Here is a 230,686-nt window from a genome sequence, read left to right on the forward strand (position 1 = left end):
ACCAACTGTTACCACGCGTACCCGGCGCACGCAGCGTTCGGAGGCTACAAACAGTCCGGGATCGGGCGCGAAACCCATAAGATGATGCTGGAGCATTATCAGCAGACGAAGTGCCTGCTGGTGAGCTATTCCGATAAGCCGCTGGGCCTGTTCTGAGGATTGACCCTCTCCCTGCCAGGGAGAGGGGATAGATTACGTACTGTTCTGCCTGTTGTTTTCCCCTCGCCCCTTTGGGGAGAGGGCTGGGGTGAGGGGAAAATCTAGCACAGCCGCTCAGGATGCGTATAAACCGTCGCCCGTCCGGGCCGGTTAAAGCCCACCAGCGTGAGATTTGTCCGCTGCGCCACTTCGACCGCTAATGAGGTCGCCGCAGACACCGCGAACAGGATTTCAATGCCGCACATCGCGGCCTTCTGCACCATTTCATAGCTCGCACGGCTCGACACCAGCGCTGCGCCGTTGTGCCACGGGTTACGGCTGCGAACACCGAGCATTTTATCCAGCGCCACATGGCGGCCTATATCTTCGCGCCCGTCCAGGATCTGCCCTTCAGGATCGAGCCATAACGCCGCATGAGTACAGCCGGTTAGCTCGCCGACGGGCTGGTAATCGCGCATTTTTTTCAGTGCTTCGTCCAGGTTTTCCAGGGTAAACGTCTGGGTAAAAGGCAGCGGCGGCACCGGGCGGCCAATGTCGTTTAACTGCTCGACACCGCAAACGCCGCAGCCGGTTCGCCCGGCCAGCGCCCGGCGGCGCTCTTTCAGCCCCATAAAGCGGCGGCTGGACAGCTCGATCTGGACTTCAATACCGTTGCAGGACGGCGACACGTCCATCCCGTAAATTTCCGCGGGGCTTTCAATGATGCCTTCGGACAGGGAAAACCCGAGCGCAAACGCTTCGAGGTCTTTGGGGGAAGCCATCATCACAACGTGTGAAATACCGTTGTAAACCAGCGCGACGGGGACTTCCTCCGCCAGCCAGTCTGTTTCGGCTACGGTGAGATTGCCCCGGTGCCACAGCTCAACGGTATTCGCGCCTGCGATCTGCGCCACGCTTTCTTTTTCAGAGTGGTGAAATTTGTTCACTTTGTTTTAACCATTCGAGAACACCCTCAGTACCAATGTGGTATTCTACTTAATACCCCTTCCGGATGAAGGGAAGTAAGCCATCAAAATCTATACTGGTTCCAATTGTGAACCTTTGCGGGTAACCCCGCAAAAAATAAATCCTAAGCAATGTGAAATGTCGAAATGTAAGGAGCGATCCATGCAGGTCAGCAGAAGGCAGTTCTTTAAGATCTGCGCTGGCGGTATGGCAGGCACCACGGCAGCAGCACTGGGTTTTGCCCCCGGCGCTGCGCTCGCGGAAACCCGGCAGTACAAGCTGCTACGCACCCGTGAAACCCGTAACACCTGCACATACTGCTCCGTGGGCTGTGGGCTATTGATGTATAGCCTCGGCGACGGCGCAAAAAACGCAAAAGCCTCAATTTTCCATATCGAAGGTGACCCGGACCACCCGGTAAACCGCGGCGCGCTGTGCCCGAAAGGGGCCGGTCTGGTGGACTTCATCCACTCCGAAAGCCGCCTGAAAACGCCTTCTTACCGCGCGCCAGGCTCCGATAAATGGCAGTCAATCAGTTGGGACGATGCCTTTGACCGCATCGCGAAGCTGATGAAAGAAGACCGCGATGCCAACTTCATCGAAAAGAACGAACAGGGCACCACGGTCAACCGCTGGCTCTCCACGGGGATGCTTTGCGCCTCCGCATCCAGCAACGAAACCGGCTATTTAACCCAGAAATTTTCCCGCGCCCTCGGCATGCTTGCCGTGGATAACCAGGCGCGTGTCTGACACGGACCAACGGTAGCAAGTCTTGCTCCAACATTTGGTCGCGGTGCGATGACCAACCACTGGGTTGATATCAAAAACGCCAACCTCATCGTGGTGATGGGTGGGAACGCGGCAGAAGCGCATCCGGTGGGATTCCGCTGGGCGATGGAAGCCAAAATTCACAACGGCGCGAAGCTGATTGTGATCGATCCTCGCTTTACACGTACTGCTTCGGTGGCGGATTTCTACACGCCTATCCGTTCCGGGACCGACATTGCTTTCCTGTCGGGCGTCCTGCTGTACCTGATAAACAACAACAAATTCAACCGCGAGTACGTCGAGTCTTACACCAACGCCAACCTGATTGTGCGTGAGGACTTCGGCTTCGACGACGGCCTGTTCACCGGCTACGACGCGGCAAACCGCAAGTACGACAAAACCACCTGGAACTACGAGCTGGATGAAGAAGGCTTCGCCAAACGCGACCTGACGCTTCAGCACCCGCGCTGCGTGTGGAACTTGCTGAAAGAGCATATTTCCCGCTACACGCCGGACGTGGTCACCAGCATCTGCGGTACACCGAAAGAAGACTTCCTGAAGGTGTGCGAGTACATCGCCGAAACCAGCGTGGCGGATAAAACCGCGTCGTTCCTGTACGCCCTGGGCTGGACACAGCACTCCATTGGCGCGCAGAACATCCGCACCATGGCGATGATCCAGCTGCTGCTCGGCAACATGGGGATGGCAGGCGGCGGCGTCAACGCCCTGCGCGGCCACTCCAACATTCAGGGTCTGACCGACCTCGGCCTGCTTTCCACCAGCCTGCCGGGTTACATGAACCTGCCGAGCGAAAAACAGGTGGATATCGACAGCTATCTGGCGGCCAACACGCCGAAACCGCTGCTGAAAGGCCAGGTGAACTACTGGGGCAACTACCCGAAATTCTTCGTCTCGATGATGAAAGCCTTCTTTGGCGACAAAGCGACGAAAGAAAACAGCTGGGGCTACGACTGGTTGCCGAAGTGGGACAAAGGCTACGACGTGCTGCAGTACTTCGAGATGATGAGCCAGGGCAAGGTCAACGGCTATCTGTGCCAGGGCTTTAACCCGGTGGCCTCGTTCCCTAACAAGAACAAGGTCGTGGCCTCGCTCTCGAAGCTGAAGTTCCTGGTCACCATTGACCCGCTGAACACCGAAACGTCCAACTTCTGGCAGAACCACGGCGAGATGAACGACGTTGATCCGTCGCAAATCCAGACCGAGGTGTTCCGCCTGCCGTCCACCTGCTTCGCGGAAGAGAACGGCTCCATCGTCAACTCCGGGCGCTGGCTGCAGTGGCACTGGAAGGGGGCGGATGCGCCAGGGGAAGCGCTGAACGACGGCGAAATCCTCTCCGGCATCTTCACCCGCCTGCGCCACATGTACGAACGCGACGGCGGCAAAGTACCTGAGCAGGTGCTGAACATGACCTGGCAGTACCTGACGCCGGACAACCCGGCACCGGAAGAAGTGGCCATGGAAAGCAACGGCAAAGCGCTGGCAGACCTGATTGACCCGGCCACCGGCGCGGTGCTGGTGAAAAAAGGGCAGCAGCTCAGCTCCTTTGCTCAGCTGCGCGACGACGGGACAACGTCCAGCGGCTGCTGGATCTTCGCCGGGAGCTGGACGCCAGACGGCAACCAGATGGCGCGCCGCGACAACGCCGACCCGTCAGGCCTGGGCAACACGCTCGGCTGGGCATGGGCGTGGCCGCTTAACCGCCGCATTCTGTATAACCGTGCCTCCGCCGACCCGTCGGGTAAACCGTGGGATGAAAAACGCCGCCTGATCTCCTGGGATGGCGCGAAATGGGGCGGCATCGACGTGCCGGACTACAGCACTGCCGCACCGGACAGCGGCGTCGGGCCGTTTATCATGCAGCCGGAAGGGCTGGGTCGCCTGTTTGCCCTCGACAAGATGGCAGAAGGGCCGTTCCCGGAACACTACGAGCCGTTTGAAACGCCGCTGGGTACCAACCCGCTGCACCCGAACGTCGTCTCTAACCCGGCAGCTCGCGTGTTTAAAGATGACCTGGAAGCAATGGGCACGCACGACAAGTTCCCGTATGTCGGCACCACCTATCGTCTGACGGAGCATTTCCACTACTGGACCAAGCACGCCCTGCTGAACGCCATCGCGCAGCCGGAGCAGTTTGTCGAGATTGGCGAAAAGCTTGCCAACAAACTCGGCATCGCCCACGGCGACACGGTGAAGGTCTCCTCCAACCGCGGCTATATCAAGGCCAAAGCGGTGGTGACCAAGCGTATTCGCACGCTGGACGTTCACGGTCAGAAGGTCGACACCATCGGGATCCCGATTCACTGGGGTTACGAAGGCGTGGCGAAGAAAGGCTTTATCGCCAACACCCTGACGCCGTTTGTCGGGGATGCCAACACGCAAACGCCGGAGTTTAAGGCGTTCCTGGTCAACGTGGAAAAGGTGTAACGGAGACGAATTATGGCTTATCAATCTCAGGACATTATCCGTCGTTCCGCCACTAACGGCTTCACGCCCGCGCCTCAGGCGCGGGATCACCAGCAAGAGGTCGCCAAGCTTATCGACGTCACCACCTGCATCGGCTGTAAGGCCTGCCAGGTGGCGTGCTCGGAGTGGAACGACATCCGTGATGAAGTGGGGCACAACGTCGGGGTGTATGACAACCCGGCGGACCTGACCGCCAAATCCTGGACGGTGATGCGCTTCTCGGAAGTGGAGCAGAACGACAAACTGGAATGGCTGATCCGCAAAGACGGCTGTATGCACTGCGCGGATCCGGGCTGCCTGAAGGCGTGCCCGTCGGAAGGGGCTATTATTCAGTATGCCAACGGCATCGTCGACTTCCAGTCAGAACAGTGCATCGGCTGCGGCTATTGCATCGCCGGCTGCCCGTTCGACGTGCCGCGCCTGAACCCGGAGGACAACCGCGTCTACAAATGCACCCTGTGCGTAGACCGCGTCACCGTGGGCCAGGAGCCTGCATGCGTGAAAACCTGCCCGACCGGGGCGATTCATTTCGGCTCGAAAGAGGATATGAAGACCCTCGCCGGCGAGCGCGTGGCGGAACTGAAAACCCGTGGTTACGACAACGCAGGTTTGTACGATCCGGCAGGCGTTGGCGGGACGCACGTGATGTACGTGCTGCACCATGCGGACAAGCCGACGCTGTATCACGGCCTGCCGGAGAACCCGTCCATCAGCCCAACCGTGAAGTTCTGGAAAGGCGTCTGGAAACCGCTGGCCGCCATCGGCTTTGCGGCAACCTTTGCCGCCAGCGTCTTCCACTACGTTGGGGTCGGCCCGAACCGTGCCGATGAAGAGGACGATAATCTGCACCATGACGACGACGAGGTGCGTAAATGAAAAAGCAACCGACCATTCAGCGCTACAGCGCGCCGGAGCGCATCAACCACTGGATCACCGCCTTCTGCTTCGTGCTGGCGGCGGTGAGCGGACTGGGCTTTTTCTTCCCGTCCTTCAACTGGCTGATGGGCATTCTCGGCACGCCGCAGCTGGCGCGCATCCTCCACCCGTTCGTTGGGGTGGTGATGTTCGCCTCGTTTATCATCATGTTTTTCCGTTACTGGCACCACAACCTAATCAATCGGGATGATATCTTTTGGGCGAAGAATATTCGTAAGATCGTCGTCAACGAGGAAGTGGGAGACACCGGGCGCTATAACTTCGGCCAGAAATGCGTGTTCTGGGCGGCGATTATTTTCCTGGTGCTGCTGCTGGTGAGCGGCGTGATTATCTGGCGTCCTTACTTTGCGCCAGTCTTCCCTATTCCGGTTATTCGATTTGCGTTAATGCTGCATTCATTTGCCGCGGTAGCGTTAATTGTGGTTATCATGGTGCATATTTACGCCGCCCTTTGGGTAAAAGGCACCATCACCGCGATGGTGGAGGGCTGGGTTACCACGACGTGGGCGAAGAAACATCACCCGAAATGGTACCGCGAAGTCCGCCAGAAACAGGAAAAGTCATCTGAATGAGTATTCGCATAATCCCGCAAGATCAGCTGGAGAAGAGCGAGAAACGCACGGCGGAAGTGATTCCGCCGTTATTATTCCCCAGGCTCAAAAATCTCTACAACCGCCGTGCTGAACGCCTGCGCGAGCTGGCTGCCAGCAACCCGCTGGGCGACTATCTGCGCTTTGCCGCGCTGATTGCCCACGCGCAGGAAGTGGTGCTGTACGACCACCCGCTGGAGATGGATTTAACCGCCCTGATTGCCGAAGCAGCCAAAACCGGCAAGCCGCCGCTGGATATTCACGTCCTGCCGCGTGACCCGCACTGGCAGCGCCTGCTGCAGTCGCTGATTGCCGAGCTTAAGCCAGAAATGGACGGCCCGGCGTTAGCGGTAATTGAAAATCTTGAAAAGGCTTCATCCCAGGAGCTGGAAGAGATGGCCACCGCGCTATTCAACGCCGACTTCGCGTTAGTCAGCAGCGACAAAGCACCGTTTATCTGGGCTGCGCTGTCGCTCTACTGGGCGCAAATGGCGACACTTATCCCCGGCAAAGCCAAAGCCGAATACGGCGAACAGCGCCAGTTCTGCCCGGTTTGCGGCTCGATTCCGGTTTCCAGCATGGTGCACATCGGCACCACCAACGGCCTGCGTTATCTGCACTGCAACCTGTGCGAAACCGAATGGCACGTGGTGCGCGTGAAGTGCAGCAACTGCGAGCAGACCCGCGACTTAAACTACTGGTCGCTGGACAGTGAACAGGCGGCGATCAAAGCCGAAAGCTGCGGCGACTGCGGCACCTACCTGAAAATTCTTTATCAGGAAAAGGACCCGAAAGTGGAAGCCGTCGCCGACGACCTGGCCTCGCTGGTGCTCGATGCCCGCATGGAGCAGGAAGGCTTCGCCCGCAGCAGCATCAACCCGTTCTTATTCCCTGGCGAAGGGGAATAAAACTGCCCTACCGGCCAGCCTTCACTGGCCGGTTATTTTTCCCGGCAATCAGCCACGCTTAATCATCTGCACCACCTGATCGCTTTGGATCTGATGCTCCACGCCCTGCGCGTCGTAGTAACGCGTCAGCCCGGTTTGCTTGTCCAGCTCCGGCTTGCCTTTGGTCACGATCATTTCGCCGGTTTTCGTCGACCTCACGTAGCTGCTTGAACAAGCCACCGCCGACAGCGCAGCCACACTCACCAGCATCATCCCGAAAAATTTTTTCATTTTTGCCAACCCGTTATTGTTTTAGACGCCGGATTGTAGCTGGATGAAATGCAACCGGTTGTTAACGAGTATTGCTGCTGATCAAAACGGCCTGGTTCTTTTTTGGCTGAATCATCGTTACCGCCACATGTTTGCCAGGCGGATTTCTGATACAAGTTGTGCAGAATGAAGCCCGGCAAACCCCGCTGGAACGAGCAGCTTATGGGCCGTTAGATTGATTTGGTGAATAATTTCACTTTAGGCGCAGCATATATTCTTACTGACCCATTGGGTAGCAGTAGGAAACCCGGTATACTACGCCCCGCCTCCATGTAGCAATGCAGGCGCGGAAGGTCGTCGTCTCCGGTGAGGCGGCTGGACTTCAACTCCAGTTGGTGCCGCCAGCGGCGCCGGGCAGGTTCGACTCCTGTGACTTTCCGCCATCTATCATTCGAAATTATTTCTATTTTCCTTTAATTACAATAAAATAATCATCATCCCCGTCTGTATAAATCCTGATTCATTTGCCAGAACACATGAAAAATGTGCCGACATTACTAGCTGACGGTTATACCAAATAATGGGGGCAAGTCGGTCTAACTAAGACTATGGGATGATTTGTATACGTGTCATCTATTTATTTCAGTAAGTTGCATTATTGATGGAAGTTGCTTGATAGCTCTAGAGTCACAATCAATTTAATTTCTCACAGATTTAAACCATTTAACGACTAAACCACCAGTAGCACTTATTCATTGTTATTCAAATTAGTTCACAACTACTACATGTAGTGTTTCTACTTCCAATTTATAACTAAATGTAGAAAAATTTGATAATTCATCAACATCACCTTGCTAAAAATAATTTTTAGAGTAAAGATTTAGGTAGTTGATTGAAAAAAAAATGTGATGTAAGTATAATCGTCCGGCCTTTGCGTGAGGCAATGTTAAGGAAAATACTATGATTTACTTATTGAAGGCTGCAGAAAAAGAAGAAAAATTTGTAGAACGTATTGAATCTACGAAACCCTCTGCGTCTTTTAATAAAGTAGAAAACTTAGCAGAACGAAAAAATTTATTAGAAATGAATAAAGCATTAAAAAAAGTTTTATCCGCAGCGTCAAAAATCAATTGGTAATTTATAATTATAAAAATAAACAGAATTAGAGTAGGTTATTTTATTTTTAAAACACCAGATAAAATTATTATTTAAATTCTCTGGAGAGCTCACATGGCAGAGTCAGCTGAAAATATTATTCCTGTGCATCAATGGGTAGAATATGATAAATCAGATAGTATAAATGATATTAAAGGCAGGCGTTCTCAAGAACTGATAATTGGTTTGTGTGGAGCTATTGGTTCGGGTATTAAAACCCTCAAAGAACAAACTATACTGTGCTTAAAACAAAATGGTTATCGTGTAGAACACGTCAGAGTAAGTGATCTTATTGCAGCAATTACTAAGGTCAGTACAACAACTCTTAACAGCTTTGATAGATACAATAAATTACAAGATCTGGGAGACAATTTAAGAGAAAATCATAAGAACTTTATTTGTGCTGAACTGGCTATATTGGAGATCCAAGTTTTAAGAGAAAAAATTTATGGCACGGATAATCCAGAGATCACTAAAAATACTAAAAAGACCGCTTACATAATTGATCAAATAAAGCATCCAGAAGAAGTAGAGCTTTTGAATCAGGTTTATAAGAATAACTTTTATCTAGTCGGGTTGTTGCGCACAGTAGCCGAACGTATACAAAACTTGCGGGATGAAGGTATCAAAGAAGAAGATGTCAAAAAAATAATTGAGCGGGACAGGAAATCATTAAATAAATTTGGTCAGCAAGTTGAAGAAACCTTACAGCTTTCTGATTATTTTATAAAAAATCTTGATACAGAGGTGATGAAAAAGTCAGTTCTTAGATTCATAGACCTTATTCACGGAGCTAATAATATTACTCCATCAAAAGATGAGTCAGGTATGTATGCTGCATACTCAGCTTCTTTAGGATCAGCTTGCCTTTCTCGTCAGGTAGGAGCATCCATAATGGATGTTGCCGGCAACATTATTGCTTCAGGAAGAAATGATGTTCCACAATACGGCGGAGGGCTTTATACTTCCGAAAGCAAAAAAGATAGAAGATGTTTTAATAAAAATGGATGCCATAACGATAAACACAAGGCTCTTTTAAATAAAGAAATAGCGGGAATTTTACAACAATTTAATCTATCTGATGCAGGAATAATTGCAGAAAAAATAATGAAAGAAACTAAAGCAAAATATCTAATCGAATATTCTCGTGCAGTACACGCCGAGATGGATGCTATAGTTTCATTAGCTAGGAACACAAACATGGGCACAACTGGTAATACTTTATATTGTACAACCTATCCTTGCCATGTTTGCGCTCGCCATATAGTTGCAGCAGGCTTAAAACGCGTAGTTTACATTGAGCCGTATGAAAAAAGTCTTGCATTGCAATTGCATGATGACACTATTTGTCAAACTGATCAAAGTCCAGCACCTGATAAAGTCCTGTTTGAGAATTTCGAGGGAGTTGCGCCAAAAAGGTATGCTAAATTCTTTGGATATCATAGAAAAAGAAAAGATTACCAAGGAAAACCAATAACTTACAGTATCGAAGAATCTTATCATGTTGATACACAATATCTTGATAGCTACTCAGATTATGAATCCAAAGTAGTACAAAATGTTAAAGGAAAATTCCAATTATAGGATTGACTTAATCATTAACATTTAAAGAGATTATTTCCTAAAATGCGTATAAGTAGTAATTAAATTTGAAAAATAATTTATGAGACTCTATACCTTCACTTGCATAATTAATTAAGTGCAATTGAGGGTGTCAATAAAACTCTGAAAATTAAAATATTTATATTCATAGAAATAAATACCAATCAAAGACTCTATTACCCCCGCTAATATTGAACCAAACTCTCTTTAATTCCTCTCTTCAATGCTTTTGGAATCTACATATTTACGAAAATTAAATTTATATTTTCTATATAAAATATTGAAAAGACCACAGCCTTAGAATAAGATAGTTAATATTTTATTTTTATGAACTTATAATAATGAATAGAGAAATATGCTTTTGCTGGTGGAATACAGGATTAGTTCCACCACTAACGAAAAAAATCAATAAACCTTTTGATACAGTGAAATCTCAGCGGGTTGAAGATGTCGTCATTCATTTAATGGAAAAAACTGCGATAGACATATTAATACTAGCTGAGGTATCCCATAGCTGTCTCTCTTTTTTAGAAAAATTAGCTGAGACAGTCCATATGGAACTAATTACATCGACAGAGAAAGTAGGGAGAATAAATTTCGACATAGCAATCCTTTACGAAAAGACAAAACTTCAATTTTTAGAGAAAGAAAACTTAGTTCCAGAAACTGCGTCTGGGAGAAAATTACGCTGTGGCACACGTTTTCTTTTTCAAGAAAATATATCACATGAAAAACTAACACTATTTGCTTCTCACTGGCCAAGTAGACTTCACAAAAGTGAAAAGAGAATAACCCTTGGTCAAAAATTAAGAGAAAACATTGATTTTATTTATAATAAGAAAATAGATAACGTGATTCTAATCGGTGATTATAATGATCAACCATTTAGTCCATCAATTGTTGAAGGATTAGAAGCGACAAAAGATATTGATATGGTAAAAAGAAAAAGAAAACTCCTATATAATCCATTCTGGCGACATTTAGATAAAAAAAACGAATCCCATCTATTTTCAGGAAGTTACTATCATAAAAACAATGATATAGATAAATGGTTTACTTATGACCAAATGATGTTTTCTTCTTCATTTTTAAATGATAAGATAGGCACATGGAGGCTTGACATAAAGAGCTCTCACTTTCATTCTGATAGCATATCCAAAAATGAAATAGGTTTTGATTTCCTCTCATTTTTTGATCATGTTCCCATTTATAGTAAGATACATAAAATATGAATGATAAAAACGATATTAACTTAACTGATCTAATAAAAAAACAACTGGAGAAGGTTAATTCTCTTTTTAACGAAAAGAATATTATTGAGAATGAGATAAAAAATACGTTTTCGATCATTGGAAGCTTAATGAAAGAAGAAATAGCCTTCCATTTTGAGAAAGAAATAGATCGCTATGATGATGAAGTTACCACTCTATATGCTAGTCCCAAAAATAGTAAATCAAAGTATATAATAATATCCTATGACTTTGACAATAACTCTATATTTCCTATAAAAATCATAGACTATAGTGATAACTCTTGGCTTTGCAACAATGCAAATGACGTGAAAAGAGCATTATCCAGTATGATATCAGATGACCAATTTATGATAAGGCTTCTTGCAATATCAAAAGAATCAAATTCAGAAAAGAACATTGATATATTTGATGACAATATACCTTTTTAAATTTATTCGTAAGTATAAATTTAAGTTATCCTTTAGGCGCAATCCCTCTTGCCTTTAAAGCCTCCCTAGCCAGGTTCTTTAACCAGTTAGCGAGGCTTATTCCTTCTTCGGCAGCAACTGCATCTAGCTGTTCCTTTAATGCCGGATCAATGCGCATCTTAAACTGAGGTGACTTGCCTCCACCTTTTGGTTTTTTTTCACGCGATATGATTGACATGAGGCCACCTATTGGATAGTTTTTGTTCTTATAGAAGGCCACACTAACATAAGGCCTTTTATCAGAGCAACGCCCCGGCAGTGCTGCAACACATACCGGAGCGTTTAACCACAACGTTCAATGTTAAGGACATAACGCCATGGCTAACCACGATAGTACCACAACCGCTAATCCCCAAATCCTGGGCTTTCAACCAGTTACTCACTCTGAAATCTCAGCCCTCTTAAAAACTCCGCTCGGTACCTCTCACGATCTCTTTCAGGTGCTGGATATTTGCGAGCGATACGCTGAAGTCCTGATTGAGAATAAAGACATCGTCGAGCGCATGGCGCTGTGTGGCCGCCTGTATGCCGGGCTGGAAGTGTTGAAAGTCGTGCTGGATAAACCACTGCCGGAACATCTGATTGAAGCTCTCACCGCGGAAAAGAGCGAGATTAAGGACGATGACTGGCCCCTGACGGCTGAGTCAGACCTGCTGCGGGAATATTGCAGCGCCCTGACGCTCGTGCTGCTGAACCAGCAGGAGTCCGCCGGGCAAGAGAGCACGATCACCGGCCTGCTATTCGAGCTGATTAACGTCCTGAACGACAGCCTGCGAGCGCCCCGCTTTGTCCGAACCCCTTCGGGGTTAGCGATGATAGATAATAGCTCAGTAGACTCAGTTCATTAAACGTTAATGTGAAGCAGGTACGCGAAGGCGTACCTGCCTGTTATTTGCGATGCGTTACGCAATGGGCAAACCGCTTTCAGATTTTACGATCGCTACCATGCATACTTAACCTCCTCACAGAGCACGAATTACTGTTGTGAAAACGGTTATCCGCCAACTTCGGCTGCAATTTAGTTTTTATGAATTAAGAACAAAACACCGGCCTGATCTTGAGGGCAAGTCAAAAAAATGACTAATTTTTGAGTAGTCACTATAATGAGCGAATCGAACGATTCATACGATATGGTGAACAAATGCATACGCTCACGGCGAACGAAGCGAAAACACAATTTGGAGATATGTTACTGAAAGTTCAAAGAGAACCTGTCCAGATAAGCCGGAACGGTAAACTGGTGGCGGTTGTCGTTTCCGTTGAGGATTATCAACAGTTGGAAGCGATGAAATTCCAACTTTTGCAGGCTAAAATCCAACGTGCACGCAATCAAAGCGATAAAGGCCAGACCGTCGATGGCGACGAATTTTTCGATGCTCTTATGGAGCAATACAAGGAATAGCGGGTGGCATACAGGCTAACGGAAGAAGCGCGGCGCGACATTGTTGAAATTCGTGATTACACGGTAGCTAATTGGGGGATACCTCAATCCAAAAGTTATCTTCTTGGCCTGCGTCAACTGTTCAGCAGGTTGGCTGAATCGCCAGAAATAGGCCAATGCCGCGCCGCAGAACTTGGCTCAAATATCAGTAGCTTTCCCTATTCAAGTCACATGGTTTATTACCTCAAAAAACCTGATGCAGTAGAAATATTGGCAGTGCTTCATCAAAGCCGGGTTCCTTCCCGGCATTTATCCAATAGATTGCTCTAGACGCTTTCATCCCCTTTTCTAGAAGAGTCTTTCTACTGACCGACCAGGCAAAACCATGCCTCGGGGCATTTTTGGATGCAGGAACAAATTAAAGCGCTGGACCAAATTACATCGGCGGCGTCAGTCCGTTGACCCCGGCGGAAATCCCGCGCGCGACGGCCTGCCCTTTGTCGTCTTTGGTGGCGAACAGCACCACTTTCGCGCCCGGCTTCAGCACGGATTTGTCGGCGGGGCTAATCAGTACCACCGGCACGTCGTCCGGCACCTGCACGGTTTTCTGCTGGCCGTGGAATTTCACCGTCATCGTGCGCCCGTGGCTGTTCACGAGGGTACCGACCGTGCCGTTGGTCATGGTGTTCACTTGGCCGTTGGCGGATTCAAACGGATTAAACCCTTCCCCGGAACCGCGCAGGCTCGGGGCAAAAACGTGTACTTCCAGCGCCTTCAACGTGCCATCCGCCTGCGGCACGGCGGCGGTGCCGATAAAGCTGTCGGGCTTGATGTCGCTCATCTTCGCTTCACTCACGCCGTTGATGCGGGTTTTGTCCGTCAGGCCAACGGAGAGCTTTTCCCCCTGCCGGGTGGTGATTTGCAGCGAAGAATCATTGACCGCGTCAATGGTGCCGCGCACCGGGGTAATGACATTGTCCGCTGCCGCTGCACCTACGCTCAGCAGCAGGAGGCTTAGGGCCGGGATAAACAAACGAGGCTTGATCATGCTTTCTCCAGGGTTCAGGTCAGGTTAAGAACTGCTCTGGATCAAGATTAACCGCCAAATGAATCCCGGGGGTGAAAGAGTGTGTTCAAACGTTTCCTGAACTACCCGAAACGTGCTCTTTTGCGAAGCGAATAAGGCGCTTAATCAGCGGCGTGCGCTCCCGCTTGCGGTACAGCATCCAGATCGCCGAAGGGATTTCTGCCCCGGCGATAGGGCGATAGACCACCTCAGGCACGCCGATGGTTTTCGCCATGATCTCCGGGATAACCGCGATGCCGTTGCCCAGCGCGATATGCGCCAGCACTTCGGTCAGCGTGCTAGAGCGGATGGCATCGTTGAGCACAAATCCGCCTCGGCGGGCGACTTCATGTGAGCCAGCAGTCTGCTCCGGCAGAATAAAACTTTCCCCGGCCAGATCGGCAGGATCGATAGCTTCCTTGCCGGCAGCAAGGCGGTGGGAAGCAGGGAGCGCCAGGCAAAAACAGTCACTCTGCACCAACAGGTGCCCGACTTCCGACGGCAGCGCAACCGGGGCGCGCACAAACCCAACGTCAATTTTGCCCTCCACCAGCGCCGCCGCCATGCTGTCCATCAGCACTTCTCGTGCGCCAAGCGAGATATCCGGATATCTCCCCCGAAACGCCCCCATTACCGAGCTGAGCGTTCCCGACCAAAGCGAAGACGCCACGTAACCGACGCGAATATAGCCCTGTTCACCGCGGGCGGCGCTGAGTACCCGCTCACGCGTCAGTTCAGCCTGGCGCAGCGTGGCTTCAGCTTCTTCGCGGAAAATTTCTCCGGCCTGGGTCAGCTGCACGCGCCTTTTGGTGCGTAAAAACAGCGAGGTGCCGAACTCCCGTTCAAGCTGACTGATTTGCACCGAGAGCGTCGGCGAGGAGATATTCAGCGTTTCCGCCGCCGCGCCAAAATGGAGCGTTCGGGCAACTTCGAGGAAATAACGCAGGTGACGAAGCTCCATTTTTACTCCTGATTATTAGATTTTAACTAATAATAATGCCGAACGTGGAAATTGAATACCGCGCCCCGGATCGCGAAGCTTAAGGCGTGTTTTTCCCGCGTTTTCGGAGCTTTTATGTCTACTGTGCTGGCCGCGCCCGTGGCCAAAAACGACACCACCGTGCTGCTGGTTGCTTCCATGGGCTGCGCGATGACGGTCATCGACACGAATATCGTCGGCGTCGTGCTGCCGACCATCGCCCGCGGGCTGGACGCCACGTTTGCCGATATGGAGTGGGTGATTGGCGCCTACGTGCTTTGTTTCTCTTCCCTTTTGCTGCCCGCCGGTTCGCTGGCGGACCGCTTCGGCAGACGGCGGATTTTTTTATTCGGCATCGCCCTGTTTGCCCTGGCGTCTTTAGCCTGCGGGGCGGCCACCACCATCCTGATGCTGAATATTGCCCGCGCACTGCAGGGCGTGGGCTCGGCGTTCTTGCTGGCTCCGGCGCTGGCGATCATCGGGCATACCTTCCGCGAACCGCAGGCACGAGGCCGTGCGTGGGCCATCTGGGGCGGCATGATGGGCATTACCATGGTGCTTGCGCCTTTGGCGGGCGGCATCATCAGCGCGTATTTCGGCTGGCGCTGGGCGTTCTACATCAACATTCCCATCTGCCTGCTGTTGGCGATGGCGGTGCTTCGCACCATCGAAGAGTCCAGTAATCCTGCCGCCGGTAAGCCGGATGTACATGGCATTTCGCTGTTTATCGCCGCCATGTTTTCGCTCACCTGGGCGCTGATCCTCGCCCCGGAGCACGGCTGGGGCAGCCCCGAAGTGATGGGCCGCTTTATCGCCTCAGCCTGGTTCTTTCTGTTCTTTGCGCTGGTCGAACGTTACAAAACCCAGCCAATGCTCGATCTCCGCTTGTTCCGCTCTCTGCCGTTTATTGGCGCGGTGCTGGCCATGTTCACCTATGCGGCCACGGCGCAGGTGATGACCTCGCTGCTGCCGCTGATGCTGCAAAACGTTGAGGGGAAAACCGCCCTGGCGTCCGGGGTCGGGATGCTACCGTTCGCGCTCGCCATGCTGTTCTTCCCGATGGTGGCCCGCTGGATGGCACACCGCATGGCCGCCCGCTGGATCTTAGCCGCAGGATTGGGGCTGGTTGGCGTCGGTAACCTGATTATCGCCAGCGGCGTGCTGGCGCAGTGGCCCTGGCTGGTTATCGCCGGGATGGCCGTACTGGGTAGCGGCGGCGGTATTCTGAACGGTGAAACGCAGAAGGCGATTATGGGCACCGTGCCTCACGAACGGGCGGGCATGGCTTCAGGGATCAGCACCACGGCGCGCTTCTCCGGCATTCTGCAAGGTTTTGCGCTGCTGGGGGCCATTCTGGCCGGGCATACGCGTCACGTGCTGACCTCAGCGATGCAGGCAAACAACCTGCCGGTACACGACGATTTTATTACTCAGGTTGTGGCCGGAGATGTACAGAAGGCACTTGCCCTGTGGCCGGAGCAACAGGCTCAGACGCTAAGCAGGCTGATCCGTCACAGTTATGCCAGCGGCTTCTCGCTGATGCTGGTTTGCGCCGCGCTGTTCGCTTTCTTCATTGCGCTGGTTGTCGTTTTCACCGTGCGGGATCGCGCCGGGAGTCAGCCCAATGAACGCTAAAGATATTGATTTTCAGTTTGCTATTTTCAGCGATGTTCATGCCAACTTACCGGCACTTGACGCCGTTTTGCAGGACATTGACCGCCACCACATCAACCAAATTTGGTGCCTGGGTGATCTGGTAGATTTTGCGCCGTGGCCGAATGAAGTAATAAACCTGATTCGCAGCCGCAGCATTCCGGTGGTGATGGGCAACCACGACCGCCGCGTGGCAATGGACGAGCCGGTCACGCCGCTGGCTAAGCACTCCGCCCAGGAACAACAAGCCCGTGAACAGGCCATTGCCTTGAGCAAACGAACGCTGACGGAAGACAACTGCCGCTGGCTCAGCGCCCTGCCGCGGTCGAGAACGTTTCACGCCGGGCCGCTCAGAATTCTGTTGGTTCACGCCAGCCCGGATTCGCTCTCGGAGTATGTGCATCGCCAGTTTTCCTGCAGCCAACTGATGAAGTGGCAAACCACGCATCAGTTCGATGTGATGATTTCCGGGCATACGCACTACGCGGATATTCGCGAATTAGTGCGCAGCGATGGCCGCAGGCTAATCGTCGCCAATACCGGTGCCGTCGGGCGAATCAAACCCGGCGAACCGCAGGCCACCTGGCTAATGGGCAGTTACCGTCACGGGAAGCTAAAACTGGCGGTTCAAACGGTAAATTATGACGTCGCCGCCGTGGCCCAGGCGATTAAAGACAGCCCGGTGCCTGACTTTTACGCGGAGGAGCTGTATCAACACGGCATGGCCTGCTCACGGGCGCTGTCGGCATTCTGAGCGGCTGACTATTTCGTGATAAGCTGCGCAATATTGGCGGCAGATAACGCACATCACCAGGTTGATGCGCGATACTGCCTCACTTTCATTGCTTGCCGCTTCAGGAAGAAAAATGGCCTCTAAATATGCACTCGTTCTGCTGGCTCCGCTGCTGCTGGCGGCCTGTTCGTCATCGAACAATTCAGGAATAGATCGCCAGGACAGGCAGCGGCTGGACGACAGCTTTATGCGCTCGCCGTGGCCCGATCCCTACTACAACAGCCGCTACCTGACGCCGGAACAGCGCCAGGACATCCGGGACCGCATCCGCGCCGACCAGCTGGAAGCCAGAGGCCGCCGGGATAACAGTACCGACAGCGGCGACGGTTTCGGCCAGCCGGTGCATTTCTAAACGGTTGGCACCGTTCCGCCATCAATGATGTACTCCGTGCCGGTGATCGCGGCGGCACGGTCTGAGACCAGGAAAGCGATCAAATTAGCCACTTCTTCTGGTTTTGCCGGGCGGCCCAACGGGATCCCGCCCAGCGAATCCATAATGATCTGCTTCCCACCCTCGTAATCCGTGCCCGCCTGCAGCGCCAGCCGTTCCGCCAGGCGGACAGAGGCCTCAGTTTCAATCCAGCCCGGCGCCACGCGCAGCACCCGTACGCCCTGCGGGGAAACCTCTTTCGACAGGCTTTTGCTATAGGCGGAAAGCGCCGCTTTGGCCGAGGCGTAGGCCGTGGTCGCTTCCGGCAGCGGTAAAATCCGCTGAATGGAAGAGACATGGATAATCACCCCCGAACCCTGCACCGTCATGCCCGGCAGCAGCGCCCTGTCCAGCCGCACCGCCGGAAAAAGATTAAGCGCCAGCTCGCGCTGCCACTGCGCTTCGTCCAGCACCGCGTAGCCTCCAGCCGGGGATGAGGATCCGCCGAGCATATGCACGATGATATCCACGCCACCGAGACGCGCCTGCACCGCTTTTACCAGTTGCTCGCAGCCCTCACGCGTGGCGAGATCCGCCGCGACAAACTCGTCGGCATGAACGTTTTCAGGCGCATGGCGAGCCACGGTCATCACCTGCGCGCCCAGCTCGCGGAACAGCGCTACGGTCGCCGCGCCTGCGCCCTTCGTGCCGGACGTCACCAGCGCTCTTTTGCCCTTCAGTGTCAAAAAGTCAGTCATGCTACGTTCTCCAGAAAGTCGATTTACCTGCCGTATCACTACTCTAAGAACGCGGTATAATTTAAACAATTGGGACAAACCGGGATGAAATAATGAAGGAATCGGGACAATGTCGCGCATAGCCCTGGCCGATATCGAAGCCGTGCAGGCCATCGCCCGCCGGGGATCTTTCCGCGCGGCGGCTATCGACCTCGGCGTTTCAACCACGGCGCTCAGCCATACGCTGGCAAAGTTTGAGGCTGAACTTGGCGTGCGCCTGTTCAACCGCACCACCCGCAGCGTGTCGCTGACGGAGGCCGGGAGGCTGTTTATCGAGAGAGTTAGCCCGTCTCTACAGGGGCTGAACGATGCCCTTGAAAGTGTGCGGGCGCACCGCGATACGCCGTCCGGCGTGCTGCGCATCAACGCGCCGCCTTTTGCCGCTCGCCAGGTACTTTCGTCGCTGGTGTTTGAGTTTTTACGTCGCTATCCGGAAATGCAGGTCGATATTGTGACCGAAGGAAAGCTGGTCGATATCGTGGCGGAAGGGTTCGATCTTGGCGTGCGCGTGGCCGGGCTGGTGCCCGCCGATATGATTGCACTTTCGCTTGGGCAACCCCAACGCTTTGCCGTGGCCGCGTCTCCAGCTTACCTGGCAGAGCACGGCACGCCGCTAACCCCGGGCGACTTGCTGAATCACGCCTGTATTCGCGTCCGGCTGCCGGACGGCTCGCTCTACCGCTGGCATCTGGAAAAGCAGGGTGAAGTCGCGCAAGTCGACGTGCGGGGGCCGCTGACGCTGGACGAAGCCTCGCTGGCGCGGGAGGCGGTGCTGGAAGGTGTCGGGATTGGCTTTTTCATGGAGCAAAACGTCGTCGACGAAATCCGCTCCGGCAAGCTGGTACGCCTGCTGGAAGCGTGGACGCCGCCCTTCCCAGGGCTTTGCCTTTACTATTCCGGCAGGCGGCATCCTTCTGCCGGGCTTGCCGCTTTCCTGGCGCTGGCGCGGGAAAAGTCAGGGAGGTCACTGACCTCCCCATAACGCTTAGAAGCTGTAGTTTGCCGTCAGCGAGAAGCTGCGCGGGGCGCCATAAACCACATAGTCGGACAGCCAGGATTCATATTCCCTGTCGAACAGGTTGTTGATGTTGCCCTGTACGGCAAAGTTTTTCGTCACCTGGTAGCGGGTGAAGAGATCCACCAGCGCGTAGCTGCCCTGCTTGATGCGGGTGTTGCCGTTCGGGCCGTAGGCATCCTGCCAGGTTTTACCCTGCCAGTTCACGCCACCGCCCACGGTGACCTCCGGCAGCATCGGCAGCTGGTAGCGGGTAAACAGCTTCATGGTGGTGCGCGGCTGGTCCGGGTTCACAGCGTCGCCGTTATTGTCGTCCGCCACATAGCGTGAAGCCCCGAAGGTAAGCTGCCAGTTATCGGTCAGCGCGCCGTTAAGCTCAAACTCCACGCCGCGGCTTACGGTGCCGTCCACAGACTTATACGCCGTTTCGCCAGGGTTGCCGTTAACCGGCGTGCCGAGCGACTGGGCCACTTTATCCTGTTCGATGCGGAATACCGCCAACGAGGTGGTCAGGCGCGTGTTAAACCAGTCTGCTTTCACGCCCGCTTCGTAGCTCTTCCCGGTGGTTGGGTCGAGGTAATCGCCGTTAACGTCGCGCTTATCGGTCGGCTGGAAGATGGAGGTGTAGCTGGTGTACGCCGACCAGGTGTCGTTGATGTCGTAAACCAGACCCGCGTACGGCGTCACGTCATGTTTTTTGCTGCTCAGGCTGGTTTGCGGCGCGGTGGACGGATTGTAGTCCGCATCCCATTCGGTATAGCGGGCGCCCACAATCAGGTGCAGTGGGTCAGCCAGCGAGAAACGCGCTGCCGTGTAGGCAGACTGTTGGCGCACCACATCTTTGCTGTAGAGCGAGAAGGCTGACCAGCTCGGGTCTGCGACGTTGCTGTAGAAGCTGTCCATCGCGATGCCGCCGTAAGGCAAGCCGGTGTTCGGCATGGCGTTATCGTAGTGGTTACGCTGGCGGCTGTAGCTGCCGCCGAACATCAGCTCGTGCTGGCGGCCAAACAGGTCAAAGCCGCCGCGCACAAACGCATCCACCGAATCCTGTTTACGCTCGCCCCGGTTCCAGCCGCCATAGGCGCTGGTGCCCGCCCCGGTGACTTTATCCGGGAAGCCGGTGACGTACATCAGCTTAGAGTCGAAGTTGGTTTCGGCGTGCAGCGTGTTGATTCGCGCTTCCCAGCCGTTATCAAAGCGCTGGACCAGGTTGGCGAACACTTTGGTGGCGTCTTTGTTGGAGTAAGCCCAGTCCGGCGCGGTGGTGGCGCTGCGGCTAAAGTGCGTGCGGCTGCCGTCGGCATACCAGGTGGGCAGGCCGCCCCAGGTCGGGCTGTCGTCATTGCTTTCCTGGTAGTCGTAGCCGACGGAAAGCGTGGTGGAGTCGGTCAAATCGGCGTCCACTACGCCGTAGATGAATTTCTTGCGGTAATGGCTTTTATCCAGCCAGGTGTCGTTGTCCTGGTAGCCGGTAACCACGCGGCCCCGCACGTTGCCGGACTCGCTCAGCGGCGCGGAGAGATCGGCCACATAGCGCTGCTTGTCCCAGCTACCGTAGCTGGCGGACACGTTACCTTTAAATTCGCGGCTGTCGGCGTGCTTGCGCACCATGTTGATGTATGCCGAAGGGTTACCGCTGCCGCTCATCAGCCCCGCCGCGCCGCGCACCACTTCGATGTTTTCAAATACGGCGGTATCCGAGCCGGTGTCGCCGAAGTCCCAAACGTCGCTGACCTGTGTGGGCATGTCGTCGTAGGCATAGTTGCTGATGAAGAAGCCGCGCGCAAAGTAGGTGGCACGGCTGCTGTCCACCAGCTTGGTGCTGATACCGGTGGTGTTATCCAGCACGTCGCCGATGGTTTGCAGGTTCTGATCCTGGATGCGCTGCTGACTGATGACGCTAACGGATTGCGGAATATCGCGCGGAACCAGCAGCAGCTTGGTGCCGGTGGTGGTGGTTTTGACGCTGTAATCCTGTTCCTGACCTGCCAGCGGGTTATCCGCCTGAGTATTTACCGTGATGGTGTCTTCTGCCTGCGCAGAAGGCAGCAGCGCGAGCGCAATGGCCGCCGCCAGGAGTGATGGGCCGCCTGCCCGAAACGTGAACCGATCCCTGGAGAAGTTAACCAATGCCATGTTAAACCCTCATTTTTGCAGTGCTGCGGCGTTTTCCGTGGCCGGCACTTTTTTTTGATTTTTATAAAGACGCGCACCATTAAATGCGGATGAGAAATATACGCATTTGTATTTAACCTGTAAACAAATGTAATTCCCTGAGGGTTAACGAAGATTGCACCGTTGCAGGGCAAAAACGGGTATTTGGTGGCAATAAAAATTGCCGCTTTCGCTTTACAAACCAACACGTAAATCTGTTGTTAAAACAGCCTCATCATCTGGCTTATTGCTTCCGTTGTGATAGATTCCTCTCGCTTTCAAAACATACACAGCAAAATACGCTGCGAAGCCTCTCTCTTTTTTCAGGTAAACGATCGGACGCCATGAGAAAGTTAGCCAATATCCACCTGCTGATGATGTTGATTCTGCTGGTTGCTGTCGGGCAGATGACACAGACGATTTATATTCCTTCTATTCCCGATATGGCTCATGAAATGGGCGTGCGCAGCGGCGCAATTCAGCGCGTGATGGCGGCCTATTTGTTTACCTACGGCGTGTCTCAGCTGTTTTATGGCCCGCTTTCCGATCGCATTGGCCGCCGCCCGGTGATACTCGCCGGCATGGTGATTTTCATGCTGGCGACACTCGGAGCGCTGTTTACCACTAATTTGCATATTCTGGTGCTGGCGAGCGCTCTGCAGGGCATGGGCACCGGGGTCGCAGGCGTGATGGCGAGAACCATGCCGCGCGATCTCTACGAAGGCGGTGATTTACGCCAGGCCAACAGCCTGCTGAACATGGGTATTCTGGTGAGCCCGTTGCTGGCGCCGGTTATTGGCGGGATGCTGGACAGCGTCTGGGGCTGGCGGGCCTGCTACGGCTTCTTGCTGCTGCTGTGTGCCATTGTGGCATTTTCTATGTGGCGCTGGCTGCCTGAAACCCGCCCGGTCGACGCCACGCCGCCGCGTCTGATGCGCAGCTACAAAATGCTGCTCGGTAATATCTCCTTTAACTGCTATCTGCTGATGCTGGTCGGTGGCCTGGCGGGCGTGGCGGTGTTTGAGGCCTGCTCCGGCGTGCTGATGGGCGGCGTACTCGGCCTGAACGGCGTGGTGGTCAGCATTCTGTTTATTCTGCCTATTCCGGCGGCGTTTTTTGGCTCCTGGTATGCGGGTCGCCAGAACGTGCGTTTCTCCAGCCTGATGTGGCAGGCGGTATTAAGCTGCCTGTTCGCCGGTATTCTGATGTGGATCCCCGGCTGGTTTGGCATCATGAATATCTGGACGCTGCTGGTGCCTGCGGCGCTGTTCTTCTTCGGCGCGGGCATGCTGTTCCCGCTGGCGACCAGCGGCGCGATGGAGCCGTTCCCGTTCCTCGCCGGCACCGCAGGGGCGCTGGTTGGCGGCCTGCAAAACATCGGCTCCGGCGTGATGGCATGGTTCTCCGCGCTGATGCCGCAAACCGGGCAGTACAGCATCGGGATGTTGATGACGGCGATGGGCGTGCTGATCCTGTGCTGCTGGCTGCCGCTGGCGCAGCGTTTTCAGCATCATGGTGAGACAGTTTAGTTTACGGCCCCTCTCCCCTGCCCTCTCCCCGGAGGGGCGAGGGAGAAAAACCGGCATCTGATTAGCTCCTCACTTTACCCAGCACGCTGTTCCATCCCCTCTCCCTTCCAGGGAGAGGGTTAGGGTGAGGGTCATCTTCCCCGTCATATTTTTGTCATTTAGTTACCTTACTCTCACTTCTGGTTTAATTATTTGATCAATCTACGCGCGTAGATACACTGCGAGAAATGATTAAAAATGGCATCTTCGCCAACAGATAACGTTCGATCTCTGTGAGAACTCTAATGACGACAAGCACTTTCCCCCCTCCTCCGGCCGATGCACAGCACGCGGCAGAAGAGCGCCTGGCCACGCCGGAAGGTAAACGTGATTTTATTCGCGCCACCTTCTCCTGCTGGCTCGGCACCACAATGGAATACGCGGACTTCGCGCTTTATGGCCTGGCGGCCGGGATCATCTTTGGCGATGTGTTCTTCCCGGATGCCACGCCTGTCATGGCGCTACTCTCCAGCTTTGCCGCTTACTCCGTGGGCTTTGTTGCCCGGCCAATAGGCGCCCTGCTGTTTGGCTGGCTGGGCGACCGCTACGGCAGAAAAATGGTGATGGTCATTACCATTGCGCTGATGGGCTGCTCCACCACGCTTATTGGCCTGATCCCGAGCTACGCGCAAATTGGCGTCTGGGCGCCAACCTGCCTCGTTATTCTGCGTTTTGCCCAGGGGCTTGGCGCGGGTGCGGAGCTGTCCGGCGGCACCGTTATGCTGGGCGAATACGCCCCGGTGAAACGCCGCGGCCTGGTGTCGTCCATTATCGGGCTGGGCTCCAACAGCGGCACGCTGCTGGCTTCTCTGACCTGGTTGCTGGTGCTGCAGATGGATAAAGAGACGCTGCTTGCCTGGGGCTGGCGTATTCCGTTCCTGTGCAGCATGCTGATTGCCGCTGTTGCCCTGATTATTCGCCAGCATCTGCGTGAAACCCCGGTATTTGAGCGCCAAAAAGCGCTGCTGGAAGCCGAGCGTAAACAGGTGCGGGAAAAGGGGCTGGCCGAGCAGCAGAAAGACCCGCGTAACTTCTGGCAGCGGACCCGCGCCTTCTGGACCATGGTCGGGCTACGCATTGGTGAGAACGGCCCTTCTTATCTCGCCCAGGGTTTTATCATTGGCTACGTCGCCAAAGTGTTGGCGGTGGATAAATCCGTCCCCACACTGGCGGTGCTGATCGCCTCGGTGCTGGGCTTCGCCATTATTCCTTTTGCCGGCTGGCTCTCCGACCGCTTTGGCCGCCGGATCGTTTACCGCTGGTTCTGCCTGCTGCTGATTCTCTACGCTTTCCCGGCCTTTATGCTGCTGGATTCTCGCGAGCCGATGATCGTTATTCCAACCATTGTCGTCGGCATGGGGTTGGCTTCACTGGGGATTTTCGGCGTGCAGGCGGCCTGGGGCGTGGAGCTTTTTGGCGTGACAAATCGCTATACCAAGATGGCGTTTGCCAAAGAGCTGGGGTCGATGCTTTCCGGCGGAACTGCGCCACTGATTGCCGCCGCGCTGCTCTCCTGGACCGGGCACTGGTGGCCTATCGCGCTCTACTTTGCAGTGATGGCGGGCATCGGGCTGGTGACCACCTTCTTTGCACCGGAAACCCGGGGGCGCGACCTTAATCTGCCGGAAGACGCTATTTGATTTGTCACAGAGTTGACGGCGATTTTTACGGAGCAAAGCTTTATGCTGTGGCTCCGTTTATCGCCCGCCAGCCAAATAAAGCAGGTATTCAGTGACTAAGCCTCAAGTACACCGCGTTACCCGCGCTGAAGTCGCCAAAGAAGCAGGGACTTCCGTCGCGGTCGTCAGCTACGTGATTAACAACGGCCCGCGTCCGGTCGCGCAGGCGACGCGTGAGCGCGTGCTCGCCGCCATCAAGAAAACCGGCTACCGTCCGAACGGCATTGCCAGGGCTTTAGCTAGCGGCACCACGCGCACATATGGCTTAGTCGTGCCCAATATCGCCAACCCGTTTATCTCGTCCATGGCGCACGCGCTCCAGCAGGAGGCCTTTGCCGATGGCCGGGTCTTGCTGCTGGGGGATTCCGGCGATGACCGCGCCCGCGAGCTGGAGCTTATCAATAACCTGCTGCATCGCCAGGTGGACGGGCTGATTTATACCAGCGTCGACAGGCACCCTTACATCGATCTTATCCAGGCCAGCGGCACACCTTGCGTGATGCTGGACAGGGTTGAGCCGGAGCTGAACGTTTGCTCGATTCAGGTTAACGAACAGCACGCCGCGCGGCGCGCAACCCGCCATCTGATTGAGCACGGCTATCGCGATATCGCCATTATTTGCGGGCCGCAGGAGATGCTGAACACTCAGGATCGCATCAGCGGCTGGCGGCTGGCGCTGGAAGAAGCAGGCCTTACCGTGCGCCCTGAATGGATTTTTTCAACGGATTACACCCGCCAGGGCGGCTACGACGCCACACAGCAAATGCTGGCTGGCAAATTGCCCCGCGCGCTGTTTGCCACCAATGAACAGCAGGCCTTTGGCTGCCTGAGAGCGCTGTCTGAACACGGGCTTTCCGCGCCGAAAGACCTGGCCCTGGTGTGCTTCAACGGCACTCTGGAATCGGCCTTCAACGTGCCCTCTTTAACGACGGTTCGCCAGCCGGTCACTCAGATGGCGAAGAAGGCCATCGAGATGTTGAAAAAGTGGGACGGGCAGCCACATAAACACGAATTCGATTTTGAGCTGGAGATTGGCGAGTCCTGCGGCTGCCGCTCCCTCACCACAGCAGGAAGTTATAAGTAACATGAAGCGTTTAATTATCGATTGCGATCCGGGTAACGGCGTTGCCGGGGCTAACGTAGACGACGGTCTGGCCCTTGCCCTGGCGCTGGCGGCCCCAGAGATTTCTCTGGAGCTGATTACCACCGTGTCAGGCAATACGCCAAGCGAAGTGGGCTACGCCGTCGCGTCAGATTTGGTTGCTCGCCTGGGTATGTCCGTTGAGGTCGCCCGTGGCGCTTCGCGCGCGCTGATCGAGCCTTCAGCACCGTGGCGGGAACATCTGGATCATAAAGTCGATAAAGTGGGCCTGCGCCACCTGTGGAAGGACGTTAATGCCCCGCAAATGCTGGCCGAAGTAGCCCCGCTGGCGGTGCATGAGATGGGCGAACTTATCTGTAAAAATCCCGGTGAAATCACGCTGATAGCTATCGGCCCGTTGACCAACGTGGCGCTGGCTTTGCAGCTTTACCCGCAGATGGCGAGCGCGGTAAAAGAGATTGTGATCATGGGCGGCGTGTTTAACGTTGACGGCTACCTGAAGGACACCAACTTCGGCGTTGACCCGGAGGCCGCACACGCTGTGCTAACCAGCGGCGCAAACATCGTTCTGGTGCCGATGGACGTCACCACCCAAACTATGATGACGCACCAGGATTTAGACACGCTGGCCACCTGCGATAACCGCCTGAGCCATTTTCTCGTGGACACCATTCGCCCGTGGATGGATTTTTCCATGCAAACTCGCCTATTGCCTGGCTGCTGGATCCACGACGTACTGACCGTCGCCTGGCTGCTTGAGCCGGAACTGGTTAGCTGGACGGAAGATTATGTGGATGTGTCGCTGAGCGGGCTGAGTCGCGGCAGAACCTTGCGCTATGGTCCGGAACATTTACGGCTGGCGGTGAACGTTGACGCCCCGCAGGGCAAGCCGGTGAAGCTGCTGCAAACCGTGGATAACCAGAAACTGCTGGCGCTTATCGACCGGCATATCCGCCAGTTTGCATAAAAGAAAAGGGCGCTTAAGCGCCCTCTTTTACAGTACCTTGCTGAGGAAGGCCTGAGTTCGCGGGTTCTGCGGCGCGCTAAAGATCTGCGCCGGCACGCCCTGTTCCTGAATCACGCCCTGGTCAATGAAAATCACCCGGTCCGCCACTTCGCGGGCAAAGCCCATTTCGTGGGTCACGATAATCATCGTCATCCCTTCCTGCGCCAGCTGTTTCATCACCGCCAGCACTTCACCGACAAGTTCAGGATCCAGCGCCGAAGTTGGCTCGTCGAACAGAATAATCGACGGCTCCATAGCCAGCGCACGGGCAATAGCCACGCGCTGCTGCTGGCCGCCGGAAAGGCTCGAAGGCCAGGCGTCGATTTTGTCCAGCAGCCCTACCTTTTGCAGCAGCTTTTCGGCGCGGTTCACCGCTTCCGCTTTGGACAGCCCTTTCAGCGACATGGGCGCCATAATCAAGTTTTCCAGCACCGTCATGTGCGGGAACAGGTTAAAACGCTGGAACACCATGCCCACGCCTTCGCGCAGCGTGTTGAGGTTGGTTTTTGGGTCGTGTACCGCAAAACCGTTAACCACGACTTCGCCGCCGTCCGGTTTTTCCAGCGCGTTCAGACAGCGCAGAAACGTACTTTTGCCGGAGCCGGAAGGGCCAATCACGCAAACCACTTCCTGAGGCGCGATATCGCAGGAGATGCCGCGCAGTACGTGAGTTTTGCCAAACTGTTTCTGTAAATCCTTAACGTGAATCACTTTTGCCAAACCTCTTTTCCATATGTTGCACCAGCAGCGAAAGCAGGAACGTCAGCACCCAGTACACCACGGAGATGGTCAGGTACGGTTCCCAATAGGTCGCGTAAGCGCCGGAAACGGTACGCGCCGCGTAGGCCAGGTCGGCGAGACCGATGGCGGAGGCCAGCGATGAGTCTTTCACAATGGCAATCGCGTTGTTGCCCAGCGGCGGTAGAATGCGGCGGAACGCCTGCGGCAGGATAACCTTACGCATCGTTTTGCCCCAGCCCATGCCCAGCGCGCGTGACGCTTCCATCTGCCCTTTGTCGATGGACTGAATACCGGCACGGAAAATCTCGGACACATAGGCCCCGGCGTTCAGGGTGATCGCCACCACGCAGGAGAGAAACGCGCCATATTCGGAGCGAAGGTCGCGGGCGAAGTCCACGGACATCATCCCGCTGGTGATCATGATCCCGTCGCGTGGGTTAATAAACAGCGGCACCAGCGCAAAGTGAACCACCATGATCTGCACGAACAAAGGCGTGCCGCGAAACGCGCTGACGTAAACGCGCACCGGCCACTGCACGGCATAACGCAGCACGTGCTTCCACGGGCCGTCATCAGCGTGAGCCATACGGCCTAGCCCCAGCAGCAGCCCCCAAGTTGTGCCTAAAATCACGCAGATAATGGTGCACTTGATGGTCATCAGCGCGCCCTGCATAAACAACGGCGCGTATTCTGAGATTATCTCCCAGCGAAATCCGGTCATACCTGTCCTTTTTGGGGCCGGAACGGCCCCGATTGATAATTACTCTGCCGGGAGGGTTGGAACGTTGTTGTCGAACCAGGTGGCGTAAATTTTAGCGTAGGTGCCGTCGGCGATGATTTTCTTCAGGCCAGCGTCGATTTTGCCTTTCAGCTCGGTGTTGCCTTTAGCAACCGCGATGCCGAAGTACTGGCGCTCAAACTTGCTGTCCGGCACCAGCTTCAGCGGTTTTTCCGGGTGGGATTTGATGTAGTACTTCACCACGCCCACGTCGCCCACGGCGGCGTCGATACCGTCTTCTGTCAGTTCCTGCAGCATCAGCGGCGTGTTGTCAAAGCGCTTGATGTCGGTGCTGTTTTTACCCAGAACGTCGGACACCACAATGTCGCCGGTGCTGGAGTTAACCACGCCCACTTTTTTGCCCTTCAGCGAAGTTACGGAGTCCACTTTAGAATCGGTCGGTACCACGATAGATTGCTCGGCCGGGAAGTACGGCGTGGAGAAATCGACCATCGCTTTACGTTTGTCGGTGATGGTAATACCGGAAATGATGATGTCGCGATCGCCGGAGTTCAGCGTGGCGAAGATACCTTCCCACGGCGTGTTAACCAGCTTGATATCAAACCCTTCGGCTTTAGCGATGGCTTTGATGATGTCAATATCGAAACCTTCCAGCTGTTTCTGGCTGTTTTCGTATTCAAACGGGCGGTAGGTGCCACCGGAACCCACAACGTAGGTTTGCGCCAGCGCCTGAGCAGAACTGAACAATGCCGCGAGCAAACACCCGCCAGCCACTACTGATTTCATCGCTTTAGTAAACATAGAAGCCCCTGGATATATGATGTTTTTATGCAATTAATATGCATAAAAATACATAATTACCCGAAATGCAGCAACAGATAATTCACGCTGAGTGATAATTACTGGCACTGAGGCTTGAGAATGGCGTCCAGCACTGGCGCCATATCGGGCCGCCAGGCGCCCTCTTCCCCATCGTAGAATTTCTCATCGCCGTTGACTGCATACGGAATCTGCGCTTTTTGCAATTCACAGGCGACAAACGTCGCCATCGCAACCTGCTGATCGACCGGCAGTTTGCTGCCAGGAGACCAGTTGCCGACCCAGGAAAGGTGGCCGGTTTTCTGCTGCCAGTGCACGGCAGTTTCAATGCGGGCATGGATCGCCGCTTTTTCCGCATCCGTCCCCGTCGTCCACTGATTTTTTCCGTTCCAGGTTTTGCCGTTCCAGTTTTTTGGGCCGCCCGGCATCAGGTGCCAGTCTGCCATGACCAGTCCGTGGCGGGATTCAGGAATTTTAAGCGTGGCCAGCGCTTCCGGGGAGGCGTGGTTGCGTGGCGCAACAAAGATATGCCGCTGAGGGCTGATTTTATGAATCGCCTTCACGGTTTTGTCGTAAATCTGGTTGAGCAACTGAGGGTTGGCGCTGAGTTTCTCCTCCGGCTGCCCGATGATATCGAATACCAGCGAATCGTCATTTTTGGCAAAAAAGCGCGCCACGGTCGTCCACCACTCAACAATATCTTCCGCATTTTCAGCGGTCGGTTTCGCTTTCAGCTCCGCGGCCCGGTAGCTGATCACCGGCACGATATGGTACTGCTCGCAGGCATCCACAATGCGCCGTAAATGCACCAGTTTCTGATGGGTTATTGGCCCCGCAACGCGAATACGGACATGGCCAAAGCCTCGCTGCTGAAAGTCACGCACCGTCAGAGGATCAAATTCGCGGATGCCTCGCTCTGTTACCGCCCAGTCAACATTCATCCCCACTCCAAGCTGGCTGGTCCAGGTGGGCGGCAAAACATCCTGCTGCGCAGCAAACGAACTGGCACAGAAAGAGAGGGCAACCAGAATAAGAGTTGGCTTTAACATCGGCGGCACGTTACTTAGCGAAGGAAAACTAATATTTAGCATGCTTTTACCGTTTGCGGGGAGTGAGGATTGCAATAAAAAATGAATGGTGATGCAGAGTGTGAAGGATTGCCAAAGCGAACTACTCGTCGCTGAGCACAATGCCGAGCCTGTCTGCCATCTTCACAATCTCTTCCACCACTTCTGGCGTTGAAAATATCCCACAAGTTTCGTGCTGAAATGCTAAATCCTCAGGACGAGTTCTGTCGCCATAAAAAAGAAAAGCACTGCTGTCATCATGCTGTCGGGATTTCCAGACCATGCCGTCAATGGCGGGATTTTGATCGTGAATCGCGCTCGCCCAGCGCTGCGTTTGCGGGTAAACCGGGCGGTCGCTTAACAGAAAAAGCTGCTTTGATAACCCCATCCGGTAAAGGTCTGCCGTTTTAAGCGTCACCAGCGTCAGCTCTCGCCTGAGCACCAGCTGGCTCATTCCCCAGTGCCGCCACGGCCTGATAGATAAAAACCCCCGCCGCTCGCCGCCAATCAGGTCGTGAAAAAGCGTTTCGGCCAGCGCCCCTGCCATGCTGTCTGCCGCATACAGGCTCGGCACAATCCGCCCCTGCCTATCTTTAAAGGGGCTGAACCTTGCGCCGTAATCGTTGCCGGTCAGTTCACGCCCAGGATTAAAGCTGTTTCCTGGCCAGGTCAGAGCATGACAGCGATAAAGGATTTTTCCCGCCGGTAAAGTTTCTTTAAAAATCGGTATCGCGTCTCCCGGCTCTGGAAGTTCAGGGGCAAGCAACACAGGCTCGCCAAAAAGGGCTCTCGTTGTGGCCTCATCCTTCGGCGCCATCCTGCAGCCTCCTGACCTCGTATTCGGCGGCCTGAATAACGTTCGCCGGATAAGTAGCAACCATTTCGGCAGGTGTTTTTCCCGCCAGCAGGCCGTTAGAAGTCGCAAACCATTCTGCCAGCCCCCAGGCCGTTTTGTGCTGAGCGAAGGCATCCAGAATGACTTTCATCACAGGTAGAGGACGGTAGTTTTCATCAAGGCCATAGCGCGGATAGACATTCCCAACGCCGCGTTTGATGACCGAGAAAATTTTTCCAGCCGCCTTCCAGCGCGTTGGCTGAGCCGAGACATTCTTCGTCGAGTAACCGCCCAACATGGCGATTTCATGGGTAGTCAGCCAACCTTCGTCCGTTAGCCTGTCCCGCGCCTGTGCCAGGCGGGCCTGGTTAATCACCTCGCGCTGCTGAGCCGGGGGAAGAAAACTGCTTTGTGCCGCGTAACGCTTTGATGAATCTGCAGTGTAGTTTGCTGTCGGTTCATGGGCGACAAGCGCGCCCTCACCGATAAGCTTCTCGCCATAGAGTTCCACCAGCTTTTCATAACCGTCATTAAGCTCCAGCGCCTGCTGCTGCGTTTGTAGCTCTTCGGTTGCCTCTAGCAGATGAGTGAGTTGGGTATGCAGCTCTTCCAGCCCGGAAACGCCACCACGAAGCGCAAGCTGCAGGGTCAGCCCGGCTTCGCGCTTGCTGTTTTGCTCGCGAACGCCTCTTGCAAGCGTGAGTTTCACGCTCTCGCTGTCAAACAGCACCCGGTCTTTTTTCTTCTCAATACGTCCGGTTTGCCTTGATACCATCGCGCCCTCCAAATAACCCAACTAACCAATCTAACCTTAATAACCCTAACCACTTTATCGCCGGGTACAAAAAATGTCCAGACTGGGGAAGGCAATCTGGGAAGCATCGCCATAAAAAAAGCGCGACGTCTCCGCCGCGCTTCGTAATAGCCTAAGAAAACTTATTTCAATTCAGGCCAGTAGTCTTTGTTCGCTTCAATCAAATCATCAAGAATCGCTTTGGCAACGGAGGCGCTCGGCACGGTTTTCGACAGGGTAATCGCCTGCCACAGTTTCTGATAAGAGCGGTGTTCCCAGGCATCCACCACCAGTTTTTCGACGGCGACCTGCTGGCTCATCAACCCTTTCTGGAACTGCGGGATGTTCCCCACCACCAGCGGCTCCGGCCCGTCTTTGCCCACCAGACAAGGGATTTCCACCATCGCTTCCGGGTCGAAGTTATTGATAGCCCCGTTGTTCGGCACAATCAGCAGCATCCGCTCCTGGGTGTTAAAGGCAATTGCCGTCGCCAGGTCAACGATGTACGAAGCATGCTCGTCAATTTCCAGCTCGCCCGCGGAGGATTTCCCGGCGCTAATAATGGCGTTACAGGAACCAAACACGTGTTTCTCGCGGTGATCCATCACTTCGTTTGCCCTGGTGCGCTCCGGGTTTGAGTGCTGCACCACATAGTCAGGATAGAGGTAGTATTTCAGATAGGTGTTCGGCAGCGTGTCCTGATCAAGCGCCCAGACGTCTTTGGCTTTGGCAAACGTGTCGTTCCAGCTTGCTTCGGTCCCATGCTCGTCTTTTGGCGGCACATAGCCATGTTTAGCCACATGTTCGCGAATTTTAGGCATCAAATCGTTGCCGTCTTTATCTTCTACGTGGGTCCACCAGCCAAAGTGGTTCAGGCCGTAGTAACGCACCTTCATCTCTTTGCGATCCTTCAGGCCCACAATCTGCGCCATGCGGCTTTCGATGCCGATAGGCATATCGCAGATATTCAGGATTTTTGAGTTCGGACGCAGGCGACGGGTCGCTTCCGCCACGATCGCCGCCGGATTGGAGTAATTCAGCATCCAGGCGTTCGGCGAATATTTTTCCATGTAATCCACCAGCTCCAGCACGCCGCCGATGGAGCGCATACCGTAGGCTATCCCGCCCGGGCCGCAGGTTTCCTGGCCGAGTACGCCGTGGCGCAGTGGGATTTTCTCGTCTTTTTCGCGCATTGGATATTTGCCCACGCGGATGTGCGCCATCACAAAATCCACGTCGCTGAACGCTTCCTGCGGGTCGGTGGTATAGCTGAAGTCGATATCCGGCGCCTGCTCTTTCAGGATGATTTTGCAGGCTTCGGCGATAGTTTCCTGGCGTGCGCCGTCGTTATCGTAGAACTTCAGCGCCCGCAGCGGGAAGCGGTTCTGGTTAGCCAACAGCATCAGCACGATGCCTGGGGTAAAAGTACTGCCGCCACCTGCTACAACTACCGAGAATTTTTTCATGATACTGCCTCCGTCATGGATGGGTGTTCGTCTGAAGCTTGCTCTTTGATAAGGTTTTCAATCTGGTCGCGAATTTGCGGGACATGCAGCCCGACAATCACCTGAATACCGTTGCCGCTGCGTACCACGCCGTGGGCGCCAAGGGCTTTGAACACGTCGTCGGCTTCGGTCAAAGCCATATCGCCGAGGGTGATACGCAGACGAGTCGCGCAGTTGTTCAGACTGGCAATATTCGCCGCGCCGCCGAGCGCCTGCAGGAAGCCATGCGCCTGCCCGTGCTTCGCATCCTGGCTGACTGCCGCACTGGTTTGCTGCCGTGCCGCCTGGTAATCAGCCTTGCTGTAGAGTTTGATCTCGCTGTCTTCCCGGCCCGGCGTTTTCAGGTTGAAACGCAGAATCAGAGCGCGGAAAACCACGAAGTAGACGCCGGTAAAGGCGATACCGATGCCTATCTGGGTAAAGACCATCGAGGCATGGTTATGGAACATTGGGATCCAGTTTTGCGGCAGGAACTGGTCAAGCAGGCCGCCGCCCATGTTGCCTACCACGCCCGCCATGTACATCACCGTTGCCATCGAGGCGGCCAGGAAGGCGTGAACGGCGAACAGCAGCGGAGAGATAAACAGGAAGGTGAATTCCAGCGGCTCGGTAATGCCGACCAGCATGGCGGTTAACGTCGCGGGGATCAGCAGCCCGGCAACCTTCACGCGGTTCTGCGGCGAGGCGGTGTAGTAGAGCGCCAGCGCGATGCCCACCGAGCCAAACACTTTCGAGTTACCATGCAGGGCGAAGCCGCCTTCCGGGAACAAGGATTTCAGCGATGCGGTGCTCTGGCTGAATTCCTGCAGGTGCTGCGCCCAGTACACCTGAATGCCGCCTTCAACCGCCGCCGGGCCGAAGATGAACGGGCCATAGACGAAGTGGTGCAGCCCGGTAGGGATCAGAATGCGCTCAAGGAAGGTGTATACCCAGACGCCGAGCGCCCCGGCACTGCGTAAAAACGCCTGTAGCGATTCGATGCCGAGCTGCACTTTTGGCCAGCCGAGCAGCGTCAGCCAGGCGCAGGGGATCATCACCAGGAAGGCCACAATCACCACGAAAGAGCTGCCCTGGAAAATACCGAGGAACACCGGCAGCGGCTTATCGAAGTAGCGGTTGTGGATGGCGGTGACGATGCCGGAGATAACAATCGCGCCGATGATGCTGGTGTCGAGCGTTTTAATCCCGGCCATCATCGTCAGGCCGCTGCCCGCCGTGGGTTCAAGGCTAAAATCGACGCCAAAGTAGTGTCCCCACGTCATCCCCATCGCATTGATGAAGTAGTTCCAGGTCAGGAAACTGACCAGTACCGCCAGGCAGGCACGTCCCTGGGCCTGTTTTGCCAGACCAATAGGCAGACCCACGGCGAAAATCAGCGGCATATTGCGGAATACCGTCCAGCCGCCTTCTTCGATGATATGAACAATTTGAGCAAACAAGGTGTCGGGTGCGGTGAGCGCTTCGCCAACAAACAGCGGGTTGCGCAGCATGATGGCAAGCCCGACCACGATCCCGGCAAAGGGGAACAGCAAAACCGGGGTAAACATTGCACCACCAAAGCGTTGTATTTGACTGAGCATTTTTAAATCCTCATGTAACAACTTCGTAGAGTAAGAGGCGGCCTTATTTTTTTAGTTGGCCTGAAGCTGAGGATATGAGCGCGGGCGGTGGCACGCCGCGTCAGGCGCAGCGATTCGTGATCGTATTCATGGTTTTTATTTGGTCAAAGTTGTCTACTTTTAAAGTTAAAACTAGACAATTAACCGACATATAACGGCGGGATAACGCCTGGAGATGTCCAGATATGATCTACAAATCCATTGCTGACCGACTAAGACTGCGGCTTAATTCTGCCGACTACACCATCGGCAGCCCATTGCCTGGGGAAAAGAAGCTTGCCGAGGAATTTGGCGTGTCGCGCATGACGATTCGCAAAGCAGTAGATTTGCTTGTGGGCTGGGGACTGGTCACGCGCCGCCAGGGCAGCGGCACCTGGGTCACCAAAAAAGATGTTCACCACGAAACCACAAACCTCACGGGTTTTGTGGAAGTGATGCGCAGCCAGGGCAAAGAGGTGCTGAGTGAGGTGCTGGAGTTTAACGTGATGCCCGCGCCCCCGGCGATAGCCAGCCTGCTGCGCATTAAGATCGACGAAAAAATTTATTACTCCCGCCGCGTGCGCGCCGTCGGCGGCAAGCCGCTGATGGTGGAAGACAGTTACATGCCGGTCAAAATCTTCCGCAACCTGTCGCTGGCCCACCTTGAAGGATCAAAATTCAGCTATATCGAAGACGAATGCCAGATAGTCATCAGCGGCAATTATGAAACGCTGACGCCGGTGCTTGCCGACACCAAAACGGCAAAACTGTTGAACATCGCCGAGGCGACACCGATTTTGCGCATCACTTCGCTCTCCTACAGCGACAAAGGCGAATTTCTTAACTATTCGGTGATGTTCAGAAATGCCAGCGAATATCAGGTGGATTACCACCTCCGCCGGGATCATTCGAGAGTGCCGCCCGAACAGTCGGGCGGCGGTGAGCTATAGCCCCCAGAAAAGTAGCGCCAGCAGCTGAGGCGTAATAATGCGCAGGAACATCACCAGCGGGTAAACCGTGGCGTAAGAAAGCGCGGCGGCTCCGCTGGTCGCATGCAACCCGTTGGCAAAGGCCAGCGCAGGCGGGTCGGTCATCGAGCCCGCCAGCATGCCGCACAGCGTCAGGTAGTTCATCTTCACCAGCAGGCGAGCAAGCAGGCCGACGGTAATCAGCGGCACCGCGGTGATCAGAATGCCGTAGCCAATCCAGCTTACGCCGTCACCCACCAGCAGCGTGTCGATAAAATCCCCGCCGGACTTGAGCCCAACCACCGCCAGAAACAGGACGATACCCAGCTCGCGCAGCGCCAGGTTCGCGCTCGGCGGCATAAACCAGTAAAGCTTACCGATGCTGCCGATACGCCCGAGGATCAGCGCCATAATCAGCGGCCCGCCAGCCAGCCCAAGACGCAACGCGGCCGGAAAGCCGGGGATAAACAGCGGAATGGAGCCCAGCAGTACGCCGAGCCCGATACCGATAAACACCGGCAGCATTTGCACCTGCTGTAGCTTGTGCTGCGCGTTACCGACCTCTGCGGCCACCGCGTCTATTGATTGAGGCCGTCCGACCAGATTGAGGATGTCGCCAAACTGCAGGCTGGCGTTACTGCTGGCCACCAGCTCAACTCCGGCGCGGTTAAGGCGGGATATCACCACGTCGTATTTCTGCTTCAGATGCAGATCGCGGATCTTCTTGCCCAGAACTTTTTCGTTGGTCACCACCACGCGCTCAACCCGCAGATCCGTGCCTCGCGTAGAAAGCGAAGTATCCACTTCGTTGCCGATCACCAGCAGCGCTTTGTGCAGATCTTTTTCGGCCCCGACCAGGTGCAGCAGGTCGCCAGTCTGAACGATCGTCCCCGGAGAAGGCACCATTAGCAGTTCGCCGCGCTTGAGCCGGGAGCAGATAATCTCGTCACTGTTGAGAATTGGTACATCCTGAATCGCCAGGCCGTTCAGGTTGGGGTTGGCGACGCAGATATTAATGGTGTGCAGCTGGGCGTGATTTTGGCCGCTGCTGGCCTCAAACTGCTGCGCTTCTTTGTCTACGCTGACGCGAAAGGCCATGCGTAACAGCCACATGGTCAGCAGGATGCCGCAAATCCCAAACGGATAGGCCATCGCGTAGCTCATCCCCATTTGGTCAACCAATTGTGCAGGCGTGCCGAGATCGGTCAGGATCTGCTGCCCGGCACCCAACGCTGGTGTATTGGTGACCGCACCGGAGAAGATCCCCAGCACCACCGGCAACGGCACATCAAACAGCGTGTAGACCACAGCGGTGACCAGCGCGCCAAGCACGACGATGAGAATAGCGAACAGATTTAGCCGCAGGCCGGAAACGCGCAGGGATGAGAAGAAGCCGGGCCCGACCTGGATGCCTATCGTGTAAACAAACAGGATAAGACCAAACTCCTGGATAAAGTGCAGCATGTCGCCGTTCAGGCCAATCCCGGCCTGATTCACAAAGTGGCCGACAATAATGCCGCCAAACAGCACGCCTCCGATCCCGAAGCCCACTCCGCGGATCTTGATATTACCGATCCACAATCCCACGACGGCAACCAGCGCCAGCATGCTGACGGTTAACGCTATTCCACTCATATATAATCCCTGTGAATAACATTATTGTTACTAAGGATTCTGGCAGAGCTACGGAGAGGATAATGGGGCGCGGAGCACAAAAAAGGCCCCATTTTCAGGGGCCTTAATACTTAACAGCTGAAACTTAATTAACTATTCAGCGCGGGACGCTCGCTAATGGCGATCCGCTGCGGAGCTACTTCTTCCGGGATATCGCGCACCAGGTCAATATGCAGCAAGCCGTTAGTGAACGTTGCCCCTGAGACCTTCATATGCTCGGCCAGGGTAAAGCTCAGGCTGAACGGCTGAGTCACCAGCCCCTGATGCAGCCAGTTGATCTCTTTTTCCGGTTTAACCGGCGTGCCCTTCACGCTCAGGCGGGTGCCTTCCAGCTCAATATCGAGATCTTCCTGGCGGAAACCGGCCAGCGCCAGCGTGATGCGGTAATGGTTATCGTCGCTTTTTTCGATGTTGTACGGCGGGAAGCCCTGGCTTTCACCGCTGGACTGCAGCGCATTAGCCAGTTTATCGAAGCCGATCCATTGACGCAGAAGTGGGGATAAATCGTAGTTACGCATAGTGTTTTCTCCTTCTTTGAAGCAAGAAATAACCTGCCCGCATGCGAACGGGCATTGGCTCCCTGACGGCAAGCCAGCTTGATGACGGGCCGCGCATGGCGCGACCCTATGAATTAGTTGATTTCGATGCGGCGAGGCTTCATCGATTCTGGAATTTCACGTTCCAGGCTGATGTACAGCAGGCCGTTGACCAGGTTCGCGCCACGAACATGGATATTTTCTGCAAGCTGGAATTTGCGCTCGAAGTTGCGTTCGGCAATGCCCTGGTAGAGGTAAGTCCGCTCTTGCTGCTCACCCGCGCGCGCCCCTTTGACGATAAGCAAGTTATCCTGGGCGGTGATCTCAAGTTCGCTTTCTGCGAAACCGGCGACGGCGATAGCAATGCGATAGTGGTTTTCGTCCACTAATTCAACGTTGTACGGAGGGTAGCCGCCGTTACTTTGGCTCTGGTTGCTTTCCAGCAGATTAAACAGACGGTCAAAACCGATGGCGGAACGGTACAGCGGAGAAAGATCGAAGTTACGCATAATAAAAAGCTCCTGAAATCAGCGAGTAAGATGTAAAAGCCTTCCCTTTGGACAGGCCATGAACCTGAGTACCCAATCGGCGTACTCTCTCTGGTTACCCTACTAAAATGTGGCTCGCTTAAAATTTTTCAAGGCGCTTTACTGCAAATTTTTTGCGTCCTGAGGTTTCCTTACATAGACTGGCAAACAGCATAAAAGGTTAAAAATATGCGATAGCCGCCGCAGAGCGGAACGATGGGCATTTTTAAATCACAGGCGGGTGTTATAACTCCGCTGGGGCTGGTACTCCGCCAACCATTGAAGATGACAGCAAAATGATAATGAGAAACTGGTTTCCAACTCTGGTGATTAGCAGCGGGCTGTTATTACTGACCGGCTGCTCAAGTATGATGTCACATAGCGGCGGCAAAGAAGGCGTGTACCCTGGTACCCGAGCCAGTGCGGCAACGCTTGGCGACGACGACACCAGTTGGGCAATCAAGCCGCTGGTTGCACTGGATCTGCCGTTTACCGCCGTGCTCGATACGGTGCTTTTACCGTGGGATATGTTCCGTAAGGACAACTCGGTGAGATCGCGCGTGGAAGCCAGCGAGAAACAAAATCTGGCCACTAATTCCGTTATTCCACCGGCAGAACTGCCCCACTGAATGATTTAAAGACCGGTTTCCGCGCACCATAGCTGGCGGAAACCCTCGATCTCCTGCATCCACGCAACCCGCTTGCCGTCCGGGGAAAAGACGATAGCGTCGCCGGAAGGCGCTTCCCCTTCAGCTGCACCTAATGCCGTAATCGCTCCGCTTTGCGCGTCACACAGCACCACGCGCCCCTGCTGCACAAACCCAAGAACTTTGCCTGAAGGATGCCAGTTAAAGGCCGACTGAATGCCATGTGGGCCCTGGGTCACCTGCCGTGGTTTGCCACCGTTCGGGGACAGCATCCAAAGCTGCACCACGCCGCTGTCGTCTCGCATCAGGAAGGCAAGCTGGCTGCCGTCCGGGCTGCTGCGGATCCAGTGTCGGGGCTGGTTCACCAGGCCCGGATAACGGCGCTCGTGGGTAAAGGTCAGTCTGCGCTGCATCACGCCTTTTGGCGGCGCTGGCAGCGTAGTGGCGGTGCCACACAGCGGTTCACTTCCAGCTTGCTTGTACGCCTGCGGCTCATCGGGAAGATCTACGATAAACAGCTCAGGCACCTTCTCGCCGTTTGCCGACCGGGTATCGCCGATAAACGCCAACGCCCAGCGCTGGACGCTCCCGTCTGGCTTCCGGTAGCCGTGTTCCCCGACCCAGCCTTCTTCGTAGGCGCGGTTAATTTCATCGCTGCCGGGCTGCGGATCTGCCGTTGTGAGACTGACCAGCACACAATAGTGGCTGCCGTCATATTCGCGAGGATGCTGTTTTGGCGGCGCTACAGGGCCAAAAGGTAACGCGACGCCGACGTTACGCAGATCTAAGCGCTCATCAAGCTCGTGCATAACGTGGTCGTTGTAGGTAAAGCTCAGGCGGCTACCGTCCGGGCTCCAGACGTGAACGTGGCTACCGCCACGCAGTGCGCCAGGAGTATAAGGTGAGGTGATGTCCATCGCATCAAGATTGCTGGCCTCCCCCTGCGCCACAACCACGCCACGACGGTGGTGGAAGTCATAGTGCCAGTCGGCGTCCGGGTTTTCCGGGCCGTGGATGAAAACGTAGCGCTCCGGCAGCTGCGGATTCACGGTCACCACGCCAACATGGGCGCCTTCTGGGGCGCGATACACCACCTCGACGTCACCGTTCTGGGTATTAACTCGCTCGATGGTTGTGCCAGTAAAAGAGGCACCCGATGGCCGCACGTCGAAGGCGAGCCACTGGCTGTCCGGCGTCCAGGTATTGATATTGGTAAGCTGATGATGACGCGGTGCGAAGGTGAGTTGTTTAATCACGGTTTTGCCCTGAAGCGCTGAGTACGCCTCAGGGTAAAAGAATTAGCCGGGCCTTTCCACTTTGCCAGGCAGCCTGTCCCGGAGCCACGCGCAAAACTGGTGGGTTAGCGGGTCATTTTCGCTTTCACGATGGATAAGCCACGCCCAGTCAGCACCGCGTACGCTTTGCTCCACCAGCGGGATGAGCTGCTCGTTTGCCCTTTTTCTGTCTGCCAGCAGCTGGCTGACAAGCGCAATACCAAGCCCGTCTGCGGCGGCGTCAAGCAACAATCCTGGATCGGAGAAATTCATCCCCTGACTTTGCTGGCCGACGTCCACCCCGCCAGCCACACTCCAGTGCTCCCAGCTCATCTCGCGTTCGCCGTGCAGCGTGGTTCGCTGCTCTACCGGCATATCCTGCACGGCGGGATGGCAGGCCGGATAAAGTCTATCCTTGTACAACACCTCGAAAAGACATTCCGCCTGCTGGCTGAGGTCATCCCGGATAGCCACGTCGATGGTTTCACTGGCCATGTCCGGCGGATCAAAACTGGTGAACAGCCAAAGATCGGTCTGCGGATACCGGCGATTAAAATCCGCCAGATTAGGCAACAGCCAGTGTCTGGCGAAAGCGGGCGTGGTGTTCACGATAAGCTGGTTCGGCTTGCGGTACTGATCGAGCCGACGGATACCCACCGCCAGCTGTTGCAGCATGACCTGCGCGGTGCTGTAGAGATCCTGCCCGGCGTCCGTAAGGCTGACGCTGCGCCCGCTGCGAAAGAACAGCGGCTGCTCCAGGTAATCCTCCAGGCTGCGGATTTGCTGGCTGATGGCCGATTGGGTCAGGTGCAGTTCAGACGCAGCCTGGTGAAAGCTTCCCAGACGCGCAGCGGCTTCAAACCCACGTAGGGCATTTAACGGTGGCCAGTGTTTTAACATATCGATAAGCCAGGCTAATCAGATGTCCGCTAAATATATCGTTGGAAGCTGAATTCAGCCAGTGATGGAATATCCACCTGCAACACTGAGCAGAATTTCTTACATTAAACAGCTATATGGGAGTCCGGTATGTCAACGCGTCGTGAATTTATCAAATGTGCCTCGGTGCTGGCCGGGATGGGCATGGCGGGCTCTTTCGGGCTGCCTGTTTCCGCCTTCGCGGCCGCTAGCGCTGGCTGGCGCATGCCTGACGAAGGCGAGCTGCAGCAGCGTGCATTTATCGCGTTTGGCGCTCAGCGAGCGATCTGGAAAGATTTTACCCCTGGCGTGCAGGATGCCCTGGGCCGCATCGCGCACGCTATCGCCGGTTTCCAGCCGCTAACGGTTTTTTGTCGCGAACACGAACGTGAGCTGGCGGAGGAAAAATGCGGCAGCCACAACGTGACTTACGTGGTGACTGAGCTGGACGACATCTGGATGCGGGACACCGGCGCGTGCTTTGTCACTTCACCGGAAGGCAAACTCGCCGCCGTGGGCTTTAACTTCAACGGCTGGGGCAATAAGCAGCGGCACAGCAAAGACACGAAGCTGGCGGCATTTATGGCCGAAAAATACGGTGCATCGCCGTTCATCCGCAGCGCGCTGACGGGCGAGGGTGGCGGGATTGAAGTGGACGGGCACGGCACCGGCATCATGACCGAAAGCAGTTGGGTAAACGCCAACCGTAATCCGGGCTGGAGCCGCGACCGGGTAGAGCAGGAGCTAAAAACGCAGCTTGGCCTGAGAAAAATCATCTGGCTGCCGGGCATCAAAGGGAAAGATATCACCGACGCCCATGTCGATTTTTACGCCCGTTTTGTTGAGCCAGGCGTGGTGATCGCCAACCTCGATCCCGACCCGGATTCCTGGGACCACAAAGTGACGCAGACTCACCTGGACATCCTCAGGCAGGCAACTGACGCCGAAGGTCGCAGGCTACAGGTTCACACCGTCACGCCGCCGCAGGCTCCACGCGCAAGCCGCTTCAGCGAAGGAAACCCGGATTTTGCCGCCGGATACATCAACTACTTCGTGATCAACGGCGCGATTATTGCCCCGGAGTTTGGCGATGAAGAAACAGATGAGGCGGCGTTTAGTTTGCTGTCGACGCTCTACCCTGAGCGTGAGATTGTGCAGCTTAACATCGACGCAATTGCCGCCGGAGGCGGCGGGATCCACTGCGTAACGAATCAGTTACTCGCCGTGAAATAACAAAAGGGAGCGCAGCTGACGCTCCCTCTTATTTAACCCACCCTTTCCACTTTCCCCACCAGCAGGATGTAAGAAAGTGCTCCCAACAGCGCTACCACGGAGATATAAACCAGCGCCGGGGCAAAGCCGTAGCTTTGGGCGAGATAGCCAATCACCAGCGGCACGGTGATCCCGCCCAGGCCGCCGACAAAGTTAAACACGCCGCCCGTCAGGCCAATCAGGCGCATTGGTGCCAGGGAGGACACCAGCGACCAGGTGATGGACGCAAAGCCGTTGCCGAAGAAGGCGATCGCCATCAGCGTCATGATCCATACCGGATCGTTGGTGTAGTTGGCACCCATGATACAGGTAGAGATCAGCAGTCCGCAGATGATTGGCGCTTTACGCGCGATCCCCAGCGAATAGCCTTTACGCACCAGGCGGTCCGCAACCCAGCCTGAAAGCAACACGCCGAAGAAGGCCGCCAGGAACGGCACAGTTGTCATAAATCCTGCCTTCAGCGCGGTAATGCCTTTTTCCTGCGTCAGATAGTTAGGGAACCAGGTCAGGAAGAACCACAGGGTAGACGTGACGGCAAACTGCCCGAGGTACACGCCTACCAGCTTACGGTGGAACACCAGTTTCCAGTCGGCGGCGCTCAGCGGCTTACGCGCTTTCTTTTCTACCGGAGCATCGCCGTCTACGAGGCCACCGCCTTCGCGAATATAGTCCAGCTCGGCGGCGTTAATGCCTTTGCTCTTACGCGGCGGCTGATAAACCTTAAACCAGATAATCGACCAGATGATGCCGATCCCACCGGTTACGATAAAGACCCAGTGCCAGCTTAAAAGCTCCTGAATCCAGATCAGCAGCGGCGTCAGGAATGCCAGGCCAACAAACTGCCCGGAGGTGTAAAAACCTACCGCAGACGCACGCTCGTGCTCCGGGAACCAGCTTGTCACCATGCGGTTATTGGTCGGGAACGCTGGTGCTTCAAAAATACCGGTAATCGCGCGCAGGCCAATCAACGACATCAGGCCGGTCGCAAACCCCTGGAATAACGTGGCAACGGACCATCCCATGATGGCAATAAAATAGGTCAGTCGAGAACCCACGCGGTCGAGAAACCAGCCGCCAGGGATCTGGCACAGGGTATAAAGCCAGGCAAAGGCCGAGAAGATATAGCCCATTTCCGTTTTGGTGATGCCAAATTCTTCCTGAATATGGGCCGACGCGACCGCGAGGTTGGCGCGGTCAACGTAACAAATCACCACCGTAATAAAGATCATCACCAGCGTTAAATAACGGCGGCGCGTAGGTTTCACCGCAGTTGCAGAAATATCCATGATATTTCGTCTCCAAAAAATAGCATGGCGAAGCTGCTCACCATGCCCTGTTATACAGAGGGTGTTTATAATGTTTTATTGTTTACAGCTAACTTCTGACGTTATTTATTTACCATTCAGCCACGGAGCCGTCGGCATGACGCCATAAAGGGTTTCGCCAGTCGGTAACGTTTTTACTGCGGGCAATCACCTGTTCTTCGTCAATTTCAACCCCAAGACCCGGCTTCATTAGAGGCAGGAAATAGCCGCCGTCCATTTTAAAATCTTCTTTATTTTTCACGAAGTCGAGCAGCTCGGCGCCTTTGTTATAATGGATGCCCATGCTTTGCTCCTGGAATACCGCGTTGCGGGAAACAAAGTCGATGTGCAAACAGGCGGCCAGCGCAATCGGCCCCAGCGGGCAATGCGGGGCCAGAGAGACATCGTAAGCCTCTGCCATACCGGCAATTTTATAGCATTCCGTGATGCCACCCGCATGGGAGAGATCCGGCTGTAGAATGGCGATCCCGCCCGCTTCCAGCACTCGCTTGAATTCAAAGCGAGAGAACATACGTTCCCCGGCCGCAATAGGAATATGCGTTTGTGCCGCCAGCCGTGGATAATATTCTGCCTGTTCCGCCAGAACCGGCTCTTCAATAAACAGAGGGCGATATGGCTCCAGCTCTTTAATTAATACTTTCGCCATCGGGGCGCTAACTCGCCCATGGAAATCAAGGCCAAATTCAATTTCATTGCCGAAGGTTTCACGAATTTGAGCCACGGTATTGACGGCAGCATCAACGGCACGGGAATTATCGATAATGCCCATTTCCTCGCAGCCATTTAATTTAAAAGTATCAAATCCGATTTTACGTAAGGACTTAATCCCGTCGATCACTTCTGCCGGGCGGTCGCCGCCTACCCAGCTGTAGGCTTTAATTTTATCCCGCACCAGGCCGCCCATCAGCTGCCATACCGGCGCGTTAAGCACCTTACCTTTAATATCCCAGAGTGCTTGATCGATCCCGGCGATGGCGCTCATCAGAATCGGGCCGCCGCGGTAGAACCCACCGCGATACATCACCTGCCACAGGTCGTTAATGCGGGCCGGATCCTGGCCAATCAGGTATTCGCTTAGTTCATGCACCGCCGCCTCAACGCTGCGGGCGCGGCCTTCGATAACAGGCTCTCCCCAGCCCACTACGCCTTCGTCAGTCTCAATTTTCAGGAACATCCAGCGCGGCGGTAAACGGTACGTCGTCAGTTTGGTAATTTTCATTGCACGGCCTCTTGATACGCTTTAACAAATGCTTTTGCCCTTTCGCTGGTGCGGCTCACCGGCTGCCCGGCACGGTATAAATCGCTGCCCAACCCCGCCCCGGCGCACCCTGCCTGCAGCCAGATATGCAGGTTTTCCGGCGTCACGCCACCGACGGCAAACACCGGCACATCCGGCGGAAGCACGGCTTTCAGCGCCTTGATGTAGTCCGGCCCGAAGGCAGAAGAAGGGAAAATTTTCAGCGTCTGCGCGCCCGCATCCAGCGCGGAAAAAGCCTCAGAGGCTGTCGCACAGCCCGCACAAACCGTCATACCGCTTGCCACGGCGCGGCGGATCACGTCGGGCTGTGTGTTCGGCGTGACCATCAGCTTGCTGCCCATTGCCGCAAGCTCGTCTACCTGCTCCGTTTTTAGCACCGTGCCCGCCCCGATCAGCGCTTTATCGCCGAACTCCGCGGCCATAGAGGCGATGCTTTGCTGCCACTGCGGTGAATTGAGGGGAATTTCCACCGCATCAAACCCGGCGTCCAACAGCGCGATTACGTGCGCCTGGACCTCCTGCGGGGTGATGCCGCGTAAAATCGCGATCAGCGGAAGCTTAGTTTGCCACTGCATTTGCAATACTCCTTATTCCTGCCTGGAAAGCATTGTCGCCATCCACCACCGGGCTGCTAAAGCCGAGCAGGGATAAAGCTGCCTGATAGCGAGCGCTAAGCGCGGGATTGGCCACAATGGTGACAGGCTGCCCGACCGGACAGGCAAAACGGCGCGTCATCGTCGCCACTTCACTGCCAATCAACAGCCCGGAAAGGAAATCGCTTACCTGCTCTCGCGGTAGCTGGCCCAGTACGTGCGCGGCGCGTACCTCAAAGAGTTGAGGCAGCAGGTCGCCATCATTGATCCCACGCTCGAGTCCGGCGTTAAACGCCTCAGGGCTGGCCTGCTGTTCTGGCAGACCAGTACCAATCAGGGAATGCTGAAGCAGCAGATGATGCAGTTCGCCGGTCAATACGGTGCGAAAATCGAGTACCGACTCTTCATCCGTTGGCACCCATTTGCAGTGGGTACCGGGCATAATGTAAAGCGGAGCAGGCTGCAGCGAGCGGGCACCCAACAGTTGGGTTTCTTCGCCGCGCATCACGTTTTGGTTATCTTCGCGCTGCACGCACAGGCCAGGGACTATCCACACTTGCTCTGCCACGGCGGTCATCTGCTCGCTGAAAGTGGCAAAACGCGCGGGGCACGGCAGATAGGGGGCAATTTTCCAGCCCGCGTTGCTGCCAACCATACCGGCCATCAGCACAGGCGTGGGCGTATCTCGCCAGCCTGCAACAATTTCACTAAACACCGCCTCCGGGGATCTGCCGCCCAGGCGCGTCACGCCTGAAGTACTTTTGCGGCTGTCGATACAATCCCCGTCCTGGTAGAGCCAGGCGCGAAGGTTGGTCGATCCCCAGTCAATGGCGATGTAGCGAGATGTCATGTAATGTCCTTTAGTCGTTTAGTGGAGCTGGCGATCATGGTGAGCGCCGCCTGCTCCGCTGCCGCGCTGTCCTGATGACGGATCGCGTCATACAGCGCTTTATGTTCCTGAAGGGTTCTCGGCATGTTGGCCTCATCCCCCATCCAGGTTCGCTCAAAAACGGCCCGCTGCAGGGAGCTGATAGCAATACTCAACTGCTGCAAAACCGGGTTATGCACGGACTCCAGCACCGCTTCGTGGTAGCGGATATCCGCCTCGTTAAACGCATCGCGATTCTGGTTGTTCGCGACCATATCGTTCAGGGCACCTTCTATTCGGGCCAGATCATTCGATGTCGCGCGCTCCGCCGCCCAGCGGGCAATGGCGGGTTCAACCAGATTTCGTACTTCACTCATCGCGGCGATAAGGCGCGGGTCGTAATCGTTCGCCAGCACCCACTGCAGCACCTCGGTATCGAGGTAGTTCCACTGATTACGGGGCTGAACGAACGCGCCGCGATAACGCTTCATTTCAATCAACCGCTTTGCCATCAGCGAGCGAAACACTTCCCGAATGATGTTGCGCGAAGTTTCAAACTCTTCGCATAGCTCGGCTTCTGCCGGTAATGCCGCGCCCGGCGCGTATTTACCACTCACGATTTGCTGGCCCAGCGTGACGATGATGCGGTCGGTTTTATTGAGGCTCATAACGGATTCCTTGTGAACAAAGTCTTACCCGCTACTTTACCGCCCCAGCTGAATTTCACCGCATTTTTGAAGTACAAATGTGAGACCAACTGCCGTTTCATTGCGCTCAATGTAGTACAATATATTCATGTTGTACTACAATATGGATCACATAATAGGCAATTCACGATCGAAAGAGTAAAAAAAGCCCCGGCAGAGCCAGGGCAGCGGAGGTGAGAAGAGGCGGTTAATTCAGCACAAACTTCTCGATAGCGTAGGCCACGCCATCTTCCAGGTTGGATTTGGTGACGAAGTCGCTGACGGCTTTCACTTTGTCGGTCGCGTTGTCCATCGCCACGCCCATCCCAGCGTATTCCAGCATTGCGATGTCGTTTTCCTGGTCGCCGATGGTCATTACTTCTTCCGGCTTAATGCCCAGTTTCTCCGCCAGTGACTTCACGCCGGTGCCTTTGTTGACGCGCTTGTCGAGGATTTCCAGGAAGTAAGGCGAGCTTTTCAGCAGCGTATAGCGCTCAAAGACCTCGGCAGGGATTCTGGTGATGGCCTCATCGAGAATGGCCGGCTCGTCAATCATCATGACTTTCAGGAATTCGCCGTTTTTATCCATGTTTTCCGCTTCGCAGAACACCAAAGGAATACTGGCGATAAAGGACTCATGCACCGTGTAATAGCTGATATCGCGGTTCGCGGTGTACAGGGTATGGCGATCCAGCGCGTGGAAGTGTGAACCCACTTCGCGGGACAGGTTTTCCAAGAAACGATAGTCGTCATAGTTCAGCGCCGTCTGGGCGACGGTACTGCCGTCGCTTGCCTTCTGCACCAGCGCGCCGTTGTAAGTGATGCAGTAGTCACCGGGCTTATCCATCTGCAGCTCACGCAGGTAGCTTTCAACGCCAGCAAACGGACGACCGGTACAGATCACGACGTTCACGCCGCGTTCGCGCGCCGCCGCAACGGCCTGTTTTACCGCCGGAGAGATAGTGTGGTCTGGCAGCAGCAGCGTGCCATCCATATCAATTGCAATCAGTTTTATGGTCATGAGATCTTCAGAGGTAATGGATTTACCTCATGCTAACGCGATTCCGCTCAAAAAACAGCAGCAAACTCCGGGGAAAAGGGGGATGAGAGGCGAGGAGCAAACTCCTCTTTTAAACGCCCCGGACGTAAAGCCGGGGCCAACAAAAAGGCTAGCTGAACAACTTACCTTTCAACAGGTTAACGCCCGCGCTTAGCAAGTCGTCATGGGCTTCCGGCGTCACTTCACCGTTGGGCGACAGCGCGTCGATCACCTTCGGCAGGTATTCCGCCAGTAAAGCGGAAGCCGAGCCGGTATCCACGCCCAGTTTTTCCCCCAGCGCGGCAACGGACGGCGAGCCCAGGGCCTGAGTTATCTGGTCGCCGCTCAGCGACTGGTTTGTCGTATTGCTGCTAAGCCAGGAGGAAACAATATCGCTTAAGCCCCCCTGCCGCAGCTTGTCCAGCAGCGCCTGAATACCGCCCTGCTGTTCTACCCAGCTTAGAATGGCCTGATATTTACCGGCGTCGCCGTTCAGCAGCGAGCCCGCAACCTGATCAAAAAGTCCCATGGGGTTTCCCTCTGTGATGTAGAAAATCGACACCGGAAAGTATAGCGCCCATAAAAAAAGCCGTGCTAAAAGCACGGCTCCATCATGATGGTGATACAAACATATTGATGCGATACCAGAGAGCACCAAAAAATAAACCAGGAAAATCAATTCATTGATTTTCGACTGCTAACCACAAAGAAGGAAAAACCACGCTTTTTCCTTCTTTGTCAAAAAGATAAAGCCGTGCTAAAAGCACGGCTCCTGGATCGGAACAGTTTTTGTTAGATATCGATGTTCGCCGCTTTCAGGGCGTTCTCTTCGATAAACGCACGACGTGGTTCAACCGCATCGCCCATCAGGGTGGTGAACAGCTGGTCCGCGGCAATCGCGTCTTTAACGGTCACGCGCAGCATGCGGCGGCTGTCTGGATCCATGGTGGTTTCCCACAGCTGGTCCGGGTTCATCTCGCCCAGGCCTTTATAACGCTGGATAGCGAGGCCACGACGGGACTCTTTCTGCAGCCACTCCAGCGCCTGCTCGAAGCTGGCTACCGGCTGACGGCGTTCACCGCGTTCGATAAAGGCATCTTCTTCAATCAGGCCACGCAGCTTCTCACCGAGTGCGCAAAGACGGCCATATTCGCCCCCTTCCACAAACTCTTTTTCCAGCACGTAGTCGGTGTCCACGCCGTGAGTACGCACGCGTACAATCGGCTCAAACACGTTCAGCTCGCTGTTATGGTGAATATCGTATTTCCAGGTGCTGCCGTGCTGCTCTTTTTCGTTCAGCGTCGCGGTCAGCGCAGAAATCCACTGCGTCACTTTCGCTTCATCGGCCAGGTCGGCCACCTGCAGCGTTGGGTGATAAACCAGGTTGTTCAGCAGGTTACGCGGATAACGGCGCTCCATGCGGCCAATCATTTTCTGCGCGGTGTTGTACTCGGCCACCAGCTTCTCAAGCGGCTCACCGGCCAGAGCAGGTGCACTGGCGTTGGTGTGCAGAGTCGCGCCGTCAAGGGCGATAGCGATCTGGTACTGGTCCATCGCCTCATCGTCTTTGATGTACTGTTCCTGCTTGCCTTTCTTCACTTTGTACAGCGGCGGCTGGGCGATATAAACGTGGCCGCGCTCAACGATTTCCGGCATCTGACGATAGAAGAAGGTCAGCAGCAGCGTACGAATGTGGGAGCCGTCAACGTCCGCATCGGTCATGATGATGATGCTGTGGTAGCGCAGCTTGTCCGGGTTGTACTCGTCACGGCCAATGCCGCAGCCCAGCGCAGTGATAAGCGTCGCCACTTCCTGAGAAGAGAGCATCTTGTCGAAGCGCGCCTTCTCAACGTTGAGGATTTTACCTTTCAGCGGCAGAATCGCCTGGTTCTTACGGTTACGCCCCTGTTTTGCAGAGCCGCCCGCAGAGTCCCCTTCCACAAGGTACAGTTCAGACAGAGCCGGGTCGCGTTCCTGGCAGTCCGCCAGCTTGCCCGGCAGGCCAGCCAGATCCAGCGCACCTTTACGGCGGGTCATTTCACGTGCGCGACGTGCAGCTTCACGGGCACGTGCAGCATCGATAATTTTGCCGACAACGATTTTTGCGTCAGACGGGTTTTCCAGCAGGTATTCGGCCAGCAGTTCGTTCATCTGCTGCTCAACCGCGGATTTCACTTCCGAAGAAACCAGCTTGTCTTTGGTCTGGGAAGAGAACTTAGGATCCGGCACTTTCACGGAAACAACGGCAATCAGGCCTTCACGCGCATCGTCACCGGTGGCGCTGACTTTGGCTTTTTTGCTGTAGCCTTCTTTGTCCATGTAGGCGTTCAGGGTACGGGTCATCGCCGCGCGGAAGCCCGCAAGGTGAGTACCGCCGTCGCGCTGAGGGATGTTGTTGGTGAAGCAGTAGATGTTTTCCTGGAAACCGTCGTTCCACTGCAGCGCCACTTCCACGCCGATACCGTCTTTTTCAGTGCTGAAATAGAACACGTTCGGGTGAATCGGGGTTTTGTTCTTGTTGAGGTACTCAACAAACGCCTTGATACCGCCTTCGTAGTGGAAGTGATCCTGCTTGCCGTCGCGCTTGTCGATCAGGCGGATAGACACGCCGGAGTTCAGGAACGACAGCTCGCGCAGACGCTTAGCCAGGATTTCGTATTCGAATTCGGTTACGTTGGTGAAGGTTTCGTGGCTCGGCCAGAAACGCACCTGAGTCCCGGTCACATCGGCGTCACCGGTCACTGCCAGCGGAGCCTGAGGCTCACCGTGGATGTAGGTTTGCTGATGCACTTTGCCTTCGCGGCGAATCACCAGTTCCAGTTTCTGGGACAGGGCGTTAACCACCGAGACGCCTACGCCGTGCAGGCCGCCGGAGACCTTATAGGAGTTGTCATCGAACTTCCCGCCAGCGTGCAGTACGGTCATGATAACCTGCGCCGCAGAAACGCCTTCTTCCGGGTGAATACCGGTCGGAATACCACGGCCATCATCGGTTACCGAGACGGAGTTATCCGCGTGGATAGTGACCACGATGTCTTTACAGTGGCCCGCGAGCGCTTCGTCGATAGCGTTATCCACGACCTCAAATACCATGTGGTGCAGACCGGTGCCGTCATCCGTATCGCCGATATACATGCCCGGGCGCTTACGTACCGCATCCAGCCCCTTAAGGACTTTGATACTGGAGGAGTCATAAGAATTCGACATCAACGTTTCTCGCTCATTTAATCTTGGGTTAATCCGCTATTTTACCCTGATCCACGGCGAACATCTTTGAATTTTTGTCCGCCATATCCATCACATGTTCGGCGCTTATCGCGCTAACAAAAACTTGTGACTCCGTGGCCTTTAACCGGCTGGCCAACAGGCCGCGCCTGGCGTCATCCAGTTCAGAGGCAAAATCATCTATCAGATACAGGCAACGCCGCCCGTTCTGCCGGGTGAGAAACTCACCCTGCGCCAGTCGTAAGGCGCACATCAGTAATTTAAGTTGCCCGCGCGAGAGCGTGTCTTCCACCGGCGCCCCGTCGGCACGAATACGAAAATCCGCTTTATGCGGGCCGTGCGCGGTATAGGTCAGCATCCGGTCGCGTTCGAAATTGCGCTCCAGCACTTCGCTATAGTCGCTCTCTTTCTCCCAGCCGCGCTGGAAGGAGAAGCTCAGGGCAAATTCCGGTAAAAACTGTGCGCAGGTATCTGCCATATCTTCCGCAATGGCGGCGCTGTAGTCGGCGCGCCAGCGACTGATTTGCTCGGCCAGCGGAATCAGCTCCTGATCCCACGGGCGCAGCTGCGCGTAGCGTGTCACCTGGCGCAACGCGGCGTTACGTTGCTTCAGCAGGCGTTTGAGGTTGCTCCAGGCCACAAAAAAGCCAGGTTCATTGTGAAAACAGCCCCAATCAAGGAAAGCTCTACGGTATTTGGGGCCACCGCCCAGCAAAGTAAACCCCTCAGGGGTAATCAGCTGCATCGGTATCATCATCGCCAGTTCGGCGATTTTGTGGCCGTCGCTGCCGTCAATGCGCACTTTGCTGTCGCCGGTACGGTCTTTGGTCAGGCCGATCGCGGTTTCCCTTTCACCGTCCTGAAGCCGCCCGTGCAAAACAAAAGCGTCCTGCTCATGGCGGATCACGCGTTCAATTTTCAGGCTGCGAAAAGCCCGACCGTGCCCGAGGGTGTAGATCGCCTCAAGCACGCTGGTTTTGCCGCTGCCGTTAGCACCGACCAGAAAATTAAAGCCAGGAGAAAGAGCGAGATCCGCGTTTTCGATGTTGCGAAAGTCTTTAATCAGCAAACGCGTAAGTGACATCTACAGTCTCATTGGCATAACAACATAGGCCGCCGCCTGGCTGGCCGCGTCTTCAATCTGCACGCTGGAAACGGAGTCGGTCAGCAGAATGCGGACGTTCTCGCACTTCAGGGCGTTCAGCACGTCCAGCACATAGCTGACGTTGAAGCCGATTTCCATCTCGGTACCGTCGTAGGAAACGTCCAGAATCTCTTCTGCTTCTTCCTGCTCGGGGTTGTTTGCCGTGATTTTCAGTTGGTTTTCGCTGACGAACAGGCGCACGCCGCGGAATTTCTCGTTCGACAGAATCGCCGCACGCGCAAACGCCTGCTTCAGCAGATCGCAGCCTGCATCAAGGTGTTTATCCGGGTTCTTCGGCAGCACGCGACGGTAATCCGGGAAGCGGCCATCCACCAGCTTGGAGGTAAAGATGAAGTCACCGACATGAGCGCGAATGTTATTGCTGCCGATTTGCACGCGCAGCGGAGTTTCACCGCCGTCGAGCATACGCATCAGCTCAATCACGCCTTTACGCGGCACGATAACCGAATGATTTGGCAAAGGCTGACCAACCGGCATTGAACAGACCGCCAGACGGTGGCCATCCGTTGCAACGGTACGCAGATCTTCGCCTTCGGTTTCGAACAGCATGCCGTTCAGGTAATAGCGAACGTCCTGATGCGCCATAGAGAACTGCGTGGCTTCGATCAGGCGCTTCATGGTCGCCTGCGGCAGGGTAAATTCTACCTCGCTCTGCCAGTCGTCCAGGTTCGGGAAGTCCGCCGCCGGCAGCGTGGAAAGCGAGAAGCGGCTACGCCCGGAGCGAACCAGCATGCGGTCGCCCTCCAGCTGTACCGCAATTTCAGCCCCTTCCGGCAGGCCACGGCAGATATCGAAGAATTTACGTGCAGGTACGGTTGTTGCCCCAGGTTCATGAGGCTGTACCAGCGCCACGCGCGCCACCATCTCCATTTCCAGATCGGTACCGGTTAAAGAGAGTGCACCTTCAGCCACCTGCAGCAGCAGATTGCCCAGGATAGGCAGAGTAGGACGGCCTCCGAGGGGGCCACTTACCTGCTGCAGCGGTTTTAATAAATGTTCACGTTCAACGGTAAATTTCATAGCGTCACGAAGATAATGTTCTGATTAAATTGGAGAAATCTTCTTTGATATCGTGGCTTTCTTCACGCAACTGCTCAATCTTGCGGCAGGCATGTAAAACCGTGGTGTGGTCGCGTCCACCAAAAGCATCGCCAATTTCCGGCAGGCTATGGTTGGTCAGCTCTTTTGCCAGCGCCATCGCCATCTGGCGCGGGCGGGCAACGGAACGGGAGCGACGCTTGGACAGCAAGTCAGCGACCTTAATTTTATAATACTCGGCCACCGTTTTCTGAATATTATCGATGGTGACCAGCTTCTCCTGAAGCGCCAGCAGATCGCGCAGCGCTTCACGCACGAAGTCGATGGTAATCGCCCGGCCTGTAAAGTTGGCGTTGGCGATTACGCGGTTCAGCGCCCCTTCCAGCTCACGGACGTTGGAGCGCAGTCGCTTGGCAATAAAGAAGGCCACTTCGCCCGGCAGACGGATATCGTTCTCGTCGGCCTTTTTCATCAGGATCGCCACGCGGGTTTCAAGCTCCGGCGGCTCGATCGCTACCGTCAGCCCCCAGCCGAAACGGGATTTCAAACGATCCTCCACGCCGTTGATCTCTTTTGGATAGCGATCCGACGTCAGAATGATCTGTTGATTCCCTTCCAGCAGGGCATTAAAGGTGTGGAAAAACTCTTCCTGAGAACGTTCTTTATTGGCAAAAAACTGGATGTCATCGATAAGCAGCGCATCCACCGAGCGGTAATAGCGTTTGAACTCTTCGATGGCGTTGTTCTGCAGCGCCTTAACCATGTCCTGAACAAAACGCTCAGAGTGCATGTACACCACTTTAGCATTCGGCTTGCGGGCCATGATGCCGTTACCCACCGCGTGTAAAAGGTGAGTTTTACCTAAACCGGTGCCGCCATAAAGGAAGAGCGGGTTATACGCGCCGCCTGGGTTATCGGCCACCTGGCGTGCCGCCGCGCGGGCCAGCTGGTTCGATTTACCTTCAACGAAGTTATCAAAGGTGTGTTTCAGGTTAACGTTAGAACGGTAGGACGGCTCAGCAGGCGCAGGCACATTGTCCCAGCTTGGGCGCATTGGTGCCACAGCGCGAGCAACCTGCGCAGGAGCGGAGGTCGTGGCCAGCTCGGCAACAGGCTGCGTCACGGGCTTACTGCCCACTTCAAAACGCAGCAAAGGCGCGTCGGTGCCGCAGAAATCGTTGAGCAGGCCATTGATATTATTAAGGTACTTATCCCGCACCCAGTCGAGTACGAAACGGTTAGGCGCGTACAAAGCCAGCGTGTTATCGCTCAGTTCCGCCTGTAGGGGGCGTATCCACATACTGAATTCTGTGGCTGGTAACTCATCCTGCAATCGGGCAAGACACTGCTGCCAAAGCGAAAGTGACACGGCGGACTCCACTCGAACAAAGTCGATAAAAAGACGAAGACTGAAAGTTATACATTCATGATTGTTGACACGCGCTCTCAGGCTGTGGGAGGCGCGCGAACCGCTATTTGCGGTTTCCCCGGTGAAGGCTGGATCACGATCGGGACCGCGGATCATAGCCTAAAGCGCGGCAGAGATCTTCTGTTTCTCACAGATTCTTCACGAATTATCCACAGGGAAGTTTTGAGCGGGTTAAGTGTAATCGATCCTGGCACACGTGCAGCGTATAACCGTCTCATATTGGAAAATTTAATGACTAGCGCACAAATATCGCTAAAGAGATCTGATGAAGATCCTCGCGGATCCTTGCGCTTTCACGGTAAGCCCGTATAATTCTCCACCCGTCGCGTAATGCCGCTGTACTTCAGCGGAGATCCGGGCCTCTTTTCGGGGTCAAAAAGGGCGCAGCAGTAAGGGAATTGAATTGACTCCGGAGTGTACAATTATTACAATCCGGCCTCTTTAATCAGCCACACTGAAGCGTAAGTCGTTCGCAGACCCTGTAGGGCGTTACGCAAATCCAGTGAAATTTAATAGTTTAGGTAGAAATCGCCATGAAACGCACTTTTCAACCGTCTGTACTGAAGCGCAACCGTTCTCACGGCTTCCGTGCTCGTATGGCTACTAAAAATGGTCGTCAGGTTCTGGCACGTCGTCGTGCTAAAGGCCGCGCTCGTCTGACCGTTTCTAAGTAATAAAAGCTAACCCCTGAGTGGTTAAGCTAGCTTTTCCCAGGGAGTTACGTTTGTTAACTCCCAATCATTTCACATTCGTCTTCCAGCAGCCACAACGGGCTGGCACGCCGCAAATCACCATTCTCGGCCGCCTTAATTCGCTGGGGCATCCCCGCATCGGTCTCACAGTCGCTAAGAAAAACGTAAAACGCGCCCACGAACGCAATCGGATTAAACGTCTGACGCGTGAAAGCTTCCGTCTGCGTCAGCACGAACTGCCACCAATGGATTTCGTGGTAGTAGCGAAAAAAGGGGTTGCCGATCTGGATAACCAGGCTTTATCGGAAGCATTGGAAAAGTTATGGCGCCGCCATTGTCGCCAGGCTCGCGGGTCCTGATAGCCCTCATCAGGGTCTATCAACGCCTGATTAGTCCGCTTCTCGGGCCGCATTGTCGTTTCACCCCAACCTGTTCTCACTACGGAATTGAGGCCTTGCGCAGGTTTGGAGTGTTAAAAGGCAGTTGGTTAACGATGAAACGCGTACTAAAATGCCACCCTTTGAACCCTGGTGGAGACGATCCCGTTCCGCCCGGACCTTTTGATACCAGAGAACACTAACGATGGATTCGCAACGCAATCTTTTTCTCATCGCTTTGTTGTTCGTGTCTTTCATGATCTGGCAAGCCTGGGAGCAGGAGCACGCTCCTCAACCTCAGGTGCAGCAGACCACGCAGACCACGAACAGCCAGGGTAACGCCGCTAACCAGGGTGTGCCGGCCAGTGGCCAGGGAAAACTCATTACGGTTAAAACTGACGTTCTTGAACTGACCATCAACACCCGCGGTGGTGATGTAGAACAAGCGCTGTTGCCAACCTACCCGAAAGAGTTGAAATCCGCAGAGCCGTTCCAACTGCTGGAAACCACGCCTGAATTTATCTACCAGGCACAGAGCGGCCTGACCGGTCGTGATGGCCCGGATAACCCGGCGAACGGCGATCGTCCGCTGTATAACGTCACTGCCGATACCTTCGCGCTGGCGGATGGCCAGAACGAACTGGTTGTCCCGATGACGTTTACCGACGCCGCTGGCAACACCTTCACCAAGACCTTCACCCTGAAACGCGGTGAGTTCTCTGTGGGTGTGGACTACAACGTGAAGAACGTGGGCGAGAAACCGCTGGAGCTGGCAACCTTTGGTCAGCTGAAGCAGTCCATCAACCTGCCTTCTCATCGCGACACCGGCAGCAGCAACTTTGCGCTGCATACCTTCCGTGGTGCGGCGTACTCCACCCCGGACGCGAAATACGAAAAAGTTAAGTTCGACAACATCGCTGACGGTGAAAACCTGAACGTCAACGCCAACAGCGGTTGGGTGGCGATGCTGCAGCAGTACTTTGCTACCGCATGGGTACCGCATACTCAGGGCGCGAACAACTTCTACACCACCAAACTGAACAACGACGTTGCGGCAATTGGCTACAAATCTGCCTCGCAGATCGTCCAGCCAGGCCAGACCGCTCAGATGGGCAGCACCCTGTGGGTAGGTCCAGAGATTCAGGACAAAATGGCGGCCGTTGCGCCACACCTTGACCTGACCGTAGATTACGGCTGGCTGTGGTTCATCTCTCAGCCACTGTTTAAGCTGCTGAAATTTATCCACAGCTTCATCGGTAACTGGGGCTTCTCCATTATCGTTATCACCTTTATCGTTCGTGGCATCATGTACCCGCTGACCAAAGCGCAGTACACCTCGATGGCCAAAATGCGTATGCTGCAGCCAAAACTGGCGGCCATGCGTGAGCGTATCGGTGACGACAAGCAGCGTATGAGCCAGGAAATGATGGCGCTGTACAAAGCTGAGAAGGTTAACCCGCTGGGCGGCTGCTTCCCGCTGATCATCCAGATGCCAATCTTCCTGGCGCTGTACTACATGCTGATGGGCTCCGTTGAACTGCGCCACGCGCCGTTCGCACTGTGGATCCACGACCTGTCTGCACAGGACCCGTACTACATCCTGCCGATTCTGATGGGCGCCACGATGTTCTTCATCCAGAAGATGTCGCCGACCACCGTAACCGACCCGATGCAGCAGAAGATCATGACCTTTATGCCGGTCATCTTCACCGTGTTCTTCCTGTGGTTCCCGTCAGGTCTGGTGCTGTACTATATCGTCAGCAACCTGGTGACCATCCTTCAGCAGCAGCTGATTTATCGCGGTCTGGAAAAGCGTGGCCTGCATAGCCGCGACAAGAAAAAGACCTGATAATATTTGGCGTTAAGCTTATGAAAGGCGGTCGATTGACCGCCTTTTTCTTTTTGATTCAAGGTCTGAGATAAACGATGAGCAATCATGACACTATCATTGCCCAGGCTACTCCGCCGGGGCGTGGCGGCGTAGGTATCCTGCGTATTTCCGGCCGTCAGGCGCGCGAGGTCGCGGAGGCGGTGCTCGGTAAGCTGCCGAAGCCACGCTACGCGGATTACCTTCCCTTCCGTGATGCCGACGGTAGCGCGCTGGATCAGGGCATTGCGCTGTGGTTTCCTGGCCCGAACTCCTTCACCGGTGAAGATGTTCTTGAACTGCAGGGGCACGGCGGCCCGGTCATTCTCGACCTGCTGCTAAAACGCATTCTGACGCTGCCGGGTTTACGCATCGCCAATCCCGGTGAGTTTTCCGAGCGCGCATTTCTGAACGATAAGCTCGACCTGGCGCAGGCAGAAGCCATTGCCGACCTGATCGATGCCAGCTCCGAGCAGGCCGCTCGCTCAGCGCTTAATTCGCTGCAGGGAGCGTTCTCCGCGCGTATTAACCACCTGGTGGAAGCCCTGACTCACCTGCGTATCTACGTGGAAGCGGCTATCGACTTCCCGGACGAAGAGATCGACTTCCTCTCCGACGGAAAAATAGAAGCCCAGTTGCATCGGGTCATTGGCGATCTTGACGCGGTGCGCGCCGAAGCCCGCCAGGGCAGCCTGCTGCGCGAAGGCATGAAGGTGGTGATCGCCGGACGCCCTAACGCCGGTAAATCCAGCCTGCTGAACGCGCTGGCCGGGCGCGAGGCCGCTATCGTCACCGATATTGCCGGCACCACGCGTGACGTGCTGCGCGAACATATCCACATCGACGGCATGCCGCTGCATATCATCGATACCGCAGGCCTGCGTGAAGCCAGCGATGAAGTTGAACGCATCGGGATTGAGCGTGCCTGGAAAGAGATTGAGCAGGCGGATCGCGTGTTATTCATGGTGGACGGCACCACCACCAACGCCGTTGACCCGGCGACGATTTGGCCAGATTTTATCGCTCGTCTACCGGAGCGTTTGCCGATTACCGTGGTGCGCAATAAAGCGGACGTCACTGGAGAAACGCTTGGCCTGAGCGAAGTAAATGGTCACTCACTTGTCAGGCTCTCCGCCCGTACCGGGGAAGGTGTCGACGTGCTGCGCGCGCATCTGAAAGAGAGCATGGGCTTCGAAACCAACATGGAAGGCGGCTTCCTCGCCCGCCGCCGTCACCTGCAGGCGCTCGAGCAAGCCGCTGAACACCTGCAACAGGGCAAAGCCCAACTGCTGGGTGCCTGGGCTGGCGAATTGCTGGCGGAAGAGCTGCGTCTGGCGCAACAGAACTTAAGTGAAATCACCGGCGAATTTAGCTCTGACGACCTGTTAGGCCGCATCTTCTCGAGCTTCTGTATCGGGAAATAACCCCTTACCGCCGCCCCGCGTCACACTTCATGATGCGGGGCATTTTCCTCATATTTAAAATACTTCATCATTTCAAGACGATGTCTTCAGATCGACATTTTTAAGTGCTTCACTGACGCAAACCACTAAGAATTTTCCCAGGATTGAATATATAATATATTGCTCAAAAAATAGGTCACTCTATTGAAGAGCATCAATGACAACGCATTGAGCCAGAGACTACTATTCGATCCCTGACAAGATTCAGGATCGGATGCGGAGCGCTGTTTCAGCCACCCGAAGCAGCATGACATCGACTGACCATTATCAAGGAGCGACAAATGGCGACGCATTTTGCAAGATGGGCTCTGAACCCTCCCAACCTCACTTCACCCCGGCTGAGCGACGAGGTTCTTAACGCCGCCAGCCTGATGCCGGAGCACCGCCGCACGCGCTATCTCGCGTCGCGTACGCTGGTCGCAGAAATGATGTTTATGCTCTATGGCACCCAACGCCTGCCGCAAATCATCACCTCTACGGCAGGTCGCCCGCGCTTTGCCGACGCGGAACTGCCGGATTTCAGCATTGCCTATGCCGGTAACATGGTGGGCGTGCTGTTGGCCACCGAAGGGCGCTGCGGGCTGGACATGGAGCTTCGCCGCAGTTTCCAGGCACCGTCCCCGGTCGTGCCGCCGTCTCAGTCCAGCAGCAGCGAGATCACCTGGATCAACAACCAAAACGATCCTAATGAAGCCCGTACCCAGCTGCATACGCTCCGCCGTAGCGTCCTGAAACTGACGGACAATCCCCAGACGAGCCAGAGCACACTACAATTGTTGCCGGGCTCTGGTCGTCTGCGCGTCATAAACGAGCCGCATATTGAAGCGATCAGCGATGCGGAAGATATCCTTATCTGGGGCTGTGCCGTAGCACCGGGCGTGGAACGCCTGAAGCTTTGGGAGTTCGACGGCCAACAGGGCTGGAACGCCCTGCCGGATGCCGAAGCACGCAGCCGAAGCGCTCAGGCGCGCATCATTCGCCTGACGGGTATATCATCAGAGACAGCAACGCCGCATAACACATTTTCCCGAACGTCCTGACACATAAAGGAGTACCAATGTCTGATTCGTTGAAGATAGTGACTTTACTGGGGAGCCTGCGTAAGGGTTCATTTAACGCGATGGTCGCCCGTACGCTGCCGAACATCGCCCCGGCAGGTATGCAGATTGATGCCCTGCCTTCCATTGGCGACATCCCGCTGTACGATGCCGACATCCAGCAGGAAGAAGGTTTCCCGCAGAGCGTGGAAGCCCTTGCCGAGCAAATCCGCCAGGCAGATGGCGTGGTGATTGTGACGCCTGAGTACAACTATTCCGTGCCGGGTGGCCTGAAAAACGCCATTGACTGGCTTTCTCGCCTGCCTGAGCAGCCGCTGGCCGGTAAACCAGTGCTGATTCAAACCAGCTCTATGGGCGCTATCGGCGGCGCACGCTGCCAGTATCACCTGCGCCAGATCCTTGTTTTCCTGGATGCGATGGTGATGAACAAGCCTGAGTTTATGGGCGGCGTGATTCAGAACAAAGTGGACCCACAGAGCGGCGAAGTGGTCGATCAAAGCACGCTCGACCATCTGACCGGGCAACTGACCGCCTTTGGCGATTACATCCGGCGCGTCAAAGCTTGATTCCAGGCCAAAAAAAACGCCAGTCACATGACTGGCGTTGTTGTTTTTAGCGTCTGGCTTTAATCAACAAACACAATTTTCAGCACAAACAGCAGCGCCACGATGATCACGCACGGGCTCAGCTCGCGCCAGCGGCCAGTGCCCAACTTCATGACACAGTAGGAAATAAAGCCCAGCGCGATGCCTTCGGTAATGGAGAAGCTGAACGGCATCATCACGGCGGTAACAAACGCCGGTACCGCTTCGGTCAGGTCATCCCACTTCACGCGGGCCAGGCTGGAAGTCATCAGCACGCCAACGTAAATCAGCGCCCCTGCGGCCGCATACGCAGGCACCATGCCCGCCAGCGGTGACAGGAAGATAACCAGCAGGAACAGCAGGCCAACCACGATAGCGGTCAGGCCGGTGCGGCCCCCGACGGAAACGCCGGATGAGCTTTCGATGTAAGCGGTAACGGAAGAGGTGCCGAAGAACGAGCCGGTCACGGAAGAGATACTGTCCACGAACAGCGCCTGCTTCATGCGCGGGAACTTGCCCTTCTCGTCGGTTAACCCAGCTTTGTCCGTGACGCCAATCAGGGTACCGGAGGAGTCAAACAGGTTCACCAGCATGAAGGAGAAGATGACGCCCGCGAGCCCCAGATTCAGCGAACCGGCTAAATCTACCTGCCCGACAACGCTGCTCACGCTTGGTGGCGCAGACACGATGCCGTGATACTGCACGTCGCCCAGCAGCCAGCCCAGCAGCGTGGTTACCACGATAGACACCAGCACCGCCGCGTGAATATTACGTGAAGCGAGAATCGCAATGATAAAGAAACCCAAAGCCCCCAGCAGCACGCTGTGGGAAGTCAGGTTCCCGATGCTGACCAGCGTCTCTTTATTGGCCACGATAATCCCGGCATTTTTCAGCCCCATCATGCCAATAAACAGGCCGATACCGCTGGTAATGCCAACGCGCAGGCCAAGTGGGATATTCGCAATCATCCAGTAGCGAACGCGGAAAATGGTCAGCAGCAGCAGGCCCACGGCGCCCCAGAAGATAGCGCCCATGCCGACTTGCCAGGACAGGCCCATCGCGCCAACAACCACGAAGGCGAAGAAGGCGTTCAGGCCCATCGCCGGTGCCAGCGCCACAGGCAGGTTGGCAAAAATCCCCATCAGGATGCTGCCAAAGGCGGCTATCAGGCAGGTGGTGACGAATACCGCCTGGGTATCCATCCCGGCTGCGCCGAGGATTTGTGGGTTAACAAAAACGATATACACCATCGTCAGGAAGGTGGTGAACCCGGCGATCACCTCGGTGCGGGCGTTAGTACCGTGTTCGCGTAATTTGAACGCGCGTTCGAGCAGCCCCGGGGTTGTTTCCGGAGTGGACTGTGGTTGGCTCATTATCGGTTTCCGAACTAAAAGAGGAAAAAATACGCCGCTATCCTATACCAAAATTGGCGGGGGATAACGCAAATCATCCACTTTTTTCGCTGAAATTACCGCAACGGGATCGATTGCGTTGCGCAAAAAGCATAGAGTAAACGTTAAACCTGAGAGAAAGGAAATGGCATGTCCCGGATAGAAGCGGTGTTTTTTGACTGCGATGGAACGCTGGTCGACAGCGAAGTCATCTGCTCCAAAGCCTACGTACATATGTTTGCGCAATATGGCATTCAACTTGCGCTCGATAATGTCTTTAAGACCTTCAAAGGCGTCAAACTCTACGAAATTATCGACACAATAAACGCTGAGTACGGCACCAGCCTGCCTAAGCTCGAACTGGAAGCGATTTATCGCGCCGAAGTTGCCCGCCTGTTTGACAGCGAACTTCAGGAGATCGCCGGGGCAAACACGCTGCTGGCGCAAATCAACAAGCCAATGTGCGTAGTGTCCAACGGCCCGGTCAGCAAAATGCAGCATTCTCTCGGCAAAACCGGGATGCTCGACTACTTCCCGAATGCCCTGTACAGCGGCTACGACATTCAACGCTGGAAGCCGGACCCGGCCCTGATGTTCCACGCGGCGAAACTGATGAACATGGACGTAGAGCATTGCATTCTGGTGGATGATTCTATGGCGGGTGCGCAGTCGGGTATTGCCGCGGGAATGGAGGTGTTTTACTTCTGTGCCGATCCGCATAACAAACCGATCGACCATCCAAAGGTGACGACGTTTACCGATTTGGCCGAGTTACCGGACTTGTGGAAAGCGCGGGGTTGGGAGATTACGGCGTAGGCGTTGCCCCTCCTTCTGTCTACTCGATTGCATGTAAGCAGACTCCGGTAGATCCCCTCTCCCTTTTAGGGAGAGGGTTAGGGTGAGGGTCAAAAAACTAAAGGAACATCCCGCCGGAAACCTCAATCCGCTGCGCGTTCATCCAGCCCGTCTCATCACTAAGAATTGCCGCAATGGCATCGCCGATATCATCCGGCTGACCTACGCGCCCTAATGCGGTTTGTGCCGCAATAGCCTTCGAAACATGTTCATTGTCGCGCACAATACCGCCGCTGAAATCGGTAGCGATAGCGCCAGGCGCAATAATATTCACCGCAATCCCACGCGAGCCCAACTCTTTAGCCTGGTACTTGGTCAGCACTTCCATCGCCCCTTTCATCGTCGCGTAAGCGGCTTTGCCCGGCAGCGAGAAACGAGTCAGGCCGGTGGAAACATTCAGAATGCGGCCGCCGTCTTTAATCAGCGGCAGCAGGCCCTGAGTCAGGAAGAAAGGCCCTTTCAGATGGATGTTCATTATTTCATCGAACTGCGCTTCGGTGGTCTCGGCAAACGACGCTTCAAGACCGATTCCAGCGTTGTTCAATAAATAATCAAACGTATCTCGCTGCCAGACGCGATGCAGCGTTTCTTTCACTTGCTCAACAAATCCAGCGAAGGTAGAAGAATCGCCGACGTTGAGCTGAATTGCTGCCGCTTTCACGCCTTTTTGCTCAATTTCGCGCACAACATCTTCGGCTTCCTGACGCTGGCTATTATAGGTCAGCAGAATGCCGATTCCGCGTGCGGCCAGCTTCAGCGCTGCGTTTTTACCTAAACCACGGCTGCCGCCGGTCACTAAAGCAATGCGTTGACTCATGATACACCCCTTATTTGGCTGTCAGGACATTGAGATACAGCTTATTAGCTGATACAAAATCAATAAATACGGCCAGATGCGCCTCACTGTTTCATTCACAGCAACAATGTGGTGATAAGATGGATAAAATACACGCAATGCAGCTTTTCGTGCGGGTTGCAGAGCTGGAGAGCTTTACCCGCGCCGCAGACACGCTTGGGTTACCGAAGGGCAGCGTTTCTCGCCAGATTCAGGCACTGGAAACGTCACTCGGCACGCGCCTGCTGCACCGCACCACTCGCCGGGTTCAGCTCACCCAGGACGGTATGGTTTATTACGAACGCTGCCGCGACCTGTTAACCAACCTGGATGAACTCGACGGTCTGTTTCAGACCGATCCCGCCAGCGTCAGCGGGCGCATCAGGGTTGATATGCCCGTTACGCTGGCGCGCGGTTTGATCATTCCGAAGCTACCGGGGTTCCTGCAGCAGTACCCGGGCATAGAGTTAGAGCTTAGCAGCAGCGACAGAATGGTAGATGTCGTGCGGGAAGGGTTTGACTGCGTGGTGCGCGTGGGTCACCTCAAAGACTCCGGCCTGGTAGCACGGCCGCTGGGGAAATTCACCATGATCAACTGCGCCAGCCCTGACTACCTCAGCCGCTTTGGCTATCCCGAAAGCCTGGACGACCTGGCTTCTCATGCGCTGGTGCATTACGCCCAAAACCTTGGCACCCGCCCACAAGGCTTTGAAGTCTGGCTGGATAAAACAACGCAGTGGGTGAAAACCGGTGGTCTGATTACCGTTAATAGCACGGAAACCTACCAGGCCGCCTGTGTCGCCGGGCTGGGGATCATTCAGGTACCTCGTGTGGGCGTGAAAACCCAGCTCAAAGAGGGCAGTCTGGTGGAAATTTTGCCTCAGTACCGCGCCGAGCCGATGCCGATTTCTCTGCTTTATCCGCATCGCCGCAACCTCTCCCGGCGAGTACATTTGTTTATGGAATGGCTAAGCGGCGTACTCAAAGCCTATGTCGATTAGCGTTATGGCTATAATTTCCTTAAGATCCTGCCACAGCAAAAGGAAAATTGACCCGATGACGACGCCGGATAACCGCGAAAAACGCCCAACCCACGAGCTCGAGTATGAGCCTGTTGTATCTATCGACACGCAGCAGGATGAAGCGCAAAACGAGCCCGCAGAGAACGAACCGCTGGTAAAGCTTAAAACCGGTAACGCCGCGGTGAACAGCACCATATCCGCGGTCAACAAAACGGTCAGGCAGCCGATGGTTGCCCACCTGCTCCGCGCCGCAGAGCGCTTTAATGACCGGCTTGGGAACCAGTTTGGTGCCGCCATTACCTACTTTTCGTTTCTGTCACTGATCCCCATCATGATGGTGGCCTTCGCGGCAGGCGGTTACGTGCTGGCCTCGCACCCGACGCTGCTCGAAGATATTTTTGCCAAAATCCTTGAGAACGTCAGCGATCCGACGCTCGCCGCCACCCTGAAAAACACCATCAATACCGCGGTTCAGCAGCGCACCACCGTTGGCCTGGTCGGGCTGCTGATTGCGCTTTACTCCGGCATTAACTGGATGGGTAACCTGCGTGAAGCGGTACGCGCTCAGTCGCGGGATAAGTGGGAACGCAGCCCGCAGGATCAGGAAAAATTCTGGGTAAAATACCTGCGTGATTTTATCTCATTGATTGGTCTGCTGATTGCGCTGATCGTTACCCTGTCTATTACCTCGATTTCCGGCTCGGCCCAGACACTGCTGATCGGCCTGCTGCACCTGGGCGATATCGAATGGCTCAAACCGGCCTGGCACCTGGTTGGCCTGGCCATTTCGATTTTTGCTAACTACCTGCTGTTCTTCTGGATCTTCTGGCGGCTGCCGCGCCACCGCCCGCGCCGTAAAGCGCTCATTCGCGGCACGCTGATTGCGGCCATCGGCTTTGAGGTGATTAAAATCATCATGACCTACAGTCTGCCAAAGCTCGTCAGCTCGCCTTCCGGGGCCGCTTTTGGCTCGGTGCTGGGGCTGATGGCCTTCTTCTATTTCTTCGCCCGCCTGACGCTATTCTGCGCGGCCTGGATTGCCACCGCAGAATACAAAGACGACCCGAGGATGCCGGGGAAAACGCATAAATAATCCTGTCATGATTTCCGGTCAGGATAGGTTGCCTGCCGACCCCCAGGTTAGCAGGCCCACTTGTCTAAACCTCCGACCAGAGAACATGCCATGACAACTGCCTCCGTACCCAAACTCCAGAAAACCGTTATTGACCCCAGCGTTCGCCTACGCGAAACACACATAGGCGAACAGTGCGAAATACTCGCCAACAGCGTGCTGGAGTACAGCACTCTCGGCGACTTCTCCTACCTCGGGGAGCACTGCTGCGTGGCCGACAGCGAGATCGGCAAATTCACCGCCATTGCCAACCATGTCCGGCTTGGCGCCCCCAATCACCCGATGGATCGCCCCTCACAGCACCGCTTTACCTACTGCCCTGAGTACTACGCGACCGGCGTCGGGCGGGATACTTCGTTCTTTGCTCATCGCCGTGAAGACCGGGTGATCATTGGTAACGACGTGTGGATTGGTCACGGCGTTATCGTCTTGCCCGGTGTGACGGTAGGCGACGGGGCCGTGCTTGCCGCGGGCGCGGTGGTCAGCAAAGATGTGCCGCCGTACACCATCGTTGGTGGCGTGCCAGCTAAACCCATTCGCAGCCGTTTCCCGCAGGAGGTTGTTGCAAGTCTGCAGCGCATTGCCTGGTGGGACTGGCCACTGGAGAAATTGATGGCGCACCTGCCGGAATTTCAGTCCGGAGAGATAGCCAGTTTTTGCGCTCGCTGGGACAAGCCGAGCAACTCAGCAGATAAATCTAACTGGTAACTTTTATTTAACCTAAAACCAGTTTTATTCTCTATTTTGAAAATTTTGTGAAGCATTTCATGGAAGGTTACGGGCAGGCTTAAAAATTATCCACTTAATGCGCGTTTTTTGAACTACTCCGCCCGGTGCAGCGCGTTGAAATGCTTCTTTTGCTATGCGTAAATGGACTTTCGTTCGCCATAAATAAGAAAAATCTATGCAAGCATCCGTTGCCACAACTCTCGATACCGGGGCTGACGCTACGCCCGTAAACTCACGCGGAAAAGTCGTTGTTGCTTCGCTGGTCGGCACGGCCATCGAATTCTTCGACTTCTACATCTATGCCACCGCGGCGGTGATTGTCTTCCCGCACATCTTCTTCCCGCAGGGTGACCCGACGGCCGCCACGCTACAGTCTCTCGCCACTTTCGCTATCGCCTTTGTGGCTCGCCCGATTGGTTCGGCGCTATTCGGCCACTTCGGCGACCGCGTAGGTCGTAAAGTCACGCTGGTCGCTTCCTTGCTCACGATGGGGATCTCGACCGTCGTCATCGGCCTGCTGCCAGGCTATGCCAGTATTGGTATCTTCGCCCCGCTTCTGCTGGCGCTGGCCCGTTTTGGCCAGGGTCTTGGCCTGGGCGGTGAATGGGGTGGCGCGGCATTGCTGGCCACTGAGAACGCCCCGCCGCGCAAACGCGCGCTGTACGGTTCATTCCCGCAGTTGGGCGCGCCGATCGGCTTCTTCTTCGCCAACGGCACCTTCCTGCTGCTTTCATGGCTGCTGACCGACGAGCAGTTCATGTCCTGGGGCTGGCGCGTACCGTTCATTCTTTCTGCCGTTCTGGTCATTATTGGGCTTTATGTCCGCGTTTCGCTGCATGAAACGCCAGTATTCGCGAAGATTGCCAAAGCAGGCAAGCAGGTCAAAGTCCCGCTGGGCACGCTGCTGACCAAACATTTGAAGGCGACGATTCTCGGTACCTTCATCATGCTGGCCACCTATACACTGTTCTATATCATGACGGTCTATTCCATGACCTTCAGCACCGCACCCGTTCCGGCGGGATTGGGCTTCTCGCGCAATGAGGTGCTGTGGATGCTGATGATGGCGGTGATTGGCTTTGGTGTGATGGTGCCGATTGCGGGCTATCTGGCGGATGCTTTTGGCCGCCGTAAGAGCATGATTGTGATCACCAGCCTGATGATTCTGTTTGCACTGTTCGTCTTCCCGCCGCTGTTGGGCTCCGGGAACCAGGCGCTGGTGATGGCCTATCTGCTGATTGGCCTGAGCCTGATGGGGCTGACCTTTGGCCCGATGGGGGCGCTGCTGCCGGAGATGTTCCCGACGGAAGTCCGCTACACCGGCGCGTCATTCTCATACAACGTGGCGTCCATTCTTGGCGCTTCCGTCGCACCGTATATCGCGACCTGGCTGCAGGCTAATTACGGCCTGTTCTATGTCGGCGTGTATCTGGCGGCGATGTCTGCCCTGACGCTGATTGCGCTGCTGTTGAGCAAAGAGACCCGCCACCAGTCGCTGTAATTTTTACCCTCACCCTAACCCTCTCCCTAAAAGGGAGAGGGGACAAAAAAGGAAACCCGGCTAAAGGGGAGAGGGGGCGAAGAAGGATACCGGGCTAAAAGGGAAAGGAAATGTCAGTTTTGCCTTCTCTTTTCCCCCTCGCCCCTCTGGGGAGAGGGCCGGGGTGAGGGGAAACCTCATTTCTTCATCTGCCCCAAAATCGTCCGGCACTGATTCTCACTGCCTTCAGAAGGCGATATCAAAGCGGCCAGCGCCGCTGCCGGAGTGACCAGCGTTGCAAGCGCTGCGGCCACTGCACCACGAATAATCAATGGTCCCGGCTTCACGCCCGCATCCGGGCTCTTGAACGTGCCGCGCACATAAAGCGGTGAACGCAGAGTAATAATCCGAATCCCTTTGCTCTCAGGATCGATGGTCAAATCCAGGCGTTCGCTGGCAAAATTGGTGCTGCCGGTGACATTAATCAGTGCATTTTCTGTATCAAAGGCAAAAATTCTCGGTGTCGCAATTCCGTTGCGTAAATCCAGATTCGCGGCGGCGCAGTTGATCCGCACCTCATCATCGCCAAAAATTTTGCCGACAATGTAGTTGCCCACGTTCAGGCCGACGATTTCCATCAGGTTACGGCTGATAAGCCCGTCATTCATCAACAGCTTCAAACTGCCGTTACTGGTGCCCAGCAGTGCGGCGACCGAGTTACCGCGCCCGCTCAGGTTGGCGTCGCCGTTCAGCTCGCCCAGCGTTTTCTGCATCGACTCAACCTTCGGCATAAGCTGCTTCAGCTGCAGGCGACGCGCCTGAATATCCGCTTTCCCCTGCATCGGCTTTTTATCGCCCTCAAGGTGGATGTTGGCATTGATGGAGCCGCCCGCCATGCCGAATTTCAGCGGCTGCAGGCGCAGGTCGGCGTTATTCAGGATCACGTGGGTGGTCAGGTCGCTCAGCGGCAGCGTTCCGCTGTGTTCAATGCGCTGCCCTTTGAAGCGCACATCGGCGTCCATCACGTTCCATTTGTCCGTTTCAAAGCGATCGTAAGGCAGCACTTTGTCAGCGGGTTGCACCGTTCTGTCGCCCCGCTGCTGCCTGGCTTTTTTCGTCTTTTCGGCATCTTTTCCGGAATCAACGCCAATCAGCGGCCCTAAATCGGCCAGCCGCAATTGTTTAGAGACTAAATCGCCTTCGAGTTTAGGGCGTGGTTTCCCCTGGCTGTAGGTCAGGGAACCGTGAATATCACTGTCGCCAATGCGCCCGTTAAAATCCTGATAGCGGAAGACAGAGCCTTTATCTGTGTCGATTTTCGCCAGCAGATGGCCATCGGTTTCAAACGGAGGCGTATCCGGCAGCAGCACGCCGGTCAGCGCGTAAAGGTTACCGAGAGAATCGCCGGAGAATTTAAGCCTGAGATCGACACCGCCCATTTTCATCGGGTCGTTGACGGTGCCAACGAAGGCCACTCGCGATGTCCCTGAACGCACATCGGCCTGCACCGGGAACGCACTATCACTTTCACTGCGCAGTGCCAGCATGCCGCCGATTTTACCGCTCCCTTCCACCGGCTGGCCGTTGTAGCGGCCACTGACTTTCAGGCCGAAAACGTAATCTGCCGCCTTCGCTGCGTCTTTGCCCTGTGGCTTTTGGCCGGACACTTCGCTGAAAGCCAGCGGTTTACCCAGCGGATCGACGAGGATAGTCAGCTCAGCCTTGGTCACTCGATCGTCTACGGCGATCCGGCCTTTATCGAACAAAATGTTATCCAGCCGGAAGGACCAGCCGGAAGGTTTTGGATTGGGATCGCTGTCGCCAGAACTGGCAAGGTTAAAGGTCCAGTTATTGATTTTTTCCGACAGCCGGATAATTCGGGCATCGGGCTCGACCAGTTTTATCCAGGGGATGTAGACCGTTTTGGTGAGCAGCGAGAGCGGGGCAAGCGTCGCATCCACTCTTGGCAGATGGACCATAGTGACTTCGGGGATGTCCGGCGGGTTGCCAAGCAGGATATCTTCGGCATGAACGTGTGGCCACGGCACCCAGCTGCGCCAGCCGGGCTCGTCTTTATTACGTTCCCAAACCACCCCTAAGTCGCCACGAATAGCAAAGGGGCGGTTCAGCTCTGTCGAGACTTTTTGGTTGATGGTTGGTTTCAGCCGGTTCCAGTCAAACGTGGCGATCAACACGATCGCTACGACAACCAACAACAAGAAAATCCCGGCAACTGCGCTGCTAATTTTACCCGTTTTTGTCATCCCTCTTACCTCTCCTGATGCCGGTCTGCCTGACTAAAAGATAGTTCAGCGTGACCGAAACGACATCAGGGAAGGCGAATCAGAACGTTTTCCAGGTTTTCGAAGGGGACCGGGCGGGACAGGAAATAACCTTGTGCCGCATAAGCAGGTGAAGACTGAACATCTCGCCATTCTTCAACCGTTTCAATGCCTTCAACAATCACACCCTTGCAGTAGCGGTTCATTAACTGCAGCAGCATGGTGAACAAATTCCGCCCTTCATCGCTTTTTCGCAGCATGATGAAAAGCTCGCGCGCCACTTTGATATAGTCGTAGCGGACTTCGCTCAGCGCAGAGAAGTTAGCCAGGCCAGTGCCGAAATCGTCAAGCCAGAGCGGGCCAAACTCGTGCATACCGGCCAGAGTGGCCGCCTGCGGCAAGTTAATATGCTCCACCAGTTCAAAACGTACCCACGGCAGTTTGGCAATCAGGTCGAGAATCGGCTGATGCTGCTTCATGGCAATCAAAGTGGGGCCATCAACGTTGACCGACGCCAGGATGTCGTGCCCAATGAAGGTCTGCTCCCAGGCTTCCAGCAGGCGCAGCTGCTCTTCCACCACCGAAAGACGCTGGCGGCTGGGGATCGAAGAAAAATAGCGGTCGGGAGGAATGCGCACCTCTGCCTCAGCCGGATGTGTGACCACCGTGAGCAGCTCAACTGCCATCAATTTCCCGTCTGTTCTGTAAATCGGCTGAAAGGTGTAGCGGCGCTGGCATTGCAGCCAGAATCGTCGCTCCTGCAAACTTTCAACGCTCGCCTCAAGCGTATGCAGCCGGTGAGTGATCTGCTTCAACTTCATCTGTACATCCTGTTTGCCCTGATGACTCTACATGGCTCGTCGAAAGGTTATCGGCGTCGGAATAGAGAACTTTATGCTCGCTTTCGCAGCAAAATGGGCTATGGCGATTTTCGTCACAATCACAATAACCTGGCGTACCTCAAAAATTTTCAAAACGCTGTTTTAAATTGTTTGACTCACTTTTCACCCAGATGGAGAATGCAAAAAAACAGCATTTTTGTTCATTTCATCATCAGGTTTCTTATGCTCACTCAGAAAATTGCCGTGATCGGCGAATGCATGATCGAACTGTCTCAGAATGGCGCTCAGGTGCAACGCGGCTTTGGAGGCGATACCCTAAATACCTCGGTTTATCTCGCCCGCCAGGTGAACGAAAGTGCACTGGAAGTGCATTATGTCACCGCGCTTGGCGAGGACAGTTTTAGCCAGCAAATGCTGGATATCTGGCGCCAGGAGCACCTACACACGACATTAATTCAGCGCCTGGAGCACCGCCTTCCGGGTCTGTATTACATTGAGACCGATAGCCACGGCGAGCGGACGTTCTACTACTGGCGTAACGAAGCGGCGGCACGGTTCTGGCTGGAGAGCGAGCGTTCAGACGAAATATGCGCGGAGCTGGCCCAGTTTGATTATCTCTACCTGAGCGGCATCAGCCTGGCCATACTCAATGACGCCAGCCGGGAGAAGCTTTTCGCGATGCTGAAGCAGGCCAGAGCTAACGGCTGCAAAGTCATTTTCGACAATAATTATCGGCCACGCTTATGGGCCAACCCGGAAGAGACACAGCGCGTTTATCGGCAAATGCTGACCTGTACGGATATTGCGTTCCTGACGCTGGACGACGAAGACGCACTATGGGGTGCCGTCCCGGCAGAAGACGTGATTCACCGGACGCATGCTGCTGGCGTAGAAGAGGTGGTCATCAAGCGAGGCGCTGAGTCTTGTCTGGTGTCGGTAAGAGGTGAAAGCGTGATCGAAGTCCCTGCCCTGTGCCTGCCAAAAGAAAAAGTCGTGGATACCACCGCGGCAGGGGATTCCTTCAGCGCAGGCTATCTGGCGGTGCGTTTAACGGGAGGAACGGCGGAAGAAGCCGCGAAGCGCGGTCATTTGACGGCGGGTACGGTGATTCAGTATCGCGGAGCGATTATCCCGCGGGAAGCGATGCCCAAATAAGTGGACCCTCACCCTAACCCTCTCCCTGGAAGGGAGAGGGGATAAAAAGAAAACACCTGACGAATCCCCCTCGCGCTAAAGGAGTGGGGACGAAAAGAAAACGCCTTCACGAATTCCCCCTCTCCCCTATGGGGAGAGGGGCAATCCCACCACTAAGAAGCCGGTGGAATATCCGAAACATCCTGCTTAGGATCGTCGGTCGCAGGCGGCACAGCGGCCGGCACCATCACCTTATCCCACGTCTCTTTCAGCTCTTTCATGTTGTACTCAGGCTCGCCTTTAGGCTGCAACAGCACCATCGACATATCCTGAGACAGCTGCTGGCGCAGGTCCTGGTTGAGCATTGAGACGGTCAGGCTGTCGAGGAAGTCCTGGCGCAGCTTCTGGTACTGCTCTGGCGCTATATCAACCACCTGGTTTTGCAGCGAACGCAAGCGCTGGCCGATCAGTACATCGGTGTTGGTGCGCGCGTAGGTGGCAAACAGCTTCGTCAGCTCATTCTTTTTCTGCGCGATCAGCGCGTCGAATTCTTCCTGAGACAGCCCTTTATCGCGTACTCGCAGCAGTTCACGCCCAACGCTGGTAAGGCTGGCGTTCAGTTTATCGTTCGGGGATTCAATATTGATCCCGCACTGGGCGCGCAGATAAAGCACGCGGCAGTCAAAGCTCAGATTGAGATCTTTAACGCCGTTTTTGCTCAGGCTTTGCTGCACATTCCAGAACAGCGCTTCACGGGCCAGATCGGCACGCCAGTAGCGCAGCAGCGCCGCGGATTCACGAATCGGCTGCCAGGTGTTATCCCACATCAGGGACAACCTGTCCTGGCGCACGCTGTCGGTCATCAGGCTCACCGGCTCAGGGTTAAGCGGGGAAAGCGTTGGCACAGGTGCAGGGGTATCACGCTTACCTTTCAGCTCGCCGAAGGTCTTGTTGATTTGCTCCGCCACGCTGCGGCTATCCACGTTGCCGACCACAATTAGGGTCATCGCATCCGGGGTGTACCACTTGTCGTAAAACGCTTTCAACTGCGCGGCATCTACAGGGCGCTTGAGATTCTCAGCGGGATCGTGGCCAAGCAGCGTGGAACCTTTCAGACGGTAGCGCCACCAGCTGTCTTTGGTATTCATCGGCCAGGTCGCAACCATATCCGGCACATGCAGTGCCGCAGTCACTGTTGCCGGCGTCACGTCCAACGACCCGATATTGGTCGACATAAATGCCAGCGCTTCTTTCAGCAAATCATTGCGGTTGTTAGGCAAGCTTAAGTTAAACAGCGTGAAGTCATAGGAGACGATAGCCGGAGGAAGTGGACGCTCCGGGTCGCTGCTTTGGTGCCATAACGAACGCGCCTGGCTCGTCGGCAGACCGCCGGTCTGCGTCAGCAGCATGCGCGGTAAAAAGTGGCTGTAACCGCTTTGCTGGGCGGTTTCGGTGAGCGAACCGTTGTTCACCATCAGGCGAATTTCAACGCGATCGCTTGGGCGCTGAGGGGTGGCCAAAACCTGCCACTGGAAGCCGTTAGAGAGCGTTCCCTGTTGCCAGGCCGGGTCCGGCTGGAGCGCTTCTGCCTGCACGTTGCCGGCCGTTGCGGCTAATAGCAACCCGCCAGCTAAAAGTCGAATCTTGGTGCCCTGCATGTGAACCCCTAAAAACAATCCTGGTTAAAAGTAGCACATCGGCGCGGCATTCGACGTCCGCAGACCGACATAGGTGACGTTTCACCAATCCGTTTGACCGCATTTCTGCGAAAACGTCACGTAAGAAAGTGAAAAATAGAGAATAAAGACCCTAAATAATTCGAGCTGCAGGTAGGCGGTAATTAACACACCAGCAAGAAGTATGACGGGTATTAGGGGGATTATGCAGAGTCGCCCACAGCGAGGGCAAGTCGCTGCGGGCAATTGGTCGGATTAGTGGGAGACTTCGGTCACTTTTTTGTCAGATTTTGGATTATCCAGCTGCTGATGAAGTTGCTTTTCATCCAGTTGCTTAACCCATTTCGCGACAACAACGGTCGCCACGCCGTTGCCGACCAGGTTGGTCAGCGCGCGCGCTTCGGACATGAAGCGGTCGATACCCAGAATCAGCGCCAGACCCGCAACCGGCAGATGGCCTACCGCAGAAATGGTTGCCGCCAGCACGATAAATCCGCTTCCCGTCACGCCCGCCGCCCCTTTAGAGGAGAGCAGCAGCACAACCAGCAGCGTGATCTGATGGAAGATATCCATGTGGCTGTTGGTCGCCTGGGCGATAAACACCGCAGCCATGGTCAGGTAAATCGAGGTGCCGTCCAGGTTGAAGGAGTAACCGGTTGGAATCACCAGGCCCACAACGGATTTACGGCAGCCCAGTTTTTCCATCTTATCGAGCATACGCGGCAGAACGGACTCGGAAGAGGATGTCCCCAGCACAATCAGCAGTTCTTCTTTGATGTAGCGGATGAACTTGAAGATGCTGAAGCCGGTGGCACGGGCGATGGAACCCAACACCAAAATCACAAACAGCAGACAGGTAATGTAGAAGCAGACGATCAACTGGCCCAGCTGCACCAGAGAACCTACGCCATACTTACCGATGGTGAACGCCATGGCCCCAAACGCCCCGATAGGTGCCAGACGCATGATCATGTTGATGATGCCGAAAATCACCTGAGAGAAGCTTTCGATGACGTTAAAGATCATCTGACCTTTGTGGCCCAGGCGATGCAGCGCAAAGCCAAACAGGACGGCAAACAGCAGCACCTGCAGAATGTTACCGCTGGCAAACGCGCCAATCACGCTGCCTGGGATCACGTCCAGCAAGAAGGCAATAACGCCCTGCTGCTGAGCTTGTTCAGCGTAAACCGCTACCGCTTTGGCATCCAGCGTCGCCGGATCCACGTTCATGCCAGCGCCAGGCTGCAGTACGTTAACCACAACCAGCCCGATAATCAGCGCAATCGTGCTGACAATTTCAAAATAAAGTAACGCTACCGCGCCGGTACGGCCCACGGCTTTCATGCTTTCCATGCCTGCGATCCCGGTCACCACGGTACAGAAGATGACGGGCGCAATAATCATTTTAATCAGTTTGACGAACGCGTCGCCAAACGGTTTCATTTGGGCACCCAATTCCGGGTAAAAGTGACCCAGCAAAATACCGATGGCAATTGCGGTCAGCACCTGAAAATACAGACTTTTGAAGAGTGAGGTTTTCATTAGAGTATCCTTGGACGGAGAGTAACCGCAGCCCCGGCTCAGGAACCGGTATGACTGCGGCACTCAACATATCACCCTAAAAAAAACGCAGAAGTGGCGTGGATCGATTTTGTTAACGACATTGTTAAAAACTTGAACTGAACCGATCCAGCTCGTAACATTTGTAACTATTGTTTTTCATTTACGCAGTAAGAAATTCACGTTCAAACTGCTCGAGGGTGTGTGCTTTGGCATACAGGAAGCCCTGGGCGTAGATAACGCCCTGCTGCACTAACCACTCACGCTGGGCTTCTCGCTCTACGCCTTCCGCGACGACTTTCAGATCAAGCGCTTTGGCCATCGCGATAATCACGCCCACCATCGCGTTATCTTCCGGCAGCCCTTCGATAAAGCTTTTATCTATTTTCAACACGTCAATCGGCAGCGCTTTCATATGATGCAGGTGATGAAGGCTGGCGTAGCCCATGCCAAAATCATCCAGCGCGATGCGCACCCCGGCCTGACGAAGCGGCCGCAGAATATTGACCGCCGCCTGCGGATCTTCAATGCGGCGGCTTTCGGTCACTTCAAGAATCAGCGTGCCGGGCTGGATTCTGTAACGCCCAAGTAACTCTAACAGTGAAGGCACCATGGCTTCATGCAGCAACTGGAGCGCGGAAAGGTTGACGCACAGCGGCAGCGTAATCCCCCGGCTTTGCCAGGCTGACAGGGTGCGGCAGGACTCCTCGAGGATCCAGTTACCAACGGTAATCATCAGCCCGCAGGCTTCGATGCGCTCAATCAACCCTTCAGGCAGACTCCAACTACCATCATGCTGGCGCTGGCGCAGCAGGACTTCGGCGCTGACCACGCTTCCATCACGCATATCCACCTGCGGTTGCAGCCAGACGGCAAAATGATGCCTCTCAAGCGCGTTCAAAATATCGTGCTCTTCGGTCAGGCGGCGCTGGGCTTTTTCCATTTGATCGGGGTCGAAGAACTGAATTTGGTTTTTCCCGAAGCGGCGGGCCGCAAGCGTTGCCGAAGCCGCCCGACGATAAAGCTGCTCGGCATCAAGACCGCCCCTGAACATCGCTATGCCAATGCTGGCGGTCGGTTTCAACTGTAGCGCCTGGATGGGCAAACGAGCGTTGAGCGTTTCCATGATTTTCTGTGCCAGCGTCATGGCATTCCACGGGTCGCTGACGCCATAGAGCAGCAGCCCAAAATCATTCTGGCTAAGCTGGGCCAGCACCGCATTGGTCGGCAACACGGGTTTAATTTTCTCGACCAGCGTCAGCAGTAGCATCTCGCGCTGTTCTTCATTCAGCACGCCGGCCGCATCCTGCAGCGTTTCGCTGCCGATCAGTATTAATGCGCCGTGCTTATCGTTCCCCACCATCTGTTCAATCAGCGCCATCAGCAGCGCCTTATTCGGCAGCTCAGAGACCGGATTGTGGGTGCTCAACGAATTCATTTGCTGCTGAAGACGCTGGGTAACCTGTTGATTGCGGTTATAGCTGCGCACCAGCATGCCAATCTCATCGTCATGATGCAGCGGCGGCAGCGTAAGCTGATGCTCGCCCGCTTGTTGAGGATTAAGGCCATCCAGCTCGCGGCTAATTTTACGGATCGGATGCACCACCAGCCGGTTAATGCACCAGCTGATCGCCACGGTCAAAATCAGCGCCAGCAGCAAATAGGTAGTCAGCAGAGTGGAAATCGTGCTGACGATAATGCGGTACATACGCCAGGAATCCGCCTGTAGCACCAGATAAGCCAGCGGCTGCGGGTTTGCCGGGCGTTCGAGAGAATAAAGCGGCAGGGAAATCTGCACCGGCAGCTCAAACACGCGGGTGATGAGCATCGGGATTTGGTGCTCCGGCATAAAGCTAATGCGAAGCGCCTGGAACTGGTTTGGCAGCACGACGTCGGCTCGACTGATGATGCCCGAGGGTTGGATCTGATGAAGAATGGCCTCGGCCTGCGGAATGTCAGCCCGCAAAATGGCCTCAGACAGCGGAAGACGCACGGAGTGGGCGATTTTCTCCATTTGCGTGGCGGTGTCGTAGCGATTTTGCTGCACAAAATGGAACAGCTGAATGACGATAAAAATAAAAATAAACGCCAGGGCCACGGCTGACACCATAGCCATCTGTTTTATCGTTAGGGAACGACTGACTCGCAAACTGACTCTCCGCTTTTGCTTAACCTGTGCCACGCCCGGCCTCAGGATATTCTTACGCCCGCAGAGTATACTGCATTGCCACCCTTTTTAATCCTCGCCCCAGGAGAATCGGGTAATTCTGCTTTTATGGGCAAATTTGCGCCGAATCCTGAGCGAAAAGTCGCAAACGGCGGGTTAACCCGCCGTTTTACATCACACCTAATCAGAAGTCTGCGTAAGGCACCAGCGGCTGAGGCGGCATGTCCATATCGCCCTGCCAGCCCGCCATGGAATAGCGCACGAAAATCAGCGCGTGGCTTGGGGTGTAGTCCTTGGCCTGCTGAATATCAATCCCGGCGCCAATTGACCAGTGCGAACTGATCCGTCGTTCTACCAGCGCTCTGGCCGTATAACCGAAGCCGTTACTGCTGCTGGCCGAGGTAGGCTCGTTGCGATCCGGGTAGGCATGGAGATCTTCCGGGTAGGGGTTAGTGTCATTTGGCACGAGGTTACGCAGCGGATAGCGCTGGCCCGCATTGCTGTGAGAGTAAGACCAGGAGCCGGAAGCACCCAGTTCCCAGGACCAGTTCTCGGTACGTTTACGCCAGATAACCGGCACGGCAAACGACACATATTTTTGCGGGCTGTAATACCCCCCCTGGCCGAGGAAGTAATCGCTGAGGTCTTTTTGGTAATGCCAGACCATGTTGGTGAGGCCCACGGTTAGCCGCTGGTTATTCTCGTTAATCAGCTTGTAGTAGTAGCCCGTCATCCAGCGCACGCGCCAGTTATCGGCCACGTTTTTACCGGTCAGCGTGTCTGCGCTCAGGCTGGACCAGACGCCGTTGGCTTCACCCTTGTCGTAGCTCAGGCTGACACCGCCACCGGTCGCGCGAACACCACCCCACACGGTATTGGTATTAGGATCCCGCTGCCCGCCGAAGGAGAGCAGCGAGCTGGAGATAGGCCGACGATGTGCATTGACGGTGTAGCCAATCGGCCCGAGGTCGTTGCTATAGCTCACCCCGCCGACAACATCCACGACGTCAAAGCCCAGCGGCGTGGTGCCAATATCCGTCTGCCAGGTATTGTTTTTCCAGCCAACGGCCAGGCTTGCGCCGTTGCCACTCTGTTTTCTGTTGCCGAAGCAGTTGTGCTCCGCACAGGTGCCCCAACGCTCGTTGTAGCCTCCCCCGTTATCTTTGAACGAGCCCGCATCCATATTCACCATATCGGTACGGAACCACATCCGCCCGTCGCTGAGCGGAGCGTCCACCTGCAGCATAGTGGTATGCGCTTTCAGATCGGAGTAACCCGGCGTCCCGCTTGAACCCCAGTATTCGTGATCAAGCGTCACGTTCACATCCTGCTGGCGATAAAGATCGGCGGCATCGCTGCGCACGCCCCGCTTCAGCCAGTCGTCTTTCTCATCGTTGCGGGTCAGGCGAGTGAAGGTGTCGTTATCCTGCGGGCGCTGCCGGGTAATCCCCGAGGAAATCATCGCGTCTTTGTAAGTCTCCAACGCCTGCTGCGGCTGGCCGCTGGCGGCCTGGAAACGCGCGGCATCACGCATCACCAGCGCGCTTTCCATCGACGGTGGCTGGCTTTTCGCCGCAACCAGAATCGGCGTGTAGGTTTGCGCGGCTTTCTCGTTATCGCCCAGGGCAGCCCAGGCGTTGGCGACGCGGCGTTGAGTATTGATGGATGGTGTTTCACCCGCAGGTGCTTGCTGCAGCTTCGCCAGCAGATCGCGGGCCTGAGGTTTGTCCCCCTCGGCAATCAGCACTTCGGTTAAGCCTAACAGCGCATCTTCGTTACCCGGTGAACGCTGCAGGACTTTCTGGTATTGCGATTTCGCCGTAGTACGGTCACCGCGTTCGGCAGCCCAGTCGGCCAGCGTTAAGTCCACGCGGTCGGACGGCGTCTGCTGCTGAAGCAGCGCGATGGCATCTTTTTCTTTGCCGCTGTCCCGCAGCCGGTTAGCCGTTTGCATTACTTCGTTAAACTGCAGTCTGTCTGCAAGCTCATGAATGTTGTCAGTCCACTGCGCTTTGGGCAGCGTATTGAGGTGGCTTAGCGCCGCCGCATCATGGTTATTGCCTGAGAGATAAAGACCGTAAGCGAAGACCTGCTCCGGATCGCCCGGCTTACGCTGGGCAAGACCGCGCATCAGACCGTCTGCCTCGCCGTGTTTTCCGGCGGCATAGAGATCGTTCGACAGGCGGTAGGTGATCCACACGCTGTCCGGGTCAAGCTTGAGCCGCTGGCGCTGGATCTCTGCCGCTTTTGCCCACTGGCCCTGGCTTTCCAGCGCAGCAGCCTGCTGCTCCAGACGCTCACCGGCCAGGCTACGTTCAATATCATCAATACTTTTGCGTTGGCTGACAGAAAGACTCTGAATATACGCTGCTGCGCGCTCTGGCGACTGGCGGCGATAGACGTTCGCCAGCCCGCGAATCGCGTTGCTGTTGCCGCGATCCATGCGCAGCGCTTGTTGATAATAACGCTCGGCGCTGGCGTCATCTTTTTTGGCCACGGCCACATCGCCAAAGCCCAGCACCGCGTAGCTGTCGGTATTGTCTACCCTTTGCGCCTGCTGGTACTTCTGCAGCGCGGCATCAGGATTATTGGCTTTGAGCTGAGCATCACCTTGTTCAATCAGCAGCCAGTAGCGGTTGGTTTTTAACAAACTGTCCCACTTGCCCCGGTTATCGCTTTGCGGGTCCATCTGAATGGCTTTCTCGAACTGCTGTACCGCAAGGGCGCGTTTTCCCTGCTGAGAATAAGCCTGCCCCAGCGCACCGACTACTTCGCTGTCGTTTTGCTTCGAGCTTAACGCCTCTTTCAGCTGCGGAATGGCCTGGTTCCCACGCCCACCGCCCACGTCTTCCAGACCTTTAGCCCGGGCGAGGAAAGCCGGGTCAGACAGCTGTTTTTGCTGCTGCGCAAGCCTGTCACGGGCAGTGGCCACCGTATCGCCTTCAGTGAAGACATTAAGAAAACGCTGCAGGGCCGCGACGCTTTGCGGTCCTGTCGGTAAGTTGCTGATTTGGCCATACCATAAAGCCGCCGCGTCTTCCCGGCTACCGTTGGATTTCGCCATTTGCTCAAGCACCTGATATGCCTCGGCGCTGCGGCCGTTGGCAAACATCAGCCGCGCCAGATTGCCACGCAGTTCGCCGTTCCCCGGCGCAGCGGCATCCAGCGCTTTCAGTTTATCGATCGCCTGGTTGGTGGTTGCCGGACGCTTCGCCATCAGCATCCAGTATTCCATCGCTAAATCCCCTTCAGGCGGATTGCCGTCAAACAGCTTTTCATAGGCGGCAATGGCCTGCTCGGTGTGCCCGCTGGCCGCTAATAACCGAGCTTCCTGCAGCTGCTGGCGGCCATCCGCGCCGGTCAGCATCAACGTGGCCTGAGCCTGTTTATACCCGGCGGAGCCGGGGGCCAGTTTTGCCAGACGCTCAAGCTGTGCTTTCGCCCCGGCGTTATCACCCTGGCGCAGCAGGTAGCGCATTCGGGCCGCAATCACGTCCGGATCGTCCGGCGCCATCAGCTCCAGCCTGGACAGCGACTGCCGCACGATATCCTCGCGTTTGCTGGCCTCGCCCATCCTCACTTGCTCCAGCAGTTGCTGCTGAGGCGTCAAGGCGGCCTGAGCCATCGGCATCAGCGCCATGCCCAATGAGAGAGTGACTAAACTTAATGAGAACTTGCGCATACCTGACCCCAGCTCGGGATTAATTCACCCCGAGAATTGAAGCGAAAACGATTTTGATCCCATCCCTGACCAAAGAGCGTTAAAACATAGCTGTAATAGGCATCAGCCTGAGGGAAATTGTCTTTCACCCGCTGACGCTGCACGTCCCGTGCTTCGCTATCCTGTAAAAAAGGCAGCATGGCGGCGGAGAATCCCACTGGGCCATTGCCCTGAACGCTGCCGGTTTGCACATCGACTTTTTCCGGCGGCAAACCTTGTTTGATGGTGATATCCGCCATGGGCTGGAAGGCCTTCAGCAGCGCGGCTTTGTGCGGCGAGTCGTCGGCCATCATGCCAATCCACATGTAGACACGTATCGAGTCATAGCTGCCGCTGCGGGCAGCGTCAGTCTGGAACTGCCAGCCTTTGCCTTCACGCCAGTCGGCCCAGTTGGGTGAAAACCCTTTGGGCGCGGTTTCAAGCAGTAATCTTTGGTTTGCCACCTGCATGGCCGACCAGGGGCCGCGGTAACGCACCATACGCTGCAGTACCTGCGGGGGGAGGTAGCTTGGATTCAACCGCCAGTCAGGGGAATGATTAAAACCGACACGTCCCGGCAACAGTGAAAAACCCAGCCCGGGGATTTTAATCACTTCCTCTTTCGCCACGCGCTTTAACAGCTGCTCACCAAGGCGCTTATAGGCAGGCTCATGCCACAGACGCCCCGCTTCGAGCAGGCTCCAGACTATCCACATATCGGCATCGGAAGCGGAGTTGCTGTCTAAAACCGTCCACTCATCTTTGTCGTTTTTGCCCCACAGCCAGGCGGGAAGGTGATCTTTCAGCGCCCCCTGAGCGAGGTTGTTTTCCGTCCAGCCCAGCAGCTTGTCGAACGTCGCCCTATCGTTGTCGACCAGGGCAAAGAAAAGCGCATAGCTCTGCCCTTCCGAGGTGGTGATTTTTCGCTCATCGCTGGGATCGATCACCCGGCCCTGGTCGCTGACATAGCTGGCTTTAAACTGCTCCCAGGCAGGCCAGCTACAGGCGGCCTGCCCGGAAACGCTTGTCAGCATCAGCCCGACCATCAGCAGTGCGGCGCTGATTTTCATCGTAATTACTCGTCTTCTGGATCGATACGGCGGCGGCTAATAATGCGCAAGATACGCCACAGCACCCAGGCCAGCAGCACAACGCTTATCGCCGCGAAGATAGCCAACAGAACCGGATGGTTCGATAGCGCGTACCAGATACGCTCGAACCACGGCAGGTGACCAACGTAGTAAATATCGCCTACGCGCAGGCTATCGACACCGGATTCACGAATCACCGCGACCGAACCAGAGATCGCCGCCCGTTTGCCGCTATCGTTGAGCGCATTATTCAGCAGCTCGTAGCCTCGAGGACTGTCGGCCAGTAAAGCAAGGACGCTACGCTGGTCGTTATACGGCGACTGGAAGCCCACAATAGCGGCCATCGCGCCCTGAGAGGTAATCGCCGTTTGCGTATCCGCTGCACGATCTTTTGGATCTGAAGCACCGTTTAGCAGCGGGGTCTGGCGAACCGGGGTTTTCACCCAGCTTTGGGCCGCATCAACCAGCAGATCGATACGTTTGTCATCTTTCAGCGCCGGTGGGATGGTGCCGATGATCATGATATCCGCATCTTTGCCCTGAATCGTGCTGCCATCATCCGTCAAATTCACGTTGATTGCAGGGAAACCGGTTTGTGAGCCAATGGTGCCCAGCGCGTCCAGCAGCGCAGTCACCTGAGCCGGTTTAGGCTCCTTGCTGACCACCACGATAGTTTGTGAAAGATCGGCCATGCGGCTGAACGGGAAGCCTGCATTCGCGAAGGTGCGCAAATCCGGCATGGCAATAAAGTGGTGATAGTTTGAGAAGTCGATGGTTGACTCGTCTTCCACCACAACGTGGTTTTGAATTGGCTGGTAGGTAATACAGTTCTCAAGCGAACCGCCAGGCATCGGGTTCATGTACGAGAAGTCAAAACGCAGCTGGTTGGCGGCGCCCAGGCGCAGCGCGGGAATCGACACGTCGGTTTTGCCGTCCAGCAGACCCTGCAGCACCGGCAGGCGCAGCAGCAGCTTGTTGTTCTCTTCGCTTGGCGTCAGGTTGAACGACTGCAGGAACTGGTTGTTCAGACTGATATCCATGCGCGAACTGTCTTTCATCGCTGGCGCGGTGTAGCGATATTTCAGGTTGAGATCGATGCCATTACTGCGCAGCAGATAGAGGTCAGGCGGCAGGTTCATCGTCACGCTAATGGCGCTCGGCTCCTGGCCGCTGGACTGCAGCTGCTCCTGATAAGTTTTCATCTCACCCAGCGTGACCGGGCGGTCTGTTCTCACCCAGTTTGGCGCATCGTAAGGTACGCGTGGCAGCAGAGGCTTCACGTCATCCACGGTAACGCTGCTGCCGCGGAACAGGATATTCCCCTGGGCAATGCCTTTTGCAGCCTGCACAAGGTCTTTATCATCACGTCCCATCACCACCAGCAGTTTGACGTACGGATTATCCGGGTGGCTCATCATCTCAACGGTTGGTGCTTTCACAGCCGGGTGGTCCCGCAGGAAGTCCGGGCGCTTATCGTTGGTCGCAAATACGATCCCGTTACTGGTCGGCAACTGGTTAAAGAGCACCGGGAAGCTCTGCCCACGCCATGCGGTACGGGAACCAAACCATGAAGCCACGATCCCTGCGGCACGTTGCTGTTCAATATCCGGGCTGGCTGCAAAAACGATAGGCAACGTCAGCGGGCGATCGTCACGCGAGTCGAAGAAAGGCACCGGGAAATGCGACAGATCGTTTTGAACCGGCAGACGTTGATAGGTCAGCGCCAGCGAACTGCTCCGCCCAACGTCCATCCACAGCGTGGTGCTGGCCGGGTTTTCACAGATGTCGCGGTAGTGGCCGACAAACTCCAGGCGCACGCGGTTAAAGTCGGTGATATAGAGCGGATCAACCGGCACCTGTGCAAAGGTTTTTTTGCCCAGTTGCTCTTTGGTCACCGGCAGAACGCCCATCAGTTCGTCGTTAAGATAGACTTTGAGCTGCGACTGCACCGGCAGCAGCGAAGGCGAAGGGGTATATTCAAGGTTCAGCAGCGCTTTCGAGACGATTTCATCCCGGCGCATGCCAAACTCAACCCCGCCATTCGGGTTCACACCGGTCAGCACCATGCTCCCCGGCGGAGGCGCAATTTGCGCGAAATTTAGCTTCACATCGCGAGAAGGCACATTTTCGGCGACGATGGGTGCATTTGCACCCTTAACGCCAGGTAAAACTTGCCCAACCGTTGCCGCATTATCCGCAGGCGTGGCAGGCACCAGCGCCTCCGCTGCACCTGGCGCAGGCGTAATCACTGCCTGATTTGCCGTAGCCACGGCAGGAACCGTCGGAGCCGGCGTTGTGTCAGCCGAGTTTGCTACCGTAACAGGCAGGGCGCTGATGCCTACCGCCGCTGCATAAAACCAGGATATTTTTCTTTTCATCGCGTTTTCATCAAATTAATCAGGCTGTTGATAAACCTCAGGCGAAAGAAGAGACACCAGAGAACATCAATTCGTGATTTCAGTTGCCGGCTACAAAAAGGGAAAAACCACGCTTCTTCCCTTTTCATCAGCAATCTCGTTAAGCCAATGCAGACAAGGTCCGCCGTTTTGCCGGTTCGGTCGTCGGGCTGTGCGGAATAAACGACACAATCCAGTCCACCAGCACGGTGATCGCGTGGAAAACAAACTTCAATGACGGTGGAGCGAACTCCGCAAGGTGCCGGTAGCCCCGGAATCCAAGCTTGAGAATATCCACCAGACTTTCCAGCGGCTTATCCTCAGGGAAACTGTCTTGCCACAGCGCCCAGGTGTCGGCGCGCGCAAAAGTACATTGAATAAAGTCGATGTGTTGCTTCGTGGTCATCTGCGCCAGCTGCAGGCCAACTTCGTCGCCAAAGACCCTCACGACCTGTGCCGGGAAGTAAAACTCTTGCGCCCCGCGCTTCAACAGCAGGTTCACTTTTTGCCCTTCCAGCACCTGAGTTGGACCATGAATCTTGATCCCTACCCCGCCATCAGAGTAGTCATGCACGGTGCATGGAAAGAGGTGACCATCTTCACGCGCCAGCGCTGCCGGCATGGCAATTTCAACGCGGTGCGCTCGCCGGACCTGCTTACTCTCAACGGAAACGGCCACCGCGCCGCCCAGTATTATCAAGTTGTAGAATACCCACAGCAGGCTCACCACCACGGTTAGCGCTTCATTTTCCGGGCCGTAGAAGAAGCGCCATGCCCCAAAGGCAACGCCCAACAGGTTAATCAGCACTAGAATCAGGTACGGACGCGTGATGACCCAATCCACATACTCGTTTTCAACCAACCCGCCTTTCGCGGTCACGTTGAATTTCCCTTTATGCGGATTAAACAAGGCCACCAACGTCGGCTGGGCGATGTACCAGGCCAGCACCGTTTCGTAAATTTCGCTCCAGAACGAATGGCGATACTTGCCCTGAATTTTGGAGTTAGTCAGGCTGGCATGGATCATATGCGGTAAAACAAACAGCGCGATCATGATGGCCGGGGCGTAAATGATATAGGCGTGGAACAGCAAGAACGCCAGCGGCGCCGTCAGGAAAATAAGCCGCGGTATCCCAGATAAGAAGTGGAACATGGCGTTGGCATAGCAGAGTCGCTGCGCAAACTTCAGCCCTTTGCCGAAGAACGGGTTGTCGAGACGGAATATCTGCGTCATCCCTCGCGCCCAGCGAATACGCTGCCCGATGTGCGCCGAGAGGCTTTCCGTTGCCAGCCCTGCCGCCTGTGGAATACGCAGGTAAGCCGAGGTATAACCCCGGCGGTGCAGACGCAGCGAGGTGTGTGCATCTTCGGTCACGGTTTCAACGGCAATACCGCCAATTTCATCCAGCGGGCCGCGGCGAATCACCGCACAAGAGCCGCAGAAGAATGTGGCATCCCACATATCGTTCCCGTCCTGCACCAGACCGTAGAACAGCGTTCCTTCGTTAGGCGTTTTACGGAAACGCCCCAGGTTGCGCTCGAATGGGTCAGGCGAGAAGAAATGGTGCGGGGTCTGCATCATCGCCAGCGACTTCTCTTTGAAGAACCAGCCCACGGTCAACTGCAGGAAGGAGCGTGTGGGTACGTGGTCGCAGTCGAAGATAGCGACTAAATCACCCTTCGCATACTTCAGCGCATTGTTGATGTTCCCCGCCTTGGCGTGTTCATGAGTTGGACGGGCGATATAATTGACCCCGACCATATCGGCAAACTGCTTAAATTCGTCGCGCCCGCCGTCATCCAGAATCCAGATATTCAGCTTATCCTTCGGCCAGTCAATGCCCAATGAGGCATAGATGGTCCCCTTCACGACGTGGAGCTCTTCGTTGTAGGTCGGCACAAAGATATCGACCACCGGCCAGGTGTTCATGTCTTTTGGCATCGGCACCGGCTGGCGGTTAAGCGGCCACACCACCTGGAAATACCCCATCACCAGCACCAGCCAGGCATACGTCTCAGCAAACAGCAGCCCCAGACCGAAGGCAAGGCTGAGCGGATCGTTCCAGTTCAGGGTCGAGGTGTAGCGCCACCAGATGTAGCGGCACGACACGGTGAGCGACAGCACAATCAGCATCAGCGCGGCAAAACGCCCAGGTAAGCGACGAACCAGCAACGCCACGCCCCACAGCAGCATCAGGAAGATGAACTGCGATAACGGGTTAAATGGCTGAGTGATACAAAGCAAAGCCAGAATGGCCGAAAAGACAACTATCACGCCAAGCAGGATCCGCCGGGCGGTATGGTTGATATGACCCAGTTCTTTCTTCTCGTCGAGATGCTGCGTTCGGTGGCTAAAGTTTTCAGGCAGCTTCTCCAGCCAGCCATGCCAGCTCTCGCGCCAGGCCCGTATCCGGCCGAAGGAGCTTACGCGCGGCCGCCCGGTTTGCCCACTTGCGCGAACCAACAACCACAGGCTTTGGATACCGTAACGAACCACATCCAGCGGGCGAGGCCTGTCGGGATTAATATGCGGATAAAATCGATCGTGCCCGTCGCGTATACGCTGCCAGCGGGGACCTTCAAGCGGCAGAAAAACCCAGGCCAAAATAAAGATGATACAGCCCAGCATCGCACTTAATATTGGCGCGCCGTTGCGGCGGAAAGTACGATAACGCTCTCCCAGCCGCTGGCTGGCAGCAGGGAGTAACAGCCAGGAGGCGAGATGACTCATGCCTTTTTCCCTGAAAGATTCAACAACATCCAGTTGGCGAGCGTCATGATTTCCTCAGCAATCAGCGAATCCGGACGGTACTCGCCAAGCGGCTGTTTAACCGCTGCACTTTCAGCCATTGCCTCATCGCGGTGGAGAACAATCGGGATCATCGTGCGCTGGCTCTGAAGCCAAATCTGGTAGATATCGTCCTGCAGCTGGCTGGCCACCAGCAGATAGTTCACCAGAATATGTGCCCCCTGGGGCAAGGCCTGCTGGTGCAAACGGATATGGCAGTTAGTATCCGGCTTCACCACCGTCACCACGCTGTCGGTTTGCGCCAGAATCTGACGGGTCAGGGCGTTAAAGCCGTGCGGGAGATCCAGCAAAATCCATTGATACTGCTGGCTCGCTTTCAAGTCGGCAAGAAAATGACTGAACTGCCCAAGCGCTTTTTCTACCGTATCGAAGGTTTCACGCTCGGCCGGGCTAAGCTGCCCAAACGGCAATACGTCAAGGTGGCTGGTATAACGCCAGGCGCTTTGATGCCAGTCTTCGTTATCCAGCATTGCGCGCGCCCAGCCTTTAGGTTCTGCGAAATCAATATTATAAAACAGGCGCAGCAGATTATCTGGCGAGATATCCACCACCAGCACCGATTCCCCAAGTTGCTGCAACGACCAACCAAGCGCTGCGGTGATAGATGTCGTCCCTACGCCACCACGCAGCCCTTGCAACCCAATGACAGCCATCAGGCCTACTCCCTATTGTTGCGTTAATTCAGCCAGCAACGGCCAACGTTTAATTGCCGCCGCCAGTTGTTCTTGCTGCGATATATCGGTGTAATCTATTTCCGGCAGAGAAAATGCTTTACTCAGCGCCAGAAAATCATTTTGGAAGGCATAAACAAGCTTGTTTTCCTGAGCATTGCCAGTCTCTTCATCTTGCATTTTGGTTGTCATCCCTCGGTCAGGTTTCGTCACCAGTGATAACGGCAAATGTCCGGAAAACGAAAAATGTTTTACAATGCTAAAACTGATGCTGTTTATTTTCAATGGTAGGTTTCTTTCTGAGCTTACGCTAGTAAACTGACATACATACTAATTTATCTCCAGGGGACGCCATGGAACCCATATTTTCGCTTGGCATCCGTTCGTTGTGGAACGAATTGAACCATATGCCCGCAGGTGGCGTCTGGTGGCTAAACGTAGAAAGTCAGGATGATGCAATAAATCTTGTCAATCAAACAGTTACCGCCCAACAACCGGAGGCAAAGGTTGCCGTCATTTCAATGTCGGCAAAGCTCAAACAAGCGATAACGCTCGATTCGGCTGAAGGGCCGGAAAAAATACGTCTTTTTACCATGCCTTCGTCCATCAATGGGCTCAATGCGCTACGCCGCGATTTGATGTGCAGCATTAATCCGGAACACTACTTTTTTATACTCTTAAGCGCAGATAACGTCTGGGAGAATATCCCCCCGGCGGATTTACGTTACTGGCTGGCCGCAATGGGCAAATGGACCGAACGCAATAAGTGCAGCCTGCTTTTTGTTAACGTCGGAAATAATAATGACAAACAATTCTCATTATTAGTCAGCGAGCATCGCAGCCTGTCCGGGCTTGCCAGTCTGCGGGCGCAAAGCGATATTCACCGTTATGACATCGCCTTTTGGTGTAACGAGAAAGGCGTCACGGCCGATCAGCAACTCAATGTTCACTGGCAAAACGGAACATGGCAAATTGTAGAAAATTCCGAAAGCGCGCCACAGCCGCGCAGCGATGAAAAGCGTGTCCTCAGCCACATAGCCGTTCTGGAAGGTGCCCCAGCCTTGTCGGAAAACTGGCAGCTCTTCGAAAACAATGAACAACTGTTTGAAGCCGCGCGAACCGCGCAGGCCGCCACGATCATTTTTTCACTAACGCAAAACAGCCAAATCAACAGTATCGCTCGCCAGATTCATTCGCTTCGCCGCCAGCGCGGCAGCGCACTGAAACTGATCGTACGAGAAAACCAGGCCAGCCTGCGAGCCACCGATGAACGACTTTTGCTGGGCTGCGGTGCAACGCTCATTATTCCGTGGAATGCCCCGCTCTCGCGCTGCCTGACGATGATAGAAAGCGTGCAGGGCGTGAAGTTTACCCGCCACGTCCCGGAAGACATTACCGTGCTGATCGACCAGATGCAGCCGCTGAAGCTGCGCGGTTACCAGAAGTGGGAAGTATTCTGCAACGGTATCGGTGCGCTAATGAACAACACCCTACTGCCGGAAGACGGTAAAGGCGTGATGGTCGCGCTGCGGCCTGTACCGGGGCTGCGCGTTGAGCAAGCACTTACGCTGTGTCGACCGAACCGCATGGGTGATATCGTGACTATCGGAGAAAACCGGCTGATGCTATTCCTCTCGTTCTGCCGCATTAACGATCTCGATACCGCCCTGAACCACATTTTCCCGCTGCCGGTAAACGATATTTTCACCAACCGCATGGTGTGGTTTGAAGATAGCCAAATCGCCGCCGAAATACTTCAAATGCAGGCTATGAGCCCAGAAAAATGGGTGAAACCGCTGGCCGCCACGCTCGACCTGAACAGCGTTCGCCATGTGAGCCGCGAAGGACATAGCTGGCGCCGACAGCCAACGCCTGTCACGCTGCTTGATGATACTCCGAGGGAGCAGACACAATGATGAACCTCACCGACATCATTCAGCTCGTCGTGCTTTGCGCAATTGTTTTTATTCCGCTGGGCTATACCGCTCATCGCTGGCTTCCCCGCCTTACCGCCTCGGTACGGCTGATGTTTTTAAAACCACGCTATGTGAAATCGGCCGGAACGCTGCGCCGACCTTCCGCCAGGGCAGACCATCAACATGACTAATCACTCTCAAACGGCAAAGTCGCCGTCTCATTTTCTGCAGTATTGGCGTGGTCTGGGGGGCTGGAACTACTACTTCCTGTTGAAGTTCGGGCTGCTGTGGACCGGCTATCTGAATTTTCACCCGCTGGCGAACCTGGTCTTTGTTGCTTTTTTGCTGTTCCCGCTGCCGCCGCTAAAGCTGCACAAACTGCGTAACTGGATTGCCCTCCCCGTGGGGATAGGCCTGTTCTGGCACGATACCTGGCTACCCGGCTTCGACAGCATGATGAGCCAGGGCTCGCAGGTCGTCGGCTTCAGCGCAGACTACCTTCTCGACCTGGTCACCCGCTTTATCAACTGGCAAATGATCGGCGCGGCGTTTGTCCTGCTTGTCGCCTGGCTTTTTGTTTCCCAGTGGCTTCGCGTCACGGTATTTGTCGTGGCTATCCTGGTCTGGCTCAACGTGTTAACGGTGGCCGGCCCGGCTATTTCTTTACTGCCATCCACATCACAAACAACGGCCTCCGTCAGCACTGGCAGTACGGGTGGAGCAACGGCTTCCGGCACGACGCTGGCGCCAGTTCCTGGCGATATCCCGGCACAAACGGCCCCGCCAACAAGCGACAATATTACCGCCTGGCTAAACAGTTTTTACGCCAGCGAAGCCAAACGTCAGACCAAGTTCCCGGACGCGCTACCGGCCGACGCGCAGCCATTTGAACTGCTGATTATCAATATTTGTTCCCTCTCATGGTCCGACATCGAGGCGGTTGGCCTCAGCTCGCACCCGCTGTGGAAACACTTTGATATTCTGTTCAAAAATTTCAACTCGGCGACCTCCTACAGCGGCCCGGCGGCTATCCGCCTGCTTCGCGCGAGCTGCGGACAGTCATCTCACAAAGGGCTTTATGAGCCTGCGGGTAATCAATGCTATCTGTTTGATGATTTGGCCCGTCTCGGCTTCAAGCAGCAGCTGATGATGGACCACAACGGCGTATTCGGTAACTTCCTGAAAGAAGTGCGTGAATACGGCGGCGTTCAGGTTCCGCTGATGGATCAAAGCGGGCTCCCGAGCGATCTGCTGGCATTTGATAACTCACCAATCTACGACGATACCGCCGTGCTGCATCGCTGGCTGCAGGGTGAGCAAAATGACGGCGCGAATCCGCGCACGGCCACCTTCTATAACCTGGTACCGCTGCACGACGGTAACCATTATCCGGGCAACAGCAAAACCGCCGACTATAAGGCGCGGGCGCAGAAGCTTTTCGATGAGCTGGATTCTTTCCTGACCGAGCTTGAGAAGTCGAACCGCAAAGTCATGGTGGTCATTGTGCCGGAGCACGGCGCGGCGTTGAAAGGCGATAAAATGCAGGTTTCCGGGCTGCGTGACATCCCAAGTCCTGACATCACCCACGTACCGGCTGGCGTGAAGTTCATCGGTATGAAAGCCCCGCACAGCGGCGACGCCATTGAAATCAACCAGCCAAGCAGCTATCTGGCGATCTCAGAACTGGTTTCCCGCTCGGTGGACGGCAAAAACTTTGTCGCCGACCAGGTGGACTGGAGCGCACTCACCAGTGGTTTACCGCAAACCGCACCGGTTTCCGAAAATGCGACGGCGGTAGTGCTGAAGTACCAGGATAAGCCTTATGTCCGCCTGAGCGGCGGCGACTGGGTACCTTATCCGCAATAACGTTTGTGTTTAGACTCACCAAAACCGGCGCTCCAGGCGCCGGTTTTTTTATGCAGCTATCGGAAAATCTAAACCGCTAAATGTGAGGTTAGCCCAAAGGACTCAGGGTAATTTCTACGCGGCGATTCTGTGCTTTACCGTCCGCGGTGCTGTTGCTGGCGATCGGGTTCGCCGGGCCTGCGCCGGTGGTGCGAATACGGCTGGCGTCAACGCCCTGAGTAATCAGTGCACTTCCTACGCCATCCGCGCGCTGTTGTGACAGGCGCATATTTAGCTCTTTGCTGCCGGTGCTGTCGGTATAGCCGACCACGTTAACCGCCGTTTTAGGGTACTCCTTCAGCACCATCGCCACGCCAGTCAGGGTATTGGCACCCGCCGGTTTCAGCGTGGCACTGCTGCTGTCAAAGGTGACATTGTTCGGCATATTCAGCACGATATTGTCGCCGCTGCGGGTTACGCTCACGCCGGTTCCACGCATTTTGTCGCGCAGCTTAGCTTCCTGCACATCCATGTAATAACCCACCCCGCCACCGAGCGCCGCACCGGCGGCAGCGCCAATCAGCGCGCCCTTGCCGCGATCTTTCTTCGATGAAGAAAGAGCCCCTACGCCCGCCCCAACCAGCGAGCCAATCCCGGCGCCTATACCTGATTTCCCGGCCTGGCTTTCCCCGGTGTATGGATTAGTGGTGCAGCCGGAAACCGCTAAGGTGCCACACACGACGGCGGCGATAATCATGACGCGTTTTTTCATCTTATTTCCTTCTATCCTTATTCATCCTTTGCCGGATATGGGCCCGGCGATTGATTATGACGGCAAATCGTGTAGAAAATTCCGGTAAGTATTCTGAATCGTTGTCATAAATGTGTGGGCATAAAGCCCACCGCCTGCCATCGCGGAGCCCAAATTGGCCAATACATCGCCTGTACGTAAACAGATCCTCACCGCCGCACACTGGGGCCCCATGCTGGTCGAAACCGACGGAGAAAGGGTTTACCGCTCTCGCGGCGCGCTTGAAACCGGTCATCAGAACTCGCTACAAAGCGCCGTACCCGACCAGGTTCACAGTAAAGCCCGCGTGGCGTTTCCTATGGCCCGGAAAGGGTTTCTGGCCTCCCCGGATAAGCCGCAGGGTATTCGCGGTAAAGATGACTATGTCCGAATTAGCTGGGATGACGCCCTCGCGCTGATTCACAGGCAGCACAAGCGCATTCGCGAAAGTTACGGCCCGGCGGCCATCTTCGCGGGCTCCTACGGCTGGCGCTCCAACGGCGTGCTGCACAAAGCCTCCACGCTGCTTCAGCGCTACATGAGCCTTGCGGGCGGCTATACCGGGCATTCCGGCGACTACTCCACCGGTGCTGCACAGGTGATCATGCCCTACGTAGTGGGTTCCAACGAGGTATACCAGCAGCAGACCAGTTGGCCGCTGCTGCTTGAGAACAGCGAAGTCGTGGTGCTGTGGAGCGCAAACCCACTCAACACGCTGAAAATTGCCTGGAATGCCAGCGACGAACAGGGCGTGAAATTCTTCGAACAGCTAAAAAACAGCGGCAAAACGATCGTCGCCATCGACCCAATGCGCTCTGAAACGGTGGATTTCTTCGGGGAACGTGCCGAATGGATCGCGCCGCATATGGGGACCGACGTAGCGCTGATGCTTGGCATTGCCCATACGCTGGTCATTCGCGGCAGGCACGATACCGCTTTCCTTGCCCGCTGCACCTACGGCTATGACAAATTTGAAGCCTACCTGCTCGGCAAAACCGACGGGACGCCCAAAAGTGCGGCCTGGGCGGCTGAGATCTGCGGCATTCCTGCTGTTACCATCGAAAAACTGGCGGATCTTTTCAGCCACAAGCGCACTATGCTGATGGCGGGCTGGGGCATGCAGCGCCAGCAATACGGCGAACAGAAACACTGGATGCTGGTCACGCTGGCGGCCATGCTCGGCCAGATTGGCACCCCAGGCGGCGGCTTTGGCCTTTCCTACCACTTCGCCAACGGCGGCAACCCGACCCGTAACGCGGCGGTTCTCGGTTCCCTGCAGGGATCGCTTAAGGGCGGCACCGATGCCGTGGAGAAAATCCCCGTGGCGCGCATCGTCGAAGCGCTGGAAAACCCCGGCATGGATTACCAGCATAACGGACAACGGCACACCTTCCCGGACATTCGTATGCTGTGGTGGGCCGGCGGCAGTAACTTCACCCATCATCAGGACACCAACCGCCTTGCCGCAGCCTGGCAAAAACCTGATTTGATCGTTATCTCCGAATGCTTCTGGACTGCAGCGGCAAAACACGCCGATATCGTTCTGCCGGTGACCACTTCGTTCGAGCGGAACGACATGACGATGACCGGTGATTACAGCAATCAGCATCTGGTCCCCATGAAACAGGTCGTCGCCCCGCAGGGAGAAGCGAGAAACGACTTTGATATTTTTGCAGAGCTAAGCGAACGCTGGGAAGCAGGCGGTGAAGCACGGTTCAGCGAAGGGAAAAGTGAGCTTGAATGGCTGGAGTCTTTCTATGATATCGCTCGTCAGCGTGGCGCTACGCAGCAGATAGAGCTCCCAGATTTCAGTGAGTTCTGGGCAGCTAACCAGCTGATAGAAATGCCAGAAAATGCGAAAAATGCCGAATTTATTCGCTTTGCCGCTTTTCGGGACGATCCTGAGGCAAACCCACTCAAAACGCCGAGCGGTAAAATTGAGATCTACTCTGAGCGCATCGCCAGCTTTGGTTATGCCGACTGCCCGCCGCACCCAAGCTGGCTGGCACCTGACGAATGGCAGGGTAATGCCGCCTCCGGCCAGCTACAGCTGCTTTCATCCCATCCGGCTCACCGCCTGCATAGTCAGTTGAACTATGCCGGACTGCGCGACCAGTACGCCATTGCCGGGCGAGAGCCTATAACGCTGCACCCGATTGACGCCAAAGCGCGCGGCATCGCTCACGGAGATTTAGTGCGGGTATGGAACGCTCGTGGACAGGTGTTGGTTGGCGCTCAGGTAACCGATGGCATCAGGCCCGGCGTGGTGTGTATCCACCAGGGTGCATGGCCCGATCTGGATGAAGATAAACTGTGTAAAAACGGGGCGGTTAACGTCCTCACCATGGATATCCCGTCTTCGCGGCTGGCCAACGGCTGCGCGGCAAATAACTCCCTCGTCTGGGCGGAGAAATTTACCGGCCCGGCACCTGCCGTGACGGCGTTTGATCCGCCTGCCAGTTCATAATCCACGTCGGGTGCTGCGTTTCTTCCTGCCACGCGCTTTCTTCAATATGAAAGCCGTGGCGGTGGTAGAAATGCACCGCCCGGCGGTTTTTTTGATACACCTCGAGGCTTAAGGCCGGGTATTCGGCCTTCACCTTTTCCAGCAATTCACCGCCGACGCCCTGCCCGGCAAAAGAAGGCGCCACGAACAGCGCGCCGATAAACTGCCGGTCCATCACACTGACAAACCCCACCATCTGCCGCTGGTGCAGATAAACCCACGTTTTTGACTGAGGGATATAGACATTGCGCACCAGGTTAAGGCTTTCGTACCAGTAGCTTTCCGGGATAAACGGATGGCCGTCGATAGTACTTTCCAGCCAGAGCGCCATGAGCGCATCCATTTGCTCAATGCTGAACAGTTGGATCATTGGCGAAAATCAGGGTGGCAGAAGCAGCCCGTCACATGGTCATTAACCAGGCCGCAGGCTTGCATAAACGAATAGCAGATTGTCGACCCCACAAACTTAAACCCGCGCTTTTTTAGCGCCTTAGACAGCGCATCTGACGTCGGCGTAAACGCAGGGACTGCGCTGAGCAACGCGGGATGTGACACCTGAGGTTTATGGTCGACAAATCCCCAGACAAAGTCCGGGAAGCTCTCGCCGTTAGCTTCCATCGCGAGGAAAGCTTTGGCGTTGGTGATAATCGCCTCGATTTTCCCCCGGTGGCGAATAATCCCGGCATCCTGCATCAGGGCATCCACCTCTTCCGGCTGAATCAGCGCCACGGCATAGGGGTCAAAATGCCGGAAACGCTGGCGATAATTTTCGCGTTTTTTCAACACGGTAATCCACGACAGCCCGGCCTGCTGGCCTTCCAGACAAATCATCTCAAAGAGCTTCTGCCCGTCGGTAACCGGCACGCCCCACTCTTTGTCGTGATACTCCAGATACAGCGGATCCTGAGTGACCCAGCCACAACGTTCCATTTTGCTCTCCCTGTAACCTGCCGAGTGCGGGTAAATTTTACTTTCTGACAATAGTGAATCCGGGATATTTCGCAACCCTGAATGAGATCAAAGAAAGGGCACTTAACACCGGTAATTTTGCAAAGTGTTAACTATGTCTCATTTATGATTTAACATTTGATATACAGCAAATACGCACATCACAACGATAGCAAGCACTAACAAACAAAACATAAAGTGCAACGGGAAGGCCGTTCATACCTTCTCAGAGGCACTTCATTCCGTTCTTCATGCATTTCATGCCGTTTTTTCCTGGAATAAACGGCGCTTCGCTATCGTAGGCGGCAGATAACTTCCCTTAGATTCGCAGGACATCTGCCATGAACACTGCCACCTACAACCGTACTCGCTGGTTAACCCTTATCGGAACCATCATTACTCAGTTCGCACTGGGATCCGTTTATACCTGGAGCCTGTTCAACAGCGCGCTGTCCCAGAAACTGGACGCGCCAATCAGCCAGGTCGCCTTCTCCTTCGGTCTGCTGAGCCTTGGCCTCGCCATCTCTTCTTCCGTGGCGGGCAAACTGCAGGATCGCTTTGGCGTGCGTAAAGTCACCATGGCGGCGGGCGTGTTGCTCGGGGCCGGGCTGTTCTTCACGGCCCATGCCAACAACCTGATGATGCTGTGGCTCACGGCCGGCGTGCTGGTTGGCCTGGCAGATGGCGCAGGCTACCTGCTGACGCTGTCGAACTGCGTGAAGTGGTTCCCGGAGCGTAAAGGCCTGATTTCTGCCTTCTCTATCGGCGCCTATGGCCTCGGCAGCCTCGGTTTTAAATACATTGATACACACCTGCTGGCAGCTTACGGCCTGGAAAACACCTTTATGCTTTGGGGTGGCCTGGCGATGGTGATGGTACTGTTCGGCGCCACCATGATGAAAGATGCCCCGCTGCAGGAAACTAAATCCGCAAACGGCGCGGCGAAAACCGATTTCACCCTCGCTGAATCTATGCGCCAGCCACAATACTGGATGCTGGCTCTGATGTTCCTCACAGCCTGCATGAGCGGCCTGTACGTCATCGGTGTTGCAAAAGATATCGCTCAGGGCATGGTTCACCTGGATGCGATGTCCGCCGCCAACGCGGTCACCGTTATCTCCATTGCTAACCTCAGCGGCCGCCTGGTGCTCGGTATTCTGTCCGATAAAATTGCCCGCATTCGCGTGATCACTATTGGTCAGGTGATTTCTCTGGTCGGTATGGCGGCCCTGCTGTTTGCCCCGCTGAACGAAGCCACCTTCTTTGCGGCCATCGCCTGCGTTGCCTTTAACTTTGGCGGCACCATCACCGTTTACCCTTCGCTGGTCAGCGAATTCTTTGGCCTGAACAACCTGACCAAAAACTACGGCGTGATTTATCTGGGCTTTGGGATCGGCAGCATCTGCGGCTCCATCATCGCCTCGCTGTTCGGCGGCTTCTACGTGACCTTCTGCGTTATCTTCGCGCTACTGATTCTGTCGCTGGCAATTTCCACCACCATTCGCCAGCCCGTTCGTGCCGTGCTCAATCACAAACACGTTCACGCCTGATAGATTCGCCAGACCTACGTTAAGGCCGCCAAAGAGGGCGGCTTTGACATAGCCCCCCCTTTTGTTGCCTCTTCAAACAAAAGCACAACCGCAGCAATGAAATAACCCTCTTTAGGGAGACTTTTTTGCCACAAGCTGTATTATCCCGGCCAGGATAAATCCCCCTTCTCATCGCCTCATCCTCTTTTCACCCGTCAGGCCAGCAGAGGGATGCCTCTCCTAAGACAGCATTTGCTATCCAGAACAGTCCCAAAGAGAAAACGAGCATCATGGTAAAAAGAACCAGCCGAAAATCGCTCTGGACATATCTTTATGTCACATTGCTCCTTATTGCGGCCTTGATTATTATTGCGGGCAATACACCGCGTGATATCTATCCCCTTGTTATTGCGGCAAGTACTTTTATTTTTACCTGCGGATTACTTTATTTACTCTCCGCCAGAGTCATTTTTGCCATCGGGACCAGCAGCCTGCTGGTGATCCTGCTGCAATTTTGTAACCAGCTTAAGGTCCACTATTACAAGGACCAGCTGCTGTTTAGCGATTTTTACCTGATGGCCGATCCGGCCAATGCGGGCACGCTGCTGCATTATCCTTCCGCCGGTATCGCCGTTGCGGCGATGATAGCGCTGCTTATCCTGACGATTATCATCAGCTGGCGCGCCGTACCACGCCGGAAAGGGATGCTCGCCCCGCTGATTGCCCTCGGGCTGATGTTGGCTTCAGCGTCGACGCTGAGCCACAGCGTACTGAAGAATCAACACGACTGGGCCACTACGTTGCCTGGCGGCACCGGCGTGCTGTCAAATCTGGCGCTGTCCGGCATTCAGGCCAGCTATGACGCGCCAACTTTCCCTCAGGCAACGTCTCAGGAATTTATTTCCCGCGCGGCGGCGCTGAATAACAAGGCGACCGCCTCAGCCAGCGTGAAGCCTGATATCGTTCTGCTGCTGCAGGAATCAACGGTGGACCCGCGCCTGTATAAAGTGCCTGACCCTAAATTACTGCCGCACTTTTCTATGTTTGACCAGGACAGTAAGGTGAAAGCCCACACGCTGATGCGCGTGCAAACCTTCGGGGGCGGCACCTGGCTGTCTGAGTTCGCAGCCTTAACCGGAATGCGCAGCGATGATTTTGGGGCGATGAAAAACTCGGTCTTTTATTCAGCCGTCGATCACGTCAACGACAGCCTGTTTAAACAGATGCAAGATAACGGCTATTACACCGTGGTTCTGACGCCATTTAACAAATCGGCCTATAACGCCGGTCACGCCTACACCATGATGGGCGTGGATAAAATTATCCAGCCGCAGGAGTTGGGCTACCCGGGTGATTTGGCAGACAACCTGTGGCACATTCCCACTGCAGATGTCCTGAGCTATGTGAAAAAGCTGCTTGCCAGCCACACCGATAAGCCTGTGTTTGTTTATGCCTTAACAATGTTTGAACACGGCCCCTATGACGCAGCGCATAGCGATGATTACCAGCTCACTTCCACCATGCAGAACAAGGATGCTGCCGGGAAGTTTAGCCATTATGTTGAGAAGATTAAAAACTCAGAAACCGCGCTGGCTGACTTCTTCCAGTTTGTTGACCAACGCCCACGGCCTACGATGTTTATGTACTTTGGCGACCACCAGCCAGCCATAGACTGGGCTAACGGCTACACGACGGAGCAGACAGACCCTGCCCATATTTCGCAATTCAGCCTGCGGGACAATTATAATGCCCCGCCAGTGGCGGACCTGGGCGCCATCACCGATATCGCCTTCCTTGGCGGGATGCTGCTCGAACAGGCCCAACTCAAAGTGTCGCCGTTCTATCAGGCCAATATCGATATGCGCCATTTGTGCCAGGGCAGACTGAATGATTGCCCGGACACAACGCTGTTTAACAGCTACCGGCACTATATCTACGATGAACTGCATGCGGCCTCGAAACCCTGATCCTCTTTGCTAAGCAGACGGTAAAAGACCCCGCAAAAACGGGGTCTTTTTTTGTTTAAAAACGGCCATTCCCTTCAAATTTTGACGCCTCGCCAGGAATTCTCTTCGTTTCACCAGCCATTCAGAACTCGCTGGCAACTCCACGGTCTGAGTAGCGCTAATATTTTTATATCGCCCGGATGCCTGAATGAATTACATAAAAACGCTCTCCCAGCAAAAACTGTGCCTTTTGCTCGGGGTATACATCGGCTGGTTTTTGAATATCTCTGTTTTCTACCAACGTTTTGATAGCCCCTCCCAGGTCTTCATCGCCTGGAAAGGCATCGCCGCTGCGGCCGAGTTTTTTGCCTGCCTGCTGGTGACGTTTTTCCTGTTACGCCTGCTGTCGCTCTTTGGCCGTAATCTCTGGCGACTACTGGCCTCCTTCGTCGTGCTGTGCTCCGTGGCCGCCAGCTACTATATGACCTTCTTCAATGTGGTGATCGGCTACGGCATCATTGCTTCGGTGATGACCACCGATATCGACCTTTCTAAAGAGGTTGTGGGCTACCACTTTGCCATCTGGATGACGCTGGTCAGCGCTATCCCGCTGTTCCTTATCTGGTTCAACAGGTCGCAAGACACGCTGCTTCAGCAGTTGAAAACCCCCGGCCAGCGCATCAAAAACATCGCTATCCTGCTCTGTGCGGGACTGCTGGTTTGGGCGCCTCTGCGTATGCTCGGTGAAATGCAGTCCGACGATGAGAAAGGTTCAACGACGGATATGGCAAGCTATGGCGGCGTGGTGGCAAGCTCCTATGTGCCGGTCAACTGGGTCTCTTCCCTGGGGCTTTTTGCCTGGGCGAATGCCGACGAATCCTCCGGCAACGGCTCGCTAATGAACCCGACGAAAAAGTTCACCTACGTAACGCCTCCAGGTCTGGACGATGCTTATGTAGTGTTTATTATTGGCGAAACCACGCGCTGGGATCATATGGGGATATTGGGCTATGGCCGTGACACCACCCCAAACCTCGCTAAAGAGAAAAACCTGGTCGCCTTCCGCGGGGAATCCTGCGACACCGCCACCAAGCTCTCGCTGCGCTGTATGTTTGTCCGCGAAGGCGGGGCAGAAGAAAACCCTCAGCGTACGCTGAAAGAGCAAAACATCTTCGCGGTCTTAAAACAGCTGGGCTTTAGTGCCGACCTTTACGCCATGCAGAGCGAAATTTGGTTCTACAAAAACGCCATGCCGGATACCCTTGCCTTCCGCGAACAAATCGCCGCAGAGCCCCGCAACCGCGGTAAAACCGTGGACGACATGCTGCTGGTTGATGAGATGAAGCAATCCCTCGCGCAGAACCCTGACGGCAAACATCTGATCATTCTGCATACCAAAGGCTCCCACTTCTCCTATGCCCAGCGCTACCCACGCAGCTTTGCGAAATGGACGCCAGAATGCATTGATCTTGGCAAAGGCTGTTCAAAGGAGATGCTGATTAACGCCTTTGATAATTCGGTACTTTATGTCGATACGATGATAGACAGCGTGCTCGACCAGCTTCGCGATAAAAAAGCGATAGTCTTCTACGCCGCCGACCACGGCGAGTCCATCAGCGATTCCATGCACCTGCACGGCACGCCGCGGAAAATGGCACCGCCGGAACAATTCCGCGTCCCGCTGCTGGTTTGGGCCTCGGATAAATTCCTGGAAAATCCAACGGCTGCCGACGCCTTTAAGCATCTGCAAGAGCAGGCAGCAATGAAGGTGCCGCATCGTCACGTTGAGCTGTTCGACACCGTCCTCGGCTGTCTGGGCTACACCTCGCCCAACGGCGGAATTAATCAAAATAACAACTGGTGTCACGTGCCGGATAAAGCCGGGAATTAATATTCACGGCGCAGCCAGCAATTAAATAAAACACTCCGTGCTACGGAGTGTTTTTATATTTTCAGCCCCGCCGTTTATTCGCCTCAGTTTCTGCCAGTTTTACCTCTGCCAGGCCAGATTAATTCATCGTATTTGGTTATGGAAAAGCGTGGTTTTTTGCGCGGCCGCTTATGATGGGGCACAGCATTTTCCGCTGTGAGCGATGCAGATCACAAAATAAATCGTGCAACAATTCATCGTTTAACACAAAATTTTACCTATTCCGGACAATCGGTTCACGCTATAGGTTGCAAATTAAGCAGTGCAATATTCTGGTAACAAGCCTGTAGCATAAATTTCCCTGCTGGAAATGCCCCCGGAAGGTTTTTTTAATCTTTGCCCGCCGAATCCCACCTTGCTTGTAAATCCCCGTGACCTGTATTGACGTTTCCTTAATCTGTTGACAGATTGTAGGACGAGAGGGGCTATTTACGGACCGTCTGTGCTACCTCCATGCATGACTCGCGAAAGGAACTGCTAGCCTCACCACCGCCTCCGGGCACACCGTACCGACCACCCACAAATAACAATGGTCAGACGGTTACAAAACACAACACGACACATAATTGGAGCAGAATAATGAGTATTTCCTTGAAGAAGTCAGGGATGCTGAAATTTGGTCTGAGCCTGGTTGCCATGACCGTTGCAGCAAGCGTACAAGCCAAAACCCTGGTTTATTGTTCAGAAGGTTCCCCAGAGGGCTTTAACCCACAGCTGTTCACTTCCGGCACGACTTACGATGCCAGCTCCGTACCGATTTATAACCGTCTGGTGGAATTCAAAACCGGCACCACCGAAATCATCCCAGGCCTGGCTGAGAAATGGGACGTTAGCCCGGACGGTAAAACCTACACCTTCCACCTGCGTAAAGGCGTGAAGTGGCAGGACAATAAAGACTTCAAACCGACTCGCGATTTCAACGCCGACGACGTTGTGTTCTCCTTTGACCGTCAGAAAAACAAAGACAACCCGTATCACAAAGTCTCTGGCGGCAGCTACGAATACTTCGAAGGTATGGGCCTGCCTGACCTGATCACCGACATCAAAAAAGTCGACGATAATACCGTACAGTTCGTGCTGGCTCGTCCAGAAGCCCCATTCCTCGCGGACATGGCCATGGACTTCGCCTCTATTCTTTCTAAAGAATATGCGGACAACATGATGAAAGCCGGCACCCCGGAAAAAACCGACCTGAACCCAATTGGTACCGGTCCATTCCAGCTGCTGCAGTACCAGAAAGACTCCCGTATTCTGTATAAAGCCTTCCCGGGCTACTGGGGTACCAAGCCGCAGATCGATCGCCTGGTCTTCTCCATCACGCCAGACGCTTCCGTGCGTTACGCCAAACTGCAGAAAAACGAATGTCAGGTGATGCCGTTCCCGAACCCGGCTGACATCGCCCGCATGAAAGAAGACAAGAACATCAATCTGATGGAACAGGCTGGCCTGAACGTGGGTTACCTCTCCTTCAACACCGAGAAGAAGCCGTTTGACGACGTGAAAGTGCGTCAGGCGCTGACCTACGCGGTGAACAAAGAAGCGATCATCAAAGCCGTTTATCAGGGCGCGGGCACCGCGGCTAAAAACCTGATCCCACCAACCATGTGGGGCTACAACGATGACGTGAAGGACTACACCTACGATCCTGAAAAGGCGAAAGCGCTGCTGAAAGAAGCGGGCCAGGATAAAGGCTTCACCGTTGACCTGTGGGCTATGCCGGTACAGCGCCCGTACAACCCGAACGCTCGCCGCATGGCTGAGATGATTCAGGCTGACTGGGCGAAAGTCGGCGTAACTGCCAAAATCGTGACCTACGAGTGGGGCGAGTACCTGAAGCGTGCTAAAGCAGGTGAACACCAGGCCGTAATGATGGGCTGGACCGGCGACAATGGGGATCCGGATAACTTCTTCGCGACCCTGTTCAGCTGCGCCGCAGCGAAAGACGGCTCCAACTACTCTCGGTGGTGCTACAAGCCGTTTGAAGATCTGATTCAGCCGGCTCGCGCCACCGACGACCACAACAAGCGTGTTGAACTGTACAAACAGGCTCAGGTTGTGATGCACGATCAGGCGCCAGCGCTGATCATCGCTCACTCCACCGTGTTCGAGCCAGTGCGTAAAGAAGTTAAAGGCTACGTGGTTGATCCACTGGGCAAACACCACTTCGAAAACGTGTCCGTCGAATAATAAAAGTAACGTGCTTTATTCCCTCTCCCCCGTAGGGAGAGGGTTAGGGTGAGGGGTATTGGCGCTGTCCACCCTCACCCCGACCCTCTCACTCAAAGGGAGAGGGGGAAACATTTGTGAGCAATACAGACGGGACAGTTACCAGGCTTTCCGTCACTACAGAGAATCCGGGATATGCTGCAGTTCATCCTCCGACGACTGGGGTTAGTCATCCCCACGTTTATAGGTATTACCCTACTCACCTTCGCTTTCGTGCATATGATCCCCGGAGACCCGGTGATGATCATGGCCGGAGAGCGCGGTATTTCTCCTGAGCGTCATGCCCAATTGCTGGCCGAGATGGGTCTCGACAAGCCAATGTGGCAGCAGTACCTCCATTACATCTGGGGCGTAATGCATGGCGATCTGGGCATTTCATTAAAGAGCCGCCTCCCGGTTTGGGACGAGTTCGTGCCGCGCTTTAAAGCGACGCTGGAACTCGGCATCTGTGCGATGATTTTCGCCGTTGCCGTCGGCATTCCGGTGGGCGTTCTGGCCGCCGTGAAGCGTGGTTCAATCTTCGACCACACCGCCGTTGGCCTCGCGCTGACCGGCTATTCCATGCCAATTTTCTGGTGGGGCATGATGCTCATCATGCTGGTGTCGGTGCACTGGAACCTGACGCCGGTGTCCGGGCGTATTAGCGACACCGTGTTCCTGGATGATTCCCTGCCGCTCACCGGGTTTGCGCTGATAGATACCGCTATCTGGGGCCAGCCGGGTGATTTTATTGATGCCGTAGCCCATATGATTTTGCCTGCCATCGTGCTGGGCACTATTCCGCTGGCGGTTATCGTGCGTATGACTCGTTCTTCCATGCTGGAAGTGCTCGGCGAAGATTACATTCGTACCGCTCGCGCCAAGGGTCTGACCCGTATGCGCGTGATCGTGGTTCATGCCCTGCGCAACGCGATGCTGCCGGTCGTCACGGTTATCGGCCTGCAGGTCGGTACTCTGTTGGCTGGCGCCATCCTGACGGAAACTATCTTCTCCTGGCCGGGTCTTGGCCGCTGGCTCATCGACGCGCTGCAGCGTCGTGACTACCCGGTAGTCCAGGGCGGCGTGCTGCTGGTGGCGACGATGATTATCCTCGTCAACCTGCTGGTAGACCTGCTGTACGGCGTGGTGAACCCGCGTATACGCCATAAGAAATAAGGGGCCATCATGACGCAACTGACAGAAAATAAAGTGGTGGCAGCACCCAAGCCGATGACGCCTTTCCAGGAGTTCTGGCACTACTTCAAACGCAATAAAGGCGCAGTGATCGGCCTGGTGTACGTCGCCATCATGATCTTCATCGCCATCTTCGCTAACTTCCTCGCGCCCCACGCGCCTGCGGAACAGTTCCGCGACGCGCTTTTGCACCCGCCGGTATGGCAGGAAGGCGGGAGCTGGAGCTACATCCTCGGCACCGACGACGTAGGTCGTGACGTGCTTTCCCGCCTGATGTACGGTGCTCGCCTGTCGCTGCTGGTCGGCTGCCTGGTGGTCGTCCTGTCCCTGGTGATGGGGATTGTGCTGGGCCTGGTCGCCGGTTACTTCGGCGGCGTGGTCGACAACATCATCATGCGCGTAGTCGATATCATGCTGGCGCTGCCAAGCCTGCTGCTGGCGCTGGTGCTGGTGGCTATCTTCGGCCCGTCCATCGGTAACGCCGCGCTGGCGCTGACTTTCGTCGCGCTGCCGCACTATGTGCGTTTAACGCGTGCCGCGGTGCTGGTAGAAGTGAACCGCGACTACGTGACCGCCTCCCGCGTGGCGGGTGCTGGCCCCGTTCGCCAGATGTTTGTGAATATCTTCCCGAATACCCTTGCGCCGCTGATCGTTCAGGCGTCGCTCGGCTTCTCGAACGCCATTCTCGATATGGCCGCCCTTGGCTTCCTCGGCATGGGTGCGCAGCCGCCAACACCGGAGTGGGGCACCATGCTCGCCGACGTGTTGCAGTTCGCGCAGAGTGCCTGGTGGGTTGTGACCTTCCCGGGTCTGGCAATCCTGCTAACGGTGCTGGCATTTAACCTGATGGGTGACGGTCTGCGTGACGCGCTCGATCCCAAACTGAAGCAGTAAGAGGTTCGAGATGGCGTTATTAAATGTAGATAAATTATCGGTGCATTTCGGCGACGAAGACGCACCGTTCCGTGCCGTGGACCGCATTAGCTATAGCGTGGATCAGGGGCAAGTTGTCGGCATCGTGGGCGAGTCCGGCTCCGGTAAATCCGTCAGTTCACTGGCGATCATGGGGCTTATCGACTTCCCTGGCCGCGTGATGCCGGAAAAACTGGAATTCAACGGCCGGGACCTGAAGCGCATTTCTGAGAAAGAGCGCCGCAACCTGGTGGGCGCCGAAGTGGCGATGATCTTCCAGGACCCGATGACCAGCCTGAACCCGTGCTACACCGTCGGTTTCCAGATTATGGAAGCCATTAAGGTGCACCAGGGTGGCAACAAGAAAACCCGCCGCCAGCGCGCAATCGACCTGCTGACCCAGGTGGGTATTCCTGACCCGGCTTCACGTCTCGACGTATACCCGCACCAGCTTTCCGGCGGCATGAGCCAGCGCGTGATGATCGCCATGGCGATTGCCTGTCGTCCTAAGCTGCTGATCGCCGATGAGCCAACCACCGCGCTCGACGTGACCATTCAGGCGCAGATCATCGAGCTGCTGCTGGAGCTGCAGCAAAAAGAGAACATGGCGCTGATCCTGATCACCCATGACCTCGCGCTGGTTGCCGAAGCCGCCCATAAAATCATCGTGATGTACGCAGGCCAGGTTGTGGAAGCGGGGTCGTCCCACGATATCTTCCGCGCGCCTCGCCACCCGTACACTCAGGCGCTGCTCCGCGCGCTGCCGGAATTTGCTCAGGATAAAGCGCGTCTGGCCTCGCTGCCGGGCGTGGTTCCGGGCAAATACGACCGCCCGAACGGCTGCCTGCTGAACCCGCGCTGCCCGTATGCGACCGACAAATGCCGCAGCGAAGAGCCAGCGTTAACCCTGCTGGCAGACGGGCGTCAGTCCAAATGCCACTACCCACTCGATGATGCCGGGAGGCCAACCCTATGAGTACCCAACAGGCCGCCGCGCAACCGCTGTTGCAGGCCATCGACCTGAAAAAACACTACCCGGTGAAGAAGGGCTTTTTCGCCCCAGAACGCCTGGTGAAAGCGCTGGACGGCGTGAGTTTCACCCTCGAGCGCGGCAAAACGCTGGCGGTCGTCGGTGAATCCGGCTGCGGGAAATCCACCCTTGGCCGCCTGCTGACCATGATAGAAGTCCCGACCGGCGGGGAGCTTTACTACCAGGGCCAGGATCTGCTGATCCCGGATGCCTCGGCGGAAAAGCTGCGTCGGCAGAAAATCCAGATCGTCTTCCAGAACCCGTATGGCTCGCTGAACCCGCGTAAAAAGGTGGGGCAGATCCTGGAAGAGCCGCTGCAAATCAACACCAGCCTGAGCAAAGCCGAGCGCCGCGAAAAAGCGCTGGAGATGATGGCGAAAGTAGGTCTGAAAACCGAGCACTACGACCGCTATCCGCACATGTTCTCCGGCGGCCAGCGCCAGCGTATCGCTATCGCTCGCGGCCTGATGCTTGACCCGGACGTGGTGATTGCCGATGAGCCGGTCTCCGCGCTCGACGTGTCGGTACGTGCTCAGGTACTGAACCTGATGATGGATTTGCAGCAGGATCTGGGGCTGTCCTACGTGTTTATCTCCCACGACCTGTCGGTGGTGGAGCACATCGCCGATGAAGTGATGGTAATGTACCTGGGCCGCTGCGTGGAGAAAGGCAGCAAAGAGCAGATTTTCTCTAACCCGCGCCACCCGTACACCCAGGCGCTGCTGTCCGCCACGCCACGCCTGAACCCGGACGAACGTCGCGAACGCATCAAGCTGACCGGCGAGCTGCCAAGCCCGCTGAACCCGCCGCCGGGCTGCGCCTTTAACGCCCGCTGCAGCCGTCGCTTCGGGCCATGCAACCAGCTCCAGCCGCAGTTGAAAGACTACGGCAACGGCCAGCTGGTAGCGTGTTTCGCGGTTGACCAGGATGTTAATGGGGAACTGCGTTAATCGTTTTTACCCTCTCCCTTTTGGGGGAGGGTATTCAACTATCCACTTGATTAAATATACATTTTAATCAAAACGTAAATCTCACTCACATTATTCCTCCACAGAAACAGTGAAATCATAAATCCTGCATTTATTCGTCGCCGCTGACTGCGTAAATTGTGATCCTCGTCACTCATGTAGCCTCTGCGGAAGCACACTTTTATGCCTGATAATAAAGATAAACCTGCAACATCCCCGTGGATCGCGGTCTTTTCCCTGACTGTGGCCTGTTTTGTCATGGTTACTACCGAGTTCTTACCCATCGGTTTACTGACCAACATCGCACCCTCCCTCAATGTCTCCACCGGTACCGCCGGGCTGATGGTCACCATGCCAGGCATTGTTGCCGCCGTCGCCGCGCCAGTTTTGAGCCTAGCTTCAGGTAGCCTCGACCGCCGCCTGCTGATGCTTGGCCTGTCGCTGCTGTTGGTCGTCTCAAACCTTGTGTCCGCGCTGGCCGTGAACTTCCCAATGATGCTAACGGGTCGCGTGCTGCTGGGGATCTGCGTCGGTGGGTTCTGGTCATTCTCAATGAACTATGGCCGCCACCTTGTGCCGGAAGCGAGCCAGGGACGCGCAGTGGCATTGATTGTCAGCGGCGTGTCCATTGGTGCAGTTTGCGGCGTCCCGGCCGGAGCATTAATTGGCGACCTGTTCGGCTGGCGTTCAGCATTCTTTGCCAGCGCCGGGTTAGCCGCCATCACGCTGCTCGCCCAGCTTCGCCTGTTGACTTCCGTGCCGCCAGGCCGCCCGGTTACCGTTCAGGATTTACTGTCTCCACTGCGCCTGCCGATGGCCCGCATTGGCCTTATCGCCATCGTGCTGTTGTTTGTGGGCCACTTCTCGGCTTACACCTACCTGCGTCCACTGCTGCAACAGGTCTTTGTCCTCAGCCCATCGGTGATCACCTTCCAACTGCTGGCCTACGGCGCGGTTGGCCTGCTGGGAACCTTTATCGGTGAGCGCCTGGCGGAACACAGCCTGCGCGCGACCTTTATTCTGGTGACGGCAATGCTGGCCATCATCCTGATCGTTTCTCCGTTACTCAGCGGCCTGGCCGGCGCTACGGTCATGGTGCTGGTGTGGGGCCTGGCTTTTGGGGCCGTTCCGGTTTGCGCCACAAACTGGATGTTTGAAGCGGTGCCAGATGCGCCAGAAGCCGGCCAGTCGTTGCTGGTCACGGTGATTCAGATTGCGCTGGCGTCAGGCGCTCTGCTCGGCGGTGAAGTGGTGGACTGGCATGGCGTAAGCAGCGCGATGCTGTTTGGCGGGGCGCTGATGCTCTCGGCCACGCTAGTTTTCGGCCTCTCCTTGCGCACCCGGATGATTAGCGCTAAACAATGCGGATAATTGTTTACGTGGATAAACAAAACCCTGTCTGAGACAGGGTTTTTCGTTGGAGAGTGTTATGGATCACCATTTGCTGGCTATTCGGGTGTTCAATCGCGTGGTTGAAACTGGCGGATTTACCCGCGCCGCCGACTCGCTGCGCATGCCAAAAGCTACCGTCACCAAGTTGATTCAGAATCTTGAAAACCACCTGCAAACCAAGCTGTTCCAGCGCACCACCCGCAGCGTATCGGTCACCAAAGAGGGTGAATGCTATTACCGCCGCACCGTAAAATGGCTGGCTGACCTGGAGCAGATGGAAGGCAGCATGACCGAATCACAAAGCGAACCTCAGGGCGTGCTGCGTGTGGATGCCGGGGGATCGTTAGCGCGCCAGGTGCTGATCCCCGCCCTGCCGGAATTTCTTGAACGCTACCCGGATATCTCCATTGATCTTGGCGTCAGCGATCGGCTGGTGGATTTAATCAACGACAACGCAGACTGCGTTATACGCAGCGGCCCGCTGGTCGACTCCACTTTGATTGCCCGCCGCCTGTTTACCATGGACTGGGTTACCTGCGCGACGCCGGACTACTTTCAGCGCTACGGCACGCCAGCCCGCCCTGAAGAACTTGAGCAGGGGTATCCGCTGGCGCATTACCGCCACGCACGCAACGACCGCATCTACCCGCTACGCTTTATCGACCGGGGAAAAAACATCGAGGTACAACACCGCTACCAGATAAGTGTCAACGAAAGTAACGCCCATCTTGGCATTGCGCTTTCCGGGGCCGCCTTAACTCAAGTCGTCCGTTTTGCGGCACAGCCGTATCTCGACAGCGGGAAGCTGGTCAGCGTGCTGGATGCCTATCAGCCGCCGCCAGAACAGATGTACCTGGTTTACCCGTCCAACCGCCACCTTAGCGCCAGGCTGCGGGTGTTTATCGAATGGGCTGTGGCTCGATTTGCCTGACGAATGCAAGGGCACCGCCTCACTTTCCCCCACATAAAAATATGTTACTCTCCGCAGGGTTACCCCTCTGGAGACGGCTATGAACGGCAAGGCAGCGCGCCCTACAATAAGCGATGTCGCGAAAGCGGCGAAGACCGGGAAGACCAGCGTTTCCCGCTACCTTAACGGCGAGCAGAACGCGCTGTCTGATGACCTTCGTGGGCGCATTGAGCGCGCCATTGCCGAACTCGACTACCGCCCAAGCCAGATGGCACGAGGCCTCAAAAGAGGCCGTACCCGCCTTATCGGCCTGATCATTGCCGACATCACCAATCCCTATTCCGTTGACGTACTGAGCGGCATAGAAGCCGCCTGCCGCGAGAAAGGCTTCACGCCGCTGGTATGTAACACCAACAACGAAGTTGACCAGGAGCTGCACTACCTCGACCTGTTGCGCAGCTATCAGGTGGAAGGGATCGTGGTCAATGCGGTCGGGATGCGCGAAGAGGGGCTTAACCGCCTGCAACAGTCGGCCCTGCCGATGGTGCTTATCGACCGCAAAATACCGGGTTTTGCCTGCGATATGGTTGGGCTGGACAATATTCAGGCCGCCACAAACGCGACGGAGCACCTGATTGAGCAGGGTTTCGAAGCCCTGCTGTTCCTGAGCGAACCGCTTGGCATGGTGAACACCCGACATGAAAGATTACGCGCATTTCGCAGCACGCTTGAGCGATATCCCGGCATAATTGCCGAAAATGCAGAAACACCATTACACGAAGCCGGGCTGATAGATAACACGCTACGTCAGTTCCACGCCAACAACCGCGGAATGCGCAAAGCGGTGATCTCCGCCAACGGCGCGCTAACGCTGCAGGTTGCCCGCGCAATGCGCCGCCTCGGCCTGAGCTGGGGCAGCGATATCGGCCTGCTGGGGTTTGATGAGCTGGAGTGGGCAGAGCTTGCCGGCGTCGGCATTACCACCCTGAAACAGCCGACCTGGCAGATAGGCTACGCCGCGCTGGAGCAGGTGGTGAGGCGCATTGAAGGTACCGCTGAAACCGTGCGTGAACAGCTATTCTCCGGCGAGCTTATCGTGCGTGGCTCCACCTCCCGCTAAATCTTTTGTTCGTGATGGCGCTCAAAAATTGGCAAGCATGACCTTTTCTTTGGAACCGGTTCCATCTAGCGTAAATAACATCTGTCGTTCGTTGTTATCGCCTGGAGACCGCCATGCCGCGAAAAATTATCGTCGTCACCGCCGCTTACGGCCACGACCGCCTTGCCGCCCTGGGTGGCCAGCAGGCGGTGCTGCCAATCATTGCTGAAGCGGGGGCCGACGGCGTCGAAATCCGCCGCGAACTGTTTACCGACACGCAGCTGGATTTTCTGTCCGGCGTGGCCGGAGAAATTACCCAGCACGGGCTTGAGGCCTGCTATTCCGCGCCGGAGCCGCTGTTCACCGGCGACGGCAAACTGAACCCGATAATCCCCTCGCTCCTGCAGGAAGCCCACCAGCTAAATGCCCGCTGGCTCAAGCTCTCTCTCGGGCAGTTCAACACCGCCCGGGCATTCGACACGCTGAAACAGTGGCTGAGCGAAAGCCCCGTTGCGCTGGTGGTGGAGAACGACCAAACCGACAGCGGCAAACTCGCGCCGATGCAGCGCTTCCAGGCCGCCTGCGGCGTTCACAACCTGCCGGTGACGCTCACTTTCGACATGGCTAACTGGCTTTGGGTGGATGATTCTCCGCAGCAGGCCGCCCGCGCGCTGGCACCTTCTGTAAGCTACATCCACGTCAAAACAGCGGTCGCCCAGCATAACCGCTACCGTGCTGTGGCGTTGGACGATGCCAGTTCAGACTGGAAAGGGCTGCTGAATATGCTGCCGCCAGATGCCCCACGCGGCATTGAGTTTCCGCTGGAAGGGCGGGACCTGGTCGCGGTTACCCGGCATTACGTCAATCTTTTACGCGAGGAATAACCATGCATCAGCTGGATGTCATCACGATAGGTGAAGCGATGGCGATGTTTGTCGCCAGCGAAACCGGCGACCTTGCCGCCGCCGAACATTTTGTGAAACGCGCGGCTGGCGCGGAGTTAAATGTCGCCACGGGGCTGGCTCGCCTGGGCCTGAACGTGGGCTGGGTGAGCCGCGTGGGCAACGACTCCTTTGGCCGCTACGTGCTGCAACAGCTGGCGAAAGAAAACATCGACAGCCACGGTGTTACCGTCGATGAGCAATATCGCACCGGCTTTCAGCTCAAATCCAAAGTCGAAGATGGAACCGATCCCATCGTGGAATATTTCCGTAAAGGCTCCGCCGCCAGCCACCTTTCGGTGGCCGATTTCAACGAGGAGTATTTCCTCTCGGCACGCCATCTGCACCTGAGCGGCGTAGCGGCGGCGCTCTCTGACACTTCTCTGGCGCTGCTGAACCACGCGGCAAAAACGATGAAACAGCAGGGTAAAACGCTCTCCTTCGATCCAAATCTGCGCCCGGTACTATGGCGCAGCGAAGCCGAAATGGTGAAACAACTTAATCAGCTGGCGTTCCAGGCCGACTGGGTGCTGCCCGGCGTAAAAGAAGGCATTGTGCTGACCGGTCAAAACACGCCTGAAGGGATCGCCGATTTTTATCTGCATCAGGGCGTGAAGGTCGTAGTGCTAAAAACCGGCGCAGACGGTGCCTGGTATAAAACCGCAGACGGCGAGAAAGGCGCGGTCGCGGCGGTAAAAGTGGAAAACGTAGTGGACACCGTAGGGGCCGGGGACGGCTTTGCGGTCGGGGTGATCAGCGCCCTGCTGGAAGGGAAATCTTTGCATCAGGCCGTCAGCCGGGGCAACAAAATCGGCTCACTGGCAATACAGGTCATCGGTGACAGCGAAGGGCTACCGATCCGAAGCGCACTGGGCGAATAACGCCAAATCCATCGCTCTGTCCCCTACAAACAAAGCGATACGGTTAACCTCAAGATAGAGGCACTTTCATGAAAAACCAGACAATCGCGCCAAAGCGCTGGTGGTACATCATGCCTATCGTGTTTATCACGTATAGCCTGGCTTACCTCGACCGCGCCAATTTCAGCTTCGCCTCCGCCGCAGGCATCAACGACGACCTGGGCATCACCAAAGGCATTTCATCGCTGTTGGGAGCGCTGTTCTTCCTCGGCTACTTCTTCTTCCAGATCCCCGGGGCAATGTACGCCGAGCGCCGCAGCGTGCGTAAGCTTATTTTCGTCTGCCTGATTCTGTGGGGCGGCTGCGCCTCGCTGACCGGCGTGGTGAGCAATATTCCAATGCTGGCCGCCATCCGCTTTGTGCTCGGCGTGGTGGAAGCGGCGGTGATGCCAGCGATGCTGATTTACATCAGCAACTGGTTTACCAAATCCGAACGCTCCCGCGCCAATACCTTCCTGATCCTCGGCAATCCGGTCACCGTGCTGTGGATGTCGGTCGTTTCCGGCTACCTGATTCAGGCCTTCGGCTGGCGCGAAATGTTTATCATCGAAGGGATCCCGGCGGTTATCTGGGCGTTTGCCTGGTGGGTGCTGGTCAAAGATAAACCGGCCCAGGTGGGCTGGCTGTCGGACAGTGAAAAATCCGCACTGCAGGCGCAGTTACAGAAAGAGCAGGAAGGCATCAAAGCCGTGCGTAACTACAGTGAAGCCTTCCGGTCACGTAACGTGGTTATTCTGTGTATGCAGTATTTTGCCTGGAGCATCGGCGTGTACGGTTTCGTGCTGTGGCTGCCGTCGATTATCCGCAGCGCAGGCGCGGCTGGCATGGGAATGGTGGAGGTCGGCTGGCTCTCTTCCGTGCCTTATCTGGCCGCGACTATCGCGATGATCGCCGTTTCCTGGGCATCGGACAAAATGCAAAACCGGAAGCTGTTCGTCTGGCCGCTGCTGCTGATTGGTGCCCTGGCATTCCTGGGCTCATGGCTGGTCGGCGCCAACCATTTCTGGGTGTCCTATACGCTGCTGGTGATTGCCGGGGCCGCGATGTACGCCCCTTATGGCCCCTTCTTCGCCATTATCCCGGAGATGCTGCCGAAGAACGTTGCCGGCGGCGCGATGGCCTTAATCAACAGCATGGGCGCGCTGGGCTCCTTCGTCGGCTCCTGGTTTGTGGGCTACCTGAACGGTGCCACTGGCAGCCCGGCGGCGTCCTATGTCTTTATGGGGCTGGCGCTGCTCGCCTCAGTATGGCTTACTCTGATTGTGAAGCCTGCTAATCATCAACAAATTCCGTCCGGCGCACATCACGCCTGACCCCGCGCCGGGCGCTTTGCGCCCGGTTCGCGTTTAACCGAAAACGGAGAATCTCATGAAGCCGTCCGTCATCCTCTACAAGGCGCTGCCTGACAACCTGCTGTCCCGGCTTGAAAGCCACTTTACCGTCACCCAGCTTGACGATATCAGCCCGGAAACCGTGCAAGCGAACGCTGCGCTGTTTGCCAATGCGGAAGGTATCCTGGGCTCCGGCGGCAAGGTCGACGCTGCGTTTCTCGCGAATACGCCAAAGCTGCGCGCGGCTTCTACCGTTTCTGTCGGCTACGATAACTTCAATGTGGACGCCCTGAACGAACGTGGCGTTGTGCTGATGCACACCCCGACGGTGCTGACCGAAACCGTCGCCGACACCGCCATGGCGCTGATCCTTTCCAGCGCACGCCGCGTGGTGGAAGTCGCCGAGCGCGTGAAGGTGGGCGAATGGCAAAGCAGTATTGGCGCTGACTGGTTTGGTATCGACGTGCATCATAAAACGCTCGGTATTCTGGGCATGGGGCGCATCGGCCTGGCGCTGGCGCAGCGCGCGCACTTCGGCTTCAGTATGCCAATTCTGTACAACGCCCGCCGCCAGCATAAAGAAGCGGAAGAGCGTTTTAACGCCCGATACTGCGACCTGGACACCTTACTGGCCGAGTCTGATTTCGTTTGTATTCTGCTGCCGCTAAGCGACGAAACCCGCCACCTGATTGGCTCAGAGCAAATTGCGAAAATGAAATCTTCGGCCATTTTAATCAACGTCGGGCGCGGCCCGGTGGTGGACGAGAAAGCGCTGATTCAGGCGCTGGAAGAGGGAATAATTCACGCCGCCGGGCTGGACGTCTTCGAACAGGAACCGCTGCCGCTGGACTCCCCGCTGCTCGGCATGCCGAATGTGGTCGCCCTGCCGCACATCGGCTCCGCCACCCATGAAACCCGCTACGGCATGGCGGAATGCGCGGTGGAAAACCTGATTACCGCGTTGACCGGTAAAGTGGAAGTGAACTGCGTGAATCCTCAGGTGCTGAAATAGCTCTTTCGGCGGGCCAGAAAACGCTAGCCCGTCGAATAAATGACATTATGCCGGTATAAGGCGGACTCAAAGTCCTCCTTCATACTGGCATAAAGCAGAATCACCACCTGAGACGGATCGCCGTCATCATAAAAGCAGCGGTAGTCATTATCTGTATCCAGCCACTCCCGAATACGTATTCCTTTGTCGGCCAGAATACCATTAAACCGATAGCGGGCAGGATCGAGAGAAATGGCCGAGACCGAACGCAACAACAAATCATCAATGAGTTTTGCTGCTTCATTATTACCAATAAATTGTGCTTTAAAAAACTCAAGATCCTGGAGGCTGGTTACCGCCGTTTCTGCAAGGGTAATCGATCGACTCATCCCTGATGACCCCTCTTATTTCCTGGCCTGGCGCAGTTTTGCCAGCGCCTCATCAGGAGAGTATGTATTCCCGCTGACGGCTTCCTGCTTTGCCTTCATGATGAGCTTGAGTAATGCATTATTCTGGCGCTCCCTCATCTTCTCGGCTTCTTCAAGCTGGCGCTCTGCGGCCGTCTGAACATATAACTCTGCCACACCGTTTTTGGTGATCCACGCCCCCCCTTCAAAGATGCCGGGGGTGCTAAAGCTTTCACGCGCTGTTTTTTGCGACATTGTTTTAGGCATGGTTTCGCTCCAGTAACACAAGTGGCGTCTATTTTATGAGCAACGAAAGGAGAGGTCAAATTTAGCCTAAATTTGTCACCGTTTGCTGCCCATAAAAAAAGCGGAGTCGCCGTGAAGCGCTCCGCCTTTTCTTAGTGCATAAAACTTACTGCGTTGCAGTCTGTGCTGCGGCCCAGGCCTGAGTAAATGCCTGGTGCTGAGCGGACAGCGGGCCAATCAGCGAGTTGTACTGACTTGCCTGCTGGGAAGTCGGGAACTGAATTCCGCCGTTAGCAAAGCCAACCTGAGTTCCCTGCTGGGCGATAAAATCACCCACCTGCACCAGCTGCTGGGTCAGGGTCTGTGCGGCTGGGATCAGCGGCGCCATGGCATTCGCCGGGCCGGTGACGACTTTCTGGTAAACCTGATAGTAAACGGTTTTCAGATCGTCAGGCTGCTTCAGCGCTGCAAGCGCACCATCGGCCTGCATCTTGGCATTTTGAACCTGCTGACCCAAAACGTTCAGCGAACCGTTAGCCTGGCGCAGCGCGTCGCGCTGGGTCATGTAATCCTGCGGGGCGCGGATGCTATTCACGCTATCCACAACCGGCTTCATGCCTTCGTCCATTGCCTGGCTAACCTGCTGAGAGAAGCCGTACAGAATGGCGTAGTCAGAGACCAGCGGGCCAAATTGTTTTTTCTGATCGGACGTCAGCGTCGGCAGGCGATCGCCGCTACGCATAGCCGTGTTTTGCAGAAAATCGATGAACGCCTTACGCTGGTCGCCTTCTTTATCGAAGCAACCACTCAGGCTCACCACCATTAATAACGCCGCCAGCGGCGCAAACCAGCGAGACCAGGACTTACCTGTCGCCATCATTTCTACTCCTGTCACCAATGCACTACCTGGCAAATTGCCACCCAATAACGATGCTAAGAATAGTCCAACAGCCCTTCGCAAGATACCCTTTCGCAATAATCTCTTATGCTTCTTCCACAGGGGAAGAAAACGATCGAAAAGCCCTGTGGGACGCAGGCTGGCTTAGCTTGCTAAGGATTTGCATAACTATTTACACATTTATACTAATACCCGCCATAAGAACCTTTTCAAGCGCTTACTTCGACTGGGTATTCAGCTGAAACGCATAAGCATTTTTCTCAGCACGTTTAGCCACTAACGTGATCCCACGCACGCTTTAAATCCAGCTACAGTTAATAAGCTTCTTTGCGTTCACGTTCTCGCTGTGTGATTTATGAGGAGTTCTCAATGGAATATAAAGATCCAATGATTGAGCTGCTTAGCAGTCTTGAGCAGATTGTTTTTAAAGATAATCAGGCCGTTAGCCTGAGTCAGAAACCCAGCGCCTTCTCGGAGTTTGAGCAGCTACGTAAAAGCACCGGACTAAAAATCGATGATTTTGCTCAGGCGATGGGGGTTAGCGTGACGATGGTGCAGGAATGGGAGTCCAGACGACTCAAGCCCTCCATCACCGAACTGAAATTAATGCGTCTGATTCAGGCCAACCCAGGCCTCAGTAAGCAGTTAATAAGCTAGAAAAACGTTGCGCCGTTAGAAAACAACCCCGCTATGACGCGGGGTTTGTCATTTCAGAGCCAGATTAAAACGTTTCCCAGTTTGCATCAGAGGCCGAGGCCGTTTGTGGTTTCAATGTCGCTGGCTGCGGGCGAAGTTTTTCCTGCACCGGCTCTACACGACGCCCGCCGGATTGCTGGAGCTGGAACACCGCCACCGCCAGACGCAACTCGCTAGCCTGATCTTCCAGCGCTGCCGCGGCAGAAGCGGACTCTTCCACCAGCGAGGCATTCTGCTGGGTCACGCTGTCCATCTCAGATACCGCCTGCGCCACCTGCTCAATGCCTTTGCTTTGCTCTTCAGAGGCCGACGCGATTTCGCCCATGATGTCAGTCACGCGGGTGACCGCCGAAACGATCTCCTTCATGGTAGCGCCCGCTTCACGAACCTGGCTGGAGCCGGTATCGATGCGCGACACCGAGTTTTCAATCAGTACTTTAATCTCTTTCGCAGCCTGTGCGCTGCGGCTAGCCAGCGTTCTGACTTCTCCCGCAACCACGGCAAATCCACGTCCTTGCTCCCCCGCCCGGGCAGCTTCTACCGCGGCGTTCAGCGCCAGGATGTTGGTCTGGAAAGCAATGCTGTCGATAACACTGGTGATATCCACGATTTTGCCGGAGCTTTCGGCGATTTCGTTCATGGTGCTGACCACACTATCCACCACACGCCCACCTTTCTGCGCGGTTTCGGAGGCGTTTTTCGCCAGACCGGTGGCCTGACGGGCGTTATCGGTGTTCTGCTTCACGGTCGCGGTAAGCTGCTCCATGCTGGCCGCTGTCTCTTCCAGCGCTGCCGCCTGCTGCTCGGTGCGTGAGGAAAGATCGCTGCTGCCGGCAGAGATTTCGCTGGCACCGGTGTAAATAGAATCTGCATTGTCGCGCACCACGCTCACGGTCTTCGCCAGCGACTGCTGCATAGTTTTGAGCCCGGCAGAAAGGCGGCTCATTTCGCTGCGCCCTTCGGCGTCGATCGAGCGGGTTAAATCTCCCTCAGAGATCGCCTGAATATGCCCCATCACGTTTTTCAGCGGACGCAGCAGCACGCGCTGCAGGCCCAGCCAGATAACTACCAGCGCCGCGATGACAATCAGTAAAATGGTGCCCAGCGTCCAGAGCATACCGGTATAGCTGCTTTGGTTCTCCGCGCTGGCGGCCTTCAACAGCCGGGTGTTCTGGGTCAGCCACTGACCGTAAACGGCTTTGAAATCGTCCTGAGCCTGCTGCGCATCGAGGTTGCCGTAGGCCTGGTAGTTATCGGCCTTCAGAAACTCAATGGACTGGGCCATAACGTCGTGCATTTGCTTGAAGCTGGCCGCCGCTTTGTCGTCGAGGGCTTTATCCTGGCCCGGCACATCGTCGGAATCCATATAGCTGGAAAATTGCTTTTGCGCGTCGGCCAACAGCACACCGGCATTCGCCAGCAGCTTGTTCATCGCCTCCAGTGAGGCCGGGTCACGCTGATTTTTCAGGACGCGAATCGCCACGCGGTTGATGGTGACGCGGGTTTCAACCAGCGTCTGGAAGCTGCCGCCCAGCTGCTGCTGCTGGTAGTTCAGCAGGCCGGTATTCTGGAAGTTAAGGCGATCGCTGCTGACGGAGGAGTAGTACAGAGCCCCGGTCACCAGCAAGAGCACGCTGAAGATCCCCAGCGTGGTGATAATTCCGGTGATAACTTTGATATTTTTCATAGCGCCGAACGTTCCTGAGGTAATGGCCGATATGAGATATATCGGTTCGGCGCAGATTTCCCTTACCGCCCCTGGCGCGACTTTTTGTTAATCCATTGATATTTGAAAGTAAAAAAATCAACAAAAAACCCGCCGAAGCGGGTTTCAGGATTTCTTCACAACACAACGCCATTACTGCAGCAGAGAGATGTCTGCCACCTGCAGGAACAGCTCGCGCAGCTTAGTCAGCAGCGTCAGGCGGTTAATACGCAGATCTTTATCTTCCGCGTTTACCATCACCTTGTCGAAGAACTCATCCACCGGCTCGCGCAGGTTGGCCAGCTCTTCCAGAGCTTCCTGGTAACGGCCTTCGGCGAAGTACGGCTGCAGTTTATCGCGCAGCACGACGACGTTGGTCGCCAGACGAATTTCTTCGGCTTCTTTCAGCACGGTGGCCTGCACGGTGTCGTTCAGCACTTCGTCAGACTTGGCAAGAATGTTGGAAACACGCTTGTTAGCCGCCGCCAGAGATGCCGCCGCTTCCAGAGTACGGAAGTGGGAAACCGCCTTCATGCGAGCATCGAAGTCAGCCGGTTTGGTAGGACGACGCGCCAGAACAGCCTGGATGGTGTCAACCGCGTGGCCTTCTTCCTGATACCAGGTGCGGAAGCGACCCAGCATGAAGTCGATAACTTCATCTACCACGTTGGTGTTGGTCAGCTTGCTGCCGTAGAGGCGAACCGCTTCTTCGGTCAGAGTTTGCAGGTCCAGCGGCAGGTTTTTCTCAACGATAATACGCAACACGCCCAGCGCGGCGCGGCGCAGCGCGAACGGGTCTTTATCGCCTTTCGGATGCTGGCCAATGCCAAAGATGCCCGCGAGGGTGTCCATCTTATCGGCAATCGCCACGGCACAGGCCACCAGGTTAGACGGCAGGGCATCACCCGCAAAGCGTGGCTGGTACTGCTCGTTCAGCGCAACCGCAACGTCTTCCGCTTCGCCGTCGTGGCGCGCGTAGTGCATGCCCATCACGCCCTGGGTGTCGGTAAACTCGAACACCATGTTGGTCATCAGGTCGCACTTAGACAGCAGGCCAGCGCGGGTCGCGTGATTCACGTCGGCGCCAATCTGGCCCGCAATCCAGCCGGAAAGCGCTTCGATACGGTTGGTTTTGTCGCGCAGGGTACCCAGCTCTTTCTGGAACAGAACTGTTTCCAGACGCGGCAGGTTGTCTTCCAGGCGCTTTTTACGGTCGGTATTGAAGAAGAACTCGGCATCTGCGAGGCGCGGGCGAACCACCTTCTCGTTACCGGAGATGATCTGCACCGGGTCTTTGGACTCGATGTTCGCCACGAAGATGAAGTTCGGCAGCAGTTTGCCGTCGGCCGCGTAGACCGGGAAGTACTTCTGGTCACCCTTCATGGTGTAAACCAGCGCTTCGGCAGGCACGGCCAGGAATTTCTCTTCGAACTTCGCGGTCAGCACCACTGGCCATTCCACCAGCGAGGTAACTTCTTCCAGCAGGCTTTCGCTCAGGTCAGCCTGACCGCCGATTTTACGGGCAGCTTCTTCGGCATCACGTTTGATGGCGGCTTTACGCGCTTCGTAATCAGCAATGACTTTCCCGCGCTCCAGCAGGATCTGCGGATACTGGTCGGCATTGTCGATGGTGAACTCCGGCTCGCCCATAAAGCGGTGGCCGCGGATCACGCGAGCGGACTGAATGCCCAGAATAGTGGCAGGAATCAGTTCGTCACCCAGCAGCAGCGTCACGGTATGAATCGGGCGCACGAACTGGATATCGGACGCGCCCCAGCGCATCAGTTTAGGAATCGGCAGCTTCGCCAGAGAAGTGGCAATCATGTTTGGCAGCAGAGCCTGCACGCTTTCGCCCTTCACGTGGGCGCGGTACATCAGCCACTCGCCTTTGTCGGTAGCCAGACGCTCGGCCTGGTCAACGGTGATCCCGCAGCCACGAGCCCAGCCTTCAGCGGCTTTGCTTGGTTTGCCTTCAGCGTCGAACGCAGCAGACACCGCAGGGCCGCGTTTTTCAACTTCGCGATCCGGCTGTGAAGCCGCCAGATTAGCGATTTTCAGCGCCAGGCGACGCGGGGCAGCAAACCATTTTACTTCGCCGTGCGCGATGTTGGCTGCATCCAGCTCGGCGGTAACGTTGGCAGCGAAGGACTCAGCCAGGCTGCGCAAGGCTTTTGGTGGCAGCTCTTCAGTGCCGATCTCCACCAGAAAAGTTTTTTCAGACATGGTGGCCTCTTAGTTTTTCTTATTGCACATCGGGAAGCCAAGCGCTTCACGAGAAGCATAGTAGGCTTCGGCCACGGCTTTGGTCAGGGTGCGAATGCGCAGGATATAGCGCTGGCGCTCGGTCACGGAAATGGCCTTGCGCGCATCCAGCAGGTTAAAGCTGTGAGCGGCTTTCAGAATACGTTCGTAGGCCGGGAGCGGCAGCGGAGTTTCCAGCGCCAGCAGCTGCTGGGCTTCTTTCTCGTACTGCTCGAAGCAGGTGAACAGGAAGTCCACGTCGGCGTATTCGAAGTTATAGGTGGACTGCTCCACTTCGTTCTGGTGGAACACGTCGCCGTAGGTGGTTTTCCCCAGCGGGCCGTCGCTCCATACGAGGTCGTAAACGCTGTCTACGCCCTGAATGTACATGGCCAGGCGCTCTAAACCGTAGGTGATTTCGCCGGTCACCGGCTTACACTCCAGGCCGCCAACCTGCTGGAAGTAGGTGAACTGCGTCACTTCCATACCGTTAAGCCACACTTCCCAGCCCAGGCCCCACGCGCCAAGCGTTGGGTTTTCCCAGTTATCTTCCACGAAGCGAATATCATGAATCGTTGGATCCATACCCAGCTCTTTCAGCGACCCGAGGTACAGCTCCTGAATGTTGTCCGGGGAAGGCTTAATCACCACCTGGAACTGATAGTAGTGCTGTAAACGGTTCGGGTTTTCGCCATAGCGGCCATCGGTAGGACGGCGGGACGGCTGCACATAAGCGGTGGCCATTGGCTCCGGCCCTAAGGCACGCAGGCTGGTCATCGGGTGAGAGGTGCCTGCGCCTACTTCCATGTCCAAAGGTTGAACAATGGTACAGCCCTGGCGAGCCCAGTAGTCCTGTAAGGTCAGGATCAGGCCTTGAAAGGTCTTGGTATCAAACTTTTGCATGTTGAATTCGCACGCGTTCGGTGGATTTAAGAGAAGCGGCCAGTATATACGCAAACGCGGTCGAGTTGTATCAACACGGCAACGGAACGGCCGTGAGGGAAAAAGGCGTCAGGTTGTTGCGCGTTGGTTGAGGTTTTCGCGGCTGGAAAGGTGTGAAAATTGACCGCTTTCGTCAAACGAACAGGTAAAGCCCTCTTTGCGGGCCGTGCTGCCCATCATTTCGTAGCTGGCCTGATACTGCTTAAAATCTGACAGATTAATGCGCTGCGGCTGGGTGTTGTAGCGATAAGCGGCCTGATTTTTACAGGCAAGCTCCATCTCCTCGGTGTGAACCACCGGGCGCAACTTCTGCGCGGCCTGACCTTCCTGAGATGGAGAACTGCAGGCGCTGAGCATTAACGCCAGAAAAGCGGTTAAGAGAAGCCTATTTTTTCTTTCTGCCATCATCATTCGCTACCAGTACGTTAAACTCGGTTTCTTATATCGACGCCTCGTGCAGCAGGCATTTTGCGAAGCCGCCACGGGGATAGCAAGATGCGCCGGGCAAACTCAGACATTTCCGGACACGGGTAAGCAAGCGGGTTCAGAGGAACGAATGCAGCAAAAAATAAACTGGATAGACAACCTTCGGGGCATCGCCTGCCTGATGGTGGTCATGATCCACACCACAACCTGGTACATCACGAATCCACACGCCGTCACCGCGTTTAGCTGGGATTTTTCAAACGTTCTGAACTCGGCTTCTCGCGTCAGCGTCCCGCTGTTTTTCATGATTTCCGGGTACCTGTTTTTTGGTGAACGGAGCGCGCAGCAGCGCCACTTTCTCCGGATAGTCAGCTGCCTGCTGTTTTATAGCGCCATTGCGCTGCTGTATATCTGGCTGTTTACCCCCATCAGCACTGGCCTTGCGCTGCGTTACATCCTGGTCAAGCCGGTGTTCTATCACCTGTGGTTCTTCTTCGCGATTATGGTGATTTATCTGCTTTCACCGCTGATACAGGTGAAGAAAGTCAGCGCGGTGACAATCCTGGGGCTGATGGTGCTGCTCGGCGTGGTGGCAAACCCCAACACGGTGCCGCAGACGTTGGGCAACATGCGCTGGATGCCCGTTAACCTCTACATCAACGGCGACACCTTCTATTACGTGCTTTACGGGCTGCTTGGCCGGGCGATTGGGATGCTCGATACCCAAAGAAAAGGCGTCAGCGGCCTGGCGGCCGGCCTGTTTGTGATTTGCGTCATCTCCATTGCGCTGGGCACTCATCGGCAGTTGGAAATCAACAAAAACTTCGCCGAAACCTTCTACGTCTACTGCGGCCCGCTGGTGTTTATCGCCGCCATCAGCCTGCTGGTCGTCGCCAAAAACTGCCTGAACCAGCGCCCACTGCCGGGCCTGACGTTTATCTCACGCTACTCGCTAGGTATTTATGGGTTTCATGCGCTGATTATCCATTACCTGCGTACCCATAATATCGAGCTGACCCACTGGCCGGTGCTGGATATTCTGTGGATCTTCGGTGCGACGCTGGCGGGCAGCCTGCTGCTGGCCTTTGGGATAGGAAAACTCGACCGCAAAAAACTGGTGAGCTAAGCGTCGCGGCTCCTGCCCCTGGCCCGATGAAGCTGGCGCGGGGAGGAAAATCCGGCGGCGCTGGCCGCCTGTTCCATACGCTGCCCCTGCTGAAGCCGCTGTTCCGCCACCGCCAGCCGGAGCTGCTCCAGATAGTCGCGCACGGAAATGCCCAGGTGATGCTGAAAAAGACGGGATAAATGTCGGGGGCTGACGTGAACCCGGCTAGCAATTTCGGGGATCGGCCAGGCTGCCTCAGGCGCAGCCGAGAGCAAATCCTGTGCACGATGCACCGCCGGGTGAATGTGGTTTCGGTAACGTAGCCAGGGCGAAAGCTGCGGATCGTCGCCCGAGCGGCGGAACCAGACCACCATCTCCCTGGCAACATCCAGTGCCACCCGTGGGCCGCAGTAGCGGTTAATTAAATGCAGAGCGAGATCGATCCCCGACGTAATCCCTGCGCTAGTCCAGATGCCCCGATCTTCCACAAAAATGCGGTTGTCTTTCACCTGCGCACCAGGCGCTGCGATTCTCAGCCGCTCAAGCACGTCATGATGCGTTGTGCACTGAATGCCGTGCATCAGACCCGCACGGGCTGCCAGTAGCGCCCCGGAACAAACGCACATCAGATTAAGCTGCTGGCTGTGGATTTGCGGCTGCAGGCGGGTTAACCAGCGTCGGACTTCTTCCGCCTGCGGTGTGGCAAAAAAGCGGTTTGAATCGCATACGCCGGGCAGCACCAGCAGGCTCCCGACGGGAAGGGTTTCAGGTAACGGCTGAATGCCGCTGAACGTCAGGCCGATAGAGGTTTCGACCTCAGGGTCCGGGCCAATGTAGTGCAGGTCAAATGCGTTCTTCGCCAGCACCAGCGTTTCCGCCGGGCCGCTCAGATCGAGGGACAAAACTCCCGGCAGCACCACAAACCAGACCCCTACACTCATTACAGCGACTCCAGGCACTCGGCTACAGTTTGAATTTCGGCGAACCGCCCTGCCAGCACGGTTTCTGTGCGGTGACGCAAGGTGGCGGGGTCCAGCGTAACGCCTTTCCAGGTCATCGGGAAGGTCAGCATTGCCTCGCTAACAAAAGAAACCCGGTAACCCAGGTCAGATGCCACCCGCGTCGTGGTTTCGCAGCATTGCTCGGTGCGGATCCCACAGATAATCAGGTGGTTGATGTCTCTGGTACGGAGCCAATGATCAAGCCCGGTATCGGTGAACGCGTTGTGGACGTGTTTCTGGAAACTGACCGCTGGCTCGTGGCGTAAAAATGGCATCGGCGTAACAAACCCGGAAGCCAGCGAAAAGACATCGTCTTCGTCCACATGGAAGATATCCACCACGGGTATCCCTTTGTGCTGGCAGCCAGCAATAAGCGTCAGCATCGCCAGCTGGAACGCCGGGATATCGTCTTCCTGCCAATAATCCCGGTGAAAGAAAGACTGCTGGGTATCAATATTGATCAGCGCTGAACGTGACATTTTCGGACTCCTTGTTGATGGGGTTAAAACCATTCTGACAAGGGATATCACGGATGCTAAGACCAAAAACGGACAGGATGGTGTTGGTTTGAGACGATGTTTTTTTCGCGACGAGTCCCGGATTAAAAAAACACCTGCGACGATTTCATCCCTGTATCAAAAGTGACTCTTTTTCTTTTTGTGGGGTGGACGCAGAAATCTCTCGCCTAATTATGAAACGGATCGTATCGTAATTAATATCTCCAGTCGAATAAAAGGAATGAAGCCCAATGCACAACGAGGTCACCGCCAGTCCCGGGCGCAAACGTAGCGAAGCTTCACGCCAGGCGATCCTTGAGGCGACCTGGGAACAACTCAATACCCTTGGCTTTCAGGGCATGTCTATTGAGGGTGTTGCCGCTCAGGCTGGTGTCGGAAAAGCGACAATTTACCGCTGGTGGGCCAGCAAAGGGGTTTTAGCTGTGGACGCTTTTTTAGCAGCCATCAACCCCACGCTCGCATTTCCTGAAACGCCCTTCGCTCGCCGTGATATCGAACAGCAATTGGATAATCTCGTCCGGGTTTACCGCGGCCGCGCTGGTGCGCTTTTTGGTGAAATGATTGGTGCCAGCCAGGCTGACGCAGAGATGCGTGCCGCATTTTACACTGGCTACCTGAAGCCCAGGCGTGAAGCCGCCAAGGCCGCTTTCCGGCGGGGTATTGAACTGGGCCAGTTTCGTTCAGGGCTGGATCCGGAAGCACTGGTTGACTCGCTATATGGCCCCATTATTTACCGAATGCTAACCGGCATCTTCCCGCTGGATGCCGCTTTTGTTGAACATACCCGCCGCGTTGTTTTTGACGGCATAACGCCTTAATTAAGCAATACAGGACACACCCCATGACTGACAACTTCGAAGGCCTGGTACTCCGTTCAAGCCTGATGCCAGACGGTACGCTAACGCTGCAGGCAGCATCAGAGACAGTGCCGACCCCGGCCAGTGACGAAATTGTGATTCGGGTTGAAGCCGCGCCTGTGAACCCTGCCGACCGCCTGATGATGTTCCCAGGACTGAAACCAGATGCGCTGGAGGCAATAACAGTCAACGGCTTTCCTGGCGTTCGGGGGACTCTCTCGCCGGATGCGATAAAAGGAATGTCTGCACGTATTGGCCAGGCGCTTGCCGTCGGCAATGAAGGAGCAGGCACAGTCGTTGCAGCGGGTCGCGACGTGCAGCAGTACCTGGGGCGGGTTGTAGCTTTGCGTGATGGCATGTATGCCCAATATCGGCTGGCAAAGGCCACAGAGTGCTTTTTGCTGCCAGCAGGCATCACCGCCGTGGAAGGTGCGGCCGCGTCGATCAACCCGATGACGGCACTGGGGATGGTGGAAACCATGAGGCGGGAAGGGCACACCGCGCTGGTACATACCGCCGCGGCGTCAAGCCTGGGACAAATGCTCCTTCGGCTGTGCCAACAGGAAGGCATTGAACTGGTTAATATTGTTCGCCGCCAGGCGCAGGTCGATATTCTGTCCGGCATGGGGGCTCGCCATATCATCGACAGTTCACGCCCGGATTTTGAGTTATGCCTGACGCAGGCCCTGGAGGAAACAGGGGCGACGCTCGCTTTTGACGCCATTGGCGGAGGCACTATGGCCAGCACGCTACTGGCCTGTATGGAACAGGCCCAGCGGCGCTCACTTCCGTTCAGCCGATACGGTTCACCCGTGCATAAACAAGTTTATATCTATGGCGTGCTGGATCCTTCACCTCGTCTTCTGCAGGGTGATTATGGCGCAGCCTGGGGCGTTGGCGGCTGGCTGATGACCCACTTCCTCACTAAAGCCGGGGCGAACGTCACGCACCGGCTCCGTGAAAAGGTTGCCGCTGAACTGACAACCACCTTTGCCAGTACTTATGCGGCACACATATCCCTGAGCGAAGCACTGGATCCGGTCATCATAACGGCCTATTCCTCCGGCTCGACCGGCACTAAATATTTGCTGGAGCCCCACGCTCTAAGGTAAATGACGACGCTCAGGTCATCAGTGGCAACAGCTGCTGATAAATCTGGTTAAAGACCTGGCGGCGCCCGGCATAGCGCTGGTGGCGAGCAAGATCAGGCTGATGTCTTTGCTCCAGCGGCGGTTGAGGCAACAGAGCCTGTAAAGGCTGGCCCGGAGAAAGCGCAATTTGCGCCAGACGTGCCGCCCCAAGCGCAGGCCCAACATCACCGCCGGTGCGGTAATCCAGCACCTGGCCGCTGATATCAGCCAGCATTTGCCGCCAGTACGGACTGCGCGCGCCACCGCCAATCAACGTGATGCTGGCTGGCGTAATGCCGCATTCATGCACAACGTCCATGCCGTCAGCCAGCGCATAGCCCACACCTTCCAGCACCGCGCGGGCAAGCTCGGCGGGGCCGTGCTGATGGGTCAGGCCAAAAAAGGTGCCTTTAGCCTGCGGGTTATTATGCGGAGTCCGCTCCCCGGAAAGATAAGGCAGGAACCAAACCACGCCGGCGTCCGAATTTGCCTGCTCTGCCGCCGCCAATAGAGCCGGTACGCTGCCCAGGCCGGTGAGTTTAGCCGCCCAGTCAAGGCAAGAGGCCGCACTCAGCATCACCGACATTAAGTGCCAGCGGTTAGGTAACGCATGACAAAAACTGTGTACTGCGCTTTCCGGCCTGCTGCGGAAGCCGTCACTGACGGCAAAATAAACCCCGGATGTGCCGAGCGAGAGCATTGCCTGCCCAGCATCGACCATGCCGACACCAATAGCCCCTGCGGCATTGTCACCTCCGCCCGCCACAACGGGTACCGCAGGCATTTTCCAGGCATCAGCAACTTCCCGCGTTAGCACGCCGGTGATTTCACTGCCCTCAAACAATTCAGGCATATGCCGCCGGGAAAGGCGACAGGCATCAAGCATCGTGTCGCTCCAGTCGCGTTTCGCCACATCCAGCCACATCGTGCCAGCCGAATCGGACATGTCGCTGGCAAATTCTCCGGTCATTCTCAGACGCAGATAGTCCTTCGGCAGCAGCACTTTATTGATTTGCGCAAAGATCTCCGGTTCATGACGTTCGACCCACAGAAGCTTAGGTGCGGTAAAGCCAGGCATCATCAGGTTACCGGTTATCGCTCGCGCCTCTTCCACGTTGCTTTCCAGCAGCGCACATTCCTCGCCGCTGCGGCCATCGTTCCAAAGGATAGCCGGGCGAAGCACGCGCTGTTTGCTGTCCAGCAACGTTGCACCATGCATCTGGCCAGCAAGTCCAATCGCTTTTACACCACTGAGTGAGTGTTCCGTGCCGAGCGCGCGCATCGCGCGATCGGTAGCCTGCCACCAGTGTTCGGGATCTTGCTCAGACCAAAGGGAATGAGGCCGGGATACGGTCAGCGGCTCGCTGCATGTAGCCATCACTTCACCTGCTTCACTGAGCAGGATTACCTTCACGCCCGAAGTGCCAAGATCGATGCCGATATACATGGTAGCTCCTTAATATCGCGCCGCTTTTCAGCGGCGCAGGCAAGTTTAGTTATCGAACAAATAGTGGTTAATCAGGTTTTCCAGCCGCTCCTGATGCCCGCTTTGATGCTGCGGGGCCAGCTTGTGCTGCTCAGCGTACTGCGCCAGCTGCGTGAGCGATATCTGCCCTTTAAGAATTTGCTGGCCCAGCTCACTATTCCACCCGGCGTAGCGTTTGGCGACACGTTTATCAAGCTCGCCGTCTTCAATCATGCGGGCAGCCACTTTCAGCGCCAGCGCCATCGTATCCATGGCGCCGATATGACCATAGAACAGGTCGTATTTGTCGGTACTCTGGCGGCGTACTTTGGCGTCGAAGTTCAGGCCACCGGTCGTGAATCCACCGGCTTTCAGGATCTCATACATCACCAGCGCGTTTTCCTCGACGCTGTTCGGGAACTGATCGGTATCCCAACCTAGTTGCGGATCGCCCCGGTTAGCATCCACCGAGCCAAAAATACCCAGCGCAATCGCGCTGGCGATTTCGTGGTGGAATGAGTGGCCGGCAAGCGTCGCGTGGTTAGCCTCAATGTTCACCTTTATCTCTTTTTCGAGACCAAACTGCTTCAGGAAGCCGTAGACCGTCGCCACGTCGTAATCGTACTGATGTTTGGTCGGTTCCTGCGGCTTCGGTTCGATAAGCAACGTGCCGCGGAAGCCGATTTTATGCTTGTGCTCAACGACCATTTGCATAAAGCGCCCGATTTGCTCTCGCTCCTGCCGCAGGTCCGTATTCAGCAGGGTTTCATACCCTTCGCGCCCGCCCCACAATACATAGTTTTCCCCGCCTAATTGATGCGTGGCGTTCATGGCCGTCACGACTTGCGTCGCTGCCCAGGTGAAGACTTCGGGATCGGGATTCGTGGCTGCTCCAGCGCCGTAGCGGGGATGGGTAAAGCAGTTAGCCGTACCCCACAGCAGCTTCACGCCGCTGTCCTGCTGTTTTTGCGCCAGGACTTCCGTCATCTGTGCAAAATTGTTCAGGTATTCCTTAAGCGACGCGCCTTCCGGCGACACGTCAACATCATGAAAGCAGTAATACGGCACGCCCAGTTTCTGGAAAAACTCAAACGCCACATCAGCCTTGCGCTTCGCAAGCGCCATCGCGTCTCCGGCCTGCTGCCACGGGCGTTCAAACGCGCCGACACCGAACATATCCGCGCCCGTCCAGCAGAATGTGTGCCAGTAGCAGGCCGCAAAACGCAGATGCTCTTCCATGCGTTTTCCAAGAATTAAAGCATCCGGATCGTAGTGGCGGAACGCCAGTGGATTAGTGGTTTTAGGGCCTTCAAAACGCACGCGTTCGAGTTGGTCGAAATAAGCTTGCATAGTTAACTCCGTCATCAGAAAACTGCGGCAGGATAGCTGGTCAGCTCATCCTGAATTTTCCCTGACGGTTGCTCAATTACGTTATTTCACACTGGGATTGAGAGAATACTCAAATGTGCGTCACCTCGCAAAAAAAGAATAAAATAATAAATAAACATCGCGTAACTGCTTCCATAAATTAGTGCAACAGACTAGCCATTCAATATGAAATCAGATCGCCATCATAATTTTACGATTAAACAAAAAAACATAACGCGAAGATAAAAATCAGTAATTGATGCTTTCCCCCAGAGCGATAACAATTCAAACCGTCTGCTGATATGAATCATTCTTTACTCCGATAAGCCCTTTCCCGACAGGTAAAATAATATGAAGATAAAGAACCTCTTAGTCACGCTATGTGCCTCACTTATCCTTACCAGCGTAAGTGGCATCGCAAAAGAAGTGAAAATCGGTATGGCGATTGATGACCTTCGCCTCGAGCGCTGGCAGAAAGATCGCGATATTTTTGTGAAAAAAGCGGAATCGTTAGGCGCAAAAGTTTTTGTCCAGTCCGCCAATGGCAACGAAGAAACGCAGATGTCGCAAATTGAAAATATGATCAACCGAGGTGTTGATGTATTAGTGATTATTCCTTACAACGGCCAGGTATTAAGTAACGTGGTCGCAGAGGCTAAACGTGAAGGCATTAAAGTGCTCGCCTACGATCGCATGATTAATAATGCTGACATTGATTTCTATATTTCTTTCGACAATGAAAAAGTCGGTGAATTACAAGCAAAAAGCATCGTAAGCAAAGTGCCGCAAGGGAACTATTTCTTAATGGGTGGTTCACCAGTAGATAATAATGCGAAATTATTCCGCGCCGGGCAGATGAAAGTATTGAAACCTTATATCGACGAAGGAAAAATTAAAGTCGTCGGCGATCAATGGGTTGACGGCTGGCTGCCGGAAAACGCGCTGAAAATTATGGAAAATGCCCTGACGGCAAACAATAACAAAATTGATGCCGTTGTCGCCTCTAACGACGCCACTGCGGGCGGCGCAATTCAGGCGTTAAGTGCGCAAGGGCTGGCGGGGAAAGTGGCTATTTCGGGTCAGGATGCCGATCTCGCGGGCATTAAACGCATTATTGCCGGCACACAAACGATGACCGTCTATAAACCGATTACCAAACTGGCGGACACCGCCGCTGAAATTGCCGTCGAACTGGGTGAAGGCAAACAGCCAGCCGCTGACGCCACATTAAATAATGGCCTCAAAGATGTCCCATCCCGCCTCTTAACGCCTATTGAGGTGGAAAAAACCAATATCGACAGCACCGTCATTGCCGACGGTTTCCACAAAAAGAGCGATCTCTAGCCGCCAGGCCTGCGCATATGCAGGCCTTCTCTTTCACCAGGAGGAGCCTAATGCCTCATTTGTTGGAAATGAAAAACATCACCAAATCCTTTGGGCCGGTGAAAGCCGTGGATAACGTAAGCCTGGCTCTGGAAGCTGGAGAAGTGATGTCGCTATGCGGTGAAAATGGCTCAGGTAAATCCACGCTAATGAAAGTGCTGTGCGGTATTTACCCTCACGGCAGCTATGAGGGCGAGATCTGGTTTGCCGGTGAGCCGCTGCAGGCAAACCATATTCGCGACACAGAACGTAAAGGCATCGCCATCATTCATCAGGAGCTGGCGCTAGTGAAGCACCTTACGGTGCTGGAAAACATCTTTCTTGGCGTAGAGATTACACATCGCGGCCTGCTCGACTTCGATGCCATGACATTACGCTGCCAAAAGTTGCTTGCCCAGGTGAACCTGACGCTCTCCCCGGAAACACGCGTGGGGGATTTGGGGTTGGGGCAGCAGCAGTTAGTGGAGATAGCGAAGGCGCTGAACAAGCAGGTCAGGCTACTGGTTCTGGACGAACCCACCGCCTCGCTCACCGAGCAGGAAACCGCCGTGCTGCTCGGGATAATTCGCGATCTGCAGGCGCACGGCATCGCCTGTATTTATATCTCCCACAAGCTCAATGAGGTGAAAGCCATTTCCGACACCATCTGCGTGATTCGCGACGGGCAGCCCATTGGCACTCGCGAAGCTAAGCAGATGAGCGAGGACGATATCATCACCATGATGGTTGGCCGGGAGCTGACCGCACTGTACCCCAGCGAACCCCACCAAACCGGTGATGAGATCCTGCGCGTCGAACACCTGACCGCATGGCACCCGGTCAACCGGCACATTAAGCGAGTCAACGATGCCTCGTTTTCTCTGCGAAAGGGGGAAATTTTGGGTATTGCCGGGCTGGTCGGCGCAGGAAGAACCGAGGCGGTGCAGTGCCTGTTCGGCGTCTGGCAGGGGCGCTGGGAAGGCGAAATCTACATCGATGGGCAGCAGGTCAGTATCAATAACTGCCAGCAGGCCATCGCTCACGGTATCGCCATGGTGCCGGAAGACCGCAAGAAAGATGGCATCGTACCGGTCATGGCCGTGGGGCAAAACATCACGCTTGCCGCATTAAGTCAGTTTTCGGGGGCCTTAAGCAGCCTGGATGAAGCACAAGAACAGCAATGCATGCTGCAGTCGCTGAAACGCCTGAAAGTCAAAACATCATCACCGAACCTGGCGATTGGCCGCCTGAGCGGAGGGAACCAGCAGAAAGCGATTCTTGCCCGCTGCCTGTTGCTCAATCCGCGCATCCTGATACTCGATGAGCCCACGCGAGGCATCGACATTGGCGCGAAGTACGAAATATACAAACTTATCAATCAACTGGTGCAGCAGGGGATAGCCGTCATCGTCATCTCCTCTGAACTCCCCGAAGTGCTCGGCCTGAGCGATCGCGTGCTGGTGATGCACGAAGGCCGCATAAAAGCCGATTTGATTAACCATAATCTGACCCAGGAAAAGGTCATGGAAGCCGCCCTGAGGAGTGACCCCCATGTCGAAAAGCAATTTGTCTGAAATGAAACTGACGGCACCAGGCCGTGCTCCCGCTGGGGCATTAAAATCGCTGAACCTGCAGGTTTTTGTCATGATTGCCGCGATTGCCGTCATCATGTTGTTCTTTACCTGGCAGACGGACGGTGCTTACCTGAGTGCCCGCAACGTCTCCAACCTGCTTCGGCAAACGGCTATTACCGGCATCCTCGCGGTGGGCATGGTGTTCGTCATTATTTCGGCTGAAATAGACCTCTCGGTTGGCTCAATGATGGGGCTTCTCGGCGGCGTGGCGGCCATTTTTGACGTCTGGCTAGGCTGGCCTTTGCCACTCACGATTGTTGTCACGCTGGCCCTGGGGCTGGTTCTCGGGGCATGGAACGGGTGGTGGGTTGCCTATCGCAAAGTGCCTTCGTTTATCGTCACGCTCGCGGGCATGCTGGCATTTCGCGGCATTCTTATCGGCATCACCAATGGTACAACCGTGTCACCGACCAGTGGGGCCATGTCGCAAATAGGGCAAAGCTATTTATCAGACGGCATTGGTTTTACCGTTGGCGTTCTCGGGTTGACGGCATTTATTGCCTGGCAGTGGCGGTTGCGTATGCGTCGCCAGACTCTCGGCCTTGCCGCGCCGGCATCGGGAGGCTTGGTTGGCCGTCAGGCAATCACGGCAGTGGTCGTGCTCGGCGCTATCTGGCTGCTGAACGACTATCGAGGCGTCCCGACGCCGGTACTGCTCCTTGCTTTGCTGCTGCTCGCCGGGATGTTTATGGCCACCCGAACTGCGTTTGGCCGCCGCATTTACGCCATCGGCGGCAATATTGATGCCGCGCGCCTTTCGGGAATAAATGTCGAACGTACTAAGCTCGCCGTGTTTGCGATAAACGGCCTGATGGTGGCGATAGCCGGGTTAATTCTTAGCTCGCGCCTCGGGGCCGGCTCACCTTCCGCAGGGAATATCGCCGAACTGGATGCTATCGCCGCGTGCGTCATTGGTGGAACCAGCCTGGCAGGCGGTATAGGCAGCGTCGCCGGTGCGGTGATGGGGGCGTTTATTATGGCCTCTTTGGACAACGGCATGAGCATGATGGACGTCCCGACCTTCTGGCAGTACATCGTGAAAGGCGCCATTTTGCTGCTCGCGGTATGGATGGATTCTGCGACCAAACGCCGGGCTTAACAGGCCTGGCGGGCAAAACGTGCAAACGATCACAATGCCGGGGTGGCGTTCCCCGGCACGCTCGCGGCTGTGATATGCAGACATCAGGTTAGCTACGGGAAACTATCGGCATGTTTGAGAAACGTCATCGCATCACGCTGTTGTTTAACGCCAATAAAGTCTACGACCGCCAGGTCGTCGAAGGTGTGGGGGAATATTTGCAGGCCTCTCAGTCAGAATGGGATATTTTTATCGAAGAGGATTTTCGCGCCCGCATTGATAATATCAAAGAGTGGCTGGGCGACGGCGTGATTGCCGATTTTGACGATCGGGAGATTGAACACTTACTGGAAGGTGCTGAAGTCCCGATTGTCGGCGTCGGTGGCTCCTACCACACACCGGAGCACTATCCCGCAGTGCATTACATCGCGACAGACAACCACGCGCTGGTAGAAAGCGCCTTCCTGCACCTGAAAGAGAAAGGCGTGCAGCGTTTTGCGTTTTATGGGTTGCCCGGCTCAAGCGGCAAACGCTGGGCGGCCGAACGCGAGCACGCTTTTCGCCAGTTGGTTGCGAAGGAAAAGTACCGGGGCGTGGTTTACCAGGGCTTAGAAACGGCGCCAGAAAACTGGCAGCACGCCCAGAACCGCCTGGCGGACTGGGTGCAAACGCTGCCGCCACAAACCGGCATTATTGCGGTCACGGACGCCCGAGCTCGCCACCTGCTGCAGGTTTGCGAGCACCTGCATATTCCCGTCCCGGAAAAGCTTTGCGTGATCGGCATCGATAACGAGGAACTGACCCGCTATTTATCGCGGGTTGCGCTCTCGTCAGTGGCACAGGGTACGCGTCAGATGGGCTATCAGGCCGCCAAACTGCTGCATCGCCTGCTGGACAGTGAAATCCTGCCGCTGCAGCGCGTGCTTGTGCCGCCGGTGAGGGTTGTGGAACGCCGCTCCACGGATTATCGCTCGCTGCACGACCCGGCGGTGATCCAGGCGATGCACTACATTCGCAATCACGCCTGCAAGGGAATTAAAGTCGAACAAGTGCTGGATGCGGTCGGGATCTCGCGTTCAAACCTGGAGAAACGTTTTAAAGAAGAGGTTGGCGAGACGATTCACGCGGTGATCCACGCCGAAAAACTGGAAAAAGCGCGCAGCCTGCTGATTTCAACTTCTTTATCTATCAATGAAATATCACAGATGTGCGGCTACCCGTCTTTGCAATATTTCTATTCGGTATTTAAAAAAGAGTATGACGCCACACCTAAAGAGCACCGCGATCGCTTTAGCGAAATTTTAGTTTAAACCTCTAAATAACAATGCCCTCCGAAGAGGGCATTAATATACATGTACGAATGGGAGCAGAATTAATTCGGCAGCATTAAACGCTGGTTGCTCTGATACATCGCGAACAGGAAGTTATTATAGCTTGAGCCTTTCGCCGAATACCCTTTCAGCTTGTGAATCATATTATTAGCCGTCACTTCCTGATCCGCTTTACGCAGCTTGGCGCGCTCTTTACGGAATGAAGAATAGGCCGGATGGGTATTCAGGTTAGCGACGTAAGCATTCACGCCTTCATTCACAGAGCCGTAATGCAGGTAGCCTTTCACTTTACCCGGCTCACTGTTGCAATGGCGCTTGGTGCACTTCATGCCAAACAGGTTGTTGTTGCTGCGGGCAAGTTTAGATGTGCCCCAGCCGCTTTCGGCCGCTGCCATTGTCGCCACCATATTGGTAGGAATGATATCGACTTTTTCCAGCAGGCTGTTCCACGGCACGCGGTTGGTGTTACCGCGCCACGCCACCTTGTACCGCTGGGTGATTTCTTTCAGACGTGCACGCTCAGTCGGCGACCAGCGCTTTTCGTACTGCTTTGAAATCAACCAGTTACGGTCGGCAGTTATCGCTGCATTTTGGCGGGTAATATATGGCATGACCGTCCGGAGAAACGCTTTTTTCCTTGGTGTCCCGGAAGGGTATTTTCGCAAATCAGGAAGCGAACCATTTTCACTATTGCGAGAATACTCTTTTTTACTACTTGCCAGTTTACTGCTTACCGCTTTCTTGCTGCTTACTTTCGTTATATGGGCCTTGCTGTGCGATTTAGGCTCATGTTTACTGGCGAGCGCGTGGCTTGAAAAGCCCACGGTCAGCAACATGAGTATCGCGGCCCCGAATCGTCGGAATGGGGGTGATATCATTAGCTCTCCTGGTCGGATCGATCGTTTCCAGTGCCTTATTTTTTAAAAGGTTTTAGAAAAATAGAGGCGAATTATATCAAAATTAACCGCTCAGAGCACGTTTAGAAATAGTACTATTCCGAAACAATGTCACCTATGAACTTCTTATGGTGGTAAAAAGTATTGTAAAATTCGGGGCTTAATCACACTTCGCGGCACAGCAAAAAAATGTACTGTGAAGAATGATTCCCGCGTTTAGAGAGTGAGATTATTGATTATATTTTTAAGGTGGCGGCGGCAATAGCCTGACGGCGAAACGACCGGGGTTGAGGCGCTCAAATAACATTTGATACAGGAAAATTGGCAACATGAGCCTGGTGCAGAACCTGATAAAAAAAGCCTTTGCAACGGCGAACGCCAATGAAGCCGCCAGCTTCCTTGCCAGCGCATGCAACCGCATGAAATTGCATAATAAAGAGCAAATTCAGGCCGAGGTTAGCGCGGCATTAGTCAACGTTAATCTCGTGCGCATCAGTGAAAAGCCGCCGCAAACCAAAACGGTTTATCAGGACTCGCCAGAAACCCTCCGTCGCCTGAGAGAAGCAGAGTCTCTCTCCACCAGCCTGCTTGCCCAGCTACGAGAAGTCCAACAGCGCTCCGCTCAGGGCGACACCGTAGAAACGACTGCCCGTCTGCAACGCTATGAAAAACAGGTCACAGAGCTCCAGAAAGCGCTGAATATCAGCCAGGAAATGCACCTGAAAGAATCCGCCCTGGTGCGCAGCGTAATGCAGCGCGAAATTGATGAGCTTAAAAGCCTGCTGAACCGCCAGAAAGAATCCGGCTCCGGGCTGCAGGAGACCCATCAGCGGGAAAAAGCCGAGCTGCATCAGCGCCTGGAAGCTGCCGACGAACTCATAAGAACCCAGCAGGAAGCGCGCTACAAAGCAGAAGCGGAAGTGACGCTCCTGCAGGAAAAACTCGAGAATCTGCGAGCAGATAACCATTACAGCTTTGAGCAGTGCGAAACCCTGAACGCCAGACTCACCAAAACGATCGATGAGCTGCTCGCCACCCGCAACACGCTGAGCGCCCACTTCGGCCACTGGTTAACGAACAAATAAAAACGTTAACGCCGTCACTCACCCCGGCGGCTACACCCTGCAAAACGCATGGGCAGGATGAGCGAATGTTCGGCGGGGGATGGCAAACTGCGCAATAAATCCTCACTGGATGATGCGTATGAAACGACTTTCTCTCTGCCTGTTGTTCACGCCCTGCCTTGCCTATGCGGGCTGGAACACGCCGGGGCTTTCTCCTTTTCAGGCCACAAATCCAGGCCTGTTTACCAGCGCAACACACCTTGATAAAAGTACCCTTCCCCTCAGGCTGACGCAGGATAATCAATGCTGGCAGCCCTCAGAGGCCATCAAACTTAATCAGGTTCTGTCCCTGACGCCCTGCGCCGGGGATGCCCCGACTTGGCGGGTTTTCCGCGCCGGAGAGTACCAGGCACAAATAGATACCCGCAGCGGGACACCAACGCTGATGCTGAGCCTTCAGCCAGAGATAAGCAGTCAGCCTCAGCAAGCGGTGGCGCAGTGCCCGAAATGGGATGGAAAACCGCTCAGCGTCGATGTCAGCAGCACTTTTGATGAGGGGGCGATAGTGCGGGATTTCTACAGCGGGAATACGGCAACGGTAAAACAAGGCCACATCACGCTGAAGCCCGCGGTCGGAAGCGGCGGTTTATTGCTGCTGGAGTCCGTCGCCGTGGAGAAGCCAGCCCCGTTTAGCTGGCAGAATGCGACGGTTTATTTTGTTCTCACCGACCGTTTTGAAAACGGCAACCCGGCGAACGACCACAGCTATGGCCGCCATAACGACGGCATGCAGGAGATTGGCACCTTCCACGGCGGCGATCTCGCCGGGCTGGCCAGTAAACTGGATTACCTGCAGCAGCTTGGCGTTAACGCGCTCTGGATAAGCTCCCCGCTGGAGCAAATTCACGGCTGGGTGGGCGGCGGCACCAAAGGCGATTTCCCGCATTACGCCTACCACGGCTATTACACCCAGGACTGGACGAAGCTTGATGCCAACATGGGCAACGAAGCCGATCTCCGTCGACTGGTGGATGAAGCCCATCAGCGCGGGATCCGCATTCTGTTTGACGTCGTGATGAATCACACCGGATACGCGACGCTTGCCGACATGCAGGCGTACCAGTTTGGCGCCCTCTATCTCAAAGGCGATGAGCTTAAAAAAACCCTCGGCGAGCGCTGGACTGACTGGAAGCCAGCGCCCGGCCAAAGCTGGCACAGCTTTAACGATTACATCAACTTCAGCGACAAAACTGCATGGGATAAGTGGTGGGGCAAGGCCTGGATCAGAACGGATATTGGCGATTACGACAATCCCGGCTTTGACGACTTAACCATGTCGCTCGCCTTCCTGCCCGATTTGAAAACCGAAGCAACCGCTCCGGCAAAATTACCGGTGTTTTACAGCCATAAGCCGGATACCGCCGCGAAGGCGATACCGGGCTACACGGTTCGCGATTACCTGACTCATTGGCTAAGTCAGTGGGTACGTGACTACGGCATTGATGGCTTCAGGGTCGATACGGCAAAACACGTCGAAAAAGCGGCCTGGCAACAATTAAAAACGCAGTCCAGCGCGGCATTGGCCGAATGGAAGCAGGCCAACCCGGACAAAAAAGTCGACGATGCGCCGTTCTGGATGACGGGCGAAGCCTGGGGACACGGCGTGATGAAAAGCGATTACTACGCCAGCGGCTTCGACGCGATGATCAACTTCGACTATCAGGAACAGGCGGCCAAAGCGGTGGATTGCCTGGCGACGATTGACCCGACCTGGCAGCAAATGTCTGACAAACTTCAGCAATTCAATGTGCTGAGCTATATCTCCTCCCACGATACCCGCCTGTTCCGGGAGGGCGGACAAAAAGCAGCGGAGCTATTGCTGCTCACGCCAGGCGCGGTGCAAATATTCTACGGGGATGAAACCCAAAGGCCGTTTGGCCCCACGGGCTCTGACCCGCTGCAGGGGACCCGTTCAGACATGAACTGGCAGGATGCCACCGGCAAACAGGCCGCAACGCTTGCCCACTGGCAGAAGCTGAGCCAGTTCCGCGCCCGTCACCAGGCTATTGGTGCAGGAAAACAAACCACCTTGAGCGTAAAACAGGGCTATGCCTTTAGCCGGGTCAGCGGGGATGACAAGGTGATGGTGGTGTGGGCGGGCAATCCGTAGGCGTTAAAGCCCCTCACCCCGGCCCTCTCCCCAGAGGGGCGAGGGAGAAAAGAAACGGCAGGGTAATTATTCATCCCCTCTCCCTCCCTGGGAGGGGGTTAGGGTGAGGGGAATAACGCCACATCCATGAAAAGAGCTCCCGGCTTCAACACATCCTGCTGCACAGCACAAATCACACAGCATATTCGCCAACAGTGGATATGCTTACCGGGTTTGCACGGCGTTATTTGTAGCGCTATGGTTAGCCTCTTTTCAAAAGTATTCAGCAGACCCACGTTATGACGTTTTCACTTTTCGGCGACAAATTCACCCGCCATGCAGGCATCACCCGCCTGATGGAGGATCTCAACGACGGCCTGCGCACGCCAGGCGCCATCATGCTTGGCGGCGGCAACCCTGCGCAGATCCCGGCGATGAACGACTACTTCCAGCAGCTGCTTTCCGAGATGCTGGCCAGCGGTAAACTGACCGACACACTATGCAACTACGACGGTCCGCAGGGGAAAAGTGAACTGCTAAAATTGCTTGCCGGTATGCTGCGTGATGAACTGGGTTGGGACATCGAACCACAGAATATTGCACTAACAAACGGCAGCCAGAGCGCGTTTTTCTACTTATTCAACCTTTTCGCCGGACGTCATGCGGATGGCCGCACCAAAAAGGTGCTTTTCCCGCTGGCGCCAGAGTACATCGGCTACGCGGATGCCGGACTTGAAGAGGAGCTGTTTGTCTCCACCCGTCCGAACATCGAATTGCTGCCGGAAGGCCAGTTTAAGTACCACGTTGACTTCGAGCACCTGCATATCGGCGAAGATACCGGCATGATCTGCGTTTCGCGTCCGACGAACCCGACCGGCAACGTGATCACCGACGAAGAGCTGATGAAGCTGGACGCGCTGGCGAACCAGCACGGCATTCCGCTGGTGATCGATAACGCCTACGGCGTGCCGTTCCCCGGCATCATCTTTAGCGAAGCCCGCCCGCTGTGGAACCCGAACATCATCCTGTGCATGAGCCTGTCCAAACTCGGCCTGCCGGGCAGCCGCTGTGGGATCATTATCGCTAACGAGAAAATCATCTCCGCCATCAGCAACATGAACGGCATCATCAGCCTGGCACCGGGCGGCATTGGCCCGGCCATGGCCTGCGAAATGATTAAGCGGAACGATCTGCTGCGCCTGTCTGAAACGGTTATCAAGCCGTTCTACTACCAGCGCGTGCATGAGACTATCGCCGTGATCCGCCGCTATCTGTCGCCGGAACGCTGCCTGATCCACAAACCGGAAGGCGCTATTTTCCTCTGGCTGTGGTTTAAAGACCTGCCGATCACCACCGAGCTGCTATACCAGCGCCTGAAAAAGCGCGGCGTGCTGATGGTGCCGGGCGATTACTTCTTCCCGGGGCTGGACAAGCCGTGGCCGCACACGCACCAGTGCATGCGTATGAACTATGTGCCGGAGCCGGAAAAGATCGAGGCGGGGGTGAAAATCCTGGCCGAAGAGATTGAGCGAGCCTGGGCGGAAGCCGAGTAACAATAGAAAACGGGGCGTAATGCCCCGTTTTTTTATCTCACCACTAAAGTGTCGTAGCCTTTCCAGCGGTAGTTCAGCATTGAAATCCCCCAACAGGCGATAAACAGCCCGACCACAACGAATCCAGCGTTGCCGAGGTTATCGTTGAGCGCGCCAACCCACTGCCAGATCCCGCCCTCAAGCTGGAATTTGTCTGCCAGCAGGCCCAGCGCTTCAAGCCCGCCGATAAACAGCGCCACCACCACAGAAGTGCCGGTAATCGTCATGTTGTAGTAAAGCTTGCGCTGCGGTTTGTTAAACGCCCAGCCGTAAGCGCCCACCATAATCACGTTGTCGAGGGTATCCACCAGCGCCATGCCGCTGGCAAACAGCGCCGGGAACACCAGAATCGACCAGATGGACATGCCGCTGGAAGCACTGGCAGCAGAAATGCCCAACACGCCAATCTCGGTGGCGGTGTCAAAGCCGAGGCCGAACAGGAAGCCGACCAGGTACATGTGCCAGCTTTTGCCGATCAGGCGGAAAACAGAGTTAAACAGCCAGCTCATCATGCCGCCACCGGTCAGTTCCGTCGCATCTGCAGCCAGTGGTTCACCGCGTTTAAGCTGGCGGAAGTTGCGCCACACGCCACGCAAGATAACCAGGTTGACCAACGCCATCGCCAACAGGAAGCAGGCCGACACGGCGGTGCCGATCACGCCGCCAACGTCGTGAAACCAGTCCATTTTTTGCTGGAAGGCTGCCGCCGTGGCTGCAATGGCGACAGAAGCCAGAATCACAATGCTGGAGTGGCCCAGCGAGAACCAGGCTCCCACGCCAAACGGGCGCTTGCCCTGCTGCATCATTTTGCGGGTGACGTTATCAATCGCGGCGATATGGTCGGCATCCACCGCGTGGCGCAGGCCGTAACACCAGGCCAACAGGCTGGCCGCCATCAGCGCTGAGCTGTGGTTAAACGCCGCCAGCGCCCAGGCCCAGGCGGCAAAGTTAGCCGCCACTAAAACCGCCAGCAGCAGGCCGGCGCGCGGGTTGTCACGAAGAACACGCATTAACATCTTTTTTATCCTTGTGGTGATTCAAATAGCGGGCAGCGGCAACCACTGCCTGCCCCAGGGAAAGCGCCCCGTCACCGGCCGGAAGCCGCGTCGGGAAGAGAGTTGTAAAATCGGAGAGGTAGAACGCCAGGCGCTCGCGCAGCAGGCGGTTGTGCAGCACGCCGCCGCAGCAGGCCACGGTAGTCACGCCGGTGAGCAAGGCATGATGGCGAACCAGCGCCGAAAGGCCTTTCGCCAGCGCATCGTGAAACGCCCAGGCTCGCGCTCCGGCCTCACCCTGCCAGCCAAACCATTGCCGCCAGAAGGCCGCAAGGTCGAGATGACCGTTCACCAACGGCATCGTGACAGGATGTGAGCAGGGGCCAGCGTCCAGCGCCAGGGCTTCAAGGCGGCAGGCCGCTTCACCTTCATAGCTTTGTTGGTAAGGCGCGCAGTTGAGCGCGGCGGCAACGGCATCAAACAGTCGCCCGCAGGAGGAGGCCAGTGGGGCATTAACTCCGCGAGCTACTGCTTTCGCCAGCGGTCGCCACGCCTGCGCCCGCACCGCTTCCGTTTCAGGATAACGCTGCCAGCCGGGTACAAACGCCTCACACTGGGCCAGCAGGTTACGCCAGGGTTGCACGGCGGCCAGATCTCCCCCCGGCAACGCCACGGCGGGTAGCCCGCCGAGAGAGACGCAGCGCCGGTAATTCACCAGCAGGCATTCGCCGCCCCAAAGCTGGCCAGCCTCGCCATAGCCAATGCCGTCCAGTGCAAGAGCAATCACGTTGCCGCCGTTCAGCGGCCAGCCGTGTTCGGCCATGCAGGCCGCCGCGTGGGCGTGGTGATGCAGCACTTCGGTAACAGGAAGCGCCATGTCTTGCCCCACCTGCGCGCTGCGGTAGCAAGGATGTGCATCGAGCGCGACATGCTCCGCCTTAAAGCCGTAGATCTCGCTCATTAGCGCCAGCGCACTTTGCCATTGAGCCTCCACGCCCTCCTGAGCCAAATCGCCAAAATGCTGGCTCAGCACCGCCTGCCCGCTGCGAACCAGGCAGAAGGTATTCTTGAGATCGCCCCCCAACGCCAGAATCGGCGGCAGGTCTTTAAAGCCAGCGGGCAAAGGAAACGCATCCGGCACAAAGCCTCGCGCACGGCGCAGCATTTCGCCGCTGGCTCGCATCACCGAGTCGTCCATGCGCTGAAGAATGTCGCGGTTATGCAGCAGAAGACCGTCGGCAATATCGCCCAAATCCTCAAGTGCCTGAACGTTGCCAATGGCCGGTGGCCTGCCGTTCAGGTTCCCGGAGGTCATCACCAGCGGGCCACCAAAGTCCTGAGCCAGCAGGTGATGGAGCGGGTTAGCGGGCAGCATTACGCCGGCTTCATTTCGCCCCGGCGCCACGGCAGCGCTCAGCTCAGGCAGAAAATCACTCGCCACCAGCACCACTGGCGCTGCGGGCGTTGAAAGCAGCGCCACGGCCTCATCAGGCAGCCCTTCGGTCGTGGCAATCATCACCGCCAGCGGTTTGGCTGGCCGCTGTTTACGCGCCCGGAGGCGTTCAACAGCGGCATTGTTACGGGCATCCACGGCAAGATGAAAACCGCCCAAACCTTTAACCGCCACGATTTTACCTTCGTGCAGCGCGGCAACGGCTTGTCCGATCGCCTGGTCGCCGTCCAGTCGTTGCGCGCCTTGCTGCCAGTAGATCTGCGGCCCGCAGTCCGGGCAGGCTACCGGCTGAGCGTGAAAACGCCTGTCCATCGGGTTGCGATATTCTTCATCGCAGGCCTCACAGAGCGGAAACGCCGCCATCACCGTGGACGGGCGGTCATAAGGCATCGCCCGGATGATGGTGAAGCGCGGCCCACAATGGGTGCAGTTGATAAACGGGTAGCGGTAGCGGCGGTCGGTCGGATCGTTAAGCTCGCGCAGGCATTCCGGGCAAGTGGCGGCATCTGGCACGATTTGGGTGTCCATCGCGCCGCTGCCGCTGTGGCGAATGCTAAAGTCCAGGGGCAAAGCGTTCCAGGTCATAGGCTGCTGCGCCACGCTGTCGATGCGCGCCAGCGGCGGGCAATGTTCGTACAGTTCGCTCAGAAACGCTTCCGGGCTGACGGCCAGACGAACCACAACGCCCTCGCTATCGTTGCAGACATCGCCCACCAGCTTCAGCCGCTGCGCGATTTGCCAGACAAAGGGGCGGAAGCCGACGCCCTGCACTTTGCCACGTATGCGGAGCTGGGTGCCCCTCACCCTAACCCTCTCCCCAGAGGGGAGAGGGGACAAATCGAGTTCAGACTTCACGATTCCTCCATTTTGGGTGAGGGTAAAAATCACGCTTCCACCGCCTCGCGCAGCCGCGCTTTCATGCTGTTATAGGTCGTTTGCGCATAGTTCTCCGCCCACGCCTGATCCTCAATCGCGCTAACGTTCACCGCGCAATATTTGGTTTCCGGCGTTTTGGAGATCGGGTCGAGATTGTCCTGCGTCAGCTCGTTGCAGGCGCCAATCCACCATTGATAAGTCATGTAGACGGAGCCTTTGTTGATGCGCTCGTTCACGTCCGCGCGGCTGATAACCTTGCCGCGGCGCGAACTTACCCAGACCAGTTGCCGATCTTTAATGCCTAACGCGTCCGCATCCAGCGGGTTGATTTGCACAAAACCGGGTTCATCGGCGAGGGTTTGCAGCGCGGCGCAGTTGCCGGTCATCGAGCGGCAGGAGTAGTGCCCGACTTCGCGGACGGTGCACAGCACCAGCGGATAGCTGTCGTCAGGCACTTCGGCGGGTGCACGCCAGGCGGCGGCAAACAGTTGCCCTTTGCCGCTTGGCGTGTCGAATTTGCTCTCTTTGTAGAGATACGGCGTGCCGGGGTGGTCCAGCGTCGGGCAAGGCCACTGCACATGTCCCATATCGCCCATTTTTTCGTAGGTGACGCCGTAAAACAGCGGGCACAGCTCGCGCAGCTCATCCCAGATTTGCTGGTTGTTTTCGTAGTGCATCGGGTAGCCCATCGCCGTCGCAAGCAGGCTGATGATTTCCCAGTCGCGCTTCACGTTGTACTTCGGCTCGATGGCTTTCTCGAAACGCTGGAAGCCCCGGTCGGCACAGGTAAAGACGCCGCCGTGTTCGCCCCAGGACGTGGCGGGCAGCAGCACGTCGGCGACTTCGGCAGTTTTGGTCATGAAGATGTCCTGCACCACCACAAAGTCGAGTGCCTCAAATCCTTTGCGCACCAGGCCCAGGTCCGCTTCGGTCTGGAGCGGATCTTCGCCCATGATGTAGTAGGCTTTGACCTTGCCCTCTATCGCCAGGTGCGGCACTTCGGTAATGCGCACGCCAACTTTGTCATCCATCACCGCCGGGTCAATGCCCCAGGCTTTGGCAAACTTCGCGCGCACCTCGGGATCAACCACATCCTGGTAGCCGGGGAACTGGTTAGGCAGTACGCCCATGTCGCAGGCACCCTGCACATTGTTCTGGCCACGAACCGGGCCAACACCGACATTTTCACGGCCCAGGTTGCCGGTGAGCAGCGCCAGGCTGGACAACCCTTTGACCACGTCCACCGCCTGGCCGAACTGAGTTACGCCCATGCCCCACATGATGGTAGCGGATGGCGCTGCGGCGAAGGTGCGCATCGCCTGGCGAACCTGCTGAGCCGGAATACCGGTTAAATGCTCGACGTCCTCCGGTGCGTAGCCCTTCACGGTTTCGCGGTAGGCATCAAGCCCTTCTGCATATTTGGCGACGTACTCTTTGTCGTACAGCTGCTCTTCCAGCAGGACATAGCCAAAGGCGTTCACCAGCGCCATGTTGCAGCCGTTTTTGATTTGCAGATGCTGGTCGGCAATGCGGGCGGTTTCGATGCGGCGCGGGTCGCAGACAATGATTTTCGCGCCGTTGCTTTTGGCTTTAATCACCCGGCGAGCCACGATAGGGTGCGAATCGGCGCAGTTGTAGCCCACTACCAGCAGGCATTTGGAGTTTTCGATATCGCCGATGGAGTTGCTCATCGCCCCGTTACCCAGCGTTGCCTGCAGCCCTGCAACTGAAGGGCCGTGGCACACGCGGGCGCAACAGTCGACGTTGTTGGTGTTCAGCACCGCACGGGCGAATTTCTGCATCACGAAGTTGGTTTCGTTCCCCGTTCCGCGTGAAGAACCGGTAGCCATAATGGCGCGGGGGCCGAACTGCTCTTTGATCGCCTTCAGGCGCGCAGCGGTATAGCTAATCGCCTCTTCCCAGCTTACCGGCTGCAGCTTGCCGCCCTTCTCGTAGCGGATCATTGGCTGCGTCAGGCGTGGGGTCAGCAGCTTGGTGTCGTTAAGAAAATCCCAGCCGTAGTAGCCTTTCAGGCAGAGTTCGTTCTGGTTAGTCACGCCCCCGGCCGCTTCGGCACGAATAATTTTGTTGTTCTCAACGACCAGTTTCAGTTTGCAGCCGGCCCCGCAATAAGGGCAGACGCTGGTAATTTTTTTCATCAGTAACAGACCTGTTAAAAGTTGAAATGCAAAGGGATTAGAAAGTCAGCGCCGCAGGGGCATCTAACGCGGCGCGGCGACGTTTTTCCGCGCTCATTTGTTCCAGCCGGTTACGGTCCACGCACAGGATGGCATTGGTCGGGCAGGCTTCCAGGCAGGCCGGTCCAGCCTCGCGGTGGTAGCAAAGGTCGCATTTGTTGGCCTCGGCTTTTTCCGCCATCACGTTCAGCCCGGCTCCGCTGTTGCGAATGACAGGCCGCACGACGACCTCCATCGCGCCATAAGGGCAGGCAACGACGCAGGTTTTGCAGCCGATGCAGCGTTCCTGCATGACGTGTACAAAGCCCTGGTCACGACTGATGGCGCCGTTAGGGCAGACGTTGGCGCAGGGAGCGTCCTCGCACTGGCGGCACATGGTGGCGGTAGAGACATTCACGCCTTTGATGACGTGAATACGTGGCAAGAAGGTTTGTGGGGTCAGCGCCGAACAGTCCTGGTTCTCCTGGTGAGAGACCACGCACGCCACCTCACAAGTGCGGCAGCCAATGCATTTGCTCGAATCGGCAATGATGAAGCGGTTCATCATAAACTCCTGCAATAAGTGTGTTATTGCGTGGGGTTATTCATAAAACGTGCCAGGTTTGCAGGCCGCGTGATTATTGGGTTTGGCGAGAGGTAAGAGGGATATTCGACACTTTTGACGATGTCATTTTGGTAACAGTAGTCATTAATGACCCTCACCCCGGCCCTCTCCCTGGAAGGGAGAGGGGGAAAAGAATCGGGCCCTTTCTCACATGTAAGCACGGGAAAAGAATCTGGCCCTTTCTCCCATGTCAGTGGGGGAGCCGTTCTGATCCCCTCTCCCCCATGGGGAGAGGGTTAGGGTGAGGGGAAAAACTAGAAAGGCGCTTCACTCTCTTGCGGGGCCAGCAACTCATACCCGCCAAAACCCGTCCACGTCGCCAGCCGCTGATAAACCTGCTCCACCGCCGCTTTCACCGCCTCCGTCATCGGGTAATAAAAGCCGACGATATCCGGCTGAATGCCGAGGAACACCACTTCCCCCACGTCATCTTTCAGCTGATCGACCAGATAATTAAGCGGCATATTGTGGGTAGTCATCATAAACATCTCGGCGATGTCGTCCGGGTCAATGACGCGGATCTCGCCGGGGTTAAGCATCATGTCGGTGGCATCCACAATCAGCAGCAATTCCGGGCGGAGTTCGCGGATAGCAACCACGTCGTTTTCAGGCGCGCTGCCGCCGTCGATCACCACCCAGTCGCCCTGCGGAGAAGCCTGACACTTCTCTGCCAGCAGCGGGCCTGCCCCGTCATCGCCCATCATGCTGTTGCCTACGCAAAGCAGTACCTTAGTCATAGCGTCTCCTTACCATCAGGTAGATGGCGGGTTCTTGTTGAATGGCCTGCAGCATGTCGAGCAGTGCCTGGCTCCAGGCCTGCTGTTCCGGGGTCTGCGTCGGCTTAGCGGCATCCAACGCCCGGGCCAGCATCACCACGTGGTTCTGATCAATCACGATTTCGCCATAGCGCGGCACGCCGTTCATTTTGCGCCAGGCCTCGCCGTCAGCTTCAAGCGTGGCAATCCACGCCTGATAGGCTTCCAGCGGGCAAACAAGGCTCTCTTTCAGGCAGTCGATCACCCCTAAATGGTGGCCAATCGCCAGGCTGTAGTAGACCACCTGCTGAGCGTCAGCCGGGGTGTTGTCGTTCTCGTCGACAAACTTGCGGCTGAGCTGACAGAACACCACCGACTCGGTCATTACACGCGCTCCTGATGAACCAGTTGCTCAAGGTTAGTGACGATTTCCGTCAGGCGTGGGTCGTTTTCCGCGCTCAGCCACTGCTGAACGGCGTCGCCCCCGGTCGTCAGGTTAGTCATGTAGCTGTCGGCAATCTGGCGGCCATAGCGGTAACCGGCCAGGCGGCGAGCGGCGCGGTCAATGCGCACACGCAGCGGCTGAACCATATCCGGGTGGAGGATTTTTGCCGGCTCAACGTCCAGCTCGCTTGCCGGGCGCGCATGGATTTTTTGTTCCAGCAGGCCAAGCGCCATCGCGAAGCCGTACAGCGTGGCGGCAGGCGTTGGCGGGCAACCGGGGATGTAAACATCGACCGGCACGATTTTGTCGGTCCCGCCCCAGACGCAGTAAAGGTCGTGGAAGATCCCGCCGCTGTTGCCGCAGGCGCCGTAAGAGATGCAGATTTTAGGATCGGGCGCCGACTCCCAGGCACGCAGCGCCGGGGAACGCATCGCGCGAGTCACCGCCCCGGTAAACAGCAAAATATCGGCATGGCGCGGGGAGGGAACCACTTTGATACCAAAGCGTTCTGCATCGAAAAGTGGCGAAAGCGTAGCAAAAATCTCGATTTCACAGCCGTTACATCCGCCGCAGTCCACGCGGTAAACGTAGGCGGAGCGTTTGATGTTTTTCAGCAGCGATGCCTTCATGCTGGCGATAGATTCGTCCACCGTCATCGGCACCGGAATGCCGTTGTGGTCGCGCGGCCCCAGTAGGTTACTCATTAGCTGGCCTCTCTCATCTGACGGCTAAAGTCGATCCGGTCGGACGACACCAGGCTTTGCTGGCGCTTGCAGTCCGGGCAGGTTTCAAATGCCCCACGGCGGCTTTCCGCGCGGGAATCGCCGTTGTGCTCAAGCAGCGCAATGGCGTAGTCGATCTCTTTTTGCACGGCAAACGGGCGGCCACATTCTCGGCAGTTACACAGCGGGAAGCTGGCCTGCTGCAGGAAGTCGGCTTTGTTCCATACCGCCAGCTCGTACTGCTGTGAGAGCTTGATGGCAGCCGTCGGGCAAACCTCTTCGCAGCGCCCGCAGAAGATGCAGCGTCCGAGGTTAAAGCTCCACTGCAGTTGGCCAGCTGCAAGATCGGTCTCAACGCTCAGGGCGTTGGACGGGCAGGCGTTCACGCAGGCTGCACAGCCAATACATTGCTGTGGGTTGTGCTCGGGCTTGCCGCGAAAATTCGGGTCGACGGCAATGGGCTGGAGCGGGTAAGACTCGGTTGCCACGCCGCCCTTGATGGCTTTTTTGATGAAGTTAAACATGCGTTTTCCTTGTTTGCCTGGTCTTAGAACAACCCCTCACCCTAACCCTCTCCCCTGAGGGGAGAGGAGACAGATCGAGTACGATTCCACCTACTCCCATAAGAAGCGAGAGACAGATCGAAGCCGGTTTTCCCCCTCTCCCTTCCAGGGAGAGGGCCGGGGTGAGGGTCAGTCACCGACCAAACACCAAAATCATTTCAGCGGCGAATTGGAGCGCTCAATGCTATAGCGCTCCAGCTCTTTGTACGGCACCACCTGGCTTTTCTTCTTGCGCACGTCCACCACCGTCATGCGGTCGGTACAGGAGTAGCAAGGATCAAGGCTGCCGATAATCAACGGCGCGTCCGACACCGTATTGCCGCGCAGCATATAGCGCAGGGTTGGCCAGTTGGCATACGTCGCCGCGCGGCAGCGCCAGCGGTACAGCTTCTGGTTGTCGCCGGTCATGCTCCAGTGAATATCGTCCCCGCGCGGTGCCTCTGAGAAGCCCAGGGCAAAGCGGTTTGGAATGTAGGTAAAGCCTTCCACGGCGAGCGGGCCGCCCGGCAGGTTATCCAGACCGAAATCAATCATGTTCAGCGCGGTAAAGACTTCATTGATGCGCACTTTCAGGCGGGAAAGCACGTCGCAGCCGTCGAGGCTGTGCACTTCCATCGGCAGCAGACCGTAACCCACAAACGGATGATCGGCGCGGGTATCACGGGCGTGGCCGCTGGCGCGCACCATTGGGCCGACGTTGCTGAAATCACGGGCGATTTGCGGGTCAAGGCGGCCAATGCCGACAGTGCGCTGCTCAATGTTCGGTGTGCTCAGCAGAATATCCACCAGATCTTGCACTTCCCGCCGCATTTGCTGGGCGAGCTGACGGGTCTGGATCATGTCGTCTTTCAGCAGGTCGCGGCGGATGCCGCCGATCAGGTTCAGGCCGTAGGTTTTGCGCGCCCCGGTCAGGATCTCCGCCATCTTCATCGACATTTCACGCACCCGGAAGAACTGCATAAAGCCGGAGTCGAAGCCGACAAAGTGGCAGGCCAGGCCAAGATTCAGCAGGTGGCTGTGCAGGCGCTCAACCTCCAGCAGGATGGCGCGAATCATCTGCGCGCGCTCCGGCACCACAATCCCCATCGCGTTTTCCACCGAGGTGGTATAGGCAGTGCTGTGGGCGAAGCCGCAGATGCCGCACACGCGGTCGGACAGGAAGGTGACTTCGTTGTAGCCCATGCGGGTTTCCGCCAGCTTTTCCATGCCGCGGTGGACGTAGAACAGGCGGTAGTCGGCGTCGATAATGTTTTCGCCATCAACGAACAGGCGGAAGTGGCCGGGTTCATCTGAAGTGACGTGCAGCGGGCCAATCGGCACCACGTTGTTCTTTTTGGTGCCCAGTTCGTTAATGAACTCGTAGGTCTCTTTGTCGGTGGTTGGCGCGGGGCGCTGGCGGTAATCCATGCTGTCTTTACGCAGCGGGTAGAGATCGTCCGGCCAGTCATCCGGCAGCACCAGGCGACGCTCATCGGGCAAGCCAACCGGCTGCAGGCCGTACATGTCACGGACTTCACGTTCGCCCCAAACGGCAGCAGGCACGCGAGGCGTGACGGACGGGAACTCCGGCTTGTCGGCGTCCACTTCCACACGCACGGTGATCCAGCACTTCACGCCGCTTTCCATCGACAGAACGTAATACACCGCGTAGCTGCCGCACAGCTGGCGCTCATCGTTGCCAAACAGCACCGAAAGCCAGCCACCCTGCTGGTAGTAAAGCCACTCCACCACCTCCGGCAGCATATTGAGCTTCACGGTGACGGTGATTTGGTCTTTGGTCTGCCAGGCTTCGTCGATCACCGCATTCGGGAATTGCTGATGCAGCGCGGCGAGATAGTGTTGACCAATTTTTTCTTCAGACATCGATAGGTTCTCTTAAATCACGCCGCCAGCAAGGAGACGAAGGCTAAAAAGGCAAAGCCAAAACCGGCCCAGGTAATACGCGAGGTTTCAAGCATCCGCAGGCGCGCCATGCTGTTTTCGAACAGCGCGATAATCAGCACGCCCGCCACCAGCTTCACAATGGCCAGCACCAGGGCGAGGACAAGCCCACCCCAGCTAAAGGCGCTCATTTGCCCCCAGGGCAGGAACACGCCAACAAACATTTGCAGCACAACCAGTTGTTTAAAGGAAATGCCCCACTTCAGCACTGCAAAGCCCGCGCCGCTGTATTCGGACAACGGCCCTTCCTGCAGCTCCTGCTCGGCTTCGGCGAGGTCAAACGGCAGCTTGCCCATTTCAATGAAGGTGGCGAAAGCGCAAGCCGCGAAGGCCAGAATCAGCGTCAGACTTTGCGCCGTCGGCCAGGCGTGAATAGCCCCGGCGATATTGCTGATGTGCGTGCTGCCGGCCACCTGCGCGGCAACCCACAGGCCAAGCAGCAAAATCGGCTCAACCAGCACACCCAGCATGGCTTCACGGCTGGCGCCAATGCCGGTGAACGGGCTGCCGGTGTCCAGCCCGGCGATGGCGAAGAAGAAGCGGGCAATGGCGAACAGGTAAATTAAGGTGATCAGGTCGCCTAATGACGGCAGCGGCGAGGCAATCGTCACTACCGGCAGCGCGGTGGCGATGGTGAGCATCACGCCCACCATCACAAACGGCATCAGACGGAAAACCCAGCCAGAGGCGGCAGGGGCCACGCTCTGGCGGCCCAGCAGCTTGAACAGATCCCGGTATTCCTGCAGCACGCCGGGGCCACGGCGGTTATGCAGGCGGGCGCGCGTCACGCGGGTAATCCCGGCCAGCAATGGGGCGGCAAAAAACAGCGCCAGCGCCTGGATAAGAGCGAATAAAAACGTAGTCATATCAGTTCCTCAGGCAACCATCGCCACCAGTAAGACCGCCAGCTCAACCATCGCAAAGCGGCGGAACGTGCCGGACAGGCACTCGCACTGCCAGCCAGGGATCCACTTCACCGGGTTCAGGGTTTGGCGAAGCTTAAGCAAAGGCGCAAACGCCGCTTTTACCGGCTGGGCAAAGCCCGTCGCGGTGATCACCATCGCCTGTTCGTGGTCGTAGCCGCAGACCCAGGCCGAGCCACGAGAGCGGTTTGGCAAACGGTCGCCGCGGAAAACGATCATCAAAATAAACGGCAGCAGCGGAGAGGCGAGCAGCAGCAGCGTTATCATCGGCTGAGACACGGCGGTATGCGCCGGTTGCAGAGGCAACGGTACGGCGTGCTGAAGCAGAGGCAGCAGCCATGGGGCAGCAACCCCGGCAACCACGCAGCACGCGGCAAGCAGGGCGACGGAGACGTTCATTAGCCACGGCGCAGAGGTCGCGTTTTCCGCTTGCTGAGTACGGGGCGCGCCGAGGAAGGTGACGCCATACACTTTCGCCATGCACATCACCGCCAGCGCGCCGGTGATTGCCAGCCCCACGGCCAGCAGCGGCCCGATAAAGCGGCCCACAAACAGCGGCAGGCTGCCGAGACGGAAGAAGGACTGGTAGATGACCCATTCCCCGGCAAAGCCGTTCAGCGGCGGCAGCGCGGCCATCGCCATCAGCCCGATCAGCATCGCCAACGAAATAACCGGCATGCGTTTACCGATCCCGCCCAGCTTCTCAATATCCCGATGACCGGTGCGGAACCACACCGCGCCTGCGCCGAGGAACAGCGTGGTTTTAAACAGGCTATGGTTGAACAGATGATAAAGGCCGCCGGTCATGCCCAGCGCCACCAGCACCGGCTCATGCAGCGCGATACCGATCAGGCCGCAGCCCAGACCCAGCAAAATAATGCCGATGTTCTCAAGGGAGTGATAAGCCAGCAGGCGGTTGATGTTGTGCTCCATCAGCGCATAAAGCCCGCCGATAAACGCGGTAATCATGCCGACCACTACCACCAGCACGCCCCACCACAGCGGCAGCGTATTACTGATAAGCGAGAAGCTCATGATGCCGTAGAGGCCGATCTTCAACACCACGGCGGAGAACAGCGCGGCGGCTGGCGCGGAGGCATTCGCATGCGCCTGCGGCACCCAGCCGTGCAGCGGAATAATCCCGGCAAGCAGCCCGAAACCGAGCAGCGCGAGGATCAGTACCGGAGCCGGCAGCGACGCGCCGTTGAGGAGATGACGCAGATCGCCATAGCCCAGGGTGCCGTAGCGCTGCCACAGCAGCCAGCAGGCGATGACCAGCAGCACGGTGCCGAGGCGACCAAGCGCAAACCACAGCTGCCCGGACTTCTGGCAGCCGGTGAGAAAATACCCCGCCAGGGAGATAATTTCTGCCATCGCTACCAGGGTGACAAAGTTGTCAGCCACCAGCGCAGCCACGCTTGCCGCCAGGATTAAGTTAATCAGCAGGCCGTTGGCTTTTACCGCCGGATGGCGATGCCAGGCGCAGTTATAGACGGAAATAAACAGGCCGCTAATCGCCACCGTCACCAGCCAGACGCCGTTAAAAGCGTTGAGCTGCAGGTGCCAGTGCCAGATTTGCGCATCGCCGCTGAAGCCCAGCAGCGCTTGCACGCCCGCAATCAGCAAAAGTACGGCGCTGATTGCACCGCCAATACCGCCGATAAAGCCGCTAACGGGCTTTGAAAATGCCAGAACGCCGGCCAACACAGCGCTGGTGACAAATCCCAAAAGCGCCCAGTGAATCAGTAAAAAAGCATTCATTTTCTCGCCTCTGGCTGGGTAAACAGGGTCAAGTCGCCGAGCGACGCGCCAAGAGTCAGTTCACGTTTGCGCTTGCTGGCCTGGGCGATGTCTTTGTTGTCGATCAGCCGCAGCGCCTTGGTCGGGCAGGTGCGAATGCAGGCCGGGCCGCTTTCGTCGAAGCTGCACAGATCGCATTTCACCGCGATGGCGCGAACGCCGGGAACCCAGTCCAGCAGCGGGCTGACGCGAGCCGGGGCCGGAGGCGCAGGTGGCGCTTTCGGGCTGTTCACGTTGGCGGGAATATGCAGCGGGCGGCTGCCGGAAAATTCAATGGCGCCGAACGGGCAGGCGATGCCGCAAAGTTTGCAGCTTACGCACAGGCTTTCATTCAGCTGCACAGCGCCGTCCACGCGGGTTATCGCGTTGACCGGGCAAACCCCGGCGCAGGGGGCGTCCTCACAGTGATGGCACATCTGCGGCGCAGATTCATTCAGGTTGCGCATGACCTTCAGACGAGGCATGGACTGCAGGCCGTGCAGGCGGTGCGTCTCAGCGCAGGCCGCTTCGCAGGTATGGCAGCCCATACACAATTTTGAGTCAGCGATTACAAAACGGTTCACCAGTTCTTCCTCAGGTGACAATCGTCATTTTTGACGAAAACATGCCGAAAAGCTGCCGATTCGACAGTTCTCGACACCCCAGATCTCTTCATGCCACGGCGGACTGCTGAAGCAGCGTCATGGACAGCGGGGTGTTTTGTTGCACGGCCAGATAAAGGCTGTCGTACACCGGGCGGATTAGCTCAAGGTAGTGTTCCAGCACTTTCTCGCGGTCGCGGTTGCTGACGGCGTTATCAATCAGTCCGTCATCGTCGATAGTCGCCTTGGCAATCAGCACGTTATCGCTGCCGTCGCGCAGTTCGATGCTGTACTCGATGGTGTGGCTGTTAAAGCCTTCGGCGAGGTTGATTTGAATGACGAAGTGGTCAAATAAGAAGAAGCGCAGGCTTTCGTCCGGGTTGCAGCCCACGGCGTGATGCAGCTTCGCTTTGGATAAGGTGATCCCCTGAATCAGGGTGTTGCCGTACAGATGCCACTGCGAAAGCAGCCGCTGGTGCTTGTCGGCGATGTACTCGGCTTTTTCGCTCAGTTCCCAAATGTTCATGTTTTGTTCGCTCTGTTAGTGCTTGTCCCTCCGTAAGGCACGTTTCGTGCCATGTTTTTAATTTGTTGTTTTTAAAAAGATTTAACCGATAAAAGTGTCTTGGGTGAGACGAATGACATGTCATTTCGTCATCTTTGACTTTGGCTGACGGCACTTTTTACCCTCACCCTAACCCTCTCCCTGGAAGGGAGAGGGGATAAAAGCAGACCAGGCTACTCCCGGAAGAGAGAGCGGATAAAAGCAGGCCAGGCTACTCCCGGAAGAGAGAGGGATAAAAGTAGGCCAGGCTACTCCCGGAAGGGAGAGCGGAATAAACGTTCCCTTTTCTTAAAAGAATTCCCCCTCGCCCCTTTGGGGAGAGGGCCGGGGTGAGGGGCGAAGAAAAAGCCTGGCACCGTCCTTGCATTACCTGCCCCAGTTAACCCCGGAGGCCCCATGCACGAAATCACCCTTTGCCAGCGCGCAGTCGAACTTATCGAAAACCATGCCCGCCAGAACAATGCCCGTCGCGTGACCGGCGTCTGGCTGGAGGTCGGCGCCTTCTCGTGCGTGGAAACCAGCGCCCTGGAGTTTTGCTTTGATCTGGTTTGCCGCGGCACCCTGGCGGAAGGCTGCGAACTGCATATCCACCAGCAGGAAGCCGAATGCTGGTGCCATGACTGCCAGCAGTTCGTCACCCTCCTGACCCAGCGCGTGAAGTGCTGCCCCAACTGTAACGGCAGCAGCCTGCGCATCGTGGCGGATGACGGCATGCAGATTAAGCGTCTGGAAATCGATCAGGAGATAGCTCATGTGTAGCACTTGCGGTTGCGGTGAAGGCAACCTGTACATTGAAGGGGACGAGCGCAATCCTCACTCTGGCTTTCGCAGCGCCCCGTTCGCCCCGGCGGCACGCCCGCTGCAGCAGATAACCGGCGTCAAATTTGCCCCTACGGCCGACGAACAGGGCGACCTGCATTACGGCCACGGCGCGGCAGGTACCCACGCACCGGGAATGACTCAGCGTAAGATGCTGGAGATTGAGCTGAACGTGCTCGACAAAAATAACCAGCTCGCCGCCCATAACCGCGACGGTTTTACCAGCCAGAATCAGCTGGTGCTGAACCTGGTCTCCAGCCCCGGCTCCGGCAAAACCACCCTGCTAACCGAAACGCTGAAACGCCTGAATGCCAAAGTGCCGTGCGCGGTTATCGAAGGCGATCAGCAAACGGTGAACGACGCCGCGCGCATCCGCGAGACCGGCACGCCGGCCATTCAGGTGAATACCGGGAAAGGCTGCCATCTTGATGCCCAGATGATCCGCGATGCCATGCTGCGCCTGCCGCTTGCGCATGACGGCGTGCTGTTTATCGAAAACGTCGGCAACCTGGTTTGCCCGGCGAGCTTTGATTTAGGCGAGCGCCACAAGGTCGCGGTGCTGTCGGTGACGGAAGGCGAAGATAAGCCGTTGAAATACCCGCACATGTTCGCCGCAGCGTCACTGATGCTGCTGAACAAAATCGACCTGCTGCCGTACCTGCAGTTCGACGTCAGCAAGTGCTTAGCTTTTGCCCGCGAGGTCAATCCGGACATCAAAATTATTCTGGTTTCCGCGACCAGCGGCGAAGGGATGGACGAGTGGCTTAACTGGCTGGAGGCGGAGCGATGTGCATAGGCATTCCGGGGCAGATTGTTGAGCGCCTGGCAGACGGCAGCGCGAAAGTGGACGTCTGCGGCGTGCAGCGCGACGTGAATTTAGCGCTGGTGGGCGACGCCGCCGTGGGGCAATGGGTTTTGGTTCACGTCGGGTTTGCCATGAGCATTATTGACGAAGCCGAGGCGCGGGACACCCTGGATGCCCTGCAAAACATGTTCGAGGTTGAACCGGACGTCGGCGCGCTGCTTTACGGTGAGGAGCGTCGCTGATGCGCTACGTCGATGAATACCGCGATCCCGACCGTGTGATGCAGCTGATTGAAACGCTGAAAGCACGCGCCCCGCTGCTGAACTACACGGCGAGCCACCCGCTGCGCATCATGGAAGTTTGCGGCGGCCATACCCACGCTATTTTTAAATTCGGCCTAGATCAGCTTTTGCCGGAAAACATCGAGTTTATTCACGGCCCGGGCTGCCCGGTTTGCGTGCTGCCGATGGGGCGAATCGACACCTGCATTGAGATAGCCAGCCACCCGGAAGTGATTTTCTGCACCTTTGGGGATGCGATGCGCGTGCCGGGTAAAAACGGCTCGCTGATGCAGGCGAAGGCGCGAGGCGCGGACGTCAGGGTGATTTACTCGCCCATGGATGCTCTGACGCTGGCTCGCCAGAACCCGGAGCGCAAAGTGGTGTTCTTTGGCCTCGGCTTTGAAACCACCATGCCCGCCACGGCGATCACCCTTCAACAAGCGAAGTCGCAGGGCATCGATAACTTCTATTTCTTCTGCCAGCACATCACGCTGATCCCGACGCTGCGCAGCCTGCTTTCCCAGCCCGATAACGGCATCGGCGCTTTCCTGGCACCGGGGCACGTCAGCATGGTGATTGGCACCGAAGCCTATGACTTTATCGCCTCTGAGCACCAGCGTCCGCTGGTGGTGGCTGGTTTTGAACCGCTCGATCTTCTGCAAGGCGTGCTGATGCTGGTCGAGCAAAAAATCAGGCAGCGCAGCCTGGTAGAAAACCAGTACCGCCGGGTCGTGCCGGAAGAAGGCAATTTGCTTGCACAGAAAGCGATAAGCGAAGTGTTTACGGTGCGCGGCGAAGCGGAATGGCGCGGCCTGGGCGTGATCGGCGATTCCGGCGTGCAGCTCACCGAGGCCTACCGCCAGTTTGATGCCGAAGATCATTTCCAGCCCAAACCTCAGCGGGTTTACGACGACCCGAAAGCCCGCTGCGGCGACGTGCTTACCGGGCGCTGCAAGCCGCAGCAATGCCCGCTGTTTGGCCGCGACTGTAACCCTCAAAACGCCTTCGGCGCGCTGATGGTCTCCTCCGAAGGAGCCTGCGCGGCGTGGTATCAGTATCGTTCTCAGGAGTGTGAAGTATGAAAACCGTTGAGCTGGCCCACGGCAGCGGCGGCCAGGCGATGCAACAGCTGATCGCCAGCCTGTTTATGCGGGCTTTTGATAATCCGTGGCTGGCGGAACAGGAAGATCAGGCGCGGCTTTCGCTGGCAGAACTGACCGCCAGCGGTGACCGGCTGGCATTTTCTACCGATAGCTATGTTATCGATCCGCTGTTTTTCCCCGGCGGGGATATCGGCAAGCTGGCCGTGTGCGGCACGGCGAACGACGTCGCGGTGAGCGGGGCTACACCGCGTTGGCTGTCGTGCGGTTTTATCCTTGAAGAAGGCCTGCCGTTTGAAACGCTGGAGCGCGTGGTCACCAGCATGGCGAATGCGGCACGCTCGGCGAATATCGCCATCGTAACCGGCGATACCAAAGTCGTACCGCGCGGCGCGGCGGACAAGATGTTTATCAATACCGCCGGGATAGGCGCTATTCCTGCAGGCGTTAACTGGGGCGCGGCTCAGATCAAAACAGGGGATCTGCTTATCGTCAGCGGTACGCTCGGCGACCACGGCGCAACCATTCTCAACCTGCGCGAGAAGCTGGGTCTGGACGGTGATCTGCAAAGTGATTGCGCGGTGCTGGCGCCGATGATCGCCCCGCTGCTACAAATTCCCGGCGTAAAAGCGCTGCGGGACGCCACGCGCGGCGGGGTAAACGCCGTTCTGCATGAGTTTGCCGACACCAGCGGCTGCGGGATGGAAATCAGCGAAAACAAACTGCCGCTGAACCCGGCGGTGCGCGGCGTCTGCGAGCTGCTTGGGCTGGATGCGTTAAATTTTGCTAATGAAGGCAAGCTGGTTATCGCTGCGTCTCCTGAGTCCGCCCCGGCAATTATTCAGGCATTACAGCAGCATCCTTGCGGCAAACAGGCGGCTGTTGTGGGTGAGGTTGTGGAGCGAAAAGGCGTGCGTGTGACCGGGCTTTATGGCGTAAAACGCACGCTCGATCTGCCGCATTTTGAACCCTTACCGCGCATTTGTTGACCTGCACCAGTACGCATCCACGCAACGCTGACTAAACTTAAACAATATTTATATTAATTATATTTTTTAGCCCTGCGCCCGCGCGGGGCATTTCAATGGAAAGCAAAAATGTCATACACGCCGATGAGCGATCTCGGGCAGCAAGGGTTGTTTGATATCACCCGCACGCTGCTCCAGCAGCCCGATCTCAACGAACTCGCCAGCAGCCTGACGCAGCTGGTGAAACAGGGCGCGCTGGCCGATCGCGTTAACATCCTGCTTTACCATCCTCAGCATCAGCGGGTGAGCTTTTACGGCAAGGATAAACACGGCAAGGAACTGCACTACGAAGATGAAATGGCGCTGGCCAACGGCCCGGTACGCCGCATACTGTCTCGCCCGGAGGCATTGATTTGCAGCCAGCAAGAGTTCGATGAAACCTGGCCGCAAATGGCGAGCCTGGATCTGTACGCCTCTTTTGGCCGTTACTGCCTTTTGCCCCTGGCCTCAGAAGGAAAAATCTTTGGGGGCTGCGAATTTATCCGCAATCGGGCTGACGCCTGGACGGAAAAAGAGCTGAACCGACTTTATACCCTGGCGCAAATTGTCGGCCTGGTGACCGAGCAAATCCAGACCCGGCTCAATTCGAGCCACGATCACCAGTTATTGTGCCGGGAGCGCGACGATTTTCGCATCCTGGTGGCCGTCACCAACGCGGTATTGTCGAAGCTGGACCTGGACGAACTGATAAGCGAGATTGCCCGCGAAATTCACTACCACTTCGCCATTGATTCCATCAGCATCGTGCTGAAAAGCAGCCGCAAATCGCGGCTCACGCTTTACTCCACTCATTTTGTTGATGAAGCCTCGCCGATTCACGATCAAAGCGATGTGCTTGAAGAAGGCACCCTGTCAGAACGCGTCTTTAAAAGCGGCGAAATGCTGCTGCTCAACCTTTGCCCTGGCGACAAACTGGCGCCGTATGAGCGGATGCTGCTGGAGATGTGGGACAACAAACCACAGACGCTTTGCCTGCTGCCGCTGAAGTTCGGCCCCAATATGCTGGGCGTCCTGAAGCTTGCCAAATGCAGCGAGCAGGGCTTTACGCCAGCCAACCTCAAGCTGCTGCGCCAGATTGCCGAACGTATTGCCATCGCGGTGGATAACGCCCTCGCCTACCAGGAAATCAACCGCCTGAAAGAGAATCTGGTGGATGAAAACCTCTACCTTACCGAGCAAATTAATAACGTCGACAGCGATTTTGGCGAAATTATCGGGCGCGGCGAGGCGATGTCGATTGTGCTTAAGCAGGTTGAGATGGTGGCCAGCAGCGACAGCACCGTGCTGATCCTCGGCGAAACCGGCACCGGTAAAGAGCTAATTGCCCGGGCGATCCATAACCTGAGCGAGCGCAACAGCCGCCGAATGGTAAAGATCAACTGTGCCGCGATGCCCGCTGGGCTGCTGGAAAGCGACCTGTTCGGCCACGAGCGCGGGGCGTTTACCGGGGCGAACAATCAGCGCATCGGCCGCTTTGAGCTGGCGGACAAAAGTTCGTTGTTCCTCGACGAAGTGGGCGATATGCCGCTTGAACTGCAGCCCAAGCTGCTGCGGGTGCTGCAAGAGCAGGAGTTCGAGCGCCTCGGCAGCAATAAGATTCAGGAAGTGGACGTACGCCTGATCGCCGCCACTAACCGCAACCTGAAAGAGATGGTGGCCGACCGGGAGTTCCGCAGCGATCTCTATTACCGGCTGAACGTATTTCCTATCACTCTGCCACCGCTGCGCGAACGCCCGGAAGATATCCCGCTGCTGGTGAAATCCTTCACCTTCAAAATAGCCCGCCGCCTGAACCGCAACATCGACAGTATTCCGGCGGAAACGCTGCGCGCCCTGAGCCGCATGGAGTGGCCAGGCAACGTGCGTGAGCTGGAAAACGTGATTGAACGGGCGGTGCTGTTAACCCGGGGCAGCGTGCTGCATCTTTCCCTGCCGGAAATGGATCACCGCCCTCCCCTGGAACGCCATCTTTCTCCGGGTGTGGAAGAAGAAAGGCGTGAAGATGAGGACGAGTACGAGCGCATCCTGCGCGTACTGAAAGAGGCTAACGGCGTGGTGGCCGGGCCTCGTGGCGCTGCCCAGCGCTTAGGACTGAAGCGCACCACGTTACTTTCCCGGATGAAGCGCCTGGGGATTGATAAAGACGCGCTTTAGCCGGAAAAGACGACAAACAGCCCTGATTTTTTCGGGGCTGTCAGAGAAAAATAGAACCTTCATGCGAGATAATTTCACCCTGGCGATGAAGATAGAGGCGCTGCGTGGCAAGCTCCATCAAACCCAGAGAACAACCATAGCCCTCTGCTCCAGCACCAAAATCAAGAATCAGTAAGTTACCGTAGCGTATCTTAGGAAAATGCGAGGGCGAATGCCCCGCCAGGATATAATCAATACCGCCGACTACCGCCGTAGATCTGGCAAGTTTTCGCCTTCTTCCCCACAAGCATGAAGAAATGGCCTGCCGATCAACCTGCGTCATCCTGTTGATAAACTCTATAAAATCATCCACTTCAGGTGGAATTTCCGCATGTAAAATGGCGTACTTATAGCCACCTGATTCAACAATAACCACCATCGGAAGTTGTTCAATTAAACGCACACAACGGGATTGTTGTTCTGGAGGAAGAGAGAAGAACCATTCCCCACCATCTTCACGCCAGCGCTGTTCAATATCATGGCGTTGTTCTGATGCTGTGAGAGCCCACTCTTGCATCAAACCTTCATGATTGCCGCGCACCGAATAAAACCACTCATAACGAAGGAGTTCCAGGCATAGCTGACTGTTTTTTCCGCGGTCGATCAGATCACCAACAGCAATGACGCGATCATGATGTTCATTAAAATCAACATTGTGGAGTAACGCTTTAAACGCCTCGAAGCATCCATGAAGGTCGCCCACAACAAAGTCACGCCCAACCTTGTTCTCTTTCAAAGAGATAATCACAGCTTGTTACCTCTCCAACCGCATATTCTTTTTCTCCAGTATGTTGCACAACCACATACTTGTTCATAAAATAATGTTGTTCATACATCATGAACACTAAAAAGGTGTGAACATAATGTATAGAGAAGATCAGCTATTCGAAGAACTATCCCAAAACCTTCCTGAAGGTTTATGCATCACTGTACATACTAAGATTAACCCATTGCCTGACGAAGGCTATGATGGCTTTATCGATATCAATATGCCCGACGGTCAGGCACTTCCTTTCGTTTTTCAAATACGCTTTCGTCCACGCAAAGAGCAGCTTCTTTTTTGGGAAGAGATACAGAATAAAAACAATTTCTCGCAGCCCGGGCTGCTGGTTTGTGACCGCATGACGCCGGCTCTTGAAGAGTATTGCATCAAGAAGGGCATAAATTTTCTCGATAGCGCTGGCAATGCCAGCATCACGGTACCAGGCTTATTCCTCAGAGTTTCTGGCCGAAAAAACCGGACCTTTACTGAACAGCCAAACAGAATGTCATCCGGCGTCATGAAGCTACTGTTTGTTTTGCTCTCCGAACCCAACACCATCAATGCTAATTACCGGCAGTTAGCGGTTTTGGCTGGCATATCTTTAGGCATGGTGAGTAAGGCTTTCGACTACCTGGAGTCAAAACGTTTATATCGCCAGTCAAAACAAGGGCGGCGTCTCACCGATCCCGAAGCCCTGACAGCGCAATGGATCCGTGAATACGCCGTTGAATTACGCCCTAAGCTAAAAACGCTGATTTTGGAAGAAAATGACGGCTGGCGTAAACTTCATCTCGAACCCGGTGAGTGCTGGGGAGGAGAGGCCGCTGCCAGCATCTTAAGTGACGGCTATCTTCACCCCGAGCATATTCAACTTTTTACCCCTCTTCCGCTCTCTAATCGTAAAGAAAGCCTGAAACTTCGTCCCCATCCAAAGGGACGTTTTCATCTCACTTCAGCGTTCTGGGGTGAAAGCTTCATACCGACAACGCGAGGCATTGTTTTATTGAGTATCGCCGAATTAATGGCCTCGCAGGATGACCGTAATATTGAAACCGCAGGGTTACTGAATGACAGATACTTACAGCTTAAAACAGCCACTCTCTTCGGGCACTGAAACATTACTGGAACGCATAGCTCAGACCTGTACTGAACCCAGGATTGAATTTTTTGTGGCTGGCGCGACAGCCAGGGAAGTGGTTTTGACGCATCTACATGGCAGAAGGAGCGGCCGCCATACTCGGGACATCGATATTGCCATTTTCATCAAAGACTGGCAGCAGTTCTCAGCACTTAAGCAGGCCATTCTCGCCCAGGGAGCAGAGGAAATTAGAGGTAACGCCCATCGACTGGTATGGGAAGGAAATGAACTGGATATCATTCCATTCGGTGAAATAGCCGAAGACAATGCAATCGCATGGCCGCCCGACAGAGATTTTGTTATGTCGGTAGACGGCTTCCAGGAAGCGTTTGAAAGCGCTATATCCATTGAGCTGAGTTCCGGTACTGTGATCAGGTTTTGCTCTTTGCCGGGTTTACTATTGCTGAAGCTCTTTGCCTGGCGAGATCGGGGAGCAGCAGTATCTAAAGACGCCGTCGATATTTTTAACATTTTAAAAGAATACAGCGCGGTTGAAGAAGATCGCTTGTATGACAATGATGAGTGGGGTGAACAGGTCGACTGGAACCCTGAAAGATTAGGTGCCCGGCTTGCCGGTAATGATACGGCCCTGATCTCATCACCAGAGATTCGACAAGCAGTATTAGCCCTGGATAAAGAGCGGCTGAAAGATACGATTACACGACATACATCCGGCAGTACCTCAGAAGATATCGATATGATGATCGACGACTTCTGGACAGCTTTCTCATAAGCACTGCCGTGGGGATTTATAAAGACGCGCTTTAGCCGGAAACTGGGCGTAACCCTACATTTTTGTCTGGAACCTGAATCATGGCGATTATCCCCAAGAACTATACGCGGCTGGAAAGCGGCTACCGCGAAAAGGCGCTGAAGCTTTTCCCGTGGGTCTGCGGGCGCTGCTCCCGCGAGTTTGTCTATTCCAATCTGCGTGAACTGACCGTTCACCATATGGACCACGATCACACCAATAACCCGGAAGATGGCAGCAACTGGGAGCTTTTGTGCCTGTATTGCCACGATCATGAGCATTCAAAATACACCGAGGCCGACCAGTATGGCTCCACGGTGATTGCCGGAGAGGACGCGCAAAAGGACGTGGGCGAAGCAACCTATAATCCGTTTGCAGACCTTAAAGCGATGCTGAATAAGAAAAAGTAAGCGCCCTCCGCTTAGGGGGATATCACGTCCCTCTAAGCGAAATCATTTCGCCTTTTCCCTTCATTTTTTCCAGACGCTGCCGATAACTTAGACAAGCATTCACTCCGTACGGTTGGGTTCTGAGGCCGGGTTATCACTTGAGGTTAAAATGGATAGTTTTCAGAAAGATATCGATGAAAGGGCCAACCTGGCGTTATCCAACAAGTTCGAGCTGCTGCTGTTCCGCTTAGGCACCAGCCAGCACGACAGCAAGTCCGAGCTGTACGGCATTAACGTTTTTAAGCTGCGTGAAATTGTGCCAATGCCGAAGATTAACCGTGCCGCAGGCATGGAATCGCCGCTGCTGGGTATGGCCAACATTCGCGATCAGATTATCCCGGTCATCGATCTGCCTGCCGTGACGGGTTGTAAGCCGACCACTGGCCTGAATTTATTACTGATCACCGAATATGCCCGCAGCACCCAGGCGTTTGCCGTGGAGTCCGTGGAGAACATTATTCGCCTCGACTGGAGCCAGGTGCACGCCGCCGAGGCTGGGGTCAGCAGCCGCAATATCACCAGCATCGCCACAATTGACGACCCGTTGACCGGTAAAGACCTCGCGCTGGTGCTGGACGTGGAGCAGATCCTTTATGACATTATCCCGTCCGGGAGAGATGTGAATATCGCGGCTATCGAAGAGAAGACCTATACCCTGAAGCCTGGCGCGGTGGCTATCGTCGCCGAAGATTCCAAAGTGGCGCGTTCGATGCTGGAGCAGGGCCTGAAGGGGATGGGCATTCCGGCCATCATGCACGCAACCGGCCTGGAAGCCTGGGAAAAAATCAAGCTTATTGCCGCCGATGCCAAAGCGTCCGGCACGCCGATCACCGACAAAATCGGCCTGGTGCTGACCGACATCGAGATGCCGGAGATGGACGGTTTTACCCTGACCCGCAACATTAAGACCGAGCCTTCGCTGAAGCACATTCCGGTGGTGATCCACTCCTCGCTGTCCGGCAGCGCCAACGAAGATCACGTCCGTAAAGTCGGTGCCAACGGCTATGTCGCCAAGTTTGACGTCGCCGAGCTTTCTTCCGTCATCCACAAAGCGCTGGAAGACGCCGCCACCCGCTAAGAATTAAGCAAAAGGCCCGGAAGCCGGGCCTTTTCTCTATTTGAGCCAGTACACTTCTTTGAGCTAGTCCCCACGATAGCCATCACCGCCAGTTATCTCCTCTTCGTATCTTCGCGTCACGACCGGGTCACAATTCGCCGTTACTCTGAAAAAATGGCTTTTTACCCGCTGCGTTATAGCCGTAAGCCGTGGTTTCATGAAGAAAAGTTATAACCACACGCTAAGTACGGCATTGATAAACATTTTCAATATCATTTAATTAACTATAATGAACCGACTGATTACGCGGCGTTAACAGCATTACAGCCGCTCTACGTTAATGGAGACGATGAATATGAGCTATACACTGCCATCCCTGCCTTACGCTTACGACGCGCTGGAACCGCATTTCGACAAAGAAACCATGGAAATCCACCACAGCAAACACCACCAGGCTTATGTCAACAACGCGAACGCCGCGCTGGAATCCCTGCCTGAGTTTGCCAGCCTGTCTGCTGAAGAACTGATCGCTAAACTGGATCAGCTGCCTGCAGATAAGAAAACCGTACTGCGTAACAATGCCGGTGGCCACGCTAACCACAGCTTCTTCTGGAAAGGCCTGAAAAAAGGCACCGAGCTGAAAGGTGACCTGAAAGCCGCTATCGAGCGCGATTTCGGCAGCGTTGACGCGTTCAAAGCTGAGTTCGAAAAAGCAGCCGCTACCCGTTTCGGCTCCGGCTGGGCGTGGCTGGTGCTGAAAGGCGACAAGCTGGCTGTAGTGTCTACTGCTAACCAGGACAGCCCGCTGATGGGCGAAGCTATCTCCGGCGCTTCCGGCTTCCCGATTGTGGGCCTGGACGTTTGGGAACACGCTTACTACCTGAAATTCCAGAACCGTCGCCCGGACTACGCGAAAGAGTTCTGGAACGTGGTTAACTGGGACGAAGCAGCAGCACGTTTCGCCGCTAAAAAATAAGGTTGCAATACGACCTTAGAGAAGCGAGCCTGATGGCTCGCTTTTTTTATGTCTATCTCGCAGGGAGTCGCTTATGCATCGCTATCCACTTCAGGTTTACGTTGGCCAGATCCGTGATTACGAAGGGAGTCGGCCCAGCGCCATCGCCAAGGTTCAGGTGGACGGCGAACTCCGCCTGACCGAGCTTGGGCTGGAGGGCGACGAGCAGGCGGAGAAGGTGATTCACGGCGGGCCGGACAGGGCGCTGTGCCACTATCCACGCGAGCATTATCAGCATTGGGCGCAACTCTTCCCGGAAAAAGCGGAGCTGTTTAACGCCCCGGCCTTCGGCGAAAACCTGTCCACGGAAGGGATGACGGAAAAGAACGTCTGTATGGGTGATATTTACCGCTGGGGTGAAGCGCTGATTCAGGTGACTCAGCCTCGTTCGCCCTGCTTTAAGCTGAACTACCATTTTGGCGTAGAGGATATGGCGACGCGGATGCAGGAAGCGGGCTACTGCGGCTGGCTGTATCGCGTGATTCTGGCGGGGAATGTTTCCGCCGATGCTCCGCTGGAGCTGGTTTCCCGCGTTAGCGACGTGACGGTGGCAGAAGCTATCGTCATTGCCTGGCATATGCCGTTTGATGATTCACAGTATCACCGGCTTTTGTCGGCTGCGGGGTTGTCGGTAAGCTGGAGTAGAACGATGCAGAAACGGCGGATTTCAGGGAAGATCGAGGATAATTCGCGGCGTTTGTTCGGGAAGTAACGGCCCCTCACCCCGGCCCTCTCCCCAAAGGGGAGAGGGGGGAAAGAGATCATTTACTCTTTCGGATCTTTACCCGCCAGCAGCTTGTCCAGTTCATCGCCGCCCACGTGACGGAAATCCTGCCCCTTCACGAAGTAGAAGATGTATTCGCAGATGTTCTGGCAGCGGTCACCGATACGCTCGATAGAACGGGCGCAGAACAGCGCGGTCAGCACGCTTGGAATAGTACGGGAGTCTTCCATCATGTAGGTCATCAGCTGGCGCACGATACCTTCATATTCCTGGTCAACTTTCTTGTCTTCGCGGTAGATACGCACCGCTTCATCCAGATCCATACGCGCGAAAGCGTCCAGCACGTCATGCAGCATCTGCACGGTGTGGCGCCCCAGCGATTCCAGGCTGACCAGCAGCGGCTGGTGCTGCTGAGAGAATTTCTCCAGCGCGGTACGGCAGATTTTGTCCGCTACGTCGCCAATACGTTCCAGCTCGGCGATGGTTTTGATGATCGCCATCACCAGACGCAGGTCGCTGGCGGTCGGCTGGCGTTTGGCGATGATGCGCACACAGGCTTCATCGATCGCCACTTCCATCATGTTGACCTTCTGGTCACCGGCGATAACGCGCTTCGCCAGCTCGCTGTCCTGGTTGTGCATCGCGGTGATCGCGTCGGAGAGCTGCTGTTCTACCAGCCCGCCCATCGTCATCACCTGAGTACGGATGTACTCCAGCTCGGCGTTGAACTGGCCAGAAATGTGTTTGTTTAAGTTGAGGTTATCCATCGCGCTCTCCAAATCAACCGTAGCGGCCAGTAATGTAATCTTCGGTTTGTTTCTTCGCTGGCGTAGTAAACAGCGTATCGGTTTCGCTGAATTCGATCAGCTCGCCGAGGTACATAAACGCCGTGTGGTCAGAACAACGCGCCGCCTGCTGCATGTTGTGGGTCACGATCACTACGGTATAGTCTTCTTTCAGCTCGGTGATCAGCTCTTCGATACGCCCGGTGGAGATCGGGTCAAGCGCGGAACACGGCTCGTCCAGCAGCAGAACTTCCGGGCGAATCGCGATCCCGCGAGCAATGCACAGACGCTGCTGCTGACCACCGGAGAGGCTGTAGCCGCTCTGGTGCAGTTTATCTTTAGTTTCGTTCCACAGCGCGGCTTTGGTCAATGCCCACTGCACGCGTTCATCCATGTCGCTGCGGGACAGCTTTTCAAACAGACGCACGCCAAAAGCGATGTTGTCGTAGATGGACATCGGGAACGGCGTCGGTTTCTGGAAAACCATACCGACTTTGGCACGAAGCAGGGCGATGTCCTGGCTCTGGGTGAGAATATTTTCGCCATCCAGCAGAATTTCACCTTCTGCACGCTGCTCAGGGTAGAGCGAGTACATTTTGTTAAAGGTACGCAGCAGGGTGGATTTACCACAGCCTGACGGCCCGATGAAGGCGGTAACCTGGTTTTTCGCGATATCCAGATTGATGTTCTTCAGCGCGTGGAACTTACCGTAGTAGAAGTTCAGATCGCGAACCTGGATTTTGCCTGGGGCTAAATCAACCTTACTCATCTGTGTCTTAATCTCCGTCCGGCGCCGCGAAGGCCGCGCCGTAAAATTTAACCGTGTTTACTCTTCGAGAAAATCACGCGCGCCAGAATATTCAGCAGCAGCACGCAGAGGGTAATGATCAGCACCCCTGCCCAGGCCAGCTGTTGCCACTCGGCAAACGGGCTCATAGCAAATTTGAAAATGGTCACCGGCAGGTTGGCGATAGGCTGCATCATGTCCGTGCTCCAGAACTGGTTGGAGAGGGAGGTGAAGAGCAGCGGTGCGGTTTCGCCAGCGATACGGGCAATCGCCAGCAGCACGCCGGTGATAATCCCGGAGACGGACGCCTTAAGCGTAATCGCGGAGATCATCTTCCATTTTGGTGTTCCCAGTGCGTAAGCCGCTTCGCGCAGGCTGTCCGGCACCAGTTTCAGCATGTTTTCGGTGGTACGAATAACGATAGGCACCTGCAGCAGCGCCAGCGCAATCACGCCCGCCCAGCCGGAGAAGTGTTCCATTTTCGCTACCACAATGGTGTAAACGAACAGACCGACCACAATAGACGGCGCGGACAGAAGAATGTCGTTAATAAAACGAATCACTTCAGCCAGAGCGGATTTACGGCCATATTCGGCCAGATAAATCCCGGCCATGATGCCCAGCGGCGTACCGATAACGGTCGCCCACAGGATCAGCAGGCCGCTGCCCGCGAGGGCGTTAGCAAGGCCACCGCCAGCGGTATTTGGCGGAGGCGTCATTTCGGTAAACAGTGCCAGCGACATACCGTCGATACCGCGGGTCACCGTGGAAAACAGGATCCACACCAGCCAGAACAGACCGAACACCATGGTCGCCATAGAGAGCGTCAGGGCGATGCGGTTTTTCATGCGGCGACGCGCCTGCATTTTACGGCGCGACTCAGCCAGTGCCGCGCTGCTTTGCATTTCCATCGTGGTCATGAGCGAGCCCCTTCGTTTTTCGCCAGGCGCATAATCATGAACTTAGAGATAGCCAGTACGATAAAGGTAATCACAAACAGAATTAAACCAAGCTCCATCAGCGCGGCGGTATGCAGGCCGGATTCGGCTTCAGCAAATTCGTTCGCCAGCGCAGAGGTAATACTGTTGCCCGGCATATACAGCGAAGCGCTGTCTAGCTGGTAGGTGTTACCGATGATAAAGGTCACCGCCATGGTTTCACCCAAAGCACGACCGAGGCCAAGCATCACGCCGCCAATCACGCCGTTTTTGGTAAACGGCAGCACGATGCGCCAGATCACTTCCCAGGTGGTGCAGCCGATACCGTAGGCGGATTCTTTCATCATTACCGGCGTTTGCTCGAAGACATCGCGCATCACGGAGGCGATGTACGGGATGATCATAATCGCAAGGATCACACCGGCGGCAAGAATACCGATACCAAACGCAGGGCCAGAGAACAGCGCGCCAACGATAGGCACGGCAGAAAGCACGTTGCCTACAGGTTCCTGGAAGTAAGTCGCAAACAGGGGAGCAAAGATAAACAGGCCCCACATGCCGTACACGATACTTGGAATAGCCGCCAGCAGTTCAATGGCGATACCCAGCGGGCGCTTCAGCCAGCCGGGTGCAAGTTCTGTCAGGAACAGGGCGATACCAAAGCTCACCGGGACCGCAATCAGCAGTGCGATAAACGAGGTTACGAGGGTTCCGTAAATCGGCACCAGCGCGCCGAAGACTTCATTAGGGGCATCCCACTCTTTGGACCAGAGGAAGGAGAAGCCAAACTTCTCAATGCTCGGCAGCGAGGAGATAAACAGCGAGATGATAATCCCACCCAGCAGAAATAGCACAATCAGCGCAGCCAGTCTTACCAGCGCACTGAAAATTACATCGCCTTGTTTGCCAGGGGCTTTAAACGTCGGCTTAGTCACAGCCATAGCGTACTCTTTGTGGTTGCTGAATAAACCGGGGTAACATACCTGTTACCCCAGATTTTTGCACTTAGTACAGCGCCTTACCGGAGCTGTCTTTTACATTGGTCTTCCATGCAGCGCGAACTTGCTCAACCACAGAGGCCGGCAGCGTTGCGTAATCCAGGGCGTTAGCTTCTTTCGCGCCAGATTTGTATGCCCAGTCAAAGAACTTCAGCACTTCTGCGCCCTGCTCTGGGTTTTTCTGCTCTTTGTGAACCAGGATGAAGGTGGTGGAGGTGATTGGCCACGCTTCGTCACCTTTCTGGTTGGTCAGATCCTGTGCGAAGGATTTGCTCCAGTCAGCGCCTTTAGCCGCGTTAGCAAAGTTTGCTTCGGTCGGGCTTACTGGCTTACCGTCAGCGGACAGCAGCTTGGTGTAAGTCAGGTTGTTCTGCTTAGCGTAAGCGTATTCCACGTAGCCGATAGAGCCAGGCAGACGCTGTACGAAGGCCGCGATGCCGTCGTTACCTTTACCGCCCAGACCGGTTGGCCAGTTAACGGTAGAGCCTGCGCCAATTTTAGATTTCCACTCTTCGTTCACTTTAGACAGGTAGCTGGTGAACACGAAGGAAGTACCGGAGCCGTCAGCACGACGAACAACCGCGATGTTCTGATCCGGCAGTTTGTGGCCTGGGTTCAGCTTAGCAATCGCCGGGTCGTTCCATTTTTTGATGGTGCCCAGGTAGATATCGCCCAGAGTTTTGCCGTCCAGAACCAGCTCGCCAGACTTGAAGCCAGGCAGGTTAACAGCCAGCACCACACCACCGATTACGGTAGGGAACTGGAACAGGCCTTCTTGCTGTAATTTGTCATCCGCCAGAGGGGCGTCAGAAGCGCCGAAGTCAACGGTGTTAGCAATGATTTGCTTCACGCCGCCGGAGGAACCGATACCCTGGTAGTTCACCTTGTTACCAGTTTCTTTCTGGTAGGTATCTGCCCACTTGGCATACACCGGCGCAGGGAAAGTTGCACCAGCGCCAGTCAGGCTTGCAGCTGCAAACGCAGTAGAAGCGCTCAGAGATAAGGTCGCGGCGACAACAGTTGCGACAGTGGTACGCATAACGTTCATAATGTCTCCTGCCAGATGTTCGTAAATTGTTGTTTAATTAAATACAGGGTAGAAAATAGGACAGTTTGGTGACAGTTAAATGTACGAATTATGACGGTTTTATGACAATGCGTTTTGGAACATAAAAAAACATATAACCCTATGTTTTTTAAAAGCATCGTTAAAATAGGTTTGTTTAAAAAGGATATGAACAATGAAAGCTTATCTGTCTGTATTATGTACGATATCACTCATTATGACAGCCTCTGCCGTCCATGCCAGTGCCGTTGAGGCTAGAAATACGGACTCTTTCACCTCCTCGCTCGCCGCCTTTTCCGGGGCAAGTACCCTCGTCCCAACATCCATCAATGAAAGCACGCTTATCGAGATGAAGAATCGCCTGGAAAAGCTACAGTCAAATTACGACGGTAGCGTCAGGAAAATGGATGAACAGGAACGCAAGCTGGATGAGATGAAAAACAAAATGTCCCAGATGGAAGCAAAAGCCAGCGAGCAACAGTCAAAAATGGACAGCCTGAAGCGGGATAACGAACAACTTGCGCGGCAAGTGAGCGACCTGAGTCAAAAAATCAAATAACGAAAAAAGCCCTCCAGCCGAGCTGAGGGGCTTCTCTCTTTCGCCACGACAGCCTATCCAGAAAGACTACAGCACATCTCTGTCCAGCTCGGGCATCATCACCACACTTTCCTGTTCATTAGGATCGGTACGTGAAATAACAACCACGGCGGGTTCATCCGTGTTGTTGTAGGGTAAGTGTGGCGTGTCCATCGGGATGTAGAGGAAACTTCCGGCGGGAAGCTCAAGGAAATGCTCTAATTCGTCGCCGTAAAGCACCGATGAGGTACCGCTCAGAGCATAAATCGCCGTTTCATGATGCTCATGCTTGTGCGCTTTGGCCTGCGAATGCGGGGGAATGGTCGCCAGCTGCATATGGATATGCTGCGAATCGACGGCTTCCCTGGAAACGCCGACCTGATAAGAAAGCCCCTGCTTGCCTACGTAGACTGGCTGCGGCTTGACCAGCCGACAGTGTGGTTTGTTTGCCGACATTTGATGTTTCCCGCTCAGAAATAAAAAGACCCTGCAAACTCGCCATTCGCAGGGTCTGACACGATGGCTAATCCAGTTAACCGGATTAGCCTCGTTTATAGCATTATTGATCTGGCGAGAAGCGGCTTTTCCATCCGCTAATCACAACTGATTAGTGACAAAAAATTACTCAACAGTGACCGATTTCGCCAGGTTACGCGGCTGGTCCACGTCGGTGCCTTTGATCAGCGCCACGTGGTAGGACAGCAGCTGCAGCGGGACGGTGTAGAAGATAGGCGCAATCACCTCTTCCACATGCGGCATCTCGATGATGTGCATGTTGTCGCTGCTGGTAAAGCCAGCGTCACGGTCGGCGAAGACATACAGCTGGCCGCCGCGGGCACGAACTTCTTCGATGTTGGATTTCAGTTTTTCCAACAGCTCATTGTTCGGAGCCACAACGATGACCGGCATATCGGCATCGATCAGCGCCAGCGGGCCGTGCTTCAGCTCGCCAGCCGCATAGGCTTCGGCGTGAATATAGGAGATCTCTTTCAGCTTCAGCGCACCTTCCATCGCGATCGGGTACTGATCGCCACGGCCAAGGAACAGCGCATGATGCTTGTCGGAGAAATCTTCCGCCAACTGCTCGATGCGTTTGTCCTGGGACAGCATCTGCTCGATACGGCTTGGCAACGCCTGCAGGCCATGCACGATATCCTGCTCAACCTGTGCGTCAGCGCCTTTCAGGCGGCTCAGTTTAGCCACCAGCATCAGCAAAACGGTGAGCTGAGTGGTGAACGCTTTGGTTGACGCCACGCCGATTTCTGTTCCGGCATTGGTCATCAGCGCCAGGTCGGATTCACGCACCAGAGAAGAGCCTGCCACGTTACAAATCGCCAGCGAACCAAGATAGCCCAGCTCTTTGGAAAGGCGCAGCGCCGCCAGGGTGTCCGCCGTTTCGCCAGACTGGGAAAGGGTGATCATCAGGCTGTTGCGGCGCACGGCAGATTTGCGGTAACGGAATTCAGAGGCAATTTCGACATCGCAAGGTACGCCGGCCAGCGCTTCGAACCAGTAGCGGGACACCATGCCTGAGTTATAGGATGTGCCGCAGGCTACGATTTGAATATGCTCAACCTGAGAGAGCATTTCATTGGCTTTTGGCCCCAGCTCCGTCAGATCCACTTCGCCGTGGCTGATGCGCCCGGCCAGGGTGTTTTTGATGGCGTTCGGCTGCTCGTAAATCTCTTTCTGCATGTAATGGCGGTAAATGCCTTTGTCGCCAGCGTCATACTGCAGGTTAGATTCGATGTCCGGGCGCTGAACCTGCTCGCCTTTGGTATCAAAAACGGTCACCGCGCGGCGGGTTACTTCGGCGATATCGCCCTCTTCAAGGAAGATGAAGCGACGGGTCACCGGCAGCAATGCCAGTTGGTCAGATGCGATAAAGTTTTCACCCATGCCCAGGCCGATAACCATCGGGCTACCGGAACGCGCGGCCAGCAGAACATCCGGATTACGGGTGTCCATGATTACGGTGCCATAAGCGCCGCGTAGCTGAGGAATAGTGCGAAGGACAGCATCACGCAGCGTGCCACCCTGTTCCAGCTCCCAGTGCACCAGATGAGCGATAACTTCGGTATCCGTCTGGGAGACAAACGTGTAGCCGCGAGATTGCAGCAATTCACGCAGCGGTTCATGGTTTTCGATAATGCCGTTGTGTACGACCACAATGTGGTCGGAGACATGTGGGTGAGCATTAGTTTCTGAAGGTTCGCCGTGCGTTGCCCAGCGGGTATGGGCAATCCCGGTACCGCCATGCAGAGCGGTTTCTTCCGCTGCTTCCGCCAGTTTCTGTACTTTACCCAGACGACGTAGACGGGTCATATTGCCCTTGTTGTCCACAACCGCCAGGCCCGCAGAGTCGTACCCGCGGTATTCCAGACGACGGAGTCCTTCAAGAAGGATTTCAGCGATATCACGTTGCGCCACTGCGCCAACAATTCCACACATAATTTTTAAGTCCTGATAATGGCGTTAGCCATGTGTTGTCGCTGACCTGTTTATTCCGGTTTTCCGGAGCCCCGAGCCTTGTAGAGAGTGGGGTTATTTTTATGGTTACTGCCTTTGGGTGGAGCGTTTTCAAGAACGACCCTCACCCCAACCCTCTCCCTGAAAGGGAGAGGGAGGAAATCTATGTTTGATTCAGCTCCCTCGCCCCTTTGGGGATAAGGAGAAAATCTATGTTTGGTTCTGCTTTCTCGCCCTTTGAGAGGAAGGGAAAGCCATCTCAGTCCAGTCCCCTCTCCCTCTGGGGAGAGGGTTAGGGTGAGGGGAAATTACTTTTTCTTCACCGGACGCTGCCAGCCCTGAATGTGTTTCTGTTTTACGCGGCTGATCACCAGTTCATTTTCAGCAATGTCGCGCGTCACTGTCGTCCCGGCGCCAATCGTGACACCGCTGGCCACGGTGACCGGTGCCACCAGCTGAGTATCAGAGCCAACAAACACATCATCACCAATAATAGTTTTATGTTTGTTCGCGCCATCGTAGTTGCAGGTAATAGTGCCTGCACCGATGTTCACGTTATCTCCAATTTCGGCATCACCGAGGTAGCTCAAATGGCCCGCTTTAGAACCTTTCCCCAAGCGAGCTTTCTTCATTTCAACGAAGTTGCCGACATGAGCGCCTTCCGCCAGTTCCGCGCCAGGGCGCAGGCGGGCAAACGGCCCGATGGTGCAGGCGGCTTCAAGCGTCGCATCTTCAATAACCGTATACGGACTGATTTCGCAGTCATCACCGATAACCGCGTTTTTAATCACGCAGCCGGTACCGATCTTCACGCGGTTACCCAGCGTAACGCGACCTTCCACAATGACATTAGTATCGATTTCAACATCGCGCCCGTGTGTTAATTCACCACGCAGATCGAACCGAGCCGGATCGCGCAGCATAACACCCGCCAGCAGCAGCTTATCGGCCTGCTCCGTCTGGTAAACACGTTCCAGGCGAGAAAGCTGCAGACGGTTATTCACGCCTTCCACTTCACTCAAGCGATCAGGGTGAACGGCGGCGATTTCGCGCCCTTCACCATGAGCAAGGGCAATAATGTCCGTGATGTAAAACTCGCCCTGAGCGTTGTTGTTATCCAGCTTGCCAAGCCAACGCTTCAGATCTGCGCCGTTAGCCACCAGAATCCCGGTGTTGATTTCGTTGATTTTGCGCTGCGCTTCACTGGCGTCTTTATGCTCAACGATGCCAACGACCTTGCCATTTTCCCGCGCAATGCGGCCGTAGCCGGTTGGATCATCAAGCTTCACGGTCAGCAAACCAATGCCGCCCTGCGGCTTTGCTTCACGCAGGCGCTGCAAAGTCTCAAGGGAGATCAGCGGCACATCGCCGTACAGCATCAGAATGTCTTCGTCATCGGCAAAGAACGGGGCCGCCATCTGCATCGCATGGCCAGTTCCCAGCTGTTCAGCCTGTAGCACCCAGTTTAACGAGTCGTCGTTCAGGGTTTGCTTTAGCAGGTCGCCGCCGTGGCCATAAACCAGGTTCACCCGCTGAGCGCCTGATTTATTAGCGGCGTCAATGACATGCTGAACCATTGGCTTCCCAGCCAGCGTGTGCAGCACCTTTGGAAGATCTGAGTACATGCGGGTTCCTTTACCGGCGGCAAGGATGACCACGCTCATTGCGCTGTTTGACATACGTGTCCTGAATTTGTTTAGTGTGTGAAGTAAAGCGATTTAGCCTTGAAAATTCTACATATTTTGCACCAAAAAATACGCTGCTGCTAATTTCACCGCCTTGAGATTATCTGCGTCTTTTATAGCAGTAATCGCGGCAGATTCCATGGGAATTAAGGCCGAAATACGGTCTGTATGCCCCACAGAAGGCGCTATCTCGCTGGTTTTATGGTTATTTTGAGCATGGAATAAAGCCAGGAATAAAAAAAATGCCAGTCAGGTTTCCCGGACTGGCATTTGTCTTTTCAAGCAGGTAGTTACATCGCTTTTTTGGTTAACTCGATAACGCGCAGTTTGGCGATCGCTTTAGCCAGTTCAGCAGAAGCCTGAGCGTAATCCACGTCACCGTGGGAGCTGTGCATGTGCTCTTCAGCTTTGCGTTTCGCTTCCAGGGCACGCGCTTCGTCGAGATCCTGGCCGCGAATCGCGGTGTCAGCGAGGACGGTTACGTTACCCGGCTGCACTTCCAGAACACCACCGGACAGGTAGATAAACTCTTCATGTCCGTGCTGCTTAACGATGCGGATCATACCAGGCTTAATGGCGGTGAGCAGCGGGGCGTGGCCAGGGTAGATACCCAGCTCACCTTCGCTACCCGTTACCTGGATCTTCTCGACCAGACCGGAGAACATTTGCTGCTCCGCGCTGACGACGTCCAGGTGGTAAGTCATAGCCATGTCACCCTCCGATTAGGCGTTAAAGTTTTTTCGCTTTCTCAACGGCTTCGTCGATGGAGCCAACCATGTAGAACGCCTGCTCTGGCAGATGGTCGTATTCGCCGTCCATGATGCCTTTAAAGCCACGGATGGTGTCTTTCAGCGAAACGTATTTGCCTGGAGAACCGGTAAAGACTTCTGCTACGAAGAATGGCTGAGACAAGAAGCGCTGGATCTTACGCGCACGTGCTACAACCAGTTTGTCTTCTTCGGACAGTTCGTCCATACCCAGAATCGCGATGATGTCTTTCAGTTCCTGGTAACGCTGCAGGATAGACTGAACGCCACGCGCGGTGTCGTAGTGCTCCTGGCCAACAACCAGTGGATCCAGCTGACGGCTGGTGGAGTCCAGCGGGTCAACTGCCGGGTAAATACCCAGAGATGCGATCTGACGGCTCAGCGTAACGGTTGAGTCCAGGTGCGCAAAGGTGGTCGCTGGAGACGGGTCAGTCAAGTCATCCGCAGGAACGTAAACGGCCTGTACGGAGGTGATAGAACCGGTCTTGGTGGAGGTAATACGCTCCTGAAGAACACCCATCTCTTCTGCCAGAGTTGGCTGATAACCTACCGCAGAAGGCATACGACCCAGCAGTGCAGATACTTCTGTACCGGCCAGGGTATAACGGTAGATGTTATCAACGAACAGCAGAACGTCGCGGCCTTCGTCACGGAATTTTTCCGCGATGGTCAGACCGGTCAGCGCTACGCGCAGACGGTTACCTGGTGGCTCGTTCATCTGGCCGTAAACCAGCGCTACTTTATCCAGAACGTTGGAGTCGGTCATTTCGTGGTAGAAGTCGTTACCCTCACGAGTACGCTCACCCACGCCCGCAAACACGGAATAACCGGAGTGCTCGATCGCGATGTTACGGATCAGCTCCATCATGTTTACGGTTTTACCTACGCCCGCACCACCGAACAGACCAACTTTACCGCCCTTAGCGAACGGACAAATCAGGTCGATAACTTTGATGCCGGTTTCCAGCAGTTCCTGAGAGCTGGACAGCTCTTCGTAGGAAGGTGCCGCACGGTGAATAGCCCAACGGTCTTCTTCGCCGATGTCGCCTTTCATGTCGATTGGCTGACCCAGCACGTTCATGATGCGGCCCAGGGTCGCTTTACCTACCGGGACTTCGATCGGGTGCTCGAGGTCATTGACTTGCAGACCACGACGCAGACCGTCGGAGGAACCCATTGCGATGGTACGCACGATACCGCCGCCGAGCTGCTGCTGAACTTCCAGCACCAACTTCTCATTGTTGTTCTGTACCTCAAGCGCGTCATAAACGCGCGGTACGCCGTCCTGAGGGAACTCGACGTCCACCACGGCGCCGATTACCTGGACAATCTTTCCAGTAGCCATCTTGAATCCTCTACGTAATTCGTTTACCCGTCATATTTCAATTTGCAGATGCGTTGACTGCCTTCCCTCACCTCAGTCACTTACTGAAGTAAGCTCTTGAGGATTCGCTCAGTTGCCGCCTTTCTGCAAACCGAACTATTTAGGGTAATAAACCTGGTTTAAACCGCGGACGCACCACCGACGATTTCGGTAAGTTCCTGAGTAATGCTGGCCTGACGAGCTTTGTTGTATACCAACCGCAGCTCTTTAATCAGGCTGCCGCCGTTATCGGTTGCGGCTTTCATCGCCACCATACGTGCGGCCTGCTCGCTGGCCAGGTTTTCTACGACGCCCTGATAAACCTGAGACTCAACATAGCGACGCAGCAGGGTGTCCAGCAGCGCTTTCGGGTCTGGTTCGTACAGGTAGTCCCAGGATTTACGCTTCAGATCCTCATCTTCTGATGCCGGTAACGGCAGCAGCTGAGTGATGGTCGGAACCTGAGACATGGTGTTAACAAATTTGTTGCTGACAACGTACAGCTTGTCCAGACGACCTTCGTCGTAGGCTTGCAGCATCACTTTCACCGGGCCAATCAGTTCAGACAGGGAAGGGGTGTCTCCCATGCCGGTAACCTGAGCAACCACGTTGCCGCCAACGGAGTTGAAGAAAGAAACGCCTTTAGAGCCGATCATCGCGAGTTCGCTCTGAACGCCCTTATCGGACCACTCTTTCATATCCGCCAGCACTTTTTTGAACAGGTTAATGTTCAAACCGCCGCACAAACCACGATCGGTCGACACCACCAGGTAGCCCACGCGCTTAACGTCGCGTTCTTCCAGGTATGGGTGCTTATATTCCAGATTACCGTTAGCAAGGTGACCAATCACTTTGCGCATGGTATCTGCATAAGGACGGCTGGCCGCCATGCGATCCTGCGATTTACGCATTTTGGAAGCGGCGACCATCTCCATCGCTTTGGTGATCTTCTGCGTGTTCTGGACGCTTGCGATCTTACTACGTATCTCTTTTGCGCCGGCCATGAGCTTCTCCTCAATGCCTTGCGGCCTGCCCTAAGGCAAGCCGCCAGACGTTACCAGGACTGGGTTGCTTTAAAGGAGTCGAGGATGCCTTTCAGCTTGCCTTCGATCTCGTCGTTATAGCCACCGGTCTGGTTAATTTCTTGCATCAGCGGAGCGTGATCACGGTCAGCGTAAGCCAGCAGAGCGGCTTCGAAGCTACCGATTTTCGCCAGTTCCACGTCTTCGAGGTAACCGCGTTCAGCCGCGAACAGCACCAGGCCCTGTTGTGCAACAGACATTGGGGCATACTGTTTCTGTTTCAGCAGCTCGGTCACTTTCTGACCGTGGCTCAGCTGTTTACGGGTGGCTTCATCCAGATCGGATGCGAACTGAGAGAACGCAGCCAGTTCACGATACTGTGCCAGCGCGGTACGGATACCACCGGACAGTTTCTTGATGATCTTGGTCTGAGCAGCACCACCAACACGAGATACCGAAATACCTGGGTTAACCGCCGGACGAATACCGGAGTTAAATAGGTTGGTTTCCAGGAAGATCTGACCATCGGTAATCGAAATTACGTTGGTTGGAACGAACGCAGAAACGTCACCCGCCTGGGTTTCGATGATCGGCAGAGCGGTCAGGGAGCCGGTTTTACCTTTAACTTCACCCTTGGTGAAAGCTTCCACGTATTCCGCGTTAACGCGGGATGCGCGCTCCAGCAGACGGGAGTGGAGGTAGAACACGTCGCCCGGGAAGGCTTCACGACCTGGTGGACGACGAAGCAGCAGGGAAACCTGACGATAAGCAACAGCCTGTTTAGACAGGTCATCGTATACGATCAGCGCATCTTCACCGCGGTCACGGAAGTATTCGCCCATTGCGCAACCGGCGTAAGGTGCCAGGTATTGCAGTGCAGCGGATTCAGAAGCAGTTGCCACAACAACGATGGTGTTGGACAGTGCGCCGTGCTCTTCCAGTTTACGAACCACGTTAGAAATGGTGGACGCTTTCTGGCCGATGGCCACGTACACACATTTAATGCCGGAGTCACGCTGGTTGATGATGGCATCGATTGCCATCGCGGTTTTACCGGTCTGACGGTCACCGATGATCAGCTCACGCTGGCCACGGCCGATTGGAATCATCGCATCGACGGATTTATAACCGGTCTGCACCGGCTGGTCGACGGACTGACGTTCGATTACGCCTGGTGCGATAACTTCGATTGGTGAGAAGCCATCGTTATCAACCGGACCTTTACCGTCGATTGGTGCACCCAGGGTGTTCACCACGCGGCCCAGCAGGCCACGGCCAACCGGAACTTCCAGAATACGGCCAGTACACTTAACCTTCATGCCTTCGGCGAGGTCAGCGTATGGACCCATAACTACAGCACCTACGGAGTCGCGCTCCAGGTTCAGTGCGATAGCGTAACGGTTTCCCGGCAGGGAAATCATCTCACCCTGCATACAATCGGCCAGGCCGTGAACGCGGATAATACCGTCACTTACAGAAACAATAGTACCTTCGTTATGAGCTTCGCTCACAACATTGAACTGAGCAATGCGCTGCTTGATCAGTTCGCTGATTTCGGTGGAATTCAGTTGCATGCTCCAGTCCCCTTAAGACTGCAAGACGTCTGCAAGGCGTTCAAGACGGCCGCGTACGCTACCATCAATGACCATATCACCCGACTGGATGATAACGCCCGCCATAACAGACTTATCGATTTTGCAATTCAGCTTAACTTTGCGTGACAGACGTTTTTCCATTGCGGTCGTAATGTTTGCAAGCTGCTCATGGCTCAGTTCAGCCGCGGAGGTTACCTGAACCTCTGCAATCGCTTCACTCAGCGCGCGCAAATGCGCGAACTGCTCAAGAACATCCGGGAGCGCTTTTAAACGACCGTTATCAGCCATCACCTTAATCAGGTTCTGGCCGTTGGCGTCCAGCTGCTCGCCGCAAATGGCGATGAACGAATCTGCGAGCGTTTCTGGTGCCAGGGCACCGGAAAGAAGCTCTTCCATTTGTTCGTTTTTCGTTACCTCGGCAGCAAACGCCAGCATGTTCTGCCAGCGGTCTACGCTCTGGTGTTCGACGGCAAAGTCAAAAGCTGCTTTGGCGTAGGGGCGAGCTACAGTAACAAATTCAGACATCAGCCCCTCCCTCCTTACAGTTCAGCGACCAGTTTATCGACGATGTCGCTGTTAGCAGCTTCATCTACGGAACGTTCGATTATCTTCTCGGCACCGGCAATTGCCAGCAGAGCGACCTGCTTACGCAGCTCTTCACGAGCGCGTTTACGCTCAGCGTCGATTTCTGCCTGAGCCTGTCCAACGATTTTATTACGTTCCTGCTCTGCCTCAGTTTTCGCTTCATCAAGGATCTGGGCACGGCGTTTGTTCGCCTGCTCAATGATCACCTGAGCTTCCGCTTTGGCTTTTTTCAGCTGGTCGGTCGCGTTGGCCTGTGCAAGGTCAAGGTCCTTTTGAGCACGTTCTGCAGAAGCAAGACCGTCAGCAATTTCTTTCTGACGCTTCTCGATGGCTGCCATTAATGGCGGCCATACGTACTTCATGCAGAACAGAACAAACAGGACAAACGCGATGGCCTGGCCGAGGATTGTTGCGTTAATGTTCACAGCACAATGCCTCTTTGTTAGTTAACGTTCTGATATTACTAGATGACTCAAACATCGCTCACTAGGCGACGGCGAACATCACGTACAGACCCAGACCAACAGCGATCATTGGGATTGCATCCACCAGACCCATTACGATAAAGAACTGAGTACGCAGCAGTGGAATCAGATCTGGTTGGCGTGCAGCGCCTTCCAGGAATTTGCCCCCGAGGATGCCGATACCGATCGCAGCACCGATTGCCGCCAGACCCATCATCACAGCGGCAGCCATGTACAGCAGATCCATATTCAGGTTTTCCATGACAGTCTCCAAGTTTGTTTCAGTTAAACGCAGTAGTGGTAAGTAAATTAATGTTCTTCAGACGCCATCGACAGATAGACGATCGTCAGAACCATGAAGATGAAGGCTTGCAGCGTAATAATCAGGATGTGGAAAATGGCCCACGGCACATTCAGAATCCACTGTGACCACCACGGCAACAGACCTGCAATCAGAATGAAAATCAGCTCACCGGCATACATGTTGCCGAACAGTCGCAGACCCAGTGATACAGGTTTGGACAGCAGGCTTACCCCTTCAAGGATTAAGTTGACAGGAATAAATGCCCAGTGATTGAACGGCTGCAGCGTCAGCTCTTTCGTGAAGCCGCCAATGCCTTTCATTTTGATGCTGTAGAACAGAATGAGGATAAACACGCCCAGCGCCATAGAGAGGGTGATATTCACGTCCGCAGACGGCACCACACGCAGGGCTGGTAGGCCAAAGATGTGCTCACCAATGTATGGCAGCAGATCGATAGGCAGCAGATCCATCAAGTTCATCAGGAAGACCCAGACGAAAATCGTCAGGGCAAGTGGAGCGATAACCTTGCTTTTGCCATGGTACATGTCTTTCACGCTGCCATGCACAAAGCCAATAATCAGCTCAATAAAAGTCTGAAATTTACCCGGGACGCCGCTGGTTGCGGTTTTCGCCACTTTACGGAACAACACCAGGAACACCAGCCCCAGAAATACTGAGAAGAACATGGAGTCGATGTTGAGCGTCCAGAAGGTAGCCGGGGGGTTATGCGGATCCACCAGCGAGAAAGTACGCAGGTCCAACTGAAGGTTATTCAGGTGGTGACCTATATACTCCTGCGGTGTAGAGATTTCTCCTGCAGACATGATGCCTCTTACCCTTTGTTGTTAATTACAGCTGGTGCGAGTATCTGCACAACCAGCACCGAAACCCACGTCACTATTAGCGGCAATACCACCGCCTTAAAGTACGCCAGCGCCACCACTAAAATGATGAAGGTCGCAATCACCTTTAGCACTTCGCCGATAGCGAATGTCCAGGCCACACGGCCTTTTGCGGGTGTATGCGCCTGATGGCGCCAGGCAAAAATCATAAACAGCACGTTTGGCAGCCAAACCGCCAGGCCTCCGCCGAGAGCGGAAGCGCCCCAAGAAGGAGCTTTAAGGCAAAACAGCAGTCCAATTGCTACTACAGCCAGAAGTTGGATGAACAAAAGCTTGCGGGCTACGTTCTTACTCAAGAGCGACACAGACATGACGTTTCCTAACTCCTGCTACCTATGAGGTATGTCGCGTGTCGTATAAAACTGTCTTTGCGACGCTGAGTCAAGCCTCAAAAAGCGAGCAAATTATACGGTGCGGCCCAGTGATTTCAAACAATAAGTAGCGAAAAGGTGAACAAATGTTTAATTAATTTTCCGCAGAGCCATTTTCTGACTTTTGGTGAATCGCATCGGCTTCCTCAAAAAGTGCAAATAAGCCGAAATCCCCGACAACAAAGCGTGCACACGATCACAAATTAAACATCTTATCGCCAGGCATTATTTTGCAGCCTAAGAAAGCACAAATTACATATGATTGATAATTAAGCTGATTAATGCGCACTCTGTTTAAAACAACTTGAAACGCCATAAAAACCTTTCATTGACATTCCAGTTAAACTTTTAACATTCGAAAACGGCCATTCTTCGGCGTAATTTTAGCCGGATGATATTTTCAAATAAAATTATTACCCTGGTAATTAATACCTTTGAGGTTAAAAGCAGGATAAATCTGAGTTAAAGATTGGTTAAATGTAACCAAGCATTTCATCGGTAACCCTCCCACTTTTTAACCTCAGTGAAACATTTCAATCGCGCCGTTTTTTGATAAATATTAAGTTTTGTTTGCCTTAATCAGCACCAAATGCCTCTCCCCTTCCAGGCTCGGCACGTTGAGTTTGACGATATCTTCCACAGTGAATCCCGCAGGTAGCTCGGTAATTTCTTCATCCGGACGTACCCCTTTCAACGCATAGAACTTCCCGTGCGCGGCAGGCAGATGGTGACACCAGTTCACCATGTCACTTAACGAGGCAAATGCCCGGCTGATCACACCGTCAAACGGTGGCTCCGCCGGGAAATCTTCCACACGGCTCTGTACCGGAGTAATGTTTTCCAGCTTCAGCTCATGCTGGACTTGCCGCAGGAACCGCACACGCTTGCCGAGGCTGTCCAGCAGAGTGAAATGTGAATCAGGACGCACGATTGCCAGCGGAATGCCTGGCAAGCCAGGGCCAGTGCCGACATCGATGAAACGGCTTCCCTGCAAATGCGGTTCGACCACAATGCTGTCGAGAATATGCCGCACCAGCATTTCATCAGGATTACGCACCGAAGTCAGGTTGTATGCTTTGTTCCATTTGTCTAGCAGCGAGACATAGCCCACCAGCTGCTGTTGTTGATGTTCTGGCAGGGTGATGCCGGCATCTTTCAGCAGGCGAGATAATTTAGTCAGCACGTCGTAAACCCATCAAAAAAAGAGGCCAGGATTGCCTGGCCTGTTGTCGTCCGTTTTAAGCGCTGCGTCGCAGCAGCCCTTGTTTTTTAAGCCAGACAAGTAAAATAGAGATTGCCGCAGGGGTAATACCCGAGATGCGCGATGCCTGGCCAATGGAAACCGGTTTGTGATCGTTAAGCTTAGCGATCACTTCGTTAGACAGCCCGCTCACCTGACTATAGTCGAGCGTGGCTGGCAGCACAGTATTCTCATTGCGCTGCTGTTTTTCAATCTCATCCTGCTGGCGTGCGATGTAGCCTTCGTATTTAACCTGGATTTCGACCTGCTCGGCAGCCTGAGGATCTTCCAGACCAGGGGCAAAGGTCGACAGCTGTGTCATCGCAGCGTAGGTCATTTCTGGACGACGCAGCAGATCTTCGCCGTTAGCTTCTTTGGAAAGCGGCGCGCTGAGCTGCGCGTTCACCTCAGCCACCTGCTCAGAATGCGGATGCAGCCAGATGTCTTTCAGGCGCTGACGCTCGCGTTCGATCATTTCAAGTTTGTCGTTGAAGCGAGCCCAGCGAGCATCATCCACCAGACCCAGCTCGCGACCAGCTTCGGTGAGACGCAGATCGGCGTTGTCTTCACGCAGCATCAGGCGATATTCAGCTCTGGAAGTAAACATACGATATGGTTCTTTGGTCCCCAGAGTGCACAGGTCATCAACCAGCACGCCAAGGTAAGCCTGATCGCGACGCGGTGCCCAACCTTCTTTCTCGGCAGAGAATCGAGCGGCGTTAAGACCTGCAAGCAGGCCCTGAGCTGCGGCTTCCTCGTAACCGGTGGTACCGTTGATCTGGCCTGCAAAGAACAGACCCTGGATAAATTTGCTTTCCAGCGTTGGCTTCAGATCGCGCGGATCGAAGAAGTCATACTCAATCGCGTAGCCAGGACGAACGATCTTCGCGTTCTCCATCCCCTTCATTGAGCGGACGATCTGCATCTGAACATCGAATGGCAGGCTGGTGGAGATCCCGTTCGGGTAAATCTCGTTGCTGGTCAGCCCTTCAGGCTCCAGGAAGATTTGGTGCGCATTGCGATCGGCAAAACGCATCACTTTGTCTTCGATAGACGGGCAGTAGCGAGGGCCAATGCCTTCGATAATGCCGGCATACATTGGGCTACGGTCGAGGTTATTACGAATGACCTCGTGCGTCTGCTCATTGGTATGCGTGATGTAGCAAGGTACCTGCTCTGGGTGCTGGTTCACGTTCCCCATGAAGGAGAAGACCGGCATCGGATTATCTCCGTGTTGCGGAGCAAGTACGCTGAAATCAATGGTGCGGGCGTCAATGCGTGGAGGTGTCCCCGTTTTCAGGCGACTGACACGCAGAGGCAGTTCACGCAAGCGACGTGAAAGCGGGATCGAAGGAGGATCGCCAGCACGACCGCCGCTGTAGTTATCCAGCCCGATGTGGATCTTGCCATCCAGGAAGGTGCCTACCGTCAGCACAACGGCTTTCGCGCGGAATTTAAGCCCCATCTGGGTGACTGCGCCGACGACACGATCGTTCTCAACAATAAGATCTTCAACCGCCTGCTGGAAAATCATCAGGTTGGGCTGGTTCTCCAGCGCGGTGCGTACGGCCTGACGATAAAGCACACGGTCTGCCTGAGCACGAGTGGCGCGGACTGCCGGGCCTTTGCTGGCGTTTAGTATTCTAAACTGAATGCCTGCATGATCGATCGCGGTTGCCATTAAGCCACCGAGGGCATCCACTTCCTTAACCAAATGTCCCTTGCCAATACCGCCAATCGCCGGGTTACAGGACATCTGTCCCAGCGTGTCGATATTGTGTGTCAGAAGCAGGGTCTGCTGACCCATACGAGCTGCGGCCATTGCCGCCTCTGTGCCTGCATGACCCCCGCCGATGATAATGACGTCAAAAGGATCTGGATAAAACATGGTAACTGCCTCGGTTTCGCGAATGAGGGTTTGTGACTTCCCGGGCTGGGGATTCTACTCAACTTTAGTCTTTCGAGAAAGCATCGGGATCTTCGGTTATTAAAAGAAGATCTTTTTTATTTAAAGATCTCTTTATTGTGATCTCTTATTAGGATCGACCACCTCTGTGGATAAGCCATTTATCCATTTTAGGATCAACAACCTGGAAAGGATCGTTTGCTGTGTACTACCGGTGATCCCAGACCGTATAAGCTGGGATCAGAATTGAGGTTTATGCACAACTCAAAAAGTGAACAGCAGTTGTTATTTGGATAACTACGGGTTAATCCAAGCTTTTAACCAGAGTTATCCACATCTGATCGCGCAATCTTTACACTTCAGGGAGTAAATTAATCCAGGAGCCTACCCAAATTTCGGCTGGATCCTCAGGAATGTCGTGATCGAGGATGTTGATTTTGAGTAAGGATCCTATGCGGGTCGCTCCACATTCGGTCAGAAGCAGGTCGATCTTCTCTATAGCACCGCAAAACGTGTCGTATTCACGGCTGCCGATCCCGATCGCGCCATAGCTTACGCCGCTCAGATCCGGGCGCTGTTCATTTATAGCGTCATAGAAAGGCTGCAGGTTGTCCGGCAGATCGCCAGCACCGTGCGTGGAAGAGACCACCAGCCAGATACCGCTGGTTTTCAGATCTTCTAAAAGAGGGCCGTGCAGCATTTCAGTGCCGTGTCCCGCTTCTTCAAGCTTCTCTGCCAGATGTTCTGCTACATATTCGGCACTACCCAGAGTACTGCCGCTAATCAGAGTGATATCAGCCATTGTGTCCCGCCTTTTCAAATCGTCGCGTATTGTACGCTGTGAAAGAGCGGGGATCTACCTGTGGATAATATGGGTATTAAAATTAACGATCAGGGCCGGATAGTACGCATGATCGGGTTCTGGAGCGAGATCAGCGTTTCAGTGGACTGAATTTCATCGATTGTTTGGATCTTGTTGATAAGTACCTGCTGGAGGGCATCAATGGATCGACACATCACCTTAATAAAGATGCTGTAGTGACCGGTGGTGTAGTAAGCCTCGGTCACCTCATCCAGGTTCTCCAACTTGGTGAGAGCGGAAGGATAGTCCTTGGCGCTTTTCAGAATAATGCCGATAAAGCAGCAGACGTCATAGCCGAGCTGCTTTGGGCTGATGTCGATGCGCGCCCCGGTAATGATCCCTGCCTGCTTCATCTTTTCGACGCGAACGTGAATGGTGCCCGGGCTGACGCCAAACTGCTTGGCCAGCTCTGCATAGGCGGTACGGGCATTGGCCATTAATGCTTCGAGTATGCCGCGATCGAGATTGTCGATCTGATAATTATCCATCATTTTTTCCTATGATAAATGCCGATTTTCCATTTTTTATAGCCTTAAATTCGTCAATTAAAAAGAGGCTGGCCTTTTTTATTGTTGATTATTGAATACGATGACGTTTCTGTTGCTTAATCGATGGCAGAAACAACACAACAAAGAGAAAAGCCATGAAAACCGCCTGGATTGCTAAACAACGTCAGATCAGTTTTGTGAAAACCCATTTTTCCCGTCAGCTGGAAGAGAAGCTGGGCCTGATAGAAGTACAGGCACCGATCCTCAGCCGTGTAGGAGATGGCACACAGGACAATCTTTCTGGCAGCGAGAAAGCAGTGCAGGTGAAGGTGAAAACCTTGCCGCAGGCGCAGTTTGAAGTGGTGCATTCGCTGGCCAAATGGAAAAGAAAAACGCTAGGCCAGCACGACTTCAGCGCGGGCGAAGGGCTTTACACGCACATGAAAGCCCTTCGTCCCGACGAAGACCGTTTATCCCCAATTCACTCGGTCTATGTCGATCAGTGGGACTGGGAACGCGTGATGGGTGACGGCGAACGCCACACCGGCACGCTAAAACAAACCGTAGAGAGCATCTGGGCGGCAATTAAAGCGACCGAGGCTGAAGTGAGTGAGAGGTTCGGCCTGGCCGCCTTGCTGCCGGAGAAAATCCATTTTGTTCACAGCGAAACACTGTTGGAGCGTTTCCCTGGTCTGGACGCGAAAGACCGCGAGCGGGCTATCGCTAAAGAGCTTGGTGCTGTTTTCTTAATCGGTATCGGGGGCAAGCTGTCGGACGGGAAACGTCACGACGTTCGTGCCCCGGATTATGATGACTGGTCAACGGGCGGAGAAGCAGGCTTACCGGGGCTGAACGGCGATATACTCGTCTGGAACCCTGTGCTGGAAGATGCTCTGGAGCTTTCTTCTATGGGGATCCGCGTGGATGCGGAAACCCTGAAACGTCAACTGACGATCACCGGTGATGAAGACAGGCTGCAGCTCGAATGGCACCAGTCGCTGGTGAAAGGTGAGATGCCGCAAACCATCGGTGGCGGTATCGGCCAGTCCCGCCTGACGATGCTGTTGCTTCAGCTGCCGCATATCGGCCAGGTTCAGTGCGGCGTCTGGTCGCCAGAAGTACAGGCCAAGGTTAGTGACCTGCTGTAAGCTTTAACGCCGCCAGCGACGCAGCAGGCGGCTTCTCATCCCGGTGTCAAAGCGCCAGATATGGTCAAAGATGCGCATGATGCCGGGCTTTCCGTGCCCCGACATGGAGACCGCGTGAAAGCGGTTCTGATATTGCCGCTGCAGCGCCTTCACGCTACTGACGACATCGTCCGGCAGCCGTTGAGCAATAAAATCTGAGATCACCACCGCATCGGCATCGTGCCAGTCCCCGGTTTGCATTTTTTCCAGGATCGAGCGGAAGCAGCTGGCAAGATCCGTCCCGCCGCTGAAGTGCTGGCTTAAAAAACGGATTGCCTGATCGATACCGTCCCGCCCGCTAACCTCATAGCGCACGACTTCGCTGGAAAACAGCATAATGAAGCAGCGCCGGTTGTCGGCGAGGGCAATGCGCATCAGTGCTAGGCAAAAAGCTTTGGCGCATTGCTCGTTGAACCCGCCCATGGAGCCGGAAGTGTCCACGCAGACAATAAATGGCCCGCGAGGCTGTTCGTCAAAGTCCTGATGAGCGACTGGACGTTCGATGACTTTTTCACGCCATGCGTCACCGTGCAGACGGTAAGTGAGCAGTTGCTTCTCCACCAGGCGGCGGTAGAACTCAAATTCCAGCTCGGTAATCCCCAGGGTTGCCAGCTCAGGCGGCAGCAGCCGCAGGATATCGTCGCTGCGCTGCAGGCCGTCCACCTGTTCGGGCACGGTGGCAGGTTCCCGAACCAGCATACGCCAGGGCTCCGTGGGGGAGTCTTTCCGTGGGACGGATTTTGCCTCGCGGGAGCGGCCCAGTTGTTCGGCAAGCTGCATCAGCTCAGGCTGGCCGGTAAGAAACTCGCCGTATTGCACAATCAGCTGATAGTCCCCGCGCTTAAGCGTGCCGCCGCTCATGTCCCACAGTTTACCGGCCGCTTTGTCGTTTTCGGCAAGAGCCGGATCCAGTTGCCCGCTTAGCGCCAGCCGCTCCTGAATCTCCGCCAGCAGCTTGTCGCGCTCGTCTTCTAACAGCTGTTGGTTAAGCGATGTGGCCTGTACAACCAGGCTCAAGCGCCAGCGCTGCAGAAACAGCGTATGCTGCGCTGGGGTGAAGTGCGGGTTATCGGCCACCAGCGTTTTGGCCTGTTCATAGAACGGTGAGCCTAGCTTATGTAGCAGTTGAATAATTTCCGGCAGCCGCATGATGAGCTGCCCGGTGGTGAGTAGCTGGCTCTGCTGGTAGCACAGGACTTCCTGCGCCAGCTCATCCGGGACGTGCCCGTCCTTCAGGCGGCCTTTGAGCTGGTCTCGCCAGCGAGGTAAGTCTTCACTAACGGCTTTTTTTAAACGCGGGAATTTTTCGAAAAACACCGCCAGCTGCGGGGCAGCCAGCAGAGTAATAATAATCTCTTCTATTAGTTCGCCTTCACCAATAGCCAGGATCATATCCAGCGTTTCAACGCTTATCATTGCCGGGCCTGTTTCAGCTGCGCCGCGACGTCCTGCAGGCTGGCTTCAATTTTTCCCAGCCAGTCGCTTTCAATAAACAGGCATTTTTGCTGATCGTTAAAGCGCTCGTGCTGCTGGTGCAGCGCGGCGTCGAGATCGTCAAACTGCTTTTTGATCTCATCAGGCACGCCCTGCTGCTGGTGGCCCGGTAGCGCCAGTCGTGTGGCCTGAAGGCTGACGTCGCGAATGGTCAGATGCAGGCTGTTGTCCACTTCAAGGTTAAGCAACTGCGCAAAGCCAATGCCGTTCAGCTTACCGCGGATCTCGCCTCCTTTATTAAGCCACTGCGCCAGCGCCTCACGTGCCAGAGTGATATGAATCACTTCGATATCGTGCAGCTTCAGCGGCTTTTGCAGTAAAAGCGTCAGCGTCTCGCCGGTTATCTCATCCGGGAGCTGGTACTGCGGCTTGCGGCTGAACATGCCGGTCTGCTTGAGCACGGTAAAAGCATCCCGATCGCTGCTTTGCTGCTGAAGCTGAAGGCGGCGCTGTACGATGGCGCTGAGTTTGCTCAGAATGGCCTGCTGCTGCCACGCGTGTCCGGTCATCAAAACTTCAATCTGCTGCTGCATCAAATTCATGGTCGCTGTGTCGTGCCACAGGCAGTCTTTGAGCAGGATAAGATCGATAGGCGCCACGGCATCGCGGCCGTTAAAGAAGGCGCTGGCCTGCAGTAGGCGAATGGCTTTTTTCCAGCGGCGGTCGGAAACATAAGGCGCCCCCGGTGTTGCCTCAAGAAGCTGCCTCAGGGTGAAGATCAGTTCAAAAACGTCGTCCGGCAGCGCAACGCCGCCAATTTGCTGCTGCCAGGCGAAATATTCTTCATCGGTAACCTGCAGGTTTTCGGTGACCGGATTGAAGTTTTCATCGTGCTGGCTGATGAGCATTGAGCGGAAATTCGCTTTGTCCTGCACTTTGTCGAGCCACAGGCGGATCAGCATACGGTCATACAGAGCTTCCAGGCTGCTGTCCGCTTCGGGTAATTCGTTAGAGGCGGCCACCAGCAGGCGCATAGGGATTTTGTCTTCACTGGCGCCGTTGCGGAAGCGGCGTTCGTTAATGGCGGTCAGCAGGGTGTTTAAAATTGCCGGGCCGGCTTTCCAGATCTCATCCAGAAATACGATTTCGGCTTCCGGCAGATAGCCGGCGGTCAGGCGTTCATAGCGGCCTTCATCTTTCAGCGCCTGAATAGAAAGCGGACCAAAAACTTCTTCTGGCGTTGAGAAGCGAGTCATTAGATATTCAAAGGCGCGTGCTTCGCGAAAGGCGAATTTAAGGCGGCGGGCTATCAGGCTTTTTGCAATGCCTGGCGGGCCAAGTAAAAAGACGCTTTCGCCGCTCAGCGCCGCTAGCAAACAGAGACGAACGGCGTGCTGACGTTCAAAAAGTCCCTTTTCCAGCGCCTGGCTGAGACGAGAAATTCTTTCAGCCAGCAAATGTGATTGAGCCATAATTAGCTTTGCATCCTTACGCGGTTAACCCTGTGGAGAAACGCGAGTATAGCGTTTATTTTTAGCCAGTTAATGTGCTGATTATGCCGCATGCAACGTTTGAGCTGAGATAAGTCAAATGCATTTAGGAGTACGATTTACACAATTATCGTGCATACTGTGCGCCGTTTTGTGGGCCAAGGGACTAAGCACACGTTTTCGGGATTCCAACAAAAGATTAGTCTATGAGCGCTGATAATAAACAATCGTTGCCGGCCGTTACGCTGGCTGCTATCGGGGTTGTGTACGGTGATATTGGTACCAGCCCGCTTTATACCCTTCGTGAATGCCTGTCCGGGCAGTTTGGGTTTGGCGTTGAACGCGACGCCGTGTTTGGCTTTTTGTCGTTAATTTTTTGGCTGTTGGTTCTGGTCGTCTCCATCAAATATCTCACCTTCGTGATGCGGGCGGATAACGCCGGGGAAGGCGGGATCTTAACGCTAATGTCGCTTGCCGGACGTAATACGACGGCGCGAATGACCTCTGTCCTGGTGATCATGGGGTTGATTGGCGGCAGTTTCTTCTACGGCGAGGTGGTTATCACGCCGGCGATATCGGTGATGTCGGCCATAGAGGGCCTTGAGATAGCCGCGCCGCAGCTCGATCAGTACATTGTTCCCCTTTCTATTATTGTTCTGACGCTGCTGTTTATGATTCAGAAGCACGGCACCGGCATCGTGGGCAAGCTGTTCGCGCCAGTTATGCTGCTGTGGTTCCTGACGCTCGCCGTTTTGGGCGCACGCAGTATTATCGGCAACCCAGAAGTTCTGCAGGCACTTAACCCGGCCTGGGCGGTGAATTTCTTCGTGCAGTACAAAGCCGTGTCGTTCGTTGCTCTCGGGGCGGTTGTGCTGGCAATCACCGGCGTTGAGGCGCTGTATGCCGATATGGGGCACTTTGGTAAGCTCCCGATTCGCATTGCATGGTTTATCGCGGTTCTGCCTTCATTAGTCCTTAACTATTTTGGTCAGGGCGCTCTGCTGTTAAAGAACCCGGAAGCGATTAAAAACCCGTTCTTCTTGCTGGCACCAGACTGGGCGCTGATCCCGCTATTGGTCCTGGCGACGCTGGCAACGGTGATTGCCTCTCAGGCCGTTATTTCCGGCGTATTCTCGCTGACGCGTCAGGCGGTTCGCCTGGGTTATCTCTCGCCAATGCGCATCATCCATACCTCGGAAATGGAGTCCGGGCAGATTTACATTCCAGCGATTAACTGGATTCTGTATATCGCCGTGGTGATCGTCATCGTTAGCTTCGAACATTCAAGCAACCTGGCGGCGGCATACGGCATCGCCGTAACCGGCACGATGGTGCTGACCTCGATTCTCTGCTGTACCGTCGCGCGCAAAAACTGGCACTGGAATAAAATTGCCGTGCTCCTGATGTGCGTGGGCTTCTTGTTTATCGACGTGCCGCTATTCTCCGCTAACCTCGAGAAAATCGTCTCTGGCGGTTGGCTGCCGCTCACGCTCGGCCTCGTCATGTTTACTATCATGACGACGTGGAAGAGCGAGCGTTTCCGCCTGCTGCGCCGTATGCACGAGCACGGTAACTCGCTGGAAGCGATGATTGCGTCCCTTGAGAAGTCTCCGCCGGTTCGCGTGCCGGGCACCGCGGTTTATATGTCCCGCGCGTTGAACGTGATCCCGTTTGCCATGCTGCATAACCTCAAGCACAACAAAGTGCTGCACGAGCGAGTCGTTCTGCTGACGCTGCGCACTGAAGATGCTCCGTACGTTCATAACGTTAAGCGCGTTTCTATTGAGCAGCTGTCGCCCACCTTCTGGCGCGTGGTGGCCAGCTACGGCTGGCGTGAAACGCCGAATGTGGAAGAGATTTTCCACCGCTGTGGTCTGGAAGGCCTGAGCTGCCGGATGATGGAAACCTCGTTCTTCATGTCGCATGAGTCGCTGATTATCGGCAAGCGCCCGTGGTATCTCCGCCTGCGCGGCAAGCTATTCCTTGCCCTGCAGCGAAATGCTCTGCGCGCGCCTGACCAGTTTGAGATCCCGCCGAACAGGGTTATCGAACTGGGTACCCAGGTCGAGATTTAACCCCTCTGATATTGCCCGGTGGCAGCTGCTTACCGGGCAATTTTTTTGATTGGTGCATGCTGATGCCCTCACCCCGACCCTCTCCCACAAGGAGAGGGCGCAAAGACTAAAAAACGGTACCTGGGTACCGTTTTGCATTTATTAGCGAAACGTTTCGATGTTGATCACACTTCTTTAACCTGGTGGTTGTTTAACCGCCACATCTTTTCCTACACTCATTATCAGCGAAACGTTTCGCTAGTGGAGCAGGAAAATGAAGAAAGGTACCGTTCTTAACGCTGATATTTCGGCCGTTATCTCCCGTCTGGGGCACACCGATACGCTGGTGGTTGCCGATGCCGGGCTGCCAATTCCGCGTAATACTCAGCGCATTGATTTGGCATTAACTCACGGCGTTCCGGGCTTTATGCAGGTCGTGGATGTGGTAACGCAGGAAATGCAGGTTGAGGCGGCAATCATTGCTTCTGAAATCAAACAACATAATCCCGCGCTTCACGAAACGTTGCTCAGCCATATTGAGCAACTGCAAAAACACCAGGGAAACACCATAACTATTCGTTACATCAGCCATGAGCAGTTCAAGCAGCACACCGCGGATGCACATGCGGTTATTCGCAGCGGGGAGTGTTCCCCGTATGCGAATATCATTCTCTGTGCCGGCGTAACCTTCTGAGGAGGTCAGCATGGAACCCTTACTGCAACTTAAAGGGATCGATAAATCGTTCCCTGGGGTGAAAGCCCTGACTGGCGCGGCGCTGAACGTCTACCCGGGCCGCGCCATGGCGCTGGTGGGTGAAAACGGCGCCGGCAAATCCACGATGATGAAAGTCCTGACCGGGATCTACACCAAAGATGCCGGTTCGCTGCTGTGGCTGGGAAAAGAAACCGCCTTTAGCGGGCCGAAAGCGTCTCAGGAAGCCGGTATCGGGATTATTCACCAGGAACTCAACCTGATCCCGCAGCTCAGCATTGCGGAGAACATCTTCCTCGGTCGCGAGTTTGTCGGGCATTTTGGCAACATTGACTGGAAGAAGATGTACCGCGAAGCCGACAAGCTGCTGGCGAAGCTAAATTTACGTTACACCAGCGAACGTCTGGTGGGCGAGCTGTCGATTGGCGATCAGCAAATGGTTGAGATTGCCAAGGTGCTGAGCTTTGAGTCCAAAGTCATCATCATGGATGAACCGACCGATGCGTTGACCGACACGGAAACCGAGTCGCTGTTCCGCGTTATCCGTGAGCTGAAGGCTCAGGGCTGCGGCATCGTTTATATCTCCCACCGTATGAAAGAGATTTTTGAGGTGTGCGACGACGTGACTGTGCTGCGTGACGGGCAGTTTATTGCCGAGCGCGAAGTCTCCACGCTTACCGAAGATACCCTGATCGAAATGATGGTTGGCCGCAAGCTGGAAGACCAGTATCCGCATCTGGACAAGCAGCCCGGCGATATTCGACTGCGGGTCGATAACGTATCCGGCCCAGGCGTGAAGGATGTTTCTTTCACGCTACGCAAAGGCGAAATCCTCGGCGTTGCCGGGCTGATGGGCGCCGGGCGTACCGAACTTATGAAGGTGCTTTATGGCGCGCTGCCGAGAACCGGTGGCTACGTGGCGCTGGATGGCCGTGAAGTAGTGACTCGCTCTCCGCAGGATGGGCTGGCTAACGGCATCGTTTATATCTCTGAAGACCGCAAGCGTGATGGACTGGTTCTGGGGATGTCAGTGAAGGAGAACATGTCGTTGACCGCGCTGCGTTATTTCAGCCGCGGGGCCGGCAGCCTGAAGCATAAAGATGAGCAGCAGGCGGTGCAGGATTTTATTCGTCTGTTCAACGTCAAAACGCCATCCATGGAGCAGCCGATTGGCCTGCTGTCCGGCGGTAACCAACAGAAAGTCGCCATCGCGCGTGGCCTGATGACCCGCCCGAAAGTGCTGATCCTCGACGAGCCAACTCGTGGCGTGGACGTGGGGGCGAAAAAAGAAATTTATCAGTTAATTAACCAGTTTAAAGCCGAAGGGTTGAGCATCATCCTTGTGTCGTCCGAGATGCCGGAAGTGCTGGGCATGAGCGACCGCATCATGGTTATCCACGAAGGGCGACTGAGCGGGGAGTTCTCCCGTGAAGAAGCCACCCAGGAGGCGCTGATGGCCGCGGCCGTTGGTAAGCTTAATCGAGTGAATCAGGAGTTAGATAAATGAGTACCCAGACCGTGTCCACCCGTCGCTGGTTCACCAAAGCGTGGCTGATGGAGCAAAAATCGCTGATCGCTCTGCTGGTGCTGATTGCGATTGTCTCGGCCCTGAGCCCGAACTTCTTTACCGTGAATAACCTGTTCAACATCCTGCAGCAAACGTCGGTGAACGCCATTATGGCGGTGGGAATGACGCTGGTCATTCTGACCTCCGGGATCGACCTGTCCGTCGGTTCTCTTCTGGCGTTGACCGGGGCGGTGGCGGCCTCGATTGTGGGATTTGAGGTGAATGCGCTGGTGGCCGTTGCCGCTGCGCTGGCTCTTGGGGCTGCCATTGGTGCTGTCACCGGCGTAATTGTGGCGAAAGGGCGAGTTCAGGCCTTTATTGCCACGCTGGTGATGATGCTTCTGCTGCGCGGGGTGACGCTGGTTTACACCAACGGCAGCCCGATGAACACAGGCTTCTCGGACAATGCGGACCTGTTTGGCTGGTTCGGTATTGGCCGCCCGCTGGGGATCCCAACGCCGGTCTGGATCATGGCGATTGTCTTCCTGGCCGCGTGGTACATGCTGCACCACACTCGCCTGGGGCGTTACATCTATGCGCTCGGCGGCAACGAAGCGGCAACGCGTCTGTCAGGCATTAGCGTCAACAAAGTAAAAATCATCGTCTACTCTCTGTGTGGTCTGCTGGCCTCTCTCGCCGGGATCATCGAAGTAGCTCGTCTTTCCTCTGCGCAACCAACGGCGGGTGCGGGATACGAACTGGATGCTATTGCGGCGGTTGTTCTGGGCGGCACCAGCCTGGCAGGCGGCAAAGGCCGGATTGTCGGCACGCTGATCGGGGCATTGATCCTCGGCTTCCTGAACAACGGTCTGAATTTATTAGGTGTTTCTTCTTATTACCAGATGATCGTCAAAGCGGTGGTAATTTTGCTGGCGGTGCTGGTGGACAATAAAAAGCAGTAAAACCATAACCCTACAGGACATCTGACTATGAACATGAAAAAACTGGCTACCCTGGTTTCCGCTGTCGCCCTGAGCGCCACCGTAAGCGCAAATGCCATGGCAAAAGACACCATCGCGCTGGTGGTTTCTACCCTGAATAACCCGTTCTTCGTGTCGCTGAAAGATGGCGCGCAGAAAGAAGCCGATAAACTGGGCTACAACCTGGTGGTGCTGGATTCACAAAACAACCCGGCAAAAGAGCTGGCCAACGTGCAGGACTTAACGGTTCGTGGCACCAAATTAATGCTGATTAACCCAACGGATTCCGATGCGGTGGGCAATGCCGTTAAGATGGCAAACCAGGCTAAAATCCCGGTGATCACTCTCGACCGTATGGCAAACCAGGGGACTGTGGTGAGCCACATCGCTTCTGATAACGTTGCTGGCGGCAAAATGGCTGGTGATTACATCGCCAAGAAACTGGGCGATGGCGCTAAAGTCATTGAGCTGCAGGGGATTGCAGGTGCTTCCGCTGCCCGTGAACGCGGTGAAGGTTTCAAACAGGCTGTTGCGGCACATAAATTTGACGTGCTGGCCAGCCAGCCGGCTGACTTCGACCGTACTAAAGGTCTGAACGTTATGCAGAACCTGCTGACTGCACACCCTAACGTTCAGGCTGTGTTTGCTCAGAACGACGAAATGGCACTGGGTGCCCTGCGTGCGCTGCAAACCGCGGGTAAATCTGATGTGCTGGTCGTTGGTTTCGACGGTACAGCTGACGGCGTGAAAGCGGTTGAAGGCGGTAAACTGGGCGCGACGGTTGCTCAGATGGCTGACCAAATCGGCGTTATCGGTGTGGAAACCGCCGATAAAGTGCTGAAAGGCGAGAAAGTGGATGCGAAAATCCCGGTTGATTTGAAACTGATCACCAAATAAGAATCAAAGAAAAGCAGGGCAACGCGCCGCTCAGGCATGAGCGGCGCACTCAAACTGGATATCAAGATATGAAAAGCACAGGCAAACTCGTCGTTCTTGGCAGCATCAATGCTGACCATATCCTCAACCTCGAACATTTCCCAACGCCGGGTGAGACTGTCACCGGGCAGGGGTATCAGGTGGCGTTCGGCGGTAAAGGTGCGAACCAGGCCGTTGCGGCAGGGCGCAGTGGAGCAGACATTGCGTTTATTGCCTGTGTGGGCGATGACGATACCGGCAGCCGCGTGTGTAAGCAGCTTGCCAGCGATAACATCGATACTTCGCCAATCAGCACCATTAAAGATGAAGCGACCGGCGTGGCACTTATTTTTGTTAACGGCGCAGGTGAAAACGTGATTGGCATTCACGCCGGCGCGAATGCCGCTTTGACTCCCAAGCTGGTGGAAGCGCAACAGCAGAAAATCGCCGAAGCTTCTGCTTTATTAATGCAGCTGGAATCCCCGCTTGAGAGCGTGCTGGCAGCGGCGAAAATTGCCCATCAGCACCAGACCAAAGTGATTCTGAACCCGGCCCCGGCCTGTGAACTCTCTGATGAGCTTCTGTCTCTGTTAGATATGATCACCCCGAACGAAACGGAAGCAGAAAAGCTGACCGGCGTGCGCGTTGAGAACGATGCGGATGCCGCCAAAGCTGCTGAAGTGCTGCACGGTAAGGGAATCGATACAGTGATTATCACGCTCGGCAGCCGTGGTGTGTGGCTAAGCGAAAAAGGCCACGGCAAACGTGTGCCGGGCTTTAAGGTAAAAGCTGTCGATACTATCGCCGCTGGCGACACTTTTAACGGTGCGCTGGTGACTGCGCTGCTGGAAGAAAAAATGATGGAAGACGCCGTGCGATTTGCTCACGCTGCCGCCGCAATTGCCGTGACGCGAAAAGGCGCTCAGCCTTCCGTGCCGTGGCGCAAGGAAATAGATGAGTTCCTGCAGCAGCAGAGGTAAGCCATGGCTACCATGAAAGACGTCGCCCGCATGGCGGGCGTTTCTACTTCTACCGTTTCCCACGTCATTAATAACGATCGCTTCGTTAGCGATGCCATTCGCCAGAAGGTTGAGGACGCGGTAAAAACGCTGAACTATGCGCCTTCTGCGTTGGCCCGCAGCCTCAAGCTGAATCAAACGCATACCATTGGCATGCTAATCACCGCGAGTAGCAACCCCTTCTATTCTGAGCTGGTTCGCGGCGTGGAGCGCAGCTGCTTTGAGCGCGGTTACAGCCTGGTGCTGTGCAACACCGAAGGCGATGAGCACCGCATGAACCGAAATCTGGAAACGCTGCTGCAAAAACGCGTCGATGGATTGCTGCTGTTGTGCACCGAAACGCATCAGCCTTCGCCTGAAATCATCAACCGCTACCCGACTATTCCGACCGTAATGATGGACTGGGCTCCGTTTGAGGGGCAGAGCGATGTGATTCAGGATAACTCGCTGCTCGGCGGAGAAATGGCGACACAGCACCTGATCGACAATGGCTATACCCGTATAGCCTGCATTGCCGGGCCACAGGACAAAACGCCTGCCAGACTGCGCCTTGAAGGCTACCGGAAAGCCATGGCCCAGGCCGGGCTGACGATTTACCCCGGCTATGAAATTATCGGTGACTTCGAGTTTCAGGGCGGATTTAGCGCCATGAGCGAACTGCTTACTCTGGCAGACAGGCCGGACGCGGTCTTCATGGGGAATGACGCCATGGCCGTTGGGGCCTACCATGCTTTATATCAGGCTGGTCTTAGCATTCCGCAGGATATGGCGGTGATTGGCTACGATGATATTGAGCTTGCGCGCTACATGACGCCGCCGCTGACGACGATTCACCAGCCTAAAGATGAGCTCGGCGAGCTGGCCGTGGATGTGCTGATCCACCGGATGGGACAGCCCGATCTGGCGCAGCAACGCTTGCTGCTGACGCCAGAGCTGGTGGAACGAAGTTCCGTCTAAGGCTTGTGACGTTCTTTTATTAAGTTGCGCCCGTCTTTGGGGCGCAGCAGCAAAAATACCGCCGAAGAGACCAGTGTTATCACGCCCATCGTCAACAGGGTGTAGTGGAACTGCTCGATGGTATTGACGCTTTCTACCCCTTCCCATGCACGCAGCACCGCGGCACTAACGGCCACCCCAAGGCTAATTGAAAGCTGCTGAGTCACGGCTAGCACGCTATTGCCGCTGCTGGCATTTTCGTCCGTCAGGTCGGCAAGCGTTATCGTGTTCATGGCCGTAAACTGAGTCGACATCGCCATCCCTAATATAAAGAGGGGCAGGATCAGCAGCCAGACTTCCATGCCCGGTGACTGCAGCGAGAACTGGGCAATGAGCAGGCCGATGACGACGGTTATCCCTACCAGCGTTTTACGATAGCCCAGCCAGCGCAGCACTTGAGTGACCGTCGATTTAGCCAGCAGCGAACCTACAGCGGTCGGTGCCATCATGCAGCCCGCCAGCAGCGCCGAATAACCAAAACCGACCTGCAGCATGAGCGGCATCAGAAAAGGGACGCAGCCGGTGCCGAGCCGCGAGGCGATATTGCCGACGATGCCAACGGAGAAGGTGCGTGTCTTAAAGAGAGGAAGGGGAATAAGCGGCGTTGGGACGCGGCGAGCATGCCAGACATAAGCCAGCAGCAGTAAAATACCACCCAGAATAACTAACACGCCTATATAGCTGGCGACAATTCGCTCACCAAACAGCTCAACGCCGCTGGAGATAAGCACCAGCCCTGCGCCAAATAGCAGGAAGCCGCTCATATCAAACCCGCGCTTCGGCGTGGTGAAGTTGGGCATGTACTTGCGGGCATACAACAGGCCCAGAATGCCAATCGGGATATTGATTAAAAATATCCAGTGCCAGCTTGCCCAGGTGACCAGAACGCCGCCGAGCAGTGGGCCGATAATGGGGCCAACCAGACCGGGCATGGTGACAAAGTTGAGTACAGGCAACAGCTCGCTGCGCGGGTAAGCCCGAAGTAACGCCAGACGCGCAACCGGCATCATCATTGCGCCACCAATTCCCTGAATCACGCGAAAAATTACCAGCTCAGTTAAAGACCCAGACATAGCGCAGGCAAAGGAGCCGAGAGTGAACAAACTAACGGCCAGCATAAATACGCGGCGTGTGCCGAAGCGGTCTGCTAACCAACCGCTTACCGGGATAAGCATGGCGACGGTTAAGGTGTAGCTAATAATGGCGGCCTGCATGGCAAGCGGGGAGCGATTCAGGCTATGGGCTATTGCCGGGAGCGCGGTGTTAAGAATGGTGGCATCCAGCGCCTGCATAAAGAAAGCCATCGCGGCTATCCACGGCAGGCCGGCCATGCTGCGTGCTGTTTTCGTCATTATTATCCTGAAGGTTATGTGCGCTTTAGACTACCGATGAGTGACGGGTTCCTTTAATAGCGCCAGGCAGGCGTTAAAAGCGGCCTGCCCCTCTCCCTGAGCAATGGCATCCACAATCGCCTGGTGCAAATCGAGCTTAATGACTTCGTTATCGGTAATCGCGGTGAAGTAATTGTAATAAATCGATCTGAATAAGTTCGCGAAAGATGTCATGAAAGGGTTACCACTCATTTCATAGATGAGCTCGTGGTAGGCCATATCCACTTCAATCCACCGCTGGCGGTCAAAGGCCGTCTGCAGTTCGGTCATTTGCGCCATCAGTTGAGCAAGCCTGGTACGCTGCTGCTCATTACTATTAATAGCGGCTAATGCGCAGGCCTGTGGCTCCAGGCTATTACGCATAATCAAAAACTCTTCTACTACATGGCTGAAGTTATCTTTGGTCATCCACCAGGCTATCAGTTCTTTATCAAGGAAGTTCCAGTGGCTGCGGGGCATGACGCGAGTGCCAATCCTTGGGCGAGGCAACAGCATGCCTTTAGCTGCTAGCGTCTTGACGGCTTCACGAACGGCCGTCCGGCTGACGCCAAAGAGATCACCCAGTTCCATCTCGCCCGGAAGAATGCTGCCTGCCGCATATTCACCCTTGAGAATTCGCTGGGCAATTTTCTCTGCCAGCACATAAGAAAGGTTTTTTTGGGCGGCGAGTTGTTGAGTGGATAAAGACATGACGCAATTCCTTTAGCTGTATTTCTTACCCTAGTATGCCACCGGTGGTGATTTTGCGGTGATTTATGCAGCAAATATCCCTGATTTGCTGGCTTTCTGCGCGCTGTTGGTGAAAAAGAATGCGGTCAGAAAGTTTTTTCAAATTAGGGGTTGTCAGGCTCTGAGAACTCCCTATAATGCGCCTCCACTGACACGGCGAAGCGGCTTCGAAAGCGGCTTCACAACCCGGAAGTCAGTCAGACGAAAGCGAAAATAAACGCTTGACTCTGAAAGAGGAAAGCGTATTATACGCCACCTCGAGTTAGCAAGCGAAAGCGACTGACTCACTGCTCTTTAACAATTTATCAGACAATCTGTGTGGGCACTCGCAGGATTGATATCTCAGCATCTTAGGATGCAAACAAATATCAAGTCTTGAAGAGTGACTACTGATTTTATAAACAGTTTTAATTCTTTGAGCATCAAACACTTTTAAATTGAAGAGTTTGATCATGGCTCAGATTGAACGCTGGCGGCAGGCCTAACACATGCAAGTCGAGCGGTAGCACGGGAGAGCTTGCTCTCTGGGTGACGAGCGGCGGACGGGTGAGTAATGTCTGGGGATCTGCCTGATGGAGGGGGATAACTACTGGAAACGGTAGCTAATACCGCATAACGTCGCAAGACCAAAGAGGGGGACCTTCGGGCCTCTTGCCATCAGATGAACCCAGATGGGATTAGCTAGTAGGTGGGGTAATGGCTCACCTAGGCGACGATCCCTAGCTGGTCTGAGAGGATGACCAGCCACACTGGAACTGAGACACGGTCCAGACTCCTACGGGAGGCAGCAGTGGGGAATATTGCACAATGGGCGCAAGCCTGATGCAGCCATGCCGCGTGTATGAAGAAGGCCTTCGGGTTGTAAAGTACTTTCAGCGAGGAGGAAGGCATTAAGGTTAATAACCTTAGTGATTGACGTTACTCGCAGAAGAAGCACCGGCTAACTCCGTGCCAGCAGCCGCGGTAATACGGAGGGTGCAAGCGTTAATCGGAATTACTGGGCGTAAAGCGCACGCAGGCGGTTTGTTAAGTCGGATGTGAAATCCCCGGGCTCAACCTGGGAACTGCATTCGAAACTGGCAAGCTTGAGTCTTGTAGAGGGGGGTAGAATTCCAGGTGTAGCGGTGAAATGCGTAGAGATCTGGAGGAATACCGGTGGCGAAGGCGGCCCCCTGGACAAAGACTGACGCTCAGGTGCGAAAGCGTGGGGAGCAAACAGGATTAGATACCCTGGTAGTCCACGCCGTAAACGATGTCGACTTGGAGGTTGTGCCCTTGAGGCGTGGCTTCCGGAGCTAACGCGTTAAGTCGACCGCCTGGGGAGTACGGCCGCAAGGTTAAAACTCAAATGAATTGACGGGGGCCCGCACAAGCGGTGGAGCATGTGGTTTAATTCGATGCAACGCGAAGAACCTTACCTACTCTTGACATCCAGAGAACTTAGCAGAGATGCTTTGGTGCCTTCGGGAACTCTGAGACAGGTGCTGCATGGCTGTCGTCAGCTCGTGTTGTGAAATGTTGGGTTAAGTCCCGCAACGAGCGCAACCCTTATCCTTTGTTGCCAGCGGTTCGGCCGGGAACTCAAAGGAGACTGCCAGTGATAAACTGGAGGAAGGTGGGGATGACGTCAAGTCATCATGGCCCTTACGAGTAGGGCTACACACGTGCTACAATGGCGCATACAAAGAGAAGCGACCTCGCGAGAGCAAGCGGACCTCATAAAGTGCGTCGTAGTCCGGATTGGAGTCTGCAACTCGACTCCATGAAGTCGGAATCGCTAGTAATCGTAGATCAGAATGCTACGGTGAATACGTTCCCGGGCCTTGTACACACCGCCCGTCACACCATGGGAGTGGGTTGCAAAAGAAGTAGGTAGCTTAACCTTCGGGAGGGCGCTTACCACTTTGTGATTCATGACTGGGGTGAAGTCGTAACAAGGTAACCGTAGGGGAACCTGCGGTTGGATCACCTCCTTACCTAATAGATACAACCCGCGTAGTGCTCACACAGATTGTCTGATAGATGTAGAGAAGCAAGGCGTCTTGCGATTGAGACTTCAGTGTCCCCTTCGTCTAGAGGCCCAGGACACCGCCCTTTCACGGCGGTAACAGGGGTTCGAATCCCCTAGGGGACGCCACTTGCTGGTATGTAAGTGAAAGTTGCGTGCCGATATATCTCAAAGCTGACTTGAAAGAGTCATGTTTGAGATATTTGCTCTTTAACAATCCGGAACAAGCTGAAAATTGAAACGACATGTCGTCTTATTCTTCCGTAATAAAGAATGAGGTTAAGACATGTTCGAGTCTCTCAAATTTTCATAATCTGAAGCGAAACATCTTCGGGTTGTGAGGTTAAGCGACTAAGCGTACACGGTGGATGCCCTGGCAGTCAGAGGCGATGAAGGACGTGCTAATCTGCGATAAGCGTCGGTAAGGTGATATGAACCGTTATAGCCGGCGATTTCCGAATGGGGAAACCCAGTGTGTTTCGACACACTATCATTACGTGAATACATAGCGTAATGAAGCGAACCGGGGGAACTGAAACATCTAAGTACCCCGAGGAAAAGAAATCAACCGAGATTCCCCCAGTAGCGGCGAGCGAACGGGGAGCAGCCCAGAACCTGAATCAGTTTGTGTGTTAGTGGAAGCGTCTGGAAAGTCGCAGGGTACAGGGTGATACTCCCGTACACTAAAATGCACAGGCTGTGAGTTCGAAGAGTAAGGCGGGACACGTGGTATCCTGTCTGAATATGGGGGGACCATCCTCCAAGGCTAAATACTCCTGACTGACCGATAGTGAACCAGTACCGTGAGGGAAAGGCGAAAAGAACCCCGGCGAGGGGAGTGAAAAAGAACCTGAAACCGTGTACGTACAAGCAGTGGGAGCCTCTTTATGGGGTGACTGCGTACCTTTTGTATAATGGGTCAGCGACTTATATTCTGTAGCAAGGTTAACCGTATAGGGGAGCCGCAGGGAAACCGAGTCTTAACTGGGCGTTAAGTTGCAGGGTATAGACCCGAAACCCGGTGATCTAGCCATGGGCAGGTTGAAGGTTGGGTAACACTAACTGGAGGACCGAACCGACTAATGTTGAAAAATTAGCGGATGACTTGTGGCTGGGGGTGAAAGGCCAATCAAACCGGGAGATAGCTGGTTCTCCCCGAAAGCTATTTAGGTAGCGCCTCGTGAACTCATCTTCGGGGGTAGAGCACTGTTTCGGCTAGGGGGCCATCCCGGCTTACCAACCCGATGCAAACTACGAATACCGAAGAATGTTATCACGGGAGACACACGGCGGGTGCTAACGTCCGTCGTGAAGAGGGAAACAACCCAGACCGCCAGCTAAGGTCCCAAAGTCATGGTTAAGTGGGAAACGATGTGGGAAGGCACAGACAGCCAGGATGTTGGCTTAGAAGCAGCCATCATTTAAAGAAAGCGTAATAGCTCACTGGTCGAGTCGGCCTGCGCGGAAGATGTAACGGGGCTAAACCATGCACCGAAGCTGCGGCAGCGACACTATGTGTTGTTGGGTAGGGGAGCGTTCTGTAAGCCGTTGAAGGTGAACTGTGAGGTTTGCTGGAGGTATCAGAAGTGCGAATGCTGACATAAGTAACGATAAAGCGGGTGAAAAGCCCGCTCGCCGGAAGACCAAGGGTTCCTGTCCAACGTTAATCGGGGCAGGGTGAGTCGACCCCTAAGGCGAGGCCGAAAGGCGTAGTCGATGGGAAACAGGTTAATATTCCTGTACTCGGTGTTACTGCGAAGGGGGGACGGAGAAGGCTATGTTAGCCGGGCGACGGTTGTCCCGGTTTAAGCATGTAGGCGGGAAGTTTAGGTAAATCCGGACTTCTGTTAACGCTGAGGTGTGATGACGAGGCACTACGGTGCTGAAGTAACAAATGCCCTGCTTCCAGGAAAAGCCTCTAAGCATCAGGTAACATTGAATCGTACCCCAAACCGACACAGGTGGTCAGGTAGAGAATACCAAGGCGCTTGAGAGAACTCGGGTGAAGGAACTAGGCAAAATGGTGCCGTAACTTCGGGAGAAGGCACGCTGTCGTTAGGTGAAACGATTTACTCGTGGAGCTGAAGGCAGTCGAAGATACCAGCTGGCTGCAACTGTTTATTAAAAACACAGCACTGTGCAAACACGAAAGTGGACGTATACGGTGTGACGCCTGCCCGGTGCCGGAAGGTTAATTGATGGGGTTATCCGCAAGGAGAAGCTCTTGATCGAAGCCCCGGTAAACGGCGGCCGTAACTATAACGGTCCTAAGGTAGCGAAATTCCTTGTCGGGTAAGTTCCGACCTGCACGAATGGCGTAATGATGGCCAGGCTGTCTCCACCCGAGACTCAGTGAAATTGAAATCGCTGTGAAGATGCAGTGTACCCGCGGCAAGACGGAAAGACCCCGTGAACCTTTACTATAGCTTGACACTGAACATTGAGCCTTGATGTGTAGGATAGGTGGGAGGCTTTGAAGCGTGGACGCCAGTCTGCGTGGAGCCAACCTTGAAATACCACCCTTTAATGTTTGATGTTCTAACGTAGACCCGTGATCCGGGTTGCGGACAGTGTCTGGTGGGTAGTTTGACTGGGGCGGTCTCCTCCTAAAGCGTAACGGAGGAGCACGAAGGTTAGCTAATCACGGTCGGACATCGTGAGGTTAGTGCAAAGGCATAAGCTAGCTTGACTGCGAGAGTGACGGCTCGAGCAGGTGCGAAAGCAGGTCTTAGTGATCCGGTGGTTCTGAATGGAAGGGCCATCGCTCAACGGATAAAAGGTACTCCGGGGATAACAGGCTGATACCGCCCAAGAGTTCATATCGACGGCGGTGTTTGGCACCTCGATGTCGGCTCATCACATCCTGGGGCTGAAGTAGGTCCCAAGGGTATGGCTGTTCGCCATTTAAAGTGGTACGCGAGCTGGGTTTAGAACGTCGTGAGACAGTTCGGTCCCTATCTGCCGTGGGCGCTGGAGAATTGAGGGGGGCTGCTCCTAGTACGAGAGGACCGGAGTGGACGCATCACTGGTGTTCGGGTTGTCATGCCAATGGCATTGCCCGGTAGCTAAATGCGGAAGAGATAAGCGCTGAAAGCATCTAAGCGCGAAACTTGCCCCGAGATGAGTTCTCCCTGACTCCTTGAGAGTCCTGAAGGAACGTTGAAGACTACGACGTTGATAGGCTGGGTGTGTAAGCGTAGCGATACGTTGAGCTAACCAGTACTAATGATCCGTGAGGCTTAACCTTACAACACCGAAGGTGTTTTAGAGAGAAGTAAATTTTCAGCTTAGTTCAGGATTTAGTTGATGGTTATATAAAAATATAACGGTCAATAAACAGAATTTGCCTGGCGGCCGTAGCGCGGTGGTCCCACCTGACCCCATGCCGAACTCAGAAGTGAAACGCCGTAGCGCCGATGGTAGTGTGGGGTCTCCCCATGCGAGAGTAGGGAACTGCCAGGCATCAAATTAGCATTAACCCCGACCGAAAGGCCGGGGTTTTTTGCTTTTTACAGATTTTAAAAACGTCGCAAGCGGTATCTTTTCAGCCCGTTATTGCTGTTTTACCCACTGATAGATGAAATCAGCAATCCCTTCTGTATTATTAATATCCAATACGGGTACGGAAATGGCCAAGGGTACGTTACTGGCCACAGCTATAACGCAGGGATCGATCTCTAATGCTTCAGCTTTATGACCAGTTTCCTGCCTGAATAAAAGAATCTTAGCGACAGGCTCGTGTTTGAACCCTTCAATCAGAATTAAATCCAGTTTGCGGTTATCCATCCTTGAGGCAAGGTAATGCAGGTCCAGGTCCGGCTCTTCGGGTGTTTCCGTCATTAACGCCCAGCGCTTCTGGCTGGCGACGATGGTTTGCGCTGCGCCAGCTTTACGGAGCTCATAGCTATCCTTACCCGGTTTATCCACATCCATATCATGGTGAGTATGTTTGATGAGCCCTGGTCTGATGCCTTTAGCGAGTAACAATGGGATTAGCTGCTTTAGCAATGTGGTTTTTCCTGTCCCGCTCCAGGCCGCAATTGCCAGTAGCGGTGGTACTATTACTTTTTCTGCCATCGTGAAAGCTCATCGAGAGTATTTATATTGGTAAAATAAGCTGCCTGGCCATCAAAAGAGACTGAATGTCCTCCTGTACCCAGTAAAAATTGCATCACTCGCCTTTCACCAGCGAGCAGATATTCTCTCAATGGCAAGCAAAGTGAATGATGAAGCAAGGCTACGCCGGGATGATCTCGTTGCCCATCATTGGCCCAGATTGCCAACGCGTTACCACGCGCTTGCCAAAGTTTGCAGGCAAGATCGGTGGGAATATTGGGGGTATCGCAAGGGCAGAATAGCAGCCACTCACTTTCAGTTTGCTCCATCACAGCTAACATGCCGGCCAATGGCCCCTGGTAATCACTTATTGAATCCTGAATAACCGGAATTCCGCTTTGCTGATAGATCTCAAGGTTCCTGTTGGCACTGATTACAACATCGCCTACCTGTGGTTTTAATACAGTGAGGACGTGCTGGAAAAGTGGCTGGCCGTTAAGCAGGGCCAATCCCTTATCAGTGCCGCCCATTCTGCTTCCCCTGCCGCCGGCTAACACAACGCCGGTGACTTCTGTTAATCGCTGCACGAATATCGCCTCTTTTAATGTGGGTTTTAGCCTGCTAACGTGTTGCCTTTCACATGCGATAAGGAACACCAACATGAAATGTAAGCGCCTGAACGAACTTCTTGAACTGCTTCAGCCCGCATGGCAGAAAGAGCCAGATCTTAACCTGATACAATTCTTGCAGAAATTGGCTGCTGAGTCAGGCTATCGCGGTGAACTGGCCGATCTCACTGACGATGTACTGATCTACCATCTGAAAATGCGCGATTCTGCAAAAGATGATGCGATCCCGGGCCTTAAAAAGGATTATGAAGAAGACTTCAAAACGGCACTGCTGCGCGCTCGTGGTGTCATTAAGGAATAAAAGAGTAAAAGCTTGTAAGCCGAAACACTTAAGAGGCTTTGAAATGTTATCCTGAAGCATTCGTATTTACTTCCGGTTGCCGGGATGACAGACAGCGCATTTAATTTCCAGACTCTACATCCGGATACTATCCTCGATGCTCTTTTTGAACAGGGTATTCGGGTGGATTCGGGACTGACGCCGTTAAACAGTTTTGAAAACCGCGTTTATCAGTTCCAGGATGAAGAGCGCCAACGTTTTGTCGTGAAGTTTTATCGCCCTCATCGCTGGTCAGCAGCGCAAATTGAAGAAGAGCATCAATTTGCGCTGGAACTGCAGGCCGATGAGGTGCCTTTAGCTGCCCCTCTTCACTTTGCAGGAAAGACTCTTCTTCATCATCAAGGGTTTATGTTTGCCGTGTTTCCTAGTTTGGGAGGGCGACAATACGAAACCGATAACATCGACCAGATGGAATGGGTGGGCCGTTATCTTGGCCGCATTCATCAAACGGGTCGCCAGCAGCTCTTTCAGCATCGCCCAACCTTTGGCCTGGAGGAGTATCTCTTCCAGCCACGCGAGCTATTTGAATATAGCGAGCTTATTCCCCGTGCCCTTAAGAAAGATTTTCTGGCGGCAACGGATGCGCTGATAGAGGAAGTTAAACGCACCTGGCACACTGATTTTGAACCCCTGCGTCTGCATGGCGATTGTCACCCTGGCAATATCCTCTGGCGGGATGGGCCGCTGTTTGTTGACCTTGATGATGCTCGTAATGGCCCAGCTGTACAGGATATCTGGATGTTGCTTAATGGTGATAAGGCCGAACAGCGGATGCAGCTAGAAACCATTATTGAAGCTTACGAAGAGTTTTCGTCATTTGATACCGGCGAGCTAACCCTGATTGAACCGTTGCGTGCCATGCGCATCGTCTATTATCTCGCGTGGCTAATGCGGCGCTGGGATGATCCCGCATTCCCCCGAAATTTCCCGTGGTTTAGTGAAGAGGATTTCTGGAGAAGGCAGACTGTAACTTTTACAGAGCAGGTCCGGGTTCTACGAGAACCTCCATTACAATTAACGCCAATGTATTAATCAGTAAAATTCAGGAGAGAGTTGATTATGAAGAAGATTTGGCTGGCGCTGGCGGGCATGATCCTGGCATTTAGCGCCTCTGCAGCACAGTTTACCGACGGTAAACAGTTTATCACTCTGGATAAGCCGGTTGCCGGTGAGCCGCAGGTATTAGAATTTTTCTCATTCTACTGCCCGCACTGCTACCAGTTTGAACAGGTTCTTCATGTGTCTGACAACGTGAAGAAAAAGCTGCCTGAAGGCACCAAAATGACCAAGTACCACGTTGAGTTCCTTGGCCCATTAGGTAAAGATTTGACTCAGGCTTGGGCTGTTGCAATGGCTCTCGGCGTAGAAGATAAAATCTCCTCCCCAATGTTCGAAGCTGTTCAGAAAACACAAACCGTGCAGAATGATGCCGATATCCGCAAAGTGTTTATCGATGCAGGCGTAAAACCGGAAGAGTACGATGCGGCCTGGAACAGCTTTGTGGTGAAATCTCTGGTTGCTCAACAAGAGAAAGCGGCAGCCGATCTTCAACTGCAGGGCGTACCGGCTATGTACGTTAACGGCAAATATCAGCTGAACATGCAGGGCATGGACACCAGCAGTATGGATATCTTCGTGCAGCAGTATGCTGACACGGTGAAATACCTGGTTGAGAAGAAATAAGATTAAAAAAGCCGGTCATTGACCGGCTTTTTTATCCCCAGAGAGTAGCGTTTCCAGTTGCTTATCCTTCTCGCTCCACAGCGTATTTAGCCAGAGCTGAAAACGACGCTTAAAGCTTTTATCGTTAACATAATCTCCATGCAGTTCTTCCGTAATAGGCACTAAAGAGACGCGTACAACGATTTTTGTCATTTTCCCTGAAAGCATATCGTAAAACGGCAGCTGATTATTCTCCGGGTAACACAGCGTGACGTTCAGCATCTTATCAAACTGTTTGCCAAGCACATTCATTGCCATCGCTATACCGGCCGCTTTCGGCAGCAACAGATAGTTAAACGGCGAACGAGTCTGTCCCTTTTTCTCGGTGGTGAAGCGCGAGCCCTCAACAAAATTCACAATCGTGGTAGGGTGAGCACGAAACTTCATACAGGAACGACGTGTCGTTTCGACATCTTTACCCCTGCGTTCTGGATGACGCAGCAAATAAGTTCTTGAATAGCGTTTCATAAACGGCATATCCAGCGCCCAGCAGGCCAGTCCCATAAAAGGAACCCAGGCAAGCTGCTGCTTAAGAAAATATTTGTTCATGGGAATATGTTTGCGGAATAACACGCAAAGGATCACGATATCTGCCCAACTCTGATGGTTGCTGATTAACAGATACCAGTTCTTTTTATTCAGCCCCTCTAATCCCTCGACATCCCATTTCAAGTGAGGATTGAGGCGCAGCAGCAGTGCGAGCCCCTCACACCAGCAGTACATCATGAAGTCAGCAAATACCGAGATCGAGCGCCATATCGCCGGAAAGGGCAGCATGAGCTTAACGATCCCGGCCAAAATGATAGGTACAGAGCAGGCGATCGTGACCAAAATAGTGAGTGCAATACTTAACACCAATGTGATCGCAGCGAGTAATCTCGACATAGGTAATTTTTGCTGGTTAGGGGTATATGGAATGCTGTTATTAGCGGCAATAAGAGGCGGATTTTATCAGAAAACCTATAATGACGACTCGCCAAATGAACAGGATTTTCATGAATCGCATTTATGGGTAGAACAATGGCCCATCGTTTCTTACTCGTCTGAGTATATATCCACATCAAACGATCGTTAGTTAATTCATCGAGTCCAAACCAGCATTCATTTAACTTACTGAAATTAAAATATATTTAATGATGGTGTGATAGAGATAATGCCATGAAATTAGTTAGTTAAAAAAATATACACAAAGTTATCCACAAAAACGATCTCGCGCAGGATCTCCCGATCCTGGAATTCTTTTCAGCATATTGCGCCCAATAGTTCATGTTTTTGGCCAGGCTATGGCATCCTTTAGCAATACATTAATCACAGGCATGGAACGGAACATTATGGTCCAGATCGCAGACAACCCGCTTATCCTCGTTGATGGCTCTTCCTATCTTTATCGGGCATATCACGCCTTCCCACCGTTGACGAACAGCCGTGGCGAGCCAACAGGGGCGATGTACGGCGTGCTGAACATGCTGCGTAGCCTGATTTTGCAATACCAGCCGACGCACGCTGCCGTGGTGTTTGATGCCAAAGGCAAAACGTTCCGTGATGAGTTGTTTGAGGACTATAAATCGCACCGCCCCCCAATGCCGGACGATCTCAGAGCGCAGATTGAACCTCTGCACGCGATGGTTAAAGCGATGGGGCTGCCTTTACTGGCCGTCTCAGGCGTTGAAGCCGATGACGTTATTGGTACGCTGGCGCTGGAGGCTGAAAAAGCAGGTCGCCCGGTGCTGATCAGTACCGGTGATAAAGACATGGCGCAGCTGGTGACGCCGGGCGTGACGCTGATTAACACCATGACCAATACCATCCTTGGGCCAGAAGAGGTACTGACCAAATACGGCGTACCTCCGGAGCTGATAATCGACTTCCTGGCGCTGATGGGTGACTCTTCGGACAACATTCCTGGCGTACCGGGCGTGGGTGAAAAAACGGCTCAGGCACTGCTTCAGGGGCTGGGTGGGCTGGACACGCTTTACGCCCACCCTGAAAAAATTGCCGAACTTACCTTCCGTGGTGCGAAAACCATGGCAGCTAAGCTAGAGCAAAGCAAAGAGCTGGCTTATCTCTCCTATAAGCTCGCCACCATTAAGACCGACGTTGAGCTGGAGCTGGGCTGTGAGCAGCTTGAAGTCCAGCAACCAGCGGCAGAGGAACTGCTGACACTCTTCAAGCAGTACGAATTTAAGCGCTGGATAACCGACGTAGAAGCAGGCAAATGGATGCAGGCTAAAGGAGCCAAACCGGCCGCGCAGCCTCTGAAAGCCGCTGAGGTTGAAGCCGAGCCTGAAGTGCCAGCCAGCCAGCTCTCTTATGACAATTACGTCACTGTCCTGGATGAGAGCGTACTGCTTGAATGGATTGAGCGGCTGAAAAAAGCGCCGCTGTTTGCGTTTGATACCGAGACCGACAGTCTGGATAACGTCAGCGCTAACCTGGTGGGGCTTTCCTTTGCCACCGAACCGGGTGTGGCCTGCTATATCCCCGTTGCACATGACTATCTCGATGCGCCGGAGCAAATTTCTCGCGATCGCGCGCTGGAGCTACTTAAGCCCCTGCTGGAGGACGAGAAAGCGCTGAAAGTCGGGCAAAACCTGAAATACGATCGTGGCATCATGCAGAACTATGGCATTGAGCTGCGGGGCATCGCTTTTGACACCATGCTGGAATCTTACACGCTGGACAGCGTCGCAGGCCGCCATGATATGGACAGTCTGGCCGATCGCTGGTTGAAGCACCAAACCATCTCGTTTGAAGAGATTGCCGGCAAAGGCAAAAAACAGCTGACCTTTAACCAGATCGATTTGGAAACTGCCGGGCGCTATGCGGCAGAAGATGCCGACGTCACCCTGCAGCTGCATTTGAAGATGTGGCCGAAGCTCGAGAAGGTTGCGGGCCCGCTGAACATCTTTAAAAACGTCGAAATGCCACTGGTACCGGTGATTTCACGCATTGAACGCAATGGCGTGAAAATCGACCCGGCTATTTTGCACGCGCATTCTGGTGAGCTGACTAAGCGCCTGGCAGAACTTGAACTCAAAGCTCATGAAATCGCCGGAGAAGAATTCAACCTCTCTTCCACAAAGCAGCTGCAAACCATTCTCTTTGAAAAACAGGGTATTAAGCCGCTGAAGAAAACGCCGGGCGGCGCGCCGTCGACGTCCGAAGAGGTGCTTGAAGAGCTGGCTCTGGATTACCCACTGCCGAAAGTGATCCTGGAATACCGTGGTTTGGCGAAGCTGAAATCCACCTACACTGACAAGTTACCGCTGATGATTAGCCCGATAACCGGGCGCGTGCATACGTCTTATCACCAGGCTGTCACGGCCACCGGGCGTTTGTCTTCGACCGATCCTAACCTGCAGAACATTCCTGTGCGCAACGAAGAAGGGCGTCGTATTCGTCAGGCCTTTATTGCGCCTGAAGATTACGTGATTCTTTCTGCGGACTACTCGCAAATTGAACTGCGCATCATGGCTCATCTCTCTCGCGATAAAGGCCTGTTAAGCGCCTTTGCCGAAGGCAAAGATATCCACCGCGCCACCGCTGCGGAAGTATTTGGTCTGCCGCTTGAAAGCGTCACCGGTGAGCAGCGTCGCAGCGCGAAAGCGATTAACTTTGGTTTGATCTACGGCATGAGCGCCTTTGGTCTTTCCCGCCAGCTCAATATTCCGCGCAAAGAGTCCCAGAAGTATATGGATCTCTACTTCGAGCGTTATCCGGGCGTGCTGGAGTATATGGAGCGTACGCGTGCTCAGGCGAAAGATCAGGGCTATGTTGAAACGCTGGATGGCCGCCGTCTTTACCTACCGGACATCAATTCCAGCAACGGCGCTCGTCGTGCCGGCGCGGAGCGTGCGGCGATTAACGCCCCGATGCAGGGTACCGCTGCCGACATTATCAAGCGCGCGATGATCGCCGTCGACGGCTGGCTGGAGACAGACAAGCCACGAGTGAAAATGATCATGCAGGTGCACGATGAACTGGTGTTCGAAGTGCACAAAGACGACGTGGAAGCGGTGTCGAAAAAGGTGCATGAGCTGATGGAAAGCAGCATGAAGCTCGACGTGCCGCTGCTGGTGGAAGTGGGCAGCGGTAAAAACTGGGATGAGGCGCATTAATAGACAATTGCTCAGGTCATGTTTTTGTAACTAAGCAACATAAGTCATAGCTTTTTGTGATGATGCTTCAAGAATGTGATGCAAAAAGTGAAAAAAAACTACAAAAAATGCTTTTTTGAGCGATTAAAAAGGAGTAAAGTTATTCGCGTAGGGTACAGAGGTAAGATGTTCTATCTTTCAGACCTTTTACTTCACGTAATCGGATTTGGCTGAATATTTAGCCGCCCCAGTCAGAAATGACTGGGGCGTTTTTTATTGCGCGAAAGAAAAGAAAAACGCGGCCTGGGCCGCGTTATGAACTGAAAGTGAGCAGACGATCCTTGAAGGAATGGCTTACTCTTCAGCCGCTTCCCCTTCCACCGCCGGCGGAAGATCGTTGTACCAGCTATCCAGCTTCAGACGCAGTTTATCAACGCCGGTTTTCTTCAGGGAAGAGAACGCCTCAACCTCGATATTCCCGCCAAACGCCAGAATTGCTTCACGCACCATATTCAGCTGGGCTTTACGCGCGCCCGATGCCAGCTTATCGGCTTTGGTCAGCAGCAGCATGACTTCGATATTGCTGGCGACGGCCCACTCAATCATCTGCTGATCGAGATCTTTCAGCGGATGGCGGATATCCATCAGCACGACCAGGCCTTTCAGGCTGTTACGCTTTTGCAGGTATTCCCCCAGCGCGCGTTGCCATTTGTGTTTCACCTCTTCCGGGACTTCGGCGTAGCCGTAGCCAGGTAAGTCTACCAGGCGTTTGCCTTCGGCAACTTCAAACAGGTTAATGAGCTGGGTACGGCCAGGGGTTTTACTGGTACGCGCCAGGCTTTTCTGATTGGTCAGCGTGTTCAGCGAGCTGGATTTCCCCGCGTTAGAGCGGCCTGCGAAAGCAACCTCAATACCGGTATCAGAAGGCAGATGGCGAATGTCCGGTGCGCTGAGCACGAACTTAGTCAGTTGATAGTTCCAGTTTTTCAAAACGGTTGTCTCCGTCAGGTAAGCATTTGCCGGGGATTATACCTGAACGAGCGGAAAACGCCGTGTTTCTCGCCAGAAGCAGAAGGCTTACAGCAGAGTGGATTGATTTTGTAAGCCATTTGCTATGGCAAATGGCAGATATCCCGGTGAATATCAGTCACTATGTATTCAAGAGTTGTTTATTTTCAAATAATTAACTGATTACTTCATCGTACGGGGCGTTGTGAACGTGAACGGCCATCTTGTTAATGATAAGCGTAGCGGTAAAGTGAGTGTGTCGGCGAGGGAAGGACAGGGTTGTCTCAAGCTAACATGGAATATTTGCTCCTTTACGGGGGCCAGAATAAGAAAAAGGCGGCGGGTTAACCTGTCGCCTTTTTTCTTTGCTTGCTTTCTGCTAGATTCCGCCGCAATTCTATACTGAATAAAATGGCTTAAGACGACTTATCATGAAGCAACCAAACTCGGCACCACAAGGCAAAAAACCGGCAAAAGCACGCCGTAAATCACGCGAAGAGATCGACCAGGAAGCGCGTGAGCGTAAGCGCCAGAAAAAACACCGCGGCCACGCAGCGGGGAGCCGTGCGAATGGCGAAAGCCAGGCAAAAGGCGGCAAAGCATCGGGTCAGGCGAAAGACCCTCGCATTGGCAGTAAAAAACCTATTCAACTGGGCGTAACCGATGCAGCACCGGTCGCTAAACAGCACAAACCGAAGAGCGAGAAACCTATGCTAACACCACAGGCTGAGCTGGATATGCTGGAAAACGATGAGCGCCTGGATGGGCTGCTGGAGCGTCTGGAAGCGGGCGAAACCCTGAGCAAGGAAGAGCAGTCCTGGGTGGATGCGAAGCTCGATCGCATTGATGCGCTGATGGAACAACTCGGCATCGCCTGGGAAGACGATGAAGAGGAAGAAGAAGAAAAAGCGGATGATTTGATGCGTCTGCTGAAGGGCGGTAACTGACGTTTACTCCTATGGGATTACCTGTTCTTCTTATGGTTATTCCGCTGGTGTGTTATCTGCTGTGGTTATTCGTTAAACTACGGCGGCTGTCGCGGCTGCAGAATTCGCTGCGGCGAAGGGTTATGGCTCGTGGAGCGAGCGGGCCAGCTTCGCCTCGTCGGCGCCGGCGACAACACCGCAAGGAGTGAGAATGTCTGAGCAGTTAATCGACTGGGATCTGGCTCTGATCCAGAAATATAATTATTCAGGGCCGCGTTACACCTCTTATCCAACCGCGCTGGAGTTTTCTGAAGCCTTTGGCGAACCCGCATTTTTGCAGGCGGTTGCCCGTTACCCGGAGCGGCCGCTGTCGCTTTACGTGCATATCCCGTTCTGCCACAAGCTTTGTTATTTCTGTGGCTGCAATAAAATTGTGACCCGCCAGCAGCACAAGGCTGACCAGTATCTCGACGCTCTGGAACAGGAAATTATCCACCGTGCGCCGCTTTTTGCGGGCCGACAGGTTAGCCAATTGCACTGGGGCGGCGGGACGCCAACTTATCTGAGCAAAGCGCAAATCAGCCGCCTGATGGCGCTGCTGCGTGGCAATTTCCATTTTAATGATGACGCGGAACTGTCCATTGAAGTTGACCCGCGCGAAATTGAACTGGATGTGCTCGACCACCTTCGGCAGGAAGGTTTTACCCGCCTTAGTATGGGCGTTCAGGACTTCAATAAAGAAGTGCAGCGCCTCGTCAACCGAGAGCAGGATGAAGAGTTTATCTTCGCGCTGATCGAGCGCGCGCGGGCATTAGGGTTTACTTCCACCAATATCGACCTGATTTACGGCTTGCCAAAGCAAACGCCGGAAAGCTTTGCCTTCACGCTCAAGCGCGTGGCCGAGCTAAGCCCGCATCGCCTCAGCGTTTTCAACTACGCACACCTGCCGACGCTATTTGCCGCCCAGCGCAAGATTAAAGACGCTGACTTGCCGAGCGCGCAGCAGAAGATGGATATCCTGCAGGAAACCATCGCCTCGCTGACGGGGTCTGGTTACCAGTTTATCGGGATGGATCACTTTGCCCGCCCGGACGATGAACTGGCGATTGCCCAGCGGGAAGGCAAACTACACCGTAATTTCCAGGGGTATACCACCCAGGGGGATACCGATCTGCTGGGGCTTGGCGTGTCGGCCATTAGCATGATCGGCGACTGTTACGCGCAGAACCAGAAAGAGCTGAAGCGCTATTATCAGCAGGTAGATGAGCAGGGCAATGCGCTGTGGCGTGGCCTGGCGCTCACGCGGGACGATTGCATTCGCCGCGATGTTATCAAGGCGCTGATCTGCAACTTCCAGCTGAACTTTGCCGATATCGAACAAATGTGGTCTCTGACGTTTGCGGATTACTTTGCAGAGGATTTAGGCCTGCTGGCGCCGCTGGCGAAAGATGGGCTGGTGGAGGTCAGCGATCAGGGGATTCAGGTTACCGGTAAGGGACGTCTGCTTATTCGCAACATTTGCATGTGTTTTGATGCCTACCTGAGGCAAAAGGCGCGTCTGCAGCAGTTTTCGCGTGTGATATAAAAACGGCGGGGTTTAGCCCCGCCGTTATTTAACCTTTCGCAAAGCGCTATTCCATGCCCAGCTCTTTGAGCTTACGGGTCAGCGTGTTTCGGCCCCATCCCAACAGACGAGCTGCTTCTTGTTTGTGCCCTTGAGTGTGCCTCAGCGCAGTGGTTAGCAGCGTGCGTTCCATTTCCGGCTGAGCCTCAGAAAGCAGATCCTGATGACCGGAACGTAGCGCTCGTTCCGCCCACTGCGCCAGCAGCATAGCCCAGCTATCCGGGTTGGTCTGAGTGACTCCACCGCTTTCGGTCACTGTGGTTTCAAACAGCTCGCTCGGGAGATCCTGAATCAGCACTTCCTGACCCGCCGCCATGACCGTCAACCAGCGACAGGTGTTTTCCAGTTGGCGCACGTTGCCGGGCCAGGCGAGGCGCGTTAAGGCATTTTCCGTTTCCGGATGCAGCAGTTTTGCTTCTACGCCCAGTTCGCGCGCGGCCACTTGCAGGAAATGGCGTGCCAGACGCGGGATATCTTCCCGACGCTCGCGAAGCGGAGGCAGGTGAACTCGAATCACGTTCAGGCGGTGGAACAAGTCCTCACGAAACTTGCCTTCCTGCACCCGCTGCTCAAGGTTCTGGTGGGTTGCGGCAATAATACGCACATCCACTTTTACCGCCGCGTAGCCGCCCACGCGGTAAAACTGGCCGTCGGCCAGCACGCGCAGTAAACGAGTCTGAACGTCCAGCGGCATATCACCTATTTCGTCGAGAAACAGCGTGCCGCCGTCAGCCTGTTCGAAGCGCCCCTGGCGAATCTGGTTGGCACCGGTAAAAGCCCCTTTTTCATGCCCGAACAGCTCTGACTCGATTAAATCTTTGGGAATAGCCGCCATATTGAGCGCGATAAACGGCGATTTCACCCGCGGGCTGTGGCGGTGCAATGCATGCGCCACAAGCTCTTTGCCTGTCCCGGATTCACCGTTAATCAGTACGCTGATAGAGGAGCGCGACAGGCGGCCAATAATGCGAAACACGTCCTGCATCGCCGGGGCTTCGCCGATGATGTCGGTCGTTGGTCCGTTATCCGGCGCATTACGCGGCTGCTGCTGTTCCTGATAGTGGCTGATAGCGCGTTCAACCAGCGCTACCGCCTCATCGATATCAAACGGTTTTGGCAGATAATCGAAAGCCCCCTGTTGATAGGCGCTAACGGCCGCGTCTAAATCCGAATGCGCGGTCATGATGATGACCGGCAGCATCGGGTGGCGCTGCTTAATCTGCTTTAACAGGGCAAGACCGTCCATGCCGGGCATACGAATGTCCGACAGCAGTACGTCCGGGGTTTTGGTCGCCAGCGCGTCCAGCACCTCATTGCCATTCTCAAAGGTGGTGCAGCTTAATCCGGCTCCGGTTAACGCGCGCTCAAGGACCCAGCGGATGGAGCTATCGTCGTCAACGACCCAAACTATCCCTCGTTGCATAATGACCTCTACTTCCGAATAGGCAGGTAAACCGAAAATTCGGTATGACCAGGCCAGCTGTTGAATTCGATTTTCCCCGAATGCTGGTCGATAAGGCTACGCGCTATGGAAAGACCCAGCCCGGTGCCGCCTTCTCGCCCACTGACCATCGGGTAGAACAACGTGTCCTGCAAATGTGCCGGGATACCCGGGCCGTTATCTTCAATATCTATGCGTGCCGCGAGACGATAGCGTGAGCCATGCAGCGTCAGCTGGAAAGCCGTGCGGGTGCGTAAAATAATTTCGCCGCCTTCGCTACCCAGCGCCTGCAGCGCATTGCGAACGATATTCAGTAAAACCTGCTCTATCTGATCCGGATCGTGTGCAAATTCCGGCAAACTTGGATCGTAATCCCGTACAAGAGTGACGTTCTCTGGCAGCTCCATCGACACGAGTTTCACCACGCGTTCGGCCACTTTATGAATGCTCTCGGTGACGTGCATGCCCGGCTGCTGAGGCCCTAACAGGCGATCGACCAGATTACGCAAACGGTCCGCTTGCTCAATAATGACTTTGGTGTACTCCGTCAGCGACGGGTCGGGAAGCGCTTTACTCAGCAGTTGCGCCGCGCCGCGTAAGCCGCCTAATGGGTTTTTAATCTCATGCGCAAGGCCACGAACTAAATCTCGGGCGGCAATCTGCTGCGCATGTTGCAGCTGTTCCTGACTCAATCGACGCTGATTATCCATCGGCGCCATTTCCATCAGGATGTACCCTTCCGGAAGCTTTTGCGCCGTCAGAGAGAGAATGTGCGATCGGCCATCAATGACCAGCGTCACCTCGTTGTCGGTAAACCCCTGGCCTGCCATAAGGCTTTCCTGCATGACGCCTATATTCAACGAGAAATAACTCAACAGGTCCGGCAGCGGTGTGCCGTACAGCTTGCGTGAACTCTGCGCCAGCAATTGCTGTGCCGCAGGGTTAGCGTAATGAACCGCCAGCTCGTCATCCACGAGCAGGATGCTGTTGATGAGAGAATTCAGAATCTGCCCAGCATCGGGCAGCGCGCCAGTTGCCATACAGCAGTCTCCGTGCACCGTTTTAGTGCATTATAGTATTTGGGTGACAAAAAACAGCGTCACAGAGGGATCCGATGGAGAAAAAAGCCCATCCGAAGATGGGCCAAAGTTTCCACGGCAACAAAAAACAACTTCAATTAGACGCTGTAGTACAGCTCGAACTCTACCGGATGCGGAGTCATGCGAACGCGGTCGTTTTCTTCGATACGCAGTGCGATGTAAGCATCGATAGCGTCGTCGGTGAATACGCCACCCGCAGTCAGGAACTCACGGTCTTCGTTCAGTGCATTCAGTGCTTCTTCCAGAGAGCCAGCAACCTGTGGGATCTCTTTCGCTTCTTCTGGCGGCAGGTCATACAGGTTTTTGTCCATGGCTTCGCCTGGGTGGATCTTGTTCTTAATACCGTCCAGACCCGCCATCAGCAGCGCTGCGAAGCACAGGTATGGGTTAGCCGCTGGGTCCGGGAAGCGCACTTCGATACGACGTGCTTTCGGAGACGCAACAACCGGGATACGGATAGAAGCAGAACGGTTACGGGCAGAGTAAGCCAGCATAACTGGAGCTTCGTAGCCTGGGACCAGACGCTTATAGGAGTTGGTGGTTGGGTTCGCCAGGGCGTTGATTGCTTTAGCGTGTTTGATAACACCACCGATGTAGTACAGCGCTTGCTCAGACAGGCCAGCATATTTGTCACCGGAGAACAGGTTTACGCCGTTCTTGGACAGGGACATGTGGCAGTGCATGCCGGAACCGTTATCGCCAAACATTGGTTTTGGCATAAAGGTCGCGGTTTTGCCGTAAGCGTGAGCCACGTTGTGTACAACGTATTTGTAGATCTGAATTTCGTCAGCTTTTTTGGTCATGGTGTTGAAGCGGGTTGCCACTTCGTTCTGACCAGCGGTCGCCACTTCGTGGTGATGAGCTTCAACAACCAGGCCCATTTGCTCCATGGTCAGACACATAGCAGAACGCAGGTCCTGAGAAGAGTCGACCGGTGGCACTGGGAAGTAACCGCCTTTCACCGCTGGACGGTGGCCTTTGTTACCGCCTTCGTATTTGGTGCCGGTGTTCCATGCGCCTTCGATATCATCGATAGCAACGTGGGAGCCGGAGATAGAGCTGCCGAAACGAATGTCGTCGAACAGGAAGAATTCTGGCTCTGGCCCGAACAGAACGGTGTCTGCGATGCCGGTAGAGCGCAGGTAGTCTTCAGCGCGTTTTGCAATAGAACGCGGGTCACGGTCGTAGCCCTGCATGGTGCCTGGCTCGAGAATGTCACAGCGGATAATCAGGGTAGAGTCCGCGAAGAACGGGTCGATGACCGCTGTGGTTGGATCTGGCATCAGCACCATGTCGGATTCGTTGATACCTTTCCAGCCACCAATCGAGGAGCCGTCAAACATTTTGCCTTCTTCGAAGAAGTCAGCATTTACCTGATGAGCAGGAATAGTGACGTGCTGTTCTTTACCTTTAGTGTCGGTAAAGCGCAGATCAACAAACTTAACTTCATGCTCATTCAGCATCGTCAAAACGTGTTCAGCGGACATACTTAAACTCTCCCGGATTGGTGTAGTCGTCGTGGTAACGAGGTAATCAAACACTTCTTAATGTGGCTTTTCGCCATAAAATGTTTAAAGCGAAATCTGTGCCAACTTTTAAATCACCCTAAAAAGGCGCTATCATGCGCACCATAGTGCAAAAGGGCTGCACCAGGATGAATAATTTGCACCAATATAGTGCTTCAGTATGAAACCTGAGCACCATATTGGTGCAATTTACGTTATGGCTCCCTTTTTAGCTCCGTGAAAGCGATCACAAACCCTTACTTTCTGCATTGTTTGTAAAGGTTCTTTGTGATCCTGTTCTGTCCTTCGATTAATACGTGTACAATAACGCGCTATTTCTAATGCCTGAGGCAAAGTTGTGATCGAAAATCTGCGTAATATCGCCATCATCGCGCACGTTGACCACGGTAAAACTACCCTGGTTGATAAGCTGCTGCAGCAGTCTGGTACCTTCAGTGAGCGTGCTGAAACTACTGAACGCGTGATGGACTCCAATGACCTGGAGAAAGAGCGTGGGATTACCATCCTCGCTAAAAACACCGCTATCAAATGGAATGACTACCGTATCAACATCGTTGATACCCCAGGACACGCCGACTTCGGTGGTGAAGTTGAGCGCGTAATGTCAATGGTTGACTCCGTTCTGCTGGTGGTTGACGCAATGGATGGCCCAATGCCGCAGACGCGCTTCGTAACCAAGAAGGCGTTTGCCCATGGTTTGAAGCCAATCGTGGTTATCAACAAAGTTGACCGCCCTGGCGCGCGTCCTGACTGGGTTGTGGATCAGGTCTTTGACCTGTTCGTTAATCTTGATGCGACCGACGAACAGCTCGACTTCCCAATCATCTATGCATCCGCACTGAACGGTATCGCGGGTATGGATCACACTGATATGGCGGAAGACATGACCCCGCTGTACCAGGCTATCGTTGATCGCGTACCGGCACCAAGCGTTGACCTTGATGGTCCACTGCAGATGCAAATTTCCCAGTTGGACTACAACAACTACGTTGGTGTTATCGGCATCGGCCGCATCAAACGCGGTAAAGTGAAGCCAAACCAGCAGATCACTATCATTGATAGCGAAGGGAAAACCCGTAACGGTAAAGTCGGTAAAGTGCTGACCCACCTGGGTCTGGAGCGTATCGAGTCTACCGAAGCTGAAGCTGGTGACATCATCGCTATCACCGGCCTGGGCGAGCTGAACATCTCCGACACCATTTGCGACCCGCAAAATGTTGAAGCGCTGCCAGCGCTGTCCGTAGATGAACCAACCGTTTCCATGTTCTTCAACGTCAACACTTCTCCGTTCTGCGGTAAAGAAGGTAAGTTCGTGACCTCTCGTCAGATTCTGGATCGTCTGAACAAAGAGCTGGTTCACAACGTTGCGCTGCGTGTTGAAGAAACCGAAGATGCGGACGCATTCCGCGTTTCCGGTCGTGGTGAACTGCACCTGTCCGTTCTGATTGAAAACATGCGTCGTGAAGGTTTCGAACTGGCGGTATCCCGTCCGAAAGTTATCTTCCGCGAAATCGACGGCCGCAAACAAGAGCCGTTCGAGAACGTGACTCTGGACGTTGAAGAGCAGCATCAGGGTTCCGTGATGCAGGCGCTCGGTGAGCGTAAAGGCGACCTGAAAAACATGAATCCAGACGGCAAAGGCCGCGTGCGTCTTGACTACGTTATCCCAAGCCGTGGTCTGATCGGCTTCCGTAACGAATTCATGACCATGACCTCCGGTACCGGTCTGCTGTACTCCACCTTCAGCCACTATGACGATATCCGTCAGGGCGAAGTGGGCCAGCGTCAGAACGGCGTGCTGATCTCCAACGGTCAGGGTAAAGCGGTTGCGTTTGCGCTGTTCGGTCTGCAGGATCGCGGCAAGCTGTTCCTGGGCCACGGGGCTGAAGTTTACGAAGGCCAGATCATCGGTATCCACAGTCGTTCTAACGACCTGACCGTTAACTGCCTGACCGGTAAGAAGCTGACCAACATGCGTGCTTCCGGTACTGACGAAGCGACCACTCTGGTTCCTGCGCAGAAAATGACCCTGGAGCAAGCTCTGGAGTTCATCGATGACGACGAACTGGTAGAAGTGACCCCGCTGTCCGTGCGTATTCGTAAGCGCCACCTGACTGAAAACGACCGTAAACGTGCGGGTCGTGGTAGCAAAGAAGCTTAAGTTTCTTTTCTGCAGTCTGCTAAAGCCCTACCTGTATAAAGGCGGGGCTTTTTTATTTCTGCCTTAGAATGCGCAACCTCGCCTTCCTCTGATAGTCAAAGTCAGCCTTTCCCGCTACAGTTATTTCTCCATGTCGGAAAGGAGGTGCGCATGCTGTATATCTTTGATTTAGGTAACGTCATCGTTGATATCGACTTTAATCGCGTGCTCGGTGTCTGGAGCGATTACAGCCGGGTGCCGTTAGCCAACCTGCAGAAAAGTTTCGCGATGGGAGAAACCTTCCATCAGCATGAACGTGGGCAGATAACGGATGAAGTGTTTGCCGAACGCTTATGCCACGAAATGGACGTAGCGCTCAGCTATGAGCAGTTTGCCGCAGGCTGGCAGGCGATTTTCATTGGCCTGCGCAAAGAGACGATTGGCGTCATGCAGAATCTTCGTGAGCAGGGACATCGCGTGGTGGTCCTTTCCAATACTAACCGCCTGCATACCGGTTTCTGGCCTGATGAATACCCGGAAGTGGCGCAGTCGGCCGACAAAATCTATCTCTCCCAGGAAATGGGGATGCGCAAGCCGGACGCGGAAATCTACCTCAAAGTTCTGCAGGAAGAAGGCTTCTCTGCCGATCAGGCCGTCTTCTTTGATGATAATGCCGACAACATTCACGGTGCACGAGCGTTGGGCATCACGAGTATTCAGGTGATCGACAAGCAGACTATCCCGGACTGGTTTGCTAAACAGGGATGATCAAAAGCGTGCCCCGTAAAACCGCACATCGCCTCAGGCCGCTCTGGGCCTGGGGCAAACTGCTGTGGCAGCGTATCGACCAGGACAACATGACGACTCTGGCAGGTAACCTTGCCTATGTGTCATTGCTGTCTCTGGTGCCGCTGGTGGCGGTTGTCTTTGCGCTGTTTGCCGCATTTCCGATGTTTGCTGATATCAGCGTTCAGCTGCGCCACTTCATCTTCGCCAATTTTATGCCCGCTACCGGCGACGTGATTCAGCGCTACATCGAACAGTTTGTCGCGAACTCCAACAGAATGACGGCGGTGGGGGCCATCGGGCTGATCGTCACCTCGCTGCTGCTGATGTATGCGGTAGACAGCGCGCTGAATACCATCTGGCGCAGTAAGCGCGTGAGACCGAAGGTGTACTCCTTCGCCATTTACTGGATGATCCTGACGCTTGGGCCGCTGTTGGCCGGGGCCAGCCTGGCAATAAGCTCTTACCTTCTTTCTCTACGCTGGGCCTCAGAACTCAACAGCATGCTTGATGAAGTCCTGCGCATTTTCCCTCTGCTGCTTTCCTGGCTTGCGTTCTGGCTGCTTTACAGCCTGGTGCCGACGACCAGCGTTCGGGCAAAGGACGCCATGATAGGCTCGCTGGTTGCCGCGTTACTGTTTGAGCTGGGCAAAAAGGGCTTTGCCCTCTATATCACCATGTTCCCTTCTTACCAGCTGATTTACGGCGTACTGGCGGTGATCCCCATATTATTTGTCTGGGTCTACTGGACCTGGTGTATCGTGTTGCTGGGGGCGGAAATTACCGCCTCGCTGGGCGACTACCGTAAATTGCGACAGGCTGCAGAGCAGGAAGAACTGGAAGAACAATGATTGCATTAATTCAGCGCGTTACCCGTGCCAGCGTCACCGTGGAGGGTGAGGTTACGGGTGAAATTGGTCCCGGACTTTTGGTGTTGCTGGGTGTCGAAAAAGAAGATAACGAACAGAAAGCGAATCGCCTGTGCGAGCGTGTATTAGGGTATCGAATTTTCAGTGACGAGCAGGGCAAGATGAACCTGAACGTCCAGCAGGCGGGCGGCAGCCTGTTGGTGGTGTCTCAATTTACGCTGGCGGCGGACACGGAACGCGGGATGCGTCCGAGCTTCTCCGGTGGCGCAGCGCCACAGCAGGCCGAAGCCCTTTATGAATATTTTGTCGAGCGCTGCAAACAACAAGGTATCGACGCCCCAACCGGGCGATTCGCCGCCGATATGCAGGTTTCGCTAATTAATGACGGGCCGGTGACGTTCTGGCTGCAGGTGTAAGCCTCGCCATCCGGCTCGCGCAACGAGAGAATAATGTATGTATCACCTTCGTGTGCCACAAACAGAAGAAGAACTAGATCGTTATTATCAGTTCCGCTGGGAAATGTTGCGCAAACCGCTTCACCAGCCAAAAGGTTCCGAACGTGATGCCTGGGATGCAATGGCGCATCACCAGATGGTGGTCGATGAAGAGGGCAACACCGTTGCCGTGGGACGCCTGTATATCAATGCTGATAATGAAGCCGCGATTCGCTTTATGGCGGTTCACCCGTCGGTGCAGGATAAAGGCTTAGGGACGCTGGTAGCTATGGCACTGGAATCCGTGGCGCGCCAGGAAGGCGTTAAGCGCGTAACCTGTAGCGCACGTGAAGATGCAGTCCCGTTTTTTGCCAAGCTTGGCTTTGTGAACCAGGGGGAAATTACCACCCCGCAAACCACGCCGGTACGCCACTTCCTGATGATTAAGCCGGTCGCCACGCTTGACGATATCCTTCACCGGGGCGACTGGTGTGGGCAGCTTCAACAGGCGTGGTACGAACATATTCCTCTGAGCGAGAAAATGGGCGTGCGTATTCAGCAGTACACTGGGCAAAAATTTATCACCACGATGCCGGAAACGGGCAACCAAAACCCGCACCACACGCTCTTTGCGGGGAGTTTGTTCTCGCTGGCCACGCTAACCGGCTGGGGGCTTATCTGGCTGATGCTGCGTGAGCGTCATTTGGGCGGGACGATTATTCTGGCCGATGCCCATATCCGTTATAGCAAACCGATCACCGGAAAACCGGGGGCAACGGCCGACCTCGGGTCACTGAGTGGTGATTTGGACAGGCTGGCCCGGGGCCGCAAAGCTCGCGTAGCGCTTGAGGTCGAGCTTTACGGGAATGACACGCCCGGTGCGGTGTTTGAGGGCGTCTACCTGGTGCTGCCTGCTAAACCGTTCGGCCCTCTGGAAGAGGGCGGAAACGAAGAAGAGTAGGTCAGGATGCAGGCTACGCGCCGGGCACATCTCCGTTACGCA

General features: G+C 55.1%; 203 protein-coding genes, 2 tRNA genes, 3 rRNA genes and 1 pseudogene (2 of these 209 only partly in view). 103 read left to right on the top strand and 106 right to left on the bottom strand.

The genetic code is table 11. The features are described 5' to 3' along the window. On the top strand, nucleotides 1–156 hold the final stretch of the coding sequence (locus tag LH23_RS04355) for an aldehyde dehydrogenase family protein (protein WP_039288822.1). The gene continues 1,383 nt to the left of window position 1, outside the view; the window shows 156 of its 1,539 coding nt (coding positions 1,384–1,539); its start codon lies off the left edge, out of view; it ends in the stop codon at nucleotides 154–156. A gap of 104 nt (nucleotides 157–260) precedes the next feature. Here the strand turns inward: LH23_RS04355 and fdhD are convergent, their stop codons facing one another. Then, entirely contained in the window at nucleotides 261–1,085 is an 825-nt protein-coding gene (gene fdhD / locus LH23_RS04360) for a formate dehydrogenase accessory sulfurtransferase FdhD (protein WP_039288825.1), read from the bottom strand. A gap of 181 nt (nucleotides 1,086–1,266) precedes the next feature. Between fdhD and fdnG the strand changes: the two genes are divergently transcribed. From fdnG to fdhE, 4 genes are read left to right on the top strand one after another with little or no spacing between them, the layout of a single operon-like run. Further along, the gene (gene fdnG, locus LH23_RS04370) at nucleotides 1,267–4,317 is read left to right on the top strand and encodes a formate dehydrogenase-N subunit alpha (protein WP_156107008.1); all 3,051 of its coding nucleotides are present in this window, start codon (nucleotides 1,267–1,269) and stop codon (nucleotides 4,315–4,317) included. A gap of 12 nt (nucleotides 4,318–4,329) precedes the next feature. Beyond that, nucleotides 4,330–5,232 carry a formate dehydrogenase subunit beta gene (fdxH, locus tag LH23_RS04375; protein WP_008458719.1) on the top strand — a complete coding sequence of 301 codons (903 nt, stop codon included), beginning with the start codon at nucleotides 4,330–4,332 and terminating at the stop codon, nucleotides 5,230–5,232. Beyond that, complete coding sequence (fdoI, locus tag LH23_RS04380) at nucleotides 5,229–5,864, top strand: formate dehydrogenase cytochrome b556 subunit (RefSeq protein WP_039288836.1); 636 nt, start codon at nucleotides 5,229–5,231, stop codon at nucleotides 5,862–5,864. The genes fdxH and fdoI overlap by 4 nt, the downstream gene beginning before the upstream one ends. Continuing rightward, nucleotides 5,861–6,790 (top strand): formate dehydrogenase accessory protein FdhE, encoded by a 930-nt coding sequence (fdhE, locus tag LH23_RS04385; protein WP_008458723.1) that lies wholly within the window; start codon nucleotides 5,861–5,863, stop codon nucleotides 6,788–6,790. Before fdoI ends, fdhE begins: the two co-directional genes overlap by 4 nt. 48 nt (nucleotides 6,791–6,838) lie before the next feature. Here fdhE and LH23_RS04390 read toward each other — a convergent pair whose 3' ends face one another. Continuing rightward, a complete protein-coding gene (locus LH23_RS04390; protein WP_039288839.1) occupies nucleotides 6,839–7,060 on the bottom strand; it encodes a YgdI/YgdR family lipoprotein in 222 nt (73 codons plus the stop codon). 327 nt (nucleotides 7,061–7,387) lie between these two features. On the opposite strand from LH23_RS04390, the gene LH23_RS23905 reads away from it, so the two are divergent. The 5 genes from LH23_RS23905 to LH23_RS04405 all read left to right on the top strand — a co-directional run bounded on the left by LH23_RS23905 (nucleotide 7,388) and on the right by LH23_RS04405 (nucleotide 11,477). Next, nucleotides 7,388–7,482 (top strand) — tRNA-Sec (locus LH23_RS23905). Between the two features lie 517 nt (nucleotides 7,483–7,999). Continuing rightward, nucleotides 8,000–8,176 carry a hypothetical protein gene (locus LH23_RS23910; RefSeq protein ID WP_156108012.1) on the top strand — a complete coding sequence of 59 codons (177 nt, stop codon included), beginning with the start codon at nucleotides 8,000–8,002 and terminating at the stop codon, nucleotides 8,174–8,176. 93 nt (nucleotides 8,177–8,269) lie between these two features. After that, nucleotides 8,270–9,778 carry an anti-phage dCTP deaminase gene (locus tag LH23_RS04395; protein WP_039288841.1) on the top strand — a complete coding sequence of 503 codons (1,509 nt, stop codon included), beginning with the start codon at nucleotides 8,270–8,272 and terminating at the stop codon, nucleotides 9,776–9,778. A 359-nt stretch (nucleotides 9,779–10,137) separates the two neighbouring features. Next, complete coding sequence (locus tag LH23_RS04400; protein ID WP_156108013.1) at nucleotides 10,138–11,028, top strand: endonuclease/exonuclease/phosphatase family protein; 891 nt, start codon at nucleotides 10,138–10,140, stop codon at nucleotides 11,026–11,028. After that, entirely contained in the window at nucleotides 11,025–11,477 is a 453-nt protein-coding gene (locus LH23_RS04405; RefSeq protein ID WP_039288845.1) for a hypothetical protein, read from the top strand. Before LH23_RS04400 ends, LH23_RS04405 begins: the two co-directional genes overlap by 4 nt. Nucleotides 11,478–11,502: 25 nt before the next feature. Here the strand turns inward: LH23_RS04405 and LH23_RS04410 are convergent, their stop codons facing one another. After that, a complete protein-coding gene (locus LH23_RS04410; RefSeq protein WP_039296373.1) occupies nucleotides 11,503–11,694 on the bottom strand; it encodes a toxin-antitoxin system HicB family antitoxin in 192 nt (63 codons plus the stop codon). 139 nt (nucleotides 11,695–11,833) lie between these two features. On the opposite strand from LH23_RS04410, the gene LH23_RS04415 reads away from it, so the two are divergent. The 3 genes from LH23_RS04415 to LH23_RS23295 all read left to right on the top strand — a co-directional run bounded on the left by LH23_RS04415 (nucleotide 11,834) and on the right by LH23_RS23295 (nucleotide 13,227). Further along, nucleotides 11,834–12,364 carry a hypothetical protein gene (locus LH23_RS04415; protein WP_039288847.1) on the top strand — a complete coding sequence of 177 codons (531 nt, stop codon included), beginning with the start codon at nucleotides 11,834–11,836 and terminating at the stop codon, nucleotides 12,362–12,364. A 293-nt stretch (nucleotides 12,365–12,657) separates the two neighbouring features. After that, nucleotides 12,658–12,918, top strand: a complete 261-nt coding sequence (locus LH23_RS04420; RefSeq protein ID WP_039288849.1) for a type II toxin-antitoxin system Phd/YefM family antitoxin — start codon at nucleotides 12,658–12,660, stop codon at nucleotides 12,916–12,918. A gap of 3 nt (nucleotides 12,919–12,921) precedes the next feature. Next, a complete protein-coding gene (locus tag LH23_RS23295; RefSeq protein WP_071842694.1) occupies nucleotides 12,922–13,227 on the top strand; it encodes a type II toxin-antitoxin system RelE/ParE family toxin in 306 nt (101 codons plus the stop codon). 106 nt (nucleotides 13,228–13,333) lie between these two features. On the opposite strand, the gene LH23_RS04425 is transcribed toward LH23_RS23295, so the two are convergent. Beyond that, a complete protein-coding gene (locus tag LH23_RS04425) occupies nucleotides 13,334–13,945 on the bottom strand; it encodes a hypothetical protein (protein WP_039288852.1) in 612 nt (203 codons plus the stop codon). 85 nt (nucleotides 13,946–14,030) lie between these two features. After that, a complete protein-coding gene (locus tag LH23_RS04430; protein WP_039288855.1) occupies nucleotides 14,031–14,924 on the bottom strand; it encodes a LysR family transcriptional regulator in 894 nt (297 codons plus the stop codon). A 114-nt stretch (nucleotides 14,925–15,038) separates the two neighbouring features. Between LH23_RS04430 and LH23_RS04435 the strand changes: the two genes are divergently transcribed. From LH23_RS04435 to LH23_RS04445, 3 genes are all read left to right on the top strand, one after another. Next, on the top strand, nucleotides 15,039–16,577 hold the full coding sequence (locus tag LH23_RS04435) for an MFS transporter (protein WP_039288857.1): 1,539 nt from the start codon (nucleotides 15,039–15,041) through the stop codon (nucleotides 16,575–16,577). Next, entirely contained in the window at nucleotides 16,567–17,349 is a 783-nt protein-coding gene (locus tag LH23_RS04440; RefSeq protein WP_052050132.1) for a metallophosphoesterase family protein, read from the top strand. The genes LH23_RS04435 and LH23_RS04440 overlap by 11 nt, the downstream gene beginning before the upstream one ends. Nucleotides 17,350–17,461: 112 nt before the next feature. Then, nucleotides 17,462–17,740, top strand: coding sequence for a hypothetical protein (locus tag LH23_RS04445; RefSeq protein ID WP_039288859.1), 279 nt, complete (start codon nucleotides 17,462–17,464; stop codon nucleotides 17,738–17,740). Here LH23_RS04445 and LH23_RS04450 read toward each other — a convergent pair. After that, the gene (locus LH23_RS04450; protein ID WP_039288860.1) at nucleotides 17,737–18,516 is read right to left on the bottom strand and encodes an SDR family oxidoreductase; all 780 of its coding nucleotides are present in this window, start codon (nucleotides 18,514–18,516) and stop codon (nucleotides 17,737–17,739) included. The genes LH23_RS04445 and LH23_RS04450 overlap by 4 nt on opposite strands. 109 nt (nucleotides 18,517–18,625) lie before the next feature. Here LH23_RS04450 and LH23_RS04455 point away from each other — a divergent pair, with 109 nt between their 5' ends. Then, nucleotides 18,626–19,537, top strand: coding sequence for a LysR family transcriptional regulator (locus LH23_RS04455; RefSeq protein ID WP_039288862.1), 912 nt, complete (start codon nucleotides 18,626–18,628; stop codon nucleotides 19,535–19,537). 3 nt (nucleotides 19,538–19,540) lie between these two features. Here the strand turns inward: LH23_RS04455 and fhuE are convergent, their stop codons facing one another. After that, nucleotides 19,541–21,706 carry a ferric-rhodotorulic acid/ferric-coprogen receptor FhuE gene (gene fhuE, locus LH23_RS04460; RefSeq protein ID WP_039288864.1) on the bottom strand — a complete coding sequence of 722 codons (2,166 nt, stop codon included), beginning with the start codon at nucleotides 21,704–21,706 and terminating at the stop codon, nucleotides 19,541–19,543. 362 nt (nucleotides 21,707–22,068) lie between these two features. On the opposite strand from fhuE, the gene emrD reads away from it, so the two are divergent. From emrD to LH23_RS04480, 4 genes are all read left to right on the top strand, one after another. Further along, nucleotides 22,069–23,253, top strand: a complete 1,185-nt coding sequence (emrD, locus tag LH23_RS04465; protein ID WP_039288866.1) for a multidrug efflux MFS transporter EmrD — start codon at nucleotides 22,069–22,071, stop codon at nucleotides 23,251–23,253. A 284-nt stretch (nucleotides 23,254–23,537) separates the two neighbouring features. Then, the gene (locus tag LH23_RS04470; RefSeq protein WP_039288868.1) at nucleotides 23,538–24,932 is read left to right on the top strand and encodes an MFS transporter; all 1,395 of its coding nucleotides are present in this window, start codon (nucleotides 23,538–23,540) and stop codon (nucleotides 24,930–24,932) included. A 91-nt stretch (nucleotides 24,933–25,023) separates the two neighbouring features. Next, nucleotides 25,024–26,055, top strand: a complete 1,032-nt coding sequence (locus LH23_RS04475) for a LacI family DNA-binding transcriptional regulator (protein ID WP_039288870.1) — start codon at nucleotides 25,024–25,026, stop codon at nucleotides 26,053–26,055. Between the two features lies 1 nt (nucleotide 26,056). Beyond that, entirely contained in the window at nucleotides 26,057–27,040 is a 984-nt protein-coding gene (locus tag LH23_RS04480; protein ID WP_039288872.1) for a nucleoside hydrolase, read from the top strand. Between the two features lie 27 nt (nucleotides 27,041–27,067). Here LH23_RS04480 and LH23_RS04485 read toward each other — a convergent pair whose 3' ends face one another. From LH23_RS04485 to LH23_RS04520, 8 genes are all read right to left on the bottom strand, one after another. Next, a complete protein-coding gene (locus tag LH23_RS04485) occupies nucleotides 27,068–27,790 on the bottom strand; it encodes an amino acid ABC transporter ATP-binding protein (protein WP_008460680.1) in 723 nt (240 codons plus the stop codon). Further along, nucleotides 27,777–28,541 carry an amino acid ABC transporter permease gene (locus LH23_RS04490; protein ID WP_008460679.1) on the bottom strand — a complete coding sequence of 255 codons (765 nt, stop codon included), beginning with the start codon at nucleotides 28,539–28,541 and terminating at the stop codon, nucleotides 27,777–27,779. The genes LH23_RS04485 and LH23_RS04490 overlap by 14 nt, the downstream gene beginning before the upstream one ends. A 39-nt stretch (nucleotides 28,542–28,580) precedes the next feature. Further along, a complete protein-coding gene (locus LH23_RS04495; protein WP_085938922.1) occupies nucleotides 28,581–29,345 on the bottom strand; it encodes a basic amino acid ABC transporter substrate-binding protein in 765 nt (254 codons plus the stop codon). Between the two features lie 113 nt (nucleotides 29,346–29,458). Continuing rightward, nucleotides 29,459–30,427, bottom strand: coding sequence for a cellulase family glycosylhydrolase (locus LH23_RS04500; protein ID WP_039296379.1), 969 nt, complete (start codon nucleotides 30,425–30,427; stop codon nucleotides 29,459–29,461). A gap of 121 nt (nucleotides 30,428–30,548) precedes the next feature. Further along, nucleotides 30,549–31,262 (bottom strand): RES family NAD+ phosphorylase, encoded by a 714-nt coding sequence (locus LH23_RS04505; protein ID WP_039288875.1) that lies wholly within the window; start codon nucleotides 31,260–31,262, stop codon nucleotides 30,549–30,551. After that, nucleotides 31,246–32,055, bottom strand: a complete 810-nt coding sequence (locus LH23_RS04510) for a hypothetical protein (RefSeq protein WP_039288877.1) — start codon at nucleotides 32,053–32,055, stop codon at nucleotides 31,246–31,248. The genes LH23_RS04505 and LH23_RS04510 overlap by 17 nt, the downstream gene beginning before the upstream one ends. A 161-nt stretch (nucleotides 32,056–32,216) precedes the next feature. Then, nucleotides 32,217–33,539: a 6-phospho-alpha-glucosidase gene (locus LH23_RS04515; protein ID WP_039288879.1), complete on the bottom strand. Its 1,323-nt coding sequence runs from the start codon at nucleotides 33,537–33,539 to the stop codon at nucleotides 32,217–32,219. Next, nucleotides 33,536–35,158 carry an alpha-glucoside-specific PTS transporter subunit IIBC gene (locus tag LH23_RS04520; protein ID WP_039288881.1) on the bottom strand — a complete coding sequence of 541 codons (1,623 nt, stop codon included), beginning with the start codon at nucleotides 35,156–35,158 and terminating at the stop codon, nucleotides 33,536–33,538. The genes LH23_RS04515 and LH23_RS04520 overlap by 4 nt, the downstream gene beginning before the upstream one ends. A 224-nt stretch (nucleotides 35,159–35,382) precedes the next feature. Between LH23_RS04520 and LH23_RS04525 the strand changes: the two genes are divergently transcribed. Then, the gene (locus LH23_RS04525) at nucleotides 35,383–36,126 is read left to right on the top strand and encodes a GntR family transcriptional regulator (protein WP_039288883.1); all 744 of its coding nucleotides are present in this window, start codon (nucleotides 35,383–35,385) and stop codon (nucleotides 36,124–36,126) included. On the opposite strand, the gene LH23_RS04530 is transcribed toward LH23_RS04525, so the two are convergent. From LH23_RS04530 to ibpA, 3 genes are all read right to left on the bottom strand, one after another. Beyond that, the gene (locus LH23_RS04530; RefSeq protein ID WP_039288885.1) at nucleotides 36,121–37,779 is read right to left on the bottom strand and encodes a putative transporter; all 1,659 of its coding nucleotides are present in this window, start codon (nucleotides 37,777–37,779) and stop codon (nucleotides 36,121–36,123) included. The two genes, LH23_RS04525 and LH23_RS04530, sit on opposite strands and share 6 nt — an antisense overlap. 128 nt (nucleotides 37,780–37,907) lie before the next feature. Further along, nucleotides 37,908–38,336, bottom strand: coding sequence for a small heat shock chaperone IbpB (gene ibpB / locus LH23_RS04535; protein WP_039288887.1), 429 nt, complete (start codon nucleotides 38,334–38,336; stop codon nucleotides 37,908–37,910). A gap of 113 nt (nucleotides 38,337–38,449) precedes the next feature. Continuing rightward, complete coding sequence (ibpA, locus tag LH23_RS04540; RefSeq protein ID WP_039288889.1) at nucleotides 38,450–38,863, bottom strand: small heat shock chaperone IbpA; 414 nt, start codon at nucleotides 38,861–38,863, stop codon at nucleotides 38,450–38,452. Between the two features lie 314 nt (nucleotides 38,864–39,177). On the opposite strand from ibpA, the gene LH23_RS04545 reads away from it, so the two are divergent. After that, a complete protein-coding gene (locus tag LH23_RS04545; protein ID WP_139827338.1) occupies nucleotides 39,178–39,510 on the top strand; it encodes a YceK/YidQ family lipoprotein in 333 nt (110 codons plus the stop codon). A gap of 5 nt (nucleotides 39,511–39,515) precedes the next feature. On the opposite strand, the gene LH23_RS04550 is transcribed toward LH23_RS04545, so the two are convergent. After that, nucleotides 39,516–40,781, bottom strand: a complete 1,266-nt coding sequence (locus LH23_RS04550; protein ID WP_039296382.1) for a DUF3748 domain-containing protein — start codon at nucleotides 40,779–40,781, stop codon at nucleotides 39,516–39,518. A 45-nt stretch (nucleotides 40,782–40,826) separates the two neighbouring features. Beyond that, on the bottom strand, nucleotides 40,827–41,702 hold the full coding sequence (locus tag LH23_RS04555) for a LysR substrate-binding domain-containing protein (protein WP_039288893.1): 876 nt from the start codon (nucleotides 41,700–41,702) through the stop codon (nucleotides 40,827–40,829). A 129-nt stretch (nucleotides 41,703–41,831) separates the two neighbouring features. Here LH23_RS04555 and LH23_RS04560 point away from each other — a divergent pair, with 129 nt between their 5' ends. Further along, nucleotides 41,832–42,953: an agmatine deiminase family protein gene (locus tag LH23_RS04560; RefSeq protein ID WP_039288895.1), complete on the top strand. Its 1,122-nt coding sequence runs from the start codon at nucleotides 41,832–41,834 to the stop codon at nucleotides 42,951–42,953. A gap of 32 nt (nucleotides 42,954–42,985) precedes the next feature. Here LH23_RS04560 and LH23_RS04565 read toward each other — a convergent pair. From LH23_RS04565 to dnaA, 11 genes and pseudogenes are all read right to left on the bottom strand, one after another. Further along, nucleotides 42,986–44,322 (bottom strand): annotated as a pseudogene (locus LH23_RS04565) (MFS transporter). A gap of 65 nt (nucleotides 44,323–44,387) precedes the next feature. Then, nucleotides 44,388–45,536: a galactonate dehydratase gene (gene dgoD / locus LH23_RS04570; protein WP_039288899.1), complete on the bottom strand. Its 1,149-nt coding sequence runs from the start codon at nucleotides 45,534–45,536 to the stop codon at nucleotides 44,388–44,390. After that, complete coding sequence (locus LH23_RS04575) at nucleotides 45,533–46,150, bottom strand: 2-dehydro-3-deoxy-6-phosphogalactonate aldolase (protein WP_039288901.1); 618 nt, start codon at nucleotides 46,148–46,150, stop codon at nucleotides 45,533–45,535. Before LH23_RS04575 ends, dgoD begins: the two co-directional genes overlap by 4 nt. Beyond that, the gene (locus tag LH23_RS04580; protein WP_039288903.1) at nucleotides 46,134–47,018 is read right to left on the bottom strand and encodes a 2-dehydro-3-deoxygalactonokinase; all 885 of its coding nucleotides are present in this window, start codon (nucleotides 47,016–47,018) and stop codon (nucleotides 46,134–46,136) included. Before LH23_RS04580 ends, LH23_RS04575 begins: the two co-directional genes overlap by 17 nt. Further along, nucleotides 47,015–47,704 carry a D-galactonate utilization transcriptional regulator DgoR gene (dgoR, locus tag LH23_RS04585; protein ID WP_039288905.1) on the bottom strand — a complete coding sequence of 230 codons (690 nt, stop codon included), beginning with the start codon at nucleotides 47,702–47,704 and terminating at the stop codon, nucleotides 47,015–47,017. Before dgoR ends, LH23_RS04580 begins: the two co-directional genes overlap by 4 nt. Nucleotides 47,705–47,930: 226 nt before the next feature. After that, nucleotides 47,931–48,743, bottom strand: coding sequence for a sugar-phosphatase (gene yidA, locus LH23_RS04590; RefSeq protein ID WP_039288907.1), 813 nt, complete (start codon nucleotides 48,741–48,743; stop codon nucleotides 47,931–47,933). 148 nt (nucleotides 48,744–48,891) lie between these two features. Then, a complete protein-coding gene (locus LH23_RS04595; protein WP_039288909.1) occupies nucleotides 48,892–49,290 on the bottom strand; it encodes a YidB family protein in 399 nt (132 codons plus the stop codon). Between the two features lie 263 nt (nucleotides 49,291–49,553). Beyond that, on the bottom strand, nucleotides 49,554–51,968 hold the full coding sequence (gyrB, locus tag LH23_RS04600; RefSeq protein ID WP_039288911.1) for a DNA topoisomerase (ATP-hydrolyzing) subunit B: 2,415 nt from the start codon (nucleotides 51,966–51,968) through the stop codon (nucleotides 49,554–49,556). 28 nt (nucleotides 51,969–51,996) lie between these two features. Beyond that, the gene (gene recF, locus LH23_RS04605) at nucleotides 51,997–53,070 is read right to left on the bottom strand and encodes a DNA replication/repair protein RecF (RefSeq protein ID WP_039288913.1); all 1,074 of its coding nucleotides are present in this window, start codon (nucleotides 53,068–53,070) and stop codon (nucleotides 51,997–51,999) included. Further along, nucleotides 53,071–54,171, bottom strand: a complete 1,101-nt coding sequence (gene dnaN, locus LH23_RS04610; RefSeq protein WP_039288915.1) for a DNA polymerase III subunit beta — start codon at nucleotides 54,169–54,171, stop codon at nucleotides 53,071–53,073. 4 nt (nucleotides 54,172–54,175) lie between these two features. Next, the gene (gene dnaA / locus LH23_RS04615) at nucleotides 54,176–55,558 is read right to left on the bottom strand and encodes a chromosomal replication initiator protein DnaA (RefSeq protein WP_039296385.1); all 1,383 of its coding nucleotides are present in this window, start codon (nucleotides 55,556–55,558) and stop codon (nucleotides 54,176–54,178) included. Nucleotides 55,559–56,151: 593 nt separating this feature from the next. Here dnaA and rpmH point away from each other — a divergent pair. The 7 genes from rpmH (at nucleotide 56,152) to LH23_RS04640 (ending at nucleotide 61,641) form a co-directional block, all read left to right on the top strand. Further along, nucleotides 56,152–56,292: a 50S ribosomal protein L34 gene (gene rpmH, locus LH23_RS23300; protein WP_000831330.1), complete on the top strand. Its 141-nt coding sequence runs from the start codon at nucleotides 56,152–56,154 to the stop codon at nucleotides 56,290–56,292. Nucleotides 56,293–56,309: 17 nt separating this feature from the next. Then, on the top strand, nucleotides 56,310–56,669 hold the full coding sequence (gene rnpA / locus LH23_RS23305; protein WP_071842695.1) for a ribonuclease P protein component: 360 nt from the start codon (nucleotides 56,310–56,312) through the stop codon (nucleotides 56,667–56,669). Further along, nucleotides 56,633–56,890, top strand: coding sequence for a membrane protein insertion efficiency factor YidD (gene yidD, locus LH23_RS23310; protein WP_071530513.1), 258 nt, complete (start codon nucleotides 56,633–56,635; stop codon nucleotides 56,888–56,890). The genes rnpA and yidD overlap by 37 nt, the downstream gene beginning before the upstream one ends. Before the next feature lie 2 nt (nucleotides 56,891–56,892). After that, the gene (yidC, locus tag LH23_RS04625; RefSeq protein WP_039288919.1) at nucleotides 56,893–58,536 is read left to right on the top strand and encodes a membrane protein insertase YidC; all 1,644 of its coding nucleotides are present in this window, start codon (nucleotides 56,893–56,895) and stop codon (nucleotides 58,534–58,536) included. Nucleotides 58,537–58,613: 77 nt separating this feature from the next. Beyond that, nucleotides 58,614–59,978, top strand: coding sequence for a tRNA uridine-5-carboxymethylaminomethyl(34) synthesis GTPase MnmE (gene mnmE, locus LH23_RS04630; RefSeq protein ID WP_039288921.1), 1,365 nt, complete (start codon nucleotides 58,614–58,616; stop codon nucleotides 59,976–59,978). A gap of 320 nt (nucleotides 59,979–60,298) precedes the next feature. Beyond that, nucleotides 60,299–61,057: a 4'-phosphopantetheinyl transferase family protein gene (locus tag LH23_RS04635; RefSeq protein ID WP_039288924.1), complete on the top strand. Its 759-nt coding sequence runs from the start codon at nucleotides 60,299–60,301 to the stop codon at nucleotides 61,055–61,057. 17 nt (nucleotides 61,058–61,074) lie between these two features. Continuing rightward, entirely contained in the window at nucleotides 61,075–61,641 is a 567-nt protein-coding gene (locus tag LH23_RS04640) for an NADPH-dependent FMN reductase (RefSeq protein ID WP_039288927.1), read from the top strand. A gap of 59 nt (nucleotides 61,642–61,700) precedes the next feature. Here the strand turns inward: LH23_RS04640 and LH23_RS04645 are convergent, their stop codons facing one another. After that, entirely contained in the window at nucleotides 61,701–63,032 is a 1,332-nt protein-coding gene (locus tag LH23_RS04645; protein ID WP_039288928.1) for an NCS2 family permease, read from the bottom strand. 168 nt (nucleotides 63,033–63,200) lie between these two features. Here LH23_RS04645 and yieH point away from each other — a divergent pair, with 168 nt between their 5' ends. Continuing rightward, entirely contained in the window at nucleotides 63,201–63,866 is a 666-nt protein-coding gene (gene yieH, locus LH23_RS04650; protein ID WP_039288930.1) for a 6-phosphogluconate phosphatase, read from the top strand. A 97-nt stretch (nucleotides 63,867–63,963) separates the two neighbouring features. Here yieH and LH23_RS04655 read toward each other — a convergent pair whose 3' ends face one another. Beyond that, nucleotides 63,964–64,722: an SDR family NAD(P)-dependent oxidoreductase gene (locus LH23_RS04655; protein ID WP_039288932.1), complete on the bottom strand. Its 759-nt coding sequence runs from the start codon at nucleotides 64,720–64,722 to the stop codon at nucleotides 63,964–63,966. A 119-nt stretch (nucleotides 64,723–64,841) separates the two neighbouring features. Between LH23_RS04655 and LH23_RS04660 the strand changes: the two genes are divergently transcribed. The 4 genes from LH23_RS04660 to LH23_RS04675 all read left to right on the top strand — a co-directional run bounded on the left by LH23_RS04660 (nucleotide 64,842) and on the right by LH23_RS04675 (nucleotide 69,124). Next, nucleotides 64,842–65,741 carry a LysR family transcriptional regulator gene (locus tag LH23_RS04660; RefSeq protein WP_039288934.1) on the top strand — a complete coding sequence of 300 codons (900 nt, stop codon included), beginning with the start codon at nucleotides 64,842–64,844 and terminating at the stop codon, nucleotides 65,739–65,741. A gap of 55 nt (nucleotides 65,742–65,796) precedes the next feature. Beyond that, on the top strand, nucleotides 65,797–66,855 hold the full coding sequence (gene yhjD, locus LH23_RS04665) for an inner membrane protein YhjD (protein WP_039288936.1): 1,059 nt from the start codon (nucleotides 65,797–65,799) through the stop codon (nucleotides 66,853–66,855). Between the two features lie 90 nt (nucleotides 66,856–66,945). Beyond that, the gene (locus LH23_RS04670; protein ID WP_039288938.1) at nucleotides 66,946–67,602 is read left to right on the top strand and encodes a DapH/DapD/GlmU-related protein; all 657 of its coding nucleotides are present in this window, start codon (nucleotides 66,946–66,948) and stop codon (nucleotides 67,600–67,602) included. 196 nt (nucleotides 67,603–67,798) lie between these two features. Beyond that, entirely contained in the window at nucleotides 67,799–69,124 is a 1,326-nt protein-coding gene (locus tag LH23_RS04675) for an MFS transporter (RefSeq protein WP_039288941.1), read from the top strand. 176 nt (nucleotides 69,125–69,300) lie between these two features. On the opposite strand, the gene LH23_RS04680 is transcribed toward LH23_RS04675, so the two are convergent. Beyond that, the gene (locus tag LH23_RS04680; RefSeq protein WP_039288943.1) at nucleotides 69,301–71,367 is read right to left on the bottom strand and encodes an AsmA family protein; all 2,067 of its coding nucleotides are present in this window, start codon (nucleotides 71,365–71,367) and stop codon (nucleotides 69,301–69,303) included. Between the two features lie 65 nt (nucleotides 71,368–71,432). Then, complete coding sequence (pdeH, locus tag LH23_RS04685) at nucleotides 71,433–72,206, bottom strand: cyclic-guanylate-specific phosphodiesterase (protein ID WP_039288945.1); 774 nt, start codon at nucleotides 72,204–72,206, stop codon at nucleotides 71,433–71,435. Nucleotides 72,207–72,449: 243 nt separating this feature from the next. Between pdeH and LH23_RS04690 the strand changes: the two genes are divergently transcribed. Continuing rightward, nucleotides 72,450–73,382 (top strand): sugar kinase, encoded by a 933-nt coding sequence (locus LH23_RS04690; protein ID WP_039296388.1) that lies wholly within the window; start codon nucleotides 72,450–72,452, stop codon nucleotides 73,380–73,382. A 152-nt stretch (nucleotides 73,383–73,534) separates the two neighbouring features. Here the strand turns inward: LH23_RS04690 and LH23_RS04695 are convergent, their stop codons facing one another. The 9 genes from LH23_RS04695 to bcsR all read right to left on the bottom strand — a co-directional run bounded on the left by LH23_RS04695 (nucleotide 73,535) and on the right by bcsR (nucleotide 89,611). Further along, nucleotides 73,535–75,019 carry a M16 family metallopeptidase gene (locus tag LH23_RS04695; protein WP_039288947.1) on the bottom strand — a complete coding sequence of 495 codons (1,485 nt, stop codon included), beginning with the start codon at nucleotides 75,017–75,019 and terminating at the stop codon, nucleotides 73,535–73,537. Between the two features lie 273 nt (nucleotides 75,020–75,292). Beyond that, entirely contained in the window at nucleotides 75,293–76,579 is a 1,287-nt protein-coding gene (locus LH23_RS04700; RefSeq protein ID WP_008460613.1) for a dicarboxylate/amino acid:cation symporter, read from the bottom strand. A 181-nt stretch (nucleotides 76,580–76,760) separates the two neighbouring features. Next, complete coding sequence (hmsP, locus tag LH23_RS04705; protein ID WP_039288948.1) at nucleotides 76,761–78,746, bottom strand: biofilm formation regulator HmsP; 1,986 nt, start codon at nucleotides 78,744–78,746, stop codon at nucleotides 76,761–76,763. Nucleotides 78,747–78,948: 202 nt separating this feature from the next. Then, nucleotides 78,949–82,446 carry a cellulose synthase complex outer membrane protein BcsC gene (bcsC, locus tag LH23_RS04710; RefSeq protein ID WP_039288950.1) on the bottom strand — a complete coding sequence of 1,166 codons (3,498 nt, stop codon included), beginning with the start codon at nucleotides 82,444–82,446 and terminating at the stop codon, nucleotides 78,949–78,951. Then, entirely contained in the window at nucleotides 82,428–83,534 is a 1,107-nt protein-coding gene (bcsZ, locus tag LH23_RS04715; protein WP_039288952.1) for a cellulose synthase complex periplasmic endoglucanase BcsZ, read from the bottom strand. The genes bcsC and bcsZ overlap by 19 nt, the downstream gene beginning before the upstream one ends. A 5-nt stretch (nucleotides 83,535–83,539) precedes the next feature. Continuing rightward, entirely contained in the window at nucleotides 83,540–85,933 is a 2,394-nt protein-coding gene (bcsB, locus tag LH23_RS04720; RefSeq protein WP_039288954.1) for a cellulose biosynthesis cyclic di-GMP-binding regulatory protein BcsB, read from the bottom strand. A gap of 139 nt (nucleotides 85,934–86,072) precedes the next feature. Next, complete coding sequence (bcsA, locus tag LH23_RS04725; protein ID WP_039288956.1) at nucleotides 86,073–88,682, bottom strand: UDP-forming cellulose synthase catalytic subunit; 2,610 nt, start codon at nucleotides 88,680–88,682, stop codon at nucleotides 86,073–86,075. Further along, the gene (bcsQ, locus tag LH23_RS04730) at nucleotides 88,679–89,413 is read right to left on the bottom strand and encodes a cellulose biosynthesis protein BcsQ (RefSeq protein WP_039288958.1); all 735 of its coding nucleotides are present in this window, start codon (nucleotides 89,411–89,413) and stop codon (nucleotides 88,679–88,681) included. Before bcsQ ends, bcsA begins: the two co-directional genes overlap by 4 nt. 12 nt (nucleotides 89,414–89,425) lie before the next feature. Beyond that, a complete protein-coding gene (gene bcsR, locus LH23_RS04735; RefSeq protein WP_038483072.1) occupies nucleotides 89,426–89,611 on the bottom strand; it encodes a cellulose biosynthesis protein BcsR in 186 nt (61 codons plus the stop codon). Nucleotides 89,612–89,784: 173 nt separating this feature from the next. Between bcsR and bcsE the strand changes: the two genes are divergently transcribed. Genes bcsE through bcsG form a run of 3 tightly spaced genes read left to right on the top strand, consistent with a single transcriptional unit; the run spans nucleotide 89,785 to nucleotide 93,213 of the window. Continuing rightward, nucleotides 89,785–91,347: a cellulose biosynthesis protein BcsE gene (gene bcsE, locus LH23_RS04740; RefSeq protein ID WP_039288961.1), complete on the top strand. Its 1,563-nt coding sequence runs from the start codon at nucleotides 89,785–89,787 to the stop codon at nucleotides 91,345–91,347. After that, nucleotides 91,347–91,538, top strand: coding sequence for a cellulose biosynthesis protein BcsF (bcsF, locus tag LH23_RS04745; RefSeq protein ID WP_176227872.1), 192 nt, complete (start codon nucleotides 91,347–91,349; stop codon nucleotides 91,536–91,538). Before bcsE ends, bcsF begins: the two co-directional genes overlap by 1 nt. Beyond that, nucleotides 91,531–93,213 (top strand): cellulose biosynthesis protein BcsG, encoded by a 1,683-nt coding sequence (bcsG, locus tag LH23_RS04750; RefSeq protein ID WP_039288965.1) that lies wholly within the window; start codon nucleotides 91,531–91,533, stop codon nucleotides 93,211–93,213. The genes bcsF and bcsG overlap by 8 nt, the downstream gene beginning before the upstream one ends. A gap of 88 nt (nucleotides 93,214–93,301) precedes the next feature. On the opposite strand, the gene LH23_RS04755 is transcribed toward bcsG, so the two are convergent. After that, nucleotides 93,302–93,964 (bottom strand): OmpA family lipoprotein, encoded by a 663-nt coding sequence (locus LH23_RS04755; RefSeq protein ID WP_039288966.1) that lies wholly within the window; start codon nucleotides 93,962–93,964, stop codon nucleotides 93,302–93,304. 211 nt (nucleotides 93,965–94,175) lie between these two features. Between LH23_RS04755 and LH23_RS04760 the strand changes: the two genes are divergently transcribed. Further along, nucleotides 94,176–96,449, top strand: a complete 2,274-nt coding sequence (locus tag LH23_RS04760; protein WP_231560185.1) for a molybdopterin guanine dinucleotide-containing S/N-oxide reductase — start codon at nucleotides 94,176–94,178, stop codon at nucleotides 96,447–96,449. Here LH23_RS04760 and LH23_RS04765 read toward each other — a convergent pair. Next, on the bottom strand, nucleotides 96,397–96,858 hold the full coding sequence (locus LH23_RS04765; RefSeq protein WP_039288970.1) for an N-acetyltransferase: 462 nt from the start codon (nucleotides 96,856–96,858) through the stop codon (nucleotides 96,397–96,399). The two genes, LH23_RS04760 and LH23_RS04765, sit on opposite strands and share 53 nt — an antisense overlap. Next, nucleotides 96,855–97,418, bottom strand: coding sequence for a DNA-3-methyladenine glycosylase I (tag, locus tag LH23_RS04770; RefSeq protein WP_039288972.1), 564 nt, complete (start codon nucleotides 97,416–97,418; stop codon nucleotides 96,855–96,857). The genes LH23_RS04765 and tag overlap by 4 nt, the downstream gene beginning before the upstream one ends. Before the next feature lie 359 nt (nucleotides 97,419–97,777). Between tag and LH23_RS04775 the strand changes: the two genes are divergently transcribed. The 15 genes from LH23_RS04775 (at nucleotide 97,778) to ghrB (ending at nucleotide 116,755) form a co-directional block, all read left to right on the top strand. Next, the gene (locus LH23_RS04775) at nucleotides 97,778–98,986 is read left to right on the top strand and encodes an MFS transporter (protein ID WP_039288974.1); all 1,209 of its coding nucleotides are present in this window, start codon (nucleotides 97,778–97,780) and stop codon (nucleotides 98,984–98,986) included. A 269-nt stretch (nucleotides 98,987–99,255) separates the two neighbouring features. Beyond that, nucleotides 99,256–100,932, top strand: a complete 1,677-nt coding sequence (locus LH23_RS04780) for an LTA synthase family protein (RefSeq protein WP_039288976.1) — start codon at nucleotides 99,256–99,258, stop codon at nucleotides 100,930–100,932. A gap of 187 nt (nucleotides 100,933–101,119) precedes the next feature. Then, nucleotides 101,120–102,802 (top strand): kdo(2)-lipid A phosphoethanolamine 7''-transferase, encoded by a 1,683-nt coding sequence (eptB, locus tag LH23_RS04785; RefSeq protein WP_039288978.1) that lies wholly within the window; start codon nucleotides 101,120–101,122, stop codon nucleotides 102,800–102,802. 618 nt (nucleotides 102,803–103,420) lie between these two features. Continuing rightward, complete coding sequence (gene dppA, locus LH23_RS04790) at nucleotides 103,421–105,028, top strand: dipeptide ABC transporter periplasmic-binding protein DppA (RefSeq protein ID WP_039288980.1); 1,608 nt, start codon at nucleotides 103,421–103,423, stop codon at nucleotides 105,026–105,028. Nucleotides 105,029–105,202: 174 nt separating this feature from the next. Continuing rightward, nucleotides 105,203–106,222, top strand: a complete 1,020-nt coding sequence (dppB, locus tag LH23_RS04795; protein ID WP_008457609.1) for a dipeptide ABC transporter permease DppB — start codon at nucleotides 105,203–105,205, stop codon at nucleotides 106,220–106,222. Between the two features lie 9 nt (nucleotides 106,223–106,231). Then, nucleotides 106,232–107,134, top strand: a complete 903-nt coding sequence (gene dppC, locus LH23_RS04800) for a dipeptide ABC transporter permease DppC (RefSeq protein ID WP_039288982.1) — start codon at nucleotides 106,232–106,234, stop codon at nucleotides 107,132–107,134. Nucleotides 107,135–107,144: 10 nt separating this feature from the next. Then, on the top strand, nucleotides 107,145–108,128 hold the full coding sequence (gene dppD / locus LH23_RS04805) for a dipeptide ABC transporter ATP-binding protein (RefSeq protein WP_008457613.1): 984 nt from the start codon (nucleotides 107,145–107,147) through the stop codon (nucleotides 108,126–108,128). Further along, nucleotides 108,125–109,132 (top strand): dipeptide ABC transporter ATP-binding subunit DppF, encoded by a 1,008-nt coding sequence (dppF, locus tag LH23_RS04810; protein WP_039288984.1) that lies wholly within the window; start codon nucleotides 108,125–108,127, stop codon nucleotides 109,130–109,132. Before dppD ends, dppF begins: the two co-directional genes overlap by 4 nt. A gap of 201 nt (nucleotides 109,133–109,333) precedes the next feature. Beyond that, nucleotides 109,334–110,521 carry an MFS transporter gene (locus tag LH23_RS04815; protein ID WP_039288986.1) on the top strand — a complete coding sequence of 396 codons (1,188 nt, stop codon included), beginning with the start codon at nucleotides 109,334–109,336 and terminating at the stop codon, nucleotides 110,519–110,521. Between the two features lie 58 nt (nucleotides 110,522–110,579). Next, nucleotides 110,580–111,473, top strand: a complete 894-nt coding sequence (locus LH23_RS04820) for a LysR family transcriptional regulator (RefSeq protein ID WP_039288989.1) — start codon at nucleotides 110,580–110,582, stop codon at nucleotides 111,471–111,473. Between the two features lie 79 nt (nucleotides 111,474–111,552). Beyond that, nucleotides 111,553–112,572 (top strand): LacI family DNA-binding transcriptional regulator, encoded by a 1,020-nt coding sequence (locus LH23_RS04825; protein ID WP_039288991.1) that lies wholly within the window; start codon nucleotides 111,553–111,555, stop codon nucleotides 112,570–112,572. A gap of 113 nt (nucleotides 112,573–112,685) precedes the next feature. Continuing rightward, complete coding sequence (locus tag LH23_RS04830) at nucleotides 112,686–113,435, top strand: sugar phosphate isomerase/epimerase family protein (RefSeq protein WP_039288993.1); 750 nt, start codon at nucleotides 112,686–112,688, stop codon at nucleotides 113,433–113,435. Between the two features lie 2 nt (nucleotides 113,436–113,437). Next, nucleotides 113,438–114,373 (top strand): sugar kinase, encoded by a 936-nt coding sequence (locus LH23_RS04835; RefSeq protein ID WP_039288995.1) that lies wholly within the window; start codon nucleotides 113,438–113,440, stop codon nucleotides 114,371–114,373. A gap of 68 nt (nucleotides 114,374–114,441) precedes the next feature. Then, nucleotides 114,442–115,725 carry an MFS transporter gene (locus LH23_RS04840; RefSeq protein ID WP_039288997.1) on the top strand — a complete coding sequence of 428 codons (1,284 nt, stop codon included), beginning with the start codon at nucleotides 114,442–114,444 and terminating at the stop codon, nucleotides 115,723–115,725. A 55-nt stretch (nucleotides 115,726–115,780) separates the two neighbouring features. Next, the gene (gene ghrB, locus LH23_RS04845; RefSeq protein WP_039288999.1) at nucleotides 115,781–116,755 is read left to right on the top strand and encodes a glyoxylate/hydroxypyruvate reductase GhrB; all 975 of its coding nucleotides are present in this window, start codon (nucleotides 115,781–115,783) and stop codon (nucleotides 116,753–116,755) included. Nucleotides 116,756–116,778: 23 nt separating this feature from the next. On the opposite strand, the gene LH23_RS04850 is transcribed toward ghrB, so the two are convergent. The 3 genes from LH23_RS04850 to LH23_RS04860 form a co-directional block, all read right to left on the bottom strand. Next, on the bottom strand, nucleotides 116,779–117,123 hold the full coding sequence (locus LH23_RS04850) for a hypothetical protein (RefSeq protein ID WP_039289000.1): 345 nt from the start codon (nucleotides 117,121–117,123) through the stop codon (nucleotides 116,779–116,781). Between the two features lie 15 nt (nucleotides 117,124–117,138). Further along, nucleotides 117,139–117,408: a hypothetical protein gene (locus LH23_RS04855; protein ID WP_039289001.1), complete on the bottom strand. Its 270-nt coding sequence runs from the start codon at nucleotides 117,406–117,408 to the stop codon at nucleotides 117,139–117,141. Between the two features lie 145 nt (nucleotides 117,409–117,553). Then, entirely contained in the window at nucleotides 117,554–118,264 is a 711-nt protein-coding gene (locus LH23_RS04860) for a DUF3053 domain-containing protein (protein WP_039296391.1), read from the bottom strand. Nucleotides 118,265–118,654: 390 nt separating this feature from the next. Here LH23_RS04860 and LH23_RS04865 point away from each other — a divergent pair, with 390 nt between their 5' ends. Continuing rightward, entirely contained in the window at nucleotides 118,655–118,942 is a 288-nt protein-coding gene (locus LH23_RS04865) for an HTH-type transcriptional regulator (protein WP_039289003.1), read from the top strand. A 64-nt stretch (nucleotides 118,943–119,006) separates the two neighbouring features. Here LH23_RS04865 and tcp read toward each other — a convergent pair whose 3' ends face one another. The 4 genes from tcp to LH23_RS04885 form a co-directional block, all read right to left on the bottom strand. Next, nucleotides 119,007–120,668 carry a methyl-accepting chemotaxis citrate transducer gene (gene tcp, locus LH23_RS04870; protein WP_039289005.1) on the bottom strand — a complete coding sequence of 554 codons (1,662 nt, stop codon included), beginning with the start codon at nucleotides 120,666–120,668 and terminating at the stop codon, nucleotides 119,007–119,009. Nucleotides 120,669–120,839: 171 nt separating this feature from the next. Then, the gene (gene glyS / locus LH23_RS04875) at nucleotides 120,840–122,909 is read right to left on the bottom strand and encodes a glycine--tRNA ligase subunit beta (RefSeq protein WP_039289007.1); all 2,070 of its coding nucleotides are present in this window, start codon (nucleotides 122,907–122,909) and stop codon (nucleotides 120,840–120,842) included. Between the two features lie 9 nt (nucleotides 122,910–122,918). Next, complete coding sequence (glyQ, locus tag LH23_RS04880; protein WP_016538773.1) at nucleotides 122,919–123,830, bottom strand: glycine--tRNA ligase subunit alpha; 912 nt, start codon at nucleotides 123,828–123,830, stop codon at nucleotides 122,919–122,921. 108 nt (nucleotides 123,831–123,938) lie between these two features. Next, nucleotides 123,939–124,226: a YsaB family lipoprotein gene (locus LH23_RS04885; RefSeq protein ID WP_409335184.1), complete on the bottom strand. Its 288-nt coding sequence runs from the start codon at nucleotides 124,224–124,226 to the stop codon at nucleotides 123,939–123,941. A gap of 199 nt (nucleotides 124,227–124,425) precedes the next feature. Here LH23_RS04885 and LH23_RS04890 point away from each other — a divergent pair, with 199 nt between their 5' ends. Continuing rightward, on the top strand, nucleotides 124,426–125,421 hold the full coding sequence (locus LH23_RS04890; protein WP_039289012.1) for an acyltransferase: 996 nt from the start codon (nucleotides 124,426–124,428) through the stop codon (nucleotides 125,419–125,421). Here the strand turns inward: LH23_RS04890 and LH23_RS04895 are convergent. Together LH23_RS04895 and LH23_RS04900 are read right to left on the bottom strand one after the other, a co-directional pair. Further along, the gene (locus tag LH23_RS04895) at nucleotides 125,418–126,341 is read right to left on the bottom strand and encodes a GlxA family transcriptional regulator (protein ID WP_039289014.1); all 924 of its coding nucleotides are present in this window, start codon (nucleotides 126,339–126,341) and stop codon (nucleotides 125,418–125,420) included. The genes LH23_RS04890 and LH23_RS04895 overlap by 4 nt on opposite strands. Then, entirely contained in the window at nucleotides 126,341–126,880 is a 540-nt protein-coding gene (locus LH23_RS04900) for an isochorismatase family protein (RefSeq protein WP_039289016.1), read from the bottom strand. The genes LH23_RS04895 and LH23_RS04900 overlap by 1 nt, the downstream gene beginning before the upstream one ends. A gap of 269 nt (nucleotides 126,881–127,149) precedes the next feature. Between LH23_RS04900 and LH23_RS04905 the strand changes: the two genes are divergently transcribed. Both LH23_RS04905 and LH23_RS04910 read left to right on the top strand, forming a co-directional pair. After that, entirely contained in the window at nucleotides 127,150–127,737 is a 588-nt protein-coding gene (locus LH23_RS04905; RefSeq protein ID WP_039289018.1) for a TetR/AcrR family transcriptional regulator, read from the top strand. A gap of 23 nt (nucleotides 127,738–127,760) precedes the next feature. Then, nucleotides 127,761–128,888, top strand: coding sequence for an NADH oxidase (locus LH23_RS04910; protein ID WP_039289020.1), 1,128 nt, complete (start codon nucleotides 127,761–127,763; stop codon nucleotides 128,886–128,888). Between the two features lie 10 nt (nucleotides 128,889–128,898). Here LH23_RS04910 and xylB read toward each other — a convergent pair whose 3' ends face one another. Both xylB and xylA read right to left on the bottom strand, forming a co-directional pair. Beyond that, nucleotides 128,899–130,353 carry a xylulokinase gene (xylB, locus tag LH23_RS04915; RefSeq protein ID WP_039289022.1) on the bottom strand — a complete coding sequence of 485 codons (1,455 nt, stop codon included), beginning with the start codon at nucleotides 130,351–130,353 and terminating at the stop codon, nucleotides 128,899–128,901. A 45-nt stretch (nucleotides 130,354–130,398) separates the two neighbouring features. After that, nucleotides 130,399–131,721 (bottom strand): xylose isomerase, encoded by a 1,323-nt coding sequence (gene xylA / locus LH23_RS04920; RefSeq protein ID WP_039289024.1) that lies wholly within the window; start codon nucleotides 131,719–131,721, stop codon nucleotides 130,399–130,401. Nucleotides 131,722–132,090: 369 nt separating this feature from the next. On the opposite strand from xylA, the gene xylF reads away from it, so the two are divergent. The 4 genes from xylF to xylR all read left to right on the top strand — a co-directional run bounded on the left by xylF (nucleotide 132,091) and on the right by xylR (nucleotide 137,123). Next, nucleotides 132,091–133,083 (top strand): D-xylose ABC transporter substrate-binding protein, encoded by a 993-nt coding sequence (xylF, locus tag LH23_RS04925; RefSeq protein WP_039289026.1) that lies wholly within the window; start codon nucleotides 132,091–132,093, stop codon nucleotides 133,081–133,083. Between the two features lie 50 nt (nucleotides 133,084–133,133). After that, nucleotides 133,134–134,675 (top strand): xylose ABC transporter ATP-binding protein, encoded by a 1,542-nt coding sequence (locus tag LH23_RS04930; RefSeq protein ID WP_039289027.1) that lies wholly within the window; start codon nucleotides 133,134–133,136, stop codon nucleotides 134,673–134,675. Continuing rightward, nucleotides 134,653–135,834: a xylose ABC transporter permease XylH gene (xylH, locus tag LH23_RS04935; protein WP_039289029.1), complete on the top strand. Its 1,182-nt coding sequence runs from the start codon at nucleotides 134,653–134,655 to the stop codon at nucleotides 135,832–135,834. The genes LH23_RS04930 and xylH overlap by 23 nt, the downstream gene beginning before the upstream one ends. Nucleotides 135,835–135,944: 110 nt before the next feature. After that, nucleotides 135,945–137,123: a D-xylose utilization transcriptional activator XylR gene (gene xylR / locus LH23_RS04940; protein ID WP_039289031.1), complete on the top strand. Its 1,179-nt coding sequence runs from the start codon at nucleotides 135,945–135,947 to the stop codon at nucleotides 137,121–137,123. A gap of 62 nt (nucleotides 137,124–137,185) precedes the next feature. On the opposite strand, the gene LH23_RS04945 is transcribed toward xylR, so the two are convergent. Continuing rightward, nucleotides 137,186–138,022, bottom strand: coding sequence for a protein bax (locus LH23_RS04945; RefSeq protein ID WP_008457665.1), 837 nt, complete (start codon nucleotides 138,020–138,022; stop codon nucleotides 137,186–137,188). Nucleotides 138,023–138,369: 347 nt separating this feature from the next. Here LH23_RS04945 and LH23_RS04950 point away from each other — a divergent pair, with 347 nt between their 5' ends. The 3 genes from LH23_RS04950 (at nucleotide 138,370) to avtA (ending at nucleotide 142,806) form a co-directional block, all read left to right on the top strand. Then, nucleotides 138,370–139,125, top strand: a complete 756-nt coding sequence (locus tag LH23_RS04950; RefSeq protein WP_039289034.1) for a hypothetical protein — start codon at nucleotides 138,370–138,372, stop codon at nucleotides 139,123–139,125. A 118-nt stretch (nucleotides 139,126–139,243) separates the two neighbouring features. Then, complete coding sequence (locus LH23_RS04955; protein ID WP_039289036.1) at nucleotides 139,244–141,274, top strand: alpha-amylase; 2,031 nt, start codon at nucleotides 139,244–139,246, stop codon at nucleotides 141,272–141,274. Nucleotides 141,275–141,552: 278 nt separating this feature from the next. After that, the gene (gene avtA, locus LH23_RS04960; protein ID WP_039289038.1) at nucleotides 141,553–142,806 is read left to right on the top strand and encodes a valine--pyruvate transaminase; all 1,254 of its coding nucleotides are present in this window, start codon (nucleotides 141,553–141,555) and stop codon (nucleotides 142,804–142,806) included. 32 nt (nucleotides 142,807–142,838) lie between these two features. On the opposite strand, the gene LH23_RS04965 is transcribed toward avtA, so the two are convergent. The 13 genes from LH23_RS04965 to hycA form a co-directional block, all read right to left on the bottom strand. Continuing rightward, the gene (locus tag LH23_RS04965; protein ID WP_039289040.1) at nucleotides 142,839–143,861 is read right to left on the bottom strand and encodes a HoxN/HupN/NixA family nickel/cobalt transporter; all 1,023 of its coding nucleotides are present in this window, start codon (nucleotides 143,859–143,861) and stop codon (nucleotides 142,839–142,841) included. Next, a complete protein-coding gene (gene hypF, locus LH23_RS04970) occupies nucleotides 143,839–146,097 on the bottom strand; it encodes a carbamoyltransferase HypF (protein ID WP_039289042.1) in 2,259 nt (752 codons plus the stop codon). Before hypF ends, LH23_RS04965 begins: the two co-directional genes overlap by 23 nt. Before the next feature lie 80 nt (nucleotides 146,098–146,177). Then, on the bottom strand, nucleotides 146,178–148,328 hold the full coding sequence (gene fdhF, locus LH23_RS04975) for a formate dehydrogenase subunit alpha (RefSeq protein ID WP_039289044.1): 2,151 nt from the start codon (nucleotides 148,326–148,328) through the stop codon (nucleotides 146,178–146,180). 37 nt (nucleotides 148,329–148,365) lie between these two features. Then, entirely contained in the window at nucleotides 148,366–148,911 is a 546-nt protein-coding gene (hydN, locus tag LH23_RS04980; protein WP_008457677.1) for an electron transport protein HydN, read from the bottom strand. 314 nt (nucleotides 148,912–149,225) lie between these two features. Then, entirely contained in the window at nucleotides 149,226–149,708 is a 483-nt protein-coding gene (gene hycI, locus LH23_RS04985) for a hydrogenase maturation peptidase HycI (RefSeq protein ID WP_039289046.1), read from the bottom strand. After that, nucleotides 149,701–150,111 (bottom strand): formate hydrogenlyase maturation HycH family protein, encoded by a 411-nt coding sequence (locus tag LH23_RS04990; protein WP_039289048.1) that lies wholly within the window; start codon nucleotides 150,109–150,111, stop codon nucleotides 149,701–149,703. Before LH23_RS04990 ends, hycI begins: the two co-directional genes overlap by 8 nt. Next, nucleotides 150,111–150,875: an NADH-quinone oxidoreductase subunit B family protein gene (locus LH23_RS04995; RefSeq protein ID WP_008457680.1), complete on the bottom strand. Its 765-nt coding sequence runs from the start codon at nucleotides 150,873–150,875 to the stop codon at nucleotides 150,111–150,113. Before LH23_RS04995 ends, LH23_RS04990 begins: the two co-directional genes overlap by 1 nt. Beyond that, entirely contained in the window at nucleotides 150,875–151,417 is a 543-nt protein-coding gene (locus LH23_RS05000) for a formate hydrogenlyase complex iron-sulfur subunit (RefSeq protein ID WP_038477388.1), read from the bottom strand. Before LH23_RS05000 ends, LH23_RS04995 begins: the two co-directional genes overlap by 1 nt. A gap of 192 nt (nucleotides 151,418–151,609) precedes the next feature. Continuing rightward, a complete protein-coding gene (locus LH23_RS05005) occupies nucleotides 151,610–153,319 on the bottom strand; it encodes an NADH-quinone oxidoreductase subunit C (RefSeq protein WP_039289051.1) in 1,710 nt (569 codons plus the stop codon). Between the two features lie 17 nt (nucleotides 153,320–153,336). Beyond that, nucleotides 153,337–154,263, bottom strand: coding sequence for a respiratory chain complex I subunit 1 family protein (locus tag LH23_RS05010; protein WP_039289053.1), 927 nt, complete (start codon nucleotides 154,261–154,263; stop codon nucleotides 153,337–153,339). 9 nt (nucleotides 154,264–154,272) lie between these two features. After that, the gene (gene hycC, locus LH23_RS05015) at nucleotides 154,273–156,081 is read right to left on the bottom strand and encodes a formate hydrogenlyase subunit 3 (protein ID WP_039289055.1); all 1,809 of its coding nucleotides are present in this window, start codon (nucleotides 156,079–156,081) and stop codon (nucleotides 154,273–154,275) included. Then, a complete protein-coding gene (locus tag LH23_RS05020) occupies nucleotides 156,078–156,683 on the bottom strand; it encodes a 4Fe-4S dicluster domain-containing protein (protein ID WP_039289057.1) in 606 nt (201 codons plus the stop codon). Before LH23_RS05020 ends, hycC begins: the two co-directional genes overlap by 4 nt. Nucleotides 156,684–156,771: 88 nt before the next feature. Continuing rightward, nucleotides 156,772–157,227, bottom strand: a complete 456-nt coding sequence (gene hycA / locus LH23_RS05025) for a formate hydrogenlyase regulator HycA (protein WP_039289059.1) — start codon at nucleotides 157,225–157,227, stop codon at nucleotides 156,772–156,774. 435 nt (nucleotides 157,228–157,662) lie between these two features. On the opposite strand from hycA, the gene hypA reads away from it, so the two are divergent. The 6 genes from hypA to flhA all read left to right on the top strand — a co-directional run bounded on the left by hypA (nucleotide 157,663) and on the right by flhA (nucleotide 163,453). Further along, complete coding sequence (gene hypA / locus LH23_RS05030; protein WP_039289061.1) at nucleotides 157,663–158,025, top strand: hydrogenase maturation nickel metallochaperone HypA; 363 nt, start codon at nucleotides 157,663–157,665, stop codon at nucleotides 158,023–158,025. Next, nucleotides 158,018–158,881 (top strand): hydrogenase nickel incorporation protein HypB, encoded by an 864-nt coding sequence (gene hypB / locus LH23_RS05035; protein ID WP_039289063.1) that lies wholly within the window; start codon nucleotides 158,018–158,020, stop codon nucleotides 158,879–158,881. The genes hypA and hypB overlap by 8 nt, the downstream gene beginning before the upstream one ends. Next, on the top strand, nucleotides 158,872–159,132 hold the full coding sequence (locus tag LH23_RS05040) for a HypC/HybG/HupF family hydrogenase formation chaperone (protein ID WP_039289065.1): 261 nt from the start codon (nucleotides 158,872–158,874) through the stop codon (nucleotides 159,130–159,132). Before hypB ends, LH23_RS05040 begins: the two co-directional genes overlap by 10 nt. Then, a complete protein-coding gene (gene hypD, locus LH23_RS05045; RefSeq protein WP_039289068.1) occupies nucleotides 159,132–160,253 on the top strand; it encodes a hydrogenase formation protein HypD in 1,122 nt (373 codons plus the stop codon). Before LH23_RS05040 ends, hypD begins: the two co-directional genes overlap by 1 nt. After that, nucleotides 160,250–161,260 carry a hydrogenase expression/formation protein HypE gene (hypE, locus tag LH23_RS05050; RefSeq protein ID WP_039289070.1) on the top strand — a complete coding sequence of 337 codons (1,011 nt, stop codon included), beginning with the start codon at nucleotides 160,250–160,252 and terminating at the stop codon, nucleotides 161,258–161,260. The genes hypD and hypE overlap by 4 nt, the downstream gene beginning before the upstream one ends. A 108-nt stretch (nucleotides 161,261–161,368) precedes the next feature. Beyond that, nucleotides 161,369–163,453: a formate hydrogenlyase transcriptional activator FlhA gene (gene flhA, locus LH23_RS05055; RefSeq protein ID WP_039289071.1), complete on the top strand. Its 2,085-nt coding sequence runs from the start codon at nucleotides 161,369–161,371 to the stop codon at nucleotides 163,451–163,453. Between the two features lie 40 nt (nucleotides 163,454–163,493). Here the strand turns inward: flhA and LH23_RS05060 are convergent, their stop codons facing one another. Further along, nucleotides 163,494–164,240: a metallophosphoesterase gene (locus tag LH23_RS05060; RefSeq protein WP_039289073.1), complete on the bottom strand. Its 747-nt coding sequence runs from the start codon at nucleotides 164,238–164,240 to the stop codon at nucleotides 163,494–163,496. 115 nt (nucleotides 164,241–164,355) lie between these two features. Here LH23_RS05060 and LH23_RS05065 point away from each other — a divergent pair, with 115 nt between their 5' ends. From LH23_RS05065 to yiiM, 6 genes are all read left to right on the top strand, one after another. Further along, the gene (locus tag LH23_RS05065; protein ID WP_039289076.1) at nucleotides 164,356–165,369 is read left to right on the top strand and encodes a type IV toxin-antitoxin system AbiEi family antitoxin; all 1,014 of its coding nucleotides are present in this window, start codon (nucleotides 164,356–164,358) and stop codon (nucleotides 165,367–165,369) included. Continuing rightward, a complete protein-coding gene (locus LH23_RS05070; RefSeq protein WP_039289078.1) occupies nucleotides 165,323–166,126 on the top strand; it encodes a nucleotidyl transferase AbiEii/AbiGii toxin family protein in 804 nt (267 codons plus the stop codon). Before LH23_RS05065 ends, LH23_RS05070 begins: the two co-directional genes overlap by 47 nt. A gap of 80 nt (nucleotides 166,127–166,206) precedes the next feature. Then, nucleotides 166,207–166,554: an HNH nuclease YajD gene (gene yajD / locus LH23_RS05075; RefSeq protein WP_008457693.1), complete on the top strand. Its 348-nt coding sequence runs from the start codon at nucleotides 166,207–166,209 to the stop codon at nucleotides 166,552–166,554. Nucleotides 166,555–166,702: 148 nt separating this feature from the next. Then, on the top strand, nucleotides 166,703–167,671 hold the full coding sequence (locus LH23_RS05080; RefSeq protein ID WP_039289080.1) for a chemotaxis protein: 969 nt from the start codon (nucleotides 166,703–166,705) through the stop codon (nucleotides 167,669–167,671). Between the two features lie 334 nt (nucleotides 167,672–168,005). Next, nucleotides 168,006–168,626, top strand: coding sequence for a superoxide dismutase [Mn] (gene sodA, locus LH23_RS05085; protein WP_008457716.1), 621 nt, complete (start codon nucleotides 168,006–168,008; stop codon nucleotides 168,624–168,626). Nucleotides 168,627–168,699: 73 nt separating this feature from the next. Continuing rightward, on the top strand, nucleotides 168,700–169,377 hold the full coding sequence (gene yiiM, locus LH23_RS05090; RefSeq protein ID WP_039289082.1) for a 6-hydroxyaminopurine reductase: 678 nt from the start codon (nucleotides 168,700–168,702) through the stop codon (nucleotides 169,375–169,377). A 53-nt stretch (nucleotides 169,378–169,430) separates the two neighbouring features. On the opposite strand, the gene phoU is transcribed toward yiiM, so the two are convergent. The 5 genes from phoU to pstS form a co-directional block, all read right to left on the bottom strand. Beyond that, complete coding sequence (phoU, locus tag LH23_RS05095) at nucleotides 169,431–170,156, bottom strand: phosphate signaling complex protein PhoU (RefSeq protein WP_008457720.1); 726 nt, start codon at nucleotides 170,154–170,156, stop codon at nucleotides 169,431–169,433. Between the two features lie 13 nt (nucleotides 170,157–170,169). After that, nucleotides 170,170–170,943 (bottom strand): phosphate ABC transporter ATP-binding protein PstB, encoded by a 774-nt coding sequence (pstB, locus tag LH23_RS05100; RefSeq protein ID WP_008457722.1) that lies wholly within the window; start codon nucleotides 170,941–170,943, stop codon nucleotides 170,170–170,172. A gap of 47 nt (nucleotides 170,944–170,990) precedes the next feature. Further along, a complete protein-coding gene (pstA, locus tag LH23_RS05105) occupies nucleotides 170,991–171,881 on the bottom strand; it encodes a phosphate ABC transporter permease PstA (protein WP_008457724.1) in 891 nt (296 codons plus the stop codon). After that, nucleotides 171,878–172,840: a phosphate ABC transporter permease PstC gene (gene pstC, locus LH23_RS05110; RefSeq protein WP_008457726.1), complete on the bottom strand. Its 963-nt coding sequence runs from the start codon at nucleotides 172,838–172,840 to the stop codon at nucleotides 171,878–171,880. Before pstC ends, pstA begins: the two co-directional genes overlap by 4 nt. Before the next feature lie 64 nt (nucleotides 172,841–172,904). After that, nucleotides 172,905–173,945 carry a phosphate ABC transporter substrate-binding protein PstS gene (gene pstS, locus LH23_RS05115; protein ID WP_008457728.1) on the bottom strand — a complete coding sequence of 347 codons (1,041 nt, stop codon included), beginning with the start codon at nucleotides 173,943–173,945 and terminating at the stop codon, nucleotides 172,905–172,907. A 193-nt stretch (nucleotides 173,946–174,138) separates the two neighbouring features. On the opposite strand from pstS, the gene LH23_RS05120 reads away from it, so the two are divergent. Beyond that, nucleotides 174,139–174,522, top strand: coding sequence for a hypothetical protein (locus tag LH23_RS05120; RefSeq protein WP_039289085.1), 384 nt, complete (start codon nucleotides 174,139–174,141; stop codon nucleotides 174,520–174,522). Between the two features lie 66 nt (nucleotides 174,523–174,588). On the opposite strand, the gene LH23_RS05125 is transcribed toward LH23_RS05120, so the two are convergent. The 16 genes from LH23_RS05125 to asnC all read right to left on the bottom strand — a co-directional run bounded on the left by LH23_RS05125 (nucleotide 174,589) and on the right by asnC (nucleotide 190,563). After that, nucleotides 174,589–174,996 carry a cupin domain-containing protein gene (locus LH23_RS05125; protein WP_039289087.1) on the bottom strand — a complete coding sequence of 136 codons (408 nt, stop codon included), beginning with the start codon at nucleotides 174,994–174,996 and terminating at the stop codon, nucleotides 174,589–174,591. 165 nt (nucleotides 174,997–175,161) lie between these two features. Beyond that, nucleotides 175,162–176,991 (bottom strand): glutamine--fructose-6-phosphate transaminase (isomerizing), encoded by a 1,830-nt coding sequence (gene glmS, locus LH23_RS05130; protein WP_039289089.1) that lies wholly within the window; start codon nucleotides 176,989–176,991, stop codon nucleotides 175,162–175,164. A gap of 326 nt (nucleotides 176,992–177,317) precedes the next feature. Beyond that, nucleotides 177,318–178,688 (bottom strand): bifunctional UDP-N-acetylglucosamine diphosphorylase/glucosamine-1-phosphate N-acetyltransferase GlmU, encoded by a 1,371-nt coding sequence (glmU, locus tag LH23_RS05135; protein WP_039289091.1) that lies wholly within the window; start codon nucleotides 178,686–178,688, stop codon nucleotides 177,318–177,320. 296 nt (nucleotides 178,689–178,984) lie between these two features. Further along, nucleotides 178,985–179,404, bottom strand: coding sequence for a F0F1 ATP synthase subunit epsilon (locus LH23_RS05140; RefSeq protein ID WP_008457739.1), 420 nt, complete (start codon nucleotides 179,402–179,404; stop codon nucleotides 178,985–178,987). A gap of 19 nt (nucleotides 179,405–179,423) precedes the next feature. Further along, nucleotides 179,424–180,806, bottom strand: coding sequence for a F0F1 ATP synthase subunit beta (gene atpD / locus LH23_RS05145; protein ID WP_008457741.1), 1,383 nt, complete (start codon nucleotides 180,804–180,806; stop codon nucleotides 179,424–179,426). A 158-nt stretch (nucleotides 180,807–180,964) separates the two neighbouring features. Then, nucleotides 180,965–181,828, bottom strand: coding sequence for a F0F1 ATP synthase subunit gamma (atpG, locus tag LH23_RS05150; protein ID WP_008457744.1), 864 nt, complete (start codon nucleotides 181,826–181,828; stop codon nucleotides 180,965–180,967). 50 nt (nucleotides 181,829–181,878) lie between these two features. Next, a complete protein-coding gene (gene atpA, locus LH23_RS05155; RefSeq protein WP_008457747.1) occupies nucleotides 181,879–183,420 on the bottom strand; it encodes a F0F1 ATP synthase subunit alpha in 1,542 nt (513 codons plus the stop codon). Between the two features lie 12 nt (nucleotides 183,421–183,432). Beyond that, nucleotides 183,433–183,966 (bottom strand): F0F1 ATP synthase subunit delta, encoded by a 534-nt coding sequence (atpH, locus tag LH23_RS05160; protein WP_039289094.1) that lies wholly within the window; start codon nucleotides 183,964–183,966, stop codon nucleotides 183,433–183,435. 14 nt (nucleotides 183,967–183,980) lie between these two features. Then, on the bottom strand, nucleotides 183,981–184,451 hold the full coding sequence (atpF, locus tag LH23_RS05165) for a F0F1 ATP synthase subunit B (protein WP_008457751.1): 471 nt from the start codon (nucleotides 184,449–184,451) through the stop codon (nucleotides 183,981–183,983). Nucleotides 184,452–184,512: 61 nt separating this feature from the next. After that, on the bottom strand, nucleotides 184,513–184,752 hold the full coding sequence (atpE, locus tag LH23_RS05170; protein ID WP_000429386.1) for a F0F1 ATP synthase subunit C: 240 nt from the start codon (nucleotides 184,750–184,752) through the stop codon (nucleotides 184,513–184,515). Nucleotides 184,753–184,799: 47 nt separating this feature from the next. Then, the gene (atpB, locus tag LH23_RS05175) at nucleotides 184,800–185,618 is read right to left on the bottom strand and encodes a F0F1 ATP synthase subunit A (RefSeq protein WP_039289097.1); all 819 of its coding nucleotides are present in this window, start codon (nucleotides 185,616–185,618) and stop codon (nucleotides 184,800–184,802) included. 8 nt (nucleotides 185,619–185,626) lie between these two features. Then, nucleotides 185,627–186,007, bottom strand: coding sequence for a F0F1 ATP synthase subunit I (gene atpI, locus LH23_RS05180; protein ID WP_039289098.1), 381 nt, complete (start codon nucleotides 186,005–186,007; stop codon nucleotides 185,627–185,629). A 619-nt stretch (nucleotides 186,008–186,626) separates the two neighbouring features. Next, nucleotides 186,627–187,250: a 16S rRNA (guanine(527)-N(7))-methyltransferase RsmG gene (rsmG, locus tag LH23_RS05185; protein ID WP_039289099.1), complete on the bottom strand. Its 624-nt coding sequence runs from the start codon at nucleotides 187,248–187,250 to the stop codon at nucleotides 186,627–186,629. A gap of 55 nt (nucleotides 187,251–187,305) precedes the next feature. Next, the gene (gene mnmG / locus LH23_RS05190) at nucleotides 187,306–189,195 is read right to left on the bottom strand and encodes a tRNA uridine-5-carboxymethylaminomethyl(34) synthesis enzyme MnmG (protein WP_039289100.1); all 1,890 of its coding nucleotides are present in this window, start codon (nucleotides 189,193–189,195) and stop codon (nucleotides 187,306–187,308) included. A gap of 370 nt (nucleotides 189,196–189,565) precedes the next feature. Next, complete coding sequence (gene mioC / locus LH23_RS05195; protein WP_039289101.1) at nucleotides 189,566–190,015, bottom strand: FMN-binding protein MioC; 450 nt, start codon at nucleotides 190,013–190,015, stop codon at nucleotides 189,566–189,568. Nucleotides 190,016–190,104: 89 nt separating this feature from the next. Next, complete coding sequence (gene asnC, locus LH23_RS05200) at nucleotides 190,105–190,563, bottom strand: transcriptional regulator AsnC (RefSeq protein ID WP_008457765.1); 459 nt, start codon at nucleotides 190,561–190,563, stop codon at nucleotides 190,105–190,107. A 155-nt stretch (nucleotides 190,564–190,718) separates the two neighbouring features. Here asnC and asnA point away from each other — a divergent pair, with 155 nt between their 5' ends. After that, nucleotides 190,719–191,711, top strand: coding sequence for an aspartate--ammonia ligase (gene asnA / locus LH23_RS05205; protein WP_039289102.1), 993 nt, complete (start codon nucleotides 190,719–190,721; stop codon nucleotides 191,709–191,711). A 3-nt stretch (nucleotides 191,712–191,714) separates the two neighbouring features. Here asnA and viaA read toward each other — a convergent pair whose 3' ends face one another. Beyond that, the gene (viaA, locus tag LH23_RS05210) at nucleotides 191,715–193,166 is read right to left on the bottom strand and encodes an ATPase RavA stimulator ViaA (protein WP_039289103.1); all 1,452 of its coding nucleotides are present in this window, start codon (nucleotides 193,164–193,166) and stop codon (nucleotides 191,715–191,717) included. Then, nucleotides 193,163–194,656 carry an ATPase RavA gene (ravA, locus tag LH23_RS05215; protein WP_039289104.1) on the bottom strand — a complete coding sequence of 498 codons (1,494 nt, stop codon included), beginning with the start codon at nucleotides 194,654–194,656 and terminating at the stop codon, nucleotides 193,163–193,165. The genes viaA and ravA overlap by 4 nt, the downstream gene beginning before the upstream one ends. A gap of 224 nt (nucleotides 194,657–194,880) precedes the next feature. On the opposite strand from ravA, the gene kup reads away from it, so the two are divergent. From kup to rbsR, 7 genes are all read left to right on the top strand, one after another. Beyond that, entirely contained in the window at nucleotides 194,881–196,749 is a 1,869-nt protein-coding gene (kup, locus tag LH23_RS05220; RefSeq protein WP_039289105.1) for a low affinity potassium transporter Kup, read from the top strand. A gap of 253 nt (nucleotides 196,750–197,002) precedes the next feature. Beyond that, nucleotides 197,003–197,422: a D-ribose pyranase gene (rbsD, locus tag LH23_RS05225; protein ID WP_039289106.1), complete on the top strand. Its 420-nt coding sequence runs from the start codon at nucleotides 197,003–197,005 to the stop codon at nucleotides 197,420–197,422. Nucleotides 197,423–197,432: 10 nt separating this feature from the next. After that, entirely contained in the window at nucleotides 197,433–198,947 is a 1,515-nt protein-coding gene (gene rbsA, locus LH23_RS05230) for a ribose ABC transporter ATP-binding protein RbsA (RefSeq protein ID WP_039289107.1), read from the top strand. Then, nucleotides 198,944–199,909: a ribose ABC transporter permease gene (rbsC, locus tag LH23_RS05235; protein ID WP_008457775.1), complete on the top strand. Its 966-nt coding sequence runs from the start codon at nucleotides 198,944–198,946 to the stop codon at nucleotides 199,907–199,909. The genes rbsA and rbsC overlap by 4 nt, the downstream gene beginning before the upstream one ends. 27 nt (nucleotides 199,910–199,936) lie before the next feature. After that, nucleotides 199,937–200,824 carry a ribose ABC transporter substrate-binding protein RbsB gene (gene rbsB, locus LH23_RS05240; protein ID WP_008457776.1) on the top strand — a complete coding sequence of 296 codons (888 nt, stop codon included), beginning with the start codon at nucleotides 199,937–199,939 and terminating at the stop codon, nucleotides 200,822–200,824. A 68-nt stretch (nucleotides 200,825–200,892) separates the two neighbouring features. Then, nucleotides 200,893–201,822 (top strand): ribokinase, encoded by a 930-nt coding sequence (gene rbsK / locus LH23_RS05245; RefSeq protein WP_039289108.1) that lies wholly within the window; start codon nucleotides 200,893–200,895, stop codon nucleotides 201,820–201,822. Between the two features lie 3 nt (nucleotides 201,823–201,825). Next, the gene (gene rbsR, locus LH23_RS05250; RefSeq protein WP_039289109.1) at nucleotides 201,826–202,818 is read left to right on the top strand and encodes a ribose operon transcriptional repressor RbsR; all 993 of its coding nucleotides are present in this window, start codon (nucleotides 201,826–201,828) and stop codon (nucleotides 202,816–202,818) included. Here the strand turns inward: rbsR and mdtD are convergent. After that, complete coding sequence (mdtD, locus tag LH23_RS05255; RefSeq protein ID WP_039289110.1) at nucleotides 202,815–204,209, bottom strand: multidrug transporter subunit MdtD; 1,395 nt, start codon at nucleotides 204,207–204,209, stop codon at nucleotides 202,815–202,817. The two genes, rbsR and mdtD, sit on opposite strands and share 4 nt — an antisense overlap. A 30-nt stretch (nucleotides 204,210–204,239) precedes the next feature. Beyond that, nucleotides 204,240–204,938, bottom strand: coding sequence for a FadR/GntR family transcriptional regulator (locus tag LH23_RS05260; RefSeq protein ID WP_039289111.1), 699 nt, complete (start codon nucleotides 204,936–204,938; stop codon nucleotides 204,240–204,242). 473 nt (nucleotides 204,939–205,411) lie between these two features. Here LH23_RS05260 and LH23_RS05265 point away from each other — a divergent pair. The 4 genes from LH23_RS05265 to rrf all read left to right on the top strand — a co-directional run bounded on the left by LH23_RS05265 (nucleotide 205,412) and on the right by rrf (nucleotide 210,447). Beyond that, nucleotides 205,412–206,953: ribosomal RNA gene (locus LH23_RS05265) — 16S ribosomal RNA — on the top strand. Between the two features lie 85 nt (nucleotides 206,954–207,038). Further along, a tRNA-Glu gene (locus tag LH23_RS05270) sits at nucleotides 207,039–207,114 on the top strand. A 212-nt stretch (nucleotides 207,115–207,326) separates the two neighbouring features. Continuing rightward, nucleotides 207,327–210,232, top strand: a 23S ribosomal RNA gene (locus tag LH23_RS05275). Between the two features lie 99 nt (nucleotides 210,233–210,331). Beyond that, nucleotides 210,332–210,447 (top strand): 5S ribosomal RNA (gene rrf / locus LH23_RS05280). Together the 16S, 23S and 5S rRNA genes with 1 tRNA gene alongside form the textbook arrangement of a ribosomal RNA operon. 90 nt (nucleotides 210,448–210,537) lie before the next feature. Here the strand turns inward: rrf and mobB are convergent. Together mobB and mobA are read right to left on the bottom strand one after the other, a co-directional pair. Next, on the bottom strand, nucleotides 210,538–211,062 hold the full coding sequence (gene mobB, locus LH23_RS05285; protein ID WP_039289112.1) for a molybdopterin-guanine dinucleotide biosynthesis protein MobB: 525 nt from the start codon (nucleotides 211,060–211,062) through the stop codon (nucleotides 210,538–210,540). Then, complete coding sequence (gene mobA, locus LH23_RS05290) at nucleotides 211,047–211,571, bottom strand: molybdenum cofactor guanylyltransferase MobA (protein ID WP_052050453.1); 525 nt, start codon at nucleotides 211,569–211,571, stop codon at nucleotides 211,047–211,049. Before mobA ends, mobB begins: the two co-directional genes overlap by 16 nt. Nucleotides 211,572–211,701: 130 nt before the next feature. Between mobA and LH23_RS05295 the strand changes: the two genes are divergently transcribed. The 3 genes from LH23_RS05295 (at nucleotide 211,702) to dsbA (ending at nucleotide 213,693) form a co-directional block, all read left to right on the top strand. Continuing rightward, a complete protein-coding gene (locus LH23_RS05295) occupies nucleotides 211,702–211,971 on the top strand; it encodes a YihD family protein (RefSeq protein WP_039289114.1) in 270 nt (89 codons plus the stop codon). Between the two features lie 84 nt (nucleotides 211,972–212,055). Continuing rightward, the gene (locus tag LH23_RS05300) at nucleotides 212,056–213,042 is read left to right on the top strand and encodes a serine/threonine protein kinase (protein WP_039289116.1); all 987 of its coding nucleotides are present in this window, start codon (nucleotides 212,056–212,058) and stop codon (nucleotides 213,040–213,042) included. Between the two features lie 27 nt (nucleotides 213,043–213,069). Then, complete coding sequence (gene dsbA / locus LH23_RS05305) at nucleotides 213,070–213,693, top strand: thiol:disulfide interchange protein DsbA (protein WP_039289118.1); 624 nt, start codon at nucleotides 213,070–213,072, stop codon at nucleotides 213,691–213,693. A gap of 15 nt (nucleotides 213,694–213,708) precedes the next feature. Here the strand turns inward: dsbA and LH23_RS05310 are convergent, their stop codons facing one another. Then, the gene (locus LH23_RS05310) at nucleotides 213,709–214,617 is read right to left on the bottom strand and encodes an acyltransferase (RefSeq protein WP_039289120.1); all 909 of its coding nucleotides are present in this window, start codon (nucleotides 214,615–214,617) and stop codon (nucleotides 213,709–213,711) included. Between the two features lie 446 nt (nucleotides 214,618–215,063). Between LH23_RS05310 and polA the strand changes: the two genes are divergently transcribed. Further along, nucleotides 215,064–217,850: a DNA polymerase I gene (gene polA, locus LH23_RS05315; RefSeq protein WP_039296397.1), complete on the top strand. Its 2,787-nt coding sequence runs from the start codon at nucleotides 215,064–215,066 to the stop codon at nucleotides 217,848–217,850. Nucleotides 217,851–218,183: 333 nt separating this feature from the next. Here polA and yihA read toward each other — a convergent pair whose 3' ends face one another. Next, the gene (gene yihA / locus LH23_RS05320; protein ID WP_039289121.1) at nucleotides 218,184–218,819 is read right to left on the bottom strand and encodes a ribosome biogenesis GTP-binding protein YihA/YsxC; all 636 of its coding nucleotides are present in this window, start codon (nucleotides 218,817–218,819) and stop codon (nucleotides 218,184–218,186) included. Between the two features lie 449 nt (nucleotides 218,820–219,268). Here yihA and yihI point away from each other — a divergent pair, with 449 nt between their 5' ends. Beyond that, nucleotides 219,269–219,784 carry a Der GTPase-activating protein YihI gene (gene yihI / locus LH23_RS05325; protein ID WP_039289123.1) on the top strand — a complete coding sequence of 172 codons (516 nt, stop codon included), beginning with the start codon at nucleotides 219,269–219,271 and terminating at the stop codon, nucleotides 219,782–219,784. A gap of 190 nt (nucleotides 219,785–219,974) precedes the next feature. Beyond that, entirely contained in the window at nucleotides 219,975–221,348 is a 1,374-nt protein-coding gene (hemN, locus tag LH23_RS05330; RefSeq protein ID WP_039289125.1) for an oxygen-independent coproporphyrinogen III oxidase, read from the top strand. Nucleotides 221,349–221,394: 46 nt separating this feature from the next. Here the strand turns inward: hemN and glnG are convergent, their stop codons facing one another. The 3 genes from glnG to glnA all read right to left on the bottom strand — a co-directional run bounded on the left by glnG (nucleotide 221,395) and on the right by glnA (nucleotide 225,415). Continuing rightward, a complete protein-coding gene (glnG, locus tag LH23_RS05335) occupies nucleotides 221,395–222,810 on the bottom strand; it encodes a nitrogen regulation protein NR(I) (protein WP_039289127.1) in 1,416 nt (471 codons plus the stop codon). 8 nt (nucleotides 222,811–222,818) lie between these two features. Continuing rightward, the gene (gene glnL / locus LH23_RS05340) at nucleotides 222,819–223,868 is read right to left on the bottom strand and encodes a nitrogen regulation protein NR(II) (protein WP_039289128.1); all 1,050 of its coding nucleotides are present in this window, start codon (nucleotides 223,866–223,868) and stop codon (nucleotides 222,819–222,821) included. Nucleotides 223,869–224,005: 137 nt separating this feature from the next. After that, nucleotides 224,006–225,415 carry a glutamate--ammonia ligase gene (gene glnA / locus LH23_RS05345; protein ID WP_039289129.1) on the bottom strand — a complete coding sequence of 470 codons (1,410 nt, stop codon included), beginning with the start codon at nucleotides 225,413–225,415 and terminating at the stop codon, nucleotides 224,006–224,008. 376 nt (nucleotides 225,416–225,791) lie between these two features. Here glnA and typA point away from each other — a divergent pair, with 376 nt between their 5' ends. From typA to fabY, 5 genes are all read left to right on the top strand, one after another. After that, entirely contained in the window at nucleotides 225,792–227,615 is a 1,824-nt protein-coding gene (gene typA, locus LH23_RS05350) for a ribosome-dependent GTPase TypA (protein WP_039289131.1), read from the top strand. A gap of 150 nt (nucleotides 227,616–227,765) precedes the next feature. Beyond that, the gene (gene yihX, locus LH23_RS05355) at nucleotides 227,766–228,362 is read left to right on the top strand and encodes a glucose-1-phosphatase (RefSeq protein ID WP_039289132.1); all 597 of its coding nucleotides are present in this window, start codon (nucleotides 227,766–227,768) and stop codon (nucleotides 228,360–228,362) included. Then, on the top strand, nucleotides 228,359–229,231 hold the full coding sequence (locus LH23_RS05360; RefSeq protein WP_039289133.1) for a virulence factor BrkB family protein: 873 nt from the start codon (nucleotides 228,359–228,361) through the stop codon (nucleotides 229,229–229,231). Before yihX ends, LH23_RS05360 begins: the two co-directional genes overlap by 4 nt. After that, nucleotides 229,228–229,665: a D-aminoacyl-tRNA deacylase gene (gene dtd / locus LH23_RS05365; RefSeq protein ID WP_008457399.1), complete on the top strand. Its 438-nt coding sequence runs from the start codon at nucleotides 229,228–229,230 to the stop codon at nucleotides 229,663–229,665. The genes LH23_RS05360 and dtd overlap by 4 nt, the downstream gene beginning before the upstream one ends. A 37-nt stretch (nucleotides 229,666–229,702) precedes the next feature. Next, nucleotides 229,703–230,644, top strand: a complete 942-nt coding sequence (gene fabY, locus LH23_RS05370; RefSeq protein WP_008457400.1) for a fatty acid biosynthesis protein FabY — start codon at nucleotides 229,703–229,705, stop codon at nucleotides 230,642–230,644. Between the two features lie 13 nt (nucleotides 230,645–230,657). Here the strand turns inward: fabY and LH23_RS05375 are convergent, their stop codons facing one another. Continuing rightward, a protein-coding gene (locus LH23_RS05375) for an AsmA family protein (RefSeq protein WP_039289134.1) crosses the window boundary here: on the bottom strand, nucleotides 230,658–230,686 show its 3' end. Its footprint extends 1,654 nt past the window's final position; the window shows 29 of its 1,683 coding nt (coding positions 1,655–1,683); the start codon falls outside the window, past its right edge; it ends in the stop codon at nucleotides 230,658–230,660.

This window comes from Cedecea neteri, from assembly GCF_000758305.1.
GTDB lineage: Bacteria > Pseudomonadota > Gammaproteobacteria > Enterobacterales > Enterobacteriaceae > Cedecea > Cedecea neteri_C.

Excerpts from the sequence above, each read along its gene's own strand:
- LH23_RS04910 (WP_039289020.1), top strand. The coding sequence starts at position 127,761 with ATGACTGACAACTTCGAAGGCCTGGTACTCCGTTCAAGCCTGATGCCA.
- rbsR (WP_039289109.1), top strand. The coding sequence starts at position 201,826 with ATGGCTACCATGAAAGACGTCGCCCGCATGGCGGGCGTTTCTACTTCT.
- LH23_RS04410 (WP_039296373.1), bottom strand. The coding sequence starts at position 11,694 with ATGTCAATCATATCGCGTGAAAAAAAACCAAAAGGTGGAGGCAAGTCA.
- LH23_RS04675 (WP_039288941.1), top strand. The coding sequence starts at position 67,799 with ATGCAAGCATCCGTTGCCACAACTCTCGATACCGGGGCTGACGCTACG.
- LH23_RS04680 (WP_039288943.1), bottom strand. The coding sequence starts at position 71,367 with ATGACAAAAACGGGTAAAATTAGCAGCGCAGTTGCCGGGATTTTCTTG.
- fdhE (WP_008458723.1), top strand. The coding sequence starts at position 5,861 with ATGAGTATTCGCATAATCCCGCAAGATCAGCTGGAGAAGAGCGAGAAA.
- LH23_RS04820 (WP_039288989.1), top strand. The coding sequence starts at position 110,580 with ATGGATCACCATTTGCTGGCTATTCGGGTGTTCAATCGCGTGGTTGAA.
- atpE (WP_000429386.1), bottom strand. The coding sequence starts at position 184,752 with ATGGAAAACCTGAATATGGATCTGCTGTACATGGCTGCCGCTGTGATG.
- hypB (WP_039289063.1), top strand. The coding sequence starts at position 158,018 with ATGTGTAGCACTTGCGGTTGCGGTGAAGGCAACCTGTACATTGAAGGG.
- LH23_RS04840 (WP_039288997.1), top strand. The coding sequence starts at position 114,442 with ATGAAAAACCAGACAATCGCGCCAAAGCGCTGGTGGTACATCATGCCT.
- LH23_RS04640 (WP_039288927.1), top strand. The coding sequence starts at position 61,075 with ATGTCTGATTCGTTGAAGATAGTGACTTTACTGGGGAGCCTGCGTAAG.
- bcsB (WP_039288954.1), bottom strand. The coding sequence starts at position 85,933 with ATGAAAAGAAAAATATCCTGGTTTTATGCAGCGGCGGTAGGCATCAGC.
- yiiM (WP_039289082.1), top strand. The coding sequence starts at position 168,700 with ATGCATCGCTATCCACTTCAGGTTTACGTTGGCCAGATCCGTGATTAC.
- mobB (WP_039289112.1), bottom strand. The coding sequence starts at position 211,062 with ATGGCAGAAAAAGTAATAGTACCACCGCTACTGGCAATTGCGGCCTGG.
- LH23_RS05010 (WP_039289053.1), bottom strand. The coding sequence starts at position 154,263 with ATGACTACGTTTTTATTCGCTCTTATCCAGGCGCTGGCGCTGTTTTTT.
- LH23_RS05295 (WP_039289114.1), top strand. The coding sequence starts at position 211,702 with ATGAAATGTAAGCGCCTGAACGAACTTCTTGAACTGCTTCAGCCCGCA.
- asnC (WP_008457765.1), bottom strand. The coding sequence starts at position 190,563 with ATGGATAATTATCAGATCGACAATCTCGATCGCGGCATACTCGAAGCA.
- atpD (WP_008457741.1), bottom strand. The coding sequence starts at position 180,806 with ATGGCTACTGGAAAGATTGTCCAGGTAATCGGCGCCGTGGTGGACGTC.
- LH23_RS05310 (WP_039289120.1), bottom strand. The coding sequence starts at position 214,617 with ATGTCGAGATTACTCGCTGCGATCACATTGGTGTTAAGTATTGCACTC.
- LH23_RS04435 (WP_039288857.1), top strand. The coding sequence starts at position 15,039 with ATGTCTACTGTGCTGGCCGCGCCCGTGGCCAAAAACGACACCACCGTG.
- LH23_RS04890 (WP_039289012.1), top strand. The coding sequence starts at position 124,426 with ATGCAGCAAAAAATAAACTGGATAGACAACCTTCGGGGCATCGCCTGC.
- fdhF (WP_039289044.1), bottom strand. The coding sequence starts at position 148,328 with ATGAAAAAAATTACCAGCGTCTGCCCTTATTGCGGGGCCGGCTGCAAA.
- atpH (WP_039289094.1), bottom strand. The coding sequence starts at position 183,966 with ATGTCTGAATTTGTTACTGTAGCTCGCCCCTACGCCAAAGCAGCTTTT.
- LH23_RS04580 (WP_039288903.1), bottom strand. The coding sequence starts at position 47,018 with ATGACATCTCGCTACATCGCCATTGACTGGGGATCGACCAACCTTCGC.
- LH23_RS04520 (WP_039288881.1), bottom strand. The coding sequence starts at position 35,158 with ATGCTCAGTCAAATACAACGCTTTGGTGGTGCAATGTTTACCCCGGTT.
- LH23_RS04825 (WP_039288991.1), top strand. The coding sequence starts at position 111,553 with ATGAACGGCAAGGCAGCGCGCCCTACAATAAGCGATGTCGCGAAAGCG.
- LH23_RS04760 (WP_231560185.1), top strand. The coding sequence starts at position 94,176 with ATGCTGGTCGAAACCGACGGAGAAAGGGTTTACCGCTCTCGCGGCGCG.
- kup (WP_039289105.1), top strand. The coding sequence starts at position 194,881 with ATGAGCGCTGATAATAAACAATCGTTGCCGGCCGTTACGCTGGCTGCT.
- LH23_RS04660 (WP_039288934.1), top strand. The coding sequence starts at position 64,842 with ATGGATAAAATACACGCAATGCAGCTTTTCGTGCGGGTTGCAGAGCTG.
- LH23_RS05065 (WP_039289076.1), top strand. The coding sequence starts at position 164,356 with ATGTATAGAGAAGATCAGCTATTCGAAGAACTATCCCAAAACCTTCCT.
- pstB (WP_008457722.1), bottom strand. The coding sequence starts at position 170,943 with ATGAGTAAGGTTGATTTAGCCCCAGGCAAAATCCAGGTTCGCGATCTG.
- recF (WP_039288913.1), bottom strand. The coding sequence starts at position 53,070 with ATGTCACTTACGCGTTTGCTGATTAAAGACTTTCGCAACATCGAAAAC.
- LH23_RS04555 (WP_039288893.1), bottom strand. The coding sequence starts at position 41,702 with ATGTTAAAACACTGGCCACCGTTAAATGCCCTACGTGGGTTTGAAGCC.
- LH23_RS04995 (WP_008457680.1), bottom strand. The coding sequence starts at position 150,875 with ATGAGTAACCTACTGGGGCCGCGCGACCACAACGGCATTCCGGTGCCG.
- bcsC (WP_039288950.1), bottom strand. The coding sequence starts at position 82,446 with ATGCGCAAGTTCTCATTAAGTTTAGTCACTCTCTCATTGGGCATGGCG.
- LH23_RS04500 (WP_039296379.1), bottom strand. The coding sequence starts at position 30,427 with ATGTTAAAGCCAACTCTTATTCTGGTTGCCCTCTCTTTCTGTGCCAGT.
- LH23_RS04775 (WP_039288974.1), top strand. The coding sequence starts at position 97,778 with ATGAACACTGCCACCTACAACCGTACTCGCTGGTTAACCCTTATCGGA.
- fdxH (WP_008458719.1), top strand. The coding sequence starts at position 4,330 with ATGGCTTATCAATCTCAGGACATTATCCGTCGTTCCGCCACTAACGGC.
- LH23_RS04395 (WP_039288841.1), top strand. The coding sequence starts at position 8,270 with ATGGCAGAGTCAGCTGAAAATATTATTCCTGTGCATCAATGGGTAGAA.
- mnmG (WP_039289100.1), bottom strand. The coding sequence starts at position 189,195 with ATGTTTTATCCAGATCCTTTTGACGTCATTATCATCGGCGGGGGTCAT.
- glnL (WP_039289128.1), bottom strand. The coding sequence starts at position 223,868 with ATGGCAACTGGCGCGCTGCCCGATGCTGGGCAGATTCTGAATTCTCTC.
- LH23_RS04850 (WP_039289000.1), bottom strand. The coding sequence starts at position 117,123 with ATGAGTCGATCGATTACCCTTGCAGAAACGGCGGTAACCAGCCTCCAG.
- LH23_RS04415 (WP_039288847.1), top strand. The coding sequence starts at position 11,834 with ATGGCTAACCACGATAGTACCACAACCGCTAATCCCCAAATCCTGGGC.
- dsbA (WP_039289118.1), top strand. The coding sequence starts at position 213,070 with ATGAAGAAGATTTGGCTGGCGCTGGCGGGCATGATCCTGGCATTTAGC.
- LH23_RS04420 (WP_039288849.1), top strand. The coding sequence starts at position 12,658 with ATGCATACGCTCACGGCGAACGAAGCGAAAACACAATTTGGAGATATG.
- yidC (WP_039288919.1), top strand. The coding sequence starts at position 56,893 with ATGGATTCGCAACGCAATCTTTTTCTCATCGCTTTGTTGTTCGTGTCT.
- fdoI (WP_039288836.1), top strand. The coding sequence starts at position 5,229 with ATGAAAAAGCAACCGACCATTCAGCGCTACAGCGCGCCGGAGCGCATC.
- sodA (WP_008457716.1), top strand. The coding sequence starts at position 168,006 with ATGAGCTATACACTGCCATCCCTGCCTTACGCTTACGACGCGCTGGAA.
- LH23_RS04670 (WP_039288938.1), top strand. The coding sequence starts at position 66,946 with ATGACAACTGCCTCCGTACCCAAACTCCAGAAAACCGTTATTGACCCC.
- mobA (WP_052050453.1), bottom strand. The coding sequence starts at position 211,571 with ATGGGCGGCACTGATAAGGGATTGGCCCTGCTTAACGGCCAGCCACTT.
- tag (WP_039288972.1), bottom strand. The coding sequence starts at position 97,418 with ATGGAACGTTGTGGCTGGGTCACTCAGGATCCGCTGTATCTGGAGTAT.
- rbsC (WP_008457775.1), top strand. The coding sequence starts at position 198,944 with ATGAGTACCCAGACCGTGTCCACCCGTCGCTGGTTCACCAAAGCGTGG.
- glmS (WP_039289089.1), bottom strand. The coding sequence starts at position 176,991 with ATGTGTGGAATTGTTGGCGCAGTGGCGCAACGTGATATCGCTGAAATC.
- LH23_RS04860 (WP_039296391.1), bottom strand. The coding sequence starts at position 118,264 with ATGGCGACAGGTAAGTCCTGGTCTCGCTGGTTTGCGCCGCTGGCGGCG.
- pstA (WP_008457724.1), bottom strand. The coding sequence starts at position 171,881 with ATGACCACGATGGAAATGCAAAGCAGCGCGGCACTGGCTGAGTCGCGC.
- bcsR (WP_038483072.1), bottom strand. The coding sequence starts at position 89,611 with ATGCAAGATGAAGAGACTGGCAATGCTCAGGAAAACAAGCTTGTTTAT.
- LH23_RS05070 (WP_039289078.1), top strand. The coding sequence starts at position 165,323 with ATGACAGATACTTACAGCTTAAAACAGCCACTCTCTTCGGGCACTGAA.
- ibpA (WP_039288889.1), bottom strand. The coding sequence starts at position 38,863 with ATGCGTAACTTCGATCTTTCTCCGCTGTACCGTTCCGCCATCGGTTTT.
- LH23_RS04815 (WP_039288986.1), top strand. The coding sequence starts at position 109,334 with ATGCCTGATAATAAAGATAAACCTGCAACATCCCCGTGGATCGCGGTC.
- LH23_RS04885 (WP_409335184.1), bottom strand. The coding sequence starts at position 124,226 with ATGCTCAGCGCCTGCAGTTCTCCATCTCAGGAAGGTCAGGCCGCGCAG.
- eptB (WP_039288978.1), top strand. The coding sequence starts at position 101,120 with ATGAATTACATAAAAACGCTCTCCCAGCAAAAACTGTGCCTTTTGCTC.
- avtA (WP_039289038.1), top strand. The coding sequence starts at position 141,553 with ATGACGTTTTCACTTTTCGGCGACAAATTCACCCGCCATGCAGGCATC.
- dgoR (WP_039288905.1), bottom strand. The coding sequence starts at position 47,704 with ATGAGCCTCAATAAAACCGACCGCATCATCGTCACGCTGGGCCAGCAA.
- ibpB (WP_039288887.1), bottom strand. The coding sequence starts at position 38,336 with ATGCGTAACTACGATTTATCCCCACTTCTGCGTCAATGGATCGGCTTC.
- LH23_RS04695 (WP_039288947.1), bottom strand. The coding sequence starts at position 75,019 with ATGCAGGGCACCAAGATTCGACTTTTAGCTGGCGGGTTGCTATTAGCC.
- LH23_RS04690 (WP_039296388.1), top strand. The coding sequence starts at position 72,450 with ATGCTCACTCAGAAAATTGCCGTGATCGGCGAATGCATGATCGAACTG.
- LH23_RS05040 (WP_039289065.1), top strand. The coding sequence starts at position 158,872 with ATGTGCATAGGCATTCCGGGGCAGATTGTTGAGCGCCTGGCAGACGGC.
- glyS (WP_039289007.1), bottom strand. The coding sequence starts at position 122,909 with ATGTCTGAAAAAACTTTTCTGGTGGAGATCGGCACTGAAGAGCTGCCA.
- atpG (WP_008457744.1), bottom strand. The coding sequence starts at position 181,828 with ATGGCCGGCGCAAAAGAGATACGTAGTAAGATCGCAAGCGTCCAGAAC.
- mdtD (WP_039289110.1), bottom strand. The coding sequence starts at position 204,209 with ATGACGAAAACAGCACGCAGCATGGCCGGCCTGCCGTGGATAGCCGCG.
- LH23_RS04450 (WP_039288860.1), bottom strand. The coding sequence starts at position 18,516 with ATGACTGACTTTTTGACACTGAAGGGCAAAAGAGCGCTGGTGACGTCC.
- xylA (WP_039289024.1), bottom strand. The coding sequence starts at position 131,721 with ATGCAAGCTTATTTCGACCAACTCGAACGCGTGCGTTTTGAAGGCCCT.
- hycI (WP_039289046.1), bottom strand. The coding sequence starts at position 149,708 with ATGACTAAGGTACTGCTTTGCGTAGGCAACAGCATGATGGGCGATGAC.
- LH23_RS05300 (WP_039289116.1), top strand. The coding sequence starts at position 212,056 with ATGACAGACAGCGCATTTAATTTCCAGACTCTACATCCGGATACTATC.
- yieH (WP_039288930.1), top strand. The coding sequence starts at position 63,201 with ATGTCCCGGATAGAAGCGGTGTTTTTTGACTGCGATGGAACGCTGGTC.
- LH23_RS04830 (WP_039288993.1), top strand. The coding sequence starts at position 112,686 with ATGCCGCGAAAAATTATCGTCGTCACCGCCGCTTACGGCCACGACCGC.
- LH23_RS04595 (WP_039288909.1), bottom strand. The coding sequence starts at position 49,290 with ATGGGACTTTTTGATCAGGTTGCGGGCTCGCTGCTGAACGGCGACGCC.
- tcp (WP_039289005.1), bottom strand. The coding sequence starts at position 120,668 with ATGAAAAATATCAAAGTTATCACCGGAATTATCACCACGCTGGGGATC.
- fabY (WP_008457400.1), top strand. The coding sequence starts at position 229,703 with ATGTATCACCTTCGTGTGCCACAAACAGAAGAAGAACTAGATCGTTAT.
- LH23_RS04965 (WP_039289040.1), bottom strand. The coding sequence starts at position 143,861 with ATGTTAATGCGTGTTCTTCGTGACAACCCGCGCGCCGGCCTGCTGCTG.
- LH23_RS04990 (WP_039289048.1), bottom strand. The coding sequence starts at position 150,111 with ATGACCGAGTCGGTGGTGTTCTGTCAGCTCAGCCGCAAGTTTGTCGAC.
- LH23_RS04755 (WP_039288966.1), bottom strand. The coding sequence starts at position 93,964 with ATGAAAAAACGCGTCATGATTATCGCCGCCGTCGTGTGTGGCACCTTA.
- bcsF (WP_176227872.1), top strand. The coding sequence starts at position 91,347 with ATGAACCTCACCGACATCATTCAGCTCGTCGTGCTTTGCGCAATTGTT.
- yihI (WP_039289123.1), top strand. The coding sequence starts at position 219,269 with ATGAAGCAACCAAACTCGGCACCACAAGGCAAAAAACCGGCAAAAGCA.
- LH23_RS04955 (WP_039289036.1), top strand. The coding sequence starts at position 139,244 with ATGAAACGACTTTCTCTCTGCCTGTTGTTCACGCCCTGCCTTGCCTAT.
- LH23_RS04945 (WP_008457665.1), bottom strand. The coding sequence starts at position 138,022 with ATGATATCACCCCCATTCCGACGATTCGGGGCCGCGATACTCATGTTG.
- LH23_RS04455 (WP_039288862.1), top strand. The coding sequence starts at position 18,626 with ATGTCGCGCATAGCCCTGGCCGATATCGAAGCCGTGCAGGCCATCGCC.
- dppC (WP_039288982.1), top strand. The coding sequence starts at position 106,232 with ATGACGCAACTGACAGAAAATAAAGTGGTGGCAGCACCCAAGCCGATG.
- gyrB (WP_039288911.1), bottom strand. The coding sequence starts at position 51,968 with ATGTCGAATTCTTATGACTCCTCCAGTATCAAAGTCCTTAAGGGGCTG.
- LH23_RS05140 (WP_008457739.1), bottom strand. The coding sequence starts at position 179,404 with ATGGCTATGACTTACCACCTGGACGTCGTCAGCGCGGAGCAGCAAATG.
- bcsZ (WP_039288952.1), bottom strand. The coding sequence starts at position 83,534 with ATGAAAATCAGCGCCGCACTGCTGATGGTCGGGCTGATGCTGACAAGC.
- LH23_RS04445 (WP_039288859.1), top strand. The coding sequence starts at position 17,462 with ATGGCCTCTAAATATGCACTCGTTCTGCTGGCTCCGCTGCTGCTGGCG.
- atpB (WP_039289097.1), bottom strand. The coding sequence starts at position 185,618 with ATGTCTGCAGGAGAAATCTCTACACCGCAGGAGTATATAGGTCACCAC.
- LH23_RS04900 (WP_039289016.1), bottom strand. The coding sequence starts at position 126,880 with ATGTCACGTTCAGCGCTGATCAATATTGATACCCAGCAGTCTTTCTTT.
- LH23_RS04765 (WP_039288970.1), bottom strand. The coding sequence starts at position 96,858 with ATGATCCAACTGTTCAGCATTGAGCAAATGGATGCGCTCATGGCGCTC.
- LH23_RS04700 (WP_008460613.1), bottom strand. The coding sequence starts at position 76,579 with ATGAAAACCTCACTCTTCAAAAGTCTGTATTTTCAGGTGCTGACCGCA.
- LH23_RS04655 (WP_039288932.1), bottom strand. The coding sequence starts at position 64,722 with ATGAGTCAACGCATTGCTTTAGTGACCGGCGGCAGCCGTGGTTTAGGT.
- LH23_RS05005 (WP_039289051.1), bottom strand. The coding sequence starts at position 153,319 with ATGTCTGAAGAAAAAATTGGTCAACACTATCTCGCCGCGCTGCATCAG.
- mnmE (WP_039288921.1), top strand. The coding sequence starts at position 58,614 with ATGAGCAATCATGACACTATCATTGCCCAGGCTACTCCGCCGGGGCGT.
- LH23_RS04425 (WP_039288852.1), bottom strand. The coding sequence starts at position 13,945 with ATGATCAAGCCTCGTTTGTTTATCCCGGCCCTAAGCCTCCTGCTGCTG.
- LH23_RS04905 (WP_039289018.1), top strand. The coding sequence starts at position 127,150 with ATGCACAACGAGGTCACCGCCAGTCCCGGGCGCAAACGTAGCGAAGCT.
- fhuE (WP_039288864.1), bottom strand. The coding sequence starts at position 21,706 with ATGGCATTGGTTAACTTCTCCAGGGATCGGTTCACGTTTCGGGCAGGC.
- polA (WP_039296397.1), top strand. The coding sequence starts at position 215,064 with ATGGTCCAGATCGCAGACAACCCGCTTATCCTCGTTGATGGCTCTTCC.
- bcsE (WP_039288961.1), top strand. The coding sequence starts at position 89,785 with ATGGAACCCATATTTTCGCTTGGCATCCGTTCGTTGTGGAACGAATTG.
- bcsA (WP_039288956.1), bottom strand. The coding sequence starts at position 88,682 with ATGAGTCATCTCGCCTCCTGGCTGTTACTCCCTGCTGCCAGCCAGCGG.
- LH23_RS04490 (WP_008460679.1), bottom strand. The coding sequence starts at position 28,541 with ATGACCGGATTTCGCTGGGAGATAATCTCAGAATACGCGCCGTTGTTT.
- atpI (WP_039289098.1), bottom strand. The coding sequence starts at position 186,007 with ATGTCTGTGTCGCTCTTGAGTAAGAACGTAGCCCGCAAGCTTTTGTTC.
- pstC (WP_008457726.1), bottom strand. The coding sequence starts at position 172,840 with ATGGCTGTGACTAAGCCGACGTTTAAAGCCCCTGGCAAACAAGGCGAT.
- LH23_RS04530 (WP_039288885.1), bottom strand. The coding sequence starts at position 37,779 with ATGAGTGGAATAGCGTTAACCGTCAGCATGCTGGCGCTGGTTGCCGTC.
- ghrB (WP_039288999.1), top strand. The coding sequence starts at position 115,781 with ATGAAGCCGTCCGTCATCCTCTACAAGGCGCTGCCTGACAACCTGCTG.
- LH23_RS04495 (WP_085938922.1), bottom strand. The coding sequence starts at position 29,345 with ATGAAATCAGTAGTGGCTGGCGGGTGTTTGCTCGCGGCATTGTTCAGT.
- atpA (WP_008457747.1), bottom strand. The coding sequence starts at position 183,420 with ATGCAACTGAATTCCACCGAAATCAGCGAACTGATCAAGCAGCGCATT.
- yidA (WP_039288907.1), bottom strand. The coding sequence starts at position 48,743 with ATGACCATAAAACTGATTGCAATTGATATGGATGGCACGCTGCTGCTG.
- dgoD (WP_039288899.1), bottom strand. The coding sequence starts at position 45,536 with ATGAAAATTACCAAACTGACGACGTACCGTTTACCGCCGCGCTGGATG.
- hypD (WP_039289068.1), top strand. The coding sequence starts at position 159,132 with ATGCGCTACGTCGATGAATACCGCGATCCCGACCGTGTGATGCAGCTG.
- LH23_RS04440 (WP_052050132.1), top strand. The coding sequence starts at position 16,567 with ATGAACGCTAAAGATATTGATTTTCAGTTTGCTATTTTCAGCGATGTT.
- emrD (WP_039288866.1), top strand. The coding sequence starts at position 22,069 with ATGAGAAAGTTAGCCAATATCCACCTGCTGATGATGTTGATTCTGCTG.
- dppB (WP_008457609.1), top strand. The coding sequence starts at position 105,203 with ATGCTGCAGTTCATCCTCCGACGACTGGGGTTAGTCATCCCCACGTTT.
- yhjD (WP_039288936.1), top strand. The coding sequence starts at position 65,797 with ATGACGACGCCGGATAACCGCGAAAAACGCCCAACCCACGAGCTCGAG.
- LH23_RS04515 (WP_039288879.1), bottom strand. The coding sequence starts at position 33,539 with ATGAAAAAATTCTCGGTAGTTGTAGCAGGTGGCGGCAGTACTTTTACC.
- asnA (WP_039289102.1), top strand. The coding sequence starts at position 190,719 with ATGAAAACCGCCTGGATTGCTAAACAACGTCAGATCAGTTTTGTGAAA.
- pdeH (WP_039288945.1), bottom strand. The coding sequence starts at position 72,206 with ATGAAGTTGAAGCAGATCACTCACCGGCTGCATACGCTTGAGGCGAGC.
- LH23_RS04560 (WP_039288895.1), top strand. The coding sequence starts at position 41,832 with ATGTCAACGCGTCGTGAATTTATCAAATGTGCCTCGGTGCTGGCCGGG.
- rbsK (WP_039289108.1), top strand. The coding sequence starts at position 200,893 with ATGAAAAGCACAGGCAAACTCGTCGTTCTTGGCAGCATCAATGCTGAC.
- LH23_RS04525 (WP_039288883.1), top strand. The coding sequence starts at position 35,383 with ATGATCTACAAATCCATTGCTGACCGACTAAGACTGCGGCTTAATTCT.
- dppF (WP_039288984.1), top strand. The coding sequence starts at position 108,125 with ATGAGTACCCAACAGGCCGCCGCGCAACCGCTGTTGCAGGCCATCGAC.
- hycA (WP_039289059.1), bottom strand. The coding sequence starts at position 157,227 with ATGAACATTTGGGAACTGAGCGAAAAAGCCGAGTACATCGCCGACAAG.
- bcsG (WP_039288965.1), top strand. The coding sequence starts at position 91,531 with ATGACTAATCACTCTCAAACGGCAAAGTCGCCGTCTCATTTTCTGCAG.
- yidD (WP_071530513.1), top strand. The coding sequence starts at position 56,633 with ATGGCGCCGCCATTGTCGCCAGGCTCGCGGGTCCTGATAGCCCTCATC.
- dnaN (WP_039288915.1), bottom strand. The coding sequence starts at position 54,171 with ATGAAATTTACCGTTGAACGTGAACATTTATTAAAACCGCTGCAGCAG.
- glnA (WP_039289129.1), bottom strand. The coding sequence starts at position 225,415 with ATGTCCGCTGAACACGTTTTGACGATGCTGAATGAGCATGAAGTTAAG.
- LH23_RS04480 (WP_039288872.1), top strand. The coding sequence starts at position 26,057 with ATGAAGCGTTTAATTATCGATTGCGATCCGGGTAACGGCGTTGCCGGG.
- glmU (WP_039289091.1), bottom strand. The coding sequence starts at position 178,688 with ATGTCAAACAGCGCAATGAGCGTGGTCATCCTTGCCGCCGGTAAAGGA.
- flhA (WP_039289071.1), top strand. The coding sequence starts at position 161,369 with ATGTCATACACGCCGATGAGCGATCTCGGGCAGCAAGGGTTGTTTGAT.
- LH23_RS04835 (WP_039288995.1), top strand. The coding sequence starts at position 113,438 with ATGCATCAGCTGGATGTCATCACGATAGGTGAAGCGATGGCGATGTTT.
- rbsA (WP_039289107.1), top strand. The coding sequence starts at position 197,433 with ATGGAACCCTTACTGCAACTTAAAGGGATCGATAAATCGTTCCCTGGG.
- LH23_RS05260 (WP_039289111.1), bottom strand. The coding sequence starts at position 204,938 with ATGTCTTTATCCACTCAACAACTCGCCGCCCAAAAAAACCTTTCTTAT.
- hypA (WP_039289061.1), top strand. The coding sequence starts at position 157,663 with ATGCACGAAATCACCCTTTGCCAGCGCGCAGTCGAACTTATCGAAAAC.
- LH23_RS04405 (WP_039288845.1), top strand. The coding sequence starts at position 11,025 with ATGAATGATAAAAACGATATTAACTTAACTGATCTAATAAAAAAACAA.
- glnG (WP_039289127.1), bottom strand. The coding sequence starts at position 222,810 with ATGCAACGAGGGATAGTTTGGGTCGTTGACGACGATAGCTCCATCCGC.
- LH23_RS04635 (WP_039288924.1), top strand. The coding sequence starts at position 60,299 with ATGGCGACGCATTTTGCAAGATGGGCTCTGAACCCTCCCAACCTCACT.
- xylH (WP_039289029.1), top strand. The coding sequence starts at position 134,653 with ATGTCGAAAAGCAATTTGTCTGAAATGAAACTGACGGCACCAGGCCGT.
- LH23_RS05080 (WP_039289080.1), top strand. The coding sequence starts at position 166,703 with ATGGATAGTTTTCAGAAAGATATCGATGAAAGGGCCAACCTGGCGTTA.
- LH23_RS04545 (WP_139827338.1), top strand. The coding sequence starts at position 39,178 with ATGATAATGAGAAACTGGTTTCCAACTCTGGTGATTAGCAGCGGGCTG.
- dppA (WP_039288980.1), top strand. The coding sequence starts at position 103,421 with ATGAGTATTTCCTTGAAGAAGTCAGGGATGCTGAAATTTGGTCTGAGC.
- phoU (WP_008457720.1), bottom strand. The coding sequence starts at position 170,156 with ATGGATAACCTCAACTTAAACAAACACATTTCTGGCCAGTTCAACGCC.
- bcsQ (WP_039288958.1), bottom strand. The coding sequence starts at position 89,413 with ATGGCTGTCATTGGGTTGCAAGGGCTGCGTGGTGGCGTAGGGACGACA.
- xylB (WP_039289022.1), bottom strand. The coding sequence starts at position 130,353 with ATGTATATCGGCATCGATCTTGGCACTTCGGGCGTGAAGGTAATCCTG.
- LH23_RS04895 (WP_039289014.1), bottom strand. The coding sequence starts at position 126,341 with ATGAGTGTAGGGGTCTGGTTTGTGGTGCTGCCGGGAGTTTTGTCCCTC.
- xylR (WP_039289031.1), top strand. The coding sequence starts at position 135,945 with ATGTTTGAGAAACGTCATCGCATCACGCTGTTGTTTAACGCCAATAAA.
- LH23_RS04505 (WP_039288875.1), bottom strand. The coding sequence starts at position 31,262 with ATGGCGCCGAAGGATGAGGCCACAACGAGAGCCCTTTTTGGCGAGCCT.
- mioC (WP_039289101.1), bottom strand. The coding sequence starts at position 190,015 with ATGGCTGATATCACTCTGATTAGCGGCAGTACTCTGGGTAGTGCCGAA.
- xylF (WP_039289026.1), top strand. The coding sequence starts at position 132,091 with ATGAAGATAAAGAACCTCTTAGTCACGCTATGTGCCTCACTTATCCTT.
- LH23_RS04930 (WP_039289027.1), top strand. The coding sequence starts at position 133,134 with ATGCCTCATTTGTTGGAAATGAAAAACATCACCAAATCCTTTGGGCCG.
- LH23_RS04950 (WP_039289034.1), top strand. The coding sequence starts at position 138,370 with ATGAGCCTGGTGCAGAACCTGATAAAAAAAGCCTTTGCAACGGCGAAC.
- hypE (WP_039289070.1), top strand. The coding sequence starts at position 160,250 with ATGAAAACCGTTGAGCTGGCCCACGGCAGCGGCGGCCAGGCGATGCAA.
- hemN (WP_039289125.1), top strand. The coding sequence starts at position 219,975 with ATGTCTGAGCAGTTAATCGACTGGGATCTGGCTCTGATCCAGAAATAT.
- LH23_RS04400 (WP_156108013.1), top strand. The coding sequence starts at position 10,138 with ATGAATAGAGAAATATGCTTTTGCTGGTGGAATACAGGATTAGTTCCA.
- LH23_RS04575 (WP_039288901.1), bottom strand. The coding sequence starts at position 46,150 with ATGCAGTGGCAAACTAAGCTTCCGCTGATCGCGATTTTACGCGGCATC.
- dppD (WP_008457613.1), top strand. The coding sequence starts at position 107,145 with ATGGCGTTATTAAATGTAGATAAATTATCGGTGCATTTCGGCGACGAA.
- hycC (WP_039289055.1), bottom strand. The coding sequence starts at position 156,081 with ATGAATGCTTTTTTACTGATTCACTGGGCGCTTTTGGGATTTGTCACC.
- LH23_RS05000 (WP_038477388.1), bottom strand. The coding sequence starts at position 151,417 with ATGTTTAACTTCATCAAAAAAGCCATCAAGGGCGGCGTGGCAACCGAG.
- LH23_RS04470 (WP_039288868.1), top strand. The coding sequence starts at position 23,538 with ATGACGACAAGCACTTTCCCCCCTCCTCCGGCCGATGCACAGCACGCG.
- hydN (WP_008457677.1), bottom strand. The coding sequence starts at position 148,911 with ATGAACCGCTTCATCATTGCCGATTCGAGCAAATGCATTGGCTGCCGC.
- viaA (WP_039289103.1), bottom strand. The coding sequence starts at position 193,166 with ATGATAAGCGTTGAAACGCTGGATATGATCCTGGCTATTGGTGAAGGC.
- yihX (WP_039289132.1), top strand. The coding sequence starts at position 227,766 with ATGCTGTATATCTTTGATTTAGGTAACGTCATCGTTGATATCGACTTT.
- rbsB (WP_008457776.1), top strand. The coding sequence starts at position 199,937 with ATGAACATGAAAAAACTGGCTACCCTGGTTTCCGCTGTCGCCCTGAGC.
- LH23_RS04855 (WP_039289001.1), bottom strand. The coding sequence starts at position 117,408 with ATGCCTAAAACAATGTCGCAAAAAACAGCGCGTGAAAGCTTTAGCACC.
- rpmH (WP_000831330.1), top strand. The coding sequence starts at position 56,152 with ATGAAACGCACTTTTCAACCGTCTGTACTGAAGCGCAACCGTTCTCAC.
- yajD (WP_008457693.1), top strand. The coding sequence starts at position 166,207 with ATGGCGATTATCCCCAAGAACTATACGCGGCTGGAAAGCGGCTACCGC.
- dtd (WP_008457399.1), top strand. The coding sequence starts at position 229,228 with ATGATTGCATTAATTCAGCGCGTTACCCGTGCCAGCGTCACCGTGGAG.
- pstS (WP_008457728.1), bottom strand. The coding sequence starts at position 173,945 with ATGAACGTTATGCGTACCACTGTCGCAACTGTTGTCGCCGCGACCTTA.
- LH23_RS23910 (WP_156108012.1), top strand. The coding sequence starts at position 8,000 with ATGATTTACTTATTGAAGGCTGCAGAAAAAGAAGAAAAATTTGTAGAA.
- LH23_RS05360 (WP_039289133.1), top strand. The coding sequence starts at position 228,359 with ATGATCAAAAGCGTGCCCCGTAAAACCGCACATCGCCTCAGGCCGCTC.
- LH23_RS04390 (WP_039288839.1), bottom strand. The coding sequence starts at position 7,060 with ATGAAAAAATTTTTCGGGATGATGCTGGTGAGTGTGGCTGCGCTGTCG.
- LH23_RS04780 (WP_039288976.1), top strand. The coding sequence starts at position 99,256 with ATGGTAAAAAGAACCAGCCGAAAATCGCTCTGGACATATCTTTATGTC.
- LH23_RS05125 (WP_039289087.1), bottom strand. The coding sequence starts at position 174,996 with ATGTCGGCAAACAAACCACACTGTCGGCTGGTCAAGCCGCAGCCAGTC.
- LH23_RS04510 (WP_039288877.1), bottom strand. The coding sequence starts at position 32,055 with ATGGTATCAAGGCAAACCGGACGTATTGAGAAGAAAAAAGACCGGGTG.
- rbsD (WP_039289106.1), top strand. The coding sequence starts at position 197,003 with ATGAAGAAAGGTACCGTTCTTAACGCTGATATTTCGGCCGTTATCTCC.
- LH23_RS04430 (WP_039288855.1), bottom strand. The coding sequence starts at position 14,924 with ATGGAGCTTCGTCACCTGCGTTATTTCCTCGAAGTTGCCCGAACGCTC.
- glyQ (WP_016538773.1), bottom strand. The coding sequence starts at position 123,830 with ATGCAAAAGTTTGATACCAAGACCTTTCAAGGCCTGATCCTGACCTTA.
- LH23_RS05120 (WP_039289085.1), top strand. The coding sequence starts at position 174,139 with ATGAAAGCTTATCTGTCTGTATTATGTACGATATCACTCATTATGACA.
- LH23_RS04865 (WP_039289003.1), top strand. The coding sequence starts at position 118,655 with ATGGAATATAAAGATCCAATGATTGAGCTGCTTAGCAGTCTTGAGCAG.
- LH23_RS04645 (WP_039288928.1), bottom strand. The coding sequence starts at position 63,032 with ATGAGCCAACCACAGTCCACTCCGGAAACAACCCCGGGGCTGCTCGAA.
- ravA (WP_039289104.1), bottom strand. The coding sequence starts at position 194,656 with ATGGCTCAATCACATTTGCTGGCTGAAAGAATTTCTCGTCTCAGCCAG.